193 protein-coding genes and 1 tRNA gene (1 of these 194 only partly in view) are annotated in these 230686 nt (G+C 57.3%); 86 read left to right on the top strand and 108 right to left on the bottom strand.

Annotated features, from left to right (window positions below):
• Positions 1-275: 275 nt before the first annotated feature.
• Positions 276-2645, top strand: a complete 2370-nt coding sequence (locus LPW13_RS07150) for a penicillin acylase family protein (RefSeq protein ID WP_230438755.1) — start codon at positions 276-278, stop codon at positions 2643-2645.
• Positions 2646-2746: 101 nt separating this feature from the next.
• Here the strand turns inward: LPW13_RS07150 and LPW13_RS07145 are convergent, their stop codons facing one another.
• From LPW13_RS07145 to LPW13_RS07115, 7 genes are all read right to left on the bottom strand, one after another.
• Positions 2747-3010: a hypothetical protein gene (locus LPW13_RS07145; protein WP_230438754.1), complete on the bottom strand. Its 264-nt coding sequence runs from the start codon at positions 3008-3010 to the stop codon at positions 2747-2749.
• Between the two features lie 101 nt (positions 3011-3111).
• The gene (gene cysG, locus LPW13_RS07140; protein WP_230438753.1) at positions 3112-4491 is read right to left on the bottom strand and encodes a siroheme synthase CysG; all 1380 of its coding nucleotides are present in this window, start codon (positions 4489-4491) and stop codon (positions 3112-3114) included.
• Between the two features lie 15 nt (positions 4492-4506).
• Positions 4507-5790: a serine--tRNA ligase gene (serS, locus tag LPW13_RS07135; RefSeq protein ID WP_230438752.1), complete on the bottom strand. Its 1284-nt coding sequence runs from the start codon at positions 5788-5790 to the stop codon at positions 4507-4509.
• A gap of 18 nt (positions 5791-5808) precedes the next feature.
• Positions 5809-6183 carry a fluoride efflux transporter CrcB gene (gene crcB / locus LPW13_RS07130; protein WP_230438751.1) on the bottom strand — a complete coding sequence of 125 codons (375 nt, stop codon included), beginning with the start codon at positions 6181-6183 and terminating at the stop codon, positions 5809-5811.
• Between the two features lie 62 nt (positions 6184-6245).
• The gene (locus LPW13_RS07125) at positions 6246-7604 is read right to left on the bottom strand and encodes a replication-associated recombination protein A (protein ID WP_230438750.1); all 1359 of its coding nucleotides are present in this window, start codon (positions 7602-7604) and stop codon (positions 6246-6248) included.
• Positions 7597-8214: an outer membrane lipoprotein chaperone LolA gene (lolA, locus tag LPW13_RS07120; RefSeq protein ID WP_230438749.1), complete on the bottom strand. Its 618-nt coding sequence runs from the start codon at positions 8212-8214 to the stop codon at positions 7597-7599. Before lolA ends, LPW13_RS07125 begins: the two co-directional genes overlap by 8 nt.
• A 93-nt stretch (positions 8215-8307) precedes the next feature.
• On the bottom strand, positions 8308-10632 hold the full coding sequence (locus tag LPW13_RS07115) for a DNA translocase FtsK (protein ID WP_230438748.1): 2325 nt from the start codon (positions 10630-10632) through the stop codon (positions 8308-8310).
• A 547-nt stretch (positions 10633-11179) separates the two neighbouring features.
• On the opposite strand from LPW13_RS07115, the gene trxB reads away from it, so the two are divergent.
• The 4 genes from trxB to infA all read left to right on the top strand — a co-directional run bounded on the left by trxB (position 11180) and on the right by infA (position 14338).
• A complete protein-coding gene (trxB, locus tag LPW13_RS07110) occupies positions 11180-12121 on the top strand; it encodes a thioredoxin-disulfide reductase (protein WP_230438747.1) in 942 nt (313 codons plus the stop codon).
• Positions 12122-12283: 162 nt separating this feature from the next.
• Positions 12284-13006, top strand: coding sequence for a leucyl/phenylalanyl-tRNA--protein transferase (gene aat / locus LPW13_RS07105; protein ID WP_230438746.1), 723 nt, complete (start codon positions 12284-12286; stop codon positions 13004-13006).
• Positions 13007-13191: 185 nt separating this feature from the next.
• The gene (locus LPW13_RS07100; protein ID WP_230438745.1) at positions 13192-13911 is read left to right on the top strand and encodes an arginyltransferase; all 720 of its coding nucleotides are present in this window, start codon (positions 13192-13194) and stop codon (positions 13909-13911) included.
• 208 nt (positions 13912-14119) lie between these two features.
• On the top strand, positions 14120-14338 hold the full coding sequence (infA, locus tag LPW13_RS07095; RefSeq protein WP_067081888.1) for a translation initiation factor IF-1: 219 nt from the start codon (positions 14120-14122) through the stop codon (positions 14336-14338).
• Positions 14339-14502: 164 nt separating this feature from the next.
• Here infA and clpA read toward each other — a convergent pair whose 3' ends face one another.
• Together clpA and clpS are read right to left on the bottom strand one after the other, a co-directional pair.
• Positions 14503-16791 carry an ATP-dependent Clp protease ATP-binding subunit ClpA gene (clpA, locus tag LPW13_RS07090; RefSeq protein WP_230438744.1) on the bottom strand — a complete coding sequence of 763 codons (2289 nt, stop codon included), beginning with the start codon at positions 16789-16791 and terminating at the stop codon, positions 14503-14505.
• Positions 16792-16915: 124 nt separating this feature from the next.
• Positions 16916-17311: an ATP-dependent Clp protease adapter ClpS gene (clpS, locus tag LPW13_RS07085; RefSeq protein WP_230438743.1), complete on the bottom strand. Its 396-nt coding sequence runs from the start codon at positions 17309-17311 to the stop codon at positions 16916-16918.
• A 328-nt stretch (positions 17312-17639) separates the two neighbouring features.
• Between clpS and cspD the strand changes: the two genes are divergently transcribed.
• Positions 17640-17918 carry a cold shock domain-containing protein CspD gene (gene cspD / locus LPW13_RS07080; RefSeq protein ID WP_277611181.1) on the top strand — a complete coding sequence of 93 codons (279 nt, stop codon included), beginning with the start codon at positions 17640-17642 and terminating at the stop codon, positions 17916-17918.
• 274 nt (positions 17919-18192) lie between these two features.
• Here the strand turns inward: cspD and icd are convergent, their stop codons facing one another.
• The gene (icd, locus tag LPW13_RS07075) at positions 18193-19443 is read right to left on the bottom strand and encodes an NADP-dependent isocitrate dehydrogenase (RefSeq protein WP_230438742.1); all 1251 of its coding nucleotides are present in this window, start codon (positions 19441-19443) and stop codon (positions 18193-18195) included.
• A 211-nt stretch (positions 19444-19654) separates the two neighbouring features.
• Here icd and LPW13_RS07070 point away from each other — a divergent pair, with 211 nt between their 5' ends.
• From LPW13_RS07070 to LPW13_RS07045, 6 genes are all read left to right on the top strand, one after another.
• Entirely contained in the window at positions 19655-20317 is a 663-nt protein-coding gene (locus LPW13_RS07070) for a pseudouridine synthase (RefSeq protein ID WP_230438741.1), read from the top strand.
• Between the two features lie 309 nt (positions 20318-20626).
• Entirely contained in the window at positions 20627-21817 is a 1191-nt protein-coding gene (gene mnmA, locus LPW13_RS07065; RefSeq protein ID WP_268932687.1) for a tRNA 2-thiouridine(34) synthase MnmA, read from the top strand.
• Entirely contained in the window at positions 21814-22449 is a 636-nt protein-coding gene (hflD, locus tag LPW13_RS07060; RefSeq protein WP_230438740.1) for a high frequency lysogenization protein HflD, read from the top strand. Before mnmA ends, hflD begins: the two co-directional genes overlap by 4 nt.
• Positions 22450-22519: 70 nt before the next feature.
• Positions 22520-23893: an adenylosuccinate lyase gene (gene purB / locus LPW13_RS07055; RefSeq protein WP_230438739.1), complete on the top strand. Its 1374-nt coding sequence runs from the start codon at positions 22520-22522 to the stop codon at positions 23891-23893.
• Positions 23894-23952: 59 nt separating this feature from the next.
• Positions 23953-25122 (top strand): cupin domain-containing protein, encoded by a 1170-nt coding sequence (locus LPW13_RS07050; protein WP_230438738.1) that lies wholly within the window; start codon positions 23953-23955, stop codon positions 25120-25122.
• Positions 25123-25124: 2 nt separating this feature from the next.
• Positions 25125-25592: a GNAT family N-acetyltransferase gene (locus LPW13_RS07045; protein WP_230438737.1), complete on the top strand. Its 468-nt coding sequence runs from the start codon at positions 25125-25127 to the stop codon at positions 25590-25592.
• Positions 25593-25693: 101 nt separating this feature from the next.
• Here the strand turns inward: LPW13_RS07045 and LPW13_RS07040 are convergent, their stop codons facing one another.
• Positions 25694-27226, bottom strand: coding sequence for a SulP family inorganic anion transporter (locus LPW13_RS07040; protein ID WP_230438736.1), 1533 nt, complete (start codon positions 27224-27226; stop codon positions 25694-25696).
• Positions 27227-27453: 227 nt separating this feature from the next.
• Between LPW13_RS07040 and LPW13_RS07035 the strand changes: the two genes are divergently transcribed.
• From LPW13_RS07035 to LPW13_RS07015, 5 genes are all read left to right on the top strand, one after another.
• Positions 27454-28122 (top strand): response regulator, encoded by a 669-nt coding sequence (locus LPW13_RS07035; protein WP_230438735.1) that lies wholly within the window; start codon positions 27454-27456, stop codon positions 28120-28122.
• Complete coding sequence (locus LPW13_RS07030; protein ID WP_230438734.1) at positions 28119-29501, top strand: sensor histidine kinase; 1383 nt, start codon at positions 28119-28121, stop codon at positions 29499-29501. Before LPW13_RS07035 ends, LPW13_RS07030 begins: the two co-directional genes overlap by 4 nt.
• Positions 29502-29637: 136 nt before the next feature.
• Positions 29638-30102 (top strand): MarR family transcriptional regulator, encoded by a 465-nt coding sequence (locus LPW13_RS07025; RefSeq protein WP_230438733.1) that lies wholly within the window; start codon positions 29638-29640, stop codon positions 30100-30102.
• Positions 30103-30167: 65 nt separating this feature from the next.
• On the top strand, positions 30168-31229 hold the full coding sequence (locus LPW13_RS07020) for an HlyD family secretion protein (RefSeq protein ID WP_230438732.1): 1062 nt from the start codon (positions 30168-30170) through the stop codon (positions 31227-31229).
• 238 nt (positions 31230-31467) lie between these two features.
• The gene (locus LPW13_RS07015; RefSeq protein WP_230438731.1) at positions 31468-32475 is read left to right on the top strand and encodes a DUF2955 domain-containing protein; all 1008 of its coding nucleotides are present in this window, start codon (positions 31468-31470) and stop codon (positions 32473-32475) included.
• Positions 32476-32605: 130 nt separating this feature from the next.
• Here LPW13_RS07015 and LPW13_RS07010 read toward each other — a convergent pair whose 3' ends face one another.
• Both LPW13_RS07010 and LPW13_RS07005 read right to left on the bottom strand, forming a co-directional pair.
• A complete protein-coding gene (locus LPW13_RS07010) occupies positions 32606-34777 on the bottom strand; it encodes a malate synthase G (RefSeq protein WP_230438730.1) in 2172 nt (723 codons plus the stop codon).
• Between the two features lie 107 nt (positions 34778-34884).
• Entirely contained in the window at positions 34885-35820 is a 936-nt protein-coding gene (locus tag LPW13_RS07005; protein ID WP_230438729.1) for a LysR family transcriptional regulator, read from the bottom strand.
• Between the two features lie 164 nt (positions 35821-35984).
• Here LPW13_RS07005 and LPW13_RS07000 point away from each other — a divergent pair, with 164 nt between their 5' ends.
• The 4 genes from LPW13_RS07000 (at position 35985) to pta (ending at position 43806) form a co-directional block, all read left to right on the top strand.
• Positions 35985-37583, top strand: coding sequence for an isocitrate lyase (locus LPW13_RS07000; RefSeq protein ID WP_230438728.1), 1599 nt, complete (start codon positions 35985-35987; stop codon positions 37581-37583).
• Between the two features lie 373 nt (positions 37584-37956).
• Entirely contained in the window at positions 37957-40221 is a 2265-nt protein-coding gene (locus LPW13_RS06995) for a glycoside hydrolase family 9 protein (protein WP_230438727.1), read from the top strand.
• Positions 40222-40424: 203 nt separating this feature from the next.
• Positions 40425-41660 carry an acetate kinase gene (locus LPW13_RS06990; RefSeq protein ID WP_230438726.1) on the top strand — a complete coding sequence of 412 codons (1236 nt, stop codon included), beginning with the start codon at positions 40425-40427 and terminating at the stop codon, positions 41658-41660.
• 7 nt (positions 41661-41667) lie between these two features.
• On the top strand, positions 41668-43806 hold the full coding sequence (gene pta / locus LPW13_RS06985; protein ID WP_230438725.1) for a phosphate acetyltransferase: 2139 nt from the start codon (positions 41668-41670) through the stop codon (positions 43804-43806).
• 25 nt (positions 43807-43831) lie between these two features.
• Here pta and LPW13_RS06980 read toward each other — a convergent pair whose 3' ends face one another.
• From LPW13_RS06980 to ppsA, 6 genes are all read right to left on the bottom strand, one after another.
• Positions 43832-46048, bottom strand: coding sequence for an acetyl-CoA hydrolase/transferase C-terminal domain-containing protein (locus LPW13_RS06980; RefSeq protein ID WP_230438724.1), 2217 nt, complete (start codon positions 46046-46048; stop codon positions 43832-43834).
• A gap of 43 nt (positions 46049-46091) precedes the next feature.
• Positions 46092-48302, bottom strand: coding sequence for an acyl-CoA dehydrogenase (locus LPW13_RS06975; protein WP_230438723.1), 2211 nt, complete (start codon positions 48300-48302; stop codon positions 46092-46094).
• A gap of 108 nt (positions 48303-48410) precedes the next feature.
• Positions 48411-49253, bottom strand: a complete 843-nt coding sequence (locus LPW13_RS06970) for a DMT family transporter (protein WP_230438722.1) — start codon at positions 49251-49253, stop codon at positions 48411-48413.
• Positions 49240-49749 carry a ribonuclease E activity regulator RraA gene (rraA, locus tag LPW13_RS06965; RefSeq protein WP_230438721.1) on the bottom strand — a complete coding sequence of 170 codons (510 nt, stop codon included), beginning with the start codon at positions 49747-49749 and terminating at the stop codon, positions 49240-49242. Before rraA ends, LPW13_RS06970 begins: the two co-directional genes overlap by 14 nt.
• Positions 49750-49914: 165 nt before the next feature.
• Positions 49915-50577, bottom strand: coding sequence for a L,D-transpeptidase (locus tag LPW13_RS06960; RefSeq protein WP_230438720.1), 663 nt, complete (start codon positions 50575-50577; stop codon positions 49915-49917).
• A gap of 409 nt (positions 50578-50986) precedes the next feature.
• Positions 50987-53362 carry a phosphoenolpyruvate synthase gene (gene ppsA / locus LPW13_RS06955; protein ID WP_230438719.1) on the bottom strand — a complete coding sequence of 792 codons (2376 nt, stop codon included), beginning with the start codon at positions 53360-53362 and terminating at the stop codon, positions 50987-50989.
• Positions 53363-53580: 218 nt separating this feature from the next.
• Here ppsA and ppsR point away from each other — a divergent pair, with 218 nt between their 5' ends.
• From ppsR to LPW13_RS06940, 3 genes are all read left to right on the top strand, one after another.
• Entirely contained in the window at positions 53581-54426 is an 846-nt protein-coding gene (gene ppsR / locus LPW13_RS06950; RefSeq protein ID WP_230438718.1) for a posphoenolpyruvate synthetase regulatory kinase/phosphorylase PpsR, read from the top strand.
• A gap of 130 nt (positions 54427-54556) precedes the next feature.
• Complete coding sequence (pabB, locus tag LPW13_RS06945) at positions 54557-55918, top strand: aminodeoxychorismate synthase component I (RefSeq protein ID WP_230438717.1); 1362 nt, start codon at positions 54557-54559, stop codon at positions 55916-55918.
• Positions 55919-56120: 202 nt separating this feature from the next.
• Positions 56121-56399 (top strand): hypothetical protein, encoded by a 279-nt coding sequence (locus LPW13_RS06940; RefSeq protein ID WP_230438716.1) that lies wholly within the window; start codon positions 56121-56123, stop codon positions 56397-56399.
• Between the two features lie 107 nt (positions 56400-56506).
• Here the strand turns inward: LPW13_RS06940 and cysB are convergent, their stop codons facing one another.
• From cysB to LPW13_RS06915, 5 genes are all read right to left on the bottom strand, one after another.
• Complete coding sequence (cysB, locus tag LPW13_RS06935; RefSeq protein WP_230438715.1) at positions 56507-57481, bottom strand: HTH-type transcriptional regulator CysB; 975 nt, start codon at positions 57479-57481, stop codon at positions 56507-56509.
• A gap of 201 nt (positions 57482-57682) precedes the next feature.
• Complete coding sequence (locus LPW13_RS06930) at positions 57683-58591, bottom strand: 5'-nucleotidase (RefSeq protein WP_230438714.1); 909 nt, start codon at positions 58589-58591, stop codon at positions 57683-57685.
• Positions 58588-59268 carry a TetR/AcrR family transcriptional regulator gene (locus tag LPW13_RS06925; protein ID WP_230438713.1) on the bottom strand — a complete coding sequence of 227 codons (681 nt, stop codon included), beginning with the start codon at positions 59266-59268 and terminating at the stop codon, positions 58588-58590. The genes LPW13_RS06930 and LPW13_RS06925 overlap by 4 nt, the downstream gene beginning before the upstream one ends.
• Before the next feature lie 97 nt (positions 59269-59365).
• Positions 59366-61732 (bottom strand): TonB-dependent receptor, encoded by a 2367-nt coding sequence (locus tag LPW13_RS06920; protein WP_230438712.1) that lies wholly within the window; start codon positions 61730-61732, stop codon positions 59366-59368.
• A 123-nt stretch (positions 61733-61855) separates the two neighbouring features.
• Entirely contained in the window at positions 61856-63163 is a 1308-nt protein-coding gene (locus tag LPW13_RS06915; RefSeq protein ID WP_230438711.1) for an NAD(P)/FAD-dependent oxidoreductase, read from the bottom strand.
• A 325-nt stretch (positions 63164-63488) separates the two neighbouring features.
• Here LPW13_RS06915 and LPW13_RS06910 point away from each other — a divergent pair, with 325 nt between their 5' ends.
• The gene (locus LPW13_RS06910; RefSeq protein ID WP_230438710.1) at positions 63489-64823 is read left to right on the top strand and encodes a glutamine synthetase family protein; all 1335 of its coding nucleotides are present in this window, start codon (positions 63489-63491) and stop codon (positions 64821-64823) included.
• 69 nt (positions 64824-64892) lie between these two features.
• Here LPW13_RS06910 and LPW13_RS06905 read toward each other — a convergent pair whose 3' ends face one another.
• The 6 genes from LPW13_RS06905 to LPW13_RS06880 form a co-directional block, all read right to left on the bottom strand.
• A complete protein-coding gene (locus LPW13_RS06905; RefSeq protein WP_230438709.1) occupies positions 64893-66551 on the bottom strand; it encodes an alanine/glycine:cation symporter family protein in 1659 nt (552 codons plus the stop codon).
• Positions 66552-66769: 218 nt separating this feature from the next.
• Positions 66770-67813 (bottom strand): D-cysteine desulfhydrase family protein, encoded by a 1044-nt coding sequence (locus LPW13_RS06900; protein WP_230438708.1) that lies wholly within the window; start codon positions 67811-67813, stop codon positions 66770-66772.
• A gap of 105 nt (positions 67814-67918) precedes the next feature.
• Entirely contained in the window at positions 67919-68251 is a 333-nt protein-coding gene (yajC, locus tag LPW13_RS06895; protein WP_230438707.1) for a preprotein translocase subunit YajC, read from the bottom strand.
• Positions 68252-68478: 227 nt separating this feature from the next.
• Positions 68479-68925, bottom strand: a complete 447-nt coding sequence (locus tag LPW13_RS06890; RefSeq protein ID WP_043316188.1) for a helix-turn-helix domain-containing protein — start codon at positions 68923-68925, stop codon at positions 68479-68481.
• A 379-nt stretch (positions 68926-69304) separates the two neighbouring features.
• Positions 69305-69781 carry a thioredoxin-dependent thiol peroxidase gene (bcp, locus tag LPW13_RS06885; protein ID WP_230438706.1) on the bottom strand — a complete coding sequence of 159 codons (477 nt, stop codon included), beginning with the start codon at positions 69779-69781 and terminating at the stop codon, positions 69305-69307.
• A gap of 80 nt (positions 69782-69861) precedes the next feature.
• Positions 69862-70383, bottom strand: a complete 522-nt coding sequence (locus LPW13_RS06880) for a DUF2244 domain-containing protein (protein WP_230438705.1) — start codon at positions 70381-70383, stop codon at positions 69862-69864.
• A gap of 333 nt (positions 70384-70716) precedes the next feature.
• On the opposite strand from LPW13_RS06880, the gene asnS reads away from it, so the two are divergent.
• The gene (gene asnS / locus LPW13_RS06875) at positions 70717-72117 is read left to right on the top strand and encodes an asparagine--tRNA ligase (protein ID WP_230438704.1); all 1401 of its coding nucleotides are present in this window, start codon (positions 70717-70719) and stop codon (positions 72115-72117) included.
• 72 nt (positions 72118-72189) lie between these two features.
• Here the strand turns inward: asnS and LPW13_RS06870 are convergent, their stop codons facing one another.
• The 15 genes from LPW13_RS06870 to LPW13_RS06800 form a co-directional block, all read right to left on the bottom strand.
• On the bottom strand, positions 72190-73170 hold the full coding sequence (locus LPW13_RS06870) for a malate dehydrogenase (protein WP_230438703.1): 981 nt from the start codon (positions 73168-73170) through the stop codon (positions 72190-72192).
• Between the two features lie 88 nt (positions 73171-73258).
• Entirely contained in the window at positions 73259-73891 is a 633-nt protein-coding gene (locus tag LPW13_RS06865) for a dUTP diphosphatase (protein WP_230438702.1), read from the bottom strand.
• Between the two features lie 48 nt (positions 73892-73939).
• Positions 73940-74716: a TatD family hydrolase gene (locus LPW13_RS06860; protein WP_230438701.1), complete on the bottom strand. Its 777-nt coding sequence runs from the start codon at positions 74714-74716 to the stop codon at positions 73940-73942.
• Positions 74717-74846: 130 nt separating this feature from the next.
• Positions 74847-75200 carry a PilZ domain-containing protein gene (locus LPW13_RS06855; RefSeq protein WP_230438700.1) on the bottom strand — a complete coding sequence of 118 codons (354 nt, stop codon included), beginning with the start codon at positions 75198-75200 and terminating at the stop codon, positions 74847-74849.
• A 115-nt stretch (positions 75201-75315) separates the two neighbouring features.
• Complete coding sequence (locus LPW13_RS06850) at positions 75316-76353, bottom strand: DNA polymerase III subunit delta' (RefSeq protein ID WP_230438699.1); 1038 nt, start codon at positions 76351-76353, stop codon at positions 75316-75318.
• Positions 76350-76985, bottom strand: a complete 636-nt coding sequence (gene tmk / locus LPW13_RS06845; RefSeq protein WP_230438698.1) for a dTMP kinase — start codon at positions 76983-76985, stop codon at positions 76350-76352. The genes LPW13_RS06850 and tmk overlap by 4 nt, the downstream gene beginning before the upstream one ends.
• Positions 76986-76992: 7 nt before the next feature.
• The gene (gene mltG, locus LPW13_RS06840; protein WP_268932686.1) at positions 76993-78066 is read right to left on the bottom strand and encodes an endolytic transglycosylase MltG; all 1074 of its coding nucleotides are present in this window, start codon (positions 78064-78066) and stop codon (positions 76993-76995) included.
• 49 nt (positions 78067-78115) lie between these two features.
• Complete coding sequence (locus LPW13_RS06835) at positions 78116-78910, bottom strand: aminotransferase class IV (RefSeq protein WP_230438696.1); 795 nt, start codon at positions 78908-78910, stop codon at positions 78116-78118.
• A gap of 55 nt (positions 78911-78965) precedes the next feature.
• Complete coding sequence (gene fabF, locus LPW13_RS06830; RefSeq protein WP_230438695.1) at positions 78966-80207, bottom strand: beta-ketoacyl-ACP synthase II; 1242 nt, start codon at positions 80205-80207, stop codon at positions 78966-78968.
• Positions 80208-80378: 171 nt separating this feature from the next.
• Positions 80379-80615 (bottom strand): acyl carrier protein, encoded by a 237-nt coding sequence (gene acpP, locus LPW13_RS06825; RefSeq protein ID WP_010130751.1) that lies wholly within the window; start codon positions 80613-80615, stop codon positions 80379-80381.
• Positions 80616-80841: 226 nt separating this feature from the next.
• Positions 80842-81597 carry a 3-oxoacyl-ACP reductase FabG gene (gene fabG / locus LPW13_RS06820; RefSeq protein ID WP_230438694.1) on the bottom strand — a complete coding sequence of 252 codons (756 nt, stop codon included), beginning with the start codon at positions 81595-81597 and terminating at the stop codon, positions 80842-80844.
• Between the two features lie 58 nt (positions 81598-81655).
• Positions 81656-82600: an ACP S-malonyltransferase gene (gene fabD, locus LPW13_RS06815; RefSeq protein WP_230438693.1), complete on the bottom strand. Its 945-nt coding sequence runs from the start codon at positions 82598-82600 to the stop codon at positions 81656-81658.
• A gap of 50 nt (positions 82601-82650) precedes the next feature.
• A complete protein-coding gene (plsX, locus tag LPW13_RS06810; protein WP_268932697.1) occupies positions 82651-83661 on the bottom strand; it encodes a phosphate acyltransferase PlsX in 1011 nt (336 codons plus the stop codon).
• Positions 83662-83688: 27 nt separating this feature from the next.
• Positions 83689-83883 (bottom strand): 50S ribosomal protein L32, encoded by a 195-nt coding sequence (gene rpmF / locus LPW13_RS06805; RefSeq protein ID WP_230438692.1) that lies wholly within the window; start codon positions 83881-83883, stop codon positions 83689-83691.
• Positions 83884-83959: 76 nt separating this feature from the next.
• Positions 83960-84505, bottom strand: coding sequence for a YceD family protein (locus LPW13_RS06800; RefSeq protein WP_230438691.1), 546 nt, complete (start codon positions 84503-84505; stop codon positions 83960-83962).
• Positions 84506-84536: 31 nt separating this feature from the next.
• Here LPW13_RS06800 and LPW13_RS06795 point away from each other — a divergent pair, with 31 nt between their 5' ends.
• Complete coding sequence (locus LPW13_RS06795; RefSeq protein ID WP_329957936.1) at positions 84537-85226, top strand: Maf family protein; 690 nt, start codon at positions 84537-84539, stop codon at positions 85224-85226.
• Between the two features lie 33 nt (positions 85227-85259).
• Here LPW13_RS06795 and LPW13_RS06790 read toward each other — a convergent pair whose 3' ends face one another.
• Entirely contained in the window at positions 85260-85904 is a 645-nt protein-coding gene (locus LPW13_RS06790; RefSeq protein ID WP_230438690.1) for an HAD-IA family hydrolase, read from the bottom strand.
• 92 nt (positions 85905-85996) lie between these two features.
• Positions 85997-87037, bottom strand: a complete 1041-nt coding sequence (rluC, locus tag LPW13_RS06785) for a 23S rRNA pseudouridine(955/2504/2580) synthase RluC (RefSeq protein ID WP_377563755.1) — start codon at positions 87035-87037, stop codon at positions 85997-85999.
• A gap of 804 nt (positions 87038-87841) precedes the next feature.
• On the opposite strand from rluC, the gene rne reads away from it, so the two are divergent.
• The 11 genes from rne (at position 87842) to LPW13_RS06730 (ending at position 105835) form a co-directional block, all read left to right on the top strand.
• Positions 87842-91072: a ribonuclease E gene (rne, locus tag LPW13_RS06780; protein WP_230438689.1), complete on the top strand. Its 3231-nt coding sequence runs from the start codon at positions 87842-87844 to the stop codon at positions 91070-91072.
• Positions 91073-91188: 116 nt separating this feature from the next.
• Positions 91189-91276: transfer RNA gene (locus LPW13_RS06775), tRNA-Ser, on the top strand.
• Positions 91277-91677: 401 nt separating this feature from the next.
• A complete protein-coding gene (gene ycaC / locus LPW13_RS06770) occupies positions 91678-92301 on the top strand; it encodes an isochorismate family cysteine hydrolase YcaC (RefSeq protein WP_230438688.1) in 624 nt (207 codons plus the stop codon).
• A 155-nt stretch (positions 92302-92456) separates the two neighbouring features.
• On the top strand, positions 92457-94328 hold the full coding sequence (locus LPW13_RS06765) for an amidohydrolase (protein ID WP_230438687.1): 1872 nt from the start codon (positions 92457-92459) through the stop codon (positions 94326-94328).
• Positions 94329-94342: 14 nt separating this feature from the next.
• Entirely contained in the window at positions 94343-95989 is a 1647-nt protein-coding gene (locus LPW13_RS06760; RefSeq protein ID WP_230438686.1) for an MFS transporter, read from the top strand.
• Positions 95990-96165: 176 nt separating this feature from the next.
• Positions 96166-97386: an alginate export family protein gene (locus LPW13_RS06755; protein WP_230438685.1), complete on the top strand. Its 1221-nt coding sequence runs from the start codon at positions 96166-96168 to the stop codon at positions 97384-97386.
• Between the two features lie 122 nt (positions 97387-97508).
• On the top strand, positions 97509-98792 hold the full coding sequence (locus LPW13_RS06750; RefSeq protein WP_230438684.1) for an MgtC/SapB family protein: 1284 nt from the start codon (positions 97509-97511) through the stop codon (positions 98790-98792).
• A gap of 189 nt (positions 98793-98981) precedes the next feature.
• Entirely contained in the window at positions 98982-99686 is a 705-nt protein-coding gene (locus LPW13_RS06745) for a TVP38/TMEM64 family protein (RefSeq protein WP_230438683.1), read from the top strand.
• On the top strand, positions 99686-101929 hold the full coding sequence (locus LPW13_RS06740) for a hypothetical protein (RefSeq protein ID WP_230438682.1): 2244 nt from the start codon (positions 99686-99688) through the stop codon (positions 101927-101929). The genes LPW13_RS06745 and LPW13_RS06740 overlap by 1 nt, the downstream gene beginning before the upstream one ends.
• Positions 101926-103209, top strand: a complete 1284-nt coding sequence (locus LPW13_RS06735; RefSeq protein ID WP_230438681.1) for a glycosyltransferase — start codon at positions 101926-101928, stop codon at positions 103207-103209. The genes LPW13_RS06740 and LPW13_RS06735 overlap by 4 nt, the downstream gene beginning before the upstream one ends.
• A gap of 40 nt (positions 103210-103249) precedes the next feature.
• Positions 103250-105835 (top strand): endonuclease/exonuclease/phosphatase family protein, encoded by a 2586-nt coding sequence (locus tag LPW13_RS06730; RefSeq protein WP_230438680.1) that lies wholly within the window; start codon positions 103250-103252, stop codon positions 105833-105835.
• Positions 105836-105847: 12 nt separating this feature from the next.
• Here the strand turns inward: LPW13_RS06730 and LPW13_RS06725 are convergent, their stop codons facing one another.
• Positions 105848-106420 (bottom strand): fused DSP-PTPase phosphatase/NAD kinase-like protein, encoded by a 573-nt coding sequence (locus LPW13_RS06725; RefSeq protein ID WP_230438679.1) that lies wholly within the window; start codon positions 106418-106420, stop codon positions 105848-105850.
• Between the two features lie 136 nt (positions 106421-106556).
• Here LPW13_RS06725 and LPW13_RS06720 point away from each other — a divergent pair, with 136 nt between their 5' ends.
• The 5 genes from LPW13_RS06720 to LPW13_RS06700 all read left to right on the top strand — a co-directional run bounded on the left by LPW13_RS06720 (position 106557) and on the right by LPW13_RS06700 (position 108716).
• A complete protein-coding gene (locus LPW13_RS06720) occupies positions 106557-107237 on the top strand; it encodes a Bax inhibitor-1/YccA family protein (protein ID WP_230438678.1) in 681 nt (226 codons plus the stop codon).
• 84 nt (positions 107238-107321) lie between these two features.
• A complete protein-coding gene (gene tusD / locus LPW13_RS06715; RefSeq protein WP_230438677.1) occupies positions 107322-107714 on the top strand; it encodes a sulfurtransferase complex subunit TusD in 393 nt (130 codons plus the stop codon).
• A 3-nt stretch (positions 107715-107717) separates the two neighbouring features.
• Positions 107718-108077 carry a sulfurtransferase complex subunit TusC gene (tusC, locus tag LPW13_RS06710; protein ID WP_230438676.1) on the top strand — a complete coding sequence of 120 codons (360 nt, stop codon included), beginning with the start codon at positions 107718-107720 and terminating at the stop codon, positions 108075-108077.
• 1 nt (position 108078) lies between these two features.
• On the top strand, positions 108079-108360 hold the full coding sequence (tusB, locus tag LPW13_RS06705; protein ID WP_230438675.1) for a sulfurtransferase complex subunit TusB: 282 nt from the start codon (positions 108079-108081) through the stop codon (positions 108358-108360).
• Between the two features lie 8 nt (positions 108361-108368).
• A complete protein-coding gene (locus LPW13_RS06700; protein ID WP_230438674.1) occupies positions 108369-108716 on the top strand; it encodes a TusE/DsrC/DsvC family sulfur relay protein in 348 nt (115 codons plus the stop codon).
• A gap of 54 nt (positions 108717-108770) precedes the next feature.
• Here the strand turns inward: LPW13_RS06700 and LPW13_RS06695 are convergent, their stop codons facing one another.
• A complete protein-coding gene (locus tag LPW13_RS06695) occupies positions 108771-109184 on the bottom strand; it encodes a secondary thiamine-phosphate synthase enzyme YjbQ (protein ID WP_230438673.1) in 414 nt (137 codons plus the stop codon).
• 91 nt (positions 109185-109275) lie between these two features.
• On the opposite strand from LPW13_RS06695, the gene trmA reads away from it, so the two are divergent.
• Entirely contained in the window at positions 109276-110367 is a 1092-nt protein-coding gene (trmA, locus tag LPW13_RS06690) for a tRNA (uridine(54)-C5)-methyltransferase TrmA (RefSeq protein WP_230438672.1), read from the top strand.
• A gap of 223 nt (positions 110368-110590) precedes the next feature.
• Here the strand turns inward: trmA and LPW13_RS06685 are convergent, their stop codons facing one another.
• The 3 genes from LPW13_RS06685 to rmuC are packed head-to-tail and all read right to left on the bottom strand — an operon-like array spanning position 110591 to position 113400.
• Positions 110591-111055, bottom strand: coding sequence for a DUF2489 domain-containing protein (locus LPW13_RS06685; RefSeq protein ID WP_230438671.1), 465 nt, complete (start codon positions 111053-111055; stop codon positions 110591-110593).
• On the bottom strand, positions 111052-111996 hold the full coding sequence (locus tag LPW13_RS06680; RefSeq protein ID WP_230438670.1) for an AEC family transporter: 945 nt from the start codon (positions 111994-111996) through the stop codon (positions 111052-111054). The genes LPW13_RS06685 and LPW13_RS06680 overlap by 4 nt, the downstream gene beginning before the upstream one ends.
• Positions 111997-111999: 3 nt before the next feature.
• Entirely contained in the window at positions 112000-113400 is a 1401-nt protein-coding gene (gene rmuC, locus LPW13_RS06675; RefSeq protein WP_230438669.1) for a DNA recombination protein RmuC, read from the bottom strand.
• A gap of 84 nt (positions 113401-113484) precedes the next feature.
• Between rmuC and murI the strand changes: the two genes are divergently transcribed.
• The 11 genes from murI to LPW13_RS06620 all read left to right on the top strand — a co-directional run bounded on the left by murI (position 113485) and on the right by LPW13_RS06620 (position 127921).
• The gene (gene murI, locus LPW13_RS06670; protein WP_268932685.1) at positions 113485-114321 is read left to right on the top strand and encodes a glutamate racemase; all 837 of its coding nucleotides are present in this window, start codon (positions 113485-113487) and stop codon (positions 114319-114321) included.
• Between the two features lie 65 nt (positions 114322-114386).
• The gene (locus LPW13_RS06665) at positions 114387-117098 is read left to right on the top strand and encodes a PD-(D/E)XK nuclease family protein (RefSeq protein WP_230438667.1); all 2712 of its coding nucleotides are present in this window, start codon (positions 114387-114389) and stop codon (positions 117096-117098) included.
• 219 nt (positions 117099-117317) lie between these two features.
• Positions 117318-120773 carry a UvrD-helicase domain-containing protein gene (locus tag LPW13_RS06660; RefSeq protein WP_230438666.1) on the top strand — a complete coding sequence of 1152 codons (3456 nt, stop codon included), beginning with the start codon at positions 117318-117320 and terminating at the stop codon, positions 120771-120773.
• 280 nt (positions 120774-121053) lie between these two features.
• Complete coding sequence (locus LPW13_RS06655) at positions 121054-122127, top strand: 3-deoxy-7-phosphoheptulonate synthase (RefSeq protein WP_230438665.1); 1074 nt, start codon at positions 121054-121056, stop codon at positions 122125-122127.
• A 72-nt stretch (positions 122128-122199) separates the two neighbouring features.
• Entirely contained in the window at positions 122200-123120 is a 921-nt protein-coding gene (locus LPW13_RS06650) for a 6-phosphogluconolactonase (RefSeq protein ID WP_230438664.1), read from the top strand.
• Positions 123121-123284: 164 nt separating this feature from the next.
• Entirely contained in the window at positions 123285-123701 is a 417-nt protein-coding gene (locus tag LPW13_RS06645; protein WP_230438663.1) for a hypothetical protein, read from the top strand.
• A gap of 36 nt (positions 123702-123737) precedes the next feature.
• Positions 123738-124331 carry an HAD family hydrolase gene (locus tag LPW13_RS06640; protein ID WP_230438662.1) on the top strand — a complete coding sequence of 198 codons (594 nt, stop codon included), beginning with the start codon at positions 123738-123740 and terminating at the stop codon, positions 124329-124331.
• Between the two features lie 126 nt (positions 124332-124457).
• A complete protein-coding gene (locus tag LPW13_RS06635) occupies positions 124458-125009 on the top strand; it encodes a YdeI/OmpD-associated family protein (protein WP_230438661.1) in 552 nt (183 codons plus the stop codon).
• 60 nt (positions 125010-125069) lie between these two features.
• Complete coding sequence (locus LPW13_RS06630) at positions 125070-125555, top strand: VOC family protein (protein WP_230438660.1); 486 nt, start codon at positions 125070-125072, stop codon at positions 125553-125555.
• 99 nt (positions 125556-125654) lie between these two features.
• Entirely contained in the window at positions 125655-126545 is an 891-nt protein-coding gene (locus LPW13_RS06625; protein ID WP_230438659.1) for an AraC family transcriptional regulator, read from the top strand.
• A 149-nt stretch (positions 126546-126694) separates the two neighbouring features.
• Entirely contained in the window at positions 126695-127921 is a 1227-nt protein-coding gene (locus LPW13_RS06620) for an MFS transporter (RefSeq protein WP_230438658.1), read from the top strand.
• A gap of 7 nt (positions 127922-127928) precedes the next feature.
• On the opposite strand, the gene LPW13_RS06615 is transcribed toward LPW13_RS06620, so the two are convergent.
• The 4 genes from LPW13_RS06615 to LPW13_RS06600 all read right to left on the bottom strand — a co-directional run bounded on the left by LPW13_RS06615 (position 127929) and on the right by LPW13_RS06600 (position 132077).
• Entirely contained in the window at positions 127929-128438 is a 510-nt protein-coding gene (locus tag LPW13_RS06615) for a nuclear transport factor 2 family protein (protein WP_230438657.1), read from the bottom strand.
• Between the two features lie 9 nt (positions 128439-128447).
• Entirely contained in the window at positions 128448-130097 is a 1650-nt protein-coding gene (locus LPW13_RS06610) for a sodium:solute symporter (RefSeq protein ID WP_230438656.1), read from the bottom strand.
• A gap of 44 nt (positions 130098-130141) precedes the next feature.
• Positions 130142-131236: a pectate lyase gene (pelA, locus tag LPW13_RS06605; RefSeq protein WP_230438655.1), complete on the bottom strand. Its 1095-nt coding sequence runs from the start codon at positions 131234-131236 to the stop codon at positions 130142-130144.
• A gap of 142 nt (positions 131237-131378) precedes the next feature.
• A complete protein-coding gene (locus LPW13_RS06600) occupies positions 131379-132077 on the bottom strand; it encodes a hypothetical protein (protein WP_230438654.1) in 699 nt (232 codons plus the stop codon).
• Positions 132078-132697: 620 nt separating this feature from the next.
• On the opposite strand from LPW13_RS06600, the gene LPW13_RS06595 reads away from it, so the two are divergent.
• The gene (locus LPW13_RS06595) at positions 132698-133585 is read left to right on the top strand and encodes a phytanoyl-CoA dioxygenase family protein (protein ID WP_230438653.1); all 888 of its coding nucleotides are present in this window, start codon (positions 132698-132700) and stop codon (positions 133583-133585) included.
• Between the two features lie 54 nt (positions 133586-133639).
• On the opposite strand, the gene tmpT is transcribed toward LPW13_RS06595, so the two are convergent.
• The 3 genes from tmpT to LPW13_RS06580 are packed head-to-tail and all read right to left on the bottom strand — an operon-like array spanning position 133640 to position 135501.
• Entirely contained in the window at positions 133640-134278 is a 639-nt protein-coding gene (tmpT, locus tag LPW13_RS06590; protein ID WP_230438652.1) for a thiopurine S-methyltransferase, read from the bottom strand.
• A gap of 28 nt (positions 134279-134306) precedes the next feature.
• Positions 134307-135056, bottom strand: coding sequence for a siderophore-interacting protein (locus LPW13_RS06585; RefSeq protein ID WP_230438651.1), 750 nt, complete (start codon positions 135054-135056; stop codon positions 134307-134309).
• A 1-nt stretch (position 135057) separates the two neighbouring features.
• Positions 135058-135501 carry a MarR family winged helix-turn-helix transcriptional regulator gene (locus LPW13_RS06580; protein WP_230438650.1) on the bottom strand — a complete coding sequence of 148 codons (444 nt, stop codon included), beginning with the start codon at positions 135499-135501 and terminating at the stop codon, positions 135058-135060.
• 153 nt (positions 135502-135654) lie between these two features.
• Between LPW13_RS06580 and hrpB the strand changes: the two genes are divergently transcribed.
• The 3 genes from hrpB to LPW13_RS06565 all read left to right on the top strand — a co-directional run bounded on the left by hrpB (position 135655) and on the right by LPW13_RS06565 (position 141191).
• Complete coding sequence (gene hrpB, locus LPW13_RS06575) at positions 135655-138204, top strand: ATP-dependent helicase HrpB (protein WP_230438649.1); 2550 nt, start codon at positions 135655-135657, stop codon at positions 138202-138204.
• Positions 138205-138277: 73 nt separating this feature from the next.
• Complete coding sequence (locus LPW13_RS06570; RefSeq protein ID WP_230438648.1) at positions 138278-139297, top strand: hypothetical protein; 1020 nt, start codon at positions 138278-138280, stop codon at positions 139295-139297.
• A gap of 376 nt (positions 139298-139673) precedes the next feature.
• Positions 139674-141191 carry a family 16 glycosylhydrolase gene (locus LPW13_RS06565; protein WP_230438647.1) on the top strand — a complete coding sequence of 506 codons (1518 nt, stop codon included), beginning with the start codon at positions 139674-139676 and terminating at the stop codon, positions 141189-141191.
• A gap of 74 nt (positions 141192-141265) precedes the next feature.
• Here LPW13_RS06565 and nfuA read toward each other — a convergent pair whose 3' ends face one another.
• A complete protein-coding gene (gene nfuA, locus LPW13_RS06560) occupies positions 141266-141868 on the bottom strand; it encodes a Fe-S biogenesis protein NfuA (protein WP_230438646.1) in 603 nt (200 codons plus the stop codon).
• 110 nt (positions 141869-141978) lie between these two features.
• Positions 141979-142662 (bottom strand): type 1 glutamine amidotransferase domain-containing protein, encoded by a 684-nt coding sequence (locus tag LPW13_RS06555; protein ID WP_230438645.1) that lies wholly within the window; start codon positions 142660-142662, stop codon positions 141979-141981.
• Between the two features lie 249 nt (positions 142663-142911).
• On the opposite strand from LPW13_RS06555, the gene metH reads away from it, so the two are divergent.
• Entirely contained in the window at positions 142912-146607 is a 3696-nt protein-coding gene (metH, locus tag LPW13_RS06550; protein ID WP_230438644.1) for a methionine synthase, read from the top strand.
• A gap of 57 nt (positions 146608-146664) precedes the next feature.
• Positions 146665-146880, top strand: a complete 216-nt coding sequence (locus LPW13_RS06545) for a DUF2970 domain-containing protein (protein ID WP_230438643.1) — start codon at positions 146665-146667, stop codon at positions 146878-146880.
• Between the two features lie 101 nt (positions 146881-146981).
• Here LPW13_RS06545 and LPW13_RS18160 read toward each other — a convergent pair whose 3' ends face one another.
• Positions 146982-147116 (bottom strand): hypothetical protein, encoded by a 135-nt coding sequence (locus tag LPW13_RS18160; RefSeq protein ID WP_268932684.1) that lies wholly within the window; start codon positions 147114-147116, stop codon positions 146982-146984.
• A gap of 281 nt (positions 147117-147397) precedes the next feature.
• On the opposite strand from LPW13_RS18160, the gene LPW13_RS06540 reads away from it, so the two are divergent.
• A complete protein-coding gene (locus LPW13_RS06540; RefSeq protein WP_230438642.1) occupies positions 147398-149062 on the top strand; it encodes a nitrite/sulfite reductase in 1665 nt (554 codons plus the stop codon).
• Positions 149046-149627 carry a DUF934 domain-containing protein gene (locus tag LPW13_RS06535; protein WP_230438641.1) on the top strand — a complete coding sequence of 194 codons (582 nt, stop codon included), beginning with the start codon at positions 149046-149048 and terminating at the stop codon, positions 149625-149627. The genes LPW13_RS06540 and LPW13_RS06535 overlap by 17 nt, the downstream gene beginning before the upstream one ends.
• 203 nt (positions 149628-149830) lie before the next feature.
• On the opposite strand, the gene LPW13_RS06530 is transcribed toward LPW13_RS06535, so the two are convergent.
• From LPW13_RS06530 to LPW13_RS06510, 5 genes are all read right to left on the bottom strand, one after another.
• The gene (locus LPW13_RS06530) at positions 149831-150892 is read right to left on the bottom strand and encodes an ArsA family ATPase (protein WP_230438640.1); all 1062 of its coding nucleotides are present in this window, start codon (positions 150890-150892) and stop codon (positions 149831-149833) included.
• A 26-nt stretch (positions 150893-150918) separates the two neighbouring features.
• Positions 150919-151281 carry a cory-CC-star protein gene (locus LPW13_RS06525; protein ID WP_230438639.1) on the bottom strand — a complete coding sequence of 121 codons (363 nt, stop codon included), beginning with the start codon at positions 151279-151281 and terminating at the stop codon, positions 150919-150921.
• Between the two features lie 33 nt (positions 151282-151314).
• Positions 151315-152982, bottom strand: a complete 1668-nt coding sequence (locus LPW13_RS06520; protein ID WP_230438638.1) for a carbon starvation CstA family protein — start codon at positions 152980-152982, stop codon at positions 151315-151317.
• Between the two features lie 96 nt (positions 152983-153078).
• Positions 153079-153747, bottom strand: coding sequence for an MliC family protein (locus tag LPW13_RS06515; protein WP_230438637.1), 669 nt, complete (start codon positions 153745-153747; stop codon positions 153079-153081).
• Positions 153748-153819: 72 nt separating this feature from the next.
• On the bottom strand, positions 153820-155043 hold the full coding sequence (locus tag LPW13_RS06510) for a CaiB/BaiF CoA transferase family protein (RefSeq protein WP_230438636.1): 1224 nt from the start codon (positions 155041-155043) through the stop codon (positions 153820-153822).
• A 149-nt stretch (positions 155044-155192) separates the two neighbouring features.
• Between LPW13_RS06510 and LPW13_RS06505 the strand changes: the two genes are divergently transcribed.
• Positions 155193-155552, top strand: coding sequence for a DUF962 domain-containing protein (locus LPW13_RS06505; RefSeq protein WP_230438635.1), 360 nt, complete (start codon positions 155193-155195; stop codon positions 155550-155552).
• Here LPW13_RS06505 and LPW13_RS06500 read toward each other — a convergent pair.
• Positions 155549-156994, bottom strand: coding sequence for a TyrR/PhhR family helix-turn-helix DNA-binding protein (locus LPW13_RS06500; protein WP_230438634.1), 1446 nt, complete (start codon positions 156992-156994; stop codon positions 155549-155551). The genes LPW13_RS06505 and LPW13_RS06500 overlap by 4 nt on opposite strands.
• A 190-nt stretch (positions 156995-157184) precedes the next feature.
• On the opposite strand from LPW13_RS06500, the gene phhA reads away from it, so the two are divergent.
• From phhA to LPW13_RS06480, 4 genes are all read left to right on the top strand, one after another.
• Positions 157185-158054, top strand: coding sequence for a phenylalanine 4-monooxygenase (gene phhA / locus LPW13_RS06495; protein WP_230438633.1), 870 nt, complete (start codon positions 157185-157187; stop codon positions 158052-158054).
• A gap of 295 nt (positions 158055-158349) precedes the next feature.
• Positions 158350-158820 (top strand): Lrp/AsnC family transcriptional regulator, encoded by a 471-nt coding sequence (locus tag LPW13_RS06490; RefSeq protein WP_230438632.1) that lies wholly within the window; start codon positions 158350-158352, stop codon positions 158818-158820.
• 107 nt (positions 158821-158927) lie between these two features.
• The gene (locus LPW13_RS06485; protein ID WP_230438631.1) at positions 158928-160595 is read left to right on the top strand and encodes an aminotransferase class V-fold PLP-dependent enzyme; all 1668 of its coding nucleotides are present in this window, start codon (positions 158928-158930) and stop codon (positions 160593-160595) included.
• Between the two features lie 157 nt (positions 160596-160752).
• Positions 160753-161922 carry a cation:proton antiporter domain-containing protein gene (locus LPW13_RS06480; protein WP_230438630.1) on the top strand — a complete coding sequence of 390 codons (1170 nt, stop codon included), beginning with the start codon at positions 160753-160755 and terminating at the stop codon, positions 161920-161922.
• A 219-nt stretch (positions 161923-162141) separates the two neighbouring features.
• Here the strand turns inward: LPW13_RS06480 and LPW13_RS06475 are convergent, their stop codons facing one another.
• From LPW13_RS06475 to LPW13_RS06465, 3 genes are read right to left on the bottom strand one after another with little or no spacing between them, the layout of a single operon-like run.
• A complete protein-coding gene (locus tag LPW13_RS06475) occupies positions 162142-165297 on the bottom strand; it encodes an efflux RND transporter permease subunit (protein ID WP_230438629.1) in 3156 nt (1051 codons plus the stop codon).
• Complete coding sequence (locus tag LPW13_RS06470; protein WP_230438628.1) at positions 165294-166619, bottom strand: efflux RND transporter periplasmic adaptor subunit; 1326 nt, start codon at positions 166617-166619, stop codon at positions 165294-165296. The genes LPW13_RS06475 and LPW13_RS06470 overlap by 4 nt, the downstream gene beginning before the upstream one ends.
• Positions 166619-168067, bottom strand: coding sequence for an efflux transporter outer membrane subunit (locus tag LPW13_RS06465; protein WP_230438627.1), 1449 nt, complete (start codon positions 168065-168067; stop codon positions 166619-166621). Before LPW13_RS06465 ends, LPW13_RS06470 begins: the two co-directional genes overlap by 1 nt.
• A 280-nt stretch (positions 168068-168347) precedes the next feature.
• On the opposite strand from LPW13_RS06465, the gene LPW13_RS06460 reads away from it, so the two are divergent.
• The 4 genes from LPW13_RS06460 (at position 168348) to LPW13_RS06445 (ending at position 173257) form a co-directional block, all read left to right on the top strand.
• Complete coding sequence (locus LPW13_RS06460) at positions 168348-169535, top strand: acyl-CoA dehydrogenase (protein WP_230438626.1); 1188 nt, start codon at positions 168348-168350, stop codon at positions 169533-169535.
• 297 nt (positions 169536-169832) lie between these two features.
• Positions 169833-170450, top strand: coding sequence for a trimeric intracellular cation channel family protein (locus tag LPW13_RS06455; protein ID WP_230438625.1), 618 nt, complete (start codon positions 169833-169835; stop codon positions 170448-170450).
• Positions 170451-170506: 56 nt separating this feature from the next.
• Positions 170507-172297 carry an alpha/beta fold hydrolase gene (locus LPW13_RS06450; RefSeq protein WP_230438624.1) on the top strand — a complete coding sequence of 597 codons (1791 nt, stop codon included), beginning with the start codon at positions 170507-170509 and terminating at the stop codon, positions 172295-172297.
• Between the two features lie 99 nt (positions 172298-172396).
• The gene (locus LPW13_RS06445; protein ID WP_230438623.1) at positions 172397-173257 is read left to right on the top strand and encodes a sulfurtransferase; all 861 of its coding nucleotides are present in this window, start codon (positions 172397-172399) and stop codon (positions 173255-173257) included.
• A gap of 33 nt (positions 173258-173290) precedes the next feature.
• Here LPW13_RS06445 and msrA read toward each other — a convergent pair whose 3' ends face one another.
• Both msrA and LPW13_RS06435 read right to left on the bottom strand, forming a co-directional pair.
• A complete protein-coding gene (msrA, locus tag LPW13_RS06440) occupies positions 173291-173920 on the bottom strand; it encodes a peptide-methionine (S)-S-oxide reductase MsrA (protein ID WP_230438622.1) in 630 nt (209 codons plus the stop codon).
• A gap of 71 nt (positions 173921-173991) precedes the next feature.
• Entirely contained in the window at positions 173992-174609 is a 618-nt protein-coding gene (locus LPW13_RS06435; protein ID WP_277611255.1) for a class I SAM-dependent methyltransferase, read from the bottom strand.
• Positions 174610-174795: 186 nt separating this feature from the next.
• Here LPW13_RS06435 and LPW13_RS06430 point away from each other — a divergent pair, with 186 nt between their 5' ends.
• Together LPW13_RS06430 and LPW13_RS06425 are read left to right on the top strand one after the other, a co-directional pair.
• Positions 174796-176064 (top strand): porin, encoded by a 1269-nt coding sequence (locus LPW13_RS06430; RefSeq protein ID WP_230438620.1) that lies wholly within the window; start codon positions 174796-174798, stop codon positions 176062-176064.
• A gap of 47 nt (positions 176065-176111) precedes the next feature.
• Positions 176112-176654 carry a J domain-containing protein gene (locus LPW13_RS06425; protein ID WP_230439161.1) on the top strand — a complete coding sequence of 181 codons (543 nt, stop codon included), beginning with the start codon at positions 176112-176114 and terminating at the stop codon, positions 176652-176654.
• Between the two features lie 16 nt (positions 176655-176670).
• Here LPW13_RS06425 and LPW13_RS06420 read toward each other — a convergent pair whose 3' ends face one another.
• Together LPW13_RS06420 and LPW13_RS06415 are read right to left on the bottom strand one after the other, a co-directional pair.
• Entirely contained in the window at positions 176671-177450 is a 780-nt protein-coding gene (locus tag LPW13_RS06420; RefSeq protein WP_230438619.1) for a methyltransferase domain-containing protein, read from the bottom strand.
• Positions 177451-177453: 3 nt separating this feature from the next.
• Positions 177454-178158: a DUF599 domain-containing protein gene (locus LPW13_RS06415; protein ID WP_230439160.1), complete on the bottom strand. Its 705-nt coding sequence runs from the start codon at positions 178156-178158 to the stop codon at positions 177454-177456.
• A 196-nt stretch (positions 178159-178354) separates the two neighbouring features.
• Between LPW13_RS06415 and LPW13_RS06410 the strand changes: the two genes are divergently transcribed.
• From LPW13_RS06410 to LPW13_RS06395, 4 genes are all read left to right on the top strand, one after another.
• The gene (locus tag LPW13_RS06410; RefSeq protein WP_230438618.1) at positions 178355-181360 is read left to right on the top strand and encodes an insulinase family protein; all 3006 of its coding nucleotides are present in this window, start codon (positions 178355-178357) and stop codon (positions 181358-181360) included.
• A complete protein-coding gene (gene cmoA / locus LPW13_RS06405) occupies positions 181357-182085 on the top strand; it encodes a carboxy-S-adenosyl-L-methionine synthase CmoA (RefSeq protein WP_230438617.1) in 729 nt (242 codons plus the stop codon). Before LPW13_RS06410 ends, cmoA begins: the two co-directional genes overlap by 4 nt.
• A gap of 20 nt (positions 182086-182105) precedes the next feature.
• Positions 182106-183083 carry a tRNA 5-methoxyuridine(34)/uridine 5-oxyacetic acid(34) synthase CmoB gene (gene cmoB / locus LPW13_RS06400; RefSeq protein ID WP_230438616.1) on the top strand — a complete coding sequence of 326 codons (978 nt, stop codon included), beginning with the start codon at positions 182106-182108 and terminating at the stop codon, positions 183081-183083.
• Between the two features lie 294 nt (positions 183084-183377).
• On the top strand, positions 183378-184763 hold the full coding sequence (locus LPW13_RS06395) for an L-serine ammonia-lyase (protein ID WP_230438615.1): 1386 nt from the start codon (positions 183378-183380) through the stop codon (positions 184761-184763).
• 19 nt (positions 184764-184782) lie between these two features.
• Here LPW13_RS06395 and LPW13_RS06390 read toward each other — a convergent pair whose 3' ends face one another.
• The 8 genes from LPW13_RS06390 to LPW13_RS06355 all read right to left on the bottom strand — a co-directional run bounded on the left by LPW13_RS06390 (position 184783) and on the right by LPW13_RS06355 (position 191342).
• Positions 184783-185580: a class I SAM-dependent methyltransferase gene (locus tag LPW13_RS06390; protein ID WP_230438614.1), complete on the bottom strand. Its 798-nt coding sequence runs from the start codon at positions 185578-185580 to the stop codon at positions 184783-184785.
• 29 nt (positions 185581-185609) lie between these two features.
• Positions 185610-186068, bottom strand: coding sequence for a SpoIIAA family protein (locus LPW13_RS06385; RefSeq protein WP_230438613.1), 459 nt, complete (start codon positions 186066-186068; stop codon positions 185610-185612).
• An 11-nt stretch (positions 186069-186079) separates the two neighbouring features.
• The gene (locus LPW13_RS06380) at positions 186080-186553 is read right to left on the bottom strand and encodes a hypothetical protein (RefSeq protein ID WP_230438612.1); all 474 of its coding nucleotides are present in this window, start codon (positions 186551-186553) and stop codon (positions 186080-186082) included.
• A 330-nt stretch (positions 186554-186883) separates the two neighbouring features.
• Positions 186884-187291, bottom strand: coding sequence for a hypothetical protein (locus LPW13_RS06375; RefSeq protein WP_230438611.1), 408 nt, complete (start codon positions 187289-187291; stop codon positions 186884-186886).
• Between the two features lie 164 nt (positions 187292-187455).
• A complete protein-coding gene (locus tag LPW13_RS06370) occupies positions 187456-188106 on the bottom strand; it encodes an OmpA family protein (RefSeq protein ID WP_230438610.1) in 651 nt (216 codons plus the stop codon).
• Positions 188107-188907: 801 nt separating this feature from the next.
• A complete protein-coding gene (locus tag LPW13_RS06365; RefSeq protein WP_230438609.1) occupies positions 188908-189147 on the bottom strand; it encodes a SlyX family protein in 240 nt (79 codons plus the stop codon).
• Positions 189148-189203: 56 nt separating this feature from the next.
• Positions 189204-190349, bottom strand: coding sequence for a serine hydrolase domain-containing protein (locus LPW13_RS06360; protein WP_230438608.1), 1146 nt, complete (start codon positions 190347-190349; stop codon positions 189204-189206).
• 156 nt (positions 190350-190505) lie between these two features.
• On the bottom strand, positions 190506-191342 hold the full coding sequence (locus LPW13_RS06355; protein WP_230438607.1) for an ion transporter: 837 nt from the start codon (positions 191340-191342) through the stop codon (positions 190506-190508).
• Positions 191343-191519: 177 nt separating this feature from the next.
• Between LPW13_RS06355 and yciH the strand changes: the two genes are divergently transcribed.
• Positions 191520-191843: a stress response translation initiation inhibitor YciH gene (gene yciH / locus LPW13_RS06350; RefSeq protein WP_230438606.1), complete on the top strand. Its 324-nt coding sequence runs from the start codon at positions 191520-191522 to the stop codon at positions 191841-191843.
• A 46-nt stretch (positions 191844-191889) separates the two neighbouring features.
• On the opposite strand, the gene LPW13_RS06345 is transcribed toward yciH, so the two are convergent.
• Together LPW13_RS06345 and LPW13_RS06340 are read right to left on the bottom strand one after the other, a co-directional pair.
• A complete protein-coding gene (locus LPW13_RS06345) occupies positions 191890-194508 on the bottom strand; it encodes a hypothetical protein (RefSeq protein ID WP_230438605.1) in 2619 nt (872 codons plus the stop codon).
• 260 nt (positions 194509-194768) lie between these two features.
• Positions 194769-196274 carry an alanine/glycine:cation symporter family protein gene (locus LPW13_RS06340; protein WP_230438604.1) on the bottom strand — a complete coding sequence of 502 codons (1506 nt, stop codon included), beginning with the start codon at positions 196272-196274 and terminating at the stop codon, positions 194769-194771.
• Between the two features lie 295 nt (positions 196275-196569).
• On the opposite strand from LPW13_RS06340, the gene LPW13_RS06335 reads away from it, so the two are divergent.
• Both LPW13_RS06335 and greB read left to right on the top strand, forming a co-directional pair.
• Entirely contained in the window at positions 196570-198531 is a 1962-nt protein-coding gene (locus LPW13_RS06335) for a S9 family peptidase (protein ID WP_230438603.1), read from the top strand.
• The gene (gene greB, locus LPW13_RS06330; protein WP_230438602.1) at positions 198531-199046 is read left to right on the top strand and encodes a transcription elongation factor GreB; all 516 of its coding nucleotides are present in this window, start codon (positions 198531-198533) and stop codon (positions 199044-199046) included. Before LPW13_RS06335 ends, greB begins: the two co-directional genes overlap by 1 nt.
• Positions 199047-199092: 46 nt before the next feature.
• On the opposite strand, the gene LPW13_RS06325 is transcribed toward greB, so the two are convergent.
• The 7 genes from LPW13_RS06325 to LPW13_RS06295 all read right to left on the bottom strand — a co-directional run bounded on the left by LPW13_RS06325 (position 199093) and on the right by LPW13_RS06295 (position 204887).
• Positions 199093-199707, bottom strand: coding sequence for a nucleotidyltransferase family protein (locus tag LPW13_RS06325; RefSeq protein ID WP_230438601.1), 615 nt, complete (start codon positions 199705-199707; stop codon positions 199093-199095).
• Entirely contained in the window at positions 199697-200680 is a 984-nt protein-coding gene (locus tag LPW13_RS06320) for an XdhC family protein (protein WP_230438600.1), read from the bottom strand. Before LPW13_RS06320 ends, LPW13_RS06325 begins: the two co-directional genes overlap by 11 nt.
• 207 nt (positions 200681-200887) lie before the next feature.
• Positions 200888-201241: an AzlD domain-containing protein gene (locus LPW13_RS06315; RefSeq protein ID WP_230438599.1), complete on the bottom strand. Its 354-nt coding sequence runs from the start codon at positions 201239-201241 to the stop codon at positions 200888-200890.
• On the bottom strand, positions 201234-201980 hold the full coding sequence (locus LPW13_RS06310) for an AzlC family ABC transporter permease (protein ID WP_230438598.1): 747 nt from the start codon (positions 201978-201980) through the stop codon (positions 201234-201236). The genes LPW13_RS06315 and LPW13_RS06310 overlap by 8 nt, the downstream gene beginning before the upstream one ends.
• A gap of 137 nt (positions 201981-202117) precedes the next feature.
• The gene (locus LPW13_RS06305; RefSeq protein ID WP_230438597.1) at positions 202118-203275 is read right to left on the bottom strand and encodes an acyl-CoA dehydrogenase family protein; all 1158 of its coding nucleotides are present in this window, start codon (positions 203273-203275) and stop codon (positions 202118-202120) included.
• Positions 203276-203369: 94 nt separating this feature from the next.
• A complete protein-coding gene (locus tag LPW13_RS06300) occupies positions 203370-204314 on the bottom strand; it encodes a DMT family transporter (protein WP_230438596.1) in 945 nt (314 codons plus the stop codon).
• Positions 204315-204383: 69 nt separating this feature from the next.
• Positions 204384-204887 carry an Lrp/AsnC ligand binding domain-containing protein gene (locus tag LPW13_RS06295; protein WP_230438595.1) on the bottom strand — a complete coding sequence of 168 codons (504 nt, stop codon included), beginning with the start codon at positions 204885-204887 and terminating at the stop codon, positions 204384-204386.
• Between the two features lie 139 nt (positions 204888-205026).
• Here LPW13_RS06295 and putA point away from each other — a divergent pair, with 139 nt between their 5' ends.
• Positions 205027-208185 carry a bifunctional proline dehydrogenase/L-glutamate gamma-semialdehyde dehydrogenase PutA gene (gene putA / locus LPW13_RS06290; RefSeq protein ID WP_230438594.1) on the top strand — a complete coding sequence of 1053 codons (3159 nt, stop codon included), beginning with the start codon at positions 205027-205029 and terminating at the stop codon, positions 208183-208185.
• Between the two features lie 246 nt (positions 208186-208431).
• Here the strand turns inward: putA and LPW13_RS06285 are convergent, their stop codons facing one another.
• The 9 genes from LPW13_RS06285 to LPW13_RS06245 all read right to left on the bottom strand — a co-directional run bounded on the left by LPW13_RS06285 (position 208432) and on the right by LPW13_RS06245 (position 217079).
• Positions 208432-210279, bottom strand: coding sequence for a purple acid phosphatase family protein (locus LPW13_RS06285; protein WP_230438593.1), 1848 nt, complete (start codon positions 210277-210279; stop codon positions 208432-208434).
• Between the two features lie 195 nt (positions 210280-210474).
• Positions 210475-210870: a glycine zipper family protein gene (locus LPW13_RS06280; RefSeq protein WP_230438592.1), complete on the bottom strand. Its 396-nt coding sequence runs from the start codon at positions 210868-210870 to the stop codon at positions 210475-210477.
• Positions 210871-211017: 147 nt separating this feature from the next.
• The gene (locus LPW13_RS06275; protein ID WP_230438591.1) at positions 211018-211776 is read right to left on the bottom strand and encodes a hypothetical protein; all 759 of its coding nucleotides are present in this window, start codon (positions 211774-211776) and stop codon (positions 211018-211020) included.
• On the bottom strand, positions 211776-212387 hold the full coding sequence (locus tag LPW13_RS06270; RefSeq protein WP_268932683.1) for a DUF2878 domain-containing protein: 612 nt from the start codon (positions 212385-212387) through the stop codon (positions 211776-211778). Before LPW13_RS06270 ends, LPW13_RS06275 begins: the two co-directional genes overlap by 1 nt.
• Positions 212388-212409: 22 nt before the next feature.
• A complete protein-coding gene (locus LPW13_RS06265; RefSeq protein ID WP_230439158.1) occupies positions 212410-213690 on the bottom strand; it encodes an SAM-dependent methyltransferase in 1281 nt (426 codons plus the stop codon).
• Positions 213691-213743: 53 nt separating this feature from the next.
• The gene (locus LPW13_RS06260) at positions 213744-214547 is read right to left on the bottom strand and encodes a DUF1365 domain-containing protein (RefSeq protein WP_268932682.1); all 804 of its coding nucleotides are present in this window, start codon (positions 214545-214547) and stop codon (positions 213744-213746) included.
• Complete coding sequence (locus LPW13_RS06255) at positions 214547-215809, bottom strand: NAD(P)/FAD-dependent oxidoreductase (protein ID WP_230438590.1); 1263 nt, start codon at positions 215807-215809, stop codon at positions 214547-214549. The genes LPW13_RS06260 and LPW13_RS06255 overlap by 1 nt, the downstream gene beginning before the upstream one ends.
• A complete protein-coding gene (locus tag LPW13_RS06250) occupies positions 215809-216597 on the bottom strand; it encodes an SDR family NAD(P)-dependent oxidoreductase (RefSeq protein ID WP_268932681.1) in 789 nt (262 codons plus the stop codon). Before LPW13_RS06250 ends, LPW13_RS06255 begins: the two co-directional genes overlap by 1 nt.
• A complete protein-coding gene (locus tag LPW13_RS06245) occupies positions 216594-217079 on the bottom strand; it encodes a nuclear transport factor 2 family protein (protein WP_230438588.1) in 486 nt (161 codons plus the stop codon). The genes LPW13_RS06250 and LPW13_RS06245 overlap by 4 nt, the downstream gene beginning before the upstream one ends.
• Before the next feature lie 230 nt (positions 217080-217309).
• Between LPW13_RS06245 and LPW13_RS06240 the strand changes: the two genes are divergently transcribed.
• Positions 217310-217891, top strand: a complete 582-nt coding sequence (locus LPW13_RS06240) for a sigma-70 family RNA polymerase sigma factor (protein WP_329957934.1) — start codon at positions 217310-217312, stop codon at positions 217889-217891.
• A gap of 6 nt (positions 217892-217897) precedes the next feature.
• Positions 217898-218629, top strand: coding sequence for a ChrR family anti-sigma-E factor (locus tag LPW13_RS06235; protein ID WP_230438586.1), 732 nt, complete (start codon positions 217898-217900; stop codon positions 218627-218629).
• A 28-nt stretch (positions 218630-218657) separates the two neighbouring features.
• On the opposite strand, the gene LPW13_RS06230 is transcribed toward LPW13_RS06235, so the two are convergent.
• The gene (locus tag LPW13_RS06230) at positions 218658-222203 is read right to left on the bottom strand and encodes an indolepyruvate ferredoxin oxidoreductase family protein (protein WP_230438585.1); all 3546 of its coding nucleotides are present in this window, start codon (positions 222201-222203) and stop codon (positions 218658-218660) included.
• A 301-nt stretch (positions 222204-222504) separates the two neighbouring features.
• Here LPW13_RS06230 and LPW13_RS06225 point away from each other — a divergent pair, with 301 nt between their 5' ends.
• Complete coding sequence (locus LPW13_RS06225) at positions 222505-222987, top strand: Lrp/AsnC family transcriptional regulator (RefSeq protein ID WP_230438584.1); 483 nt, start codon at positions 222505-222507, stop codon at positions 222985-222987.
• A gap of 11 nt (positions 222988-222998) precedes the next feature.
• Here LPW13_RS06225 and LPW13_RS06220 read toward each other — a convergent pair whose 3' ends face one another.
• From LPW13_RS06220 to LPW13_RS06195, 6 genes are all read right to left on the bottom strand, one after another.
• Positions 222999-223205, bottom strand: coding sequence for a DUF2905 domain-containing protein (locus tag LPW13_RS06220; RefSeq protein ID WP_230438583.1), 207 nt, complete (start codon positions 223203-223205; stop codon positions 222999-223001).
• A 167-nt stretch (positions 223206-223372) separates the two neighbouring features.
• Positions 223373-225619 (bottom strand): M3 family metallopeptidase, encoded by a 2247-nt coding sequence (locus LPW13_RS06215; RefSeq protein WP_230438582.1) that lies wholly within the window; start codon positions 225617-225619, stop codon positions 223373-223375.
• A 276-nt stretch (positions 225620-225895) separates the two neighbouring features.
• Positions 225896-226576 (bottom strand): glutathione S-transferase family protein, encoded by a 681-nt coding sequence (locus LPW13_RS06210; protein ID WP_230438581.1) that lies wholly within the window; start codon positions 226574-226576, stop codon positions 225896-225898.
• Positions 226577-226628: 52 nt separating this feature from the next.
• Positions 226629-228020, bottom strand: a complete 1392-nt coding sequence (locus LPW13_RS06205) for a class II 3-deoxy-7-phosphoheptulonate synthase (RefSeq protein ID WP_230438579.1) — start codon at positions 228018-228020, stop codon at positions 226629-226631.
• Between the two features lie 68 nt (positions 228021-228088).
• On the bottom strand, positions 228089-229282 hold the full coding sequence (locus tag LPW13_RS06200; RefSeq protein ID WP_230438577.1) for an amino acid aminotransferase: 1194 nt from the start codon (positions 229280-229282) through the stop codon (positions 228089-228091).
• Between the two features lie 127 nt (positions 229283-229409).
• Entirely contained in the window at positions 229410-229937 is a 528-nt protein-coding gene (locus LPW13_RS06195; protein ID WP_230438575.1) for a MarR family winged helix-turn-helix transcriptional regulator, read from the bottom strand.
• A 348-nt stretch (positions 229938-230285) separates the two neighbouring features.
• Here LPW13_RS06195 and maiA point away from each other — a divergent pair, with 348 nt between their 5' ends.
• Positions 230286-230686 carry the 5' portion of a maleylacetoacetate isomerase gene (gene maiA / locus LPW13_RS06190; RefSeq protein ID WP_230438574.1) on the top strand. The gene runs 238 nt beyond the window's last position, so the window shows 401 of its 639 coding nt (coding positions 1-401); its start codon is at positions 230286-230288; its stop codon lies off the right edge, out of view.

The following is a 230686-nucleotide window of genomic DNA, read 5'->3' as shown; positions in this document are numbered from 1 at the left end:
GATATGTGTTGTTATTAATAGTTATGTTCGGACATATTACGGGGACATTTGTCCCAAAGAAAGCTAGTTGTGACTTTTTTATTGTGACCAGTCAGTTTTCTTGCCGAATAATGTGAACTGTGATGCCAAATTGGCGTTTAATACTACTGCCGTGTGCGCAATATGACCACACTCTGTCCCCTGGTAACCAAATATTGACGCTGGGGCCGTATAAACTAAAAACCCCTTTGCGTCCCAAAATAACAGCCACCAAGGTAACGTCGAGAAATACCGTAATGACCTCAAAAAGCTTTTCTACCCGTCGACTGCCGCGACTTCTTTTAGTCGTTTTTGTCCTTTTCGTCCTGGCCGCACTGGCCGTATGGGTCTGGTTGCGTCAAAGCCTGCCTGTTCTTGAGGGCTCTCTGGAAACCGGCCACCTGAATGTCCCGGTCAGTATCCAGCGGGATGCGCAGGGAGTGGCTTTCATCGAATCGGATGACCGTAACAGCAACGCTTTCGCCCTGGGCTTCCTGCATGCCCAGGAGCGCTTCTTTCAAATGGATCTGCTGAGACGTAACTCTGCGGGCGAGCTGTCCGGCCTGGTTGGCAAAGCCGCACTGGATCACGACAAGAAAATCCGTTCTCATCAGTTCCGCAAGCGCGCGCAGCGCAATATTGCGGCAATGCCGGCAGAACACCGGGTACTTCTACAGCGTTACGCGGATGGGGTGAACTACGGGCTCTCGCAATTGGGGGCAAACCCATGGGAATACGCCCTGCTCCGCCAGGAACCGGCTCCGTGGACACCGGCAGACAGCCTGCTGTCCATTTTCAGTATGTACCTGACGCTGCAGAGCCCCGAGGGCAAGTTTGAACTGAGCGATACCGCGCTGGCTGAATTGCTGCCACAGGATCTCTACGCCTTCTTCGCGCCCAAAGGCGGTATCTGGGATGCACCGATGATGGGAGAAGCCCGCGGTGCACTGGCCTTGCCTGAGACTCATATCGCGAAACTGGTGGAGGATGAAATAGAAAATAACCGTCCCCTGGCCTACAGCAATATGGAAAGCGAAGACATGATCTTCGGCAGTAACAACTGGGCCGTTGGCGGTGCGCTCACCGAACACGGTGGTGCCATTATTGCTGACGATATGCACCTGAGCATCACTGTGCCCAATATCTGGTTCCGCGCGGGATGGAATGTGCCCGGCACCGATCACGAAATGCGCGGTGCCACCCTGCCCGGCGGCCCGATCATTGTCGCGGGCAGTAACGGCAGCGTGGCCTGGGGCTTTACCAACACCACCGCAGACTGGGGTGACCTGATTCCGCTGGAACTGTCGGAAGACGGCCAGCAGTACCGTACCCCGGACGGCTGGAAAGCTTTTGATATCGAGCGCGAAGAGATCGCAATCAAAGGATCCGAGCCTTTCACTCTCGAAGTTAAAAAGACCATCTGGGGTCCGGTGGTGACCAAAAACCATACAGGTACGCCGCTGGCCTACCGCTGGGTAGCACACGACGAGCGCGGCGCGAACCTGAACCTGATCCGGCTTGAAACGGTCGATTCCGTTTCGGAGGCGATGGAACTGGCACCGTTGATGGGGATTCCCCACCAGAACTTTGTGTTGGGCGATGTGGATGGGAATATCGGCTGGACCGTAGCCGGTGCTATTCCGCGTCGAGTGGGGCTCGATGGCAGCCGCTCGGTGAGCTGGGCGGACGGATCCGCGTATTGGGATGGCTATTTGACCGCGGATGAGCAGCCCAGAATCTACAATCCGCCTTCCCACCGGATCTGGACCGCCAACTCGCGTGTAGTCGACGGTGAATACCTCCGGGTGATGGGCGACGGTGGCTATGCACTGGGCGCCCGTCAGCAGCAGATTCGCGACGACCTTTTTGCCCGCGATCATTTTGATGAGCAGGCTCTGCTGGATATCCAGCTGGATGATCGCGCGGTATTTCTCCAGCGCTGGCAGCAGCAGCTGTCTGATTTACTGGAAGGTAAGGACGGCTATGAAGCCGTGCGCGAGCAAGTGATCAACTGGGGTGGCCGCGCCAGTGCCGATTCTGTCGGTTATCGGATTGTGCGGAACTTCCGTCTCAAATTCATCGACCTGTCTACGGCACCGGTGCTGACCTATATGCAGCGTCACGACGAAGATTTCTCCTTCGGCCGCGTCAATCGCCAGGTGGAATACCCGGCCTGGGAAATGCTCTCCCGGGAGCCCGCACACCTGTTGAACCCGGAGTTCGAGTCCTGGGAAGCCCTCAAGCTGGCGGCGCTGGATCAGGTACTGGAGAAGATGGCGGAATCAGGCGAGGCACTGGAAGACCAGACCTGGGGTGCCCAGAACACCGCAAAAATCCAGCATCCGCTGGGGCGTGCAGCATCCGCGGTGAACTGGTTTACCGCGATGCCGGCAGATCCGCTGCCCGGTGATTCGCATATGCCGCGATTCCAGTCCGCCACCAAGGGCGCATCGGAGCGCATGGTTGTGTCTCCCGGTCGCGAGGACCACGGCATTTTCCACATGGCCACCGGCCAGAGCGCGCATCCGCTGTCTCCGTTTTTCGGCAATGGCCATGAAGACTGGGTGGAAGGCAATCCGTCACCGTTGAAGGAAAAAGACCCGCGCTACGTGCTGACACTGCAATGACGCCAGCGATCAGTAAACAGAACTTCTAATACTAAACAGCCCGCGGCAGAATTCTGCTGCGGGCTTTTTGGTTGGACCACCAGCCAGTCGAGCCCGCCGATTCAGGCGGTCTCGTCGAGAATTGCAAACGATAGGAATGAGGTAAACAAACCCAGTGCGAGCACGAATGGGGCAAGAGGAAAGCAGATCATCAGCAGCGAAGACGCGATCCACAGGTTCTTTACCCAGCCTTTTTTGACTCGATAGCGGCGGGAATACCGGCGCAGATGGTCGTCATCCTCTTTGGGCAGCGCGATCTCACTTTCTCTGGGGAGAAAGCCACGCACCAGAAGAGTGCAATAAAAACGCAAGATAACCCACCACATACAGACCACCACTCATCAAGATCTCCTTCAGTATAGATACGGGATCTGTGACTGCGCGGCAGCAGGTGCCGCTGTCTGTGATGTGGAATATCTGCCAGGAGCTACTTGTACCAGCCCAGTTTGTCGCGCAGGGTTACCACGCCGCCGATAATGGTCAGTGCGGGCGCCTCTACATTGTGGGTCTTCGCCAATTCCGGGAGTGTGCCGATGGTGCCGGCGACCACTCTCTGTTCCCGGGTGGTGCCCTTCTCTACCAGCGCCGCTGGGGTTTCCGGGTCCATCCCGTTGGCAATCAGCTCCTGGGCAATGGTCGGCAATCCGGTGAGCCCCATATAGAAAACAATGGTCTGATTGGGGGTTACCAGCTCCCGCCAGGGCAATACCAGATCTCCCTCTTTCAGGTGGCCGGTGATAAAACGCACCGACTGGGCGTGATCGCGATGGGTCAGTGGAATGCCGGAATATGCAGAGCAGCCGACCGCTGCGGTAATCCCCGGGACCACCTGAAATGGCACGCCCGCCTCCGCCAGTCTGTCGATCTCCTCGCCGCCGCGGCCAAAAATAAACGGGTCGCCGCCTTTCAGGCGCAGAACCTTTTTGCCCTCTTTGGCCAGATCCACCAGCAGCTGGTTGATGTCGTCCTGAGGCACGCTGTGGAACTGTCGTTTCTTGCCGACATAGATGCGCTCGGCATCCCGGCGAACCAGCTCGAGGACTTCCGTGGAAACCAGGCGGTCGTACAGCACCACATCGGCCTGCTGCATCAGGCGCAAGGCGCGGAATGTGAGCAGATCCGGGTCCCCGGGGCCGCCTCCGATCAGGTACACCTCGCCGCTCGGGGCCGGACGATCTTCCCAGCGGGAGAGCTCTTCGAGCAGCGTCTGCTCGGCATTGGCAGCATCGCCCCGCTCCACCTGGCCCACGATCGGGCCGTTGAATACCCAGTGCCAGAAATCTTTGCGCTGGGCCTCCGGTAATGCGGCTTTCACCTTGCCGCGCAAGCGTCCGGCGAGTTCCGCCACCAGGCCAAGGCCCGGAGACAGCAGGGTTTCCAGCTGAGCGCGCAGCATGCGAGTGAGCACCGGCGCGGAGCCGCCGCTGCTGATACCAATGGAGACCGGGCCGCGTTCGACGATAGAGGGAAAGGTAAAGGTGCAGTGCTTAGGGGAGTCCACCACGTTGACCGGCAGGCGCAGCGCCTGTGCATCGGCGGATACCGTGGCGTTGATGGATGCATCATTGGTGGCTGCCACCACCATGTCCGCCTGCTTGAGCAGGTCGGCGTGGTAACGGCCGACGATATACTCGCCGCCGCTTCCCAGCACCAGCTGGCGTAACTCGTCGGTGATCTCCGGAGCTACCACCAGCAGGCGGGCCTCCGCTTTGTTAAGCAAACGCGCTTTGCGCGTGGCAATGGATCCGCCCCCGACAATCAGGCAGGGACGGCGTTTCAGGTCAAAAGCGAGAGGCAGGTAACGCAATTTATTATTCCAATACTACGAGCCGATCTTGGATGCGCCCCCCATATACGAGCGCAGTACTTCCGGTACCTCGATACTACCATCGGCCTGTTGGTAATTTTCCAGTACCGCAATCAGCGTACGGCCCACTGCCAGACCAGACCCGTTCAGGGTGTGCAGCAGCTCTGGCTTACCGGTTTCCGGGTTGCGCCAGCGGGCCTTCATACGCCGCGCCTGGAAGTCGCCCATCAGGGAGCAGGAAGAAATTTCCCGGTATTTTTCCTGAGACGGAATCCACACTTCCAGGTCGTAGGTTTTGGTTGCACCAAAACCCATGTCCCCACCACACAGAATCACCGTGCGATACGGCAGCTCCAGCTTCTGCAGCACGTTTTCTGCATGGCTGGTGAGCTGTTCGAGCGCGTCTATCGATTGGTCGGGGCGGGCAAACCACACCAGCTCCACCTTTTCGAACTGGTGCTGACGGATCATGCCGCGGGTATCGCGCCCGTGCGAGCCGGCCTCTGAGCGAAAACAGTTGGTGTGGCTGGCAAACTTGTGCGGCAGAGACTCGGCGTTTTCGACGATCTCATCGCGGTACAGGTTTGTCAGCGGTACTTCTGCTGTGGGGATGAGGTAGAAATTACGCTCGTCCTCCAGTTTGAACAGATCCTCGGCAAACTTGGGCAGCTGAGAGGTTCCGTACAGGGAATCGCTATTGACTATGACCGGCACGTTGGCTTCTCGATAGCCGTGCTCTTGTGTGTGAAGGTCAAGCATGAACTGTGCCAATGCGCGGTGCAGGCGCGCCACCTGTCCGCTCATCACCGCGAAACGGGAGCCGGTCAACTTCGCCGCTACTTCAAAGTCCAGGCCGCCATCCAGGGCTGCGCCCAGGTCGACGTGGTCGCGCACTTCAAAATCGAATTTACGCGGTTCGCCCCAGGTGCGAACTTCCACGTTATCGTCTTCATCCTTACCTTCGGGGACGGATTCGTCCGGAAGGTTGGGGATCGACAGCAGAATATCGTCCAGTTCCTGCTGCAGCTCGCTCAGCGCCTGCTTGGCTTCCGATAGCTGGCCACCCAGTGATTCCACTTCTTTCAACAGCGGCGCGATATCTTCACCATTGGCCTTGGCGCGGCCAATGTTCTTGGATTTGGTGTTGCGCTCACTCTGCAGGGACTCGGTACGCACCTGCAATTCTTTGCGGCGCTCCTCGAGCTGCTCCAGCTTGGTGGTATCCAGCTGCATGCCGCGCTTGGTCAGCGCCGCTGCCACCTGGTCGAGTTGTGTTCGAATCAGTTTTGGGTCGAGCATGGTTTATTGATTACCGATTTACAGATATTTCATGCCCAGCGTGACGGCCACAGCGGTGGCGGCGAGACACGCCAGGAGGCTGACCAGAATGTTGGTCAGCGCCGTTAAAGGTTGGCCATTGTGCCACAACAGTACTGTGTCCAGCGAGAAGGTCGAGAATGTGGTCAGGGCGCCGAACAGGCCAGTCATGATCATCAATCGCCACTCCTCACCGAGCAGTCCACGCTGCACGATGGCGACGTAGGAGATACCGATCAGAAAAGAGCCGGTGACATTGACAATCAGGGTGCCCAGCGGAAAGCGGCCTTCAAACACCGGGTGACTCCAGATGGTGATGAGGTGCCGAAGCAGCGCACCAATGGCACCGCCAAAGGCGATAGCAAGCCATTGCATGGGAAATTCCTTGTTATTCTCTGTCCAGTTTATTCTTCCAGTAACTCTACGCGGTGATTTGTTTACGAGCTTTGACGCGATTTGTCGGGCGCATAGCGCTGTTGAGGACTGGCTTCATTCAGCGCCCGCAAATGCCGCAACTTGTCTTCAATTTTCGTTTCCAGCCCCCGGTTGACCGGATGGTAGTAGCGTCGCCCGGCAATGGCTTCGGGAAAATAGTTTTCCCCTGCAGCGAACCCTTCCGGTTCGTCGTGGGCATAGCGGTACTCGGCGCCGTGGGCCATTTCCTTGGCGAGTTTGGTGGGAGCATTGCGCAGATGGATCGGCACCTCGTGACTGGGCTCGCGGCGCACGTCTGCCAGTGCGCGCTTGTAGGCGCTGTACACGGCGTTGCTCTTGGCGGCGATGGCGAGATAGGTGATCGCCTGGGCGATCGCCAACTCCCCTTCCGGGCTGCCCAGGCGCTCCTGCACATCCCAGGCATTTAGGGCTATCTCCATCGCCCGCGGATCGGCATTGCCGATATCTTCACTGGCCATACGCACGGCGCGACGGGCGATATACAGCGGATCACAACCACCGTCAATCATGCGCGCAAACCAGTACAGCGCTGCGTCTGGATCAGAGCCGCGCACGGATTTATGCAGCGCGGAAATCTGATCGTAGAAATGATCACCGCCTTTATCGAAACGGCGCACATCGGCGGTGAGCACTTCTGCTAGTACCGCCTCGTCCACCACCTGGCGGCCGCCGGCTTCCCGGGAGAGATCGCAGGCGATTTCCAGCAGGTTGAGTGCGCTGCGGGCATCGCCGTCGGCGCTGAGGGTGATTTTTTCCAGAATCTCCGGGGCCATCTCGATATTGCGGGCCTTGAGTTCCGGGTCCTCCTGCATTGCCCGGGTCAGTAGGCCTGCCAGCTCCTGCTGACTTAGGCTGCGCAGCAGATAGACCCGACAGCGAGACAGTAGCGCGTTATTGAGCTCGAAGGAGGGATTCTCTGTGGTGGCGCCGACAAAGGTGACGGTGCCCTCTTCCACATACGGTAAGAAGGCATCCTGTTGCGATTTGTTGAAGCGGTGTACCTCATCCACAAACAGGATGGTACCGCGACCGAACTGGGCGCGGTGCTGCTCGGCCTCGGCTACTGCCTGGCGGATCTCTTTGACCCCGGCAAGTACCGCAGAGAGTGTGGAAAACCGCGCATCGCACTCCTCGGCGAGCAGGCGCGCGAACGTGGTCTTACCCACGCCCGGCGGCCCCCAGAGCACCATGGAGTGCAACTGGCCCCGTTCCACGGCTTCTCTCAATGGTTTTCCCGGGCCCAATAAATGCGTCTGGCCCACATAGTGGGCCAGAGTCTGTGGCCGCATACGCGCGGCCAGGGGTTGATGCCGTGGCGGCTGTTGAAACAGATCACTCATCGCGGATGATGTCGGTACCTTTTGGCGGCTTGAAATTGAACATGGCGGACGACAGTCGCGGGTTCGCGGTCATACTGCCGAACTGGATATCTGTGGTCTGTCCCATACCGTCACGTACGGTCATGGCAGACGGCAGCCCACGGTTATCGAAGCGGATGACCATGGATTTGAACGGCGCAGAGGCGCGTTTCGGCGTCAGGTAGTAGGCCCCTTTCTTGCTTTCTACATTGAATGAACCGCGGATATCCTCCACCTTGCCACCCAGCAGCAGCGCGGGGGTTTCCTTCATGCGGCTGTCCACCGGGCGCACGGTGACTTGTTCCAGGTCCGGGTCGTACAGCCACAACTTCTTGTTGTTGGTCACCAGCAGCTGGGAAAAAGGTTCGCCGGTTTTCCAGCGCAGCTTGCCGGGCCGCTGTACCGAGAAGTTGCCGCTGCTCTTCTGCAGTACCTTGCCCCTCTCATCTTTCAGTGTCTGGCGAAAACCGCCGGAAATGGAACTCAGGGGCTGCAGCAGGCGGCTCAGCTCATCACTGGCGTCCGCGCTGGCGCCGGCAGCGCCAAATCCAAAACCCAATGTGATCAAGAGCAGGCTGAGAGTGCGTTTCATATTGGCCTTCCAGTTTGCGGGATTGTCCATTAAGCCTAGTCGTCGTCAGGTGAACTCAGGCTGAACCCTTGAGGAAATTCAAACGCCCTGCGCCTATGCCGGCGGCGGTGCCAGGACTTCGCGATTGCCGTTGGCCTGTTGGGCCGATACCACGCCGGCGGCCTCCATGGCTTCGATCATGCGGGCGGCGCGATTGTAGCCGATCCGCAACTGGCGCTGCACGGAGGAAATGGAGGCTTTTCTGGATTTGGTCACAAATGCGACAGCCTCGTCGTACAACGCATCGGTTTCCGGATCGTCCTCGCCCCCTTCCGTGCTCATGCCGGGTACGGGAATGCTGTTGTTGGAATCGTCGATGATGCCATCGATAAAGTCCGGTTCTCCGCGGCGGGCCCAGTCTGCCACAACCTGGTGCACTTCATGGTCATCCACAAAGGCGCCGTGCACCCTTACGGGCACCGCTGTACCCGGCGGCAGATATAGCATGTCGCCGTGTCCGAGGAGCTGCTCGGCCCCCCCTTGGTCCAAAATGGTGCGTGAGTCGACTTTGGAGGAGACCTGGAACGCCATCCGGGTCGGCACGTTCGCCTTGATCAGGCCGGTGATCACATCCACCGACGGGCGCTGGGTGGCCAGCAGCAGGTGGATGCCCGCCGCCCGCGCCTTCTGCGCGATTCGGGCGATCAGCTGTTCTACCTTCTTGCCGACGATCATCATCATATCGGCAAATTCATCGATCACGACGACGATGGCGGGCAGCGGCTCGAGGTGTGGTGCAGTCTGTTCCGCCTCCGGTACGCTGGACATGGGGTCCGGCTGCCAGATCGGGTCCGTCAATGGTTCCCCTTTGGCCTTGGCCTCCTTCACCTTGCGGTTGAAGCCGGCGAGGTTGCGCACACCCATCGCCGCCATCAGCTTATAGCGACGCTCCATCTCACCCACGCACCAGCGCAGGCCGTTGGCGGCATCGTTCATATCGGTGATTACGGGGGTCAGCAGATGTGGAATGCCCTCGTAAACCGACAGCTCCAGCATTTTCGGGTCAACCAGGATCAGTCGCACCTCTTCCGGGGTGGACTTGTACAGCAGGCTCAACAGCATCACGTTGATACCCACGGACTTACCGGAGCCTGTGGTACCGGCGACGAGCAGGTGCGGCATCTTGGCGAGGTCGGCCACCACCGGCTGACCGGAAATATCGTGGCCCAGCGCCAGGGTCAGCGGAGAGCCGGCTTTGTCATAGACTTCCGCTCCGAGCACTTCGGACAGGCGGACCATCTGGCGGTTTTCATTGGGGATTTCGATACCGACCACGGACTTGCCGGGAATCACCTCAACTACCCGCACACTGATCACCGCCAGTGAGCGGGCCAGGTCCTTGGCAAGATTGGTAATCCTGCTGACCTTCACCCCGGGCGCCGGCTGAATTTCAAAGCGGGTGACCACGGGCCCGGGCAACACCGAGACCACCTCCGCAACCACGCCAAAATCTTTGAGCTTGAGTTCCAGCAGCTTCGACAGGGCCTCGAGGGATTCCCTGGAAAAACCCGCCTTTTTATCGGGGTCCGACGGGTCCAGCAACGACAGTGCTGGCAGGCTGCCGGTCACCGGCTCCTTAAACAGTTGCCCCTGCTTCTCTTTCGCCGCCCGCGTACTGGGTTTCGGCGGTTTGACGGTGGGCGCAATCTTGGGCGGCTCGCGCTTGGCGGTGCGTTGCTTCTCTTCTTCGATGGCAGCCTTGCGCACGACGACGGCTTCATGGGCTACCCGCTTCTCTTCTCTGGCCTTGCGGGCACGGGCAAGGCGCGCGCCGATCCAGCTGAACACGGCCAGCACGCTGCGGCCGATATCTTCGAACAGCTTCAGCCACGACATCCCGGTAAATACGGTGACACCGATGGCGAACAGTGCCAGTAACAGGATGGTGGCTCCGACATAGCCGAGCCCGATTTCTGCCTGAGAAGAGACGGCCGCGCCGATGATGCCACCATTGGAAAATGGCAATGGATTGTCAGCGTGGGCAAAACAGAGGGTCGCGATCGCAGCCCCTGCAACCATCAACAATGCAAGCCCCGCCAGTCGAAGCGCAAATAACGGCGCATGAAAACGCGCATTGCGATCCCGCAGGATCCGCACGGCACGCCACCCGATCAAAATCGGGAACAGGTACGCCATCCATCCCAGCAGCGATAGACAGACATCAGCCAACCAGGCGCCGGTGGGGCCGATGGCGTTTTCAATCTCGGCGCCACTGCCAGTATGCGACCACCCGGGATCATTGGGGCTGTAACTCAGCAGGCTGATACCCATAAGGAGCGCGCCTGCGAGCAACGCAATCAAGGCGCCCTCTCGAATGATCCGGGCTATCAGGGAGTCTGGAATCGCATTTGCCGCTTCGGCTTCGCTGTCAGCCTTCAATGGCTTACCTCAAGCTATTGTTGTCGGGGTGTTTGTCGGGGTGTTTGTCGGCGCGCCTCTGGAGGCCAGGCCGATCGCTCTCATCAGAGGCGGAACGAATTTTGACTGTGTACTACAGGCCGGGGGCAATTGCCACCGCGAGGCCAGAATAGAAATTACTTTAAATCCGTATTTTTCCTTCTTAAACAGTATCTTACAGTTATTATCTAATGTTGTATGTGAGATTTGTCGAGGTTTCTCTAAACCGGCTACTCACCCTGGTTGCCCGCACGGATGCCTTGCCGGTAAAGCCCTGATGGTGAGATGGTGGTGCGATAAGGGCGCAGGCTGCTTATTTTTGAATCCTATAAAGACGCCCAATGATATAAATTAAACCAAACTATTTGGTCACGTCTGTGGCATCCCCTATCATTGGCCGCAATTTTACGGTGGGTCAGTATTCTCAGCTGCTGCGCGCAAAGTGGCCACCAAGATTGGCTACTGACTGGAGTGGCTGCCACTGTAAACCTGAGATCAACAGAAACCAGAAGTTAATGTGAGTCCGCTAATGAGCAACCATCATCGCCTGATCATTCTCGGTTCCGGCCCCGCCGGTTACACCGCAGCCATTTACGCAGCCCGTGCCAACCTGAACCCGGTTGTGATTACCGGCATGCAGCAGGGTGGTCAGCTCACCACTACCACCGAGGTGGAAAACTGGCCGGGTGGCGTCTCGGATCTGCAGGGTCCGGATCTGATGGTGCAAATGCAGCAACATGCCGAGCGTTTCGAAACCCAGATCCTGTTCGATCATATCCATGAAGTGGATCTGAAGAACCGCCCTTTCACCCTCAAGGGTAATGAAACTTATACTTGCGATTCCCTGATCATTGCCACTGGTGCATCCGCCCAGTATCTGGGCCTGCCGTCAGAAGAAGCCTTCCAGGGGCGCGGCGTGAGCGCATGTGCCACCTGTGACGGTTTTTTCTATCGCGATCAGAAGGTAGTCGTGGTCGGCGGCGGCAATACCGCCGTTGAAGAAGCGCTGTACCTGTCCAACATCGCCAGTGAAGTGACTCTGGTCCACCGCCGCGATGAATTGCGCGCGGAGAAGATCCTGCAGCAGCGCCTGATGGATAAGGTGGAAAACGGCAACATCAATGTGCGCTGGCACAACACCCTGGAAGAAGTACTGGGTGATGACAACGGTGTAACCGGTGTTCGTCTGCGCAATGTACAGGATGACACCACGGAAGATCTCGATACTGCCGGTGTGTTCATTGCTATCGGCCACAAGCCCAACACCGATATCTTTGAAGGGCAGCTGGAAATGAACGGTGGTTACATTCTGGTGGAGAGCGGCCTCAACGGTAACGCCACCCAGACCTCTGTACCCGGTGTCTTCGCCGCGGGCGATGTGTCTGACCATATCTACCGCCAGGCGGTAACCTCTGCCGGTACCGGCTGTATGGCGGCACTGGACGCGGAGCGCTTCCTGGACGCCCAGTAATCTCTTCTACCGATCCAGATCCACCGATCCAGATCCGGAACAGAAAGGCGGCCAGATGGTCGCCTTTTTTGTCTCTGTTTCAGGACCAGACAAGCTCACTCTCCGTGTGGGCCGGTCAAAAATGGGCTGGTCTGCAACCGGATATGGCGTTTTAATCACGTTATGACAAGTACCACCGAACCCGTTCTGACGCTGCTGGACCCGCTTCAGGTCGAGTTTCCCGATACCAGTCGTGCCCTGGCCGATCCCGACGGTCTGCTGGCAGTGGGGGGCGACCTGACGCCGGAATGGCTGCTTGCGGCCTATCGCCGCGGAATATTTCCCTGGTTTTCTGATGATCAGCCCGTCTTGTGGTGGAGCCCGGATCCCCGCTGCGTTGTCATTCCTACAGAGTTGCCGGTCAGCCGAAGCCTGCGCAAGCGTATTCGACGTGGTACCTATTCCGTAACCTGTGATCGCGCGTTTGAAGCGGTGATCGATGCCTGCGCCGCCCCCAGAGCAGATGGGCCGGGTACCTGGATCACCGATGAGATGCGCGAGGCGTACATCACCATGCATGCACTCGGGTTCGCGCACTCCGTGGAAGTCTGGCAGGATGATGTTCTGGTAGGTGGGCTCTACGGCCTTGCCATCGGGCGAGTTTTTTTCGGAGAATCGATGTTTCACCGCGCTACCGACGCGTCCAAGGTGGCCTTTGTGCATCTGGTGCGACAGCTGGCGGACTGGGGCTGCGAGCTGGTGGACTGCCAGGTCAGCAACCCCCACCTGCTCAGCCTGGGCGCCATAGAAATATCGCGAAGTGAATTTGAGCGGCGATTGGCGGCGGGTGTAGAAATGCCAGCGCTAGACAACCCCTGGCCCGAAGTCCTGGAATACAGTGTTTGAAAATGCGATCTCCAGTAGTGCAGTGCCCAGTGTGGTGACGGCGCAGGCCGTGATGGAATGGGTTTTGACGGGAAATTTGGTGCCGCTGGAGATCGCAGATTACTCTTGATGGCATACTCGCCACCGCAGCTGGGCTGTCGCCCCGTGGCATAACCATCTCGTTGAGCAGGAGGCTGAAACGTCCCGTGAGCAAGTATTCCCAATTGGATGCTGTCCGGCTGTTGGCCACCCTGCCCCATCCCTGTGGCTATCTGGAAGACCGGGAAGCAACCACGGTTTTTGTCGATCCCCAGATACCCGTGGATCAGCGGCTCTACAGCCGGTTGTCCGAGCTCGGGTTTCGTCGCAGCGGTCAGTACCTCTATCGTCCCCAGTGTACTCATTGCCAGGCCTGCGTTCCGGCGCGCATCCCCGTGGAGCTTTTCGTTCCCAATCGCAACCAGCGCCGGAGCTGGAAACGTAACCGCGATATTGATGTGCTGCACGAGCGGCGCATCGATACCGATGAGCACTATGCACTGTACGCGCGGTATATTGAGCAGCGGCATGCCGATGGCGAGATGTACCCTCCCAGTAGGGAGCAGTTCCAGAGTTTCCTCAATAACCCCTGGGGAACCACCCGCTATCTCGAGTTCCGCCACCGTGGACGCTTGCTGGCCACAGCAGTCACTGACGTGCTGAGCGGTGGTATCTCGGCTATTTACACTTATTTCGAGCCGGAAGAGGAAAAGCGCAGCCTGGGCAGTTACGCCATTCTTTATCAGATTGAGTGGGCAAGACGACTGGGCCTTCCCAGTCTTTATCTCGGCTACTGGATAGAAAGCTGCCAGAAGATGGCCTACAAAACTCAGTTTCAGCCTGTCGAGCTTTTACAGGGGAATCGCTGGGGGTTGCGGTCTGACTGAGCGTTCTTTCCGACTTCGTCCATACTCTTCCTGGGCCCGGCCGCAGGCGTTTCTCGACCCCAATTGCGGTCGCCGTAGCTGAGAGGCCGTTTTACTTGGCGATCGGCAACTTTTCGTGCAAAATGCTCGCCCGTCGTACCGCCGACCCTGTTTCTGAAGGGTTTGGGCGGAGAAGCAAAGTACTCATTCAAGCAAAGGTTGCTGCCGCATGGCAAAAGACGATTACATTGAAATGGAAGGTGAGGTGATCGACACCCTGCCGAACACCACATTTCGCGTGAAGCTGGAAAACGGACATGTGGTAATCGCGCACATCTCCGGAAAGATGCGCAAGAACTACATCCGTATCCTGACGGGTGACAAGGTCAAGGTTGAGCTGACTCCCTACGACCTCACCAAGGGCCGCATCACCTACCGGGCCCGCTGATCAAACACCGATCAGCCAGGAGCGCTCGCATTTTTGCGCTGCCCTCTATCGCCCAGTGCCCACCGATAGTGCAGACAGCAGAAAAATCGGGACCGAATACAAGAAAGCCACCCATTGGGTGGCTTTCTTGTATCTGACGGGCTTCGGGGTTGAGCGCGTCATCTTCAGTGCAGTGCAGGTACCGCCGTATTGATTTGCAACTCGTCGTTCTCGATGGTGACCTCGACGCGGCCCCCCTCTTCTGACAAATCACCAAACAGTACCGCTTCTGCCAGAGGTTTGCGCAGCTTTTCGCGGATCAGGCGCGCCATCGGGCGAGCGCCCATTTTCTCATCATAACCGTGTACGGCCAGCCATTCACGGGCTTCATCGTCCACTTCCAGGGTTACCCCGGACTCATCCAGCTGTGACTGCAGCTCGACGATAAATTTGTCCACCACGGTTTTGACCACATCGATACCCAGCGAGCCGAACTGGATGATGCTGTCCAGGCGGTTGCGGAATTCCGGGGTAAACATTTTCTTGATCTCTTCCATGCCGTCCGTGCTGTGGTCCTGTGAAGCAAACCCGATGGAGCGGCGGCTCATGACTTCCGCACCGGCATTTGTCGTCATGATCAGGATGACATTGCGGAAGTCCGCTTTGCGACCATTGTTGTCGGTAAGCGTACCGTGATCCATCACCTGCAGCAGCAGGTTGAAAACCTCTGGGTGCGCCTTCTCGATTTCATCCAGCAGCACCACACTGTGGGGGTGCTTGGTCACCGCGTCCGTAAGCAGGCCGCCCTGATCAAACCCGACGTACCCCGGCGGTGCACCGATCAGGCGAGAGACTGTGTGGCGTTCCATATATTCCGACATATCGAAGCGAATCAGCTCAACTCCCATCACCTGGGAGAGTTGACGGCACAGCTCCGTTTTACCGACACCTGTGGGGCCGGCAAACAGGAAAGAACCGATGGGCTTTTCTTCGGCACCGAGACCGGCACGGGCGAGCTTGATGGAGGTGCTCAGTGCACTGATGGCCTTATCCTGACCGAACACGACCATCTTCAGGTTGTCGTCCAGCTTCGCCAGCTGGGCCTTGTCGGATGCGGAAACACTCTTGGTAGGAATCCGAGCCATTTTTGCGACAACATTTTCAATTTCAGTCACAGAAATGGTGTCCGTGCGCTGATCAATCGGCAGCAGTGCTTGGTAGGCGCCGGCCTCATCGATCACATCAATCGCCTTGTCTGGCAGGAAGCGCTCGGTGATATGACGGCTGGAGAGATTGGCTGCAGCCTCCAGTGCCGAATCCGTATAGCGCACCTTGTGGTGATCCTCAAAGCAGGACTTCAGCCCCTGCAGGATTTGCACGGTCTCCTCAACAGAGGGCTCGTTGACATCAATTTTCTGGAAACGACGGGATAGCGCGCGATCTTTCTCGAAAATGCCGCGATATTCGTTAAATGTGGTGGAGCCGATACAGCGCATCTGTCCGCTGGAAAGCAGCGGTTTCAGCAGATTGGAAGCATCCATGACGCCACCGGAAGCCGCGCCGGCGCCGATGATGGTGTGAATTTCGTCGATAAACAGCACGGCGTGTTCGCGCTTTTTAAGCTCTGCCAGCAACGCCTTGAAGCGCTTCTCGAAGTCGCCGCGGTATTTGGTGCCGGCGAGCAGCGAGCCCAGATCCAGGGAGTAAATGGTACTTTCTTTCAGCGGTTCGGGCACTTCTCCATCCACAATACGGCGTGCCAGCCCCTCTGCAATCGCGGTTTTACCGACGCCGGACTCGCCCACCAGCAGTGGGTTGTTCTTGCGGCGACGCGCCAGCACCTGAGTGACACGCTCCACTTCCGGGGCGCGCCCCACCAGCGGGTCAATACGACCGAGGATGGCTTCCTGGTTGAGATTGGTGGCGTAGCTTTCCAGCGGGTCGGACCCGCCGGGTTCGGAGGTGGTGCCGAGCTCTTCATCTACCTGATCTGGCGATGGATCTGGATTGCTGTTGGTATTGTGCCCGCCAGAAGAGCTGACCCGGGAGATGCCATGGGTGATGTAATTGACTACATCGATACGCGCCACGCTCTGCTGCTTCAGGTAGTAAACCGCCTGGCTTTCCTGCTCGCAGAAGATTGCAACGAGAACGTTGGCTCCGGTCACTTCTTTCTTGCCGGAAGACTGGACGTGGAAAACGGCCCGCTGCAGCACGCGCTGGAATCCGAGTGTAGGCTGGGTTTCCCGCTCTGAGTCATTCTCGGGGATCAATGGGGTGGTCGAGTCAACGAACTCGAGAAGCTCGCGTCGCAGGGCGCTCAGGTCAGCTCCACAGGCATGCAGTACGTCCGCAGCTGATTCATTGTCCAGCAGCGCCAGCAAAAGGTGTTCCACGGTCATAAACTCGTGGCGTTTCGCCCGTGCACCTTTGAACGCTAGATTGAGCGTTACCTCTAAATCCTTGCTGAGCATCTAAACCTCAAACATTCTGGTCAATGTCAACCGCGCGTGCCGCCGCGTGGTATTCGTGATTTATCACCGGCATCGCCGGGTGGGAACGTCGCGCCTGACAGGTTCAGGCAGCGGAACTGATGAATTAACCCTCCTCGCCTTTTTCGTCGTCTTCAGCAGCTTCAATTTCGCAGAGCAGCGGGTGCTCGTTATCCCGTGCAAACTGGTTAACCTGTGCGGCCTTTGTCTCCGCTATATCTCGAGTATAGACACCGCAGACCGCTTTTCCCTTTGTATGCACCTGTAACATCAACTGAGTGGCGCGTTCCCTGTTGACATAAAAGAATAACTCCAGGGCTTCCACAACAAATTCCATGGGCGTGTAGTCATCATTGAGCATGACCACCTTGTACATTGAAGGGCGTTTGAGTTGTGGCTTGGCTTCAGCGAGCGCCGTATCACCTTCCGGGCCACCAAAGTGGAAGTCATCCCCTCCCTCGTCTTGGTTCGAGTGTAGTTTAATGGTCTGTAATTTTCCCATAGCGCTCATCAATCATATTTATGCTCAGGCAACCGCATCCACAGGACGTTCAGTCTGAAGGCAGTGTGCCGGTTGGAATTCAATAGAAGGCGCATTGTAACCTCATTGCCCAGGAAGCGCAGTCCGCTGAATCGGATCCCCTTGACAATGGCAAGGGTCTTGGCTACAAGAGGTAGTAACCGCGCCATCGCGGTTGTGACACGCTCGTCACGTGCACAACAGACATAAGAAGTTGTGCAGATAAATTGAGCGCATGAAGCGCGATAACAATAAATAAGACAAATTTCAGGCGGCAAGCAGTCGCCCCGGCAATTAGAGGGATTTCGCCATGCCTACCGGTACCGTTAAATGGTTCAATAATGCCAAGGGGTACGGATTCATTCTGGCCGATGAGGGTGGAGAGGATCTGTTTGCGCACTATTCTGCCATCCAGATGGAAGGTTACCGCACCCTGAAAGCAGGTCAGCAGGTCAGTTTTGACATCATTCAAGGAGACAAGGGGTTCCACGCAGCGAACATTGTCTCTGAAGTCGCAGACTCCCCGCGAAAATCCGCCCCTCAACGCGAGGTCGCCCATTCGCGGGAGACGGAAGAAGCACTGGATTGATCACGCCTGTGCACCGGATGCCGGAAAGCAGCATCCGGTTCTAAGCCGCGGCCGCGCACCCTGCAGGCAGGTTCGCACCCGGTTATCCAGAACCTTTTCTGACGCTGCGGTCAGCCGCGGTTACCCACTCCTCTCGCCTACTGACTAGCACGATGGTACCGCTTGCCTTCAGGGGTGTCGCCCCGATAAACCAGCTTTCATTAAACCGCTCCCAAAAAAAAGCCCCACATCTTTCGATGCGGGGCTTTTGTCAGTACTGTTCGGTACTAAATAATCAGGCCATGTGCTTGATCATTTCGTCACCGAACTCAGAGCAGGATTTCAGCTCTGCACCGTCCATCAGGCGCTCGAAATCGTAGGTCACGGTTTTGGACGCGATCGCGCCTTCCATTGCCTTGATAACCAGGTCGGCGGCTTCGTTCCAGCCCAGGTGACGCAGCATCATTTCTGCGGACAGGATCAGGGAACCCGGGTTCACCTTATCCTGACCCGCGTACTTCGGCGCAGTACCATGGGTGGCTTCAAACAGTGCGACGTTGTCGGACAGGTTGGCTCCCGGAGCGATACCGATACCACCAACCTGCGCTGCCAGCGCGTCTGACAGGTAGTCACCATTCAGGTTCAGGGTGGCGATTACGTCGTACTCGGCCGGACGCAGCAGAACCTGCTGCAGCATGGCGTCGGCAATCACGTCTTTGATGATGATCTCTTTACCGGTGTTCGGGTTCTTGAAGCTGTGCCAAGGGCCACCGTCCAGCGGTTGCGCGCCGAACTCTTCGCGAGCCAGCTCGTAACCCCAGTCGGCAAAGGCGCCTTCGGTGAACTTCATGATGTTGCCCTTGTGGACCAGGGTTACGGAATCGCGATCCTGATCTACGGCGTACTGGATTGCCTTGCGCACCAGGCGCTTGGTGCCTTCGGCAGAAACCGGCTTGACACCGATACCGCAGTTTTCGGGGAAGCGGATGTTCTTGACGCCCATCTCTTCTGTCAGGAACTTGATGACTTTTTTCGCTTCATCGGTGTCTGCTTTCCACTCGATACCAGCGTAGATGTCTTCAGAGTTTTCACGGAAGATCACCATGTCTACTTCGTTCGGCTTCTTGACCGGAGTGGGCACACCGGTGAACCAGCGTACCGGGCGCTGGCAGACGTACAGATCCAGCTCCTGACGCAGGGCTACGTTCAGGGAGCGGAAGCCGCCGCCTACCGGGGTGGTCAGCGGGCCTTTAATGCTGACTACATAGTCCTTGATCGCTTCCAGGGTTTCTGCCGGGAACCAGTCGCCACTGTAGGTTTCTGCTGCTTTCTCGCCACAGTAGATTTCCATCCAGGAGATGGACTTTTCACCGTTGTAGGCCTTGTTGACCGCAGCGTCGATCACTTTGCGCATTACCGGGGTGATATCCACGCCGATACCGTCACCTTCGATGAAAGGAATAATCGGGGTGTTCGGTACGTTCAGAGAACCATCTGCGTTGACTGTGACTTTTTCGCCGTTTGCCGGCACTTGGATATGACCCATGTAAGTTGACTCCCGTAACTCTTTGACTAAATGTCCGGCTTTTTGAGCGAAAAATCGGCATAATATGCCGATTCATCTACTGCCGGTAGGGGTGCAGCCCATTGCGAGCGCCGTTGCTTGCGCTGGACCGGCTTAAAAATCGGCGGGATTATATCAGCATCCGTCTGTTTTTGTAGTTTCCTTACAACCTCATCTCTAGCCTGACGATTCAATGAGCGATCTGATCCTGTTCAACAAGCCCTATGGTGTGCTCAGCCAGTTTACCGATCCCGACGGCCGCCCCACCCTCGCCGACCATATCGACGACTCCGGGTTTTATGCCGCCGGCCGACTTGACCACGACTCGGAGGGGCTGCTTTTACTCACCAATGATGGTCAGCTACAGCATCAGATTGCCCACCCGCGCAACAAACTGCCCAAAACGTACTGGGCGCAGGTAGAGGGAGAAATTACCGATGAGGCGCTGGAACGCCTGCGGCGCGGTATATTGCTGAAAGACGGTAAAACCGCGCCGGCGCAGGCAAACCGGCTGGCGTCACCGTCTATCTGGCCGCGCAATCCGCCGATTCGGGAGCGTCGCAATATTCCCACCAGTTGGATTGCGCTGACGATTCGCGAGGGGCGCAATCGACAGGTGCGTAGAATGACCGCCGCCGTTGGCTTCCCCACTCTGAGGCTGGTGCGCTATGCCATAGGCAACTGGTCTCTGGATGGATTGGAGCCGGGGCAAAAGCGACGGACATCGGTTCATTTGCCCAAAGCACCGCCGCGACACAAAAAGATGCGCCGTTCAGCAGCCAGGAAAAGCGGGGACGCTGGTGCCAGAGGGAAAGCGCATACCGATCCCAGGCCGCCGCGCAAGCCGCGTCGGTAACTGGAAGGCGGGCTTTCTCCGACTTGTTGGGTTCCTGCTGTCCCGTGGGAAAGCCACATGAACGCTGAAAGCGTTGCATCGCTGGTAACGTCTAGGCTATAGGGAGAATTTGGCGTCATCGTGGAGATTTGAGGCTGCACGACTGACTGACGAGACAGGGAAAAATCGGCGCAAGTGCGTGAATTGGTCACAGGCCCCTTTCACGGGTAAAATGCGCCCCCATTTTTGTACCGGTAGATGATATTCGCCCGCCCTGACCGGGGCGCGGGGATATCGGAGCCTTTTCGGAACACTCAATCGGAACACCCAATGACCCAGACCTCGACCACCGGCCAGGGCCCCAGCGCCAAGGCCGTCGACAGTTCAGACTCTCAGCGCGTGATCGTTGGCATGTCCGGCGGCGTAGACTCTTCTGTCGCTGCTCTGCTGCTGATGCAGCAGGGCTATCAGGTGGAAGGCCTGTTCATGAAGAACTGGGACGAAGATGACGGCACTGAGTACTGCACCGCCAAGCAGGACCTGGCCGACGCCGAGGCCGTCTGTGAGCGCCTGGGGATCAAACTGCATACCGCCAATTTCGCTGCGGAATACTGGGACAACGTTTTCGAATACTTCCTGGCGGAGTACAAGGCCGGGCGGACGCCGAACCCGGACATCCTCTGCAACCGTGAAATCAAGTTTAAAGTCTTCCTTGAATACGCCAGTATGCTGGGGGCGGAACTGATTGCCACCGGCCACTATGCCCGGCGCCTCGACGAAGGCGGCCGCACCTACCTGCAGAAAGGCCTGGACAACAACAAAGACCAGAGTTATTTCCTGCACGCTGTGGGCGAAGCAGAGTTTGCCCGCTCCCTGTTCCCGCTGGGTGAACTGGAGAAGCCGGAAGTGCGCCGGATCGCAGAAGAGAACGGGTTCGTGACATCCACAAAAAAAGACAGCACCGGTATCTGTTTTATTGGCGAACGCCGTTTCAAGGATTTTCTCGAGCAATACCTGCCGGCCCAACCCGGTGAGATGCAGACCCCGGACGGTGAAGTGATGGGTGAGCACGCGGGTCTGATGTACCACACGATCGGCCAGCGTCAGGGGTTGGGGATTGGCGGCGTGAAAGGCGCGGGCGATCAACCATGGTACGTTGTAGGCAAAGACCTGGAGCGTAATGTCTTACTGGTCGCCCAGGGCAAGCACCATCCCCTGCTCTACTCCACGGGACTCAATGCCTCCCAGACGCACTGGATTAACGGCGAGGCGCCGGCAGAAAAATTCCGTGCTGCCGCAAAGACCCGTTATCGCCAGGCCGATCAGGACTGCGAGATAACCGTGAAGGCAGATGGTAGCCTGGAGATTGCATTCGACGAACCGCAGCGGGCGGTAACCCCGGGGCAGTCTGTGGTGATTTACCGCGGCGATGTCTGTCTTGGTGGCGCCGTTATTGACGAGGCTACAGGCATTGGCCTGACTGAGGCTCAACCCCGCAGCACTACAGGGAGCGATAATTGAGTAACTGGCGAGATCAGGGACTGGCGCTGGCTGGCGTATTCCAAGCGGCAATTCTGGTAGAGCGGCTGGCGAAAACCGGCACCGCACCAGCAGAGCAACTGGAGACGGGGGTTTACAGCCTGTTTCAACAGAACCCGGAAACTACCGAAGATGTCTATGGCGGGGTAGAGAAAGTACTGCCCGGTTTGCGTGGCGCACGCCAGCTGCTGGCAACCCGACAGCATCCCGAGTACACCGACTGCCTGCGCTACGTGCTTTCCATTCTCTATTTGCAGCGGCAACTGGCGAAGAAGCCGGATTTACTTTCCATTATTGGCAGCCGCCTGGAAAAGGCTCAGGTTCAAGCCCAGCACTTTGGGGTCGGTCACGAAAATGTATTTGCCAACCTGGCCAGCATTTACAGCGACACGCTGAGTACGTTCCGTTTTCGCATTCAGGTACTGGGTGACTTCAATTACCTTCAGCAGGAACGCATTGCCAGCCAGATCCGCACCATGCTGTTTGCCGGCGTACGCTCCGCGACCTTGTGGCGCCAACTCGGTGGCCGCCGGATGCACCTTCTGTTTCAGCGCAAGAAATTGATCCAGGCCATGGATGCGCTCGTTTCCAAATACGAAACTGTAGAGCACTGATTTCAATCTTATTGTTTTACCTGCCGCGGGCTAACAGGACGCGGCTGGCCCTCTAAATCGGAGAGAGAAAATGACTGTCGAGCTATCCGCACTGACCGCGGTTTCCCCCATTGATGGACGCTATGAAAGCAAAACCGCGGCACTGCGGGATATCTTCAGTGAATACGGCCTGATCCGCGCGCGGGTTGAGGTGGAAGTTCGCTGGCTGCAGCAGCTGGCGCGCCATGAAGAAATTGGCGAGGTTCAGCCCTTTACTGGTGACAGCAATCAGGTGCTCGACGATATCGTCAGCCAGTTTTCTGTTGCGGATGCGGAGCGCATCAAGGAAATCGAAAGCACTACTAACCACGACGTGAAAGCCGTGGAATATTTCCTGAAAGAAAAAGTGAAAGGCAATGAACAACTCGCAGCAGTGACTGAATTCATTCACTTTGCCTGTACCTCCGAAGACATCAACAACCTGTCTCACGCGCTGATGCTGCGCGCTGGCCGCGATCAGGTATTGCTGCCGGCCATGAACCAGATCGTGAGCGAAGTTGCCTCGCTCGCGCACAAGTTTGCCGATGTGCCGATGCTCTCGCGTACCCACGGCCAGACAGCGAGCCCCACTACCGTCGGTAAAGAGTTTGCCAATGTGGTCGCGCGCCTGCGCCGCCAGATCAGACAGATCCACGAAGTAGAGCTGTTGGGCAAGATCAATGGTGCGGTGGGCAACTACAATGCACACCTGTCCGCCTACCCGGAAGTGGATTGGCAGGCCAATGCGGAACAGTTCGTTTCCTCCCTCGGCCTCAGCTGGAACCCCTACACCACCCAGATCGAACCGCACGATTACATTGCCGAACTTTTTGACGCGATTGCGCGCTTCAATACCATCCTGATCGATTTTGATCGCGATATTTGGGGTTACATCTCCCTTGGTTACTTCAAGCAGAAGGTGGTTGCCGGCGAAGTGGGCTCCTCCACCATGCCGCACAAGGTCAACCCGATCGATTTCGAAAACTCCGAAGGCAACCTGGGTATCGCCAATGCGATCTTCCAGCATCTGGCGGCCAAACTGCCGGTTTCCCGCTGGCAGCGTGACCTGACTGACTCCACTGTGTTGCGCAATATGGGGGTTGGTGCCGGTTATGCGGTCATCGCGTATGCGGCCACCTTGAAGGGCCTGGGCAAGCTGGAAATCAATCCCGCGCGTCTGGCGGAAGATCTCGATAACGCCTGGGAAGTGCTCGCAGAGCCGATCCAGACGGTTATGCGCCGTTACAACATTGAAGAGCCCTACGAGAAACTCAAGGCGCTCACCCGTGGCCAGGGCATTACCAAAGAAACACTTGCTACCTTCATTGATGGCCTGGAGATACCGGAAGACGCCAAAAAGACACTGCGGGAAATGACCCCCGCGAGCTATATTGGCAACGCTGTTGAGCAGACCCGCAATATCTGAGTCCGGCCTGTTTACGGACTGTCTGCGCGAAAAACGAAGAAGTAGAGGTTGAATCCACTGTGACAGCGCCATTGACCCATCTGGGTGAGATTACCGTCGAGGAATTCCTGCGGGAGTACTGGCAAAAGAAGCCGCTACTGATCCGCAACGCGTTCCCCGACTTTGAGCCGCCGATTTCCGGTGAGGAGCTGGCGGGTATGGCGCTGGAGGAGCAGATTGAATCTCGCCTGATCCTGGAGCACGGTACGGAAGGCCCCTGGCAATTGCGCACCGGTCCGTTTACCGAGCAAGATTTCTTCGCACTCCCCAAAAGCCACTGGACACTGCTGGTTCAGGCAGTGGATCAGTGGATTCCTGAGGTGGCCGCGCTCAAGCAACGTTTCCGTTTTATCCCCGACTGGCGGCTCGACGACATCATGATCAGCTACGCAGCGGATCAGGGCAGCGTCGGGCCGCACTACGATTTTTACGATGTGTTTCTGCTGCAAGCAGAAGGCAAGCGCCGCTGGCAACTGGGCCCCAAGGCGGACGCCTGCAGCCCGCGGGTGCAAGGCACGCCGCTGAATATCCTGCGGGACTTTGAGGCGGAAAGCAGCTGGATACTGGAACCGGGAGACATGCTGTACCTGCCACCGCAGTTCAGTCACTGGGGCATTGCCGAGGGGGGTTGCACCACCATCTCTATCGGTTTCCGGGCGCCCTCCGCCCGCACCATGCTGGAAGACCTGGCCGCCGAGCTGGCTATGGGACTGCCGGATCATTACCGCTACAGCGACCCGGATCTGATGCCGGCAAAAAATCCCGCTGAAATTGACGCTGCCAGTGTGGAGCGTGTCCAGGCGCAAATGCGCGAATGGCTGAAGCAGCCACAGAATCTCGCACAGTGGTTTGGCGCCATCATGACCGAAGCCAAATACCCGGATACCGTGGCCCTGGACGCCGGCGGTGCCGAGGACTGGCGGGAAGAGCTCGCCAACGGCGGTAGCCTGATACTCAATCCGGGCTCTCGCTGTGCTTTCTGTCGGGATCCGGAGACCCTGTTCGTGGATGGCGAATCGTTCCCCGCGCCGTTACTTTTCGCGGAACCCTTCTGTCTCAGCCATTGCATTGAGCTGGGAGATCTGCAAAATCATCCAGAACTACAAGCAGCCGATGGGCTGATCGATCAACTGGTTTCCCAGGGCAGTCTGATCTACCCGGAACCAGACTGGGACGAAGAGGAAGTCTGATCATGGGATTGTTCGTACGATTGGCCGACTGGCAAACCGACTTCAAGGCAATTCGCAAAATCCGCCAGGAAGTGTTTATTGACGAACAGCAGGTTTCCCCGGAAGACGAGTGGGATGAGCACGAGGAAACCGCCCAGCATTTTCTCGTCTTTCACAGTGACAAAGCGGTTGGCACCGGGCGCATCACCGGCGAAGGCAAAATCGGCCGTATGGCAGTCCTGAAAAAGGCACGAGGCCTTGGCGCCGGGCTGGAATTATTGCAATTTATCTGCAAGTTTGCCCGCGCCGAGGGTCAGAAAAGCGTCTACCTGAATGCCCAGCGCCATGCGATTCCATTCTATGAGAAAGCCGGTTTTAGCGTAGATGGTGAACCATTTATGGAAGCCGGTATTCCCCATATCCGGATGGTGCGCAATCTGACAGAAAAAATCGAAGACATCGTCAGTCCCGAGCCCGACTCAACGCGATAGCAAGGAGAAGCCTCTCCCTCTTCGATTTCCTTTGTTTTTCAACATCTCGCCTCGCGTTCGGTTCGCACTTCCCTGTGCTAGAGAACTTTCCGGATGTCTGGTCAGGCAGCCCTGGAGTTTCGCTCCTCCCAGATTGGCACCACAGCCTGACGTTCGATCACTTCTACCTCAATATTCCTGGCACTTGCGGTAGCGATAAAGCCATCGATAGTTTCAGCAATATCGTGATTCATGTAAACACAGTTGCGTTTATCCAGGATCACATGCGCGTTATCCGGAATTTCACTCAGCTCTTTTCGGATCGCTCCTTTGTTGAGAAAAGTCACCTCTTCCGCGAGCCGCAGGTTGATGCGGGGTCGGTTGCCCTCTTCCGTCCCCTGCTTTTTATGCAGAAAGTGTGAGTTGAGATAATTACGGCGCAACAGCGCAAAAATTGCCGCCGCCATGCCGAGGCCAACACCGGTCAGAAGATCCGTGAATACAACGCCCGACACCGTGATCGCGAACGGCAGAAACTGTTCCAGACCCGCCGCCCACATCTTCTTGAACAGTGCGGGCTTCGCCAGCTTGTAACCGGTCAGGATTAGTACCGCAGCTAATACGCCGAGAGGAATCATATTCAGCCAGGTGGGTAGCGTCGCAACACACACCAGCAACAGGATACCGTGGCAGATCGTTGAGGCTTTGGAGCGCGCGCCAGTCTGCAGATTGACGCTACTGCGCACAATAACCTGAGTGACCGGAAGGCCACCAATGAGGCCGGAGAACGAGTTGCCGACCCCCTGTGCCACCAGCTCCCGATTGGTCGGTGTGGTACGTTTGAGCGGGTCCATTTTGTCGATCGCTTCCACACTGAGCAGAGTTTCCAGGCTGGCCACGACAGCAATGGTAACTGCTACCGACCACACCGCGGGATTGTTGATTTGGGTAAAGTCCGGCAACGTGAAGAGGCTGAGAAATTCGTTAAAACCGGATGCCACAGGTACGCTCACGAGCTGAGACGCGTGTAGCTCCAGTTCTCCAGTGCGTGCGAACAACAGTGCCAACACCACTGCAGTGGCCACCGCTACCACAGGACCGGGAATTGCACCGACCCATTTGAGCCGTTTCACCTGTGGGCTTTCCCAGGCGACCAGCAGAGCCAGTGACATCAGGGAAATAATCAGAACACCGGGATGCACAGCAGAGAGCATGCCTTCCTCAACCATTGAAATCGATTCATCCAACCCGAATGCGTAGGGAATCTGCTTGAGGACAATGATTAGTCCAATGCCGGTGAGCATGCCATTGATCACCGAAGATGGAAAAAAGTATCCCAGTATCCCCGCGCGCAGCGCGCCCAGTAAGATCTGGAGCAGTCCGCCGAGTAATACCGCCAGCAGGAAAACCTGAAATGACTCGAGTGTCTCAATTGCAGCAAGGACGATTACCGTAAGCCCCGCAGCAGGTCCCGAAACCCCCAGTCGGGAACCGCTGATTGCGCCGACCACGATACCGCCGACAATTCCGGCTATCAGCCCCGAGAACAGCGGCGCACCGGACGCAAGGGCAACCCCGAGACACAGTGGCAAAGCCACAAAAAACACCACCACACTGGCAGGGATATCCTGCTTCAGATCCTTCACGTCTATCACGAATTACTCCTGAATACTGCTCGGTCTTATCAGACCAACGGATAGGGTATTTATTGGCCGGAACGCGCAAGTGGCACCCTCCAGTCGGGCGAGAGTACAAGAACAAACTTTCAGGAACCTTTCATGGCGTAAAATAAAGAATGTATGGAGAGTCAGGAAAGATTTGGTGAACTCGTGTACGCTTGCACGCCTCCAAACACCAACTGAACCGCTCACGACCAAAGTCTATGAACATCTTGCTGGTTGAAGATGATCCGCTGCTTGCCCAGGGGCTTTTACAGGCCCTGACCCAGGCCCAGTATTCCGTCCTCCACGCAACCCATGGCGAATATGCAGATGGATTACTGCAGGCCAGCGAGATAGATCTGGTGATACTCGATCTAGGGCTCCCGGATATGGATGGAGCCGATCTCCTGCGGCGGATTCGTCACCGTCGACTCCCGATTCCGGTGCTGGTACTGACAGCGCGGGATGGTATCGAGCAACAGGTCGAGGCACTGGATCAGGGGGCTGACGATTACATGGAAAAGCCGTTTGACCTGCGGGAATTGGAGGCACGTATACGAGCGTTACTGCGGCGCAGTCACAAGCTCACCGCCGATGAAATTCGCCTTGGCACCCTGCAGCTGAGTCCCTTTCAGCGCACAATTTCACTAGGCGAAAAACGACTGGATCTGCCCGCTCGTGAGTACGAGATTCTCGAGTCTCTGATGATCAACGCACCGCGGGTGGTCACAAAAGCCCGCTTGGCGCAGCGTCTCAGCCGTCAGGGTGATGAGGTAGGTGACAACGCGGTGGAAGTGTATATACACCGGCTGCGCCGTCGCCTGACCAACTCGGGACTTGCCATTCGGACCTTGCGTGGTACCGGCTATGTCCTTGAGGAATCCGATTGAACACTTCCTACCGCCTGAAGACTGTTCTGTTGCTACTGGTGGGTGGGCCACTGTTTTTCCTGTTGCTGATCGAAATGTTGGTGGCTTACGGTATCGGGCTGCACGTGACCAATCAGGTGTTTGACCGATGGTTACTGGATTCTGCCTACTCTCTCGCGCAGGAAGTCCGTCGCGAAAGCGATGGTGAGCTGGTCTTCCATGCCGACGAGGCGGCCATTGAAGTCTTCGAGTGGGACGAGCTCGATGACGTGTACTTCCGGGTGGCGACATTGGATGGCCGGGTGCTCGGTGGGCGGACGGATCCCTGGGTGACAACAGACATCGCAGAACTACAGCAGGGACCTGTGTTCACCAACCTGGAGCTGGGCGGCCAATGGGTGAGAAACGTCACGGTGCTGGCGAACCGAGAGATTCCGGAAGACCGCGCCATCGTCAGCGTGGCGGAAACACTGCATAAAAGAATCCCGTCCGCTCAGACTTTGATCGTGGAGGTACTGCTCTCCAAGCTGGCGTTGTTTGTGGTTGCGCTGCTAGTGGTCAGCTTTGCACTGTCGCGTGGAATTCAGCCGTTGGTCAAACTGAGCCAGGAACTGGCCAGTCGATCTTCTCGCGATCTGACGCCCATCGAAACACCCGCTGCGCCAGAGGAATTCCGCACTTTAACCGACAACACAAACCGATTGCTGGAGCGGTTGGATACGGCATTCAGTACCCGCGAGCAATTCATCGGCAATATTGCGCATCAGTTAAAAACTCCGTTGGCTGGGATCAAACTGCAAGCGCAGCTCGCACTTAGGGATCAGGACATCCACTCTGTGCACAGGGCTCTGGAGCGTATCTGCCAGACCACCGATGCCATGACACACCTCAACGGCCAGCTGCTGAAACTCGCCCGTGCAGAAGCCGCCTCAGGACGCGGGTTGAAAATGGAGCCGGTAGCGCTGCACAGCGTGGTGGATGAAGTGGTAGAGAATTTGCAGGGGCTGGCCGCTAGCAGGAATGTGAAGGTACGCAGAGAGTTTGCCGGCTACACATTCGAGGTGCTCGGAGAGGCCTTATTGCTACGTGAGCTGGCGTGGAACCTGGTGGAGAATGCGATCCTCTACGTACAGCCGGGTGGTTATGTCCGGGTATCTCTGGCGCGGGATAATGGCGAAGTAGTATTCACTGTCAAAGATAATGGCGCGGGGATTTCTCGCGAGCACTGGCCCCAGATTTTCGATCGCTTTTTCCGCCCCACCGCTGAAGGAGAGGGTTGTGGTCTGGGTCTCGCGATCGTGCATGAAATCGCCCTCGCCCATCGTGCTACTGTCGAGCTACGCGAGGCGCCAGATTGCAGCGGGGCCTGTTTTGTCACCCGCTTCCCAGTGTCGGGATAGCGCCGGAATACTAAACAGCCGTATCATTTTTTCCAACAGTCACCTTCTTGTCGGTGGCGGATCATGGTTTATGTGGGACCTGCAAGTCAGGCCAAATACTTGCTTTGCTAACTAATTAGCCACTAAAATACTTAGCATGCAAAGTAACTCCTCTTCCCGTCCCCAAGCCCAGGAAAGTATTGGGCTGCGTTTGCGCCATATCCATAGGTTGTGGCGGTCTGCGGTTGATCTGACCGTGCAGCCCCTGGGGCTTACCCAGTCCCGCTGGACCGCCCTGGTAGTGCTGAAACAACTGGGAGAAGGAACCACCCAGAAGGCGCTCGCAGAGAATCTGGAAATAGAACTATCCTCCCTGTCCCGCACCCTCGATCAGTTGGCGCAGCAGGGATTGATACGCCGCCAGACGTGTGCCAGCGACCGCCGCGCACGAGAAATCTGCTTTACGCCCGCCGGTCGAGAAATCCTGGAAGCCCTGGAGCGCAAAGCCGGTGAAGCGCGCGAGCGTCTTCTGGCCGGTGTAAGCGCCGAGGATCTCACGGTATTTGATCGCGTGCTCAGCGCTATTGAGTCCAATGCCAACCGCGAACTGGGGCGGGATTGAACGGCCAGGTGCCGCGCCCTCCTCCACCCCGCCGCCACATTTCTACCTCGCATTACGAGAAAGCAATGAATCCGGAACAACATTTTTCCCGCTGGATAAAGATCGCATCAACGGCCTTCGCCGTGCTCTTTGTCTACTTCGTCGTAGCCGATATGGCCATGCCCTTGACGCCTCAGGCGCGCGCAATGCGTGAAATCAATCAGGTAGCGCCAGAGGTTAGCGGCAAGGTGATTGCTGTGGCAGTAAAAAGTCATAGTCAGGTGCAGCGCGGGGACGTGCTGTTTCAGCTGGACCCTGAACCCTATCGGATTGCGGTCGAGCGTGCTGAATTAGCCGTTGAACAGGCGAAGCGGGACAATGCCCGACTCGATGCTTCCATCGACGCGGCAAAAGCGGCGCTACGTGCGGCTTCTGCCGATGCGGATGAACTGGCACAAGAGCACAGGCGCCTGGGTACTTTGATTGCAGATCATACGGTGTCTCAGCAGCAACTGGATCGTACGGCTGCGGCACACGCCGCTGCGATATCCAAAGTGGACAGCGCGAAAGCGAAACTGAGCGCGCTGCGGCTGGAGCGGGGGGATGCTGGAGAAGAAAACCTGCAGCTGCGACAGGCTCATAATCAGCTGGCTGAGGCGCGTCTGAACCTGGCTCGAGCCACGGTGCGCGCAACTCAGGATGGCGTCGTTTCCAATCTACAACTGGAACCCGGCGACTATGCCGCCGCGGGTAGTCCGGCCCTGGTAGTAGTCGGGAACACACTGGATATTACCGCGGATTTTCGCGAGAAAAGCCTGCGCAATGTGCGAAGTGGCGATCAGGCCCTGATCAGTTTCGATGCCATTCCCGGCCGTATTTTCACTGCCACAGCCAATGGGATCGACGCAGGTGTACGCGACGGTCAGTTATTGGCAAATGGCCAGCTGGTAGATATTCCGAGCAGTAACCGCTGGGTGCGCGACGCGCAGCGCCTGCGCCTGCACTTGGCTTTGGTGAGTGAACTGGATGCCCTGCCTGCAAGTGGCGCACGGGCAACGGTACAGCTGATACCTGAAGGCCATCCCGTTGCCGCATTTTTTGCACACATGCAGATCCGCCTGGTCAGCCTTCTGCACTTCTTGTACTGATCGAGGCCGAGTTGTGGGTAATAACCTTATGCAGTCCTGCCCTGGTCCCGGCGAAGCGCCGCAAAGGGTGCCTTCGCAAGTAAGCTCTGCTATACGCCGTCCGATGAGGGGGTTCCGGCATCTCATCCGCTGTTGCCGGATGTGGAGGTTGCGGACCCGACGCGGACTGCAGGCGCGACGACGGGTTCAACGAGCACAGCAGGTTGGCGGGCTGGATCAAGACGGGTTGCGCCAGTGTTTGCGAATTGCGTGCGCGGGGACGGCCGGATTTATTGTCAGCCAGGTTCTGGATACCGGTTTTGGTGTTTTCTACATTGTATTCCCGGTATTTCTGCTGGGGATTTTGCCCACAATCAACGGCCATATTATCCGGCAGTTTATTGCGGCAGCAGTTTTGAGTTGTGTTGAAGTCGCCCTGTTACAGCGCTTTCTCGGTCACTCCCCCGTCATGATGACCCTGGCGGTCTTCGCCCTGTTTTACGGGCGTTTCCTGCTGATGGCGAAAGGACCGCTGTTTCTTTTGGGAGCCAATGGCACGCTGGTCCTGAGCATCATGCTGCACTTTTCCAGTTATCCCGACACCGACATAGGTGATATGTTTGTCAGCAGTGTTTCAGCCTCGGTTTTTGCTCTGGCTATCGCGTTACTGATGTGGGTGTTATTCCCCAACACTGAATCCAGGCCGCCTGCAGTGCGCCCCAAAAGGTCCAGCGCCGTCATCCGTCACCACAGCCTGCTGGGTGGCCTTATTGCAACGCTGTCGTTTGCGGTGTTCCAGACATTCAATTTGCGCGACTCCCTTTCCGCCCAGGTGTCTACCATCATCATTTTGCTGGCGCTCAACTACCCTGCTGCGTTGCTCTCCGCGCGCAAGCGTGCCCTCGGAACCCTGCTGGGATGCAGTCTTGCACTGTTTATGCAGTTGCTCCTGTACTCGCATGGCGACAACCTGTTGCTGGTGCTGCCCTGTTTGTGGATCGGGATGATGATATTTGCCCGTGCACATGTTCTTGAGGGCGGTGCGTCGGGTATCGGTTTTGGGGGGCTTATGACCCTGGCAATCCTGTTTGGCCAGTACGTGGCGCCGGATCAGGATCTGATTTTCAGTGCGCTCTACCGTTTTTCATCGGTCTGTGCAGCGCTGATCTTTGTCCTGGGCGCATTATTGGCCGTAGGCTGGTTCTTGAATCGTTTTGAGTTAACCCGCGAATATCCGACCGCGGATAACGCGGGCGCTGCGACGTAGCGAGTCAGCTTCACTCGTTCCCTCCATGCCCGTCACTCGGGTAGTGTAGGTATTTATCGGATCCGGAAAACAAAAACCCCGCACTGGGCGGGGTTCTGATTCTCTCAACGACACGCCGAAGGCGGGAGGCTCAGCGGCTGGCTTTGAATTCCCGACGGCGGCGGTGCAGTACCGGTTCGGTATAGCCGTTGGGCTGCGCGCACCCTTCAAACACCAGCTCACAGGCCGCCTGGAAGGCGATACTGTTGTCAAAATCCGGCGCCATATCGCGATAGTTCGGATCTCCCGCGTTCTGGCGGTCCACCACGGCAGCCATGCGTCGCATGGTTTCCTCTACCTGGGCGCGGGTGCAGATCCCCTGCTTCAGCCAATTGGCGATGTGCTGGGAGGAAATTCGCAGAGTAGCGCGGTCTTCCATCAGTCCGACGTCATTGATGTCGGGAACCTTGGAGCATCCCACGCCCTGATCAATCCAGCGCACAACGTAGCCGAGAATCCCCTGGGCATTGTTGTCCAGTTCCCGCTGGATTTCCTCGTTGCTCCAGTTGGGGTCTTCCGCCACCGGCACAGTAAGAATATCGTCCAGGCTGGCCGGAGTTCGCGATGCCAGCTCGCTCTGAACCTTCGACACATCCACGCGGTGATAGTGCAGTGCGTGCAAAGTTGCCGCGGTCGGTGACGGTACCCATGCGGTATTGGCGCCGGCCATGGGGTGTGCCACTTTGGCTTCCATCATCGCCGCCATCTGGTCCGGAATCGGCCACATGCCCTTGCCGATCTGCGCCTTGCCCTTGAGACCAGCGGCGAGGCCGGTATCCACGTTCCAGTCTTCGTAGGCGGCAATCCACTTGGACTGTTTCATTTCGCCTTTGCGGATCATCGGGCCGGCGAGCATGGAGGTGTGGATTTCGTCCCCGGTGCGATCCAGAAAGCCGGTATTGATGAATACCACACGCTCTTTGGCGGCAGCGATACAGGCTTTGAGATTGACCGTCGTACGACGTTCTTCGTCCATGATGCCCATTTTTACGGTATTGCGTGCCAGACCCAGCGCGTCTTCAATGCGGTCAAACAGGGTATTGGCGAAGGCCACTTCTTCCGGCCCGTGCATCTTCGGCTTCACGATATAAATGCTGCCGGTGCGGGAATTCTTATGTGGTCCCTGCCCCTTCAGGTCGTGGATGCCGATCAGGCTGGTGATCATGCCATCGAGAATCCCTTCGGGAATTTCGTTGCCGTCTTTATCCAGAATAGCGTCGTTGGTCATCAGGTGACCCACGTTGCGCACGAACATCAGGCTGCGCCCGTGCAGTGTGAGCCCGTTGCCTTCTGGTGCGGAGTACTCCCTATCACCATTTAAAGTGCGCTGAATTTCCTTGCCGCCTTTGCGAACCGTCTCCTGAAGATCGCCTTTCATCAGGCCCAGCCAGTTCCGATAAACCACGACTTTGTCTTCGGCGTCCACCGCAGCCACCGAATCTTCACAATCCATGATGGTGGTGAGGGCGGATTCCATCAGGATATCTTTGACACCCGCGGCATCGGTTTTGCCAATGGGGCTGTTCGGGTCGATCTGAATTTCAAAGTGCAGCCCATTGTTATTCAGCAAGATGGCGTCCGGAGCATCCTGCGCGCCCTGATAGCCGGCAAACTGACGGCTGTTTTTCAGTGCCGTCACCTTGCCGTTTTCCAGTTCCGCCTCAAACAGGGAGCCATTGATGCGATATTCAGTGACTTCGCTGTGGCTGCCCTCTGCCAGCGGTGCCGCCTGATCGAGAAATGTTCGACCGTAGGCGATCACTTTGTCACCCCGCACAGGATTGTATTCGCCACTCTTTTCCGCACCATCGGACTCGGGAATCACATCCGTTCCATAAAGTGCATCGTACAGACTGCCCCAGCGCGCGTTGGCGGCGTTCAGGGCATAGCGGGCATTCATTACGGGTACCACCAGCTGTGGCCCCGCCAGTGTGGCGATCTCCGCGTCCACATTGTCGGTGGTGGCGGTGACGTCGGCGGGTGCTTCTACCAGGTAACCGATCTCTTTCAGGAACGCTTTGTACTTATCCAGATCGCGGAAGCCATCCGGGTTGTCCTGATACCACTGGTCCATTTGCGCCTGAATGCGATCACGCTTTTCCAGCAATGTGCGGTTTACCGGTGCCAGGTCATTGACGATTTTCTCAAGCTCAGCCCAGAACACCTCGGCACTGACGCCGGTGCCGGGAATCACGTCCTCGGTAATCAACTGGTGGAGCTCTGCGGCAATCTGCAAATCGCCGATACGGATTCTTTCCGTCATGTCTGACCTCTTGAGACTGGTGGGTTTTGCGGCATTCTATACATTCGCGTTCACATGCCGCTAATTTATAGGTGCAATCTTCAGTATTTGCTATATGAATTATTATGCTACAGCTGGCGGCCTACATCGAGGATCAGGCGCCGCATCCAGCGGTGCGGGGCACTCTGCTGAAGGAGTGGGCTCCACGCCATTTTGAGCTCCAGGTGAGGGATGGCCAGCGGCGGATCTCGCAGGACCACGCGGGGGTTGCGCTCCGCCAGCTGCGCCATACGGGTGGGTACGGTCACGATCAGGTCGCTCTGTTCCGCCAACAGCATGGCCACCTGATAGTGACGGGTAAATACCGAGATATCCCGTTTCCGGCCCTGTTTGCTGATGGCCTCATCTACCCAGCCCAGGCGCTGTACGTCTTCCGGGTTGACCCCAACCCCTACTCCCATCCCGGTCTTGCTGACCCAGATATGCTGGGCAGCCAGGTAGCTCTCGAGATTGTAGTCCTGAAGGATCGGATTATCCGCCCGCAGCACACAGGAAAAGCTGTCACTCCAGATGGTCGCCTGGTGAAAGCTCTGGGGCATGCTGTCAAAGCGGTTGATCACCATGTCCACCTTGCCCTGTTCCACATCCACGAAGCTCACATCACTGGGCGTCATGATGTCTAAACTGATACCAGGCGCGAGTTCCCGCAGTTGCTTCAGCAGCGGTGGGATCAGCGTGGATTCCGCATAGTCACTGGCCATGATGCGGAATGTGCGCCTGGCATCTGCAGGCTCGAAGTCCCGATTGGGCTGGATTACCTGATCGATGGAGGCCAGGGCCTCGCGCACCATCGGTTGCAGTTCCATGGCCCGCTCGGTGGGCATCATACCCTCCCGCGTGCGCACCAGCAGTGGGTCTCCGAACAGCTCCCGCAGGCGCTTGAGTCCGTTGCTCATGGCGGGCTGGGACAGCCCAAGTTGGTTGGCAGCACGGGTCACATTACGCTCCCGGAGCAGGACATCGAGATAGACAAGCAGGTTGAGATCGGCTCTTTCGAGATTCATGGGTCGGGCTCACAGAGTGGTTTGGCGCACGGGTATTTTTCGTTATTCGCCATTTGGATAGCGAGAATAATAACAATAAATTAGCCAAATTATGCCATCACTCCTAGCATACGCAACAACTACTTTGAGTCACATTTCGCAGTCACCTTTCGAGGAAACAAGCCATGTCCACTTACGCTCAAGAAATCGAAAAAGCCGCAAAGCTCCGTGATGCCAATGGCAGCACATGGGATGCGATCAATCCGGAATCCGTCGCCCGTATGCGTTTGCAGAACAAATTCCAGAACGGCCTGGATATTGCGCGCTACACCGCCGGCATCATGCGCAAGGACATGGAGGCGTACGATAAAGACACCTCCAAATACACTCAATCTCTGGGTTGCTGGCACGGCTTTATCGGCCAGCAGAAGATGATTTCCATCAAAAAGCATTTCGAAGGTAAAACCGACCGCCGTTACCTGTACCTCTCCGGCTGGATGGTTGCCGCCCTGCGCAGTGAGTTCGGCCCCCTGCCCGACCAGTCCATGCACGAGAAAACTTCGGTAGCGAATCTGATCGAAGAGCTGTACACCTTCCTGCGCCAGGCAGATGCCCGCGAACTGGGCGGACTGTTCCGTGAGCTCGACGCCGCCCGTGACGCCGGTGATAAAGCCGCCGAGAAGGCCATTGTCGATAAGATCGACAACCACGTCACCCACGTAGTGCCGATCATCGCCGATATCGACGCCGGCTTCGGTAACGCAGAAGCCACCTACCTGCTGGCGAAGAAAATGATCGAAGCCGGTGCCTGCTGTATCCAGATCGAAAACCAGGTTTCCGACGAGAAACAGTGCGGTCACCAGGACGGTAAAGTGACCGTTCCCCACGAGGAGTTCCTGGCCAAGATCCGCGCGGTGCGTTATGCGTTCCTTGAGCTGGGCGTCGACAATGGCGTGATCGTGGCGCGTACCGATTCCCTGGGCGCGGGCCTCACCAAGCAGATCGCCGTCACCAAAGAGCCCGGTGATCTGGGCGATCAGTACAACTCCTTCCTGGACTGCGAAGAAGTTTCCGAAGCGGACCTGAAAAATGGCGATGTGATCATCAACCGCGATGGCAAGCTGCTGCGTCCCAAGCGTCTGGCTTCCAACCTGTTCCAGTTCCGTCCGGGTACCGGTGAAGCCCGTTGCGTACTCGACAGTGTGACCTCCCTGCAGAACGGTGCCGACCTGATCTGGATCGAAACCGAGAAACCGCATGTACGTCAGATTGGCGGCATGATGGACGAGATCCGCAAGCAGGTTCCGGACGCCAAGCTGGTATACAACAACAGCCCGTCCTTCAACTGGACCCTGAACTTCCGTCAGCAGGTATTCGACGCCTGGAAGGAAGAAGGCAAAGACCTTTCCGCGTACGATCGCGATAGTCTGATGAGCGCAGAATATGACGACTCCGAATTGGCGAAAGAGGCGGACAACAAGATCCGTACCTTCCAGGCGGACGCGGCGCGCGAAGCGGGTATTTTCCACCACCTGATCACCCTGCCCACCTACCACACTGCGGCCCTGTCTACGGACAACCTGGCCAAAGAGTACTTCGGTGACAAGGGTATGCTGGGTTACGTGGAAGGCGTACAGCGTAAGGAAATCCGCCAGGGTATTGCCTGTGTGAAACACCAGAACATGGCCGGCTCTGACATGGGTGACGACCACAAAGAGTATTTTGCTGGTGAAGCAGCGCTGAAAGCGGCGGGTAAAGACAACACCATGAACCAGTTCAGTTAATCTGAAACGATAGTTCCAATTGTGTCTAGCGAATATCCCTGAGAATCGCTTCACTCATTTTAGCGGGCCGCTTTGCGGCCCTTTTTTATTTTGTACCTGCGCTTCTTCTTGTGCTTCTGCGTGCCTCAACCGTGATCTCGGTTCCAGTTCCGGCCTTCTCCCGCATTCAGCAGCTTCCCCACCGAGCCTTCATACGTCATAAAGTCGGATATGTCATATAGATCCTGCTGGGATCCTGTGATTTTTAATCCGTCAACGACAACAAACAATCACAAAGAGAGAAAACGGAGGTTCTGCAATGCGGTTATCGCACTGGATGTTATTTGCCGGGGCATGTCTCGTAGCCCCTTCACTTTATGCCGCCGAGGCGAGCATGAGTGTGATTAACGACTGGGGCCAGGGTGCTCAAGTGGAAATCACAGTACTCAATGACGAGTCGGCGCCACTTTCAGATTGGACGGTGGAGTTCAACCTGGATGCGGAGATCAACCAGATCTGGAACGGTGTCATTCTGTCTCACTCAGGCAACCACTACGTGGTGGGGCCCGTTTCCTGGAACAATACGGTGGCCGCAGGCACAGAGGTCAATATTGGATTTACCGCCACACCGGGAGATCTCGCGGTCGTGCCGGTTGCGATCAACGGTGACGGCGGTGGCTCTTCCGGCAGTAGCTCCAGTTCGTCGAGCAGCTCTTCCTCCAGCAGCAGTTCCAGTTCTTCTGGTGGCAGCACCTCCTCATCATCTTCATCCGGTGGCTCCAGCTCTTCTTCAGGGGGCAGCTCCGGTGGTGGCGATTACCTGAGCTTTGAAACCAGTAAATTCATCACGGTGGATCAGTTCGGTTACCTGCCGCAAAGCGAAAAAGTGGCGGTTTTGCGGGATCCGCAACTAGGCTATGACAGCACCGAATCCTATGCCCCCGCAGCCACACTGCACTTGGTCGATACCAACAGCGGTGAAGTGGTTTACAGTTTCGCGCCGACATCCTGGAATGGCGGCACCACGGCAGACAATTCCGGTGATCGCGTATGGCACCTGGACTTCTCTGAGGTGACCGAGCCGGGCGAGTACACGCTCGCTGACGAAAGTAGTGAACTGCGGTCACCGGTGTTCCGCATTGCCGCCGATGTATATCGTCCGGTATTGGTGCAGGCAGTGCGCAGTTTTTACTACCAGCGCGCCGGCTTTGCCAAACAGGAACCCTATGCGGATGCGCGCTGGGCCGATGGTGCCAGCCACCTGGGGGCGGGCCAGGACGCTGAAGCAAGGCTCTTCAGCGACACCGGTAACGCGGCCACCGAGCGCGATCTGCGCGGCGGCTGGTACGATGCAGGTGACTACAACAAGTACACCAACTGGCATGCGGACTACCTGATCGCGCTGCTGCACAGCTACCGGGAAAACCCCGGAGTGTGGACCGACGATTTCAACATTCCCGAGTCTGGCAATGGTATTCCGGACCTGCTTGACGAAGTAAAATGGGGGATGGACTGGCTGGTACGCATGCAGGAAAACAATGGTGCGGTGTTGTCAGTGATGGATCTCTCCCACGCGAGCCCACCCTCTTCCGCCGGCGGACCCAGCACATACGGTCCGGCCACTACTGCAGCGACTTATAGCAGTGCCGCCGCGCTTGCGCTGGGCAGTCGGGTTTTTGCGCAGATTGAGGGGCAGGAATCCTATGCTGCAGATCTGAGGGCGCGCGCGGAAAGTGCCTGGCAATGGGCCCAGGCGAACCCGTCGGAGACTTTCTACAACGCCGATAACGGGGTTGCCGCCGGTGAGCAGGAGGTCGATGAATACGGCCGCTTTGCCAAAAGCCTGATCGCGGCAATCCACCTCTACGGTGCGACCGGTGAGTCGGAATATCTGAGCTTTGCCGAGAACAACTACCAGACTGCGCACCTGCTGGAGTGGAGCTGGGTCTCTATCTGGGAAACGGAGGTTCAACACGCGTTGTTGTACTTTGCCTCTCTGGATGGTGTGTCCAGTTCTGTAGCCAGCGCGATTCGCAGTGCCTACGCGTCCGGGATGAATGCCGACGACAACTGGCCGGCCGTCAATGGCGACAGCGATGCCTACCGGGCGTTTATTCCGCAATACACCTGGGGCAGTAACCGCAGTCAGGCCCAACAGGGCAACCTGTATCTGGATCAGTATCACTTTGGGGCAAATGCACCAGTGGATAACAGCGGGGCGCGGAACGCAGCACTCCGTCACCTGAACTACCTGCATGGAGTGAATCCGCAGGGCAAGGTGTACCTGTCCAATATGGGCGCGTTCGGTGCGGAGAACTCCGTAGACAGCTTCTATCACACCTGGTTTTCTGACGGCAGTCCGCAATGGGATTCCGTAGACGAATCCTCCTACGGACCCGCCCCAGGTTTCCTCGTGGGTGGCCCGAACCCTAGTTACGACTGGGACGCCTGCTGCCCCAGCAGCTGTGGTAGCCCGGAAAACAACGCCCTGTGCGGTATTGCACCACCGGAACCGCCCTATGCCCAGCCGGCCCAGAAATCCTATCTCGATTTCAATACCAGCTGGCCGCTGAACTCCTGGGCAGTAACAGAAAACCACAATATGTATCAGGTTGCCTATATCCGGCTGCTGTCGAAGTTTGTACCGTCAGCGGACTGATCCTGCTATCTGAAGCCTCAATCAAGGGGGCCGCGAGCGGCCCCCCTTTTGTTTCCCGACAATTTCCCGTACTGCGTTATCCTTTTCTTTTGTCCCATCCATCTCTTGGCCCCCTTCGCTGTCTGACGACAGGATCGAAGCAATGAATTGTCGCGATTTTGCACTAGTCTTATGACAAGTGTGCAACCAAACCAGCGCCGCCTATGCCAACTGCCAGCCAAGTGCTTGTGCTCAACTGCGGGAGCTCCTCCCTCAAGTTCGCTGTAATTGACCCAAAGTCCGGTGTCGAGGCGCTGACGGGGATCGGAGATGGCTTGGGTCAATCGGAACCGGTGATGAGCTGGCAGGTACAGGGAGACAAGCACACCGTTTCCCTACCGGACAAAGCCAGTCATACCACCGTGATTCAGTTTTTGGTGGATGAAATTCTTCACCCACGTCCGCAGTTGCTGCATTGCCTGGTGGCTGTCGGTCACCGGGTGGTCCACGGCGGTGAAAAATTTTCCCGCTCGGTACTGATTGACGGTGAGGTCACTGATGCTATCCGGGATTGCGCAACACTTGCTCCGCTGCACAACCCGCCGGCATTACTTGGAATAGAGGCGGCCCGCAAGGCATTTCCGGCACTGGCGCAGGTAGCCGTATTTGATACCGCTTTCCACCAGAGCATGCCCCGCCACGCCTTTATCTACGCTCTGCCCTATAACCTGTACCGCGATCACGGCATTCGGCGCTACGGTATGCACGGTACCAGCCACCGCTATGTGACCGAGCGTACTGCGGAGTTGCTTAATCTGCCCGTTGACGGCGTGAATGTCATATCTGCGCACCTGGGCAACGGCGCGTCGATTACTGCCATACACAATGGCCGCAGTGTGGACACCAGTATGGGACTTACACCGCTGGAAGGCCTGGTGATGGGCACCCGCAGTGGCGATGTCGACCCGGGGATCCTGATGCACCTGGGTTGCCGCTTTGATTATTCGTTAAAAGAGGTCAATGACCTGTTGAATCGCAAAAGCGGCCTGCTGGGTATTTCTGAGCTCAGTAACGACTGCCGCGCGCTGGAAAAGGCTGCAGGCGATGGGCACCAGGGGGCCTGGTTGGCTCTGGACATCTTCAGTTATCGCCTGGCGAAGTACATAGCCGCCTATCACGCGCCGTTAAAGCAAGTGGATGCACTGGTGTTTACCGGCGGTATCGGTGAGAACTCGAGCCTGATCAGAGGGAAAGTTCTGGATCACCTTGAAGGACTGGGGTTTCAGGTGGACCCGGAGAGAAACCTGCAGATGCGCTCCGGTGCTGAGGGCACAATTACCCGCGCTGATTCCGCACTGGCGCTGGTCATTCCCACTAACGAGGAATGGGTCATCGCGCGCGATGCGGCCAACCTGGTGCCCGGTGATCACCAGAACCATAACGGTGGTAACCGGGAGTAGCCCCAATATGTCTCGAACGGTCATGCTGGTTCCCATCAGCGCCGGCGTCGGTATTACTTCCGTCAGCCTGGGCACCCTGCGTGCGCTGGAGCGCAATGGGGTCAGTGTCAGCTTTTACAAACCGGTAGCCGAAACCGTGAAGCAGGCACGCAATCACGATCGCTCGAACGAAATTCTACGCAGCGCCACCAATCTCAAGGTGCCGGATTCATTTTCAATGCACTACGCAGAGTCCATGATTGGTCGCGATGAGCTGCCCCCCTTCCTGGAAGATATTCTGGCACGCTTTCGCGAAGGTACTGGCAATGCAGACGTAGCCATTGTAGAGGGACTGGTACCCAATTCAGAGAATCAGTTTGCCAACCAGTTGAACCTGGAAGTCGCCAAAACCCTGGATGCGGAAATCGTGTTGGTTGTGTGTCCGGACAGGGATTCCACCCAGCAACTGAAAGACCGCCTGGAAGTGGCCATGGCCACATTCGGGGGCGCAAAATCCGGCCGTGTTGTGGGCTGTATCGTTAACAAGGTCGGGGCACCATCACAGATGCCCGATGCCCCGGGCTCCGATATTACCGGCGTATTCGAAGGGCCGAAAACCCGCAGAACCAATCTGGAAATTCTGTCTCTGTTCGGCAAAAGCCCGCTTCCCATTATCGGTTGTATTCCCTGGAATTCGGACCTGGTGGCGCCGCGGGCGAAGGACCTGGCAGATCATTTTGGAGCCGAGATCATCAATTACGGAGAGCTGGATTCCCGCAGGTTGCGCAGTATCACCTTCTGCTCCCGCTCTCTCAGCAATATGATTTACCGGTTTGAACCGGGGGCCATGCTGGTGACATCCGGCGATCGGCCGGATGTCATTGTTGCCGCCTGCCTCGCGGCCATGAACGGGGTGAAAATCGGCTGCTTGTTACTGACCGGCGGATACCATATTGAGCCCATGGTACGAAAACTCTGTGCGCCGGCGATGGAAACCGGGCTGCCGGTGATTCTGGTGCACTGCAATACCTGGCAGACGGCCCTGCAGTTGCAGACATTCAATACCGAAACACCGACGGACGACCTGGAAAGGATCGAGCGCGTACAGGATTTTATTGCCGGGCACCTGGATACCCACTGGGTGGAATCCCTGGGCAGTGCCTCTAACCGTCCCAAGCGTCTGTCGCCACCGGCCTTCCGCTACTACCTCACCGAGCTCGCGCGCAAAGCCAACAAACGCATTGTACTGCCGGAGGGGGACGAGCCGCGCACCGTGAAAGCGGCTTTGATTTGCGCCGAACGCGGAATCGCGCGGCCAGTACTGCTGGGAGACCCAAAAGAAATTCACCGTGTAGCAGAGCAACAGGGGCTGACCCTCAGCGACAAGGTGGAAATCATCGACCCAAAATCCGCGCGTAACAAATACGTCGAGCCCATGGTAGCGTTGCGCAAAAGCAAAGGGCTCACAGAAATCGTTGCCAAAGAGCAACTACAGGACAACGTGGTGCTGGGCACCATGATGCTGGCGCAGGGAGAAGTCGACGGATTGGTATCCGGTGCGGTACATACCACTGCCAATACCATTCGCCCCGCCCTGCAACTGATCAAGACCGCACCGGGGGCGAGCCTGGTATCGTCGATATTCTTTATGCTGCTGCCGGATCAAGTGCTGGTGTACGGTGACTGCGCGATAAACCCGGATCCCGATGCGGAAGAACTTGCGGATATTGCAATCCAGTCTGCAGATTCCGCCACGGCATTTGGAATTGACCCGCGGGTGGCCATGATCAGTTACTCTACCGGCAGTTCCGGCACCGGGTCTGACGTAGACAAGGTCCGCGAGGCCACCAAACTGGCACAGGAAAAGCGGCCCGACCTGGTGATTGATGGGCCGCTGCAGTACGACGCGGCAATTATGGAAAATGTGGCGAAAAAGAAAGCGCCGGACAGTCCGGTTGCGGGACGTGCAACGGTGTTTATCTTCCCGGATCTGAATACCGGCAATACCACCTACAAAGCCGTACAGCGCAGTGCGGACCTGGTCAGTATCGGGCCCATGTTACAGGGGATGCGCAAACCCGTGAATGATTTATCCCGCGGTGCCCTGGTTGACGATATTGTCTATACCATCGCCCTGACTGCTATCCAGTCATCGCAGCAGCAGTAGTTCGTGCCGCTGCTTTCCGGCCGGACTATGGCTTCAGACCAATAAGCGGTCTGCGTCCATCCACACAGTGATCCAGCGCCCCGGCCACCAGGTAAGCCGAAAGCCGATGCTCAAAGCTATCCGTATTTTCATAATCCATACGTTTCAGGCAGCGATGGATCCTTTCTTCACTGCCGTCGCGGGTCTTCCAGATACCTACCCCCTTGCGCAGCAACGGCCACAGCTTCCACACTTTGCGGCTTCGCGCTTTCAATCCTTTCAAGGCCACCGCCAATTGCGCTTCCTCTTCCGTCAGGTCTGTGCCCAGCGGAAAGTACGGCAGTAGTGTCAGGCGATGCCCCTGCTCGAAAATCGCGTCTAGTCGTGCCGGGGTGTTGTTGCAGAACGGCTCGGGGATAACATAATCCGATTCGATCTTGCCGGCAGATTTGGCTTTCTCCAGCAGCTCTTGCTGAAAACGGGAATCCGTAATTGCGAGCATTGCGGCGATCACATCGCGATCACTTTTACCGCGTAGATCCACTGCGCCGTACTCGGTAACCACCATATCTCGCAAGTGACGGGGAATCGTGCAATGCGGGTATTCCCACACAATGTTGCTGCGGGTTTCCCCACCGCTGACCCGGGTGCTGGCCAGGGCAATAACGGAGCGGCCACCGGGCAGCTCATGGGCCTGGGCAACAAAGTTGTACTGGCCGCCGACGCCGCTGATCACCTGGGCATTCTCCAACCCATCGGAGATAACCGCACCGTTCAACGTGACCATCATAGCGGAATTGACAAAGCGCGCATGCTGGCGCTGGGCAATCTTCAGGTCGCGATCTTTTTGCAGTTCGTTGATAAAGTCGATGGCTGTCATATTGAGGCCGGCCATCTCTTCTTCCGGCATGTCCCTGAAGGCCTGATACATCGCGTTGGAGCCGAGATAGAAACCGCCGTGTAACCAGGTGGCGCCCTTGATCCGCTGGCCGGCACAGCGGCCGAGCAGCTTTTGCCGCCCCTTGCTGCTGTGTAGGTCGCACTCTTCCAGCTCGCCATGCTCATCGAGAAAACGGTGTCCGCGCCAGCTGTAACCGGGATCCACAATACCCATGGACTGCAGGAATTCGGTGTCCGACTCCGTCAGGGGGCAATCAATGCGACCGGCCTCGTGCAGGGCAATCAAGGTCTGTTCATTCACTTCGCCATTCAGCTTCCCCTGCGCTATCAGCTTCTGCAGGGCGACATCGGGATAAACCTCGCGTTTCAGGACGCCCGTCTTGCGCAGATGCAGGAACCCTTCCGGGACCATTTCACTGGCACCGTAAAGTCCGTGCTCAAAGGGTTCCAGGGCCAATGGCATTCGGCAATACACGTCATCCTTGTCCAGATGCAGAGACTGGAGAATATCCCGGTAGTCGGCATTGTGGGTGTGGCGCAGCGCCAGCACATGGCAGATTGCATCGCCCAGAGCACCGATGCCCACCTGTAGCGTGCCTCCGTCCGGTATCAGACCGGCAATGTGGAAGGCGAGTGCATACTCTGTGAGCCGGACCGGCGGATTCGGTGCCGCAAATATCGGTTGGGCGAAGGTATCGCCCTCGAGTAGAAAATCAAACCGTGTTGCTGGTAGGCGCGCGTCTCCGCCGATAAACGGCAGATGCGGGTTAACCTCGCCTACCAGCAGAATCGGGCCATAGTCCCGCTCTTTTGCCAACTCAAGTACTGGCAAGGTGAGATCCGGATTACTGCTGAGGCTGAAATCACCACTTTCGTCCGGGGCTGGGGAAACCATCTGGCCAACCACGTTGACACCACGATCCAGTAAGTCTCGCGGCACATGGGTGTAATTGGCGCTGACGTAACTCTGCTGGGCACTGGGGTTTTTCAGGAAGCTCCCCGGTTGCATGAAAAACTCGGACACTTCCACGTTGTCCGGCAACAGGCCCTTGCGACGCGCCTGATTGTAAGCGAGGTCCTGATAATCCGCGTAAAGCCGATCCAGCAACGGCTGTACGAATCGACGCTCGACATCGCTGCTACCACTGGGGCGCTCGAGTGTGAGTGCGGTGTAAATAGTCAGGGAGATTTCCGGGTTTTTCTCGGCACGGGCGTAGAGGGCATTGGCAAAGTGGTTCGCTTTGCCAATGCCCAGTGGCAACCCGAGCACCACACGGTTACCGGTCTTCTCCAACACTGCGTCTACGCAGGCCTCCACATCATCGAATACGGGGGGCTGTGATGGTTGCTGCAGTTCTGACATCCGCGGTTCCTGCCGGCGTTATAGTGGCATAGTGGTGGTTGAGTTACTTCAACGCATCAAAATGGTCGACCTGAATCGCCTTATCCACCGCGGCGGCGGTTTTACGGATCTTGTCCGCCTCTTCCTCACCGATCAGGTTCTTTTCCAGTGCCTCCTGGATAGCGGATTCACTGAGCGCACGCACGCCCCCCTTTTTCATTTTGTCGCGGATAGGCGCGGTCTCACAGCTCTGTAGAAAGGCCTGCTCCACCAGGTCGATACCGTCGCCCTCCTGACCGAGAAACACGCCGGCGGTAAGACGATCGCGTGTTTCCGAGGGCTGCATGATCAGCTCTGCGCAAGCGCGGGCCTGGCGATCCGAGGCCATGCGGATGCTGTGTCCCCAGGGCATGGTCAGGAAATGCATGATCTGCCCCACAAACCGGATCGGGAAATTGTGGAACACTTCGATCAGGCTGACCTCGATATTGTGCATTCCGGCGCGCATGGCAAACTCGAGCAGCGGCTTATCCCCGTCCGGCCTACCGTCGTCATTGAATCGCTTCAACGCTGCACTCAGTAGATATAACTGGCTCAATACGTCGCCGAGGCGCGCGGAAATCAACTCTTTGCGTTTGAGTTCTCCGCCCAGTGACATCAGGGAAATCTCAGTGACCAGGGTCAGCACCGCTGAATAGCGGTTCATCTGCCGATAGTATTTCGCGGCATCACCAACCCCTTTCGGACTGCTGGCAAACAGGCCGCCGGTCCAACCGTGGAACACCGCTCGGCAGAAGGTTTTGACCTGGAACAGGAAGTGTTTGGGGAGCAGTGCATCCAGTGCTGCGACCCCGGCCTTTTCATCGTCGTTGGTGGCGGCTTCCATCTCCTGCAGCAGGTATGGATGACAGCGGATGGCGCCCTGGCCGAAAATCATCAGGCTGCGGGTCAGGATATTCGCGCCCTCTACGGTGATTGCAACTGGTACGGCGCGGTAGACATTACCCAGATAGTTCAGCGGGCCGTCCATGATCGCTTTGCCCGCGTGAATATCCATGGCGTCATTCACTGCCTGGCGCAGGCCATTGGTGGCATGGGCTTTCATGATTGCTGAGACCACTGCGGGCTTGCGCCCCTGATCCAGCGCTCTGGTGGTGGTCTGGTGCGCTGAGTCCAGCACATAGGCAATAGAGGCGATTTCAGCCAGACGTCGCTGTACTCCTTCAAACTTGCCGATGGGAATACCGAACTGCTCGCGAATATGCGCGTAGGCACCGGTGGTGCGAGCAGCCATTTTAGCGCCGCCGGTGGACAGCGATGGCAGTGAAATACCGCGCCCCGCTGCCAGGGCACTCATCAACATACTCCAACCGTGCCCGATATTTTCCTGACCGCCGATGATCCACTCCATTGGAATGAATACGTCTTTCCCCCAGTTGGGGCCGTTCTGAAATGCCTGCATGGCGGGCAAATGACGCTGACCGATAGTTACTCCCGGCGTATCAGTGGGTACCAGCGCGACGGTGATGCCCAATTCTTCCTCATCGCCGAGGATCCTGTCCGGGTCATACAGTTTGAAAGCCAGCCCGAGGATACTGGCCACGGGCCCCAGGGTGATGTAGCGCTTGTGCCAGTTGACGCGCATGCCCAGGGTCTTTTTGCCCTCGTACTCTTCGTAGCAGACCACGCCTTTATCGACCATGGAGGCGGCGTCTGAGCCCGCTTCCGGGCTGGTGAGGCCAAAACAGGGAATCTCGCGCCCATCGGCCAGGCGCGGCAGGTAGTAATTCTTCTGATCTTCGGTACCGTGCGCCATCAGAAGCTCGCCGGGGCCGAGAGAATTCGGCACCATCACGGTGACGCCAACGGTGGTACTGCGGGTGGAGATCTTGGTAACGATCTGCGCGTGTGCTGTGGGAGAAAACCCGAGACCTCCGTACTCCTCTGGGATGATGATGCCGAAGAAGCGTTCTTTCTTGATGAAATCCCAGATTTCTTGCGGCAGGTCCTGATCCTGTGCGATCTGCCAGTCGTCGATCATTCTGCAGAGCTCTTCTACCGGGCCATCAAGGAATGCCTGCTCTGCTTTGCTCAGTTCTGGCGGTCCCATTTCCAACAGCTGATCCCAGTCTGGCTTGCCGGACAACAGCTGCCCGTCCCACCAGACCTCGCCCGCCTCCATTGCAGCCCGTTCGGTATCTGAAATCGGAGGCAGTACCTTCTTGATCCATTTCAGAAGCGGCGCAGTTATCCACTTTTGGCGCAGATTGCTCATGCTGATCCTTTATGACTGTTTGAATGGGTGACTGTGGTGAAGATGACGGTGATGTAGGTGATAGTGACTGTCTGCAACTATAGGCAAAAACGACTGGCTTTTTTAATATCAGGCAAGTGCCAGCGTGCCAATACCACAGAAGATGATCAACGCCCCGAGCACTCTCTGGGGTGAGAATCGCTCTTTCATAAGAAATACCGAGATGGCGGACGCGAACAGGATACTGCATTCCCGTGTCGCCGCCACGGCAGCAACCGGCATCATGGACGTTGCCCACAACGCGATTCCGAACCCCATCGTGGCCAGAACACCTGACAAGGAGCTTCGCAGCAAATTCTTACGTGCAAATGCGAGCCCCTTCAGGGGCCGGGTAACCAGCACAGAGAGGATAATTCCGCCGCCAGAAAGAATTTCCAGCCAGGCCACAAACGACAGTGGCTCCGTTGCCGAGCGTACACCGCCGGCGCCCAGAGTGGTGTAGCCGGTGATCGCAATACCGGTGCCTAGTGAGTAGAGAACTCCTCTGGTGCCGACATTCAATTCCTTCAGAATCAGGCTGAATATCCCGCAGGTAATCAGCAGCACCCCGATAATCTGTAGCGTCTGCAGGGACTCGTCCAGAAACACCAGCGCGGCGCTGGCTACCATCAATGGCGTAACACCACGGGCAATGGGGTATGCGGTACCGTAATCCAGCGCTTGGTAGGAGCGCGACAGGAGAAAAAAGTAGAGGTATTGGAAAACGGCACCACCCAGCAGGTAGGGCAACGCCTGCATTCCGGGTAGTGGTACCTGGGTCGCCAGTGCCGCGCCCGCAAGCAGGCCGACACTGCGAATCATCGCGAGTTGTAGAAAACTCTCATCGCTGTGTTTGACTACCGCATTCCAGATAGCATGTGCCAGAGCCGAGAGGAGGACGAGTATAAATAAAAGAGATTCAGTGATTTCCAACTTCGTTAAGTGCTTTGGGAGAGACAATCACACCGTTATTATCGGCGTAGAGATATTCTCCGGGTTTAAAGGTCACACCGCCAAAGGTCACTGCAATACCCCGCTCCCCGATACCTTTTTTCTCGGTCTTCATGGGGTGAGTGCCTAGTGCCTGTACTCCTAACTCTAGTTCAGAAATCGCATCCACATCGCGGATGCAGCCGTACATCAGTATGCCTTCCCAACCGTTGCTGAACGCCTTTTCCGCCAACAGGTCCCCCAGACAGGCCCTACGCATGGAGCCCCCAGCGTCGACAACAAGTACCTTCCCAGTGCCCTCTTCCGCCACCAGTTCCCGCACCAGCGAATTGTCCTCGAAGCACTTGATGGTGACTATTTGACCGCCAAAACTCTCTCGCCCACCGTAGTTCACAAAGATCGGCTCTACGACCTGCACCAGTTCCGGGTAGTCGTCACAAAGATCCGGTGTGCTGTACCGCTGACGTTGCTGAGGCATAATGCTGCTCCTGGTTGGTTCAATTAAGCCCGGATGGTATCGCGATCGGCATCCAGCCACAGCAAACGCATAAAAATGCCGGGTATTTTTCCGATGGATAATACCCGGCCTGAGGGGGTGCCATGACAAGTACTTTGCTTGTACTGCACCGTTTGTAACGCACCGTCAGTACGTGACTTTTACTGGCATACCCACACGCGAGTAGCGGAAAAACACGCGGGCCATATGCGGGGGCATCCGCACGCAACCGTGTGATGCAGGGTAGCGCGGCACATGGCCAGAGGCGTGCAGACCAATCCCGCCGTTAAAGCGAATGTAGTGGTTCATTTTTGCCCCGCGGTAATAAGTGCCCGGCGGACGACGGTGCTTGCGGGTATCAACATCTGCCTTTACTACTCGGCCGGTACTGCGGTCTACAAAGCTTCCGTAAATACTGGAGCGGTGATTTGGACGCTTGGCGAGTACGCGAAAATTACCCGGACTGGTCCGAAACCCCTTTTTCCCTGAGGAAATCAGCGATTCACCAACCAGCTGTCCGCCCTTGTAGAAGTAAGCTTTCTGCTCTGACAAATCAATCCGGATAGAGGGCGAGCCCGAAGAGCTGGCCGCGGCCTGCTCATCAAACCAGTTACTACCATGTGCCAATGCCGGACCAGCCACAAACAGGCACAGAATGAGCAAGAACATTTGTAGCAGGTAAAGAGGACTGAGCGTTCCCTGGGCAGCGCCCACGCACCCGTGAACCGCTTGTGTAACCCTTTTTGTGTACCTGCCGGGGGATCCGACCTGGCGTGTATTTGGGTGGAAATTCTGCGCAGGTTTCAGCATGTCGGTACCTCTCTGAAGTCACTCTCTCAAGAATCAAGCTCAATAACCGGGGTTTGCGCACGGGGCTCAGGTGAAACCCTTTTTGCTCTCGCACAAGTACCCACTTGTCTCGATTCTATTGCGAGGGGCGCCGATGCTTAGACAGAATTTATCTTTCGAGAAATACGTGATAGCAGAATTGGCAATCTGCATAGTGTGGGACTGTAGGTCCCGCAAGGTTGTACGGTGTGCCAGTGGAGAACGAATGGCCGTGAAAGGCCTGTGTGGTAGCAAATTCATTCCGTCAGGAATGCGGGTAATTTTCGCGTTAAAGCTTGTATTTTCAGAAATCAACAACAAAAAACCAGATGAAAGGGGCTGCCCCTTCCATCTGGTTCTTAGAGGATGACGGCGTTGATCGTACGCGTTATCAGTGAGGCTGCTCTTTCTGTTCATTGGCCAGATACAGCCAGGTATCTACCGCTGTATCCGGGTTGAGAGAGACGCTGTCGATCCCCTCGTCCATCAGCCACTGTGCAAAGTCCTTGTGGTCGGAAGGCCCCTGGCCACAGATACCCACATACTTGCCCGCTTTTTTACATGCGCGGATCGCATGGGTAAGCAGGATCTTGACTGCCGGATCCCGTTCATCAAACAGCTCTGCCACCAGGCCGGAATCCCGGTCCAGCCCCAGAGTAAGCTGAGTCAGGTCGTTGGAGCCGATTGAGAAGCCGTCGAAGTACTGTAGGAACTCGTCTGCCAACAGGGCATTCGAGGGCAATTCGCACATCATGATCAGTTTCAGGCCATTTTCACCGCGTTTGAGACCATTGGCCTCCAGCAGTTCCACCACCTGACGGGCTTCGTCCGGGGTGCGAACAAACGGCACCATGATTTCAACGTTGGTCAGCCCCATTTCATCGCGGACTTTCTTCAATGCACGGCACTCGAGCGCGAAGCACTGGCGGAAATCTTCGGAGCGATAGCGGGCGGCCCCGCGGAAACCCAGCATCGGGTTTTCTTCACTGGGCTCATACATCTGCCCACCCACCAGGTGTGCGTACTCGTTGGATTTAAAATCTGACAGACGCACGATGGTGCGGTTGGGTGCGAACGCCGCGGCCAGCGTGGAAATGCCTTCTACCAGTTTTTCAACGATAAAGTCTTCAGGGGATGCGTAGCCGCCGATACGGTTGCGGATGCTCTGCTGCAGGTCTTCCGGCAGGCGATCCAGCTCCAGTAGCGCTCTGGGGTGGATGCCGATCATGCGATTGAGAATAAACTCGAGACGCGCAAGGCCAACGCCCTGGTTGGGTACATTGCTGAAAGCGAAAGCACGATCCGGATTACCCACATTGAGCATAATCTTGAACGGCAGCTCGGGCATATCACTGATCTCGGTCAGGGAGCGCTCAAAATCCAGTTCACCGGACATGACAAACCCGGCATCCCCCTCGGCACAGGTCACGGTAACCGGTGTCCCGGTGGTCAGCTTCTCTGTAGCATCACCACAACCCACGACCGCAGGAATACCCAGCTCACGGGCAATAATGGCCGCATGACAGGTACGGCCACCGCGGTTGGTCACGATGGCGCTGGCTTTTTTCAGCACCGGCTCCCAATCCGGGTCGGTCATATCTGTGACCAGTACTTCCCCGTCCTGCATTTTGGCCATGTCTTCCACAGACTCCAGCACCCGCACGCGGCCAGAGCCAATACGCTGGCCAATGGCGCGGCCTTCACACAGCACGTCTCCGCGCTCGTGCAGCTTGTAGCGCTCGATACTGCTGCCACTATCGCGGGAGCGGACAGTCTCCGGACGCGCCTGTACGATAAACAGCTTGCCACTGTCGCCATCTTTGGCCCATTCAATATCCATCGGGCGCTGGTAGTGATCTTCGATCTTGCGCGCTTGCTGGGCCAGGTTGGTAAGCTCTTTGTCGGTCAGCGCGAAACGCTGTCGGTCAGCTTCCTCTACAGGCACAGTTTTGACCGAGCGGCCGCAGTCGCCACTGTCGTCATAGACCATCTTGATGGCTTTGCTGCCGCGATTGCGGCGCAGAATTGCCGGTCGCCCGGCTTCCAGAGCCGGCTTGTAGAGATAAAATTCGTCCGGGTTCACCGCACCTTGAACAACGGTCTCGCCAAGGCCATAGGCGGCAGTCACGAAGATCACGTCGCGGAATCCGCTTTCGGTGTCGAGGGTGAACATCACCCCGGAAGCACCGGTTTCGCTGCGCACCATGTGCTGGATGCCCGCGGACAACGCTACGCCTACATCTGCGTACCCGGTGTGTACCCGGTAGGCAATCGCGCGATCATTGTAGAGGGAGGCGAAGACCTCCTTCACCGCCGTCAGCACCGCGTCAATTCCGCGGATATTCAGGAAGGTTTCCTGCTGGCCGGCAAAGGAGGCGTCGGGCAGGTCTTCTGCCGTGGCAGAAGAACGGACAGCCACGGCGGTGTTACCGCCACCGAGGGCGTCATAGCCTGCGCGGATCTCCGCTTCCAGCTGTTGCGGGAACGGCGCATCCAGCAGCCACTGGCGGATCTCCTGCCCGGCAGCGGCCAAGGCGGTCACGTCCTCTACGTCGAGCCCTTTCAGGCGCTCGGCGATTCGGGTGTCCAGATCAGCGCTGGAGAGGAACTCCCGAAACGCGTCTGCGGTGGTCGCGAAACCGCCCGGTACGCTGACACCGGCATCCGCCAGGGAAGAAATCATCTCGCCGAGAGATGCGTTTTTGCCGCCGACCTTGTCGACATCCGCCATGCCGAGCTTGGCGAATTCGAGTGTGTAAGTGGTCAATGGAATACCCTCTGCAACTGCTGTTTAGTGGCGCAGATTATAAGGATGGGTTTTGTAAATAATACCCCGTAAATTCGGGTTAAAATGTTGTAATTTTTCTACAAGAATCGCTGTGAATCCCCTGTTTTGCCGCACTGCCGGTAGCCGGTACACTGCACGCCAAAGGCCTGCCAATCTTCTGGAACAATAAAGTCGCCCAATCAGAGATATCAAATACTATGACCCCGGACATCGATACCAACCGTCGCAAGCGCACCGCTTTTTTTGTTTCCGACGGTACCGGCCTGACGGTAGAGGCCATCGGACACAGCCTGCTCGCACAGTTTCGGGGGCAATCCGTCGAGCAGGTTACCCTGCCCTACATCGATTCGGACACCAAGGTCACCCAGGTGCTCCGCCGTATCGAGGCGGCAGCCGAGGAGTCCGGCCTGCAGCCCATCATTATCTCCAGTATCGTCTCCGACCAGATTCGCCGGCAGTTGCACCAGTGTTCCGCGCTGATGCTGGACGTCTTTGAGAGTTATCTTGCACCGCTGGCCAACCTGTTTGGTACAGATCCCGCGCATACAGTGGGGATCTCCCACGGTATCGCCAATGACCAACGATATAGTGAGCGGATTGATGCCGTGCACTTCGCCATGGATAACGACGATGGGCGCCGCACCCGGGAGTTCGAGCGCGCGGATGTGATCCTGGTGGGTGTATCGCGCTCCGGCAAAACCCCAACATGCCTCTATCTGGCGCTGCAGTTCGGGCTCAGAGCGGCCAATTACCCGATCACGGAAGAGGATATGGACTCAACAGCACTGCCGAAAATTCTGCGCCCCTTCCAGCACAAACTGTTCGGACTCACGATTGACCCCAAGCGTTTGATGAGTATTCGTCAGGAACGACGCGCCAACAGTCGCTATGCGTCTCCGGAGCAATGCGAGTTTGAGGTGCGTCAGGTAGAACAGATGCTGCGCCGCGCCCAGATTCCCAGCCTTGACGCCACAGAGCTCTCCATTGAAGAGCTCGCTACACGACTGATGTCACAAGCCGGAATCGAGCGAAAAATCAGCTAGATTGATAGTGATATCCCGGTAATTTCGAGTAAAGTAGCGCCTCTTTGAAGTCCCCTCTCGGCGGCGCCTCTCCGGCTCGGTTTTACGCAGGGGGCCTGAATTGCGGTTCAACAGGCATCTGGTCGATATTGTGCAAATAATCTCACTGCCCTACTCCCCCAACACCGCGCAGGCAATGTGTGCAGTCCTGGATCTGCCAATGCCTGTGTGGCTGGACTCTGGCGTGCCGGCATCGAATCGCGGGCGATTCGATATCATCAGTGCAGACCCGCTCAATCAGCTGACATTGGGTGCAGGCACAACGGCGCCTTTCGCCGCGGTAGATGACCTTTTGTGCGAATTGGCCCCCCAGGAAATTGACAGCCAACTCCCGTTTAGTGGCGGCGCGATCGGGTTCGCCGGTTACGAGCTGGGACACCGTGGCAACTTCCTACCATCAGACAAGCGCACAACACCGCTGCCGGCCGGATTCTTTGGCCTGTATAGCTGGGCATTTATCGCGGATCATCACTTGCGCAACAGTCATCTCGTCATACATCCGGCGACGCCTCAAGCGCAGGTTCGCGATCTGAGCGCGCGCTTCAAGGCCATTGACTGGACACAACCTGCAACCGCCGAGACATTCTCACTCAGCAGTCGGTTTCGCCACGAGTTCACCGCGGAACAGTATCAGGCGCAGGTCCAGCGGATTCTGAATTACATCCGCGCGGGTGATATTTACCAGGCTAACTTTACCCAGCGATTTACCGCAGAGTTTGAGGGCGATTCGTTAGGGGCGTATCTGGCGTTGCGCAAAGTGGCCGCAGGCCCTTTTTCTGCGTATCTCTCAGTGCCCGGCGGCCAGATACTCAGCCTCTCGCCGGAACGTTTTATCCATGCCGATGGTGACCAGCTGCAAACCGAGCCCATCAAAGGGACGGCACCCCGGGGTAAAACCCGGCAAGCGGATCGGGACTATGCCGAGGCGCTGTCGCAGAGCGTCAAGGATCGGGCAGAAAATCTGATGATTGTGGATCTGCTGCGCAATGATTTCGGCAAGGTGTGTCGGCGCGGTAGTGTCCGCGTGCCGGAGCTGTTCGCGCTACAGAGTTTTGCCAATGTGCACCATCTGGTAAGCACGGTGACCGGGCAACTGCCGGATGAGCAGGAGTTTACCGATGTGCTTGCAGCCTGCTTCCCCGGCGGCTCCATTACCGGCGCTCCCAAGCGTCGCGCGATGGAAATCATTCGCGAGCTCGAGCTGAGCCCTCGCGGCATCTATTGCGGCAGTATCGGCTACATCAGCACCTGTGGGCGAGCAGATACCAATATCGCCATCCGCACGCTGACCGCCAGTGACGGACGCTTACAGTGTGCAGCTGGCGGTGGGATAGTGGCGGATTCGAACCCTGCTGCCGAACATCGCGAGTGCCTGCAGAAAGTCGGCCTGTTACTGGAGACGCTGGAAAGCGAGTTTCTCGCTGCCATCGACAAAAAGCATCAGGCACGATAGCGACGCCGGCGGCCACCCAGCGTATCCATCCGATCGGAAAACCCACCGCAAAAGTTATAAATCTATTGCCCAACGGTATTTCCGCCGCCGCCACTGCTCTGCTAGATTTCGCGCCAGTCTGGGCCACTTCCGATGCCCACAGTCTATTCAGAGTTTGTACCTTTTGCAGCGGGAGCGCTGCATTTCAACAAGGCGGTTGCCAATGCAGATTACCCTGGTAAAGAAAATCCTTGCAGACGGATCCCTGTGTGCCAAATGTAAGGACGTGGAGCAAAAGCTCAAGGAGAATGATCAGGAACGATATCTTGATAACGTTCTGATTGCCGATGAAAGGGACCCGGAAAGTGCCGGCATGCAACTCGCGCAGAAACTGCAGGTAAATCGCGCTCCGTTTTTTGTGGTTGAAGAGGAAGGCAAAGAACCCGAGGTGTATACCGTTTACTTCAAGTTTGCCAAAGAGGTACTGAAGAGGCTGTCCTGAGATGCGGCCCCTGAAAAGCTTCTGATGAGTTGTCCACCTGCTTTCCTACCTGCTATCAAGATGCTCCGATCGTTGCAGACGGAGCATCTCCCACTCTTTCGCATCCCCTAATAGACTGGCAGCTCAATGTGTGAAAACAGCTCGTCGACTTCCGCACGGGAGGAAGCGTGCGATGCCTGCTCCACCAACTCCCGGGTTAGATGCGGTGCAAACTGCTGAATGAATTCGTACATGAATCCACGCAGGAAAATTCCCTTGCGGAAGCCGATTTTGGTAATGCTGGACTCGAAAAGCTCGCTGGCATCGAGCGCTACCAGATCGCTGTCTTCGTCTTCAATTGCGGCCATGTCTGCCACAATCCCGATACCAAGACCGAGGCGGACGTAGGTTTTTATCACGTCAGCATCCGCAGCAGTAAACACCACTTTCGGGGACAATCCCTTTTCCAGAAAGGCTTCATCCAGCTTGGAGCGCCCGGTAAACCCGAACACATAAGTGACAATGGGAAACTTGGCCACATCTTCCAGAGTCAACTTGGAAAGCTGGCAAAGCTCGTGGTCTTTGGGGACCAGAATGCAGCGATTCCAGCGGTAAACCGGCATCATCACCAGGTCGCTGAACAGCTCCAGAGCCTCAGTGGCAATGGCGAAATCGGCGGTGCCGTCGGCAGCCATCTCGGAGATCTGCATCGGTGTCCCCTGATGCATATGCAGGGAGACTTCGGGGTAACGGGCGATAAACCCTTTGATTACCGGTGGCAAGGCGTACCGAGCCTGAGTGTGGGTGGTGGCGATGGCGAGACTGCCGCGCTTGTCGTTACTGAACTCCTGCGCCACCTGCTTGATATTTTCCACCTTGCGCATGATTTCGCCGGCAGTTTTCAGGATGGCTTCACCCGCGGGGGTGACCCGTGTCAGGTGCTTGCCGCTGCGGGCAAAAATCTCAACCCCCAGCTCGTCCTCCAGTAACCGGATCTGTTTACTGATTCCAGGCTGAGAGGTGTACAGGCTCTGTGCCGTGGCAGAAACATTGAGGTCGTGATGGGCCACTTCCCAGATATAACGCAACTGCTGCAGCTTCATGATCTCTCCCTGTAGATCGGCGGCACAAGCGGGACTTCACAGAAAATCACCAATCCCCGCTCAAAAATACGCCAGTGAATGGTTATAAAAACTTGGCGACATTATGCGGGAAAAGCATAGCAGCGAATTTGCCCTACAGCCAACAGGGAATAAGGCAAAAAATTGCGCGTTTTCTCGATCTGAAACAAATGTGCTTTGGGATCAGCTTTCAGCGTTGGCGATACCGTGAGGGACATGGCCGGTGGCTACATGTTCTGCGGCAGAGGCGCAGTGGTTGGGTTGATCGTCAAAAAAGACATCGGCACCAAAGGAACGCAGAAACTCCCCCTTGGGCAGACCGCCGAGGAAAATGGATTCATCGATACGAATATTCCAGGCGCGCAGAGTCCGGATGACCCGCTCGTGCGCCGGCGCAGAGCGCGCGGTCACCAGCGCAGTGCGAATGGGACAGCTCTCTGCATGGAATTCTGCCTGCAGAGCCTGCAGCGCTTCCAGAAAGCCTTTGAACGGCCCGCCCCCCAGGGGCTGGCGCGCGGAGGCGCGCTCGGCGGTGGTAAACGCCGCCAGGCCGTCACGCTTGAATATCTGCTCTGCCTCATCGGAAAAGAGTACCGCATCACCATCAAACGCGAAGCGCAGCACGTCGTCTCCCCTTTCGCGGGCGCCACCGGCGATGAGCGTGGCCGCTGCCACGCCCTGCTCCAGCGCCCGGCGCACGTCGTTGCCATCGGTAGATAGAAACAGATGACAACCAAATGGGGCGATATAGCGGTAAGGGCTTTCCCCATTACAGAAAGCCGCACGGGTTATACCCAGGCCGTAGTGTTCGATGGAGTTGAACACCCGCAATCCCGTATCGGCGCTATTGCGAGACAGCAGGATGACCTCCACCCGCGGCGCGCCCTCCAATCGCTGATTGATCTGCAGGAACTTCTCCACCAGCGCAAAGGCGTCGCCTCTGGGCAGAATATCGTTCTCGCGCTCGATCTGATATGCCGCAAAAGCATCAACGCCCTGCTCTTCATACACCAGATGGCTTTCCCGGAGATCAAACAGGGCTCGGGAGGAAATCGCAATGATCAGTTTTTCGGCGGGATTCTGCGGACTCACGGCGCCTCCACATCATCGAGACCCGAGGGTTGAGAATCCTGTCGATGGGGTTCCAGCAATACCATCAACATATTAAGAAGGTCATTTTTTGTGCGCTCCGCGCGCACGCCTTCCTGATTGACGACCACCAGCAGCATGGCATGGCAGGTTTCCAGGGTGGCGCGGGCAAGTCGATTGCTCTCATTGGGCGGCGTGCTGAAGTTCAGACGACGGAACATGCCTACCAGGTGATTGATGACCATCTCATCGTGACGCTCATCCAGCTCGTGCAGCTCCGGGATCCCCCACATGGCCTGAACCAGGGGCAATAGACCGCGCTGCTCCTGGTAGACCGACAACCACCTGTTGAGTAATTCTTCGAGGAAAGACCGCAACTCGAGTGATTCCAGGTCAGTCGCCGCCAGCTCATCCAGGCGCTCTGTAAGGCTGGCGAGCCACTGTTCCCCCATTGCGTACAGAATGGCGTGCTTATTGGGAAAGTAATGATAAACCGAGCCCACTGAAACCCCGAGTTCCCTGGCGATCAGGATGGTGGTGAGATCGTTCAGGCCCACCTGTTCCAGCAACTTGCCGGTCATGTCCAATATCTGCCGGGCGCGCTCACGGGCCCTTTTCTGGACGGGCTCTCGGCGGGGTGTCAGCTGGTTCTTACGGCGATTCTGTTCTGCGGTCGACACATCGGCTCCCTCTGGTTTATCGGTACGTTTTAACAAAAAAACCGGCGCGATGCGCCGGTTTTTTTGTCCATCCTGTGAGAGATGACAGATCGGAGACTCAGAAGCGGTAATCCAGGTTGACTCCCACCACGCGGCCGCGAGAAGGATCCGTCTGCGTTGCCGGCAGATTGTACAGTGCGGTGGCGTAACCCCAGTTGTAGTACTCCTCACCGGTGAGGTTCTCGGCGTAGAGGCCGGCGGTCCAGGAATCGTCCGGGGAAGTCAGTGCGAGACGAAGGTTGAATACATTGCGCGCACCCAGCTTCACTGCCTCGGTATTCTCCAGATCAGACCACTGCTCGCCGGTGTAGGTGTACTCACCGGCGTAAGACAGTTCACCAAAGCCGGTGGCCTGGGTGTAAGTCAGCACTGTAGCCGAGGAGAACTTCGGCGAGAATGCCATCTCGTTGCCATTACAGGCATCACACAATTCTTCTGGAGCACCGTTGAACTCGGTATCCAGCAGCGCTGCGCCCCAGTACAGATCCAGATTGTCGGTGATCAGCCAGCGTGCATCGACTTCCAGGCCGCGACCTTCAGACTCGCCGACGTTGCGGGTAATTGCAGCGGCACCTACCCAGAAAGCTTGCTGCATATCTTCATAGGAGTACTGGAAGGCAGCTGCGTTCAAAGCCAGGCGGTTGTCCAGCAGGCGGGCCTTGATGCCCAGCTCGTAAGACAACACGGTTTCTTCATCGAAACGGCTGGGCTCAGCGTTATCTGCGTTGACCTCGTAGCCTTGTTCGTCAAGCCAGTCGTACTGGCTATCGTCAGAATCGCCGTAGGCCGGATCCGTGATGTGGTAGGAAAGGTAATCGAAGCCACCGGATTTGTAGCCGGTGGCAACGCTGGCGTAAGTTGTCAATGCCTCACTGATAACGTGCGTCAGGGTCACACGGCCAGAGACATTGTCCCAGGTATGATCGCCAGTGATGCCGTCTTCATCGGTATACATGGCCTGATAGTTCCAGCCGCCGGTCCAGGTGTCGGGCCAGGGAGAAACCACGTCGTACGTTTTCTGATCCTGGGTGTAGCGCACGCCGAGTCCCAGGGTGGTGGCTTCGGTCATGTCGTAGGTAGTATTGGCGAACACACCCCAACCGGAATAATCCCCCAGGGTATCGGCAGCTTCGATAGAGAGGTTGTCCGGGGCGTATTCCCACGGCTCGCCCTCAAACCCGAAGGCTTCGTCCAACACATCCTGCGGCAGCCTGTCACAGGTATCGAAGGTTTCCAGGCCCTCTTCCCATTCATCTGCATAAATGCCGTCACAGATAAAATCTTCGTTGTCAATGCCGGCAAAATAGGCGTTGACCTCTTCCTGATAGTAAGACGCACCCAGTACGTAATTGAAAGGACCGGCACTGTTGGAAGTGAGGCGGAATTCCTGGCTGAAGAAATCGCCGGACTGATCGCGCTCGTAGGTATCGATCGGCTCGGGAGTACCGTCGAAATCTTCTACATAAGTGTAATTGTGCGTTTTGTAGCCGGTAATGGACGTGAAAGTATGACCACTGGCAAGCTCATGATCGACGGTCAGCATAACGTCAGCGATTTCTGACTCATCCACGCCCTGCGTATCGTTATAGACTTGGTCGTAATCGCCTTCCGGGATCTCATAGGCATAGCCTGCACCGCTATCGAAAGCCCGATAGATGGTGCCATCCCCTTCTCGATCCTCGTACTGGGCCAGCAGGGTCACGGTGGTATTGTCAAAACCGTCGTAGACCGCAGTCATACGCATGGCGTTCAGTTCGCTGGCGCCCAGATCCGGGCCACCTGACAGGTTTTCAACATGGCCGTCCTGGGAGAAGTGCTTGCCCGCGATACGCACTGCCAGGTCTTCACTCACCGGCACGTCTACGCCGCCTTCCAGTTCTGTGCGACCATATTGGCCCGCCCCTACGGAGATATCGCCGGCAAAAACTTCACCGGGTTTCCGAGAAACCATGGAGATGGCACCAGAGGCTGTATTGCGGCCGAACAGCGTGCCCTGAGGCCCCTTGACTACCTCGACCCGCTCCAGGTCATACATACTGGGCGTGGCGCCAGTGCGACTCTGATACACACCGTCCAGGAAGATACCCAGTGCCGGATCGCTGCCGCTTCCAAAACTGTTGTTGTTGACTCCGCGCACAGAGACGGAGTCGAAGAAAGAGTCGTTGGTCTCACCGGAGACGCCGGGGGTCAGGGCAAACAGATCTTTGAAGTCACTCAAGTTACCGTTCTTGACCGTATCGCCAGTAAAGGCGCTGACCGCCATCGGCACATCTTTCAGCGATTCCGCACGCATCTGCGCCGTAACCGTTACTTCCTCGATTTCAGGTGCCGCCGTAGCACCGCCACTGACGGTAAATACCACTGCACCGACGGCGGACGCCAGCACACATTTTTTCGCTTCGAAAGCCTTGCAGGTAAACGACATCGTTACTCCCCGTGGGTTATTTTTATCGGGTTTCAGATCCTCAACTACCACTCAGGACAGGACCCGGCGATTGAAAAGCTCGATTCGTTATCCCACAAACCGAACTATCATTCAACTTTTACTTCACCGGCCCAGCTTATCCTTCAAGCTGTAGTAGAGCATTCCCGCTACCAGCCCGGGCCAACGTAACAGCGTTCCACCGGGAAAGCTGGGTGTCGGAATGCGCGACAATATATCAAACCTCTCCTCTGTTCCGGCAATCACTTCTGAGAGCAATTTGCCGGCAAAGGTGGCCGTGGGCACGCCGTGGCCCGAATACCCCTGGCTGTAATAGACATTCGGCTCAAGCCGGCCGATGCTAGGCATCCGGTTCAGGGTGATCGCCAGGGTCCCCCCCCAACCGTAATCAATCCGGGTATCCGACAGCTGCGGGTAGATACGCAGCATGTATTTGCGCACAAACGAACGGATATCCTGGGGAAAACGGGAGGAGTAGTTCTCGCCGCCCCCGAAAACCAGCCGGTTGTCACCAGACAGTTTCCAATAATTGATCACAAACAGGGTGTCTTGTAGCGCGTAGTCGTTCGCTATCAATTCCTGTGCCAAGTCATCTGAAAGGGGCTCGGTGGCCAGCACAAAGTTGTTGATGGGCATGATTTTGCCCGCGAGTCGCGGCTCGAGTTTGCCGAGATAGCCATTACACGCCAGCACCAGGTTCCGCGCACGCACCACGCCTTTCGCTGTCCTGATGACACAGGGGTTTCCCCCGGTGTAGTCCGTAACGCGACTGTGTTCGTAGAAACGGACCCCCGCCTTCACTGCGGCCTCCGCCAGCCCCAGTGCGTAATTCAACGGATGCAGGTGTAGCGACCCACTATCGATCTGCCCGCCATGGAAGCTATCTGAGCCAACCAGGCTCCGAACTTCATCCTTTTCCGCGTAGCGGATCTTGTCGTATCCGTAGCGGCTCTGAAGCATCTCGGCCTCTTGTTTCAGGTCCGGGGCATCCCCGGGTTTGGCCGCGAGATGCATGATACCGCGCTTGAGGTCGCACTGGATATTGTGGCGCGTCACCAGATCTTCCACGAGATCCACCGCCTCCAGGCCCAGGTCCCACAGAGTCTTGGCGGTATCGAACCCGAGCATCTTTTCCAGGTCCTCCTGCCCCTTGCGCTGCCCTACTCCCACATGACCGCCATTGCGGCCGGAGGCGCCCCAGGCAACGCGCTCGGCTTCCAGCACCACTACGTCATAACCTGCTTCAGCGAGGTGCAAGGCACTGGAGAGACCCGTGTAGCCCGCACCGATAATGCACACATCCGCCTGAACCTCTTGCTCCAGAGCACCAAAAGAAGGCGCGGCGTTGGCGCTCGCCGCATAGTATGAATCGGTATGGCCCAACAGCTTGCTGACAGTTCCAGTGGCAGACATAGTCTTCTCCGTGTACATCGTTGGTAGTGGATTCAGTTTCCCGGTGCTTGGCGGTATGGATTGCAAAAGCCTTGGGGAGTCAGAGAGCTTACAGCACCACAGGTAAAAACCGAATCATTGTTCAATAATTTATTGAATGATAATTCGGTTTATTGTCATAATCAAAGTTCGCCGCTTTGCCGGCTACCAATGTTGCTTCCAAATGGACGGCAAAAGATCCGTTGGCGGCCAGGTCTCGGCGGGCTCTATACTAGTGATCCCCTTAAGAGTCGGCTTCTGTGCAGAAGTCTTCAGAGGGGAAACCTCCTGATAATCAAGGTGCACCATGGACAAGATTACCCAGTGGCTCGCAGAACATTCCATTTCTGAAGTCGAGTGCCTGGTCCCGGACATGTCCGGAAACGCGCGAGGCAAATTTACCCCCACCGACAAATTTCTCACCGAAGACAGCCGTCTGCCTGAAAGCATTCTGGTGCAGACGGTAACCGGCGACTACGTCGATGAACACAACGAGCTGGTGGACCCCGCCGACACCGACATGCTGCTGGTACCCGACCCGGACTCCATTCGACTTAACCCCTGGGCCAACGAACCAACCGCGCAGATTATCCACGACTGCTATACCCGGGACGGTAAACCCCACCCCATCAGCACGCGAAATATCCTGAAACTTGTGCTGGAAAAGTACGCAGAGCAGGGCTGGAAACCGATTGTCGCACCGGAAGTCGAGTTCTACCTGGTCAAGCGTAATGTGGATCCGGATGAAAAGTTGTCCGCTCCGGTGGGGCGCTCCGGGCGCACGGAGAAAACCCGGCAATCCTACAGCATCGACGCTGCCAATGAGTATGAGTCGATCATTGAAGACATGTATGACTTCTGCGAAGCGCAGGGCCTGGATGTCGATACGCTGATTCACGAATCAGGCACCGCACAGATGGAGATCAACTTTCTCCATGGTGATCCGTTGAAACTGGCAGATCAGGTATTTACCTTCAAGCGCACCGTTCGCGAAACGGCTTTACGCCACGATATCTACGCGACGTTCATGGCCAAACCCATGGAAGACGAGCCCGGCAGTGCGCTTCATCTCCACCAGAGCATTGTCGATATCGAAACTGGCAAGAACATCTTTGTGGACGAAAACGGTGAAGAAAATGAGCACTTTCTGCACTTCATTGGCGGCATGCAGAAATACACTCCCGGGTTTATCACCTTCTTTGCTCCCAACGTCAATTCCTACCGCCGGTTTACTCCGGAAATGGCGGCGCCTACCAGCCTGCACTGGGGGTACGACAACCGCACGACTGGCTTGCGGGTGCCTGACAGCTCTCCCCAGGCAAAGCGCTTGGAAAACCGCTTCCCGGGCGCAGACTGTAACCCCTATCTCGCCATCGCTACCTCGCTGGCGTGCGGCTATCTGGGGATGATGAATAAAATCAAACCCAGCGAACCCTATAAAGGGGATTGCTCGAAAGAACCGATCTCCCTGCCCCGTACCCAGGAGCATGCTCTCAGCCTACTGGCAGAATGTCCCGAGGCCGTCGAGATGTTTGGTGACACCTTTGTACGTGCCTGGGCGGCGATCAAACGCGATGAGTACGAAGAGTTCACACGGGTAATCAGCTCCTGGGAGCGCGAGTACTTGCTGCTGAATGTGTAACCGCTTCACCCAAGATCCAAGCCCATAAAAAAACCGGCGATTGCCGGTTTTTTATCGGATATGAACCACTCATTTGTGCTCAGGATCTTTCCAGTAATCCTTGACTGTATCCTTCATCTCTCTTGCGAGAATGGAGATGCCGAAGAGGTTGGGTAGAGTCATCAACACAATGGCCACCGCCGATAGGTTCCAGATCACCGTAGTGTCCTCAATGGCAGCCCAGAAGAACGCCACTACGTACACTAATCGATAGGGCATCACGGCTTTCGGGCCGAACAGGTAAATCATCGACCGGTCGCCATAATAAGACCAGGCAATGGCCGTAGAGAATGCGAACAGCAGGATACCCAGGGTGACAATGTAGCTACCGTATTCACCAAAGAAGCCCTTCTGGAAAGCCAGGTTGGTGAGCGCCACAGAGTGCACCAGCGAGTTCCCCCAGATAGCGACATTCTCATTGACGAAGCGGCCCTGGTTCACATTCAGCACGCCACTGAACTCATCGTCTCCGACACGGAACTGAATATCCTCGGCAACGGATCGAGAATTGATGATGGTGAACTCTTCCTTATTGAGCGGAAGGCCATCGGCGACTATTACCGTTCCGGTATAAGGCCGCACCTCACTTTCTTTGCCGTTGAGGAAACTGAACAGCTGATTGACATCCTGCTCTTCCTGATCGGTGTAGCTACCCGCAACGACCGTCATATCCGCACGCTCAAACCGGTTTAAATGCTTTTCGCTCCACACCCCGGACGACAGGATGACCAAGCCCGTCAGCGTACAGATGATGAGAGTGTCGATGAACGGCTCCAGCAGGGAAACCATGCCCTCTGACACCGGCTCATCTGCCCGCGCCGCGGCGTGCGCAATCGGTGCCGAGCCCTGCCCCGCTTCATTGGAGAACAGCCCCCGGTTGACACCGCGGTTGAAGGCGTAGGCAAAGCTGGCACCGAGAAAGCCGCCCATGGCCGCACTGCCATTAAACGCGCCGGAGAACACCGCAGCGAAGGAAGGAATGATATTCTGATAGTTGTAGAGAATGACCGCCAGCGCGCCAATCACATACAGGACAGCCATCACCGGTACGATGGTGGACGTCACTTTGGCGATGCGGGTGATGCCGCCAATGATCACCAGGCCGAGCAGGATAGCCAGCACACCACCTGTCAGCATTTTGCTAAAGCCGAAGGTGTCATACATGGCCTGGGCGATATTGTTGACCTGCGGCAGGCTACCGGTGCCGAACGAGCTGATGACCGTAGCAATCGCGAAGATTACCGCCAGCCATTTCATGTTCAGACGACGCTCCATGTAAAACATGGGACCACCCGCGTAGTAACCGTCAGCAGCTTTGATACGGTACTTGTGCGAAAGCGTCACCTCGACGAACTTGGTCGTCATACCCAGAAACGCGGTTACCCACATCCAGAACAGCGCCGCCGGCCCCCCCAGGAAGATGGCCAGGCCGACACCACCAATATTACCAGTACCCACCGTGCCGGAGAGTGCAGTAGCAAGTGCCTGGAAGTGGGATGTATCCCCGGGATCACCGGGCTTATCGTATTTACCCCGTACAATTTTCAGGGCGTGGCCGAAATAACGGACCTGAGGAAAACCGAGGTAGAGCGTAAAGAAAAAGCCTACACCGAGCAGTACCCAGGGAAACCAGGGCGCAGAGCCCAGTAAACCATCCATGGATAAGAGCAGCTGATTAAAAGATTCCAAACGAACCCCCACTACTGATTTATTCTGTTTAATTTGTCTTCAGCAAAAGCACCGGATTCCGGCGCTCGATGCGAGGCAGATTAGCAGTTTCGATCCACAGAGAACAGGAGTGCGCCAATCAACAGCAGGATAGACCTGATTTCTGCCATAAATTACACAATTCACCAATTTTTCTGGCATTCAAGAAATTTTTGTCGCGCAAATTTTCCTGCGCCCCGCTAACCCGCATCCAGCACAAACTGCGTCCGGTGTGGAAATACCCCGAACTGGCCACCAGTGTGCACGAAAACGATATCTTTACAGCCGGAATAACCCCCATTTTTAATGTCCTGCAACATCCCGTTAAAGGCTTTTCCGGTATAAACGGGGTCCAATAAAATACCTTCCAATCTCGCTGCAGCACTGATCACTTCGTACACTTCCTGATCGGCAATTCCGTAACCAGGGCCGATATACTCATCACACACGTCGATGGATAATTTATGCGGATCAACGGCACTTTGCGAACCAGGGTGCGCCTGACGCCGATTCCAGTCCAGCACATCCCGTGCCACTTTTTCCTCGAAATAGCTACGATTGTCACAGACGGCGTATGCGCGCACCAGGTGAGCAGCGCCCATCAGATATCCGCCCAGGGTCAACCCGGCCTGGGTTCCCCCGCTTCCGCTGGCACAGATCACGTACTCCGGCGAAATCCCGTGATGCGCAAAATCCTCCTGGAGCTCTTCCGCCGCCCGGATGTATCCCCAGATTCCCAGGCCATCACTACCGCCGGTAGGAATGCTGAGTGCCCTATCCCCCTGCTCCGCATAGTACTGCTCCCAATGTTGGAACAATGCTGGCAGGTGCCCCACGTACTCTCTCAGAGGGACAAGAGAAACCGTGGCGCCGGCGAGATAGTCGACTAACAGATTGCCATCTGCGGGTACCGCGGACTCGCGGGGCTCCCGCCCTCCGCGCAAGATCAGGTGGGCCTGTAACCCGGCTTTCGCTGCGGCCAGGGCGGTAGCCCGGCAGTGATTGGACTGCTCTCCTCCACAGGTAATCAGGGTGTTACACCCCTGCGCGCGAGCTTCTGCAATGATGAACTCCAGTTTGCGCAGTTTATTGCCGGACATGGCGCTTTCGGTGAGGTCGTCCCTTTTTACCCAGATACGGGGCCCGCCATGGGGAGTGGAATACGCGGCCGTTATGCGGTCCAGAGGTTCCAACGGCGTGGGGAGGTTGGCCATTGGCACCCGTGCGGGATATCGGATTGACATACTTGCCCTCTTACCCTGAATCAGCTTGCCCAACTATTGGCTAAACGGAACCCGAATACAAAAAAACCCGGCATTGGCCGGGTTTTCAGATCGATCAAATCACGATCAGATGTTCTTGATGGTGCCCTTGGGCAGAACAGCGTGAACTGCAACTTTCTGGAACTTCAGTTTCATGTTGTCAGCCACTTCCAGAATCAGGTAGTCATCATCGACTTTCTCTACTTTACCCAGCATACCGCTGGTCATTACAACCTCATCACCTTTTTTCAATGCGGTGACCAGTTCCTGATGCTCTTTCTGGCGTTTGCGCTGCGGACGAATGATAAACAGCCACATAAACACAAACAGGCCCGCAAACATCAGCAGGGTAATCAAGGGGTTGCCCTGAGCTGCCGGAGCGGCCTCTTGCGCCATGGCGGCAGGAATAAAGAAATCCATGTTATGAACCTCGGTAGAGTTGGGAAAATTCTGGGCGCCAACTCTAACGATTTTACTGGGCAGTGGCAATCCGGAGCGCGCGATAGTGCAAACGCTCCAGATTAGCGCGACGCGAGGTATTTACACCGACAGGAATCGCCGACAACGTGACGATGGGCCTTGGGGCCCACGCACAGCCGTTTTCAATGATTCCTGGTACTACTTACCTGGTACTACTAGCAGAAGTACTAGAAGCGCTGGCGAACCTGACGGCGGTAACCGGTAGGAGACATACCTGTCCAACGCTTGAACGCGCTGGTGAAGCTTGTTCTGTCTGAGAAATCGAGGATACGGGAAATACCATCGACACTCAGTGCGGTATCTTTCAGGAAATGTACCGCGTGGCGGAAACGCACATGGTCACGTAGTGAGGCAAAACTGAGGTTGTGCTCCTGAAGGCGGCGCTGCAGGGTCCGGGTAGACATACTGAGATCGGAGGCCACCGGGCGAATAGCCAGTGATGCTTTACCGATCCGTTGTTCCAGTACGTCGATCACCCGGGCGGCAATACCAAAACTGGTTGCCTCCGGCGGCGCCAGCAGCTGGTCAAGAATGTTCGGATCGCCGGACAGTCTGGCCTGCTGCAAAGGCTTGTCTTCTGAGAGCGAAGCTTGATCTGGCTGAATATGGTTCATTGAGCTGCTCCTTGATGGATTCCTTGAGCCGCGGTTATTTTTTTACGCCCGCTTCCTGCGAGTCCCTAATTTACCACTACCAATACGACTGGCAACAACCTGGGTGTGGGCGCACCTGAAAACAGGCACAAAGCCTGCCCAGAACATCAAATGGGAGATACTACTTCCTCGCACCACACTCAATCGCTCTGGGCCATACGCTTGGGCGGCGCTCCTTTACACAAGCCAGTATAGACCATCTGGGGAGAATGCAAGGCGCGACAACGAATTTTTTTCGCCCGAATCACACCAAATTGTCGATAAGTCATTAGCCGCCCTTCAGTCAGGGCGACCTGTCTGAACAAAACTGTCTAAGATGACAGTGAGATGACGGATCCTGTCAAACCAGATTCTCGTCAATCCAGTTCAGAACATCATCGTGGTGCGACTTGGTTTTGACCTTCTCGATGATGTGTTGCAGACGGCCATTTTTGTCGATGATGAAGGTAGTACGAATCAGCCCCATGAACTCGCGGCCCATAAACTTCTTCAATCCCCAACAACCGTATTTGTCGGCGATCTTGTGATCTTCATCCGCGAGCAGATCAAAATTGAGCTCGTGCTTGTCGATGAATCGCTGCAGCTTGCTTTCTGGATCCGGACTGAGCCCCAGAACCACTGTGTCGCGTTCAGCAAAGGCATCGGCGCTATCGCGAATACCACAGGCCTGTGTAGTACAGCCTGGGGTCAGGGCTTTTGGATAAAAGTAGAGGACTACGTTTTTCTCGCCCCGGAAGTCCTTCAATGCCACTTTTTCGCCACTCTGGTTCTTCAGTGTGAACACCGGTGCGAGATTGCCGATTTTCGGAAATGCCATCTGCTCTCCCCTCTTTCTGTGCAGGCTGGAAAAAGCGGAGATTAAACGATTGACGCGGATTTATACAGATTACTGCCAGGTCAAAAGTCCTGATATTCAAAGCTGCGCTCTTTGCGGGCGCTGATACCACAATCACCCAGTTTTTCGATCAGCGCAGCCTTCTCCCCATCGGTCAGGAAATCACCTACTTCCAGACAGCCCTCGGGGCCAGTAAACGTTACCGCCGCCGGTTCTGTCGTGGTCGGCCCCATACGCACCAGTACCGCGAGACTGTCACGCCTGAATTCTGTGTGGTACTCCGGCTTCTCCAGGGTTCCACGGCCGGAATCCAGAACCACCCGATCATCGTTGATCCGGATCACCTGCCGCCGGGTGCCCTCCAGGTACACATACCCAAACAGCACCGCCAGCAGGAGGACTTCCAGCCCGGCAAACGGGATCACCATCCAGGCTCCGGCAAGGGCGAAGGCAATACTGATCCCGAGGGAAACCGCAACCAGGGAGATGAACACCCACAGGTTGCCGGCAAGAGAAAGGGATTGGTTTGGGGCAAGCAGAATACAGGCCCGACGACCACGGCGGCCGGTGACTTCTTTGACCATGATGCAACATCCATCACTGTGACCCCCTCAGTGTAGGACAGCGCCAAATTGAACAAAGAGTCACCAGTCAGGCATTAGGGGTGTCACGTCATGTGCGAATACAGATCCCGGCCACCGTCCCGTCACTTGCGCGTATTCGAGGCTTCTATACTGGCCCCGCGGGCTGGATTTTCCTTCCGGGAGGCGGCAAGATGCCTGCCGTTAACCCCTAAGGCTGTAGCCAGCAGTAACCCGGGAGCGCCCGGCCACAAGCCGTGCACCAGACAACGCCCAATTCCAAGTCAAAATTGGGCAAGGCTCTGGGCAAGATTCCCGGACAACAAGAGCAAAACCATGCAAGTTGAATCCATCGATACGCTATTGAAATCCAGCGGGCGCGAGGGGCAGACCGTTCGCGTTCAGGGCTGGATCCGCACACGCCGCGACTCCAAAGCCGGCCTATCCTTTCTCGCCGTGCATGACGGCAGCTGCTTCGACCCGATCCAGGTCGTTGTGGAAGCCTCCATCAGCAACTACCAGTCCGAAATTCTGCGCCTCACCACCGGCTGCGCCGTGGACATCGAAGGCACCATCAAGCCTTCTGAGGGTAAAGGACAGTCTATCGAGCTGCTGGCCACTAACGTCACTGTGGTGGGCTGGGTGGAAGACCCGGATACTTACCCCATGTCCCCCAAGCGCCACAGCATGGAACACCTGCGCGAACACGCGCACCTGCGGCCGCGCACCAACGTGAGCGGCGCGGTGGCGAGAGTACGCAACTGCATCGCCCAGGCGATTCACCGCTTCTTCCACGAGCGCGGATTCAACTACATCCACACCCCGATCATCACCGCTTCCGACTGTGAAGGCGCGGGTGAGATGTTCCGGGTGAGCACCCTGGATCAGACCAACCTGCCGCTGACGGATGGAGGTGCTGTGGATTACGCGGAAGATTTCTTCGGCGAAGAGACTTTCCTCACCGTATCCGGCCAGCTGAACGTGGAGAGCTACTGCCTGGCGCTGTCCAAGGTGTACACCTTCGGCCCCACCTTCCGCGCGGAAAACTCCAACACCACCCGTCATCTGGCGGAGTTCTGGATGGTGGAGCCGGAAATCGCCTTCGCGGATCTTGCGGACTGCGCCAACCTCGCGGAAGAAATGCTGAAGTATATCTTCCGCGCGGTGCTGGAAGAGCGCCCGGACGATATGGCGTTCTTCGCCCAGCGCATTGATAAGGAAGCCATCAGCCGCCTGGAAAACATCGTTGATAACGAATTTGCTCGAATCAACTATTCCGAGGCGATCGAGATCCTGGAAAACTGCAAAGAGAAGTTCGAGTTTCCGGTTTCCTGGGGTATCGACCTGGCCTCAGAGCACGAACGCTACCTGGCGGAGAAGCACTTCAAAAAGCCAGTGATCGTGCTCAACTACCCGAAGGACATCAAGGCGTTCTACATGCGCATGAACGACGACGGTAACACCGTTGCGGCAATGGATGTCCTGGCACCGGGTATCGGCGAGATTATCGGCGGCTCCCAGCGTGAAGAGCGTCTGGACAAGCTGGATGCGCGCATGGATGAAATGGATATCCCGAAAGCGCACCTGGACTGGTACCGGGACCTGCGCCGCTACGGCACCGTGCCCCACGGTGGTTTCGGTCTGGGGTTTGACCGTATCGTTTCCTATGTGACCGGTATGGGCAACATCCGCGATGTCATCCCCTTCCCGCGTACACCGCGCAATGTGAAGTTCTGAGCCTTAACCCGGCACAAAAAAACCCGCACACTGTGCGGGTTTTTTTTGGCTTTTACTGATTACAGTAAAAGCTTACGGCAGCAGGTGCGCAACAGCGTCGCGCTCTTCAGCCAGTTCGGTCTCGGTCGCAGTCATCTTCTCACGGGAGAAATCATTGATGTCTACGCCCTGAACGATTTCCCAATCACCGTTCTTGCACACAACCGGGAATGAGTAGATCAGGCCTTCCTGGATACCGTAGGAACCATCGCTGTACACACCCATGCTGGTCCAGTCGCCTTCGGCAGAGCCCAGCGCCCAGTCGTGCATATGGTCGATGGCGGCGTTGGCTGCAGACGCTGCAGAGGAAGCGCCACGCGCCTTGATGATCGCGGCACCGCGCTGCTGTACGGTCGGGATGAAGTCGTTCTCGTACCACTCCTGGTCCACTTTACCCATGGCGTCTTCGCCGTTCACCTTGGCCTGGTGCAGGTCAGGGTACTGGGTCGCGGAGTGGTTGCCCCAGATGGTCATGTGAGTGATGTCATTCACCGTGGATTCGGTCTTGTTCGCCAGCTGCGTCAGCGCGCGGTTGTGGTCCAGGCGAGTCATGGCGGTGAAGTTACGCGGATCCAGATCCGGTGCGTTACGCTGGGCAATCAGCGCATTGGTATTGGCCGGGTTACCCACAACCAGGACTTTCACGTTGCGCGCGGCAACATCATTCAGGGCTTTGCCCTGAGCGGAGAAGATTGCGGCGTTGGCTTCCAGCAGGTCTTTACGCTCCATACCCGGACCGCGCGGACGCGCGCCTACCAGCAGAGCGTACTCCGCGTCTTTGAAGGCAACGGTCGCGTCGTCAGATTGTACGATGCCAGCCAGCAGCGGGAAGGCACAATCTTCCAGCTCCATGGCGACGCCTTTCAGCGCTTCCAGTGCGGGAGTGATTTCCAGCAGCTGAAGAATAACTGGTTGATCTTTACCGAGCATTTCGCCGGCAGCGATGCGAAACAGCAGCGAATAGCTGATCTGACCGGCGGCGCCGGTAACTGCAACACGAACAGGTGCTTTCACGTTTAATCTCCGTTGTTTTCAGGCGCCCGCATTATAGGGCCTTGCGAATTAATTGCATTATCCTTTGGTCGGAATCGGGCCCAGATGGTCAGGCCAAATCCTTCTGAGAGCCCGTATAGCGGGTTTTCAGGGCCGAATACAGCTGATTACTGAAATTTTCTGCTGTACTGTCCAGAGATTCTGCAATTTCCGCCAGATGCTCGTTGTCTTCCTTTCCGAACCACAACTTCTGGTAGGTCCCCTCCTTGTAGCCGTGGTCCTGACGGAAACGATTGAGGACGTTCTTGCCCACATAGCGGCGGTACAGATCCTCAAATGGCAACTCACAGTCGGTCATTAATTGTGCGAAGCCGACCAAATCGAACTGTTTGCTGGACAGGGTGTTGAGCGTGAAGGCCTCCAGGTTTTCCCGGAAATTACCGGCAGCAGGCTGCTCACCAGCCAACTGCTGTTCCATTTTCGCGGCCACTGCGTCCGGACTACCCTGTTGCAGCTCCAGGCTCAACCCAAAGTGCCAGATGTCCACCAGCTCCAGCTTCACCTGCTCCATTTCCGGATCCTGCTTCTTCCACCACTTCCAGCCGTAGTGGTCGAGCAGCTCTGCGCTCTCTACCCAGATGGCCCGGTACCAGGGGAAATTCTGGCCACGCCAGTTTTCGTTGACGAGCGTATTGATGTCGTCCTGCAAGGCCAGCATGGTCTGCAATTGCTGTTGCAACATAAGCAATTCCTGATGATCGTCTAGATGACTTGTAATAACCCTGCGCGCTCAAGCGGCGCGGGGGAATAATCGATGGAAGTTATTGGTGGTGATTTCAGCCAGCTCTTCGTATTCGAGCCCGCGCAACTCGGCGATGAATTCCGCCACCTCGCGCACATAGGCGGGAATATTTGGTTTGCCGCGATACGGCACTGGCGCCAGATAGGGAGAATCGGTCTCGACCAGCAAGCGATCCAGAGGGACCTGTTTGGCGACTTCACGTAGTTCTGCCGCATTCTTGAAAGTCACAATGCCTGACAGGGATATGTAGTAATTGAGATCCAGGGCGGCCTTGGCCATTTCCCAGCTCTCGGTAAAGCAATGCAATACGCCGGCATGCTCGCGGCTGCCGTGCTCCCGAATCAACTCGATCGTATCCTCGCGCGCATCCCGGGTGTGCACAATCACCGGCAGCCCGGCTTTGGCCGCTGCCTGCAGGTGGGCGGTGAAACTCTGCTTTTGTACGTCTTTGGTTTCGGTGCTGTAGTAGTAATCCAGCCCGGTTTCCCCCAGTGCAACCACGTTGGGTTGTTTGGACAGCTCAATCAGCCTGTCTACATCAGCGAGCCCGGACTCCACGTCCAGCGGGTGCACGCCGACAGAACAAACCACATCATCGTGTTGTCCGGCGATTTCCACCACGCGATCTGCATTGTCCAGACTGATACCTACACAGAGAAACTTACCGATACCACGGCTGCGGGCGAGATCGAGCACTTCGTTCAATCCGCCGTCAAACTGTTCGAGCTTCAATCTATCGAGATGGCAATGGGAATCGACCAACATCGGAACTTTACCTCCGGTTCGTGTGGTGAGGAAATATGTGAACGGAATTATACAGACGGGGCAGCACCTTGCGATGCTGCCCCGTCAGTCAGGCTGCAGAAAGCCCTGTCAGAAACTTCGCCAGAAAGTTTCAGAGCGTATGGGTTGGGCGGCTGGATTCCAGGGAGCCCGCCAGCAGGGTCTCAATCTTGGCCTGAGCGGTGTTTTCCTTGTCACTGAACTGGATTCCGATACCCGGCGTGCGGTTGCCCTGGGCACCGTTAGGTGTAATCCAGACCACTTTGCCGGCCACCGGCAGCTTTTCCGGTTCGTCCATCAGGCTTAACAGGAGAAACACTTCGTCTCCCAGGCTGTACGACTTATCAGTACTGATAAACAGGCCGCCATTCTTCACAAACGGCATGTAGGCCGCGTAGAGCACCGACTTGTCCTGGATTTTCAGCGATAGAATGCCGTTGCGGGCGCCGCCACCCATGCCTTTCATACGCTACCCCGTATCCTTTTGTGTTGTTCCTACGCTGATCTGACGTAGTTTTTTGTTGTGTGTAGTTTCTTGTTTTGCGTTGTGGCGTTACGGTACCCCGACTTCCACGGGGTGTCTAACGAAATATCCTGGCCCAGCGAATCAGCAGCTCCTCTACCAGTAACCGCTTATTCGGGTTGCTGTTGCCGGACAGTAGCTGCTTCGCCTTGAGCAATTGATCGTAAAAACCAAACAGTGGGCGCAAGCTCTCCGGGCCACTCCCCGGCAGGCGTTGCAATAAACCCATCACCTGTGAATCCGCCGTCGTGTCCGTGCTGCGCGCTTTCAGCATCTGGGTAATCCAGTTCTGCCAGAACTGCAGCAATAACGTCAGGTCCGCCCCCTCCCCCGGGTTCTCCCAGCGCCCCGCCAGTTCAACCGGACTGGCGCCTGCTCGGCTCAGCACCGTAAGGTCAGCGAGAAATTTTTCGCGTACTTCCTGCGCCTCTGGCTCTGACAGGGCCACCGCCTGTATTGGTGCGCCGCCGGAAAGCGTCAACGCGCGTTCCGCCGCCTCACCGGTGACACCGACGTCAGACAGCCAGCGCAGGGCCACTTGTTGTGGCGGGACAGGGAAAGCAATGCTCTGGCAGCGACTGCGGATGGTCGGCAGCAGTCCAGAGGGGCTGTCTGTGATCAGCAGGAAAATGACCGATCCGGAGGGTTCTTCCAGATTCTTGAGCAGCGCATTGGCCGCATTGATATTCATCGCCTCAGCGGGCGCCAGCTGTACTACGCGTGCGCCTTCACGGCCACTGGTTCGCCCCACAAACTCGCCCAGCTGACGAATCTGCTCCACTTTGAGCGGCCCCTGTGGCTTCTCCGGCGCGATATAGAGGATGTCCGGATGGGAGCCTGCGATACGCAGCTGACAGCCGCGACATTCGCCACAGGCAAGCCCGTGACGGGGCTGGTCGCACAGCAGTAGTGCTGCAAAAGCATCGGCGAACTGGCGCTTGCCCAAGCCTGGCTGGCCACTGATCAGCAACGCATGGGGACACCGCCCGGTATTCCACTGAGCGCCCAATCGCTGCCACTGCGCGCCCTGCCACGGTAGCGGAGAAGGCACCGGGGCTTGACGCCCGACCGGGTCGCGGCTTACTTCCTGACTCATGGCTGAACCACCAATCTATCCAGCTCCGCGGCTAACTGGTCCTGGACCGCAGCAAGCCCCTGCGAGGCATCAATCACTGCATAGCGCGCGGGGTCCGCATCGGCACGGGCACGATAGGCCTCGCGCACCTTGTGAAAAAATGCGAGCTGTTCGCTTTCAAAGCGATCGGCTTCACCGGTGTTGGCCGCCCGTTGCAGGCCAACCTCCGGATCGAGATCCAGCAACAAAACACAATCCGGTCGCAGATCCCCCTGTACGGTCTGCTCCAGTTGCGCAATCAGGGATTTATCCAACCCCCGGCCTCCGCCCTGATAGGCATAGGTGGCATCTGTGAATCGATCGCAGATTACCCACTGCCCGGCAGCCAGCGCCGGTCTGATCACCCGATTGAGATGCTGGGCCCGCGCGGCAAAGACCATCAAGAGTTCAGCGGTCGGATCTACGGACTCATCGCGCTTTTGCAATAACAGTTCGCGCAATTGTTCTGCCAGCGGCGTACCTCCGGGCTCCCGGGTTTGAATAAAATCGATCCCCCGGGATTCAAACCATTGCGTGACGAAGTTCAGGTTGGTGGATTTACCCACGCCCTCGCCCCCTTCCAGGGTGATAAATCTACCGCGTTTTTCTTGCATGAAAGTCTTACTGTTCTGATTCTGTCGGCGACTCGGATTCCGCAGCGGCGGGACTGGAGCGGTAATTACTACGACGCTGCAACTGGTATTTACGCACCGCCCGATTGTGCTCCGCCAGCGAGGCAGAGAAATGATGAGTGCCATCGCCCTTGGCAACAAAGTACAGCGAATCGCCGTCTTTGGGGTGCAGTGCAGCGTGTATCGCCTCGCGCCCGACCAAGGCAATGGGCGTAGGCGGCATACCGCCAATCACGTAGGTGTTGTAGGGGGTTGCCTGCCGGAGGTGTGAGCGCAGCAGGTTGCCATCGTAGGACGCACCAAGACCGTAGATCACGGTGGGATCCGTCTGCAGGCGCATGCCCTTTTCGATACGTCGCACAAATACGCCGGCGATCTCGTCCCGCTCCCAGGGTGCACCGGTTTCCTTTTCGACAATCGAGGCCATGACCAGCGCCTCGTAGGCATCATCGTATGGCAGGCCATCCGCGCGCGCTTCCCACTCCTGGCTCAGCACCTTCTGCAGACGCGCGTGGGCCTGCCGCAACAGGTCAATATCGCGTATGCCGGAACGATAGACGTAAGTATCGGGGAATATCTGCCCCTCGGGATTACCATCGATTCCCAGGGCAGCCGCTGCCGCCTGGGGAGACTCGCCGGCCGGCGTCTTGACGATACGGTCCGAAGCACGGATCTGCATCAGGGCCTGCTGGAACGTCCAACCTTCCACCAACGTCACACGATAGCGGGTGACATCCCCACGGTGCAGGCGCGCCACCAGATCCATGGCATTGCTGCCGGCAGGAATCATATATTCCCCCTGATGAATACTGGTCTGATCCTTCAAACGCGCGTAAATGCGAATAATCCGCGGATGTTGCACCGCACCCTGCTGTTCAAGGCGATGCAGTACCCGGGAGAGGCTACTCCCGCTATCCACTTCTATCCGCAGGCCATCAGTGCCGACCGCTAATGGCTGAACAAGAGTGGCCTGTGCCGTCCACAGCAGTGCTGCGCCACCGGCAGCTCCCATCACCAGCACCAGGAAAAACCAAAGCCAGAATTTTCGGCGCCTGGGAGGCACCGGGGATTTTGTCTGTTTTTTCGATTTCGATATTTTGGCCACGATCACTTCACCACAATTCTTGCGCGACCAGGCGCTGCAATTGAGTCACTGGAGATTCTGACCCGAAATCTTTGCGGGGTATCCAGTCGCTGTCAAATACAGAGGTTACCGGAATCACGCCTCGAACGCTGTTACACAGTGCCAATTCTTCTGCGGTATGTAGATCGCACAGCCGGAGCTCCGTTTCTCCAAGTTGAATCCGGTCTTGCAACCAGGAGCGCATCACGCCTCGGACACCACACCGAGCCAGGTCCGGCGTCCACCACTGCCCGTCGCGGTACATCAGCAGGTTGCAACGGAGGGTCTCCACCAGCGCGCCCGAAGTATCCAGCAACAGCCCTTCCCAATCGGCAGCCCTGCCATGGAGCTCGGCAGACGCCTTCTCGTAGGCGGCCCGATCCAGGCGCTTACAGCCGGATTCGGAGGCAGAACCACTCACCAAATGGGTCGCGCAGGGGTACAGTGTTACCCCGCCACTCCACGGGGTTTCCCTCTCCAGAGGGAAAGCACTCAAATCCCAATGGGGTATTTCCTCAACACTGCCATAGCGCAGACGCACCCGGGCACCGTTGCGCCACGCGCTAACCGCCACGCCAATCTGCGCCAGACCGGCTTCGATACGTTTGATCGTTGCCTCGTTAATTCCGGAGCAACGCTGCAACCGATCCCGGTGGTAGGTCCAAAGGGAAAACGCTCCGCCCTGACAGCGCATGGTTTCCAGATATCCATTGCTGTAGTCAGCATCCGCAAGTGACGATGCGGTGATTCCGGTAGCAGAGTAATAAACTGGTGAGGGATGCATTGAGTGGATACTAAAGTGCGCCGCCCTCCCCTGAAAGGAGAAGGCGGCTATCGGATCAGACGCGCTTGAAGACGAGCGAGCCATTAGTACCGCCAAACCCGAAAGAGTTGGACAGTACCGCATCGATCTGCATTTCCTGGGCCGTGTGCGGCACCAGGTTCAGGCCAGAACAAGTCTCGTCGACATTGTCCAGGTTGATGGTGGGCGGCGCCACCTGGTCACGCAGGGCCATCGCAGAGAAAATGGCTTCAATCGCGCCAGCCGCTCCCAGCAGGTGCCCCGTCATAGACTTGGTGGAGCTCACGGCCAAAGTGTCTGCGGCGCCTTCAAATACGGAACGTACCGCGGCAATTTCCGCTTTGTCGCCCAGGGGGGTGGATGTACCGTGCGCATTGATATACTGCACAGCGGCAGGTTCCAGCTGTGCGTCCTGCAACGCATTGTGCATCGATTGCGCCGCGCCCGCGCCATCTTCCGGCGGAGAGGTCATATGGTGGGCATCGCCACTCATCCCGAACCCGGTGAGCTCGGCATAAATGTTCGCACCACGCGCCTTGGCGTGTTCGTATTCCTCAAGCACCAGCACACCAGCGCCCTCCCCCAATACAAACCCGTCGCGATCCGCATCCCACGGGCGACTGGCTGCCTGAGGGTCGTCATTGCGCGTAGACAATGCGCGCGCCGCGCAGAACCCACCCAGCCCAACGGGCGTGGTGACCATTTCGGCACCGCCACAAACCATGACATCGGCATCGCCGTACTGAATGGTACGCAGGCCGAGGCCAATGGCGTGGGTGCCTGTTGTACATGCGGTAGTAGTAGAAAGGTTCGGTCCTTTCATTCCATATTTGATCGACAGATTACCGGACACCATGTTGATGATGGCACCTGGGACAAAGAAAGGAGATACGCGGCGCGGACCTTTTTCCGCAATCAGCATTGCGTTCTGTTCAATGGCGGCAATGCCACCCATTCCGGAACCAATACAGGCACCGATACGAGGTGCATTGGTATCATTTACTTCAAGACCACTGTCCTCGAAGGCCTGAATACCCGCACTCATACCGTACTGCAGGAACATGTCCATCTTGCGGGCTTCTTTCGCCGGCAATTGGGGCTCCGGATCAAAATCTTTCACAGTGGCGGCAAAGCGAGTTGAAAATGCCGATACGTCAAATTTGTCGATATCGACAACGCCACTTTTACCTGCCAGCAGAGCGGACCAGGTGCTTTCAAGGGTATTGCCCAGTGGGCTTACAGTGCCCATACCGGTAATGACTACTCTTCTACGCGACACTTGCGCCTCCCCCGAATCAATCCAACATGCCGATGACAACATCACTGTCAGCGGTCATTTTTTTGTAAGGTACAAATAAACGGAGAGCCGCGCTATGCAACATAGAACGGCTCTCGCGATTCACGCGTAAAGGGAAAGCTTTCCCCTTACTTGTAAACTACCCAGCAGAAATCAACCAAGGTTCTGATTGATGTAGTCGATTGCCAGCTGAACAGTTGTAATTTTTTCCGCTTCTTCGTCCGGAATCTCGGTTTCGAATTCCTCTTCCAAAGCCATTACCAGCTCAACTGTGTCGAGGGAGTCAGCGCCCAGATCTTCAACAAAGGATGCTTCAGGTTTTACATCTTCTTCCTTCACGCCCAGTTGTTCAGCAACGATCTTTTTTACGCGCTCTTCAATGCTGCTCATGATTCAAATTAACTCCTAGTGGAAAAAAATCTATTGTGGTTACTGCTCAAAAAAAACATCCGCATTAAGATTCGGATCAGTAACCGGCTAACACAGCTTATGGTTAATGCGAGGCGGCATTGTACCCTGATTTTTTCGGGATGTAATGCCTCGCCTCCCAGCAACCATTGAATGATAAAAAAATTCTTACCAATCAATCATTTAGGCAGACTTTCTCGAAAGAAAATCACGCCATATACATACCACCATTCACTTGAATGGTCTCACCAGTTACATAGCCACCGGCATCACTGGCCAAAAAAGCAACAACACTGGCAATCTCTTCCGGCGCACCCAGGCGCCCCAGTGGAATCTTACCCAGCAGCGCTTCACGCTGGGCTTCCGGGAGCACTTTGGTCATATCCGTATCGATGAATCCCGGCGCAACCGTATTGACTGTAATGCCGCGGGAGCCGACTTCCGCCGCAAGAGAGCGCGCAAAACCTGCGACACCTGCCTTGGTTGCAGCGTAGTTGCTCTGGCCGGCATTGCCCATGCTCCCGACCACAGAGCTGATGTTGATAATCCGCCCCCAGCGCGCTTTGGTCATGTCCCGCAGACAACCTTTGGTTACACGGAAGACGGCAGTCAGGTTTGTATTCAGGACGGAGTCCCACTCATCGTCTTTCATGCGCATCAACAGGTTGTCCTGTGTGATGCCAGCATTGTTGACCAGAATGGTAGGCGCACCAAATTCTTCTTTGATCGCCCCCAGTACCGTAGACAGGCTATCTGCAGAAGTGACGTCCAAGGCCATCCCTGCCCCTTTTACGCCTTTCTCGGCAAAGCGGGCGGAGATTTTTTCGGCTCCAGAATCGGTTGTCGCCGTGCCCACCACAGTAGCGCCCTGGGCGCCCAGTAGATCGGCAATCGCAGCGCCAATACCGCGACTGGCGCCGGTAACCAGTGCCACCTTGCCTTCCAGTGATGTAGAAATAGACATAATTGCTCCCATTGACCGCAACCGGAATATCAGAGTTCCGGCAGAGTTGTTGTTGGTGTTATTCCGCGGTGGCTTCCACAGCTTCAGTCAGCTGTGCTGGTGTTTCGATATTGTGTGCTTTCAGGCCGCGATCAATGCGCTTGGCCAGGCCGGCAAGAACCTTGCCCGGGCCACACTCGACCAGCTGCTCGATACCACTGCCAGCCATCGCCCGGACACAGGCGGTCCAGCGAACAGGGCTGTAGATCTGCTCCACCATCAGCGCCTTGATCGCTTGCGGATCAGATTCGGGCTTGGCGTGCACATTGTGAATGACGGGGATTTCCGGTGCATGAAATACCGTGCTCTCGATTTGCGGAGCGAGCTGATCTGCGGCTGGACGCATCAGCGCAGTGTGGAATGGCGCGCTCACCGGTAACGGCATCGCGCGTTTGGCACCGGCGGCCTTGCAGGTTTCAATCGCGCGCTCGACGGCAGCGGCACTACCAGCGATGACCACCTGACCGGGGGAGTTGTAGTTTACCGCGGCGACTACGTCGCCCTCGGCCGCGGCTTCACATGCGGACTCCACGGCAGTGTCGTCGAGACCGATCACGGCGGCCATCGCCCCCTCACCCGCCGGCACTGCTTGCTGCATCAAGCGTCCCCGCTCGCGCACCAGCGCAACGGCATCTTCAAATGCCAGTACACCGGAACCTACCAGTGCGGACCACTCACCAAGACTGTGGCCGGCCATCATTGCCGGAGCCGCTCCACCTTTTGCCTGCCAGGCGCGGTAAAGGGCCACACTGGCGGTCAGCAGTAGAGGCTGGGTGCGCTCAGTGAGATTGATCTCTTCCTGAGTGCCTTGCTGGCACAGGTTCCACAGGTCATAACCGAGAACCGAGGAGGCTTCATCAAAGGTGGAGGAGATCTGCGGAAATTCCGCGGCGGCGTCCGCCAGCATACCAATCTGCTGGGAGCCCTGGCCGGGAAATACGAAGGCCAATGTTGAATTGGTCATGGAACATCCTTTAAACCCGAAAAATGGAGTTGGGTTCAGCGTGTGGGCGATCAGCCGTCGCCCATCTGTCGCTGTGCCACCGCCGACATCGCGCTATCCAGGCGCCCTGCCAGATCGGCTTCGGCACACTCCCGGGCAGTCAGCATGGCGCGGTAAAACGCCTCGCTGCTGGCACCACCGTGACTTTTGATCACGTTGCCCTGGAGCCCCAAAAAGCTGGCGCCATTATAGCGACCGGGCTCTAGCTGTGTACGCCATTTTCGCAACAGATTTATGGCTAATTGGCCAAAAAAGCGCTTAATTGGCGCCTTTTTGTCGATCGTGAAGGTCTTTTGACCGATAAGTCGTATTACGCCTTCTGCGGATTTCATCGCCACATTTCCCATCAGGCCATTGCAGACGACAACATCCACCACACCGGCAAAGATATCGTGCCCCTCAACGAACCCGACATAGTTAATGGTCGGATCCGCACCGAGAAGCTGACCCGCACGGCGAATCTCCTCCGTTCCCTTGTGCTCTTCAGCACCAATGTTGAGCAGTGCGACCTCGAGCGACTCGCGCCCACTGAAAACACGCTGGGCCTCTACGCCCAGACGCGCAAACTGCACCAGATCTTCGGCAGTACAGTCAATATTTGCCCCGAGGTCGAGCAGAAAACAGGAGCTGTCAGCAGTGGGAATGGACTTCCCGAGCGCAGGCCTGCGCACACCCGGCACAGTACCGAGAATGCTGCGCCCCAGCGCCAGCAGCGCCCCGGTATTGCCGGAAGTCACCACTGCACCACATTCACCATCCGCAACCGCCTGCAGTGCGCGAGCCATAGAGGACTCCCGCTTGCGCCGTAGCGCCTGCACCGGATTACATTCCTGGGTAATCACCTGCTCGCAACACACAATTTCCATGCGCTCACGCAGAGCTGGAGGCTGATCTAATAGAAGGGACTGAAGTTGGGAGCGGGGGCCGAAAAGCTTCAGTTCGGCTTTGGGAAAGCGGGCAATAAATCTTGCGCAGGCCGGAACGACAGAGCGGGGACCTAAGTCCCCGCCCATCGCATCCACGGCCAATCGTAATTGGCTGGACAAAGCTTACTCTTCTTCAGAAGAAGAGCCGCCAACTTCAACAACCTTGCGGCCACGGTAAAAACCGTCTTTGGTCACGTGGTGGCGATGATGCTTCTCACCAGTAGTCGCGTCTACGGACAGAGTCGGTCCACTCAGGGCATCGTGAGAACGACGCATGCCGCGACGGGAACGGGTTTTCTTGCTCTTCTGAACAGCCATTTGGTGCTCCTACACATAACTAACAGTTAACACCGGAACCGGGGCGCCTACCGGCGAGCCCTAACCCTTCAAGCAGTCACTTTGAACCGCTTGACGAACCCTTCAACTGTTCCAGTACTTTAAAGGGGTTTTCCTGCTGCTCATCGGCCGCCTTCCCGGGGGCCTCACTGTGGAAGTGCTCTTGCGGGACGCACTCTCCGTCATGAAACGCCACCATCGGCAGATTGAGCAAAATCTCATCTTCCAACACCTGATACAGGTCCAGCTCGTCACCTTCCTGTATCACCGGGTCCAAAGATTTGGGTAACGCCTTACCCTGCTCTTCCGACCAGACAAATCCCCAGGCGAGCTCTCCTTCGACATGCTGGGCCACCGGCTGCAGACAGCGCTGACACAGCATATTCACATCCAGCGTCAAATGCCCGGAGGCCATCTGGTTGCGCTGGAGATCCCGCGAAAATGTCAACTCAACGACCACGTCGCCGCTGACAGATTCCACCGACTCACCCAAACGGGGCAGCGCCTCGGAGGGCACAACACCATCGAGTTGCTGCTCACGCTGCACCAGTTTTCTGGCATCAATGCGGCGCGGAAGCGCGGTTTTCTGAGGGGGTATCGACATAAGCGCGCAATTCTATGGACTCATATGAGCCTTGTCAAAACAATTCATTGGTCGCATTATCAGCCACCTCAAAGCCGGGTTCTGGACCAGGCTCCAGCCGGCCGCACAAAAAGCAATATCCACTGGGGCCCACACCATGCGCCGCATCATTTTAGCGTCCAGCTCACCCTATCGCCGCCAACTGCTGGAAAGGCTGAGACTGCCTTTCGAATCGGCCTCTCCTCATATAAATGAAGAAAGACTTGCAGGTGAAGCGCCGGAGCAGCTTGCCGCGCGCCTGGCAGCAGAGAAGGCGCAGGCGCTGCAGCCATCCCATGACGACGCACTGATTATCGGTTCCGACCAAGTGGCCGAGTGCGACGGCAGGATACTGGGCAAGCCCGGCACCACGGAAAACGCCTATAAACAACTGCGCTTGTGCGCGGGAAAGCAGGTAAACTTCCACACCGGCGTCAGCTTGCTCGACACCAGAAGAGGCACCCACCAAACCACTTGCGAGATCTTCTCTGTACACTTCCGAAACCTGACTGACGCAGAGATCGAGCGCTATGTCGCGCTGGACAACCCTCTGGATTGCGCCGGTTCGTTTAAAGCGGAAGGTCTGGGGATTGCATTATTCGAAAAAATGGAAGGTTCAGACCCCAGCAGCCTGATTGGGCTTCCATTAATTCAATTAATCTCCATGCTTCGAAAGGCGGGAGTCAGCCCACTGACCCGGTAAGGCGATGCGCGTGACTCCAGGGTCCGAGAGTAATCAGGCAACCAGAGGCGGCCAACCCAGCAGCTCACCGAAATGATCAATAATCGCTTTGGGGTTGCAGGCGCTCAGGCGATCACGACTGTGCACACCATAGCTAACACCAATTGACGACATGCCGACGGCAGCTGCCATCTTCAGATCGTACTCGGTATCGCCAACCATTACCGCCCCATCCACAGGGCGGCCGGTCTCCGCAAGAATTTCCTGCAGCATCATCGGGTGAGGCTTGGAGGCGGTTTCATCTGCGCAGCGGCTGGTCACAAAAAGATGGCCTATGCCGTGCTCCTCAAACTCTCGACTCAGCCCGCGGCGGCTTTTACCCGTGGCCACAGCAAGCTGATGCCCATTCCCCAGCAGCTTGTCCAGCGTGGCCAGCACACCATCAAACAGAGGCAGCGGCTCTCCACGTACTGCAAGCCACTCCTCAGCGTAACATTCCCGCAACTGAGCACGCTGCTCACTACAGGCCTCCGGGAACAGCGAAGAAATGGCCTCCGGCAAGCCAAGGCCGATAATGTTACCGATTGCGGACGGGTCCAGCACCGGCAGCCCTACCCGCTCGGAAGCTCGCTGCATACAGAACACAATGCGCGCTTCAGAATTGCAGACGGTACCGTCCCAGTCGAGAATCACCAGCATGCGGATTTACCTCTAGTGTGGTGTAACGAACTAGTTACTCTTTCCCCTTCAGATCATCCCATTCAGACCTGATTGATTCGACGCCACACCCGCTAAACCTGGCTTCTCATCCGCTCAAGCACGGATTCCAGCTCCGGTGGCAACGGCGCAGCAACGTCCACCTTGCGTCCATCTGGCAGGGTGCAGCGGACATTCTGCGAGTGCAGAAACAGACGTTTCAGGCCCACCGCGCGAAACTCGCTATTCACCTCATCGGGGGCGTACTTCGAATCCCCGGCCAGCGGGCAGCCGACAAACTGCGCATGCACACGAATCTGATGGGTGCGCCCGGTAATCGGCTCTGCGCTCACCAATGTGGCACCCGGCAGGCGCTCTTCTACCTGAAAGCGGGTCTGGGAGGGCTTGCCGTCACCGTCGACCACAACGATCCGCTCACCGCTCTTCAGGGTATTCTTGCGCAACGGCGCCTCTACCAGCTTCCGGCCGCGAGGCCACTTGCCGATTGCCAGCGCCAGGTAGGACTTTCCTACCCCACCGCTGCTGCGCAGGGCCTTCTGTATATGCAGCAACACCGAACGCTTGCGAGCGACCATGATGGCGCCACTAGTGTCACGATCCAAGCGGTGCACCAATTCCAGGAACGGGCTTTCCGGATACATCTGCCGCAACGCCTCGATTAATCCCAGGCGCACGCCGCTACCACCGTGCACCGCCAGGCCCGAAGGCTTGTTCACCACCAGAAGCCCACCCTCATCAAACAGTATGGATTGCTCCAGCACTCTGCGCAGCTGCTCACCAGCCACGGCCTGTTGCGGCTGCTCGGAAGTGCGGATTGGCGGGACCCTGACGACATCTCCTGCCTTCAGGCGATACTCCGCCTTCACCCTTCCTTTATTCACCCGCACTTCGCCTTTGCGCAGGATGCGATAGACCCGGGAACGGGGCACCCCCTTAAGGCGCGCCTGGAGGTAATTGTCGATTCGCTGCCCTTCAAGCTCCTGCGGGACCGTAAGAAATTGCACGCCATTGGACACGCCGCTCTGGCCAGAGGCTGGAGCCGGGTCGGAATGGACGGTATCGGGACGTTTGTCGCGCTGGCGACCGGGAGGTGTACTTCGCATGGGGCGCATGATAGCGCCCTGTCCCTATCAATTGAAGCGCAATGATTGATGCAGTCCAGAACACCGTGATATATTCGGTCGGTCCAGATTGGGCTGGTTTTCGGCGGTGCACGTTTTTTCTGCTATACAAAAACTCAGGTGCCGTTCTTGAGAAAATACCGCCAATTGGGCCGGTGCGCGGAATGGCCGCGTCATCAACAAAACTTTGTCAGCGAGACTCCTGAGTCAATCCGCGGTGAACAAACGCACCCACATCCAGATGGTGCTATCCCGCGACAAAATCAGTCTCGCTGACCCCAGACCCCGCAGCAGCGGGACATTTGCGAAGGTAAGACGGGCCGATGCCCGCAGCGCTTGAAACAGACTCGATTCGTCACATCTCGCTCCGAGAGAAAGCTGCCAGCGACCGAACTGGCCCCCGGGTGACATCTGCGTTGGCAGGCCCGGCAAACAACTAGACAGAACCGTAAGGCCCAGCCACGAGCCCGGCCCCGGAGCAAAACAGCGATGTAACGGAAGCTGACCCGAACAGGCAGCAATCGACCGTACGCATCACGTGCATGCGCGAGCTTATCCGTGCAAACCGTGATCTACCAGCTAGGTAGCGTAACGAGCGATATGAATGGAAACCGCACCAAAATCCGGTTTCTGGAGTTAAAAGCAGTGTGACAACCAGAGCGATCTACCCATCCAAAATGGCTTAGATCCGGTTTTCCCCCTGCGCCACTGCAATTCCCGGAGTTGCGGTCGCAACTACAAGCCCTGCGAGCTTCGGCGGTGTTTGACCTTTGCGTAACGCAAGGAAAACAAAACCGCATGAAGAGAATGCTGATTAACGCAACCCAGCCCGAAGAGCTGCGCGTTGCCCTCGTCGATGGCCAATGGCTGTACGACCTCGATATCGAAAATCGCACCCGCGAACAGAAAAAAGCCAATATCTACAAAGGTAAAATCACCCGCGTAGAGCCCTCCCTGGAAGCTGCCTTTGTCGATTACGGTGCTGAGCGCCACGGCTTCCTGCCGCTGAAAGAAATTTCCCGCGAATACTTCCTCAAGCAACCCAAAGACATCGAAGGTCGCATCAAGATCAAGGATGTTGTCAAAGAAGGGATGGAAGTCATTGTTCAGGTAGATAAAGAAGAGCGCGGCAACAAAGGCGCCGCCCTCACCACCTTTATCAGCCTTGCCGGCCGCTATCTGGTACTGATGCCGAACAATCCTCGCGCTGGCGGCATCTCCCGCCGCATCGAAGGTGACGACCGCAGCCAGCTACGTGACGCACTGTCCAGTGTAGAAGTGCCTTCCGGCATGGGCATTATCGTGCGTACTGCCGGCGTTGGCCGCAGTGGCGAAGAGCTGCAGTGGGACCTCAACTACCTGCTGCAACTCTGGGCTGCGATCAAAAAAGAATCCGACGAAGCCAAAGCGCCCCACTTCCTGTTCCAGGAAAGCAACGTCATCATCCGCGCAATCCGCGACTACATGCGCGATGACATCGGTGAAGTCATTGTCGATGAGGAAGGCGCTTATCATCTGGCCGCGGAGTTTGCCCGCCAGGTAATGCCCGGCTACGCCAACAAGGTAAAGAGCTACAACGACCCCATTCCCCTGTTCAACCGCTATCAGATCGAAAGCCAGATCGAAACCGCGTTTGAGCGCGAAGTGAAGCTCCCCTCCGGTGGCTCTATCGTTATCGACGTGACCGAGGCCCTGATCTCCATTGATATCAACTCCTCCCGCGCCACCAAAGGCGGCGACATCGAGGAGACCGCCCGCAATATCAACCTGGAAGCCGCCGACGAGATCGCGCGCCAGTTGCGCTTGCGGGATATGGGTGGCCTTGTGGTCATCGATTTCATCGACATGCAGAACAAGTCCAACCAGCGCGAAGTTGAAAAGCGCATGGAAAAGGCTCTGAACATGGACCGCGCCCGGGTACAAGTGGGCCGGATTTCCCGTTTCGGTCTGCTGGAGATGTCCCGTCAGCGCCTGCGCCCATCACTGGGGGAAACCACTTTCCGTGTCTGCCCACGCTGTAGCGGCCAGGGCACCATTCGCGGCACCAAGTCCCTCGCCCTCTCCATTCTCCGCCTGGTGGAAGAGGAAGCGAAGAAAGAACGCAGCGCCGAGATCCGGGCGATCACCCCGGTGAATGTAGCGACCTACCTGCTGAACGAAAAACGCAAAGCAATTTCTGACATCGAGTCCCGCAACAAGACCCTTGTAGTCGTGGTTCCCAATGCCGAGCTCGAGACCCCGCACTTCGAAGTGCAGCGCCTGCGTGATGACGATTCCGCCACTCTGGAAACGTCTTACAAGATCGCCGGCACCATCGACGAAGCCGCAGATAAAGACGAAGAGCCACTGCGCGCACCGGCGCAACCGGCGGTGCAGCAGATCACGCACACTGCCCCGGCTCCCACTCCGGCTGCCAAACCCCAAGTGGTTGACAAGCCAAAGCGCAAACAGAGCGAGAAGAAAAAGCCAGCTGGCCTCTTTTCCCGCCTGATTGGCGCTATCGCAGCCCTGTTTGGCGGCAGCGAAGAGGAGTCCAAATCGGACAAGAAACACACGAAGTCCAGCGGACGCGGTAAAAACTACCAGCAACGCAACCGTGGCCAACGCGGCGGACGCAACCGCAGCCGTAACCGCAATCGTCGCGACGACGACCGTAAGGACGACAACAAGCGCGAGCGCAGTGACAAACGTCGCGGCGACAAGCAGCGTGGTGACACTCAAGCTCAGCGCGGAGACTCTCAGGAAGTATCGGAGCGCCAGGAGAATCCGCGTAGCCGCGACGGTCAGAGAGAAGGCCAGCGTCGCAGCCGTCGCCGTCGCAACAGCGATCGTCGCAACGAGCAGCAGCCGGTAGCGAACGAAACCACCAACGTCGCTACAGAAAGCGATGTGTCTACAGAAAGTAGCGACAACCAGCAGCGCCCTGCCCGTCGCCCGAGCAACGTACGCGGCCGCCCGCAGCCCCGTCGCCGCGGCCGCCGCAACGAAGCGGCCGCGCAGAATGCGCCGGATCAAGCCGATCAGGAGCAGGCGGAACTGAACCGTGAAGTAAACGAAGCGATCGACACGGCGGAACGCGAAACCGCTTCCAGCGAGCCAAAGGCCAAAGCCGAACGCCCGCAAGAGAAGCAACCGCGCAAAGAAAAGCGTGAAGATCGCCCGTCTCGCAAGCAGCGCGCAGAGGCAAAGTCTGAAGCTTCAGCCAGTGAATCCGGTCAGCAGCGTGAGCGTAAAGCGGAAGCGCCTGCAGCCGACAAACCACAGGTAAGCGAAGCGGAAAGCACCAAAGTGGCAGGCAGCGAGCCGCAGACGGCGAAAGCCCCCAAAGCAGAGCCTGCCAAGAAACAGCCCAAGGCAGAGGATAACCAGCCAGAAGCCGAAGCACCGACCGCCCCCACTGAGCGTGGCGAGCCGAAAGCCTCAAAAACTGAAGCGGCTGAACCTGCACCAGCAGAGGCTACAGCCTCTGAGTCAGTCACCTCTGAAGCCGCCTCTTCTGAGAAAGCTTCCCATGAGAGCAAACCTGAAGCTGAGCAAAATGCCAACGTAGCGGAGGCGGCGAAAGCGGAAACCCGCGGAGCGGAACCTGCCGATACCCAGAAATCCCAGGTAAATGACGATTTCATGGCAGAGAGCCCACAGGGTTCTGCAGCGGTTGCAGTGCACGAGGCCAAGGCTGAAGAGCAGACCGAAGAAGCCGCGGAGGTCACGACCAGTACTGAAGCGTCCAATGAGGAAGCCTCTGAAACCCAGGTGAAAGCTGCTGAGCACAAAGAACCTCGCTCCGAAAGTGCTCCGGAATCCAACGCACCTGTCCGCGCCAGTAACGACCCGCGAATCAACCCGAAACCATTGGTGGATTTCAAAGTCGTTACTGAACGCCCGGAAGTTGGTGAACTTCGCCCTCTGGACACTGCGCAACCGGCTGGGATCGAACACAAGCCACGCGCCCTCTCGCGCCCGGCCAACGATCCTCGCGTAGCGAGCAACTCCACCAGCGAAGCGGAAGCAGACTCCGAAGCAGGTTGAGCCCGGGCACAGTTCAGAGAGTTAGCAATTTACCGCTAACTCTTTGAACTGTTTAAAAAAATTCGGCGTTCCCCTTGTACCGAAACAACACCTCGGTATAATGCGCCGGACAAATTGGTGGGGTGGCTGAGTGGTCGAAAGCGGCGGTCTTGAAAACCGTTGACTGTAACAGGTCCCAGGGTTCGAATCCCTGCCCCACCGCCATACAAAGAAACCCGGCTTTATGCCGGGTTTTTTTATATGTGCTGGAGTAAATTTGGATGGACCCCGGTTTAAGCCCAAGCGGGCGCGGCCCGCGCCATATAAAAGACCCCGGCCTCGTGCCGGTTTTTTATATGTGCCGGGGTATATTTGGATGAGAACCTCGTCCGACTCGGAGGGCGAACCCCGGAGACCCGCGAAGCGCATCCCTGCCCGCCCCCCTAGCCCCAGCCCGACTTTTCATACGTCATCGTACAACCGCGCACCAGCACGCATCCTCCCGAAAATCCCTGCTACGCTAAAAACTCGGGCCAGCCAGTTGGCACCCTCAACCTTCCTGTCATTGAAAGTCTACCCGCCCTCCCCGGCGTTACCTCTACACAGACAACCGTGAGGATTTGACGATGAGTAAACCCTATACAAAGCTCGATAAGGACAACGCAGCCGTCTTGATGGTGGATCACCAGGCCGGACTTATGTCTCTGGTACGTGATATCGACCCGGACAAATTCAAGAACAACGTGTTGGCTATGGCGGACCTCGCGGAGTATTTCAAACTGCCCACCATTCTGACGACCAGTTTTGAAGACGGCCCCAATGGCCCGCTGGTCCCCGAGCTCAAGGAGAAGTTTCCGGACGCGCCGTTTATCGCGCGCCCCGGCCAAATAAATGCCTGGGACAACGAAGACTTTGTCAAAGCCGTCAAAGACACGGGCAAGAAGCAACTACTGATCGCCGGTATTGTGACGGAAGTCTGTGTCGCTTTCCCCGCGTTGTCTGCGCTTGAAGAAGGTTACGAAGTCTTTGTTGTGGCCGATGCTTCCGGCACCTTTAATCCGATCACCCGGGATGCGGCCTGGAACCGCATGGCGGACGCAGGCGCGCAAATGATGACGTGGTTTGGGGTTGCATGCGAACTCCACCGTGATTGGCGCAATGATGTCGAAGGGCTGGGCAACCTCTTCAGCAATCATATTCCCGACTATCGAAACCTCATGACCAGCTATGCACAAGCATCTGGAAAATAGTGACGGGACCAATGAATAAAGCAACCGCCAAAGTCACCTCGACACCTCCAGCGGCAATAAGCCGCCGGAAGGTTGTAAAAAGTACAGCGGCACTCGGTATGTTCGCACTGCTAGGGCCTATAGGCGCGGGCGGCGTCCGGGGAGGAGAAAGCCATATGGCAGACCTGATTTTACATAACGGCAAAATCACTACCCTGGATCCCAAAAATCCGGAGGTTTCTGCAATCGCCATACGCAATGGGGTGGTGCTGGATACTGGCGATGATCAGGAGATCATGCGCCTGGCGAACAACAAAACCGAGCTTATAGACCTTGACGGCAAGCGGGTTATCCCCGGCCTCAATGACAGCCACACGCACCTGATTCGCGGCGGCCTCAATTTCAACATGGAGTTGCGCTGGGAGAATGTCCCCTCCCTTTCCGATGCCCTGCAAATGCTGAAACAGCAGGCAGACCGCACGCCCGCTCCCCAGTGGGTACGGGTAGTGGGTGGGTGGTCTGAGTTTCAGTTTGCCGAGCGGCGGATGCCAACACTCGATGAAATCAACAAGGCTGCGCCGGACACGCCGGTATTCATTCTCCACCTTTACTCTCATGCGCTGCTGAACCGAGCCGCACTGAAAGCCGCGGGAATCGACCGCAACGCCCCCAACCCACCAGGCGGGGTGATTGAAAGGGATTCCAAAGGTGAACCCACCGGCATGCTGATCGCCAAGCCTTCGGCGATGATCCTGTATTCCACCCTGTCCAAAGGACCGAAACTTCCACTGCAGGACCAGATTAACTCCACACGACATTTCATGCGTGAAATGAACCGACTGGGTATCACATCCGTCATAGACGCCGGAGGTGGCGGCCAGAACTATCCCGACGACTACGAGGTTGTCCAGAAACTGCACGATGACGATCAATTGACCGTACGTATCGCCTATAACCTATTTGCGCAGAAAGCCGGTTCTGAACTCAACGACTACGAACGTTGGGTAGAAATGACTGAGCCCGGTGCTGGCGATGATATGTTGCGTATGAATGGCGGCGGGGAAAACCTGACCTGGTCTGCCGCAGACTTTGAAAACTTTCTCGAGCCCCGCCCCGATCTGGCGCCGACCATGGAAAAAGAGCTCGAGCCCATCGTCGAGTTGCTGGCAGAAAGGGAGTGGCCGTTCCGCATTCACGCCACCTATGATGAATCCATCGACCGCTTCCTCACCCTGTTCGAGCGTGTGAATGGCAAAACGCCGTTCAAGACCCGGTTTATTATCGATCACGCGGAAACCATCAGTGATCGCAATATCGAGCGAATCAAAGCGCTCGGCGGCGGTATCGCCACGCAGCATCGCATGGCGTTCCAGGGCGAATATTTTGTCGATCGCTACGGTGCCGACGCTGCCAAATCGACGCCACCAATCGCAAAAATGTTGGAGATGGACCTTCCGGTAGGTGCGGGTACGGACGCTACGCGCGTGGCATCGTACGATCCATGGACCGCCCTGTATTGGCTCGCCACCGGGAAAACCATTGGCGGTCTCTCACTGTACAGCCGGGAGAACATCCTCGACAGAGCGACCGCACTGCGCCTTTGGACCCAAGGCTCCGCGTGGTTCTCGGGCGAGGATGACGTCAAAGGCAGCCTGAAGCCCGGTCAATATGCCGATCTGGCAGTTCTGTCACAGGATTATTTCAGCGTATCCGACGAAGCAATCAGGCGTATTGTTTCCGAGTTGACGGTGGTTGGTGGCGAAATCGTCTACGCCGCCGGCCCCTTCGGGAAGTTCGACCCGCCCCTGCCGCCGGCCAGCCCGGACTGGAGCCCGGTAAACAGCGAGCCCACACCGGGGATGCGTCAGTCTGGTATGGGAGCAAAGGCACAGACCCGCCAACAAAGCATGCGTGCCTGCAACGATGGATGCGCCAGTGCCTGCGCCCTGCACGGACATCACCATCAGATAGCCTGGAACTCTCCGATTCCCACGCAGAACCCACGGGACTTCTGGGGCGCTCTGGGCTGCTCCTGCTTCGCGATCTGAATTGCGAGGGAAAGATGTCGGCTGAAGCAACGACGAAAAGCGGGTCCGCCTGGGCCCCCTTTCGCCACGGCGCGTTTGCGGTTTTGTGGACGGCCACGGTGATATCCAACATCGGCACCTGGATGCACGATGTCGCATCCGGCTGGCTGATGACATCCCTTTCGCCCTCACCACTGATGGTCGCATTAGTACAGGCCGCCACCAGCGCCCCCGTTTTCCTGTTTGCACTCGTCGCAGGTGCCCTCGCCGACCTTGCCAGCCGGCGTAAACTGCTGACAACCGTCATGGTTTTGTTGTTCCTGAATACCCTGGCACTGGCAGCCCTTGTACTTACGGAAAGAGTCACGCCCTGGATACTACTCCTGTTCACGTTTATATCCGGCACCGGAGCAGCCTTTGTAGCCCCAGCCTGGCAGGCGATCGTACCGCAATTGGTCCCCCGGTCAGATCTCCAGTCCGCCATCGCGCTGAATGGCGTGGGTATCAATATCAGCCGCGCTATCGGCCCTGCACTTGCGGGGGCCATCATTGCCGCTATCGGTATCGCCTGGCCATACCTGATCAATGCGGTGAGTTTCCTGGTAGTCGTCGCGGCACTAGCCTGGTGGCGTCCACCACAAGCCCCACCCAGTGATCTACCCGCGGAAAGGTTTTTCAGTGCGATGCGCGCAGGACTGCGCTATGTCAAGGCCAGCCGCTCCATGCAGTCGACCCTGGTGCGCGCCGTGGCGTTCTTCCTGTTTGTCAGTGCCTTCTGGGCGCTGCTGCCGCTCGTTGCGCGGCAAGAACTAAACGGTGGTCCGCAGCTATATGGAATCATCCTTGGTGCGGTTGGTGTCGGGGCGGTTGGCGGTGCTTTGTTCCTCCCCTGGCTGACCAGAAAGTTTGATGCCGATCAACTGGTCGCCATGGGTACCCTGGGCACCGCACTGGTATTAGTAGTGTTGGCACTGATCAAACGGACAGACACCGCCATTATCGCGAGTCTTCTCGCTGGAGCCTGCTGGATCACTGTACTCTCGCGGCTGAACGTATCCGCACAACTCGCATTGCCCGACTGGGTTCGCGCCAGAGGGCTTTCCATATTCATCACGATATTCTTCGGTGCGATGACGCTGGGCAGTATCTTGTGGGGCCAACTCGCAACAAAAATCGGAATTCCGAATACCCAGTTGATTGCGGCCGCCGGCGCCGTCATTGCAGGGCTGCTTAGTTGGCGGTTCAAATTATTGCAGGGGGAAGGGCTGAATCACTCCTCAAGTGCCTATTGGCCCCAGCCATTGGTTGCGGACGAAATAGCCATGGACCGGGGACCGGTTATGGTAACTATCGAGTACGAGATTGACCCGGCCAGCGCAGCAGACTTTCTTGCCGCCATCTGTGACCTGAAAGCATCCCGGCAGCGTCATGGTGCCTACGCCTGGGGAGTATTTGAAGACGTCGCAAAGCCAGGCAGAATGCTTGAATATTTCATCGAGGAATCCTGGGTCGCGCATATGCGTCACCACCAGCGGACTTCAGTGCTGGACAGAGAAATTCAACAGCGCGTCATTGCTTTCCAGCGCTCCGGGGTTGAACCTCGGGTTACCCACCTGCTCGCACCTGAACCCGACCGCCCCCACCCGGCCGAGCCCCCGGGTATCGATGATTCCCTCCTCTGATGAACCCGGTGATTCCGCCAGTCTTATCCAGCTGTTTCTTGATCTGCAGCATCGCGCCAGTGGGTGCCAGTGAACCGCTGCCGGCAATTAAAAAGCTGCGTTTTGACGAAGATTACTCCGCATTACGCAACGCCCCTCCCGCGACCTGCTGGCCAGGATGCTGGAAATTTATCCCATTGGATAACTCCGGGGAGCGCTACCTCACACTCGGAGGCGAAATCCGGCAGCGCTATGAATACACCAACAACCCCGTGTTTGGACAGGATCCTCAAGACCCTCACGGTGTCTGGTTTCAGCGTTATTCCATACTGGCCGACTTCCACTGGCGGGACTATTTTCGGCTCTTTACCCAATTGAACAGCGCGCTGCAAAGCGGACGTGAGGGCGGCCCCAGTCCAGTAGATGAAAACAAGCTCGCGTGGCAGAACCTGTTTGTCGACCTCAAGATCCCCTCGGACAACAAGACATCCACGACACTTCGCACCGGGCGCCAGGAAATCGTGCTTGGCTCCGGCCGCCTGGTCGATGTCCGTGAAGGCCCCAACGTACGGCGGACATTTGATGGTGTCCGCGGTTTTCACATTCGCGACAAGCTTCGCTGGGATCTGGTGGCTGTGCGGCCACGTACCGATGAGCCCGGCGCATTCGACGATGAAACCAGTGACCGTTTCGCATTGTGGGGGGCATATGGCACCAGCGGCACCCCTTTTGGCTATCCGGGGAACCTGGACTTTTTCTATCTGGGCTTTGAGGATCGGGATGCGATCTACGCTCAGGGCGCAGGCCGGGAAATACGTCACTCCCTTGGGCTCAGAGCCTGGGGGGACCAGGGCAACTGGCGCTGGAACTGGGAGACGCTCTATCAGTTTGGCCGATTTTCCCGCAGCGATATTCACGCCTGGACGCTGGCCACAGAAACTGGCTACCGCTGGCGTGATCGAGCCTGGAAACCGGAGATACTCTTCAGTATCAATATTGCCAGCGGCGATACTGATGCCGAGGACAGAGAGCTTGGCACATTCAACCCCCTATTCCCCCGCGGCAACTACTTTTCTGAAGCGGCGGTTTTCGGCCCCCGCAACTTCTACAACTTTCATACTTTCATCAACCTGGTGCCCAGTACGGACTGGTCACTCACCGCGGATCTGAACTTTTTCTGGCGCCTGCAGACTGAAGATGGACTCTACAGCCCCAGTGGACAGATTATCCGCTTTCCGGAGGGTAGCAACCGTCACTTTGCCGCAACCACCCTTTCACTAACCGCTGAATACACCTTTTCCCGCGGTCTCGTCTTTACCGCCATTCACACCTTTGGTGTCCCCGAATCATTCCTGAAGGAAACGGGGCCATCATCCGATCTCAATTTCACTGAGCTCACTCTGCAATACAGGTTCTGAAACCTGAAAGCGTGTCATTACCGGCGAAAAGGCCTGCCAGCCAAAAAACACGGAAATTCTTCCGCCAGCGAAACATTGCGTTCGTGTCACGGCACCAATCTTAGCCAATACTGATTGGCAACATGAATAGCAACCTTGAAGACCCTGCGTCTCTTCCACCACTGGTCGATCTCGACAGCATCCTCTCTTTTGCCATCGCATTGGGGCTTGGTCTGCTGATCGGTCTGCAGCGTGAGCGCACAACAGATCGCCTGGGCGGAATACGCACTTTTCCCCTGATCGCGTTATTCGGCGCCCTTACTGCGCATTTGAGCCGCAACCAGGGAATGGAGTGGCTGTTGCTTGCCGGTGTTATCGCAATGACGGTTTTGATTCTGCTGGGTAATCTGGAACGTCTCAGAGGCAACGAGGAGAACAAAGGGATCACCACTGAAATCAGTGCCCTGCTGGTGTTTTTTCTCGGAGCTTTCCTGGTTCTGGGGGATAAAACGGTGGCCGTCACCCTGGGTGGAACCATCGCAGTACTTTTGCATTTCAAACCCGGAATGCATGCGTTTGCGAAGAAAATGTCTGAGAAAGATCTGCGGTCGATCATGCAGTTCACCGTCCTGTCACTGATTATCCTGCCGGTTCTCCCCGACCGCACCTTCGGCCCCTATGACGTACTGAACCCCTTCTCCATTTGGCTGCTGGTCGTATTGATTGTCGGTATTGGCCTCGGTGGTTATGCGGCTTACAAGTTTGTTGGCGCACGTGCCGGGACGCTCCTTAGCGGGATTATTGGCGGGCTGATTTCGTCCACGGCCACCACCGTGACTTATGCCCGCCTGGCGCGAACACAGCAGAAAGCTACCGGGCTGGCAGCGCTGGTCATACTGATTGCATCCACCAGCATGTTCATTCGAATGTTTGTGGAAATTGCCGTGGTGGCACCGCGGCAGACCCTGGCTCTGTGGCCGCCACTTATCCTGCTGTTCATGATCAGCATTGCAGTCTGTGCATTCGGTTACCTGCGGATTCGACAGCGGGAAAACACGATGCCGGAACCGAGCAATCCGGCGGAGTTGAAGCCGGCGCTGCTTTTCGGCGCTCTTTATGCCCTGGTCTTACTGGCGATTGCCGCAGCCGAGGAGTACTTAGGCAACCGCGGCATCTATGTGGTGGCCCTGATTTCCGGCTTTACCGACGTAGACGCCATAACGCTCTCTACCGCCAACCTCGCAGCGGCGGGCAGTCTGGAGGTAGATACCGCCTGGCGCGCGATGGTGATCGCGAGCCTCGCCAACCTGACGTTCAAAGTGGGCGCTGCCGGCTTTCTCGGTGGACTTTCATTGTTGCGCGGCGTAACAGCCCTGTTCGCCATCCCCTTCATCGCTGGCCTCGCGGTTTTATGGCTGTGGCCATAACGTCCCCGCTTTCATCTGCACTTAGTGGAATTAGATCGTGATCACTTATACCCATGAGAAATTAATCGCATCACGATGTCGACGCAGATGTCATTAACTTGACTAGTCTTAAGGGGTACAGCGTAGTCATACGGAATCGTCTTTGAGAATTCGGCCGTAGCAGAAGCCGGCCCAGCGGAACAATATGGCGTGAAGTATTCACCAATTTGGTTGCTTGTCATCTGCACCGCTGCCGTGGGCGCGGCGCTGGGCATCCTCCACTATTTCAACCTTGATGATGAAATCCTGCGTCTCCTGCAGTGGCTGGATACACTCGGCTGGCAGGCCGGTGTCTGGTTTATGCTGATCATCGCTGCCGCCATCGTATTCCTGCTGCCCGGCGTGGTCTTTACCATGGGTGCCGGGTTTGTGTTCGGCGTCGCGAAAGGCACCCTCTATGTGGTCCTGGGTACAGTGTTGGGCGCAGCCATCGCATTTCTCATCGCCCGCTATCTGTTCGGTCAACGCGTCTCCAACTGGGTACTTTCCAAGGTCCGCCCCCCAAATCTCGGGGAGATTCTGCGCGATGAGGGGTGGCGAATGGTCATGCTGACACGGATGGTGCCCCTGTTTCCCTTCAAGCTATCGAACTATTTCTTCGGGCTGACCCCACTGCGATTTCGCGATTTTGTTATCGGGAACCTGTTTGGGGTTATTCCCATCACCGTCAATAACGTCTACATCGGTTCCATCGCCGCGGATATCACCAGTATCGGTACCGCGCGCAACGCCCGGACACCGGTTGAGTGGACGCTGTATGGACTGGGCTTCCTGCTGGCGATCATCGCCATTATTGGTCTCACCCGGATGGCGCGGCGTGCACTGAAACAGAAAATCGACGAAGGAGACCTCTGATGCCGTGGATGAAATGGCTCCCCTGGCGGTTCTTCATACGCAGATTTGCGACAGCCCACGGATTTCTCGACCCGCTGACGGTAATGGCGCGGCTGCAACGGTTTGCAGAGCCTTCCGAAGTCAGTGAACCCATAGAGCTTCTGCGCGCCGGAGTGATTTTCCACGCCCGCGCGCTGATGAACAGCAAAGTCATCCAGCACAATCTCGATTGGGTTTGGCCCTATTGGATTGAGCGCCAGTTCGACCCTTCAGATATCTCATTTATTCCTCGGGCATTTTCCATTACCCACTGTAACCTGAGCCATCGCAATTGGACCGCAGTAGGAGTGCCGGGTAGTGAGGAAATGCCCGTCGTAGACCCCCGTGGCCTGTTGACCCCGCACTACGACAGCTGGTCGATTGACTGCTGGATCATCGGCGATGACGGCAGTGCCCTTTACCCTTCACAGATAGACGACCTGGACCAGTCACTGGAATTCGAAGACGGGGTGGCCATCCGCACTACCAGCGAAAACGCGGGCGCCAAATTGACTACCCGGGTCTGGGCCGAGCTGACAGAACAGAACAACAACTGCCTGCTGCATCTGCGCGGAAGCCACGCGGCCGGTGGTTGGCTTGTTGTGTCGCTACGCCCCTGCAATCCGGAAGGGGTGGCGCTGGTACACAAAGTGACCCTGAACAATAACCGCAATCAATGGCTCGTGGATGGCGCTGACAAGATCCTGTTCGACCGACCGATTGACCGGCACCACGCTTCCGATTATCGACGCGGCGACATTTCCCTCTACCTGCGCGATGAGAGCAACGAAACCCACGCCGAATGCGAAGTCGGTATGGCCACTGCGGCGGCACTGTTCCGTATGGCGCCAGGGGAAACGGTGGATACGCTGGTGACAATCCCCCAGCACAGCAAGCTGAACAGCCGCAATGCGCGGTCCAGCTGGCAAGACAATCTGGACAGTCACTGCAAAATGACGGTACCGGACAGCGAAATGCAGTTTCTCTACGATGCTGCCGTGCGCACGCTGATACTGCACTCTCCACACGATGTGTATCCCGGCCCTTATACCTACAAGCGCTTCTGGTTTCGGGATGCCGCATTCATGATCCAGTCTCTGTTGCATGCGGGCCTGCTCGAGCGCGCCGAGCGTGCGCTGGAGCGCTTTCCTTCACGGCAGAAGCGCAACGGCTATTTCCATTCACAGGATGGAGAATGGGATTCCAATGGCGAAGCGCTCTGGATACTCGACCAGTTCTGTCGCACGACCGGCCAGAAGCTGAAAGCCGAGTTTCTGGACCCGGTGCTACGCGGTACCCAGTGGATCCACAACAAGCGCCGCCCCAAAGACGGCAGTCGCACCGGGGGGCTGCTACCAGCGGGCTTCAGTGCCGAACACCTCGGGCCCAACGATTGTTACTACTGGGATGACTTTTGGGGTATCGCGGGCCAGCATTCCGCCGTCGCCATCTGTCAACGGGAGTCACATCCACAAGATGCCGAGACGTTCCAGAGTCAGGCCGACGACTTTATGCTCACGGTTGACGAAAGTCTGCGCCAGTGCCAGGAGAGGCTTGGCCGCCCGGCCATGCCCGCCTCCCCCAACCGCCGCCTGGACGCCGGGGCAATTGGCTCCATTGCCGCGGGCTACCCGCTGAAACTTTTCCCCGAAAACGATCCAAGGCTGTTGGATCTGGTGGAATTCCTGATGGAAAAATGCTTTGTCTCCGGTGGTTTTTTCCAGGATATGATCCACTCCGGAATCAACGCCTATCTTACGATTCATGTTGCCCAGGTCCTACTGCGCGCGGGCGACCGCCGCTGCATTGACCTGATGCGCAACGTCGCCAAGCTCGCCTCCCCCACTGGCCAGTGGCCTGAAGCCATTCACCCGCATTCATTCGGTGGTTGTATGGGCGACGGCCAGCATGCCTGGGCTGCGGCAGAGTGGGTCACCATGCAGCGCAATTGCTTCGTGCGTGAGGAAGGCGATGTATTGATACTGGCCTCTGGCCTGCCGGAAGAATGGCTGCGAGATAGCAATGCGCAAGAACCCATCCAATTCGGCCCGGCGCCCACGCATTTTGGCCCCATTTCTATCGAGATCACGCCCGGGAAGAAACCCCGTATCAGCTGGTCCGCGCGCTGGCATGGCGCGGCGCCCACCATTGAAATCCGCGCTTTTGGCTTCAAGACTGTTGAAGCATCGCAAGATGCGGAAATGATGGAGCTACAGAGTCTGTGAACATCGTTATGCTGACGAATACCTACCTGCCCCACGTGGGCGGCGTAGCGCGCTCGGTGGAAGCATTCACCCGCGAGTACCGGAAACGTGGACACAAAGTGCTTATTGTCGCGCCTGAGTTTTCGCAGAAAATTCCAGATGAGCGCGACGTGGTGCGCATTCCCGCGATACAGAATTTCAACGGCAGCGACTTCTCCGTCGCCCTGCCATTATCTGGCGAGCTCACGGAGCAACTGGATTTCTTTGAACCCGATATTGTCCATGCGCATCATCCATTCTTGCTCGGCATGTCAGCATTGCGCATAGCACGCAGCCGCGAGCTGCCGCTGATCTTCACTCATCACACGCTGTACGAGCGCTACACTCACTATGTGCCGGCGGATTCCGAAGCGCTTAAACGGTTTGTCATCGAGCTGGCGACCCGCTACGGCAACCTGGCCAGCACGGTATTTGCGCCCAGCGAAAGTGTCGCCGAACTCCTGCGAGAGCGCGGGGTGAAATCTCCTATTGCCGTGGTGCCTACCGGTGTGCAGCTGGAGAACTTCCAGGACGGCGACGGCACCGCCGTGCGAATGCAATACGGCATTCCGGATTCCGCGTTTGTAATCGGGCATCTCGGTCGGCTCGCAGAGGAAAAGAATCTCGGCTTCCTTTCCCACAGCGTGCTGGAAATTCTGCAGCGCAACCCGCAATGCCATTTCCTGATTGTCGGCGATGGCCCTTCGCGACGCGCGATGGAATCCCTGTTTGTCGAGCACGAGCTGGAAAGACGCACGCATTTTACCGGCACCTTGCAAGGCGAGTCGCTGCGCAATGCCTACTCCGCCATGGATCTGTTCGCCTTTGCCTCTACCAGTGAGACGCAGGGCATGGTGCTTACAGAAGCCATGGCCGCAGGCGTACCCGTCGTAGCGCTGGATGCCAGTGGCTGTCGCGAGGTGGTGGAAGATCGCATCAATGGCCGCCTGGTGCTCCCGCACACAGAACGCGCCATGATCGAGGCCCTGCAGTGGGCAGTGGACCTCGATGACAATAGCCGATCCGCGCTAATGCGCGAAGCATTGAAAACAGCCAACGCCTACTCCATGGAAAGCTGCGCTGCAGCTGCGTTGGATCACTACCAGTCTCTGGTTCACCAGCACTGTCCGGTAGATGCCTCACTGTATGCGCAGTGGATGCGCCTGCGCAATATGATTGGCGCCCAGTGGGAAATTCTTGAGGGTGTCACCAGTGCTGCCAGTGCGGCATTTGATCACCCACACAAAAACCATCACCACTAAATTCTGTTTTGGAAACCCTCAGGAGTAAGAGCAACCCGATATGTTGACTCGCATTGAGAGCACCCTGCGTCGCTGGCGACGGCGCATCAGCCGCAGTGAATGGCTGGCGCGTATGCTCAAGTTGCAGATCAACGAGCGCGCCCCAGATGCACCAGCGCTGGTGCTGATCCAGGTTGACGGCCTCGCGCGGCCCCAATTGGACCGCGCCCTGGCCGACGGCAAAATGCCCTTCCTGAAAAAACTCATCGAGCGCGAACATTACCACCTGGACCATATGTATTCCGGCGTTCCGGCAACCACGCCAGCGGTACAGGCGGAGATTTTCTACGGTGTGAAAGCGGCGGTACCGGCCTTCGGCTTTATGTCCACCGACTCCCAGGAAATGCTGCGGATGTACGAAGCCAAAGCAGCTACTCAGGTGGAGCAGAAGCTCAAAGATACGGGCCACGAGCCCCTGCTGAAACACGGCAGCTGTTACGTCAGTCTGTTCAGCGGCGGCGCCGAATTTGATGATGCACACTACTGCGCTGCCACCTACGGCTGGGGAAACAGCCTTAAACAGGCCGGTCCGTTGGCGCTGCTGGTACTGCTGCTGGCGAATATCTGGAGCCTGATTCGCACCGGTGGCCTCGTAGTGCTGGAGTTGATTCTGTCACTGGTGGATTTCGTGCGCGGTATCCACCGCGGTCAGGACTTTATGCGGGAGCTGATGTTCATTCCCACGCGCATCGCCATCACCATTTTGTTGCGGGAGCTGTCTACCGTCGGCGTAAAAATCGATATTGCCCGCGGGCTACCGGTCATCTATGTCAACTTTCTGGGGTACGACGAGCAGTCCCACCGCCGCGGCCCCAGCTCCGCATTTGCCCACTGGACCCTGAAAGGTATCGACGATGCCATCGCCAGGATCTGGCGCGCCGCACACCGTTCTTCGCGGCGACATTACGACGTCTGGATCTATTCCGATCACGGCCAGGAAGACAGCATTCCCTACGAAACGCTGCATGGGAAACCGCTGGCAGACGCGATTTGCGATGCTCTCAATAGCCTGCCCAAAAGTCCCAGTGGTTATCGCGCCGCCGGCCGCGAGGGTCTGCAGTTACAGCGTGTACGTTTGTTCGGCGGCCAATGGGTACAGAAGTTGTTTCCTATCCGTACCCACGAGCAGCAGGAGGAAGGCGAAAGCCCGATGGCGCTGTCCGCCATGGGACCGTTGGCTCTGCTGTACAACATTCATCTCAATGGCACTGACCCGGCCAGGATCGCCCAACTGATCGTCGAGCAGACCAAAGTGCCGATGATTCTGTATCAGGAAAAGAACCCGGCGGAAGGCACCAAACCCCGGGTGCTCGGCTGGTGGCGTGACGGCCCCTTCGAGCTCCCGAAAGATGGCCACAAAGTACTTGGCTCCGATCACCCGTTTACCGACGAGGCAGCGGAAGACCTGGTCAACCTCGTGCGTCATCCAGACTCGGGAGATTTCGTGATCAGCGGATGGTGCGCCGGCAGTAAAAGTATCACCTTTGCTATCGAAAGCGGCAGCCACGGGGGCGCCGCGCCCAATGAAACCCACGCCTTCGCCCTGATGCCTGGGGATATTCACCTCCCTGATCATTTATCCGGCAACACCAACGGACACTGGCGGCCAAAGGATATCCGCGATGCGGCGCTCGCATTCCTGAAAGCGCAACCGGCGCAGAAACTCAAATCACCGCCGGCAATTTCGGTGCTGGACAAGCGCTCCCCACCGCCCTCTACCGCTCAGGCTGCATCAGAAGAACCGAGCGCGCGCGTCGAGACCGCCCCCACCTCCAGCGCGCACACACGGTCATCAAAAAAGGACGGCAACCATTGCCCCCGCCGCAAACTACGGGTGATGACGTACAACGTGCACATCTGCGAAGGCGTGGACGGCAAGCTGTCTCCGGAGCGCATTGCCCGTGTGATTGCCCGATACTCGCCGGATGTGGTGGCGTTGCAAGAAGTGGATGTTCGCCGTCAGCGCACCGGCGGCGTGGATCAGGCCCAGCAGATCGCGCGGTTGTTATCCATGGACTGCCACTTCCAGCCGGCGATGCATCTGGAGGACGAACGCTATGGAGATGCCATCCTATCACCCTGGCCACTGCGCCTGATCAGGAAAGACATTTTACCCGGCCCCTCTCCCCGCTCGCGCCAACACGGTCGCGCAGAGCCGCGCGGCGCCCTGTGGGTGGAAGTGGACTTTCACGGCACCAGGGTGCAGGTATTCAACACGCACCTGGGGCTCTCTAAAGGGGAGCGGATGCGACAGGTGGAAGCATTGCTGGGCGCAGACTGGATAGACAATCCCGAGTGTCACCGCCCGAGAATACTGGTAGGCGACTTCAATGCACTGCCCGGCTCTACAGAAATTCGGCGATTGACCAGCGTGCTCGACGACGCGCAGCTGAAACTTCCCGGCCACAAGCCACTTGGGACTTTTTTCAGCCGCCTGCCCAAGGCCCGGATTGACTATGTATTCATCGACCCGGAACTGGCGGTACATGGCGTTCACGTGCCCCGCAGCGAGCTGACCCGCCTCGCGTCGGACCATCTGCCGTTGATTGTCGACCTGAAAGTCCCGGCACCGGACGCCGATCGATAGTCACTGTCCAGCTCAGCAGCAGGATTCCGCAAATGTCCGCACCTGAGCCTCTCTGGAAGGCCGCATGCCCGCGGTACGACCTTCCTCGATGGCGATCTCCAGCGGAATCCCCTGCTGCAGCCTGTAGATGGCCCAGGCAGTACCGACGCGATTGCCGGAGGCACAGTGAATCAAAACCGGCCTGTTACCACTGTCAGCGAGAATTTCCGCCAACGTCTGAATCTGCTCATCTGACGGCCGCCCTTTCGCCACAGGAAGGTTCACATAGTGCATACCCGTGGCTTCTACCGCCGTCTTTTCTTCCGCGGTGCCCTCTTCCGGCGTGCGCAGGTCGATAATGGTCTTGAACCCTTTCGCCTTGAGCTGGGGGATTGCGGAGAGATCCAGGGTGCCGCCGGTGGCAATATGTGGGCGCAGGCGATTGTAATTGGTGACTTCCGCCCCCATATTGTCCCCGAAGGGCACCTCTTTGGCATCGCCGCTGGCACCCTCTTCGGCAACCACCGAAAGCCACGGTATGACCAGTACGAGAAAAAGGAGTGCGGCCCAGGGGCCGCCGGCGATCGGCTTGTGCTGCAAATTCATTTCGGTCCCTCCCAGAGAAAGCACCATTTTGCCCTAAATATTTTGGAATCGTCGAACCCGCCGCCTACTTGATGGTCAAACAAGGTGGTTATATGATTCCGTCAGGTTTGATTTTAATCGCTAGCAGGAGACGCTAATGCAACCCAATGTTTACACACAGTCCCGAGCGCTGGACCGCTCGGAATCCGCCAAAGTACTGCGCAATACCTACGCGCTGCTGGCAATGACTGTCCTGTTCAGTGCAGTCACTGCTGGTATTTCCATGGCCGTCGGCATGCCTCGTGGCCTGAGCCTGATCTGCTCCATCGCCGCCATCGTGCTGGTATGGTTCGTTCTGCCGCGCACCGCCAACTCTGCGGCGGGCGTAGGTGTGGTATTCGCGTTTACCGGCCTGCTGGGTGCCTCTCTGGGCCCGATGCTGAACCACTACGTAGGCCTCGCCGGCGGCGGCCAGATCGTAATGCAGGCGCTCGGCACCACCGCGCTGATCTTCTTTGCTCTGTCTGCCTACGTGCTGACCACCCGTAAAGACTTCAGCTTTATGGGCGGCTTCCTGTTTGTCGGCCTGATTGCGGTATTGGTCTGTGCCCTGGCACTGGTAGTTGCCAGCTTCTTCGGCGTTCACATGCCGCTGGCCAGCGTTGCCCTGAGTGGCGTGATTGCCCTGCTGTTCTCCGGTTTCATCCTGTATGACACCAGCCGTATCGTGAACGGCGGTGAGACCAACTACATCATGGCCACCACCTCGCTGTACCTGAACATCCTGAACCTGTTCACCAGCCTGCTGCACATCTTCGGTTTCGCTTCCGACGACTGATCAGCTCGCTGAGCAAGTTCACACAGTGCCCCGCCCTGCGGGGCATTTTTTTATCCGTGCAACCCCTCAGGTCATCGACACGCCATGCAGTTCACCCTCGTCGTCTACGGCGCCCCCCACGGGTCACAAGGTGCAGCCACCGCGCTGCGCTTTGCCCGCGCGGTGCTCACTTCCGGCCACGGTATCTACCGGGTGTTCTTCTATGCAGACGGCATCCACAACGGCAGCGCCCTCACCGCTCCCCCCCAGGATGAGCAGGATCTACTCGGCCAGTGGCAGGATCTGCAACAGCAGCACCAGCTGGATCTGACCGTGTGCATTGCCGCCGCGCAGCGCCGTGGTGTATTGAGCGAGAGTGAAGCGTCCCGGCTGGAAAAGCCCGCCGCCAACCTCGCCGAAGGGTTTGAACTCGCGGGCCTCGGCCAACTGGCGGAAGCCGCTGCGCTGAGTGACCGCATCGTGACGTTCGGAGGTTAAAGCGTGGCCAAATCCATTCTCGCACTCTGCCGCCACGCCCCCTACGGCAACGCGCTTGCCCGCGAGGGCCTGGAAGCGGTACTCGCCTGCGCCGCGATGGATCAGGTGCCGGAAGTGCTGTTTATCAACGACGGGGTATTCCAGTTGCTGGAGCAAAAACCGGACAGGATCAACGAAAAGAACCTGCGCCGAAACCTCCAGGCGCTGCCCATGTTCGGCGTAGAGACCCTGTATCTGTGCGAACGCAGCCTGGTGTCCCGCCGCATTGATCCAGCAGAGCTGGACATCCCCGGCGCCGAATTGAAATTGGTGCAAGACACCGGCCAGTTTATTGCCGGGTTCAATCAGGTATTGAGCTTTTAAGATGACACTGCATATCGTCAATCAATCGCCCCACGCCGGGAACGCACTCAACGACTGCCTGCAAGCCTTCCACCAAGGCGATGTACTGCTGTTGATCGAAGATGGCGTCTACGCGGCACGTGGCGCAACGCTGACCGGACTGCCACAAAATGCGGCCTACTGTCTGAGTGCCGATGCAGAGGCGCGCGGGATTACCATTGATCCATCCATCAGCGCCATTGACGACGCCCAGTGGGTAGACCTCTGTACCCAACACAACCCGATTGTCAGCTGGTTCCGGTGACACAGACGATGACCAACCCTGAGAAAGCCCTGGAAATAGACGGCCGTAAAATCCCCCTGGACAAAGAAGGCTTCCTGCGCAATCTGGACGACTGGAGTCCCGAAATCGCGGAAGCAATTGCCGCACAGGAAGGCATTGAACTGACCCCGGATCACTGGGATGTCATCCGTCTGTTACAGGCGTTTTACCGCGAGTTCGAACTCTCTCCTGCCATGCGCCCGCTGGTTAAATATGTCGGCCAGCATCTGGGCGCGGATAAAGGCCGCAGTATCTTTCTGATGCAGCTGTTCCCGCCCAGCCCCGCCAAGATTGGCAGCAAGATCGCCGGTTTGCCCAAGCCCACTAACTGTCTGTAACGCCTGCCATCGTCATTCCGGCGCAGGCCGGCATGACGGGTTTGTGCGCCGGGATTACTGTGTCAAATTCACAATCACCCGTCGCTTGCCGCGATGGTGTCTGTGCTCCCAGAGGTAGATCCCCTGCCAGGTACCCAGCGCCAGACGACCATTCATCACCGGAATACTCAGGCTGGATGCCGTCAGCGCCGCCTTGATGTGGGCCGGCATGTCGTCTGGCCCTTCCATGGTATGGGTATACAGCGGATCATTTTCCGGTACCAACCGGTTCAGCCAGTTTTCCAGATCCACCCGCGCGCTCGGGTCGGCGTTCTCCTGAATCAGCAGGCTGGCGGAGGTGTGCTGGATAAACAGCGTGCACAGGCCATCACCGCCATAACTCTGACCGGTCAGCCAGCGCTCTATTTCACCGGTAAACTCGTGCAGCCCCTGGCCGCGCACTAGTATTTCCAGCTGTCCTGTGGCCATAAGCACACTCCCTCCGCGTAAACATTTAACTACAGGCCGCTTCCGCTATAATCCGCGCCCCGATCTATTTCCCAATTGTACGGCTCAACACATGGCACTTCACCGCGTAAACACCGACGACTACCAGCAGCAACTGGACCAGAAGGTAGACCGCCTGCGCGAGGCGTACGCGCCCTTTACCAATCTGGAGCCGGAAGTCTTCCCCTCCCCGCCCAGCCACTACCGCCTGCGTGCGGAGTTCAAGATGTGGCAGGAGAAAGGCCGCGTGGACTATGCCATGTACAAACAGGGCGAATACAAAAAGCCGTTTGTGATCGACGAGTTTACCGTGGGCTCCGCGCGGATCAACGAACTGATGCCACCACTGCTGGAAGCCATCAACCAGAGCGAGATCCTGCGCAAACGCCTGTTCTCCTCCGAGTTCCTCACCACCCTGAGCGGCGATGCACTGATCACCCTGATCTACCACAAACCACTGGATGAAACCTGGGAAGCCGAAGCCCGTGCACTGCAGACACAACTGGGCGTGCCAATCCTGGGCCGCTCGCGCAAGCAGAAGCTGGTACTGGAGCGAGACTATGTGATCGAGAAGCTGGATATTGACGGCCGTACTTACGAGTACAAACAGGTCGAGGGCAGCTTTACCCAGCCCAACGGCGAGATCTGCCGTTCGATGATCCGGTGGGCGAGAAGCTGTTGTGAAGAGACGCAAGACCGGGATCTGCTGGAGCTCTACTGCGGCAACGGCAATTTCACCATTCCGCTGGCGAACAAATTCCGCAAAGCGCTGGCGACGGAAATCTCCAAGGTTTCCGTCAACTCCGCACAGGACAACATTGCCGCAAACAGCGTGGAGAACCTGGATATCGTGCGCCTGTCCAGTGAGGAATTCACCCAGGCCATCGACAAAGTCCGCCCCTTCCGTCGCCTGAAAGAGTTCGATCTGGATAGTTACGATTTCTCAACCGTATTGGTAGACCCACCCCGTGCCGGGCTGGATGCAGACACCTGCGCGATGATCGCGCGCTTTCCGCGGATTCTGTACATCTCCTGCAACCCGCAAACGCAGCTTGAGAATCTGGAAGAATTGACCAAGACCCACAAAGTGGAGCGGTTTGCGATTTTTGACCAGTTTCCCTATACAGATCACACCGAGTCTGGGGTGTTGTTGATCAGGAAATAGTAGTACTGGATCCCGGATCAAGTCCGGGATGACATGGGGCTAAGGTATTCAGAAGCTACAGATGCCGATGCGAAGGTGTCGCTGCCGGGTACAGTCTTGTGAGACCTTCTAAAACAGGGATGTTTTAGACGAGTCCCCAGAGATGGGTTAAGAGGGGGCGCCTAGCTCGTGTCTCACAAGGCTGTACCCGGCAGCGGCACCGCCACCGGACGAAAACCAAACCTCAGAAGTTACGTCCCAGAATCCGCTTCGCCGCATCCAGCGCAAAATCCCGGTACTCGGATTCCACCCGCGCCATATCTTTCTCAAACGCGAACTGCTCCTTGCGGGAAAGCTTTTTCCACTCTCCCAGAATCGGAATATGGTTGGTCTGTTCCGCAATCTGGTAAAAAGCCACAAACTCCTCTTTCACCGCAGGCTCCACCTGCAGCGAATCCAGTAAGACGCGAATCCGCAACGAAGCCTCAGTGAGCCCAACACCATCATCCAGCAACGTCTTGGCAATAATCTGGATACTGTTATTCACCCGCTCCCGCTGCTCCTCCGCAGCCGTTTCCAGCTCCGCCAACTGCCGTTTCTGTCGCTTTTGCGCCTTGTGCAGCGCCAGGCTGTAATAAGTGGCCACCGCAGAAAGTGCGACGATAATCAATGCTGCGATCAACACGATCCAGACGGGTACTTCAGTCATGGGAGATATACCTTCAACAGCGCCAGCCCGAGACTGGCGGTAACGATCGAAAATAGCGTACTAATGGCAATAATATTCGCTGCCAGCTGGCTGTTGCCACCGAGCGCGCGGGCCATGATAAACGAGGCGGACGCCGTAGGCGTAGCCGCGAGCAGAAACAGGATGGCCATGGCCTGCCCATCCAGCTGAAACAGGAACCCCACCCCGAGCAGTACCAGCGGCACCGCGAACAGTTTGAATCCACTGGCTACAAACGCGCCAAATGAACTGCGGCGGAGCATACTGAGATCCAGGCTGGCACCGATACACAACAGCGCCAGCGGCAGAGTTACCGAGGCCAGATAATCCCCGGTCTGCACGATCATCTGCGGCAGTTTGAGGCCCACGCCCTTTGCGATCAACGCCAGCACGATGGCCACAATCAGCGGATTGCGCAGAATATCCACGCCCAGTTTCTTCCAGCTGAACCTGGCTTTCTGGCTGTACACCGCAAACAGTGACACAGCGGCGACGTTATAGAAAATAGTGATCACCGCCATCAACAGCGCGGCCTGGGCAAGCCCGTGGGGGCCGTAGGCATTGGCCGCCCAGGCAAGGCCGATAATGCCCAGGTTGCCGCGAAAAGCCCCTTGGATAAACGCACTGCGATCGCCGTATTCGAGTGGCCTTGCAAACACCCAGGCCAGCGGCACCGTCAGTACGGTACCGATCAGCCCCGCCAGCAACAACGGCCACTCGTCACCCAAGCGGGCGTCAGAGCCAAAGATGTTGAAAAACAACAGCGCCGGCAGGGTCACCAGGAAAACGAGCTTGGATGCATCGTCCACAAAAGAGTCACTGAGCAGCTTTACCCGCGCCAGCCCGTAGCCCACCAGCAGGGTAAGAAAAATCGGCGCAGTAACCGAGAGCGCAAAAGAAAAGGTTTCAGCGACGGCGTCCAAGGATTATTCCGCTTCGCTTTCCGTGGATACTTCATCTTCCACAGAATCCTCGGCATCGGGCCCGGGCAATTTGTGGCTGTCTTCGGCTTTTTCCCGCAGGTCCGCGGCAATCTGTTTGCGGGTCTTGGCTCCGAGCTTGCGCAGGCTGTCGATCCGTTTCACCGCATTGCCGCGGCCGGTGGCCAGACGTTTGTAGGTTTCCTGGAAGGCCTCGTCCGCCTGGCGGATACGGCTGCCGAGATTGTCGAGAGACTCCAGCACCAGGGCAAACTGGTCGTGCAGTTTGCCCGCCTCCGCAGCGATCTTTTCCGCGTTCTTGTTCTGCTTTTCGTAGCGCCAGATATTTTCCACAGTGCGCAGTGTGGCCATCAGGCTGGTGGGGCTCACCAGCACAATCTGTTTCTCATAGGCAAAGCGGAACAGCTCCGGATCAGCCTGCATCGCCAGCATGTACGCTGCCTCGATGGGTACGAAGATGAATACAAAATCCAGCGTGCGCACCCCTTCCAGCTGCTCGTAGGCTTTCTTGTTGAGGCCGGTGATATGGGCGCGCAGAGAGTTCACGTGTTGCTTCAGGGCCTGTGTGCGCTCCTCGTCGGTCTCCGCGGAAGCATAGCGTTCGTAATCCACCAGCGAGACCTTGGAATCGATGATCAGGTCCTTGTTCTCCGGCAGGCGCACGATCACATCCGGCTGGCGGCGGCGGCCGTCGCTGGTAAACGAGACCTGGGTTTCGTACTCGCGCCCCTTCTGCAGGCCGGACTCTTCCAGCAGGCGCTCCAGTACCACCTCGCCCCAGTTGCCCTGAATCTTGCGGTCGCCCTTGAGAGCGGAAGTCAGATTCAGGGCCTCGTCACTGATGCGCTGGGTCTGCTCCCGCAGCGCCTTGATCTGCCCCATGAGGCTGCCGCGCTCGCGGTTTTCCTGATCGTAGACATGCTCTACCCGCTTGCGGAAATCCCCCAGCTGACGCTCCAGCGGGTCCAGGCTCTTGCGCAGACTGTCTTCGCTGCGGCGCACAAACATCTGCTGCTTCTCTTCGAAGATGCGGTTGGCAAGATTCTCGAACTGCTGGGTCATGGCCGTGCGGGTCTGCTCCAGCTGTTGCTTCTGCTCCGCCAGCGAGGCTTCGCTTTTCTCCACCAGCACCTGATAGCGCGCCAGTTGCTGGGACTTGCTGGACACCTCATCCCGCAGATGCTGGATCTCCAGCTCCTGCTGCGCTTCCCGCTCGCTGGCACTTTGCAGCCGCGCATCCAGCACCTGCTGCTCCGCCTGTAAAGACCGCAACTGACCGACCAGACGCGCCCTGCCCGCCCAGAACACCAGCAGCAACAGCGCCAGCAGCACTACGCCGGCGAGGATCGACTGTTCAAGGGAGATCTGCAGGGGGAACCAGGTCATAAAAAATCACTTAAACTTATTACAGAGCGCCGGCTGGGGTATCCTTTGCCGTTCGCAAATCCGCTTCGGGAGACAGCCTGTTACATGCCATCAGGAAGCCGCCATTCTAACAAGGCACCCTCTGTATTGATATTCGATTCAGGGGTGGGAGCCATCAGCATCGCGCGGGAGATCCGCCGTCAGATCCCCGGCCTGACGTTGCATTTCGGCATCGACAATGGCTTCTATCCCTACGGCACAAAATCCGAGGAGATGCTGCGCCCGCGTATTGTCGAGGTGGCCAGCACCATGATGGCCACGTGCGAGGCCGATATATTGGTGGTGGGCTGTAACACCGCCAGCACCCTGGCATTACCGCCACTGCGAGAAGTACTCAAGCAGCCCGTAGTCGGCGTGGTGCCCGCCATCAAACCCGCCGCCGCCGGCAGCCGCTCCGGCACCATCGCACTGATCGCCACCGAGGGCACCGTCAACCGTCACTACACCCGTGAGCTGATCGACCAGTTTGCCAATGGTCATCAGGTGATCAATGTGCCGGCACCGGAACTGGTGGCGCTGGCGGAAGCCAAGCTCCGCGGAGAGCACATCAGCGCCGCCGATCTGGCGCCGGTGATCGAACGGATTTTTGATGCCCCCGGCGGTGATATCGTCGACACCGCGGTACTCGCCTGCACCCACTTCCCGCTGTTGCGCGAGGAGCTCGCCGCGGCTTCCCCACGCGCCCTTACCTGGCTGGATTCCGGCGATGCCATTGCCCGTCGCGTACGCTGGTGGCTGGATGAACTGGATATCACATTGCCGAACACGCCTGACAGCAGCCAGTTACTCACCAGCAGCGACGACCATCGGGAAACCATCCTCCGCGCCTTTTCCGAGTTCACCCCGGATTACCGCAGTGCCGTTATCCCGGTTAGACTGTGACATCGACGGCGCGCTCACGCCCTACCACGATGCAACAAACACAACGCAAATAACCAGACGTCTCCATGCTGCAACCCGCATTCCCCCTGCTGCACATTCTCGACCAGCTGCCCGAGGGCGGTCTGCTGCTCACACCCACCAACCGCCTGCGCAACCGCTGCCAGCAGGTGTTCGGCACCAGCCAGCAGGCGAATAAAAACTGGGCGCCGCCGGCCGTGGAATCCCTGCAGGGCTGGCTGGATACACTCTGGTTTACACTGCAGCAGAAACAGTGGCAACCGGCCATGTGCAGGGTACTGAACCGCGAGCAGCGGCAACTGCTGTGGCAGCAGTGTGTGGAAGACACGCTGGACAAAGGGCTGATCAACACCCAGCTGCTCGCCGGCAATTGCGACACGGCGCTGTCGCAACTGATTCAGTGGCTGAAAGTTGAAGACCTCACAGCCGCCGACGAAGCGCTGGCACCACACTGGGAAAAGATCGGTCTGCAGGCAGGCGACTATCCGTTGTTCCAGGTATTACCGCTGTTCCAGCAACAGTTGCAACAGCGCAACGCCATCACCCCGGACCAGCGCGACCTGCTGATCGCGCGCGCGTTTGACGAAGGGCAACTTGCGAAATTGCCGCAGATATCACTCGCGGGCTTCGTGCAGAATTCCCCTCTCACGGATCGCATCTTTGCCAGCGCTACAGAATCGCTGCAGCGCTATCCTATTCCGGAAAAAGACCAAGCGAAGATCCAGGTTGCACGTTGCCACAATCTGGAAGAAGAACTGCAACAGGCCGCGCGCTGGGCCGCGCAAAAGCTCGCGCAGAATCCGGACAACAGTGTCGGTATTGTGGTGAACAACCTCGGCCAATGCCGCCCCCTGGTGGAACAGGTATTTGCCCGTGTTCTGGAACCCCAGTGGCTGGCCCCGGCGCAAGCGGCCTATACCCTGCCATTTAACTTCTCAGCCGGTACCCCGCTCGCCAAGACCCCGGTAGGTGCCGCCACCCTGCAGTTACTGGAAACCCTGCGCGACAAATTCGATTACAGCCAGTTACGCAATCTGCTGTTCTCGCCATTCTGGGGCGACGACAGCAACGAGGAACAACACCTGCGCAGCGCCCTCTTTCGCCGTCTGCAAAAACAGGAGTTACGGGAAGTCCCCGGCAATATCCTGTGCACCTGCACGGAAAAGCTCGCCAGCGAGATCGCCCCGGAAAGTCCCCTGCCCGCACAGCTGAACCAACTCGGGGAGTGGGCCCGGCGCTGGCAGCGCGCGCCGGCAGAAATCTGGGCGCAGCGCTTCTCCGAACTGCTCGCGCGCCTGCAATGGCCCGGCAAGCGCAACCCCAACAGTCAGGAATACCAGCAGCTTATGCTGTGGGAACAGGCACTGGAAAACTTCGCCGGCCTCAATGAATTCACCGGCAGCCTACCGCTTTCCAAAGCATTGCAATTGCTGCGACAGATCGCCAGCCGCACCCCGTTCCAGGCAGAGACCCGCGACGGCCCGCTGCAGATTCTCGGCGTACTGGAAGCCGGCGGCCTCGCCTTTGATCACATCCGCCTGGTAGGCTTCGGCCAGCAGCAGTGGCCACCGCCCCCATCCCCCAATCCCATGCTGCCGGTACAGTGGCAGAAAGACTGGGAAATGCCCCGCGCCAGTGCCGAGCGAGAACTCAAGCTCGCCCAGGAACTGACCCAGGACCTGATGAACGCCAGCAGCGAAATCGTCGTCAGCTACGCCTGCGAAGAAGACGGCGTCGGCCAATCCCTCAGCGCTCTGTTCGGCGCTCCACAACCCGCCGAACAGCTGGGCCAGGACGCCATCAGCGATTTTTACCAGGCACTGGAAAATGGCCCGACTCTGGAACAGACCGACGACCGAGAACTGCCCCCACTCAGCCCCGCAGACTGCGCCCAGGTCCGCGGCGGCGCCGGTGTACTCAAAGCCCAGGCCCTGTGCCCGCTCAACGCCCAACTGCGCTACCGCCTGGGGGCCGAAGAGTTCTCCGAGCCGGGCCTCGGCCTCAGTGCCGCGGAACGCGGTAACCTGATCCACGAAATGCTCGCCGCCTTCTGGCTCAATTGCGAAAACTCGCAAAACCTCGCCGCGATGGGCGACGAACAGCGCAACCTGCAAATCAGTAGCAGCATCGACACCGCCATCGGTCGCCTCAAGAAAAAACACCCGGAACTCCCCGAAGCCTTCTGGGCCCTGGAACAAACCCGGCTCAAAACCATCTTCGACCAATGGCTCCCCCTGGAACAGGCACGTCCGGCTTTCACCGTCAGTCAGGTGGAATCCGAACTCACCGTCACTCTACAAGGCCTCACCTTCACATTGCGCCTCGACCGACTGGATACCCTCGTCGATGGCGAACAACTGGTGATCGACTACAAAACCGGCCAGACCTCACTCAGCGACTGGCTACAGGCGCGCGTCCGCGAACCCCAGCTTCCCCTCTACGCCCTCTTCCACCCGCAGGCCAAAGCCATCGCCTTCGGTGGGGTAAAAAACGGGGACTGCAAATACCAGGGCTGCGGCGAACTCGCCCAGCCCATCAACGGCATCAAGCTCGTCGCTGACGCGCAGAAAGGCGCTTCAAAACAACAGGAACCGGAGATCGTGCACTGGGACCAGTTGAAACAACACTGGCAGCAGGCACTCGAAGGCCTCGCCGACGAGTACCGCACCGGCCAGGCCCCGCTGATTTTTGATCGCCCGGCAGACAACGAAAACCAGAAATCCCTCTGGCCGTTAAACCGCTGGCCGGAAAGACAGTAAGAACTGAAGGCTAACCGTAGCTACGCAGTAGCAATGTAAAAATCGAAGGCAAAGTGCCGGGTATAGGTTTTCAAGAGCGTCGGCGACAGGGACGTCGCCGACGCAGCGTACAGGGATGTATCCATAGCGGTCTTGAAAACCTATACCCGGTGCTTTGCCGCCACCGGACCAAGTTCCGACCACCGTGGTACCGGGGCCCGACACTGAAGACCTGACGAAATGACAAACGCGGCAAACACAAACACCCCAGTAGACGCCGAGCAACGAAAAGAAGCCCTGGACATTACCCAGAGCTTTGCCGTCTCCGCGCCCGCCGGCTCCGGCAAAACCGGCCTGCTTACCCAGCGCCTGTTAAAACTCCTCAGCGCCTGCCAGCAACCAGAAGAAGTTCTCGCCATCACTTTCACCCGCAAAGCCGCCGGCGAAATGCGCGAACGCCTTCTCGACGCACTACTGGATGCCCGCGACAACCCCGAACCGGAAACCCCCCACGCCAGAATCACCTGGCAACTGGCCCGCAACCTGTTGGCCCACGACCAGCAACACCAGTGGCACCTGCTGCAAAGCCCGCAACGCCTGCGTATCCAGACCATCGACGGCCTCTGCCGCAACATCGCCAGCCAACTGCCCATCGACAGCGGCCTCGGCGCCCCCGGTGAACCACTGGATCAGCCCGCCATCGCCTACGAAATGGCCATCGCCAACCTGCTGAAAAAACTTGAACAGGAACAACTGGACGAAGACCTCGGCCGCCTGCTGCTGCACCTGGACAACAACCTGCCAGAAGTCAGCGACTTGCTGAAAACCTTGCTGGAAAAACGCGAACAGTGGCTGGAGCCGCTGCTCTCGGTCCATAACTCCGAGGCAGAAGACTACTTCACCTTCGTCATCGAAGAACTGATCGAACAGCAGCTGACCGCATTCCAGAATAGCCTCGGCACCTTCGCCGGAGAACTGCTGCAACTGGCGGACTACGCCGGCAACAACCTGCAGAAAGAAAAGCCGGAACATATTGTCAGCAACCTCGCCGGCATCAGCGCCCTCCCCCCCTGTAGTGATCAAGGGCTACCACAGTGGCTGGCACTGGCGGAACTGCTGGCCACCGGCACAGGCACTTTTCGCAAGTCCGTCACCAAAACCATCGGCTTTCCAGCGGCAGACAAGAAGTCTCCTGATCCGGAGCGGGCAAAGGCGCAGAAAGAGCGCATGACCGCACTGCTGGAAGACATCAGGGACAACACAGAACTACTGCAGATCATTGCCGAAGTGCGCACCCTGCCCGCCGGCATGAGTGACAGCCAATGGCAGATTCTCAGATCCCTCGCGCGCGTTCTGCCGCTACTGGTCGCGGAACTGAAACTGGTATTCCAGCAACTGGGCAGCACCGATTTCACCGAAATTTCCCAGGCCGCACTGGTTGCCCTCGGAGACAGCGACGCCCCCACGGACGTCGCACTCAAGCTGGACGTACAGATTCAGCATATTCTGGTGGACGAATTTCAGGATACCTCCCAGCTGCAGCTGGAACTGTTGCATAAACTCACCGCCGGCTGGGAACCCGATGACGGGCGCAGCCTGTTTATCGTCGGCGACGGCATGCAGTCCTGTTACGGCTTCCGCAACGCCAACGTGGGGATCTTTCTCGACGCGCGCAACGAAGGCATCGGCGAACTAGCCCTGACGCCACTCAACCTGCAGGTCAACTTCCGCTCCAGCACCGCAGTAGTGGACTGGGTCAATCACACTTTCCTGCGCGCCTTCCCGCCGCGGGACAATATCAGCCGCGGCGCGGTGCGTTATCTGGATTCCGTCGCCTTCAAGCCCCGCAGCTGGGACGGCGAACCGGTCAGTTTTTACGGCTGTGTGGATGACAGCGAACGCCTGCAGGAAGCGGAACAGGCGGTGGAGATCATTCAGGGCCTGCAAGCCAAAGCGCCAGAAGACAGCATCGCGGTACTGGTGCGCAACAAAAAACACCTGCAACAAATCCTGCCCGCACTGACCCGTGCCGGTATCGCCTACCAGGCCCAGGACCTGGCGCCACTGGCCAGTAAAATGGTGGTATTGGACCTGTTGAGCCTGACCCGCGCCTTACAGGACCCGAGCGACCGCATCAGCTGGCTCGCCATCCTGCGCGCGCCCTGGTGTGGCCTGTCACTGCCCGACCTGTACGCCGTGGCCAATCACAACATTGAAGAGCAAAGCCCCCGCGATCCCAAGTTGGCACCGATCCTCAATACCCTGCGTGACCTCGATGCCGTAGAACCCCTCAGTGAAGCCGGCCGTCAGCGCCTGCAACGCTGTGCACCACAGTTGCTGCAATGCTGGCAGGAACGCGGACGCAAACCTTTACGGGTGTGGGTCGAAGGCCTGTGGCTCGCCCTCGGTGGCCCTGCCACCGTTGCGGACAAACGCGAATTGAGTAACGCCGCCGACTTTTTCCAGCTGCTGGAAAAATACGATCAGGGCGGCAGTATCAGTGACTGGCCTGCGTTCGAACAGGCACTGGAAAAACTCTTCGCCCGCCCCACCCAGGAAGCGCGGGTACAGGTAATGACCATTCACAAATCCAAAGGCCTGGAGTTCGATCACGTACTGATCCCGGGCCTCGACAAATCCGGCGGCGGCGGTGGCAGCGATCAGCTACTGCGCTGGTGTACCTGGCTCAACAGCGACGCGGATACCCGCTTTCTGCTCGCCCCCAAAAGCCCCCGCAGCGGTAAAGACCCGCTGTACGCCTACGTCAAACACGACAACAGTGAACGGGAACGCCTGGAAGGCACGCGCCTGCTCTACGTCGGCTGCACCCGCGCAATCCACTCCCTGCACCTGCTGGCGTGTGTGAAATCCTCGGACAAGAAAAACGAAGATTTCAAAGCTCCCGGCAGCGCTTCCCTGCTGGCCAGCATCTGGTCCACCGTGCTGGAAAATAGTGAAAGCCCCTGGTGCCACTGGCTGGAAGCAGAGGCCCCCGCACAACAGGCGGAGGTACAGGACCGCAGCTACCTGCTGCACCTGCCGCAACAATGGCAAACGCCGGCACACCCGCGCCAGGAATATCTCGCCCGCTACCGCATGGGAGACTTTCACCGGAAGGACGACGAGGAAGCCAACCTGCCGGAACTTGGCCAGGTACATCAACGCTGGTACCGCCACGCCGGCACCGTCGCCCACGAGACACTGGCAACCCTCACCGAATCTCCCGAACGACTGGCTACCGCGCCAGATCAATTGATGCAGGAGCTCACTCCCCTGTGGCAATTGCGACTGACTCAGGCCGGGCTGAACGGCGGCACGCTGGAGAAGGCATTGGAGAAGGTGGAACAGTCCGTATTGCGCACCCTCAACTGCGAGACCGGCCGCTGGCTACTGGACGCCAACCACCAGGACAGCGCCGCAGAGCTGGAACTCCACAGCGGCGGCCGCGAGCTGCGTCGCAATATTGTCGATCGCACCTTCATTGATGCTGAAGGCACCCGCTGGATCATCGACTACAAAACCGCAGAACCCGCCGCAGAGGAACCACTGGAGACCTTCATCGAGCACCAGCTGGAAAAGTACCGCGGCCAACTGGAAAACTACCGCCGCCTGTTCTACCAGCGCGGAGAAAGATCCATCCGCTGCGCCCTCTATTTCCCGCTACTGCAGCACTTGGCCGAGCTCCCCGCTCAGTAAAAACACAGAGGGTTAGGCATCCATAGGGTGGGCAGTAAGCGCAGCGCACCCACCATCCTATCCACCCCTAAACCACCGGCCACATGCGCAAAACTGTCCTCAACACACCGAGAGGGCGCGAACAAACTATGCGCGTAGCACCGAAACTGGTGACACCTAAAACTGTTTCAAATGAAACCCTAGCCCTGCCCCCGGCCACTAGGTAGCATAACTGCCCCGCAGCGCACGCCCTGCGGCATGGATGACGATCTCAAATTCAGAAAGTAGTGACAGAAATATCATGACCACGCAGCAGTTCGACGACTTAAATGTTCTCTCCCAGGACGTTCTCATCACCCCGGAAGCGCTGAAAACGGAACTGCCCGTCAGCGAGGCTGCCGAGAAATCCGTAGCCGCCGGCCGCGCCGCCGTGCGCGATATTCTGGACCGTAAAGACCACCGCCTGATGGTGGTCATCGGCCCCTGTTCCGTTCACGATGTCGAGGCCGCAATGGACTATGCCAACCGCCTGAAGGCGCTGGCAGACAAGGTCTCCGACACCCTGCTGATCGTCATGCGCGTGTATTTTGAAAAGCCCCGTACCACCGTGGGCTGGAAAGGCCTGATCAACGACCCGCACCTGGACGACTCGTTCAAAATCGAAGACGGACTGCACATCGGCCGCAAACTGCTGCTGGATATCTCCGAGTTGGGTCTGCCCACCTCCACCGAGGCACTGGACCCGATTTCTCCCCAGTACCTGCAGGATCTGATCTCCTGGTCCGCCATCGGCGCGCGCACCACCGAATCCCAGACCCACCGCGAAATGGCGAGCGGCCTCTCCTCCGCCGTGGGCTTCAAAAACGGTACCGATGGCAATCTGGAAGTGGCCATCAACGCGCTCCAGTCCACCGCCAATCCGCACCGCTTCCTGGGCATCAACAAAGAAGGCCAGGTAGCCATCATCCACACTGCCGGCAACAAATACGGCCACGTGGTACTGCGCGGCGGTAACGACAAGCCCAACTACGACTCCGTCAGCGTCGCTGTGTGCGAGAAAGAACTGGAAGACGCGGGCCTGGTGCCCAACATCATGGTCGACTGCAGCCACGCCAACTCCAACAAGAACCATGAGCTACAGCCTCTGGTCGTGGACAACGTCACCCACCAGATCCTGGATGGTAACAAGTCCATCATCGGCATCATGGTGGAAAGCAACCTGAAAGCCGGCAACCAGAAGATCAACAAAGACCGCAGCCAGATGGAATACGGCGTTTCCGTGACCGATAAATGTATCGACTGGGAAACCACCGAGAAGCTGCTACTGGGCATGGCGGAGCAGCTGCACGAGCCGCTGAAAGCCCGCAAAGGCTAGCATTCAGCTCTACCCACCCCAACCTGAAAGGATCGGCAATGCCGATCCTTTTTTATAAATGAGGTAATCGATTTGAATACAGACAGCTCTACATTCACCAAACAGGAAGACGGCGGCAACGTGTGGCTGTCTCAGAACAACGTACAGACCTCCGACCTCACAGATCACGGCATCCAGCCCACGGTCCTCGACAATGAGGCCGAGGTCGGCAAAGCGATGTTAAATGAGCTACTGGAAACCGCGGCATCCAAAGAAGGCGACATCAATATCGCCCTGCTCGGCGGCCGCGGCGCCCAGCAGATGCACCGCCTGCTGGGCGAGCTGGCGAAGACATCCGAGCAAGATGAACTGTTCGGCCGCCTGAACGTATTCACACAAGATGCTCTCGCCCCCATGAGCATGAACAACTGCTTCAGCTTTGTCCGGGACTTCGAGCGCATCCTGGGCCCGGACTTTTTCAAGAAAGTGAAAAGCTTCACCCCGATGCAGACGGACAAAGAAGATCTGGAAGCCGGACTGATCGAGTACCTGAACAAACTGGAAGCGCTGGGCGGCCTGGATATCTTCTTTATCGGCCACGGCCCGGAAGAAAACCAGGCATCCCACCTCGCCTACATCAAGCCCTTTTCCGGCGCCCAGAGCACTCATGTTGCCGGACTGATTCCGATTTCAAGCAGTATTCTGGAACACCACATCAGCAAGTTTAAAGCGGGTGGCAGCATCGTAAACGAACAGGATGAAGAAGAGTGCAGATCTGCCGGATACATCCTTACCCTCGGGCCGGCAGCGATATTGCAGGCCAAGAAAGTTGTGCAGTCAGTAGTCGATGCGGATTCCGCCCCAGCGAAAGTGCAAACTTATGCCAATGTCCTTAACACCAAGTTAAGTACAGCCCCCGAAGAATTACTGGGGCAGCTGAATGCCAATCCAGGGTTATGGATCAGGCTCCATCCGAACACCAAATCATTTGTATTGCCAAGTTTAGGCCTGTAACTCCGTATTCATCGCTACGAGACCGGCATTGCCGGTCTTTTTTTTAGCCGGACCGGCCCTCACTTACAGGTTTCCAGGCCCCGAGAATCCACTGAATGAAAAGGAAAGTGGGGTTACAATATTAGTCACCCGCCCCGATTACACTGTTATGCATAGGTGAAACCATGGCTATTTTATACACAATCGGAGCACTACTGTTGGTAGGAATGATTTACGCCATTTTTGACCACTTTAGAATGAAAAGGCTCGCACTAAAACGTGGCAAGCCAAATATATGTGAGTACGCAAGATCCTTTGACTATCGAAATGTAGATACAAGTATTATTCGGGAGGTCTGGAAGGAGGTTCAGGATTACCTAGGCAGCTACAACGGCACACCATTTCCTGTCCAGGCGGATGACCTTTTCGAAGATACGTACAACCTGCATACGGATGATCTGGATGAAATATACTGGACTGTTGCTGATCGCTTGGCCATTGACACAGAAAAGCCCGAAGAGAACCCCTACTTCAACCAGGTCACATCTGTAAGAAATCTAGTTATGTTTCTACATCATCAGCCAAGAACGGGAAATTCATAACCAGACGCTACTGAGGGGCAGCTTGCAGAATATCCTATGTTCCAAAAAACTGAACTTTACCTGTTTGACCTCGGTGGTGTTCTGATTGAGCTGGACGGAACGCCCTTACCCGGCTCCCACATGGAAGCTACCGAATGGCTCTCATCCAGTATCGCCAAGGATTTTGAGCGCGGTTTTATATCTAAACAGGAGTTTGCTGAAAACTTCCGCGAGACACTCCGTATCAAAGCGTCCACCGAAGATATAATTACCCATTTCAGAAACTGGCCCAAAGGATTTTATCCGGGAGCGACCGACCTACTCAGCCAGTTGTCCAATGTGTATCGAGTGGCGGCGCTATCCAATACCAATGAAATTCATTGGCCGAAAATCACGGACGAATTTGGTGCACATCGATACTTTGAAGCCATCATTGCATCGCACAAGGTAGGCATGGCAAAGCCAGATTCTTCTATTTATCGGTACGCCTTGCAGGAACTTGACGTATCACCGGAGAAAGTAGTGTTCATTGATGATAATGCGGCCAATGTGGCTACTGCCAAGGCGCTCGGAATAAATGCCTACCTGGCAAAGGGCTTTCCGGAGGTTCGGCGGCTCATAGAGACATTGGAACTTATCAACGAGCATTAATGAGTATGTAGAAATCAGTGCCTTTTCTACAATCTTGAGGATACCGACAAAATACCGGGGTTCCCTGATGACGTTGCGAGATATATGCTCATGACATTACATCTCCTCTAGTAAGTATGTAGAAAAATGGCGCAAGCAAATACAGACTCCCAGTTCAAAGCGCGGATCCTCAAGCCCAGAACGCCCGGTAGCGACAATCGCTGGGGGTTCGTCATTCTGCCCAAAGAGGTGAGCGCAAAGCTACCAAGGCGCGGCCGCACTACCGTCGAGGGGACTATCAATGGTAAGCCCTTCACGGTCCTGCTTGAACCAGATGGCAAGAAAAGCCACTGGCTAAAAATCGACCAACCCCTGTTTGAAAGCTCAGGAGCTGATTTCGGGGACACTGTGGAATTGGAAATCTGGTCCGCCGCAGAAGAGCTGGAACCTGAGGTTCCTTCCGACTTTTCACAAGCCCTATCTGCCTCTCCCGATGCCAAGTCCACTTGGGAGAATACGACCACCATCTCCCGTATTGACTGGATTCACTGGATCACCTCTGCCAAGCAGGAAAAAACACGCACTAAGCGGATCCATGACGCCTGTGACATGCTCGCCTCTGGAAAAAAGAAGGTGTGCTGCTTTGATACATCCGGTTTTTACAGTAAGGCGATCAAGGCCCCTGAAGCAGCAGACTAACTGGCCGGATAAAATACTGCTCCCAAACGGTGATCATCTCATAAACAAGGAAGACCAGATATGACGACACCCGCAAAAAATACCATTTGCCTCTGGTATGACGGCTGTGCCGAGGAAGCCGCAAACTTCTATGCCAGCGTTTTTCCTGACTCCTCCGTGGAAGCGGTTAACCACGCTCCGGGAGACTTCCCCGCTGGCAAGCAAGGCGACGTGCTTACTGTCGAATTCACGGTACTGGGTATTCCCTGCCTCGGGCTAAATGGCGGACCGGCATTCAAGCACGACGAAGCCTTCTCGTTTCAGGTAGCAACGGTCGATCAGGCGGAAACTGACCGCTATTGGGATGCCATTGTTTCCAATGGCGGACAGGAAAGCGCCTGCGGCTGGTGCAAGGACAAGTGGGGCCTGTCCTGGCAGATAACACCGATCGCGCTCACTCAAGCCGTGACCAGTTCCGATCCTGAGGTCGCCAAGCGTGCTTTTGACGCAATGATGCAGATGAAAAAAATCGACATTGCAGCCATTGAGTCGGCTATCCGCAAGTAAAGCTCTGCTGCCAGCCACTGTATAGATCCGCAATTTTGATCAAGCTAACGGGGTCATTCGGTTTTAATCTTCACTTGCTGAGGAGACGGAGTTAATGCAGTGAGCAGGTATGAAGCGCAGTTCTCTACGGTTGTAAACTATATTGAGAAGCACCTGGAAGAAGACCTCGATATCGACCAATTGTGCCAGGTCAGCCATTTTTCAAAGTATCACTTTCACCGGCAGTGCTCTGCTTTCTTTGGCATGTCTGTGATGGCATTGGTGAAGGCGCTTCGCCTGAAGCGGGCCGCGTATCAGCTGGCATACAGAGATAGTCGGGTGGTTGATATCGCGCTGGCAAATGGTTACGACAGCCACGAGGCATTTTCCCGCGCGTTCAAAAAGCTTTTTCACAAAAGTCCAACTGACTTCAGGCACTCTCCTGACTGGACTCCTTGGCACACGCACTATGAACCTATATTGACGCTGAGGACCAAGCTCGTGAGAGAGAATGCCAACTTTGATGTACAGATCGTCGACTTCCCTGAAACCCGACTCGCTGCCCTTGAGCACCGCGGTGCACCTCAGGAATTGGGCAATACGATCAGGCAGTTTATCGAGTGGCGCAAAGCCAATCGGCTTCCGCCAAGCAAAAGCAGAACCTTCAACCTGATCTATAACGATCCGAACACTGTGACAGCAGAGGACTATCGATTCGACGTCGCCTGCGCTATCGCGCAACCCCTGGAGGAGAATACCTGCGGGATCGCGTACAAGGTGATACCTGCCGGGAGATGTGCCGTTATCCGGCATATTGGCAGCGATGACGCTATCGGTGTTGCGGTGAACTATCTCTATTCAGAGTGGCTGCCCCAGTCCGACTTTGAGGTCAGGGACTTTCCTATCTTCTTTGAGCGGGTGAAGTTTTTCCCAGAGGTTCCGGAGAACGAGATGGTTACTGATATCTATTTGCCAGTTCGATGGGGTGACCACGTCGTCGATACCTTGTAGTCATCACGCAGCGGGCTTTGCCGCTGCTAACTCGGCAGTCGTACAGATTTCCGCGATGAACTCCCTCGCATAATTTCAACACCTTGGTTAATGTGCGCGGCCACGGCAACGCCGTGTGCCCCGTTGTTGTACTCCCTTAAGGATCATCCATGTCTGTACCCTCCTCCCTCGCTACGGATTCATCCGTTGGCGCGCCGTCTCGTTCTCGCCTCGCGGAGATTGCCCTGGCGCTTGGTGGCTTCGGCATTGGCACCGGGGAATTTGTCATCATGGGGTTGATGAACCGGGTGGCGACGGATCTTGGCGTAACTGCCCCACAGGTCGGATATGCGATCAGCAGTTATGCGCTCGGGGTTGTGGTGGGTGCGCCGATTATTGCAGTACTGGCAGCGCGCGCGCCCCGCAAGACACTGTTGATCGCTCTGATGCTGGTATTTGCGGTAGGTAATATCGCCAGCGCCTTTGCGCCGGGTTTCCTGTCCTTTGTCGGATTGCGCTTCCTCGCCGGTCTGCCTCACGGCGCCTATTTTGGTGTTGCGGCTCTTGTCGCGGCAGCATCTGTTCCACCCAATCAGCGTGCGCGTGCAGTAGCGAGGGTCATGCTAGGCCTCACCCTGGCAATCCTGATCGGAGCGCCACTTGCCACCTGGGCAGGCAATCTGTTCGGCTGGCAACTCGCCTTCGCAGGCGTAGGTGTGGTAGCACTGCTCACAGCCTTGATGGTATGGCGCTTTGTACCAGCTCAACCGACTGACCCGAACGCCAGCCCTGTACGCGAACTTTCCGCGCTATTGAAACACCGGGTACTGTTCACCCTGGGCATTGCCAGTATCGGGTTTGGCGGTATGTTTTCCGTGTTCAGCTACGTGATGCCGACATTGACAGAGCAAGCGGGCATGTCCGAAGTGCTCGGTCCGCTGGTACTGGTCGTATTCGGGTTGGGGGCCACTGCAGGTAGCTTGCTGGGCGCAAGGGCCGCGGACTGGAACCTGTTGCGGGCAATCCCGCTGATTCTGATCTGGTGTGCACTGGTACAGGGCGGTTTTTATTTCGCCGCCGATTATGTGTGGCCGGGGATTCTGTTTGTGGGTCTGGTAGGCACCAGCATGGCGCTCGGCCCTGCGTTACAAACACGCCTGATGGATGTGGCTGAAGACGGCCAGACGATGGCTGCCTCACTCAATCACGCTGCATTCAATCTCGCCAATGCCCTCGGTGCCTGGCTGGCGGGCGTCGCGATCAATGCGGGGTTCACCTGGTCGATCACCGGGCCGGTAGGTACGGTTCTGGCGATTGGAGGCTTGCTGGTCTTTTTCGCGGGACGCGCCATTGAGAGGCGCGGCAGCAACGCTGAAGTAACGATGGGCACGATATAATGGCCCGCTAGTGTACCGTTGAGGCGGCCTGCTTGATCATTTGAGTGATCTGCCTGGCGAGATTATTGGGCACCGGGAAATGTAAATTGTACTGGGCGATCTTCCACCGATTGCCCACTTTCACCAATACGCCACTACCCCGACATTCTCCGTAGGCTGCGTTATCCAGTAACTCGTCAAACCAGGCGACATCCCCACGAATCACGATGGTGCGGTCTCTCGGCACATAGGTCCAACCTATGCCCTGACTGAAGTACGGTCGCACATAATCTTTGAAGGTATCCACGGTCCAGCGCTCGCTGGCGTCAGTGCCGATAAAAACACCCTCTTTGCTGAAACTATCGAAGTAAGCGTCATAATCTGCATCCGCAGCAGCCTGGTGAAAGGCATCCAATTGTACGGCGACTGCGGATTTCTCGTCGTCAGAAACTTCGGGAGTTTTGGCCCACGCTGAATTGATAGAAAAGCTGAGGACAATTGGAACCAACCACGCCCAGGGTATCTGGTTGAAAATCATGAATACTCCCTAATCATTGATAAAAATGAGTAACCCCAGCAGCGCTGCAAACCAGGCTACGAGCCACAAACTGCGACGGTACCAGTTATAGTGGGCCTCTTCCTGCAAGTGGTGTCGGATTGCAGTCTCATACAGGTCTGAGCCTGAAGGCGCCCTGGCTTCATCGACAGTGCCATCGACCGCTATTGAGCGCCACACCAGGGCGAATGCCATTGCCACCGTGACTGCCACCGCAAAACCAATAACATTCCACCACAGCCACGAAATTTCCGGGCGGAGCAACCAGCAGGCACCGTTAACCGCCATACCCAGCAATAACCCTGCTATGACGTGGGGACCGCGCACATGGTGCGTAATGAACCCCATCACAAACACCGCAAGGATGGGCCCATTTGCCAGGGACCCGATCTTGTTGATGGCCTCCAGCACTGTAGGGGCAATATCACCGACGCAAAACGCCATTACCAGTGTGATACCGCCCCATACCCCAGTAATCCCGCGCGACAGGATCAGCTCGTGGTGTTCGCTCCAGTCGCCGCGGTGAAACCGTCGTACGAAGTCTTCCATGGTGGTGGCGCTCAGGGAGTTGAGCACGGAATCCAGCGATGACATAGCGGCGGCGAACAGGGCCACCAGGCTCAATCCAACGAGCCCCGTCGGCAATACATTGATCATGTACAAGGGCACTGCAAGGTTGTATTCCGGCCCATTGTCGGACTCCGGCAACGCAGCAACAAATTCCGGGTTACCGGCGGCGTAAACCGCAATGCCGACACCCACCAGGCAGTACAGCAATACCAGCGGAAAACGCAGCAGGCCGTTGATCAGCAGTGCATTGTTGGTGGCGTCGATATCGCGCGTACTCAGCTGGCGTTGAACCTGGCTCTGGTCGCAACCGTAATAAGACACATACAGAAACAGGCCACCAAGCAACATGGGCCAGAAGGCAAATGTCTGCCCGTCACCAAAACCGTGATGTTCGAAATCCAACGCGCTCTTGCGCTCTGCAGAGAATGCTTGCCACATCTGGCTGAACCCACCGCTGGCATCCAGTAGAAACAGCAGCACCAGCACCAGCATCGCCGCCAGAATCACCAGCTGTATGACATCGGAATAGATCACACCACGAATGCCGCCCATTACGTCATACAGGACGGTAAACGCCCCCAGTAACAATACCGAGGCGGTAAAGCCCAGGCCAGTGATCAGATCGATCACCAGTGCGATGCTATACACTGTAACTGCGGTAGCGAAGGCGCGCACAAAAAGAAAGAGCCCGCTCAGGGTAAGGCGGGTCTGGAGGTCAAAACGTTGTTCCAGATAGGCATAGACCGAAACCAGCCGCAGGTGACGGAACAGCGGCATTACAAACAGGATCAGTACTGCCATCGCCAGCGGAACCGCCAGTTCATACTGTAGCCACAGCAGGCCGCCTCCAGCAGCAAATGCGACGAATGCGGGCGCCCCGAGAATACTGTTGGTGGAGCACTGAGTCGCCATAATAGAGAGCCCCACCGGCCAGGGGCCAACATTGCGCCCGGCAACATAATAGTCTTCCCTGCTCTCCTGTCGCCGTGCGAGCCAGTAGGCCATGGCCAGCAAACCTACACAGTAGGCGGCAATAATCAGCCAATCAATTCCTGTGATACTCTGATTCATTCTGCTCCCTGAACGCCCCAACTTGCGGTTCTGAGATTCCCCGATCAGAGACCGTTATCTTGCTTCCACACAGGGTACCGCTCCTGCAGTAATCGTTCCGGCCAGTAACCGTACCAGCTGTAGCCGGTGCGGCGCTCTATATCCACCGCCGAAAGCTGGTACACCTTGCTTCCATCGCGGTTCGCCAAAAAAGGTTCGCTGGATTTCAGATCGTAGAATCTGGCCCAGATGGGTTTCGCCTGCTCGTCTTCAACCACCACCAGATCGTAATCCGCGGCGTGGTAGTCAAAGCGTTGCCCCGCGGTGTCCACTTTAGCGATGCGGAACCCGGAAAGTTTTGCCGATTCCAACCAGGCACTACCGCCCTGCACTGCGGCAATGACGTCAGCGGACGGATTGGGAATGGACATCAGGTATTCCAGCACCGGGACTGTCTCCCAGGCGAGAATGCCGGGCAGCTCATAGGCCCTGCCCTTGACGGGTTCTAGCGAGGTTTCGTGGTACTGGCCGGCCCAGCCAGTGGGTTTACCGTCGATGCGGACCTGCAGCCTCAGCAACAGTGCATCACCTCTGGCGACGGCGCTCGCCGCCCGCTGGCGCAACTTGGAGTCTATATATCCGAAAGGCGGCTTACCTTCGGCCACCTTGCGCAAAAAACCCAGAACGCCGGGCATAACCTCATCCGCAATGGTGATATGGCGATAGTAAGCCCGCTCGTGGCGATCCGGAGAGTGGGCCCAGCCGCCGTTCGGATACTGGCGGTCCAGGGTATAACGCAATCCCCTGAGTGCGGCGTCGCGATAGCGGACATTACCGGTCTGTTTGTAGACCTCGGACAGGTATTGAATCTGCGGGTAAATATTGCGATTGTCAAAGCTGGCATCAGCCAGGTTCTGGTTTTCAAGCGCAACTACCCGCTCCTCGTCCAATACCACACGCAGCGGATGCTTGTTGGTAGGCCAGCCACCACTGTCGCGCTGATAAAGCAGGATATTATCGGCAATCTTTTCTATCTGGTGGAGCTGGTAATGAGGCACGGCGTTTTCGCCGGTGCGATCATCCCAGTGCTTGATAGCGTCGTAGAATCCGTCGATGGAGATGGGTTGATAACGGGATTCTTCGGAAAGTGGACCAGCCAAACTGTTTGAGGGCAGGACTCCGCCAACTATTCCCACTACGGTTAGGGCAACCCACGGTAGGGCGCTACTGAAACGACGGTTACTCACGATATCCACCTTTTTATTGTGCTTTTCGGTAGTCTGACGGGAATACCAAGTCGAATCAATCCGTGTCTAGCCGCAGTCCCAGGCGCTCCCAGTCACCGTCCCGTAATGCCCGATCCAGCTCCTTGGCCCGTTTGCGCATATCGCTGATCTGGTACTCGTAGTAATGATCGGAAACCTGCTGCTCCATTGCCTTCAGATCACAGTGCACAGAGTGCTCACACATCAGGTAGTCCCAGGCAAGGCTATCGTCCGATCGCAGATAGTATCCGGCATCATGGGTCGCCCCGTCGTACTGGGTCGGTTCTACAAACGAACGGAAAAATGCGAAGGCCGCCTGCCGGGCAACGCGCTGCTGAATCCAGTCTTCACCAGTAGCGGAAATTCCGGCCTGTAACTGCTGGTAGAGCTCATCACTGTATTCTGCTTCAAGACTATTTAACGAAAGCGCAATCCTGGCCACCGCGAGCTTATCGGCGGCCTCTTCCATCCAGAAGGCCCACAACGTATCCAGGTCGTACTCCTCAAGCATGTCGTACAGTCCTGTACACTGTTCGAGATTCTCCCGATAGTACGCCAGCATGTCCGTGGGCATCTCTCCCCGGCGCTCCAGACGCGACAGCGCCTCTTCTGACTGAACGGAGGAATGGCGACACCGATCGAGAATTTCCGTCAGCATCAACTGGGCTCTGGCGTCACCGGTCTCGGCGCGCTCCAGGAACTTCTGGTATGCGATGTGAGGCGGCAGGCTGAGCACTGCCTGGATTTCAGGATTACCCTGCTCTTTTGGGTGGCGTTGCGTTTCAGGTTGCCGTGGAGGCGAGGCTTCTTGTCGGCGTGTCGAAGACTCGGCATCACGGGACGGTATTTCCGGCGTAGTTATCGCTCCCGATGAATTCAGATCGGAAGCGCTTCCACCCGCCCCTCTCAGCACAATATAAAGTTTGGCAATGACTGCCGCGATGAGAAGCGCAATCGACGCGAAACGCAGAATAGAAAGCCGATTCAGTTTCATATCGCCTACTCCCGGATATACTCACAGTACTTATTGCAAAGACTCCACTGACGGGAGGACTATGGACGGTGTCGAGGCCACTTGACTTCATATTTCTCAAGCGTTTGAATATCGCGCCGATTAGACAACCCATTGCCCTATCACCTGGGGCTAAGTCAATCGGATCGTTCAGGGAAGTCATCCTATTTCCGCGATCACTCGGTGATCCATCACCGGTCAACCAGTTCAGCGCGGCGCCCCCAATCCATTCGTTCGCACTGATTTCCGCGGCACTGCCGCCAGGTACTAAGTTTTGCATTTTTACAGGCCGGGCCTGTGAGGCCCCCTGCACTTAACCCATCAGTAAAGGAGGAAAATGCACTATGACCGATGATATGTACCCTTCCCGGGTTGGAGGAAGGGAGCAAATCATCCCGCGTAAAGATCCCGTGATTTACGCCGATCCCGCCGATAACCACGGCCCCTTAAACAGCACACAACTGTCCTTTTACCGGGACAACGGATACCTCATTTTTCCGGAGCTACTGCCACAACTGGTAGAGCCTCTACGTGAGGAGACTCAGCAGCTGCGGGAGAAACTGGCGGGCCGCGAAGAGCTGGTCTGCGAGCCCCATGACAATACGCTGCGCACAATCTTCAATCCCTGTGGGTTCAGCGATGCATTTGATCGCTTTTTCCGTCATCCGGAAGTCCTTCCCATTGTGCAGCAACTACTGGGCTCAGATGTTTACCGCATGCAATCCCGCATCAACAACAAACCGGCTTTCCATGGCCGCTCCTTTGCCTGGCATTCCGATTTTGAAACCTGGCACGTGGAGGACGGCATGCCGCGTATGCGCGCACTGACGGCGTGGATCATGCTCAACGAGAACCACCACCATAACGGGCCCCTCTACGTGATTCCTGGCTCCCACAAGCTGTACATTTCCTGTAGCGGAGAAACCGCAGAGGACAATTACAAGTCTTCCCTGCGCGAGCAGAAACTGGGGGTTCCCCAAGCGGATACCATGCGGGAAGTACTGCGCGACCGGGATATCCACGCCATCACCGGTAAACCGGGCACACTGGTGATCCATGAATGCAACCTGCTGCACGGCTCGCCCGACAACATCTCCGGCGACGCGCGCCAAGTGGCCATGTGCGTGTACAACAGTGTACACAATCGCCCCCAAGCCCCGTTTGGAGCCCCCAGACCGCGGCCCGCATTTCTCAGCAGTCGCGATCACTCGCCGGTGACGGTGGCGGCCTGACAGCGGCTATATCGCGCCGACCTATGGCAGCGTGCAAGCCACGCTGCCAGTCTATTATCTTGGCAGTAATCTCCAGACCTGCTCCTGTGCGGGACATTTACCCTTGAGCCCACCGGGGACATTCACTTCCTGCAACAGACTTAGCGTATAGTTTTCGGAATACAGCGCTTTTACTTCATCGCTATCGACACAAAACGGCGGGCCAGCAATCTGACTCTGATCGTAATCGAAAGTGATCAGCAGCTGTTGTGCCGTTGTTGTAAGGGCTATCAAGAGCTGGGCATAGCGGGCGCGCATGGATTCCGGTAGGGCCACCAGCGCTGCGCGGTCATAGATCGCGTCGACTTGCCCCAGGGTATCTGGGTCAAGCTGGAAAATATCGCCCACAAAGATATCGATCCCATCGGCGCTGTAGCGCTTAAGTTCACCCAGCTCGTCGATTGTTGGCGCAACCTGCAATTGCTCAAACAGCTGCACTACCGCGGTCTCACTCAGTTCCGCGCCAGCGACTTGATAGCCGTTGCCCAGTAACCAACCAATATCCAGGGTTTTGCCACAAAGCGGCAGGAACAGTCGACTGCCCTTTGGAAGGTTAAGCGCGTCAAAATGCTTCACCAGCAGTGGATGGGCCTCGGCATTATGAAAGCCGATTTCCATTTTCTGCCATTTTTCCAGCCAGAATGCTTTTTCCATAGTCTATAGCTCTAGTCTCTTGACCCCGTTAAAAAACCGAGGCAATTGCTTCGTCTTCGCGCTTGACCACTTTGTGCTGTTCTTCGCTAAGACCGTGTTTCCAGTAGCTGGAAATATATCGGCGTTTCGGCTCCACCACGCGCTCTTTGCGGAACAGTTCGCGCAGGTGCCGCATGGTGGTGAATTCACAGGCACACCAGACTGCGGGATTGCCTTCCATCCATGGCAGTTCACTGACCGCATCCAGCAGTGCCTGACCCGGTGCATTGGGATCCGGGCTGACAATCCAGTGAACTTTCATATCGGGCGGACAGATCAAATCCTGGCGATCGGATTCACTGGCCACTTCAAGAATCACATGGCCTTTGGCATCTGCCGGCAATGCAGCCAGATTGACGCTGATTGCGGGGAGCGCGGTCATATCACCTACCAACAGGAACCAGTCTCCCTCGGGGTTGATCAGCTTTCGCGCACCGGGGCCGCCAACCCGGATACGCTGGCCGGGTTCCGCCTGCATGGCCCAGGCACCCGCCGGGCCCGGATGATCGTGCACCACAAAATCGATATCGATTTCATTATCCCGTTGTTGCCGGATGGTGTAGGTGCGCATCAGCGGTCGTTCATTAGCCCCCTGTTCAAACAAGAGCTTCACATACGCACTTTCCTGATCTTCGGGGAATCCTTGCAGACCTTCTCCGCCCAGCGTGATCCGCAACATGTGCGGTGTGATAGTTTCGCGACGTATGACTTCAAGTTCTCTCGGTGCTGGTTTAGGCATTTCAGCGACCTCCTTCAGATTTGTTGGTGAGATTCTCCACCATGCGGGCGGTGAGCTCGGTAAACCGCTCGAGCTCTTTGCTCGACAGGCTGCGGGTCATCACATCCGCCGTGTGCTGTTCTGCTTTCAGTACTTCCGTCAGTACGGCGGATCCCTTTGCTGTGGGAAATAACAGCTGACTGCGCCCGTCTTTCGGGTTGGGCTGCTTTTCGATCAGGCCGTCGTTCAGCAACTCCTTCAGAACCCGGGTGATCTGCGCCTTATCCCGCTGCATGCGCTGAGCGATGGAATGAGCGGTGGATTCGGGGTTACTGCAGATGCCCTTGAGCGCCCGGATGTGGGTGATGGGAAGGCCCAAGTCCCGCACGGAGACCTCTGCGCGCAGGCGGCTGCGATAGACATGCATCAGCCGGTGCAAATTGTCACTGAGTGTCGAGTCGGACATGGTGTAGTGCAGCCTTAAATGGATTGAGCAGTTAATTGACAATATCAACCATAAGCCAAAGTTGATGATATTGTCAACCATTCTCACAAACACAGCTTACTCAAGCATCAACTTCCACAGGCATAACGGCGCCGCGCCGGTATAATCAGCGCCATGACTGACTTAGCCATAAAACAGCTACCCATCCACGACGTACTGCCCACACTGCTGGACAAGCTGGAAAGCCACAACAATGCGGTGTTGCAGGCGCCCCCGGGCGCCGGTAAGACATCGGCCGTGCCCCTCGCCCTGCTCCAAAGCGATTGGCTGCAAGGCCGCAAGATCATCATGCTGGAACCCCGCCGCCTGGCCGCGCGCTCGGCGGCAGCGCGCATGGCAGATCTACTGGGCGAGCCGGTGGGCAAAACCGTGGGTTACCAGATTCGCGCCGAGCGCAAAACCAGCCGGGACACCCGGATTCTCGTGGTCACCGAAGGCATCCTCACCCGCCTGCTGCAATCGGATCCCGAACTGGCAGATACCGCCCTGGTGATCTTCGACGAATTCCACGAGCGCAACCTGCAGGGTGACCTGGCTCTGGCGCTGTGCCTGCAATCCCAGGAGGTGCTGCGCGATGACCTGAAACTGCTGGTGATGTCCGCCACCCTTGATGCGGACGCGGTGGCCGAGCTGCTGGACAACGCCCCCACCATCACCAGCGAGGGCCGCGCCTACCCGGTGGATATCCACTACCTGCCCCATCAGCAGGTGCCGGAAGACGCTCGCCGGCTCCCCGCCCTCATGAGCCGTAAAATCTGGGAGCTGGTAGAGCAGGAAGACGGTAGCGTGCTGGCGTTTCTGCCCGGTGTGGGGGAAATCCTCTCCGTTGAACGTGAACTGCGCGAAGCGTTGGCAACCCGCGACGATATTGTGGTGGCGCCACTGTATGGCAACCTGAACAAACAACAGCAGGACGCTGCTATAGCCCCCAGCCCGGCGGGAAAACGCAAAATCGTGCTGGCAACCAATGTGGCGGAAACTTCTCTCACCATCGAGGGCATCCGCCTGGTGGTGGATTCCGGGCTGATGCGGGAATCCCGCTTTGATCCCAATACCGGGATGAACCGACTGGTAACCACTCAGATTTCCCAGGCTTCCGCTACCCAGCGCAGTGGCCGCGCCGGGCGCTTGAGCGCAGGGGCCTGCCTCCGATTGTGGAGTGAATCCCGCCAGCGGGAGCTGGCCCGGAAGAACACTCCGGAAATACTCCTCAGCGACCTCGCCCCACTGGTGTTGGAGCTGGCGCAGTGGGGCGCGACCGATGTCAGTGAACTGCGCTGGCTGGATCTGCCGCCGCCGGGCCCTGTGAGCCAGGCGCGGTCTCTACTGCAGCAGTTGGGCGCCCTGGATAGCAGGGCGCGCATTACCGCCCACGGTAGCGACATTCTAAAGCTCGGGGCTCACCCGCGCCTCGCACATATGATGCTGAAAAGCACTGACCTCGGCCTTCCGCGGGAAGCCTGCTTGTTGGCTGCTTTGCTTTCCGAGCGCGATATCTTTAAGGGAGAACAGCGTTGGGACCGCGACCTGCAAAAAAGACTGTCAGTGTTAGATGGAAGCGCCAGGGCCGGCAACGCCGACCGTGGCGCGATTCAACGGATACGTCAGCAGGCCGCCATCTGGCAGAAACAGTTACCGGCTAACAGTGCAGCACGTCCCGTAGACGAACTGGACTGGTGCGGCGTGCTGCTCGGGCTCGCTTACCCCGACCGCATTGCGCAGAACCGCCACGATAAAGGCCGGCGCTTTCTGCTGGCCAATGGTCGCGGCGCACACTTCTCCCACGACGACGAACTGGCCCACGCGGATTATCTGGTCATCGCCGACCTCGATGGCCAAGGACGCGATGCCCGCATTCAACTAGCGGCGTCGGTCTCCGAGTCGACCCTGCGCGAGCACTTCGCCGACCTGATCGACACTGCAGAATCCGTACGCTGGGACGACACCAGCGGGCGCGCCATCGCCAGTGAGCGGATCACCCTCGGGCGTATCGTGCTGGAAGATAAACCGTCGCAGCGGATATCCCCTGAATTGCTGAGTCATGCATTGTTGGACGCTATCCGCCAAAAAGGCCTCGAGGTTCTTCCGTGGGATAAAGAGTCGACCAGCCTGCGCGGGCGGGTCCAGTTTCTATACCAGCAGCGGGAGACTTTTGGCGACCTGCTTGAGGCGCTGTCGCTGCCTGACTGGAGCGACGAGACGCTACTGGCTTCGCTCAACGATTGGCTGCTCCCCCACCTCCAGGGTATGAGCCGTCTGGAGCAGCTCAAACAGCTGAATATGAACGCGGTTTTACAGGGGCAATTACCCTGGCCCCTGCCCCAGCAAATCGATGAGCTCGCCCCCGCACACATTGCGGTGCCCAGCGGCTCCCGGGTTGCCATCGATTACGCGGAATCTCCGCCGGTGCTGGCCGTACGACTACAGGAAATGTTCGGGCTGGCGCAGACACCCTCCATCCTGAAAGGCCGCTACCCGCTGATGATCCATCTATTGTCACCCGCCCGCCGGCCGGTACAGGTGACCCGGGACCTGAACAGTTTTTGGGCCAACACTTATCACGAGGTGCGCAAAGAACTCCGGATCAAATACCAGAAACATTTCTGGCCCGAGGATCCCGTCAATGCACAGGCCACCAATAAAACCAAAAAACGCATGGATTGATTCATGTGGAATTCAGGCATCGCTGTTAGACTGGCGCCTGATGGAAAGATAAAAGATCTCAAGGAGAAGGCTCTTGAAAAGGCTGTTCACCGCCCTACTGATACCTCTGGTATTTGGTGGCTGTAATTTCGACGAATTCCCGGATTTCTCTACAGAAGGCGAGTTCAACTACAAGCGGGAAATGCGAGGCTTGGTCGAAAGCATTAGCAGTTACGCCAGCAGTCTGGATAGCGGCTTTGTTGTGATTGCCGAAGATGCGCCGGAACTGATCACCACCACCGGCCGCCAGAGTGCCCAGATAGACAGTGATTATGTCAGCGCCCTGGACGGTGTTGCGCAGACCGGTCTGTTTTACGGACAGATCACCGTCGATCAGGCCACCTCGGCGTCGGAGCGCAACCGGCTTCAGGCCTATCTGGACCTGGCACAGGGGAACGGCGCCAATATTCTGGTGACTGATTTTGCTTTCACAGAAGCAAATATCGACAACGCCTATGACCTCAGCGACAACGCCGGCTACGTGGGCTTTGTTGCGGAACAGAAAATCCTGGACACCATCCCGGATTTCCCGGTACCGATCTACAATGGCAACCGCTTCGATGTAGACCGACTGAGCCAGGCGCAGAACTTTCTCAATCTCACGAACACCGGCGGCTACTCCACCCGTCAGGATCTGGTGAATGACGTCCGCAATACCGATTACGACCTGATCGTGATGGACTTTTTCTTTGACGGTGTTGCATACACAGCCGATCAGATCAACGACCTGAAGTTCAAAGATAACGGACGCCGCCGCTTGTTGATTGCCACCATGAATGTGGGATATGCGGAGGATAACCGCTACTACTGGGAGTCCTTCTGGCCCACCAATCCCCCGGAATGGCTCAGAGACCGGGTTGCCGGCACGGATAACGCCTATTACGTGGACTACTGGAGAAAAGGCTGGAAAGACATCCTCTATGGCAACGACGATTCCTACCTGTTCCGGATTATCGATGCGGGCTTTGATGGCGTATACCTGAAAGGTGTCGGGGTTTACGACTATTTTGAAAACCTGGAGCCCGTCAACGAAGAATCTGACTCCGAGGGCTAGAGCTATGCGACCCCATTGAAGCTCGGGGCTCCGTCAATTTCACGTCTCAACGAGTGGTGCATCCACATCCCACTGATCATCAGAAGATCAAAGTGATTTGTTTGTACCACTTACGACAAGCGCTTTCTCACCTCCGTCGGCGAAAACGCGCTTTCTGTTTTCCCCCCAACCCTTTTGGCCCCCTCCCGGCCAGATCGATAGCGCTGTCCGCCGCTAAAACAATAGCGCGCCAAACTGCCCCATTCTGCCGTGCCACTTTCAGATTTGGTCGTTTCTGGGACGCCACTCCAGAAAAATCTCTAGATATTTTGGGGCCCGCTTGTGGGTTAGCGATGTTTCAGCGGGTTCACCTTCCATCAAAACAGAGATAGCGATAATGAGAAACCTGACACACATCCGGAAAAGCGTGCTCGCGCGCACTTTTCTGGCAGGGCTATGTGGAGCTCTGTTCTTCGCAGAAGCGCATGCAACGGTGTTCCAAGCGGAAGACTACAATGCCTTCTACGACACAACCCCGGGAAACACCGGTGGTGTGTATCGAGCAGATGATGTCGACATCGAAGAGACCACGGACACTGGCGGTGGATACAATGTCGGCTGGGTAGCCGCCGGCGAATGGCTCGCCTATAACAATCTCACCATTCCCAGTAGCGGCGAATACACCATCCGTTTTCGTGTGGCTAGCGCAACCGGGGGTACGCTTTCCAATGACCTCAATGGCGGGGCAACGGTGCTCGGCACTTTAGAGATTCCCAACACCGGCGGATGGCAGAACTGGCAGACCATTTCCCACCAGGTCCATATCAATGCCGGGACCTACAATCTTGGTGTCTACGCGGTAACTGGAGACTGGAATCTGAACTGGATAGAGGTCGTCCCCAGCAACCCTGAAGGAGTGGCAACTGTTTATCAACATTGTGATTTCAACGGTTGGTCCACACCGCTCGGTGTTGGCAGCTACAACCTTGCCAGTCTGCAGGCGCTCGGCTTTGTCGACAACGATGCTTCATCCATTCAAGTGGCTTCCGGGTACCAGGCAACGCTTTATGACGGCGACAATTTTACCGGTGCATCGGTAACCATCACCGGTAATGATGGCTGCCTGAACAACGAAGGCTTCAACGATAATGTGAGCTCCATCGTGGTCAGCCCCGCCGCTGGCAATGGGGTGGTCTGGGCCGACGAATTCGATAGCATCAACACCGATAACTGGACATTTGAAACCGGCGGCGGTGGCTGGGGCAACAGTGAGTTGCAGTACTACACCGCCGGACAAAATGCATCTATTCAGTATGACGATCAGGCCGGCAGCAATGTGCTGGTGATCGAAGCCCGTAATGAAGGTGGCCAAAGCTGCTGGTACGGCGCCTGCCAGTACACGTCCAGCCGCATGATCACCGCCGGTAAAAAAGAGTTCCAATATGGCCGTATCGAAGCGCGGATCAAATTGCCGCAGACACAGGGCATCTGGCCCGCTTTCTGGATGCTGGGCAGCAGTTTCTTCACCGGCACTCCTTGGCCGAACTCCGGTGAAATCGATATTATGGAGCACGTGGGCTATGAACCGACCCTCACCCACGGGGCCCTGCACGGCCCAGGATACTCGGGCAATACGCCACTGACGGGCACCCACGACCTGGGGCAAAGTGTAGATGCCGGTTATCATGTGTATGCGGTGGAGTGGAACAGTAACGGGATCAGCTGGTATGTAGACGGGAACAATTTCTACAACGCCTCCCGTGCACAGGTGGAGCAGTATGGCCCCTGGGTTTACGACCAACCTTTCTTCATTTTGCTCAACGTTGCCGTCGGTGGCAGTTGGCCCGGCAGCCCGGATGGGAGCAGCACCTTCCCGCAACGCATGTATGTAGATTACGTACGTGTATACCAGTAAGTCCGCGATCGGAGCCTGAAACAGGCAAAAAAAATCGCGGCAATTGCCGCGATTTTTTTGGTGCTGCTAGCAGATCAATAATAAGCCTGCGACTTATCCGTGTGGTCGGTAATATCCTTCACACCGGCAAGCTCTGGAATTTTCTCCTTGAGCGTTTTTTCTACACCCTCTTTCAGGGTCATATCCACCATGCCGCAACCCTGGCAACCACCACCGAATTTCAACACCGCGTAGTGATCTTCTGTGACTTCCATCAGACTGACCTGCCCACCGTGGGCAGCGAGACCGGGGTTTACGTCGCTGTAGAGCACGTAATTGATACGGTCTTCGATGGGGCTGTCATCGGTAACTTTGGGCATACGCGAGTTGGGCGCGCGAATCGTCAGCTGACCGCCCATTTTGTCTGACGCATAGTCTACCCGCGCCTCATCCAGGTACGGCACACTACGGCCTTCAAAGTAGGCTTTGAAACCGTTCAGCTGCATTTCCAGGTCGCCTTCTTTCTCTTCGCCCGGGCGGCTGTAGGCGATACAGGTTTCCGCATTGGGTGTGCCCGGATTGGACACGAACATGCGAATGGCTATGCCCTCGCAATCCTGCTTGGCGAGCAGGTCTCGCAGGTACTCCTGAGCGGAGTCCGTGATGGTGACATTCAGTTCTGACGGTTGTTCTGACATAGACCTTCTCAAATAACCGAGTTTTGCGGTCGGGTATTTTACGGCTTGTGAGCCACAAATTAAACCGGCGACCGCTTTCCTCTTGTTGATGGGTTCACAGCGAGGGCCTGTCAGCCCTGCGCGAGAGCCCCCAGAAGCGCGCGTGCGGTGGCCTCCGACGAGGCCGGATTCTGCCCGGTGATCAGCAGCCCATCGGTACTGACGTTGCTCTCCCAGTCACCCCCTTTGCTGTACTCGGCACCGCGCTCCTTGAGCATGTCCTCCACCAGAAACGGCACCACTTCGGTGAGCTGTACGCCAGCTTCCTCGCTGTTACTGAACCCGGTGACCTTTTTCCCTTTGACCAGGGGTTCCCCCGCCTTGTCCACGGTGTGCCGGAACACCGCCGGCGCGTGGCAAACCGCCCCGACGGGCTTGTTCCCACGGTAAAATCCGTGGATCAGCGCGATGGATAGCTGATCCTCCGCCAGATCCCACAGCGGGCCGTGGCCACCGGGGTAGAACAGCGCATCAAAGTCTTCTGCGTCCAGATTATCCAGCGGCACGGTGTTCGCCAGCGCCTGCTGGGCCACGGGATCGTCGCGAAAACGCTTCGTCGCTGGTGTCTGCGCGTCGTCGGCGTCACTTTTCGGATCCAGGGGCGGCTGCCCGCCTTTCGGCGATGCCAGTGTAACTTCTGCCCCGGCATCCACGAATACGTAGTAAGGCGCGGCGAACTCCTCCAGCCAGAAGCCGGTTTTCTCGCCGGTATCGCCCAGCTGGTCGTGCGAGGTCAGCACCATAAGAATCTTCATTTCACCCTCCGGGGTCGGTGTTCTGAATCATTAATCTGAATACTGGTATACAGATAGTAGTGTCAAAGGGACTTTTCGGGGCCCGGGAACAGGCTTGGGGCCAACTGGCCGGATGCAACCGCCAGGGGCTAGATTAATTGGTTACAAGGTTATGAACACATGGTCTTGTTCGGTCGCGGAAGCGCCGTTTCGGACTATCAATTGTGCTAACATTGCCGCCCTTTTGATCCTCGGTTTAAGGAAAAATCCATGTCTGAGCAGTCCCGCGATCAACGCCTGAAACAGCTGTATGCCGCCCTCGAGGAGCGCATTGTTATCCTGGATGGCGGTATGGGGACCATGATCCAGCAGGAGAAGCTGTCCGAGGCGGAGTACCGGGGGGAACGCTTTGCCGACTACCCCTCGGATCTCAAGGGCAACAATGACCTGCTGGTACTGACTCAACCGGATCTGATCGAGCGCCTGCACCGGGAGTACCTGGAAGCCGGTGCCGATATCATCGAGACCAACACCTTTAACGCCACCCGCCTCTCCCAGTCGGACTACGATATGGAAGACTTGGTGCCGGAACTGAACCGGGTGGCTGCCGAGGTGGCGCGACGGGCCGCAGACGCAGTCTCCACACCGGAGAAGCCCCGCTACGTGGCCGGGGTGCTGGGTCCGACATCGCGCACCGCGAGTATCTCTCCCGACGTGAATGATCCCGGCGCGCGCAATGTCACCTTTGAGGCGCTGGTAGACAACTACATCGAGTCCGCCAACGCGCTGATCGATGGCGGCTCGGACTTGATCCTGATCGAAACCATCTTCGATACCCTGAACGCCAAGGCCGCGATCTACGCGTTGATGGAAGTGTTTGATCAGCGCGGCTTCGAGCTGCCGATCATGATCTCCGGCACCATCACCGATGCCTCCGGTCGCACCCTCTCCGGCCAGACTACCGAAGCTTTCTATTACTCCATCGCCCACGCCAAGCCGCTGTCTGTCGGCCTGAACTGCGCCCTCGGCGCTACAGAGCTGCGCCCCTATGTGGAGGCACTCTCCGGCGTGTGCGCGGAACATGTCTCCGCCCACCCCAACGCGGGCTTGCCGAACGAATTTGGCGAGTACGACGAGACACCGGAACAGACCGCAGCCATTGTGGCGGAGTTCGCCCGCAGCGGATTTATCAATATTCTGGGCGGCTGTTGCGGTACCACCCCGGAGCATATCCGCGCGATTGCCGACGCGGTTGCGGACATAGCACCGCGCAAACTGCCGGAACAGAAGCCGGCACTGCGCCTGTCCGGGTTGGAACCTTATGTCGTCGACGAAAACGCCCTGTTCGTGAACGTGGGCGAGCGCTGTAACGTCACCGGGTCCGCGCGCTTCAAACGCCTGATCATGGAAGAGGATTACGACACCGCGCTGCAAGTGGCCGCCGCCCAGGTGGAAGACGGTGCACAGATCATCGACTTCAATATGGACGAAGCGATGCTGGATTCCGTCTTCGCCATGCGCCGCTTCCTGAACCTCTGCGCTACCGAGCCGGACATTTCCAAAGTGCCGTTCATGGTGGATTCCTCCAAGTGGGAAGTCATCGAGGCCGGCCTGCAGTGCATCCAGGGCAAGGCCATCGTCAACTCCATCAGCCTCAAGGAAGGCGAAGAGGACTTCCTGGCCAAGGCCCGCGCCTGTCTGCGCTACGGCGCCGCCGTGGTAGTGATGGCATTTGATGAGAAAGGCCAGGCAGACACCTTCGAGCGCAAGACTGAAATCTGTAAGCGCAGCTACGATATTCTGGTCGAGCAGGTTGGCTTTAACCCCTGCGATATCATTTTCGACCCCAATATTTTCGCCGTCGCCACCGGTATCGAGGAACACAACAACTACGCGGTGGACTTTATCCAGGCCACCCAGTGGATCCGTGAAAACCTGCCGGGAGCCAACGTATCCGGTGGTGTTTCCAACGTGTCCTTCTCCTTCCGCGGCAATAACCCGGTACGGGAAGCGATCCACTCCGTATTCCTGTACCACGCGATCAAGGCCGGCCTGAATATGGGGATCGTCAACGCCGGCCAGCTGGCGGTGTACGACGAACTCCCTGACGAACTGCGGGACAAGGTTGAGGACGTAATCCTCAACCGCACACCGGAAGGAACCGAAGCGCTGCTGGATATTGCGGAGAAATACCGTGGTGACGGTTCCACCGCAGAACGCAAGGAAGACCTGGCCTGGCGTCAGCTGCCGGTCAATGAGCGCCTGGCGCACTCGCTGGTCAAGGGCATCAACAACTTTATCGAAGAAGACACCGAAGCCGCACGCCAACAGGCCACCCGCCCGCTGGATGTGATCGAAGGCCCACTGATGGACGGCATGAACGTGGTCGGCGACCTGTTCGGTGAGGGCAAAATGTTCCTGCCCCAGGTGGTGAAATCGGCCCGCGTAATGAAGCAGGCGGTGGCCTACCTCCAGCCCTATATCGAGGCCGAGAAGACCGTCGACAGCAAGCCCAACGGCCGCATTCTGATGGCGACGGTGAAGGGCGACGTACACGATATCGGCAAAAACATCGTTGGCGTGGTGCTGGCCTGTAATAACTTCGAGGTGATCGACCTCGGCGTGATGGTGCCGGCAGACAAGATTCTGCAGACCGCGAAAGAAAAGAACTGCGATATCATCGGCCTGTCCGGCCTGATCACCCCATCCCTGGACGAGATGGTGCACGTGGCGGCAGAAATGGAACGGCAGGGTTTTGATATCCCGCTGATGATCGGCGGCGCCACCACTTCCAAGGCGCACACGGCGGTGAAAATCGATCCGCAGTTCAACCGCAACCAGACAGTCTACGTGGCCGATGCCTCCCGCGCTGTGGGTGTGGCCAGCAACCTGCTGTCCGACGAGCTGCGACCGGCGTTTGTGAAAGACATTCAGGAAGAGTACGACAAGGTGCGCAAGCGCACCGCCAGCCGCAAACGCAATGACCCGCGGCTGAGCTATGAAGAAGCACTGAAAGCCGGGCCACAGTTTGACTGGGCTAACTTCAAGCCGAAGGCGCCCAACAATCCGGGGCTGACGGTGCTGGATGATTTCCCACTGGAAAAACTGGTGGATACCATCGACTGGACGCCCTTCTTCATCTCCTGGGATCTGGCCGGCAAGTATCCAGCGATCCTGAACGATAAAGTGGTGGGCGAAGCGGCAACGGATCTGTTCAGAAATGCCCAGACCATGCTGGCGGACCTGATCGACAACAAGCGCCTGAAAGCCCGCGCGGTATTCGGCCTGTGGCCGGCGAATGCGGACGGTGACGACATCATCGTTTACACCGACGAGAGCCGCTCCGAAGAGCTCGCGCGGCTGCACCAGATGCGCCAGCAGGTACAGAAACGCGGCGGCGATGGCCTTTGCCGTTCACTGGCAGACTTTATAGCGCCGGTGGATTCCGGCGTGGCGGATTACATTGGCGGCTTTGCGGTCACTACGGGTATCGGTGCCGATGAACTGGCGGCGGAGTACGAAGCCAGGCACGACGATTACAGCGCGATCATGGTGAAGGCGCTGGCGGATCGACTGGCGGAGTCCCTGGCGGAATACCTGCACCGGGAAGTACGCACAAAGTACTGGGGATACCAGCCGGATGAGAATCTGGACAACGAATCCCTGATCAAAGAGGCCTACACCGGCATCCGCCCTGCTCCGGGCTACCCTGCCTGCCCGGACCACACGGAAAAAGCCACATTGTTCAAACTGCTCAACGCGGAAGAAAATGCGGGTATGGAACTGACATCCAGCTTTGCGATGATGCCGGCGGCGGCAGTGAGTGGCTGGTACTTTGCACATCCGGAATCAAAATACTTTAATGTGGGCAAGATCAGCCGCGATCAGCTGCAGAGCCTGGCCGAGCGCAAAGGGATGAGCGAAGAAGCGCTGGAGCGTTGGTTGCGGCCCAACCTCGAGGATTGAGTAGGTACGAATCCAGTGACGTGGCTCCTTAACCCTCATTTCAGTAGGGACTTCACCATGAAAGATGAAAACGAAAAGCAAAAACCTTCATTCGGGCAGATAGTGCTGAGCACCCTGGCCGCCGCGATTGGCGTGCAGTCCAACAAGAATCGGGAACGGGATTTCAAGGCAGGCAGCATCAAGGCGTATATCGCAGCCGGTGTCATCTTTACCGCGCTGTTTGTGGTGACCCTGATTCTGGTGGTGAAAACGGTGTTGGGTAATATGGGCTGACCATTTTGAGGGGGGAATACCGTACAGCTCCCGGGGCTGGACTGCTAACCAGCGCCGGGATAACCGGTATTGAACTGTGGTCTGGGTTGACCGGGCCGGAATCAGCCCTGAGAGGCTACCCAGAACACGCAGGTAGCAACAAATATCGCCACCAGCGCGACTGCCGCAATGGCATCTACAACATTATCGCTATCGTCGGATACAACTACTACTTCCCGGGCTACTTGATCACTCATCGGAATACTCCGTCACTCAAGAACGCATTATTGTTTTTACTGTAGCAGCACCGCCCGCAGGCGGATTCTCAAGTAGAGCAAATCCCTCTGCGGGGCGCAACAGCGCTATTGTTGAGTCTCCTAACTCCTTATAACTACCGGTTACTAAGCTAGCGAAAAAAATTGTTATTTTTTGTATAAGGCGGCTGGTATGTTATGCGCCACTCAGGGTCTCAGGTAGGGTCCAGAATACCCTCCGGATGCCGGGTACAGGCGTAAAAAAGCAATGGAATCAAGCTCTTATGTATCGATATGACGAACAGGACCACAAGCTGATCCGGGAACGGGTGGCCCAGTTCCGCGGCCAGACCGAGCGCTATCTCGACGGCAAGTTGAGTGAGGAGGAATTCCTCCCGCTGCGGCTGCAAAATGGTCTTTATGTCCAGCGACTCGCCCCCATGCTGCGTATTGCCGTGCCCTACGGCATGCTCAACAGCGTTCAACTGCGTCGTCTGGCCCATATCACACGTAAATACGATAAGGGCTATGCGCACTTCACCACCCGCCAGAATGTGCAGCTGAACTGGCCGAATCTGGAAGACGTACCGGATATTCTCGCCGAGCTGGCGGAAGTGGAAATGCACGCAGTACAGACCAGTGGCAACTGTATCCGCAATACCACCACGGACCAGTTTGCCGGCGTTGCCGCAGACGAGTACGTCGACCCCCGCCCCTACTGTGAACTGATCCGCCAGTGGTCCACCTTCCACCCGGAGTTCGCCTTCCTGCCACGCAAGTTCAAGATTGCTGTCTGCGCCTCAGAGGCGGACCGTGCAGCGATTCGCGCACACGATATCGGCGTACAGATCGTGAAGAATGATCAGGGCGAGATCGGCTATCAGATCTTTGTCGGCGGCGGTCTTGGCCGCACCCCAATCATCGGCGTCGCCATCCGCGACTTCCTGCCGGAAACTCATCTGCTCTCCTACCTGGAGGCGATTGTCCGCGTATACAACCAGCTGGGTCGCCGCGACAACAAGTTCAAGGCGCGCATCAAGATCCTGGTGAAGGCACTGGGTCCGGAAGAGTTTGCCCGCCGTGTAGAAGCGGAATGGGAGCAGATCAAAGACAGCGCCGAAGAACTCACGCCGGAAGCGATTACCTGGGCGAAGCGCTTCTTCCCGGAACAGGATTACAAATCGTTCGATCAGAACCATACGGAAGCGGTACTACAGGATCAGGCCGGTGGCAATAAAGCATTTGCCCGCTGGCTGGAACGCAACACCTTCCCGCACCGGGTTTCCGGTTACCAGTCGGTGACACTGAGCACCAAGCCGACAGGCATCCCCCCCGGTGACGTCACCGACCGGCAGCTGGAAGCCATCGCCGAGCTCGCGGATCAGTTCAGCTTCGGTGAAGTACGCGTAACCCACGAGCAGAATGTGGTGCTGGCGGATGTGGAACAGGAAAAACTGTATGACCTGTGGCAGGCAGCCCGCGCGAACGGTTTTGCCACACCCAATATCGGCACCCTGACAGACATGATCTGCTGCCCCGGTGGCGATTACTGCTCTCTGGCCAATGCCAAGTCGATTCCGGTGGCAGAAGCTATTCAGCGCAAGTTCGACGACCTGGACTACCTGTACGACCTGGGCGACCTGGACCTGAATATTTCCGGCTGCATGAATGCCTGTGGCCACCACCATATCGGCCACATCGGTATTCTCGGTGTGGACAAGAAAGGCGAGGAGTTCTATCAGGTGCAGCTGGGCGGCAACAGCTCTGAAAATGCCAGCCTGGGTAAGGTACTCGGCCCCAGTTTCTCCCGCGAGGAGATGCCGGACACCATCGGCAAGATCCTCGATGTATTCGTGGAAAATCGCCAGCCGGATGAACTCTTTATCGACACCTACAGCCGTATAGGACTCAAGCCATTCAAGGAGCGTGTGTATGCCAAAGCCAGCTGAGAAACTGTCAGTGAAAAAGCCGGTAGGTGCACAGCCAGACAATCCCGCGCAACTGCTTGTCGACGGCGCGGTGGTGGAGAATCAGTGGAACCTGCTCCCGCTGGGTAGCGGAGAGGACGAGCCAGAGATCACCGCGGACAATCTCGCCCCGGGCAAGATCATTCTGCCATTGACCGTATGGTTGGAGCTGCGCGAACACCTTGCGGCCCGCAAGGACGAGATTGGCGTATGGCTGGATAGCGACGAAACCGCAGACCTGATCGGCGAATACGCGCAGGAGCTGCCGCTGATCGCCACCAACTTCCCGGCCTTTACCGATGGCCGCGCCTTTACCGCTGGCCGCCTGTTGCGCCAGCGCTATGGCTTTCAAGGGGAGCTGCGGGCTGTCGGCAACTTTATTCGCGACCAGCTCACCTATCTGAATCGCTGTGGTTTTAACGCCTTTGCCTATCAGGGCGATCAGCCGCTGGCGGATCTGCTGGATTCCATGCAGGACTTTACCGACGCCTATCAGACCGCCGTAGATCAGACCCTGCCGATCTTCAGGCGTCGCGCGCTGGGATAAAAAAAGGCACCCTACCCTGGCCGGCTTCACGCCGGTCAGTGGCTAGTGGTCCATGCGGGAAATTCGGTAACTAAAGCACACAGCCACAGGCTCCAGGGTGGCGTTGAAAAAGCGCAGGACTAGCAGCGTTAATTCAAGCTTTTTCAGCGTCGCCCTGGAGTCTGTGGCGAAGTGATCGGTTACAGAATTTTCCGCATGGACCACTAGCCTGCCGCATCGGCGGAGGATCTGCCGGCCTCGACAGACTGCTTCAACGCCCCGTCCAAAACCTGCTCAAGTTCTTTGGCGAACAACTCTACCCCTTCCCTGCCCGCAACTGCATTTTCCATCAGCGCCAACTGTCCTTGTGGAATCTTTTTGAATACACGTTCGGACTCCGCCAGTACCGTCCGCTGCTGATGCAGCACCGCTTTCAGAAAGCCCACCGTCTCCGCCTGCGGAGGAAGCACCCGATTACACAAGACACCGGCGATGGATACCCCTTTTTCTGACAGCGCTTTTACCGCGCGGCCGGTTTCCAATAGCGGCAAGCGCTCTGGTGTCATCACAAACAGGAAAGTTGATTCCGTCGTATCGGTCAGGCACTTTGCAGCGCGACGAAAACGCTGCTCTCGCGCCTCCATTGGTGCCAGCACAGGAGAATTCGAAGCGCCTGGCTGCCGCTTTTCCGGCTCCGCCAGTGGGTTATTGATGTCTCTTCCAGGGTCCAGGTGGGCAAGCAGGGAAGCCAGCCCCTTGCTGCGCTGCTTCTGGGCCAGCAGTCCCGCGCTCCACGCCGCCATTGTCTGGGGCAGTGAAAGCAGGCGCAGGGTGTGGCCGGTGGGTGCGGTATCGAAGATCAGCAGGTCGTACTCTTCCCTCTGATCCATCAGGTAGGTAATGCGCTCCAGCAGCGCGGCCTCTTCGGCACCGGGAGAGTGACGGGTCGACTGAAGTTGCCGCTCCAGCGCCGGACGCATGCCTACCGCGACATGGGGCAACATCTGTTTGCGGATGCTCTCGAGATACTCATCCAGCTCGCGCTCCGGTGATAGCTCTACGGCGTCCAGATTGTGCGCGATCGTTTTACTATCAGGCCCGAGTGGCACCTGAAAAATATCACTGAGATTGTGCGCCGGATCCGTGGATACCAGTAGCGTTCGGCGGCCGCGCTTTGCTGCAATGAGAGCCAGGGAGGCCGCGATCGAGGTTTTACCCACGCCACCTTTGCCACCGACCATCAAGAGCCGGTGCCGAAGGAGTGATTGCAGGTCAATGCTCGCCATGCTCTGTTCCCCTTTGAAGTTTGAAGTCAGCAGCAGCGAAATTCATCCAGCGGGGAGCGCTCCATTCCCATCCGCTTATGCCACTGATGAAAGCGCTCCAGCAAGAGCGGTTGTAACTCCAGCATATAGAACGCGGCGGGATTGGGAATTCCCAGAGATTCGCCATAGACGAGCAACAGAAACAGATCTTCTTCGTCGCGCTCGGCCCGCGCGATAGCCTGACGATAGGGCGCATTGTAAAACGCCTCTAACTGACGCCCGATTCTGGAAAATACCAGTTTCAAATTTCTTGGAAGATCTGACCTGGTCTGTCCCGAAACAGCGCCACTAGAGCCATCTTCATCTCCAGCTTTACAGGATTCGCGCAACTCTCTGATTTCGTTTCCCACAGTCCACAACCTCCTGTTGTGTTGTTTTCCGGGTCAGGTTTCCTCAACCTCTGTCGGTTTACGGAATACCGAAATACACTCCAGGGTGACCAGTATTGCCGCGATCAGAACCACCAGATCGACGGAAAGCAGGAACCAGTCTTTCTTCTGATAGAACTCATTGAGCTGTATCAACAGCGCGGCCAATGTCATCAACAACAGGAACACAAGCGGAATCAGGGTAACCCACACCGGCCGCTTCAGGCGCACCAGCATTACTGTGATCACCAGCAGTGTCAGCCCTGCCAGTAACTGGTTGGTGGTTCCGAACAATGGCCAGATCAGCAACCCACCAGAGCCGTCGGCACCGCCGGCACCAAACGCCAGCAATACACAGCACCCCACCGCCATCAGGGTCGCCGGTAACGGACGACCGAGCCAGCGGATACCGTAGATTTCACCAAACTCCTGGAAAATATAGCGCTGTAATCGCAGCCCCGTGTCCATGGTAGTACCGGCAAACAGTGCCGCCATGACCGTAAGCATGGTCCCCGCCACAGCAGCACTGATGCCCGTCCCCTGGCTCAAAATGGTCGCTCCGCCATCGACGAAGGCCTGAACACCGCCCTGGCCGAACCCGCTATAAACTTCTTGCCATTCCCCCAGGGTGGCAAACCCGGCCGTAGCCGCGAGGATCGCTGCCAACGCAAGCGCGCCCTCGCCCACCGCACCGAAGTAGCCGACAAAGCGCGCATCGGTTTCTTTATTCAATTGCTTGGATGTGGTGCCCGAGGCTACCAGCCCGTGAAACCCGGAGATCGCCCCGCAAGCGATGGTGACGAACAGCAACGGCACGATGGACGGCGTCCCTACCGGTACCTGGTGGTTGATCATCGGCGCCACAATCTCGGGGTTACCAATGGCCACAGCGGAATACAGCAGGATCAACCCCACAAACAACTGCAGGCCATTGATGTAATCCCTTGGCTGCAGCAGCACCCAGACCGGCAGCAGAGAGGCAATCGCGGCGTATGCAAACAGAATCAGAATCCAGGCCGCATTTGCAGAAAGCCCACCAACGGTTTCCGGCAGCGCCATGGGAATCTGAGGGCCGAGATAGATCAGCGCATAGAGCGCGGCCACCCCAAACAGGGATACCAGCGGCAGATTGAATTTAAACCGATAGATCAACTGCCCGATAACTAGCGCCACTGCAATCGCACCCCAGATGGGCAACACCGAACCCGGGTTTTCCATCAATAGCCGCGCAATCACCACGCCGAAGACCGCGTTGACCATCAGTAACACGAGAAAGATAACGATCATGAAAATGCTGCGGGCGCGCTTGCCCACCACGTGGCCGGTAAGCGCACCTACGGACAACGCCCGATTGCGTACGCTGGCCCAGATAGCGCCACTATCGTGCACACCAGCGAAGAAAACGGTACCAAACACTACCCACAGGAACGCCGGCAGCCAGCCCCAGATCACCGCAATAGCCGGCCCCACAATCGGCGCTGCACCGGCAACCGACGTAAAGTGATGCCCCCAGAGTACAAACTTGTTGGTGGGCACATAGTCGATGCCGTCGTCGTACTCATGAGCCGGGGTAATGAAATCGGGATCAAAGCGGTAGATGCGCTCGGCGATGTAGCGGGAGTAAAAGAAGTAGCCGGCCGCCATGCCCCCGAGGCCGAGCAACATCAGTAAAATCGCGCTCATGAAAACGTCCTTATTATGGTTCTATCTAACTAACGACCAGGGAACCCTGATCAAGCCCGCAATGCCTCAGCGTGACCTGATCAGAGGTTCCCTAGATTAATTGATTTTACAACGCATTTCCGCCGCGCCGTGCCCCCAGATAACGCTGGCCTCCCCCTGATGCTCCCACAGGCTCTCATTTCTGCCTTCGTAGCGCGCGCCACTGCCACTGGGCTGCAGAAACATCAAAGATTGCTTACCACCATATTCCACCACCGCACTGGGTGGGTCGGTCTGGTAATAGGTCGCAGTGACATCTCCCTCGCTGCAGCGATAAACGACCGGGCCATTGCCTGGCACCAGCGAATACAGGGCCTGTAGTTCCGCAATACGGCGCTGGTAGCTGTTCAGCACACACGGGCGTTTATCCGTCGCCGCCCGGCACTCAGCGCGCGCCTTTACCCAGCCGATCTGGCTGGCTTTCAGCCAGCTATCGCCCTTCCCTTTCGGAGACATGAGCGCAGTTTGATACACCAGTTCCAATTTGCGATCGAGCATTGCCAGCTCACTGTCAGCGCACACCATTTCTTCAATGGAATCGTCAGGTTTACTGCAATCCAATGCCGGAGTTGCGGCCTCCCCCAACGCCGTCTGCGTCCTGGGCGTTTCGCTGGTCAGATTGGGAGTATTTGCCTCTATATTGTTCTGTTCTGAATCCTCGCTGGCCCCACAGCCGGCCAGAACACCAACTGCGAAAATCACACTACTGACAACCTGCTTCATCATGACCGCTCCCGCGCTGACTCAGGGCTCAGCGGTGGACAATATCAATCGACTCTTCGCCAGTGATCAGTGGACTCAGATGACGCCGTTGCGCTTGAGCTCCGCTATATCGTCAACCGTTTTACCCAACATATCTTTCAGAATAGCGTCAGTATGCTGGCCCAGTAGTGGCGGTGGTGCCTCGTACTCCAGTGCACTTTCGGAATAGATCACCGGGTTGCGCACGGTTTTTACCGTGCCGGCTTCAGGGTGTGACTGCTCTACCACCATTTGTCGCGCCCGCACCTGATCATCGGCAAACACCTGCTCAAGGTCATTGATGGGACCGCAGGGTACATGGGCTTCGCTCAGTTTCTCCAGCCACCAGGCCGCCGGTTTTTCTCGAGTGGCGGCTTCGATCAGAGGGATCAATTGCGCACGGGCCTGCACACGGGCGGCATTGGTGGCGTAGGCCGGATCGCTACCAATTTCATTCAACCCGGCTATTCCACAGAATTTCTGAAACTGGAGATCATTCCCAACCGCGAGCATGAAATAGCCATCGCTGGCGGGAACCGCCTGATACGGCACGATATTCGGGTGCGCCGTGCCCTGGCGCTGGGGGGCGCGACCGGAAGTCAGGTAGTTCTGCGCCTGATTCGCCAGCCAGGCCACCTGGGTGTCCAGCAGAGCCAAGTCGATCTGCTGCCCGGTGCCCGTCTGGTCGCGATGTACTACCGCCGCCAGAACCGCGGAAACCGCATACATCCCGGTCATCAGGTCCGCGACCGCGACACCGACTTTTTGCGGACCGGCTCCAGGCTCGCCTTCCGGCACGCCGGTAACACTCATCAATCCCCCCATGCCCTGGATCATGGCATCGTAACCGGCGCGATTGGCGTAAGGGCCCGTCTGCCCGAATCCGGTAATGGAACAGTAAATGATTTTCGGGTTGATGCTTTTGAGCGAATCGTAGTCCAGCCCGTACTTTTTCAGGCCACCGACTTTATAGTTTTCCAGCAAAATATCGCACTGCTGGGCCAGTTCCCTTACCAACTGCTGACCTTCCGGGCGCGTAATATCCACGGTGATGGATTTTTTACCGCGATTGGCGCTCAGGTAATACGCGGCTTCCGCGGTATCCGCACCATCTTCCCGCTTGAGGTAGGGGGGGCCCCAGTGGCGGGTATCATCTCCGCGCTCCGGCCGTTCCACCTTGATGACTTCAGCACCAAAGTCCGCCAGTACCTGGCTTGCCCAGGGGCCCGCCAGAATACGACTGAGATCGAGTACTTTAAGATGTGTGAGGGGTCCGGCCATATTGCTGCCTGCCTGTAAAATTGCCTGACTATTTAACCGCTGACAGTACCATTATTTAGACTGATTGGTCTAAATGCGTAAGAGCCGTACACTTTTATCTGGCCGCAAAGAGCCGACACCAACAATAATCTCGAAACAGGATAGTAAAGATGGCACAGCATTCCGCTGATACAGTGCAGAGCGACGAGGTGCGAAGAGAAGGGAACCAGTCCGGTTTCACCTCCTTCCGCGAATTCTACCCATTCTACCTGCAGGAACACAGCAACCTTACCTGCCGCCGCCTGCATTTCATCGGCACATCACTGGTGATTGCACTGCTGATCACCGCGCTGGTAAGCGGGGACCTTTCTCTATTGATCGCGGTTCCCTTTGCCGGATACGGCTTTGCCTGGGTTGGACATTTCTTTTTTGAGCACAACCGCCCCGCCACGTTCAAGCACCCGCTCTATTCACTGTGGGGGGATTTCGTCATGTTCAAGGATATATTGCTGGGCAATATCCAGCGCTAACTCGGGTGCTTAACGTTAAGCCCGTATTTGCGCAACTTGTTGGCCACGGCGGTATGGGAAATGCCCAGCCGTCGGGCCAATTCCCGTGTAGAGGGCTGGGTACGGGTAAACTCTTCCAATAGCGCCCGCTCTATCTTTTCCATCATCTCCCGGTAACCGAGTCCCTCTCCCCAGGCGTGCCATGGCAGGCGCGTTTCAGTCATCAGACCAGGTAAATCTTCACGGACAAGCGTGCCAGAGCCCCGCTTGCGGGCATGTTCCGAGCCTGCAAGCAGGACTGCGGTCAGACCGCAAAAGTTATTCGGCCAGTCTGAAAGCATCAGTGCGCCTTGCGCACCCTCGTCCAGCATCACCGTTTCTCCCTGCATTGCAAGGATCCTGCTGGCAAACGCACCCAGTACGGGGCGCATCGTACGCAGCGGGGGCAGCCGAAGAGTCAGCGTGGATAGGAACTGCAATAAAGCCGGGGCCAGCTTGTCGACGGATGCCACAGTGGCAATCAGCCGTCTGCCCGCGGACTTCTGCCGCATTGCGCTAACCAGCTGAATCTGTCCCTCGGGCGACCACAAATCCAGGTCATCGATGATGACGACGTCATCCGCACACTTAGACAGCTCGGCGACCCTGTCGCAGGCAAGCCAGCGCGCACCACAGCGATCCGCCAGTGGCGAAAGGTGATGTGCCGCCGCGGCAAAAGTGGTTTTGCCTGCACCCCGCTCGCCGATGATCAGCAAGGGTTCTGACAGTGGTGCCAACTGCTGGAGCCGGAGGCAGGCCTCTCGGCGCCGACCGGAATCCCACAGAACCGGTGGAGAACTGTCGGATACGAAGTTGGCCGAGCCACCCTGTACTCCCGGTTCAAAATACGAGGCCTCTACGGGAGCCAGGGTCAGCACGGCACCCGCGAGGGACTCCGGGCCCGCCGGGTTTTCCCGCAGAGCGATGGGCGACCAATCCAGCCGATAAGTCTTCCCTCGCAGGGTGACCGGCAACCCGTAGCGCGGCACCGTGTAGCCTTCCAGTAACGCGTCGAGCTGCAACCTGGGCACAAAGCGCTGCAGCTGCATCCCCGCCAGCTGCCCCTGGCTGACGCCGCAGGCTTTTGCTGCCGCGAGGTTGGCAGCGATGATGCGTCCTTCGGGGTCTACCGACAGCACCGGCTCGTCCACGACATGCTGCAACAGAGTATCCAGCTCAAAGTGGCGCCGCTCCGAGGGCATCAGCTCAATCCGGCGGACCCGCCGCAACCCCGGAACCCGGCTCAGGGCGCGCTCGATGGTCTGGTATTGGGTCATCAGTAATCCGGGGGCGGCCAGGTACACCTTATCCCCGTCATCACCTCCAAGCTCACCGGACGTTATATTCACCCTATATTCACCGAAGATAGCCATGATTTCCTGCAAGATACCCACGCGGTTACTACAGGTAATTTCAACTCTCATTGGAAAACCCGCGCCTCCTGTAAACTTATCTTTACAAAAAGTGTAGCCCTTATTGGCTTTTGGGCACAAGCAGGTCCATTCCGCACTGCCGGTGGCCGCTGAAGATGTCTAAGAATAGAGGGCACATAACAACAAGATCCCCGGACACCGGAGACACCATCCCCGGCTGACCGGCTCAATGGAGGCCGTCATGATGAACCGTGACCAGACTGGCAAAACCAGCGCCAACCGTCAGAAGCGCAGCACTCAAGCAGACGCAGCTAAGAGCGGCAAAGAGCCGAGTAAATACGTAGCCCGCGAACCGGATGCCAGCGGCTTTATCCACTACACCGAGCGCGAGCACCAGACCTGGCAGGCGCTGATTGAGCGCCAGCTGAAAATCCTCCCGGGGCGCGCCTGTGACGAATACCTGCACGGTCTCGAGTTGCTCGACCTGCCCCGGGATCGGATCCCCCAGCTGGAGGAGATCAGTCAGGTACTGCGCCGTGAGACCGGCTGGGAAGTAGCCCGGGTACCCGCCCTGATCGGATTTGAGACGTTTTTCCGTCTGCTGTCTGAGCGCAAGTTTCCTGTCGCAACCTTTATCCGCACACCGGAAGAGTTTGACTACCTGCAGGAGCCGGATATCTTCCACGAGATTTTTGGCCACTGTGCCATGCTCACCAACCCCGCGTTCGCCAACTTTACCCAGAATTACGGCGAGCTCGGCCTCAAAGCAACGCCCAAAGAGCGCGCTTACCTCGCCCGCCTGTACTGGTTTACAGTCGAATTCGGTCTGATGAACACGCCCGACGGACTCAGGATATACGGTGGCGGCATCCTCTCCTCCCCAAAGGAAACCCTGTATGCCATGAGCGAAGAACCGTTAAGAGCGCCATTCGAGGTGGTGGATGCGCTGCGTACGCCCTATCGCATCGATATCGTACAGCCGCTGTACTACGTTCTCAGCAGTCTCGATCAGCTGCAGCAGCTCACCGAGATTGATCTGATGGCGCGTGTACGCGAGGCCATGGCCGCGGGGCTTTTCGAACCACTGTTCCCACCCAAAGAAGCCGCATAATCGTTTTTTCTTCTCCGCACCTTGTTCAACACCCTCTGTTGATCCGCCGGGCCCCCGCCCGGCTTTTTTGTGTTTGATCGGGCACAGAGAAAATTCCACTACTGACCCTTCAATTGGGAGGTTATCGTTACCCCCATGCATGCGCCGGTAACCAAAGGGTTCTGATTAAAGAGACCGCAAAAAGTCGGATACCGCCGCAACACCGAAAACTGCCGGGGTAATTTGTTGCCATTGGAGGCACTGAAAACACGCTCTACGGAATTTATCCTCGCGCTGAAGGGAGATTTGTAGAAATATGTCCTCACTCGACGCGATTGATCGACAACTTCTTGCCATCCTCCAATCTGATGTTAGCCTCTCCATCGAAGAGCTGGCCGAGCGCGTGGGATTGACCAAGACCCCCTGCTGGCGTCGGATTCAGAAACTGGAGAAAAGTGGGATCATCCGCCGCAAAGTCGCCTTGCTGGATGCGGAGATTCTGGGGTTGCCGGTGTCGGTATTTGCCCAGGTCAAAACCAACCAGCACAGTGCGGAGTGGGCGGACTCCTTTTCCCGCAGTATTGCGGATTTCCCGGAGGTGGTAGATTGCTACCGCATGGCCGGGGACTACGACTATATTCTCCGGGTAGTGGTCAGAGACGTGGCCGCTTATGACCACTTTTACAAAAAGCTGATCTCCCATTCCGGCATATCCGACGTCGCCTCCAATTTCGCCATGGAACAGATCAAAAGCAGCACCGAGCTGCCGATTCCTTCCGACGAATGACGGGAAAATGGAAAGACGGAAAATGACGCCCAGCCAGCTCAGCCGCTGTTCAGCCCTGCCGCCCGTGGGTGATCCCCGTAGGCGGCTCTTCAGTATTTGAGGTAGCCATGGCCGCTCCACGCAATAGAAAAAATAATAACCAAAGCCCAGCCCTGAACCCAGCGGTCGAGCCGCTACTGACCCGAATCCGCGAAAGCGTGATAGGCGAGCGCGCCCCCCTCGCGACGCCTTTCGGCGAGCGCCCGCTGGTCTACGCCGATTACACCGCCTCCGGCCGCAGTCTCGGCTTTATCGAAGACAACATCCGCCATCAGGTGCTTCCCTGGTATGCCAACACCCATAGCGAAACCTCCGCCACCGGCCGCCAGACCACCGCGTTTCGGGAGCAGGCGCGCACGGTGATACGCCACTCGGTAAACGCCGGCGATGAACACGCTGTGATTTTCTGCGGCGCCGGCGCAACCTCCGCCATCAATCGTTTGGTAGACAGTCTCGGATTACGCCGCGATTGTTACGATCGCTTCGGCGTAACCGCCAGCCACATCCCGCAGGAAAAACGACCGGTGGTGTTTATCGGTCCATTCGAGCACCACTCCAACGATCTGCCATGGCGGGAGTCCATCGCAGATGTGGTCACCATTGCGCAGAACGAAGACGGTGGGGTCAATCTGGAAGAACTGCAGCAGGCGCTGGACCGCCATGCCGAGCGGCCACTGAAAATCGGTAGTTTCTCCGCCGCCTCCAATGTCACCGGCATTCGCTCCGATGTGGAAGCCGTCACCCGACTGCTACAGGACAACGGCGCGCTGTCTTTCTGGGATTACGCTGCCGCTGCTCCCTATGTCAATATCGACATGCAGGGCAGCGGTGGCAGCAAAGATGCGATCTTTATTTCACCGCACAAATTTGTCGGCGGCCCCGGCACACCGGGTATCCTCGTAGTGCGAAGAACACTGTTGCCAGACAGCCAACCCGCGATGCCCGGCGGCGGCACCGTCTCGTGGGTGGGCCCCGGCCGGCACACTTACCTGCCCCCAGGGGAACGGCGGGAAGAAGCGGGCACCCCCGCCATTATCGAATCCGTGCGTGCAGGCATGGTATTTGCTCTGAAAGATGCGGTGGGCGCAGAGGAAATCGAGGCGCGCGAGGCGGCCTGGCTGACGCAGGCATTCTCCCGCTGGTCGGACAACCCCAATATCGAGATTCTCGGCGGCACCCGTGCAGAGCGCGTCAGTATTGTCTCCCTGCATATTCTTCGGAGAGGTAAACCCCTGCATCACGGGTTTGTCGTTGCGTTGCTAAACGATCTGTTCGGCATCCAGGTCCGTGGCGGCTGCTCCTGTGCCGGCCCTTACGGCCACAAACTGTTGCACCTGACCGAAGAGCAGAGTGCGGCACTGGAGCAACTGGTCAGTGCCGGAGAGAGTATCCTCAAACCGGGCTGGGTAAGACTGAATTTCAATTATTTCCTGGATCAGGAAACCGTTGATTACCTGATTGACGCCATTGAAGTCATCGCGGAGCACGGCCACCGGTTACTGCCTTACTACCAGTACGACAGTGAAAGCGGTGTATGGCGCTATCAGGGCAAGAGCGCCGCCCCCGCGCTGCAGTTTTCTGTCGAAGAGGAAACAACACCGCCGGGCCAGGTCACCCTGCCGCTGCACACGTTCATTGACCAGGCCCGGGCGCTGCTGGCACAGCCGCCCGGCGAGGTCTGCCAACAGCCAATTCTGTCACCAGAGGGGGAAAATCTGCGCTGGTTCAATCTCTGAGTGCACTGCTCTTGTTGGTAGCCAGGGTGGAATTCAGAGGGATCATCAGCCGATAATGGGCAACTGCAGGATTTCGGGTTACCAGTACCGCCCGAAGTCCTCACCCGGGAGCAGTATTCCCACGACTCAACTCTCAAGTTAACTACAAGGATGTGCAGTGCCTGAGACCTCTCTGTTTCAGTCGTTTTTCCTGATTTTCAGCGGTGCCGCGGTATTGGCATCCCTCGCCCTCTATGGCCGTCAGCCGTTATTGGTAGCCTATATCGCTCTCGGTGTCCTTTTCGGTTCCTCCGGCCTCGCGATTGTCGACAACGTGAAACTGATGGCAGAAATGTCGAGTATCGGCATCATCTTCCTGCTATTCCTGCTTGGGCTGGATATGCAGCCAAAAGCGCTGATTTCCGTCATGCGCAAGGCAACGTTTGTGGGGCTGATCAGTTGCGGCCTGTTTCTGGGGTTGGGTTATCTTATCGGCTGGATGTTCGGCTTTACGCCCATCGAGCGCTGGGTGATCGGCATGGCGATGATGTTCTCCAGCACCATTATCGGCATCAAGCTGCTTCCCACCACGGTACTGCACCACAAGCACCTGGGGGAAATGATGGTCGGTCTGCTGTTATTTCAGGACTTTGTCGCCATCGCGTGCTTGATGATCCTGTTGAGCGGCAGCACCGGCGCAGTGGACTTTGCACAACTGGGCATCTCCTTTGCCGCACTCCCCCTGCTGATCGCCATTGCCTGGGGCGGCGTGCGCTTTGTGCTGCAACCACTGTTGACACGCTTTGACCGCTTTCACGAGTACGTGTTTCTACTCGCGCTGGGCTGGTGCCTGGGACTGGCAGAGTTAGCGGAGATCATGGGACTCTCGAGGGAAATCGGCGCCTTCATTGCCGGAATCACCCTGGCGACCAGCCCGATCTCTCAATACATTGCACTGAACCTGAAGCCGTTGCGGGACTTTTTCCTGGTGCTGTTTTTCTTCAGCCTCGGGGCACAATTCAACCTGGACATGGTGCCGCAGATCGCGCTGCCTGCCATCGTGGCAGCCGCCGCCGTGCTGATGTTCAAACCGGTGGTTTTCCGCTATCTATTGGGCCAACAGAGTGAGCGCAAGATTCTTGCGTGGGATCTTGGCTTCCGTCTGGGGCAGATCAGTGAGTTCTCCCTACTGATCGCCTATCTCGCCATGAGCCAGAAACTGATCGGCAGCGAAGCCTCCCACCTGATCCAGGCCACCGCGATTCTTACCTTCCTGGTGTCTTCGTACATCGTGGTTCTGAACTTCCCCAATCCGATTGCGATCAAGGATCATTTGCGGCGGGATTAACGTCCCGGCAGCGTCGGAGCCCCGAACTCTCCCTGTGGCGGCAAAGCACTGGGTATGGGTTTTCGAAACCGCTGTTGATACATCCCTGTACGCTGCGGCGGCGACGTCCCTGTCGCCGACGCTTTCGAAACCCCATCCCCAGCACTTTGCCTTAACACAAACCCGGTGAACGTCGGGTCAAAGTGCAATAGGTAAAATCTTAGGCGGAGCGCTGAGCAGCTACGAAGCTACCTTCCCCTGAGTTTTACTTTTCAAAAGTCCGAAAAGCGCGGGAATATCCTTGGAAAACATCAGATACAGACAAGGCACCAGCAACAGTGAGATGGTGGTTGCCGCCAGAATGCCATAGCCCAGCGACACCGCCATCGGAATCATAAACTTCGCCTGTACCGACGTTTCAAAAATCATCGGCATCAGGCCACAGAACGTGGTCACCGTGGTGAGAATAATCGGACGGAAACGCCGCGCTGCGGCCGCCTTGATCGCCTCGGTAATCGGTGTCCCCTCCTCCCGCAAACGGTTGCCATACTCGATCATCACCAGCGTATCGTTGATCACAACCCCCGCCAGCGCCACCATCCCCAGCAGGCTCACCATGCTGAGACCATAGCCCATGATCAGATGCCCCAACAGCGCACCGATCACCCCAAACGGAATCGCCACCATTACCGTCAGCGGCTGGATATAGCTCTTCAGCGGAATTGCCAGCAGAAAATACAGCGCAGCCAATGTCAGCGTAAAAGTCAGCCCCAGTGAAGCCAGCCCTTCACGTTCATCCCGCTGCCGTCCCTCGTAAGAAATGCTCAATCCCGGATACTGCGCTTGCAGGCGTGGCATCACGCTCTGGTTCAGCTCGTTGATCACCAGTGCCGCCTGATCTGCCGGAACCACTTCCGCGGTAACGGTGGTCACCCGCCGTCCCGCACGGCGATTGATGGTGGCATAGGCGCGGCCCTGATCCACTTCTACCAGATCCGGTAACGGCAGCCAGATACCATCGGCCGCCTGGATCATGATGTTGTTCACATCATCCAGTGTGACCCGTTCCGATTCCGGCAACCGCACCATCACTTTTACCTGATCCCGCCCGCGCTGCTGGCGCATGGCTTCAGCACCATACAAGGATGCGCGTAACTGACGCCCGATATCTTCGGCATTGAGACCGAGGCTTTTTGCGGTATCGGTCAGGGTCAGGTCCAGCTGTCGCTTGCCGAGAGAAACACCGGAGTCGATATCTCCCACCGCCGGAAACTCCCGTAGCGCAGTCGCCAGTTGCGCGGCGGCCTCTTCCAACAAATCCGTGTCCGTATGTCGCAACTCGACCGTGAGTGCCGGACCTGCACCGGGGCCGCCGCGATCACTGGCAAAACTGGAACTGAGCGCACCGGGAACAGGGCCCACTTCCTGCCGCCAGCGACGGACAAAGTCGCCGGTGGAAACTTCCCGCTGATCACCGGGCGTGAGGTAAACATCCACCTGGACCTGGTCATCGCGCACCAGCCCGCGCATGCCGATGAAAAACCCATCGCGCCCGACCTCTTCCAGAATCCGATCTGCAGCGCCCATGATTTGCTGACGGGCGCGATTCAGGTCTGCTTCTGCGGTACCGGGAGGAAATACCACCTCCACCCGGCCGGAATCCCGCTCCACCTTCGGCATCAGCGTAAAGCCCATACGCCCACTGCCGGCGTAAGCGGACATGAAGATGAGGATGGCAACGGAAACCGCGATGGTGATATATCGATGTTTGACGCAGGTATCCAGCGCGGGCTTGAAGCGTTTCTCCACAAAACGGTCTAGGCTGCGTGCAAGCATTTTCTGGCGCGCGGCAAAGCGACGCGCGGTGCGGCTTTTGTAACCGCGTTTGGAGTGCGCCAGGTGTCCGGGCAGGATGTACAGCGCTTCAATCCAGGAGATCACAAATACTGAAGCCACCACGAAGGGAATGATGCCGAAGATTTTGCCCATAAATCCGGGCAGCTCCATCAGCGGCAGGAAGGCGACGATGTTGGTGAGAATCGCAAATGTCAGTGGCACCGATACCTGTCGGGCACCGGCGACTGCGGCCTCGAGATTGCTGTAGCCTTTCTGTCGCCACTCGTGGATGTTTTCACCAGCGATGATGGCATCGTCCACCACGATACCGAGGGCGATGATGAACGCGAACATGCTCACCATATTGATGGAAATATCCATCGCCGGCAGGAACAACAGTGCACCGAGGAAGCTGGTGGGGATACCCAGGGTTACCCAGAATGCGAGACGCAATTCCAGAAATGCCCCCAGCACCACAAAAACCAACAGCAAGCCGAGAAAGCCGTTTTTCAACAGCAGCGACAGGCGCTCTTTAAAAATTTCAGAATCGTCATCGCGCACGCTGACCTGAATGCCCGGCGGCAGGGTCTGCTTCAATTCGTCGAGCACTTCGTGCGTGGCATCACTGACACTCATGGGGGTCTGATCGCCAATGCGGTATACATCGATACCCGCGGCGGGCTCGCCGTTGAATACCATATTGCGCGGCTCATCCACCAACGCATCGCGGATGGTGGCGATATCCTTGAGACGTACAGTCCCGCCTCCCGGACTGCGGGCAACGGTGATATCGCCAAACTGGCGCGCCCAGTCCCGGCGCTCGGTCACCCGCACCAGAATTTCACCGGCCTCGGATTTCACCCCGCCCGCCGGCACATCCACCGCGGCGTTACTGACCAGCTGTGCGACTTCAGGTAGGGACAGGTTGTAACGGCGCAGATCATCGCGGTGGATCTCTATCGCTACTTCGTAATCGCGCACACCGTAGGCTTCGAGCTGGGTGATATCCGGATGCGCCTCCAGCTGGTCGTGCACATGCATGACGTACTGACGCAGGGTGCGATCATCCACGTTGCCGTGCACCACCAGATCCAACACATCCCGCTTTCGTTCGGTCAAGCTCACTCGGGGGCGCTCGATGTCGGACGGGAAGGTAGTAATCCGATCGATCGCCGCCTGCACATTCTGGTAGACCTGGTTGGGATCGGCATCTTCTTCCAACTCCAGCGTCAACGAAGCGCTGCCTTCGCCAGCGCTGCCGCGCAGCTCCTTGATACCCACCAGCCCCTGTACCGCCTGCTCCGCGGCCACGAGCACACCGCGCTCGACTTCCTCCGGGCTGGCACCGGGATAGGAAATACTGACCGAGACCATATCCAGGCTGAACTCGGGAAATACCTCTTTCTTGATGGTGAAGGAAAACACCAGGCCGCCGAGAATCAGCACCAGCATCAACAGATTGGCGGTGACATGATTGTTGGCCATCCAGGCGATGGGGCCGTGGTGGGTATCCACGGCATGACGCTTGTGGCTGCGGCCTTTATTGTCGAGGGTACTCATCCGCGCTCTCCACCCTGGCGCAGACGATCAGCCGGACCGTGGTTGGAGGACTCTTCCGGCGGTACTTTCGGACGAGCGGCTTTGCCAGGATCAGGGTCCGCTTGCGGTTTTCCGGAATCTGTAGGCAAGCCGGGAGATTCACCGTTACGGCGATCGTCGCCGTGCGAACCACTGGCCGCTCGCGCTTCTTCCACGGTGCGTACCGGCATGCCATTGCTCACCGCCGCCAGACGGGTGGTGATCAGTGTTTCGCCACCCTGCAGGCCGGATTCGAGGACCACATGTGTCTCCGTCAGATGCGCAATCTTTACCGGCTGGATACGCACCTTTCCATTTTCCACTACCCAGACAACATCGCCATCGTGTAGTGCGGTGATGGGAATACGTACCTGTTGCCCGTCCGCGCGCCCGGTAATTTCTACCCGCGCGAGATCGTTCAGTAACAGCGGCGGCAGGTCCGGGTCCTCAATCCCCAATGGATCCTTCAACTCCACCAGCACCGTTGCCAGACGGCCCTGCTCTTCCAGCACCGGAATCACGCGCACAAACTGCCCCTGACGGTACTCGTTTTCTGCCCACTGACTGCCGTGAATGCGTACCTCGGCCCCCGGCGCATTCAGCTGGCGCAACTGGCTTGGCGGTACTTCCACCTCGATCTGAAAACGATCGGCACCGGCCAGGGTATACAGAACTGTTCCCGGTCCCACCCGATCACCGATATCCACCGAGCGGCTTACCAGCAAGGCGTTAAACGGCGCGCTCAGGCGGGTCAGGCGCAGATCCCGCCGGGCCAGGCTGACGTCGGCCTCTGCAGCATCCACCCGCGCACGCGCGGCGGCAAGCTGGGGCTCGCGCAACACCAGCGCGCTATCTGCGGCGGGCAGATCCGAGCCCAGCAAGGCGAACTCCTCCTGCGCGACGCGGCGCTGCCCCTCTTCCTGTTGCAGCTCTGCACGGCGTTCTGCCAGCGTACTGCGGGCAGATTGCAGGGCCAGTTGATAGGGTTCCTGCTCGATCTGCAGGAGCTCTTCCCCTTCGCGCAGGGTGGAGCCGGGACCGAGATCGTAATCCAGCCATTCCACGCGCCCTTCTACCTGGGGTTCGAGCTCAACCATTTCCCGCGCAGAGACTCTGCCCAGTGCTGTGACAGTGAGCGGATAGCGACCGTATTCCGCCGTCGCTACCTCCACCGTCACCGGCGGGGCGCGGTGCTCGCCCCGGCTCATGGTCGGCTTTTCACGCAGTAGCCAACTGGACAGAAACAACGCCAGCACGATCAGGGCGATGGGCAGCGCAATGCTCCAGTTGATTTTCTTCCACATCAGGATTCCTCCACCCGGTAAACTTCCAGCTGCAACGCCGGTGGATGCGGCAGATTATCCGCCGGTACGCCCCCGGACAGAGCGCGATACAGCGTTACCCGGTTTTCCAGTAATTCGCGACGCGCAGTCAGCAGCTGCCGCTTGAGAGATTGTTGGTTATCAGTAGCGGACAACACATTGAGAAAATCCACCGCGCCACGGGTGTAGGCACGCCGTTGACGTAGGGTAATCTGATCCGCCAGGGCTGTTCTTTCCTGCAGGTGTTCGATCCGCGTCTGGATCGCGCGCTCATTGATCAGCGCCTGCTCCACTTCAGAAAGCGCCTGCATAACGGTGTTGCGGTACGCCACCCAGCGCTCCTGCTCTACGGCTTCCTGCTGGCGCTGATCAGCGGCGAGTGCCCCGCCATCAAAGATGACGCCGTCAACCGCGGCAGTCAGGTTGGCCAACCAGTTTTCGGCTATATCCGACAGCGCAGTGCCACCGCCACTGAAGAAAAGACTGAGATTCAGGCTTGGCAGACGCTCCGCCCACGCCTGGTTCGCGAGGTAGTGCCCCTGTAACAGAGCGCGCTGGGCCTGACGGACATCGGGGCGGCGCAGCAACAAGTCCGCGGGTACACCGGTCTCCGGCATGGCCGGCAGTGCGGGTAGCACGCCCGTGGCTGTGCTGTAGTCGGGAAGGTTGTGCGGAGCTACGCCCAACAGCGCAGCGAGCTGGACCTCAAGCACCGCGGCATCCGCGCGTGCCTGATCCAATTCCTGCCGGGACTGCTCTACCAGCTGGCGCTGCTGCAATACATCCGCCGCGGTACTGACACCGCTGCCGAATCGCAACCCCAGGGCCTGAAGCGTTTTGCGGTTCAGTTCAAGCTGTTCCTGCAGCAACTGTACCTGGCCGCGCTGCTCCTGTAGCTGCATCCAAACACCGGCAACCTCTGCTGCCAGGGTGAGCGCAGCGGTCTGAAGCGCATCCTCCTGGCCCAGTCGATTGGCCTCCGCAGCGCGAGCGCCACTGCGTACGCGTCCCCACAGATCCACTTCATAGCTTGCGGCCAGACTACCGCTCCAGCTATTGCCCTCGTTTTCCCCTTCGGAAAAGTCGAAGCTATTGTTGGAGGCACGGCGCTGCTCGGTGTTCTCCAGACTCCCCGTCAACCGCGGCCAGAACCCGGCACGGGCGCGATCTGCCGCCGCATCCGCCTGCTGCAGGCGCCAGTAGGTAGCCTGCAGATCGGGATTGGCTTGCAAAGCCTGCTCCACCAACCGGGTCATCTGCGGATCACCAAAACTCTGCCACCAGCGCATATCCACCGGCATCTCGCCGCTGACACGGAACGCGGGCGGCAACCCGAGCGCGGCTGCGGGAACCTCGGTAGGCAGAGGCTGGCTGGCACAGGCTGACAGCAGGAAAACCGGGAAAAGGACAATGGCGCGTCGTAAAGACAACTTGAGACTCTCAATAACTTTTTGGCATATAAATTATTGAGCCAATTATGGATCCCGTCTGAGCAGGCGCAAGAGGATTTACGGTAGTTTACGTTTGTAAGCGGATAGTCTGCGCTCCTATAACTACCCTACCGGAGATTTCTCTGACTTTCCGGGAAAACGCCCGATAGCGCTGTGGCCGATGGGTCTGTTGGTTATCATGCTATCTGGTTGACCGGCCAATAAAAATGAAGATCGCACGGCGAGTACTCGCCAGCCACATGATGCTAAGGAACCAAACATGAGTAAAAACCAGCCTCTTTTGCACTGGGACGACATACTGTTGCTGGATCAGCAATTGAGCGACGAAGAGCGCATGATCCGTGACACCGCACGGGAGTACTGCCAGTCGAAGTTGATGCCGCGGGTCCTCGAGGCCAACCGGCACGAGATATTCGACCGCGAGATCATGGAAGAGATGGGAGCGTTGGGCCTGCTGGGATCTACCATTGACGGTTACGGCTGTGCCGGCCTGAACTATGTCTCCTACGGCCTGGTCGCGCGGGAAGTGGAACGGGTGGACTCAGGCTACCGCTCCGCCATGAGCGTGCAGTCCAGCCTGGTAATGCACCCGATTTACGCCTATGGCAGCGAAGCGCAGAAGGAAAAGTACCTGCCCAGGCTGGCGACCGGCGAATGGGTAGGCTGCTTCGGCCTCACCGAGCCCGATGCTGGTTCCGATCCCGGCGGCATGAAAACCCGGGCGAAAAAAGTAGACGGCGGCTATCGCCTGAACGGCTCAAAAATGTGGATCACCAACAGCCCGATCGCCGATGTCTTCGTGGTGTGGGCGAAGGATGATGAGGGCGATATCCGCGGCTTTGTGCTGGAAAAAGGCATGGAGGGCCTGAGTGCACCGAAGATCGAAGGCAAGTTCTCCCTGCGCGCCTCCATTACCGGCGAAATTGTAATGGACAATGTATTCGTGCCGGAAGACAACCGCTTCCCGGATATCAAAGGCCTGCGCGGCCCCTTCGGCTGCCTGAATCGCGCCCGTTATGGCATCTCCTGGGGCGCAATGGGGGCGGCGGAGTACTGCTGGCACGCAGCGCGTCAGTATGGCCTCGACCGCAAGCAGTTTGACCGCCCGCTGGCGCAGACTCAGCTGTTCCAGAAGAAACTGGCAGATATGCAGACGGAAATCGCGTTGGGCCTGCAGGGTTCCCTGCGCGTAGGCCGCATTATGGACGAACAGAAAAAGCACTTTGATCCGACCATGATTTCGCTGATCAAGCGCAATAACTGTGGCAAGGCGCTGGATATTGCCCGCACGGCCCGCGATATGCACGGCGGCAACGGTATTGCCGACGAATTCCATGTGATTCGCCATGTGATGAACCTGGAAGCGGTCAATACCTACGAAGGTACGCACGATGTACACGCACTGATCCTCGGCCGTGCTCAGACCGGTCTGCAGGCATTCTTCTAACCCCCTTTCCCTCCGGTACTCGCGGCGTTTTACCAATTGCCGCGAGTGTCATTTCCCCTCTCACGCTGTGCTTTCTTCAGATTCCGTGGCGGTACGTCTACCGGGGACAGCTTTGCAAGACACGCCGTACACCCATCCCTGGGGGCTCTACTGCGAGATCCCTCTCGCAGAAGGTCTCGCAAAGCTGTCCCCGGTAGACGCACCTTCCCATTGACTATCGCTTAATCAAATACAAAAACGCATAATCCGGGCTGAACTAAACTGGCATCGCTTCTTTTAGACCGGGATCTCTCATTTATGGAAACACTGCTGCAATGGTTTGACCTGATCGGCATTGTCGTCTTCGCCTTCACCGGCGTCTTGGCGGCCGGTCACAAGCAGATGGATCTATTTGGTGCAGTAGTGCTGGCCTGTGTTACCGCCACCGGCGGTGGCACCACGCGGGATATGATTCTCAACGTGCCGGTATTCTGGCTCGCCGAGAGCTACTACCTGTGGATCGCCGCAGCCACCGGGGTCATCAGTTTCTATCTGATTCGCTACCTGCAGGTCCCCATGCGCCTGCTGATGATCGCCGATGCCGCCGGGCTGGCGGTGTTTGTGGTGATCGGCACCCAGAAAGTCCTCGCCCTCGGCCACACCCCGGCGATCGCCATGGTCATGGGGGTGATGACGGGGACTTTCGGGGGGCTGATCCGGGACATTCTCTGCGGCGACATCCCCCTGCTGCTGCGCCGGGAAATTTATGCCACTGCGGCCTTGAGCGGCGCCGCCACTCTGGTAATACTGAACGATCTTGATGTGCTGCCCGGTGAGGCCGTGGTCGCCATCGCGGTACTGGTTACCCTGGGAATCCGCCTTGCCGCACTGCGCTGGAACCTGTCTGCGCCCATTGCCCGCATGCGCTCCCACTGACCGGCCACCAAAGCCTATCCACCGGCCGTTTGGCCAACTTGAAGTAAGGACGAGACGTGCGCGCCACAAGCTCACCAGCCACCAGACTGCTCTTTCACGCCCTGACCACACTGCACGGTAACTGCGCCAGATACTGCCGCGGGGTATTTTATGCCGCTGGTATCACCGTCTTGCTGTCCGTTACCACCGGCTGTGAACAGAAAGCGTCAGAAAGTGACGGGAAAACGGTGGTCGCCGAGCCCAGTCGCCTGATCCCCAAGCCCTGCTGGTTTGATACCGAGCGCGACTGGCCGACCACCCAGTGTTACATGATGGAGGTACCGGAAAATCATCAGAAACCGGCCGGACGACGCATTCAGTTTCCAGTGGTACGTTTTTTTGCCAACATCACCGACCCGGATAAAGAGCCGCTGCTCCACTTGGGCGCCGGCGGTCCCGGCGCCAGCATGGGGCTGGAAGCTGAAAATGTCAGTGACTGGTTATGGGCAAACTATGCCGACATGAGCGTGGATGACGGCCGCGACCTGATCGTGATCGACCCGCGCGGTACAGGTATGGCGACCCCCAAACTGTCCTGCACGGAATTTATCGAAGATGCGAACCTGGCCTTTACCCGCAACCTCAGCACCGATGAAGAGTCCCGGGTATTCACCTACAGTATGGAGCGGTGTTACAGCCGCCTGAGCAAAACTGCCGACCTGGCACACTACAATAGCAGCGCTATTGCCGCAGATATCGAAGCGTTGCGCCGGGCCATCGGCGTCCCCAAGCTCAACCTGTACGGCGTCTCCTATGCCAGCCGATACGCACTTACCGTGGCCCGTGACTTCCCCGATACGGTCCGTGCCATGGTGCTTAACAGCGCAGTTTTCCCTGAAATCATTTACACCCAGCAATTACCGCAAGATGTAATCGCTGCGTATCAACGGGGCCTCGACTACTGCAGCAAAGACAAGACGTGCGCGAAAGAATACCCCGACCTGAAACAACGCCTGGAAGCACTGGTACAGATATTGGATGAAGAACCGCTGACAGTAGAGACCAGCAATATCCAACCCGACGGCCCCTACCCCTTCGTGCTTACCGGACAACGCCTGCTGCGCGTACTGTTTCAGGCACTCTACAATGAGAGTTTTTACCGGCAACTGCCGGCCATCATTCAGGAACTGGAGTCCGGCCAGGCCACGCTACTGAAATCCTCCATCGCCAGCTTTATGGGGCTCGTGCTCGACCCCAACTTCGGTGATGCCGCCGGCATCAGCCACTTCTGCTATGAAGAGGCGCCGTTCGTGGATTTTGATCAGGCCCGGAGTACTGCCGCCAACAGCGGCATACTGGGTGGATCGGTGCGCTCGGACATTGATTTGATGCAGGTACAGTGTCGTATCTGGGCGATACCCTCAGCCTCGATGCGGGAGTCGCAACCGATCACCACACCGGTGCCGACGCTGATTATGCATGGGGGCCTGGATCCGGTACTTTCGGCCCGGGATGCGGAGAAGTCCGGCCGCAAATTGCCCCACCACCAGTGGCTGCTGTTCCCGGAACTCGCCCACGATGTGATCTCGGCCAGCGATTGTGCGGAAAAGGCTGCGGCCCAATTTCTGGATGACCCGCAACAGGCGGTGGTGGACGACGCAATCACATGCCGCAACGAAGAGCTTGCCCGACAAAAGGAGCTGGAGCAGAAACTCGCCGAAATGCGCAAGCAAGCGGACCAGGCCCTGCCAGTCGAAGAAGAAACCGTGCCCCCACAATCGGATCAGTCGCCGGCCGCTGCTCGTAAACCCACCCCGGCGCAGCCTCAGGGCGGCGCTGTTCCACCCAGGCAGCAGGAGTCCTTGTAGTCGGGTAACAGCCACTTTTTGTCCGCAATCAACGCTGGACAAACGCTCCCCAGGCGCTTAATTTGACCGTTATAACGACGATAAATAAATGCAGTAGCTATGAGCTTTCAGGGTGTGATCGAAACTGCCGAGCTGGCGGACCTGTTGGGAAATGACAAACTTGTCGTTCTCGACTGTCGCTACAATCTCGCCGACACAGAAGCCGGCGAGCGAGACTATTCTACAGCGCACATCCCCGGTGCGCGTTATGCCAGCCTGCACCGCGATCTTTCCGGCCCGGTACAGCGCTATGGCGGGCGCCACCCCCTGCCGGATGTAACCGCATTTACCGATTTCGCACGCCGTGCAGGGGTTCAAAAGGACACTCAAGTGGTTGTTTATGACGACCAACGCTGTGCCTTTGCGGCCAGAGCCTGGTGGTTACTGCGGCACTTCGGGCATCAGCAGGTCGCGATTTTGAATGGCGGCTTTAAGGCCTGGAAAGATGCAGGGTTACCGGTTCAGGAGGGGCCTGGCACCAAAGACGAGGCGCAGGTAAGCGACTTTATCGCATCCGCGCACCCTTCCGAGCTGCTGCATCACGATGATATTTATCCCTATCTGAACAATCCGCCGTGGCAACTGGTGGATGCACGCGAACCGCGGCGCTTTTCCGGTAACGAGGAACCTATCGACCCCATTGCCGGGCACATCCCCACTGCGGTCAACAAGCCCTGGGCACTGCTGACCAATGAAAATGGCTTCATCCGCCCGCTGTCGGAGCTGCGGGAGCACTGGCAGAGCATTCCGGCCGATGACGACATTCTGTGTTATTGCGGCTCCGGGGTCACTGCCTGTGTAAACCTGTTTTCCCTGTACCTGATCGGCCGCGAGGCGCGCCTGTATCCCGGTAGCTGGAGCGACTGGTGTGCGCAGATTCTTCACCCGCGCCATCAGCAAACGTCGGCCTCACAACCCTGAAACCGGCGTTCGCATCCCGTCTCGCCTCCTGAATCAACGAATCAGGCAGGCCCCGGTACCGGCCAGGCCGCAATAGCCATCGGGGTTCTTCGCCAGGTATTGCTGGTGGTCTTCCTCTGCATAATAAAACACCGGCGCCTGGCGGATTTCCGTGGTAATGCCCCCATAGCCCTTATCCTGCAAGGCCTGCTGAAATTCCCGCTGTGATGCCTGTGCCTGCTCCAGCTGGGTGTCACTGAAACAGTAAATACAGGAGCGGTACTGGGTACCAAGGTCATTCCCCTGGCGCATACCCTGGGTGGGGTCGTGCTCTTCCCAGAATCGTCTCAATAGCGCTTCATAACTTACCTTGGCAGGATCGAATACGACCAGCACTACCTCGGCATGGCCGGTGCCACCGGAACAGACTTCGCGATAATCGGGGTTCGGCGTATGGCCGCCGCTGTATCCGGCTGCTGTGCTGTATACGCCTTCAATCTCCCAGAACAGCCGCTCGGCGCCCCAGAAACACCCCATTCCGAAAACCGCCTGCTCCATGCCATCCGGAAACGGCGGCACCGTGGAATGACCTGAGACAAAGTGCTTGCCACTGACAGGCATAGGGGTATCACGGCCCGGCAAGGCCTCCTCTGCAGTGGGGATCTGGGTCTTGTCGTAATGCATGGGTTACCTCAGTAGTTGCTACTACAACTCAGTTTGGAGGGTAAAGAATAGCGGGACAGGGAAATGCCAGCCTACTCTCCGGCCAACATGATACAGCCGGACGCCTTCATGGGGCGCGAAGTCTGCCACTCAAAATATTGTGCATCCAGCTTTTCTTCTGCCCGTTGTGCCAGGCTGCGAAACGGGGAACGCCCCGGGTCGACCAGCATGACACGCCCGACGCCGGCGCGCAGCGCCCTGCGGGTAAGATTGTAGAGTGGAGCTTCAAGTTTGTCCCAGAAGCAGATATCGGTGCCGATCACTGCATCAAAATTGGCCAACTCCTTCTGGGTCACTTTCTCGTAACGGCATTGCCAGGTGGTAATCTCCACCTTGTTAAGTTCGGCATGGTATTCCGCAAACGGGAAAACGCTCTTGTCTGCATCCAGTGCCGTCACTTCCGCATCGAAAGCTTTGGCGCAGTAAATACCACCCAGTCCCCAGCCGCACCCCAGATCCAGTACACGGGCGCCCTTTTTAAGAGGGTGCTTTTTGAGGTAGTCCATGGTCAGACAGGAACTTCTCCAGAACTTATTACCATGCAGACTGGCCTCCCCCGCTTCACGCCGGAGCTTGCGCATATCGGGGTGGGCATTTTTACGGATGGTTAAACCATGCATTCGACGGCTGAGTGATCGGATATCCGCCAAGTTTCGCACTCCTGTCTTATTCCATAAATCGTTCAATCTTCGACAGATATTCTAAATAATTCGCATCGAAATAAACAAACCCCTGCCAATCCGCCACAGTGTACGCCTTCTGGTGCGTCGATTCAGTCGATTGGGCTACCTTTGCAGATATCCCGCAATCAGATTTCAAAAAGGATTTTTGGGGAAATGCGCAAAATAATTGTCGGCCCACTGCCACTGGCAGCAACCACGCTACTCGCAGTTTCTGCGGCCAAAGCGGTGCCAATCTATCAGTCCAATGAGGTCACCCTGTACATGGAGGGCTATTTTACCGCCCACATGGTGAATACTTTTGGCGATACAAAAATGCAGGATGGCGCCTCCCGTATCCGCTTTGGGCTGAACATCCCCGCCTACGACAATTGGGACACTGGGTTCAACCTCGAATGGGGTGTCCGGGCAATCAGCTCCGCCCAGGATCTGGTTATACAGGGTGACCAGCAGGCGCAACCGGGTGACAGAGATCAATCGCTCTATCTGCGCCAGGGGCACGCATTCGCCAAACACGAAAAATGGGGGGATTTCTCAGCAGGCAAACAATGGGGCGTCTATTACGAGGTGACCTACATTACCGACTGGTACAATGTGTCAGGTGGACTCGCCAGCGGTACCTATGGACTGAATTCGGACGGAGGGCCCGCGGGCACCGGCCGCGCCGACAGTGCGCTGGCCTGGCGTAAAAGCTGGAAATTTGACGCCGGGGAACTCAAGCTGGGTCTCCAGTACGCTGCCCATGTGGCGGACCTGGATATCATGGTCGATGACATACAGGGGCCGGATACGCAGCTCGTCTGTCCATCAGGGGATTGCGAGTACGGTTTGAGCCACGGTATTTCCCTCACCTATCGCACCGATATCGGCGACGGCCTTTTCTTCGGCGCGGCTTATAACCGGGTCAAACTGGATATTGCCAGCCAACGTGGGCTCATCTTTGACACCTCCGGTGATGAGCCGGTACTGATTTCCGACCGGTTTGCATTCAATTCAAGTAGCAACGACTGGGCCTCCGCTGTTGGCGCCTTCTATGGCAAGGGGGCATTCCAGCCCGGACTCTACGCTGCATTGGTGTACCAGCGCTCCCAGAACAACCAATTGGCACCCGTGGGCTCGGTAGAGGGCATCACAAACTTCTTCGATGCCAGGGGCTCGGAGTCCTTTATCAGCTACAGCTGGGGCCCCCAGAACTGCTACTCGGTCTACGGTGGCCACAACCTGCTGGAGTCCGACGACCCGGGGTTTGAGGCCGCACTGGTGCGGGCAAACAGATACAAGTTGCAACAGATATATCTCGGGTTTGAGTATCGCTGGACAGAACGCGTCAAGCTCTATATGGAGAACGCCTTCGACAACAGCAATGTTGTCGCGCGGCCGGAATTCGACAACTTTACCGCCGTCGGCATTCGCGTAGACATCTGATACCCTTGTGGCCAGACCTGTTTTGAGAGGGAGCGCCCGTGGGCCGCATGATTCTGCTGATCGCCGTAGCCATTCTGGCCTGGCTGGCGCTACAAAAATTCAAATCCAGTACACCGCAGGAACGGCGCAAGCTGATCGTGCAGTGGACCCTGGTCGCGGTGGCATTGGCCGCCGTTCTCCTTGCGATCTCCGGACGCCTGCATTGGGTAGGCGCCGCCATCGCCGCAATACTCCCCATCGCCAATCGCCTGTGGCGCACTTTCGGGCGGCATATCCCCTGGCTCGCGCCACTGATCGCAAAGCACGCCCAGGCGCGACAACAAAAAAAGGACAATCGGCAGGGTCAGCAATCGGATTCTGATCAATCCGGGCAAGATCAATTCCAACAACAGCAGAAGCCACACCAGCCCAACCTCACCATTGCAGAAGCCCGACAGGTGCTGAGTGTCTCCGCCGATGCCACGCGCGAAGAAATCATTGGCGCACACCGCAGGCTGATTCAGAAATTCCACCCGGATCGCGGCGGTAACGACTACCTCGCTTCCCGTATTAACGCGGCAAAGGCGCTGCTGCTGAAACAGTTCGACTGACAGAGTCTGCCACGCGTCAGGATTTTCGGCACAGTAAATGGATATAGCGCGCCATCTGCCGATATGGGTCGATGCGGGAATAGCGCAATTCTTCTTCCACAATGGCTGACGCCGGCAATCGCGCCCGAATTTCCGGTTCCATGAAATCGTGAAAGCAGCGAATGCCACTGTGTGCCACGACCGTCAGCCCCGCCTGTGCAATCCAATCGAACACCGATTCCGACAGCAGCGGATTCTGCGGGGTAAGACTACCGGGGTGACCGCCCCAGTATTCAGTGTTGCGGTTGCGCGCCAGCTGACGCAGGCTGCCCCGCTGTAACAGGCGGAATTCCAGCGCCCGGCGGTTGTAGAAAGTCAGGGAAAGGTAGCCACCGGCAACGACGGATTCCGTAAGCGATTGGATCGCCTGCGCAGGCTCCGCCAGCCACTCCAGTACCGCGTGGCATAACAGGAGGTCAGCGGCGGGAATATCGGGTGAGTTGGCAAGTGCCTGTAATGGCATCTGGTGCAGGCTCACCCGGGATGCCAGCCCGCGCTCGATGGCAGCCTGCTCCGCGAGCGCCAACATGGCCTCGGAGATATCGGTGATCCATACCCGGTGCCCTGCGCCCGCCAGGTCCAGCGCAAACTGCCCCTGGCCACCGCCCGCATCCACTACCGTGAGCGGCCTGCCGCCCGCTGCCAGTAACGGCGCAAGATCCCGGTTCAATACGGCGAGGCGGATATCGCCTTTCAGGCCCCCGTAAATACGATCTTTGAAGCGATGCGCCAGATCGTCAAAGTTGCGGTCGCGCACCCGTTACTTGTCCCGCGCCTGATCCAGGGACCGTCCCTCGGCCGCCAGAATGACCTGCAGCGTGCGCGAGCGGAACTCTCGCAAATACAACACCAGCACGACCAGCAGGTACCCGACCACAAACAGTAGCGGGTGGATAAACCAGCCCATGACCGCCATCGAGAAATAGAACGACCGCAATCCGTAATTGTAGCTGTGGCCCGCCTGGTCGATCACCTTGGCAGCACTGATCGCGTAGCGGCGTCGCTCATCTCTGGATACATCATCCTCATCCACCGCCGGCGCAGCACCCAACAGGACATTGGCAAAGGAATACTGGCGCAGGGACCAGGTGAAGTTAAAAAACGCAAAGATGTAAATCAGGATCAGCACAAACACCTTGAGCTCAAACTGCTCAACAGTGGTACCTTCGGCAAAAGGCAGCGTACTCAAAACTTCGACAGCGGCGCTATTGGCCGACAGCGCTGTTACCAGACCCGCGAGAATCAGGATGCTGGTAGACGCAAAAAAGCCGATCACCCGCTCCAGGTTACTGAGAATGGCGGCATCGGGCATCCGCATATCCCGCTCCAGCATGCGCAGCATCCATTCCACGCGGTACCACTGCATGGAAGAGGCCAGGCACCAGGCGGTTTTGGCCTTTTTACGGGCAAATACCGTATAGCCGGCCCATGTCAGGCAGAAACCCGCCAAACTCGCGAAATCCATCCAGGTCAATGCCTGTCCCCCTGTTCGTCTACATTTATTGCGTTGATAAAACCCATGAAGTTTCGCACCGGTGGCGTAGGTGTCAACACTCTCCTGTCAACACTGTCATTTCGCCACCTCTCAGCGCTAGAATAGCGGCCAATATTGTCCGCGGCGCAGGCCACGGCCTGCAAAACTTTCCGACTGGAGCTGTCTTTTGAGCAACGTACACCCTGCTTTCGAACCGATTACCAGTGCCGAGATCGAATCCCTCGGTGTCCGGGTGGAAGAGTACCGCCACCGCCGCACCGGTGCCCAACATCTGCACATTGCCGCAGACAACCCGGAAAATGTTTTTATGGTGGCCCTGCGCACCGTGCCCCATGACTCCTCCGGTGTCGCCCACATCCTGGAGCACACCGCCCTGTGCGGCAGTGACAAGTACCCGGTGCGCGACCCCTTCTTCATGATGATACGGCGTTCCCTGAACACCTTTATGAACGCGCTCACCAGTTCTGACTGGACTGCCTACCCCTTCGCGAGCCAGAACCGCAAGGATTTTGACAACCTGTTGGATGTCTATCTGGACGCGGTGTTCTTCGCCCGCCTGGACCCGCTGGACTTCGCACAGGAAGGCCACCGCCTCGAGTTCAAAGAGCCGGAAAATGCCGATAGCGATCTGGTGTTCAAGGGCGTCGTATTCAATGAAATGAAAGGCGCCATGAGTTCAGTCACTTCGCAACTGTGGCAGACCCTGAGCAAATACCTGTTCCCGACCACCACCTACCACTTCAATTCCGGCGGTGAACCTGCCGACATTCCCGACCTCACCTACGAGCAGTTGGTGGAATTTTACCGCAGCCACTACCACCCCAGTAATGCAATCTTCATGACATTCGGGGACATAGAGGCCGCGGAACATCAAGCAGTGTTCGAAGAAAAGGCACTGCATAAATTCGATCCGCTGCAAAAGACCATTGCCGTGGGCCGTGAGAAAAACTATCTGGCGCCGGTAAAAGTCGAAGAATATTATCCTCTACCCGGAGACGAGTCCCAGAGTGAAAAAACCCATATTGTGCTGGGCTGGTTACTGGGCGACGTGACCGATCTGGAGCAGGCACTGACCGCCCACCTGCTTGCCGGTGTACTCCTGGACAACAGCGCGTCTCCACTGATGCGCCTGCTGGAAACCACGGAGCTGGGCCAGTCCCCTTCTCCCCTGATTGGCCTCGACGACTCCCAGCGCGAGCTGGTGTTCGTCTGTGGTATCGAGGGCAGTGAAGCGGACCGCGCCGATACTCTGGAGCAGGAAGTGCTCAAGGTCCTCGAAGAAGTGGCAGAAAAGGGGGTTCCCTACGAGCAGGTAGCCGCCGCCCTGCACCAGCTGGAACTGCAGCAGCGGGAAATTGGCGGTGACGGTTTCCCCTACGGCCTGCAATTGATCCTCACCGCCCTCACCGGCGCCACCCACCGCGGCGATGCCATCGGTCTGCTGAATATCGACAGCACCCTGGAAAAGCTGCGTGAGCAGATCAAGGATCCGAAGTTTATCGCCGATGCCGCGCGCAAACTGCTGCTGGAAAACCAACACCGTGTCCGGCTGGTGCTCGCGCCGGACAGCGAAATGGCAAACCGCGCAGACGAGGCGGAAAAGGCCCGCCTGGCAGAGATCAAATCCCGACTGACCGATGGCGAGAAGCAGCAGATTATACAGACCGCCAAGGCACTGGCCGAGCGTCAGCAGCGCAAGGACGATGAATCCATCCTGCCCAAGGTCGGCGTGGAAGACATCCCACCGGAGCTGCCCAAGGTTGAAGGCGAGGAAGTCCTGGTCAGCCCGGTTGCCGAAGGCGCAAAACACCAACAGAAAGTAACCCGCTACAGTGCCGGCACCAACGGTCTGGTGTACCAACAATTGATCGCCACCCTGCCGGAATTTACCGACGAGGAGCGCCTGCTGCTGCCCTACTACACCCAGGTACTCAGTGAGTTGGGCGTCGGTGACAAGAGTTACCTGCAGGTACAACAGTGGCAAGCCGCGGTTGCCGGCTCCCTGCACGGCTTTACCAGCCACCGCACGGATCTGGACAACCTGCACAACCAATCCGGCCACTTCATTCTGTCCGGCAAGGCGCTGGCGGCGAATCAGGCTGCGCTCAGCGAACTGATGCAGGCCACCATGGAGCAAGTCCGCTTTGATGAGCTGTCCCGCATAAAAGAGCTCTTGCTGCAGACCCTGGCGCGTCGGGAACAGTCTGTGGTGGGCAGTGGCCACGCGCTGGCCATGGCTGCGGCCAGTGCGGGCTTCAATCGCGCGGCGTTTGAGGGGCACGAACAGGGCGGCCTGCTGGGGCTGCGCCAATTGAAATCCCTGATGCGCACCCTGGACAATGAAGCAGGCCTCGAATCCATGGCGGAGAAATTCCGCACGATTCACCACAAGATTAGCGGCAGTCAGCGGCAGTTCCTGGTCATCGGTGAAGAAGAGCGCCTGGAAAGCTTTACCCAGGCATTGCAGCCACTGGTGAATGAGGCAACCGTCGCGCGCGAGCCCGCCAGCGCGCCGTTTACGCCGCGCAAGGTTGAAGAAGTCTGGCTTGCCAACAGCCAGGTCAACTTCTGCGCCAAAGCCTACCCCACCGTGCCCATGTCCCATGAAGATGCTCCGGCACTGGCGGTACTAGGGGGCTTCCTGCGCAACGGCTATCTGCACCGCACCATTCGTGAGCAAGGCGGCGCCTACGGTGGCGGCGCGAGCCACGACGTCAATATCGGCGCATTCCGGTTCTTCTCCTATCGCGATCCGCGCATGGCAGAAACCTTGCAGGACTTCGACGACTCTATCGGCTGGCTGCTGAATGAGTCTCACGAAGACAGCCAGGTGGAAGAAGCCATCCTCGGGGTTATCGGCAGCATGGATAAACCCGGGTCCCCCGCCGGAGAAGCGAAAAAAGCGTTCCACTCCAACCTGTACGGACGCACTCACGCCGTGCGCCAGGCATTCCGCAAAAAAGTCAGCGAGGTCACGCTCGACGACCTGCAACGGGTGGGCAAAACCTACCTGCAGCCGGAAAACGCCAGCACGGCGGTGGTGACCGGCAGCCAGGGCCGCGAAGCCGGGATTGAACTTGGATTGAAGGTGGAAGCACTTTCTCAGGAAAGCAGTGCGGAAGCTGTGGAAGCGGGACGGGCAGAGCCTTCAGCGGAAAAGGCACAGCCGTGAGCGAAAAAGACAACATTTTTGCCAAGCCACTGGGAGAAGTGGCCGGGTTCAGCTTCGACCAGAAAGTGGTCGAAGTTTTCCCCGATATGATCCAGCGCTCGGTGCCGGGTTACACCACCATTGTGGCCATGATTGGCACATTGGCCGAGCGCTTCGCGCAATCCGGCAGTCGCTGTTACGACCTGGGCTGCTCCCTGGGTGCCGCCACCCTCGCTATGCGCCATCGTATTCCCGCTGCGGAGTGTGAAATCTTCGCCGTGGACAATTCCGAGGCTATGATCCAGCAGGCCCGCACCATACTGGCCGCAGACAGCGGCCAGGTACCGGTGCAGTTGATCTGTGACGACCTGCAGAACGTGCCCATCACGAATGCCTCCGTGGCGGTGCTGAACTTCACTTTGCAGTTCATCCCCACCAGCGAACGCCGGGAGATTCTACAGAAAATCTACGACGGACTGCGCCCGGGCGGCGTGCTGATCCTGTCGGAGAAAGTCGCGTTTTCCGATGGCGATCACCAGGAGCTGATGATTGACCTGCACCATGCGTTTAAAGCGGCCAACGGCTACAGTGCCCTAGAAATTGCCCAGAAGCGTAGCGCCCTGGAAAATGTGCTGATCCCGGAAACACTGCACGACCACCGCGAACGCCTGAAAAGCGTCGGCTTCAACAGCGTCGATGTCTGGTTCCAGTGTTTCAACTTTGCATCGCTGATCGCCATCAAATAACGCGACTGAATCCCTGACCGATGATCGACTACACCCCGCTCTACGCCGGCCTGCAGCACACCCCTGCTCTGCGCTCCTGGCTGCCCTCTTTACCCAACCAGGTTGCTGCCGGCCTCGCGCCGGAGCGCTGGGGCGACCTGCCGGACTGGCAGGCGGCTTTCGACAGTCTGCCGGATATTGTGCCCAGCAGCGTCAGCTACGACCCGGTGGTCCGCGCCGGGTGCGCAGGCGATGCCACCAGCGAACAGCTGCGACAGCTGGAGCAGCAGCTGCGCGCCCTGCATCCATGGCGCAAGGGTCCATGGAGCCTGTTCGATTTACATATCGATACCGAGTGGCGCTCGGACTGGAAATGGGACCGTGTAGCCCCCCACCTGGACGACCTGGATAACCGCCTGGTACTGGACGTAGGGTGTGGCAGCGGATATCACTGTTGGCGCCTGTTTGGGGCCGGTGCGCGACGGGTTCTGGGGATCGATCCCTCCGCCAAGTTCGTTGCCCAGTTCTACGCACTGAAAAAATACCTGGGCATGGACAAACCGGTAGACGTACTACCCCTCGGTATTGAGGCGATCCCGCCCCAACTACAGGCATTTGATACCACGCTATCCATGGGCGTACTCTACCATCGGCGCTCTCCCCTGGACCATTTGCGGGAACTGCGGGAAACCCTGCGCCCCGGTGGCCAGTTGCTGCTGGAGACGCTCGTAATCGACGGCGGTCCGGGTGCCTGCCTGGTTCCCGAAGGGCGCTACGCGAAGATGCGCAATGTGTGGTTCCTTCCCAGCACGGCCACTCTGGAAAGCTGGCTGCGCAAGTGCGGATTTGTAAACCCACGCACCGTCGATCTGGACAAAACCCGCCTGGAAGAGCAACGCAGTACCGACTGGATGCGCTTCGAGTCGCTGGTGGACTTTCTCGACCCCGACGACCACAGCAAAACCGTTGAGGGCCATCCGGCCCCGTTGCGGGCGACCCTGGTTGCCGAGGCTCCCTAAGTGGCTGAGGCTCCCTAAGTGGCTGAGGCCCTTTGACGCGGTTGAGCCAGCTAAGGCCCCTGACCAGGGGCCGCCACTTTGTCCGCAATAATCCCACTCTCAAAGCCCGCCAAACTAGTGGTTTGTTGCCCTATACCCCTACCCCACCAAATATAATTTTGATCTCGCCCCAACGTGTTGCAACGTCTGTCCGCTTGCGCGAATTTGTCGTCGACTTTCGCCGGCCACCGGCCGGCTCGGACGATATCAGCCGGAAACTACAATTAGACAAGACTTTAAGGCGAGACAAACTGCATGAGCATCAGCGTATTCGAGCTGTTCAAGATCGGCGTTGGCCCCTCCAGCTCCCATACCGTGGGCCCGATGGTTGCCGCGCGGCAATTTATTGCCGACCTCAAAGATCAGGGCACACTGGCAAAAACCGATCGCGTCGAAGTAAGCCTGTACGGATCTCTGGCGCTCACCGGAATCGGCCACGGCACGGATATGGCAGTGCTGATGGGGCTGGAGGGAGAGTCCCCAGAGACCATCGACGTAGACGCGATCGATGATCGCCTTGCCGAAATGGAACGCGAGCAATCCATTCGACTCGGCGGCGAGCGCGCCATCCCGTTTGTGCGCGACCGGGATTTACTGTTCCACAAGGAGACCTTCCTGCCGCAACATTCCAATGGAATGACCTGCCGCGCTTTCAACGGCGAAACCTGCCTGTTCGAGCGCAGCTACTTCTCCATTGGCGGTGGCTTCGTGTTGTCGGAAGAGGATTTCGAGAACAAAGAGCAGATCGCCACCGTACTGCCCTACGACTTCAGCTCCGCAGAGGAGCTGATGACACTGTGTGAACGGCACGGGTGGACCATTGCCGAACTGGCCATGGCGAATGAAAAAGCGTATCTCGGCGAAGCCGAAATCAAAGATCGCCTGTGGCAGATCTGGGAAGTGATGGATGCCTCCATCGAGCGGGGCTGTCACCAGAGTGGCGTCCTGCCCGGTGGGCTGAATGTGCGTCGACGGGCGGAGGAACACTACCGGGAACTGAGCAAGCAGACCCACGAGGAGCGTCGTCAGGGGCTCGCGATCCTGGACTGGGTCAGCCTGTTTGCCCTGGCTGTCAACGAAGAGAATGCCGCTCGCGGCCGCATTGTCACCGCCCCCACCAACGGCGCCGCAGGGGTGATCCCGGCCACCATTGCCTACTACGTGCAGTTCGTACACGACCCCGAGATCCACGGCGACCTGAAAGACCAGGTCGTGAAATTCATGCTGACGGCGGGCGCCATCGGCATGCTGTTCAAGAAAAACGCCTCTATTTCGGCAGCGGAAGTGGGCTGCCAGGGAGAAATCGGCGTGGCCTGCTCCATGGCATCTGCCGGCTTGGCAGCGGTCCAGGGAGGTAGCAACCAGCAGGTTGAAAATGCCGCGGAAATCGGTATGGAACACAATTTGGGGCTAACCTGCGACCCGGTTGGCGGGCTGGTTCAGGTGCCCTGCATTGAGCGCAACACCATGGGAGCAGTGAAGGCCATCAATGCCGCCCGCCTCGCTTTGCGCGGCAGCGGTGCGCACATTGTCCCGCTGGACAGCGTGATCGAAACCATGCGTCAGACGGGCATTGATATGCAGAGCAAATACAAGGAAACCTCACTGGGGGGGCTGGCGGTCAACGCAGTGAACTGCTGACAATTGCGCGGTAACACATTCAACCCGGCACCCCGTGTCGGGTGTAGATATCAAACCGGCCGGATTTTCCTTCCAGTGCCAGGTTCGGCTTCAGCTCCGCAAGCCAGGGCGCCAACCGCGGCCGTTTTACGACCGTGCGGTAGTAACACGCAGCTATCGCCGGCGCCATCAGCTGGTCTGCGTCTTCATCGCTCCCCACCAGTTGGTGAAATGCAACCATCTCCTTCTTTACTTTCGCGCTTTTCTCCCGGCTGGGGAACATGGGATCCAGGTAAATGACCGGCAGAGATTCCCCAGGCTGCTGTGACAGCCAGGCAGCCGCGCTATCGACTCGAGGCAACAACTTCAGACGTGCCGCAATCGATGCCAGATCAGGATCGCTGGTTGCAGCAGCTTGCAAGCGTTTTACCCCATCATTCAACAACGCGTGCACCACGGGATTCCGCTCCAGCATCTGCACCTCACAACCCAGGGAGGCCAGTACAAAAGCGTCCCGTCCAAGGCCCGCGGTGGCGTCCAGAACCCGGGGATAAAAGCTGCCTTTCATCCCCACGGCTTTGGCAATCTGCTGCCCCTTGCCTCCACCAAATTTCCGCCGGTGCGCGGCGACGCCAGACACAAAATCCACCAATATTGGGCCCGGTGCTTTGCGGCCAGTGGCCTGCAACTGCAATTTCCCTCCGCACTCCAACACATAAGCGACGCTACTGATGTTGCGCGAGTCGGCAACGCCGAGATACTCCAGCCGGAGCTCTTCCGCGAGTGCCTGGGCATAGGGAGCCGCAGCCGTTTCTGTCGCAGTTACAGCCAGTTGCATAGTGAGGGGTCCGATGAAAAGGGGCGAATTTACCCCGATTCAAGCAGCCATGCCAGTGCGCGGGAGCTTTCGTTGCGCGGAAAAGGGCGGGCTTCCGCGGCAACAAAGTGGTTGAGAAGCTGCGGCATAAAGCCAATCAGCATGTGGTCAGACAGTACGGCGATACGGTGCACCTGTCGGTGCTGGTCGCGGAAGAAGACACAACTTGAAATCTGGTAAGTAAAGTTCTTCCAACCATTGAAGTGCCCGGCATCAATCAACAACCCGTGCAGAGTGCCGTGCTCACAAATTATCGGATCCACCTGAGCCGCCAACGCCCTGAACTCAGCCGGGCTCAATTCCGCTATGGGGCGGATCTCCAGAATGTCGTGGTTGTGGTGCCAGAAATGCTCAATCATTACCGCTTTACAGATGACAACTGTATTAAGCGTAGAAAACATTTCACGAAACAAAAAGGCCGCGACGGTGTCGCGGCCTTTTTTGAGCAATACGTTACAGACTACTGCTGTGGCTCATCCTTTTTCGGCTCATCACCGTCGATCTTGTCCAATGCCTTCTGCGCAGCGTCTTTGGTGGATTCTCCGGCATCTTTGAGGGCATCGCCAGCATCATCCGCAGCCTCTTTCAACGTATCTCCGGCATCTTTGGCCGCGTCCTTGAGGGCGTCTCCAGTGTCCGTCGCGGCGTCTTTCGCATCGTCAATCAGGCGATCCGATGTTTGCGGATCATCTGTAGCCGGAGCCACATCATCGCTCTCTTGTGGCATGGTGGGATCGGAATCGGTATCCGGCATCGTGCTATCCGGCGTAGTACCGCTGTCTGGCGTCGTTCCGGGAGCCGTATCGTCCATACTTTCTGACTTCGGCTGCTCCAGATTATCGTAGGCATCGCCGGTGGTATCGTCTGATCTCTGCGTCATGAAATATCCGATAATCAGCAGCAGAATAATCAGTGGCAACAGTAGCTTTTTCATAAACCCAAAGACCCCTGGTGGTTGGCGTTGAATGTGTCGAAGTGGCGGCAGCCCGATCATTTCGACTGTGACCCGAGTGCACCAGCCTGGCAATGGGACACCGCCAAGAGGCCACCCCGACCTTTTCCGTTGACGCCGACTTCCGGACCTGTCCGATGTTTCTTCAGTGGGACACCCCAACCGAAGAAGACCGCGCCAATACTGATAAGAATAATCCTCATCAGCCACACTTCAAGGAATTATGTTCCACCCACCAAGGCTTTATGGCTATATGGATCTCCGCCTATATTAGGACGCGATATACTGACGCGGCCCATCCCGCATGGACCACTAGCCCTGACTGTCCCGGTTCAGCTGGGCCAGGAGTGAAGCTGCCTGCCCCTCCTCAACCGCATCGCTACAGTCCATCAACTCCAGACGCCCGTCAGCATCTGTACGTGCGAATATCAGGTACGTTTCTCCGGAGTGCAGCTTTTGCTGGCAAGCATCCAGTGACAGGCGAAACGCCACCAGGTTTCCCGCCGGCCCTCGCCAGACCTTTTGCGTAACGCCAGCATATACATACCCCTTGATTGCTGTCATACCCGGCTCCGACAGCGCCTGATCCACCATGCGGTGAACGCTGGCGATCCGCACCTTGGCGATCAATTCTGCGTTGTAAAAACGCTCCTTGAACGCACTCTCTGGCGCAGCATGCGCCAGCGGCAGAAGTTCAATGCCAAGCAATACCGCCAGCAACCGAAAAGTACACCTCAGCCCATAACCATGTCGGCGTCCCGCGCGATTCCATTCACCCGCTCCACCCTTCACTGAAATTCCCCCTATATTCAAATGATTGCCTCACCCGGGACGCACAAAACATCCAGACACAAAAAAGGGCGCCGAAGCGCCCTTTCGTCTGGCTACTGCAGAGGAAGCAACTCAAGCTCCACTCGGCGGTTGGCCTGCCGACCTGCATCGCTGTCATTACCAGCGATGGGATAACGCTCACCGTAGCCCACTGCCTGAACCCGGCCGCCGGCAACGCCGCGGGAGGTAAAGAAGTCAGCAACGGACTGGGCGCGACGCTCACTCAGGGTCTGATTGGTTACATCAGAACCGGTGCTGTCAGTGTGGCCGCTGACACGAATTGCCGTTTTGTCGAATTCATTCAGTACCAGTACAACGGAATCCAGGGTACCGGTGAAGTCATTGCGGATATTGTAACGGTTGGTGTCGAAAGTAATGTTACCCGGCATGATCAGGCGGATATTGTCGCCTTCACGCTGTACGCGCACACCAGTGCCTTCCAGGCGCTGGCGCAAAGCCATTTCCTGACGATCCATGTAGTAACCAACACCGCCACCGATCGCCGCGCCACCCAGCGCGCCGGTAATGGCACCTTTCTTGCGGTCGTTCTTGCTGGCGGTAGCCGCGCCGATGATGGCGCCTGCAACAGCACCTGCGCCAGCCCCTTTGGCGGCATTACTGGTTTTGCTCTCCTGGGTATAAGGATCCAGGGTGGTACAACCGACCAGTGAACCAAGAGCAAGAATTGCAACCCACTTCTTCATTGAAGCTTCTCCTAACGCTTTACTATTAACGGGTAAGAATCGGCCAGTCATTGCGCAGTATCCTCCGCGGGCTTTTTATGCGGCACAGTGTGCCGGATATCTGCCGCCCTTTGACTGTTATCTGTAGTATCGCTGCCAGTTGCTGACTGGCAGCTGAACCGCATTTGCCATGGGCTGCAAGACTATGCGGAAAGCGCTGCAACGTCTAGCACCCACTGCGCAAAACTCAACAAAGCTCAGATTCTATGAACACAACTGATAGAGAAAATCTTCGGTAGTGCTTCTGCCTATGCATTTTTCTACGTGCCTTTCTAGACACCTTTGGCGGTTAAGCTTTTGAATGAATTCCACAGGAGACCGCGATGTTATTGGGTGTAATCAAGTATTCCACAGTAACTGTGGATAACTCTGTGCAAGAACATGTGGAAGTTCAGTGAAAGCGGCGCAGTCTCTTGCCTCCAGCAGTTTGTTCATTTTTTGCTCACCACATATTACACCTTTAAAATCAATAACTTAGGTAAATTTTAGACACATTCGTACCAATTGCTACGCCACAACAAGCGGTGTAAAAAAAACGGTAATCCATGTGGAAAAAAGTTTGTCAAGAGTTGACTTGAAGCCAAAATGCGGCGTCTGAGGGAAAATTTTACAACGAGCGTTGAAAACTGCGCACAATCTTATCCACTGCTCCGGACGATCAAAGTGACAACAGGAAAAGAAGTGACACCTTTTCCACACTACAGGCCGTGAGCACGACGTTGCGCAGCCTCAGGGCGCACACCAGGCATGCTCACAGGATGCTCAATAGTGCGGCGGTTTTTCATTGCCGGGGACAGTCCCTTTGTGCATATCGAAAGACAGGTCCTGGTACTTCTGGCTAATATCCCGAAGGCGCTCCACCAGGTTCCGTATCTGCACGTCCTGCTGCGCAATCACGTCATTCAGCTGTGCTAATGTGTCTTCCTGAAAAGCGAGCCGGGATTCCAGCTCATCTACGCGCGCGACCAGCGCTTGAGAGTCGTCGTTCATCGCAATACTCAAGGAGGGTTTGCCGGGCCTCACCGAAACTGGGCCCGGAGAAGAGTGAAGTAAGCAGATCAGATGAGCCCGTAGAGAGATTCCACCAGGCTGACAGCACGCTGATCCATAAACAGGCTTTGCCCCATACGGGAGGTGACATAGCCAAACCCGAGCCCCTCGGACGGATCGGCAAACCCGATGCTACCGCCGGCACCCGGGTGGCCAAACCCCCGCTCGCTGCCAAAGTACAGATCCTGCGCAGCGCCAGAAAGGATAAAGCCGCTGCCGAACGCGACTTCGGTCTGCAGTATCGCGTCCTGCCCCCTGCTCTGCTCAACGGTCGCAGCGGAGATCGCATCCACCGACAGCAATTGCGGAGACTCAGAGGCCAGATCACCGTACACCCGCGCCAGATCCCGGGCACTGAAGTGACCATTGGCGGCCGGGATCAGTGCACTGCGCCACGCGTCTCCATTGGTGCCCATCATCAGAGACACCGGATTGGTAAATGCAGTGGCCACCGGGCCCTGGCGATCCTCTTTGATCGAGCGGCCAATGGCATTCTCGCGCAGTTCCGGTAATGGCTTTTTCAGCGGGCCCACATCGGCAATGGCAGATGACTTGTGCCCGACGGCACCAAAGCCGCCATCCAGGCTCAGAGGCTCACCGACTCCCTTGCGGTAGAGGTCTCGCAGCGATTCACCACTGGCCTTCTCGATCAGACCGCCAAGGGTCCATCCGTACAGGAACGGGGAATAGCCCTGCTGGCTGCCCGGCTCCCACCACGGCTCAGTTGCGGCCACTTGTTTCAGCGCGGCGGGCCAGTCGTAGATCAGTTCATCCGCCACGCGCTCGCAGAAGGCAATGACACCGGATCGATGGCAGAGCAGCTGACGCCCGGTTATAGAAGCCTTTCCTGCGTCGGCAAATTCCGGCCAGTACTCCGCTACCGGCCGATCCAGATCCAGCTTGCCGGCGGCGACCTGCTGCAGGGCGATCAGGGCCAGAATTCCCTTCGAAGAGGAAAACACATTGACCAACGTGTCTTCCTCAAAGTCCTGTGCGCCCTCACGGTCGGCACTGCCAGCCCACAGGGAGGCAATCACCTCTCCGTGCTGGACCGCACAGAATGCGGCACCGGCATCCCCGCGGGAACGGAAGTTTTCGGCAAAGACGTCGTACAGGGGCTCAAACCCCGGGGCGCAGTATCCCTGAATATCCATCGGCTGGTGCCACCTCAAATCTGGGCGTATTGACTGGACAGAAAACGATGCCCCCGATTAGGAAGCAAGACCACTGCCCGAAAGGCGGCAAGAGTAATGAGTTCCGCGCAAGCAAGCAAACCTTCAGGTGCGGCGACCCCGAGGGGATGAGTGTTTCTAGGACGCCTCAGTGGGGGGATCAAGATCCTCCAGCTTGTAACCGCAATGCTTACAATACTCGGAGTCGGTATCGTGACCCGCGCGCCCACAATTAGCGCAACGCGCCAGGGATTTGTCGCGCCCCAGTTCATGGGCAAGCTCTGCGGTGACAATCCCGGTAGGGACGGCAATAATCGAGTAGCCAATCAGCATCGTCAGCGAAGCGATGGTCTGTCCCAGTGGCGTGTGGGGGGTAATATCACCGAAGCCCACGGTAGTAATGGTGACGATGGTCCAGTAAATACTGATCGGGATACTGGTAAACCCATGTTTGGGCCCTTCTACGATAAACATCACCGAGCCAAAAATGATACAGATCACCAGCACACTGGCATAAAAGACCAGAATCCGCCGCCGCACCTGCCACAGTGAGCGCACCAGCAGATTGGCATCTCTCAGATAGCGCACCAGTTTCAGGATCCGGAAGATACGCAGCACCCGCAGCAGGCGGATCACCATCAGGTAGGTGGCACCGGTAAAAATCAAAGCCAGGTAGCTGGGTAATATCGCCAGCAGGTCCACGACGCCGTAAAAGCTGAAGATATAAGCCCGTCGGTCCGTCGCGCAGTAGATGCGGGTCAGGTATTCCACCGTAAACAGCGCGGTGAAAAACCACTCCAGCGTCACGAAAGTACTGCCGTGCCTTACCGCCCAACTCTGTACAGATGCCAGCATTACCAGTCCGACACTGAACAGGATGGTCCAGATCAGGAACACATCAAAGTACTTCCCCGCCGGGGTATCGGTACCAAAAATTACCTCATTCAGTAACTTTCGGGTGCCAGTCAATGCCATGAATGATTCCTTTTACTGCGTCTCGCCCGGTTATTCCCCACAGTTTACGACAAATAGTCCGGTTCTATCACACGGTCAACACTCAATTGGGGCACTCGGCCGGCATCCGGTTGGTCACCCCGGGCAATTCCGCTATCCTTCGCCAATTCCGAACCGCAATAAATCTCGGGAAGTTTTATGAGAGACAAGAATCGCCTGGTGTATTCCACTGATCGTGGACGCATCAAAGAAGAAGCGCCAAAAGAGACCCGTCACAGCGGCGATGGTATCGTGCGCATTCAGCGGGAAACCAAAGGTCGTAAGGGCAAGGGCGTGACCTGTGTGCGCGGCCTGGAAGGGTCCGATAGCGAGCTTAAGCTGATACTCGCAGAGCTGAAAAAGCGCTGTGGCTGTGGCGGCACGTTAAAAGACGGGGTAATTGAGATACAGGGCGACAAGCGCACCGAAATCAAGGCGGCACTGGAGGCTAAAAACCTGAAAGTGAAACTGGCAGGTGGCTGATCAGGCCCACAGACCCCTACCCTCTGCGAGAACTGCCGGTCAGGTATCACGCGAACGCAGCGAGTCGTAACGGTCTGATATTCAGGCGACGTTCCTCTTCCAGACACAGGCGCAGTAGTGAAGCCAATGTGTGGTGATAGCGCTCCAGTACGACCGCACCGGCGCTTTTACAACACAGCCCCACAGCCTGTAGTCGATCCGCCGTCTCCCGCCCGCCCTCAGGTATCTCGCTCTCACTCAACGCAGTGGACTCGACAAACGCAACCAACGCTTCCGACAGGTCATCACCCAACACTTCTGCGTGGCCGGCAACGGCTTCCCGCAACTTCGTCACCTGCGCCACTGCCAGATTGATGTACTTTTGCACCAGCGGTGGGGCGACACGCTCCGCGGGTACCTCCGCCACCATCTCACTGAGCAGGTCACCGCACCCTTCTACAGCAGACAGGGGTTCGGCAAGGGCTTTATAGGCTTTAAGCTCACGATAGAGCTTGCGCGCCTTCTCCTGTCCACCAGCGCCCAACCCTGCCAGAGATTTTTCAATCCGCTGATAAAACATGCTGAAGACTCGCTCTCGCTGTTGCATGCACTCTTTCATCCTGGCGCGATTGTCACGGCGGGACTCATCGGCAGCCGCGGGGGTAAATCCATTCAGGTGATACTTTCCGGCATCCACCGTCGCGGGTTCTCTGTTTGAACTGGCACGAATCAGTGCAGTGCCCAGCTGAATCCTGGCAGCCTGTACAAGCAGGCTGTTGCGGCGTTGCTCCAGCTCCTGCAGTTCCACCAACCGCTCGCGCAACCAGTCGATGGTTTCCTGCAGGTCAAGCCGCTGCAGCGCCTCATTCTTTGGTCCTTCGAGCGGCAGCATGTCGCGCGGTATGGCGCGGTTGAAGTATTCCGCCAATACCTTTTGCGCCTGTTCGGACTTTTCACTGGCCGTCATCAGCAGGCGGTTTTCCACCACCCGGCAACCTTCTTCACCTCCGAGCTTGCTGATCCGGGCACTGAGCTCAGCAAAGTCCGCAAACAGCTTTACCAGAGAAAAATCCTGATGGGCGAGCACCGCGCTCACTTCGCGCTCCTCAACCTGAAAGACCCGCTCGTTGTTCGCTGGCTCCAGCGGGTTCCAGATATCGGCCTCCTCGCCCATGGCGACTTCGATCCCCAAACGCGTGGACTGATCCAGATTCTCAAACAGCCACTGCACCGCAGCGGGATAGTCCTGGAGCCGCTTGCCCATCAATTGCGCTTCCCGGTTGATCTCTCCCGTAACCAGGTCCGCGTGCACCAACTGGTGCCAGCGCTCAGCAAATGCGGTAAAGGCATCACTGCCTATGATATGCGCAGCCCAAGCGTCTCCCTGCCCCTGCACTCGAGTTGCCAGTCTTCCACTTACCAGGCGGTGCAGAGCTTGCAGGCGCTCGACGATGGGGATCAAAGCCAACCCCGAACTGGCCAGCAGTGTCTGCAAAACCTTCGCTGGCCCATTGCGTGCCAAATCGGAAACCGGGGTCTGCTCGCTCTCCAATACCACCTGCATTGATTCCAGGCGCCGCGCGGGCTCTGTCACCAGCCAGCTCGCAAGAGACAGAGGTAGCCCACGATGAAAACACAGGGCGCGCGCGATCAGGGCGAGGCTTTCTCCACCGGACAGACCGCGCGCACTTGCCAACCCCAGTGTGAGCGTGACTTCCCCACGTAAGTGGGCGCGTATACCTGCACTACGGGCAGCAATATCTGCCCCCGGAGTGACCGCCACTTGCCGGGGGAGCGGCAATCCGGTTTTTTCTTGCAGCACTTCGAGTAACAGGAACAGTCCTGGGGCATCGGACTGTTTGAGAGGGATCGTCGCTGGCGAATGTTCGCTGGCCAAGGCCCTACCAGAGCGGTAGTATGGCCACAGGAAAAGGCTGGCAAACAGTGCGAGCAGTAACAGCGCCACACCGCTGCCGGCCACCGTCCCCGCGCCAAATTCTCCGGCCATTATCGCAGCGGGGATTCGCCACAGCGCCAATCCCCCCTGATACAGGCAAACCGCAGCCAATAATGCAAAAAGCATCGGCACCGTCGCGGCGAACACAATGCCAAACCAGAGGTACAGTGTCTCTGTGGCAACATTGCGCGGAGCGGGTTTACCAGCGTCATCAAACAACGATACCAACTGCTGGCGAGCCTTTCCGTTGTTGGGCTTCACGGGGACAGATTGGGGTTGGGTGCCTGGTGGAACTTCGGCTTCCGACGTGGACACCTCTCGCGCTGGCGCAACCGCTTTGGGGGCTGAGGACTGACTCACGGTGCGGGGCGCCGTCGCTTCTGTCACTTCGCCCGCGTTCGCCGCCTGCGCAGGGCGGACACCACCGGCCAGCTTTCGCTCGCGGCGTCTTTGCGCGTACTCCAGCCGCGACAGCAACACGCGATTGTCGAACTTTCCCGCGGGATATACCTCAACCCTGAGGCCGATCTGTTGCAACTGGGTACGGTATTGAACCACCTGACCGGATGTCAGCTCGTCTTTGATCACCCAACCTTTGAGCAACAGCTTCCGCGCTTGCCCCGCGCTTACGGAAAAGGCGCGTGCTGCCTGCCGTAGTACATCCTGAGGCGGTGCTGCACGTAGGGTTTTTCCGGTGGAAACGATCTGAAATTTTTGCTGGCCCGGCATGGTGGTTTCCTGATGTTTCTCTCCAGCCGGGACTGTAAAAGATTCCCGCAACACTCATTGCGCACTGGTTCTCAGGAGAACTGGCAAAATAGGACAGGTTTCCGGTTTACCAACCGGGATCACAAGCAATGGCGGAACAGGGTCTCACTCCCCTTCTCCAAAATACAAAGCCCATCACATTCGGGCGATCACCCTGCGGGCCATCCCATCCATTCAGGTCGATGTCGCGCCACAGGACGCTGTGCCCCAGGTCGCCCGCCTCAATGCGTTTCGGTATGTTCACCGGGGATATGCGGACCACCCTGCCAGACATCGGCTTCGATACCTGGAATGTCGTGCCGCCGGGCATCGAATACCGGCTCGGCAATCCCTCGATCCCGCTGGGCCTCATAGTCCGCAAACACCTTGATCGCCACGCCGGACAACAACAGGATGGCCAGCAGATTGGCTGACGCCATAAAGCCCATGGACATATCCGCCATATTCCACAATAACTGGAAGTTATCCGAACTGCCGCTCCAGGCCACCCAAGCACCAAACAGAATAAATACGATATATAAAAACCGATAACAAAATATCGATGCACGTGTATGCCAGAGGTAGAAAATATTGGTCTCGGCGTAGTAGTAGTTGGCAATTACGGAAGTAAACGCAAAAAATATCAGTGCCACGGCAATAAAACTGTTCCCCCAGCTCCCCACCTCGCTGGCCAGGGCCGCCTGTGTCAGCGTTACCCCTTCCATAGCCCCGCTCAACTCTACATTGCTCAGCAGGATAAGCGCTGCGGTCGCAGTACAGATCAACATGGTATCCAGAAACACCGACGCCATCTGTACGTAGCCCTGCACCACCGGATGCTTGACATCCGCTACCGCACCCACGTTCGGCGACGACCCCATACCGGCTTCATTGGAAAACAAGCCTCGCTTGATGCCGTTGGCCACCACCGCACCGAATGCCCCGGCACCCGCTTCCTGTATGCCAAACGCATTTGAAAAAATCAGCCCGAATACTTCGGGGAGTCGCGACACATTGGTAACAATCACATAAATAGCGATGGCGATATAGCACAGCGCCATGATCGGGACCACAATACCGGCAAACTTACCGATGGACCTGATTCCTCCAAACACAATCAACCCGGCCAGAATCGCAATGAACACGCCAACCAATAACGGATTGATGCCCCAGGCTGCATGTATCGCCTCGGACATGGCATTCGCCTGCACCGCATTGAAGAAAAAACCGAAGCAGAAAACGAGAAAAACAGAAAAGACGATAGACAACCATTTCCAGCGCTTGCCCAGTCCCTTGTCGATGTAGTAAGCAGGACCACCACGGAAAGTGCCCGCCACTTCCCCCTGCTCTTTGAAAACCTGCGCCAGCGTATTTTCCACCAGGCTAGTGGCCATCCCCACCATCGCCACCAGCCACATCCAGAAAATGGCACCGGGTCCACCGGCAGTAATGGCAACGGCAACGCCGGCAATATTACCAGTCCCCACTCGGGCCGCGGCACTGGTGGCAAAAGCCTGAAAGGACGACACGGAGTCATCGTGTTCCTTGCGGAAGCTGTGCGACATCACCCGGCACATATGACCAAAGGCGCGAAACTGTACAAAACGCGTCCGAATACTGAAATACAGCCCGGCAGGTAACAGTGCGGCAATCAGGATACCCAGCCACCAGTATCCGCCCAGACCGCCCCAGGTCAGGTTGCTTCCCCAACCCACCAGGGATGCCAATCCGTCCAAAAAACCTTGCATACCGCTCTCCGCCATAAAGTCCCGGTCCGATGAATAGCAGCAGTAGATATCAGGCCGGCTGGCGCCAAATGACGCGACTACAATAAGACTAGCAGCCGCGCAGAAAGGTATTGCAATCAACCAGTGACTTTCAGAGACCTCTCCCGCGCTCTGCTGCGTAAACCACTTTGCGACCTGCCCCCCGTGCCACCTGCATCAGCGCCCCTTGCCGCCCCCACAAGCCCGCGTACAATGCCCGCGTACAGTGCCCACATTCACGCCGCCCGATGTCCGGCAAGCGACAGGAGAAAAGACTTTGGCCACTACGGATTCCGCATCAGAAAACACCCCGGAACAGGCCCCCTATGGCAGTTGGCTTTCACAGATCAGCAGCGACCTGCTGACTGCCGGTAATGTCCGTCTGAGTGAAGCGCGACTGTTTGATGGCCGGGCCTACTGGCTCGAATCCCGTCCGGCGGAAAAGGGACGCTCCGTGCTGGTAGCGTTTGACCCTGATTCCGGGCGTCGCGATCTTTTACCCGCGCCCCTCAGTGTGCGCTCGAAAGCCCACGAATATGGCGGCGGCAGTTATCTGGTGGCGGACGGCTGGATCTATTTCGTGCTGGCGGCAGATCAACGGATCTACCGTATGCCGCTGGACGGGGAAGTACCGGAGCCGCTGACCCCGGAAGGCCCCTTCCGCTATGCAGACCTGACCCTGGATAAAGCGCGACAACGGCTGATCTGTGTGCAGGAAGACGAATCGCAAAGTGACCGCGAAGCGATCGCCCGTATTGTCGCCATCGATCCCGCTGGCAATGCGCCCAGCGAAGTCATCGCGGAAGGCGCCGATTTCTATTCCAACCCCGCCGTCAGTCCCGACGGCAACCAGTTGAGCTTTTTGCAATGGCACCACCCGGATATGCCATGGGATACCACCGAGCTTATGCTCGCCGACATTGATGCAGACGGAAAAAATACCAACGTCCGCAAAGTCGCCGGCGGCAGCAACGAATCCATTTTTCAGCCGCAGTGGTCGCCCAAAGGAGCGCTGTTTTACGTCTCCGATCGCAACAACTGGTGGAACCTGTACCGCCTGGGAAGCGATACGCCGATCTGGGAAAAGCCCGCAGAATTTGCCACGCCCCAGTGGGTATTTGGCATGTCCACTTACGGATTCATTTCTGAACACGACATTTTCTGCACCTTTACACAAAACGGTCTCTGGCAATTGGCTACCATCAACCTGAACAGCGGAGCGTCCAAATTGCTGCCGCACCCCGGCTGTGACTTCGAGAGCATCAGCTGCACCGAAGGCAAGGCACTGATGATTGCCGGTAGCGCAGACTCGCTGCCGGAAATCGCCCTGTTCTCAGCGGTCGACGAGCAGTTTCAAACCATCGCGCAAGGCGGAGAACTGACGCTGCCCAAAGCCACCTATTCCCGCGCAGAGCCGATCAGTTTTCAGGTCGCAGAACGCGAAGTGCACGGGTTTTACTATCCACCCACCAACCCGGCATTCACCGCCCCGGACGGGGAGTTACCGCCACTGATCGTGTTCAGTCACGGGGGCCCCACTGGCGCCACTTCCGCGGCCCTCAACCTGAAAATCCAGTACTGGACCAGCTGCGGTATCGCCATCCTGGACGTGAACTACTCTGGTAGCACCGGTTACGGCCGTGAATATCGCGACCGCCTGAAGGACAGCTGGGGAGTTGTCGATGTAGAGGATGTCTGTGCCGGTGCGGAATACCTGGTTCGGAAAGGCCTCGCAGATCCACAGCGCCTGCTGATCAAAGGCGGTAGCGCCGGCGGCTACACCGTGCTCGCCGCCCTCGCGTTTCACGACACTTTTTCTGCAGGTGCCAGCCACTACGGCATCGGCGACCTCACCACTCTCGCCCAGGACACCCACAAATTTGAATCCCGCTATCTGGACAAGCTGGTCGGTCCCTGGCCGGAGGCGGAATCCCTATACCGTGAACGCTCGCCTATCGAGCACATCGAAAAACTCAACTGCCCGGTGATTTTCTTCCAGGGTATGGAAGACAAGGTGGTGCCGCCCAACCAGGCCGAAGCCATGGTCAATGCCCTGAAAGCCCGCGGGTTACCGGTAGCCTATATTACCTTCGCGGAGGAAGGTCACGGCTTCCGCAGTGCCGACAGTATAAAGATGGCATTGGAAGGAGAGCTCGAGTTTTACAGCCGTATCTTCGATTTCCCCCTGCCAGTTCCCGGGCCCGGTATCAACATCCATAACCTGAAGGAAAATGGCTGATGGGCCGCTGGCGACCGCCGCGCCCCCGCGGCTCCCGTTACATCACCCCGGAAGGCGCGCAGCGTATGCGCGCAGAAGTGAAATTCCTTTGGGAAGAAGAGCGCCCAAGGGTAACCCAGGCAGTAAGCGATGCCGCCAAACTCGGGGATCGCTCAGAAAACGCCGATTATATCTACGGCAAGAAAAGGTTGCGGGAAATCGACAGCCGGGTACGTTTCCTGACCAAGCGTCTGGAAGAAATCACCGTAGTGGATCGTATTCCCGAAGACCGTGAAAAAGTTTTTTTCGGCGCCTGGGTAACATTGGAAGATGACGACGGCAAGGAAGTGAAATACCGCATCGTCGGTCCGGACGAGTTTAATGTGAAAGAAGGCTTGATCTCGATGGACTCCCCAGTGGCCCGCGCACTGATCGGCAAGCGATTGGACGATGAAATTGAAATCCAGCAGATGGAGCAGTGGGTCACCTACTATATTGTCGAGATCCAATATCCGGAGCCTGGCACCGAAACCTGACAGGGCTATGGTCTTGAAATGTAGCGGGATCTCAGATCGCGTTACATTATTGCGTTTCCGGGGCAACCGTAAAATCAGATAAATGATCAATATCCCGGCAAACACCAGCGTCCGCGCTGGGTATCTCCCGATAACACGTAGGGTGTTGACAGATCACGTCCAGGCCGCCCCGATCCCCGGTCACTTTGGTAAGTTCCGTCCAGAATCTGCGGCCAAAAATGACCGGATGCCCCGGCCGCCCGGCATAAGTAGCTCGCAGTAGGCTTTGCTCGTCGGCGTACACGCACAGTCCGCTGATGGTGTCCGGCTGTATATAGGGCATATCCCCCAGGAGTACTGCCGCCGCGTTACAGTTTCGCAACCCGTCTAACTCGCCAATAGCAGCGAAAGCATCAGCCATACTCGCACCCTGCCCGAGTGACGCTCGACAAGTACGGATCACGGGCGTATGAAGCGGCAAATGTAAGGCACCGAGATCATCTTCTTCGCGCACGACCACATACCAATGCGCAAAGCATTCTGTCACACGACTCAGAGTTTCGGACAACAGTGTCCCGGTATCGCCAAAGGAAGCAGTGCGTTTATCTTGCATGCCAAACCGACGGGAATATCCCGCGGCAAGAATCAGGCCAACGACAGATTCAGAAGACTCAGAGCGCATCGCGAGTCTTCCCACGCTGCACTCGCAGTATGTCGGCCATCACCGCCAGGGCAATTTCCGCCGGGGTTTTGCTACCCAGCGCCAAGCCAATAGGCATATTGATACGGGCAATTTCAGACTCACTCAGGCCACCCGTGCGACGCAATCTCTCGGCGCGGGCCAGGGAAGACTGCCGGGACCCCATGACCCCAATATAAAAAGCTGGCGTATTGACCGCTTCCATCATCGCCAGATCATCAATCCGCGGATCATGGGTCAGCGCGACGATCGCTGTAGCCGGATGACAGGCCCCCGGCGAAGCAATGTAAATGGAAGGCAGTACCGGCTCGACACTCAAGCCTTCAAGGTGAACACTGTTCAGCGCCTCTTCCCGCGGATCACAGACAATCACTTCGTAGCCCAACTGCCTGGCAAACTCGGCGCAGGCAATAGATACAGTGGAAAGGCCGGCAATAATCAGGCGCACCGCGGGGCCGACGCGGATCGAGGCAACCCTACACGCCTCAGACAGGACTACCCTGGGCCCCACCCCGCCATCCTCGACAAAGGTTTTCTCGCCCGAGTCCAGATCCACCCGCCGTGTCAGCGCCTGCTCGCCACGCAAAGTGGCCAGCAGGGTTTCCAGATGCAGCAGGCTATCGCTTCCCGGCGCCATGCGCTCGATCAACACATCCAGGGTACCTCCGCAGGGCAGTGTCACCCGCGAGCCCCCAAGGCCCTCCTGGCCACCATAGCGAACACACTGTACCGGCTGGCTGAACGCCCCTGCGCTCAAGCGCTCCAGAAAGTCTTCTTCAACACAGCCCCCGGAGAGCGAACCCACATGCTGTCCGTCGGCACGTGCGACAAGCATTGCTCCCGGCTCCCGCGGAGACGAGCCGAAGGTGGAGAGCACGGTGCAAAGCCAAACGGTTTCGTCCCGGTTCAACCATGCCCAAGCCTGCTCTACGACAGTCAAATCCAGATATTGCAACTCAGTGGCCTGTATGACGATTTATTCTGTTTCAAGATAACGTCTGCGCCCTTTATTCAAGGTACACAGAATATGAATCGTAAGTATGAAACAACGGCGCCATACCGCCACTCAATGATTGACATCATCCGCGCGTCCAAAGATCGCGGCGCCATTTTTTTGACACCGCGGATGCATTTACGCTATCGCCAAAACACCCTCAATCCATCAAAGCCACGCGACGGCATTCACCAACAGCATGATGCCGCCATACACGGCCACACCGGCAAACACCGGCCAGCCCAAGGAATTGGTGCGCTTCCACACCAGATAGGTACTGAGCACACCAATGGCAGTAGCCGCCCAGGTGGCAGTACTGACGGTAGACGGCACCAGCGATACGCCAAACATGGCGGCGATCATCAGTGGCCCCAGCACGGTGAGCCAGGTCGGCGTGGCATCCAACGTATTGCTTGCCTGCTTGCGGACCAGATGACGCTGCATCCACAACAGCGGCAGCGCGCGCATCAACAGGGTTCCGATGGCCGTTGCCAATAGGGCAATCCAGAGCTTGCTATCCATTCCGCGACTCCCCTCCCCGCCTCGTTTTTTCGCGGGCCAAAGCGCTTATCCCGTAGTACACCAGTGCGCCGCAGACCGCAGCAATGGGAATGGCGGCATTCTTCATCCCATTCACTGCAAACAGCAGAGCGATTATGACCGTAGCACCGAGGGTGATTGCCCACAGGCGGTTCGCAAACCGCGGAGCCAGCAACACCAGAAACAGTGCCGGCAGCGCAAACGGCATGACTTCCCCAAGCAGTGGCCAGCGTTGGGTCAACTCCTTGCCGGCAACCGCGCCAATAGCGGTACCGCCAATCCAGCTGAACCAAGCCACAACGGAAACCCCGATATACCAGCCCATGCGATCACGGGGCTGAAGCTGCGGCAGGCGTACATGAGACAGTGCAAAGATCTGATCGGTGAGTCCGTGCATCAGCCAGGGCCACCAGCGGCTCGTTGTCAGCCAGGGGGCAATATTCGGCCCGTACACCACATGGCGCGCATTGATCAGCAGGGTCATCACTACCACAAACCACAATGGCGCCCCGGCTGCGACCATGGCCACAAACAGGAATTGGGACGCACCCGCGTACACCAGCGTAGAAATCAGCACCGCCTCCCAGCCACTGAAGCCGGATTGCACCGCAATAAGACCAAAGGAAATCGCCACGGGGATATATCCACCCAGTAACGGAATGGCCTCGCGTACGCCCACCAACCACGGACGATTTGTAGTTGCAGCAGTCTTTGAACTCAAAATTCGCCCCTTCTATTATTCCTTTCTGCGCCTCTACGTCAGAGCGACGAATCGAGCCACCCTCTAAAATATAAAGCCCCAGTAGCCGTTACCAGCTGCTGAGGCCTGTAATCAATCGAGAACCTAGTGGTCAGGGCTTAACGTACACCGTCCAACAGATGCCGCGCAATAATCAGGCGCTGGATCTCACTGGTGCCTTCGTAGATGGTAGTGATACGCACATCGCGCGCCATCCGCTCCAGCGGGAATTCCCTCGTATACCCGACTCCACCGTGCATCTGCAGCGCCACGTAGCAGGCTTCGTTGGCCTTTTCCGCGGCGTACAGTTTTGCCATCGAGGCCGCCGGGCCAAATGCCTGACCGGTGTCTTTCTGCCACGCGGCCTGCATCAACAACAGGCGCGCTGCTTCCATCTCGGTGTATTTATCTGCGAGTTGCCACTGCAGCCCCTGGAACTGGGCCAGCGCTTTTCCGAACTGCTCGCGCTCCTGCAGGTAGACGCGGGCGCAATCCAGCGCTTCCAGGCCGATACCCAGTGCCAGTGAGCCGATACCGATGCGTCCCCCAGCCAGTTCACCGGCGGCAATACGGAAACCCCGGTTCTCTTCACCCAGCATATTGGCTGCGGGTATCCGGCAATCCTCGAAAGAAACTTCATTGGTCACGGAGGCTTTCTGCCCCATTTTCTCTTCCGCTTTGCCGATCACCAACCCGGGGGTACCCGCTTCAATCAGAAAGCAGGAAATACCCTTCCCTTTCGGCGCTTCATTGTCAGTTACCGCCCATACCACAAAAATGCCGGCAAATTCGGCACTACTGATAAACAGCTTACTGCCGTTCAACACGTAGTGATCGCCGTCTTTTTTCGCGCGGGTGCGCATGGCGGCAGCGTCGGAGCCGGAGCTGGGTTCTGTCAGACAGAAAGAACCCGCGGCGTATTCGCCACTGCAGATCTTCGGCAGGTAGCGGGCTTTCTGCGCCTCGGTGCCTTTTGCCTGAATCACTTCCGCAACCATGTTGGTGACCGACGTCGTGGTGGCGGTAGAAGCGCAGCCCCGTGCGAGTTCGGTAATCGCGAGACTGAAGGCAATGGTGCCTGCTCCGGTGCCACCGAACTCGGGATCGATATTGATGCCCATAAAGCCCAGCTCGGCGAGCTGCTTCAGTTTGCTCAGAAACAGCGCACGATCACCGGTTTTATCGAGCTCTGCTGCCACGGGCTTCAGTTCGCTGTCGGCAAACTGACGCGCGGCGTCCTGAATCATCTGCTGCTCTTCGCTCAGTTCAAAATTCATGATTCGCTCACTCTCTCGTTCATATTAATTATTGAATTTATTGTTCAGATTTAAAAAGGTTTGAGCCACCGGGATGGCGTCGCCTCTGACGGTTTCAGGTTGCCCGCCCCGGTAACCATCGCCGCAATACACCCTGCTGGATAGCCACACCCAACAGAATCAGGCCCAGCCCCGCTATGGTGGCGATGTGAATCTGTTCTCCCACCAGCAGTGCAATCAGCAGCAGCGACAGCGGTGGAGACAGGTAAATGAAGTTACTGATACGAGCGGTATTTTCACAGGTGAGCATTGCTGCCTGCCACAGCAGGAAAGCGATCCCCATTTCAAACAAGCCGACGTAGATGGCACCAATCCACCCCTGGATCGGCGGCCACTGCCAGCCGTCTCCGCTCAGGCTTTGCCAATACAGTGCCGCGGCCAGCCACGGCAGGCCACAGCAAAAGGTCAGGAACAGATTGACCGCGGCGTTGCCGCCGATACGCGTATTCAATAACCAGTAGCAAGACCAGATCAACGTGCTCAGCAGGGCCAGTGCAACGCCCATGGGTTGGTCGAACTGTAGCGCCAGCAGATTGCCTTTGGTCGCAATCACCAGTACCCCGGTGTAACACACCAGGCCGGCCAGCAGGTCCCGACTGCGCAGTTTTTGCTTCAGCAACGGGACTGATAACAGCGCCAGTACCACACCCCAGGTGTAATTCAGAGGCTGTGCCTGCTGTGCGGGCAGCAGTTCATAGGCGTGGAACAGGACCAGGTAATAGAGAAAAGGATTACAGAAACCGAGTGCGATAAACCACCAGCGGCTGCTCTGCCAACTTTTAGTGAGTTCACCCAGACGCCGTTGCCAGGCGATGACACCCAGCATAAACAGGGCCGATACCGCCGAAGCAATACTGACCAGCTGCAACGGCGTCAGATACTGCAGAGACAGCTTGAACGCACTGGCCACAGTAGACCAGCAGAGTACAGCCGCCAACGCAAGAATGGTGGCGCGGCGATTGACCGGATTAGCGGCGCGCGCGGATTCCACCTGCGCCATTACCTTCTACCTCGCAACACAGACAATACACCGGCGCTATGGCGGGACAGGGTAAACAGCACGTCGTATTCAACGCTTGGTGGTTTTGGGCTCCGGATCCGGAACCGCCACGGAAGTGTCGGTTTTCACTTCCTGTATGACCACATAGGTATGGGTTTCCCGCACGCCGGGTACCGACGCGAGCTTCTCGCCGAGGAATTGACGATAACCGAGCATATCCTTGATACGAATTTTCACCAGGTAATCGAAACCGCCTGCAACCATATGGCATTCCTGAACTTCTTCCAGGCTGGAAACATGCTGATTGAACGCTTCCAGTGCCTCTGTCGCGGTATCCGACAGGGATACCTGGATATAGACCACCAGACCCGCGTGTACCTTGAGCGGATCCAGAAGCGCTACGTAATCACGGATAAAGCCTTCGCGTTCAAGGCGCTTGACCCGTTCAAGACAGGGAGTTGGACTGAGGTTGACCCGACGGGCCAGCTCTACATTGGGCAGGCGGCCAGCGCGCTGCAGAATCCGCAGAATCTGGCGGTCAATACGGTCCAGATCTTCCAATTTCCGAGACATAACAAAATACCCTACTGGTGATTAACCCGATAAGCCCTATATTTAACCACACTGGCATCCAAAATGGCGATTAATTCTGGGACATTTGCCACATAATCCGGTTTTTTATCCTGCACCTTATTTCAGTCTGGGAGTACACATGCCTAAACAGTTCGCCGGCCAATTGACCGAAGAGTTGCACAACGCCCGCCAGAAGGCCCGAGAATATCTGCACGCCGACGAAAACCAATGCGTCAGCGAACTGCTGGCCGCCCCCCGCCCCGGGGAGGCGCTGCGGGAGAAGATCCTGAATACAGCCAGTGAACTGGTGGTCAAATCCCGCGAGCAGCGCAGCAAGCGCGGCACGTTAGATGCCTTCCTCCAGCAATTCGGTCTTTCCAATAAAGAAGGCGTGGCGCTGATGTGTCTGGCGGAGTCCCTGTTGCGGGTGCCCGACGCGGACACGGCGGACAAACTGATCGCCGAGAAAGTGCATTCCGGCAACTGGGCCAGCCACCGAGGCCAGTCAGACTCCCTGTTTGTCAATGCCTCCACCTGGGGGTTGATGTTGACCGGCAATATTGTCGAGCTGGATCCGGATATCACCGAGAAGCCCTCGACCCTGATCAAGCGTATGGTCAGCCGCATGGGCGAACCCATGGTGCGGACCTCCATGATGCAGGCGATGAAGATCATGGGCGGCCAGTACGTACTCGGGCGCACTATTAAAGAGGCTCTGAAGCGCGGCCCGGCGGAAAATGTCCCGGGCACCCGCTTCTCCTTCGATATGCTCGGCGAAGGCGCCCGCACCATGGCGGATGCCCAGCGCTATTTCGACGCCTACATGATGGCCATTGAAGCCATCGGCGCCGACAACGACAAGCGGGATGTGGTGGAAGCCAACGGCATCTCCATCAAACTCTCCGCGCTGCACCCCCGCTACAGCGAACTGCAGCGCGACCGGGTCATGAATGAACTGCTGCCCCGAGTCAAAACCCTGTGCGCGGCCGCCGCCAAGTACGATATGGGCCTCAATATCGATGCGGAAGAAGCAGACCGCCTGGATATCTCCCTGGATATTTTTGAAGCGCTGGCCCGGGATCCGGAGCTGAAAAACTGGCAAGGGCTCGGATTTGTACTGCAGGCCTACCAGAAGCGCTCCCCGCACGTGGCAGACTGGCTGATTGCACTGGGTCGCGACACCGGCCGCAAGTTGATGGTACGGCTGGTAAAAGGTGCATACTGGGATACCGAAATCAAACACGCCCAGCAGATGGGGCTTACCGATTACCCGGTGTACACCCGCAAATGCCACACGGACCTGTCTTATCAGGTGTGTGCGAAAAAGCTGCTGGACGCCCGCGATGCGATCTACCCGCAATTCGCCACCCACAACGCCTACACCGTGGGCCTGATTCTGGAGCTGGCCGCGGATTCTGACGGCTTTGAATTCCAGCGCCTGCACGGCATGGGCCACCTGCTGTATGACCAGATTGAAGCGGTACACGGCAAGCGCGTGCCGGTGCGGGTTTATGCTCCGGTCGGTGCGCACAAAGACCTACTGCCCTACCTGGTGCGTCGCCTGTTAGAAAACGGCGCCAACAGCTCTTTCGTCAACCGCTTTATGGACGAGAAGACCCCGGTCAGAGAACTGGTGCAGGATACGCTCAAACAGAGCGAATCCTGCAATCCCTATCGCCATCCGGAAATTCCGGTACCAGCGGACATCTACATCGGCCGCGAAGCATTGCCACGCAAAAATTCTCATGGCATTGAGCTCACCGATCCCATTGGCGTTGCCCCGCTGAAGGATGCAGTAGCCAATTCCGCCGGTAAAACCTGGAGCGGCAGCCCTATCATCGATGGCGTTGCCGGACAGGCCGACCAGCCGGTAGTCAATCCGGCCACCGGAGAAACCATCGGCCATACTGCCGACACCGATGCCGCTCAGATTGACAAGGCGTTTACCTCCGCGGCAGAAAACCAGCGCGCCTGGAACCGCCTTGGCGGCGACGCCCGCGCAAAGATCCTGGATAAAGTAGCCGATCTGTACGAGGCTCACCTGGACGAGCTGGTAGCCATCATCTGCCGCGAAGCGGGACGCACCCTCAACGACGGCATCTCCGAGGTACGTGAAGCGGTAGACTTCTGCCGCTACTACGCCAATGGCGCGCGCAAGCATTTCAGTGAGCCCACCGAACTCCCTGGCCCCACCGGCGAAAGCAATGAACTGAGCCTCAGTGGCCGCGGTGTCTTCGTATGTATCAGCCCGTGGAACTTCCCCCTGGCTATTTTCACCGGCCAGGTGGTGGCCGCGCTGGCGGCGGGTAATGGCGTGCTGGCGAAACCGGCAGAACAGACCGCGTGTATCGCCCACCGCGCAGTACAGCTGATGCACGAGGCCGGCGTACCCCAGAAAATCCTGCACCTGATCACCGGCACCGGTGCCGCCATCGGCAAGCCGCTGCTGGACGATCCGCGTGTGGCCGGCGTCGCCTTTACCGGCTCCACCGAAACCGCCAAGCACATCAATATGCAGCTGGCGGCCAAAGACGGCCCCATCGTGCCGTTTATCGCCGAGACCGGCGGCCAGAATGTGATGATCGTGGACTCCACGGCGCTGCCGGAACAGGTAGTGGACGATGTCATCCAGTCCGCATTCCTGAGCGCCGGTCAACGCTGCTCCGCGCTGCGTATTCTGTGTGTGCAGGATGTGATTGCAGACAACCTGCTGAACATGCTGAAAGGCGCCTGCGACGAATTGAGCCTGGGCGATCCGTCAAAACTGGATACCGATATCGGTCCGGTGATCGACGAGAAAGCGCTGGGCCTGCTGCAGAAACACCGCGAGCGCATGCAGCAGGAAGCCAAACCGCTGTTTGCTTTTGCGGAAGACAAGATGCCGTCCACGGGTACATTCTTCGGGCCGCAGGTGGTTGAGATCGAAGATTTCAATGTACTCAAGCGCGAAGTATTCGGCCCGTTCCTGCATGTAGTGCGCTTTAAAGCGGAAGAGCTGGAAGATGTGATCCGCCGTATCAATGCGACGGGTTACGGCCTGACCTTCGGCCTGCACTCCCGCATCGAAGGCCGTGCGGGTGCGATCTTCAAGCGCGTAGATGCCGGTAACTGTTATGTGAACCGGGACATGGTGGGCGCGGTTGTGGGTGTGAACCCGTTCGGCGGCATGGGCCTGTCCGGCACCGGCCCTAAAGCCGGTGGTCCACACTACCTGTTCCGCTTTGCCAACGAGAAAACCAAGACCATCAATACCGTGGCGACCGGGGGCAATACCGAGCTGTTCTCTCTTGGTCAATAATCGCCACTTTCCACAGACAAAAAACCCCGGGACTTTCCCGGGCTTTTATTACTTGAACTTACAGGTGGCAGTGACGCTAGCGGTTTTTATTTGACCGAAGCCGCGGGCTAAGGCGGCGATACCGGGTACGCGCTTGCGCGACCGTCTGCGGCCAGGACGGCCGCAGCCGAGCCCCCATGGATGGGTTTACGGCGTGTCGCGCAAGCGCGTACCCGGTAGCGCCGCCGCCACTAAGTTACTAATTGCTCAGCGACGGACCTGCTCTCCCAACCCTTTTGACAGGGAAAATTCGTCAATCACATCCCCTTTGCCATCAATTGCGCGGTATTTCAGTGAAGCCGTTTTCGGATCTACATCGATGACCTGATAAGTGCGGGTGTTGACGGCACCAAAGGCGGCAAAGTCCGGCAGTTCCTGCTCGTACATCTTGGTACCGGATACCGCCACCAGATAGACCGTCCCCTGCTCTCCCTCTGCAGCCGGCTCGTTACCGCGCATGGGCACCGTGCGCATATAGGCGTGGTCGTGGCCCTGGAAAGCGATATCGACATTGTGCTTGTCAAAAATCGGACCCCAGGTATCGCGGATGGACTTGTTGTCACGACCTTCACGCGAGGCGTAAAACGGATGGTGGTAGATCACCACTTTCCAGCGGGCGTCACTCTCCCCCAGCACGCGGTCCAGCCAATCCGCCTGCAGCTCCGGCTCCACCAGGTGGTAGTTGGAATCCATCACCACCACCAGCAGATCCTGATAGGTCACATGATAAGTCCGGCCCGGGTCCAGATTTTCCGAGCCGTTGTCCGGCAGCGCAAACTGCTTCAGGTACAGGGTCGGATGGCCGCCGTGGCTGTCGTGGTTACCCAGCGCCGGTACCAACATGGTGCGGTCAAACACCGAACTGCCCTCGTGGAAGAATTGGTCCCAGTTATCCTGTTCCTGACCGTGGTCAATCAGGTCGCCGGCAATCATGTAGAAACGGGCATGCGGAAATTCAAAATCTGCCTGGCGGATCAACTGCCCCCAGCGGTCGAGGCCATTCTGAGGGTCGCCCAGATAAACGAAAGAATACGGTTCGCTGGCAGTAGCGTCCGCGGTATGAAACTCACGCGGCGCCGTCCAGCTTTTACCATTATCGGTGCTGACCGCGTACAGGTAGTCCGTTGCCGGCTGCAGCCCGTCCAATGCGACCCGATGCAAGCGTACAACCGGATCATTCACCACCTGACGGCTGTGCAACTCGGTAAAAGTAGCCTTTTTGCGGGTAACGGCATCGCTGCCCAGCGCCACGAAACTGTCTTTGGGCGCTACCCACAGCAGGCTCTGATCCACGCTATCGTCTGTGCGCCACTGAACTGTTGTGGAGGTCGCAGGATCTTTCTGCCAGGTGAGCTGGAAATGATCTGCACGCGATGATGAGGGGTAGTCGGTTTCGCGGAAGTAGCCGACAAAGCGGGATACCAGTTCCCAGCTTTCGTAGGAACGCAGCACCGGCAGGCCGGATAGTGCGTCTGGCAAGGTATTGAAGTAGTCGTTGTCATCGATAAACGGCTCGCCGCCGATCTCGGCGATCTGTACGTCAGTTCCCGCTACCAGCGGAGAAATCTCAACCGGCTTCTTCCCCTCTGCGGGTGCCGCAAACACGAGATAGGGCTTCATCTCCCCGGAAAGGCTGGGCACGCCCAGTTTAACCTCTCCGGCCGCCACCGCTTTTGACCACACGTGGTACGGGTCAGCTTCGTCCACGATAAAATCCAGTGTCTTGCGGCGCTCGAAACCCAGGTCCCGCAGCCAGAATGGTGTCTCGCCATAGGTCGCATCAAAGGCCACATAGAGTTTGGCCGGCCGATCCACACGAAAGTGGCTGAACGCCGTGGCGAGATACTCGCGCTCGGCAGTGGTAAAGAAATCTGCGGTAGATTCCGGGGTCAGTGCGATTCGTTGTTCGGGGGTGAGCTCCCGGGACATGCGATCGATGATCGAAGATACCTGCCCTTCCAATTCTGAATGGACCGACTCCGCCGCGTTGGCGGCCGACAGTCCCGTGGTGCAGCACAGTGTGAATGCAAGAAAAAGCGTGGAAATAATTCGCATGGAACCCCCTTTAAATTTCCCGGAGATTCTAACGACATATTCGATGGGATGGCGTCAGCCAGGTGAATTTTTGATGACGATTTAGTGACAGCCCGACAAAGATTAAAGGTAAGAAAAGTGCCGTGACAGCGGCCAGACAGCAAAAAAGCCGGGCACAAGGCCCGGCGAAGTTCCTGTGGTTTGCCGAATAAACCGTCAGTTCAGTACACGATAACCCCGCCCTCTCAGGCAGTTGCGTACGATATAATTCTGCTCCGAATGAGCGCTGCCCGCACCACTCACGCCACCTATCAAAGCTCCCGCACCCGCTGCTGCGGCTGCGGCGCTACTGGTATCTCCGATAATCGCACCGAGGGCACCGCCGACTAAGGCCCCTCCAGCACCGCGGGCAAAGGCCCGGCTTCCAGCGGAGTTGCGTGCGGCCATGGACATGCCCTTGCAATCCGCAAGATCCAGCTGGTATTGCCGCATATTGACCCCGTAGGTATCAATCACCACGTTTCCCGCACCCGGCACCTGTTCCTGCTGGGCGGCACACCCGAAGAGTGTGGCTGCGCTAAGGCCTACAGCGGCCAATGTTTTCAAGCTCATTTGGCGCTCCCAATATCATTTTGTCGCCTGTATCATCATTAGGTTTAGACGATAGTTGAAGATTGCGCCAATCAGATGTGAGTTTGCTGGGAGCGAGTTAACGGGATAAAGGATGACTAGAGGGCCATGGCGTGAAGCCCGCATCATTCATGATGTGGGCTTGGACGGATAAAAGTACTCGATCTGCAGGGGCTGGGAGTCACCACCGGCATCCAGAATATTGACCACCCCATCAAAGTAGCGCAAACGGCGATCGTCGCTGGAGTAGACAAGATAAATGTCCCCTGCCAGCCAGCGCAGCCACGGCTGAGCGAGATCTACCTTAACGCAGAGGTGATTGCGGGCATGATCAGCACGCTGGCAGCTCACCGATCGCGCACGCAATCGGATTACCCGCCCGTGTACCGGAGAAGCAAACCCGAAAGCGACCTCCTGTCCCCGGGAGAGTTGAGACCAATGCTCGCGGACATAGGGATCGAAACCGGCATCGATGACATCCAGATCCTGAATACCCACCGTGGTTTCCCGCCATTGACTGTCGTGATTCTTGCGATAACGGAACGTCCAGCCGTTCTCCGACCGCCCTACCTCACGAACTTCTCCCAGGCGAAAATCCTTCTGATTTACCTCGGGCAAGGAATCATCCGCTACAGACGATGCATCGCTGCCGGTAGCTTTGGCCAAGCGTTTTTCTGCGATCTTTTCGCCCTGAGAATCAAAGTACAAAACCCGTACTGCATCTGCGCCCTGCGGCACAAAGTACTCACAATATTGGATAGCCTTATTGCCTGGCGGCACCTTTTTTGCCGGCACGGCTCGACCTATTGCCACAGCCTCATCCGCAACCCAATCGGGAGCCTGACAGCCGGTTACAGTAATCGCAGCGGCCGCGAGTATCTCAAGCATTAGTGCGCTCCAATTTGAGAGCCTGTTGCAAATAGTTTCAATCTGGCAAGCTTCATTGCGCCGGCAAGAAAAATTGCCCAGAGCACACCAAGCACACTCAGGCTCAACCAGATCGGGGATTGCAGAACCACTTCACCGGCAATTTTTGATCCCGCCAGGTAACTCACCGGGCCACCGATCGCGCCGAACACCGCCGCCAGTAAAAGATGTTTGCGCAAAAATACAAAGGCAAACCGTAACGCGAGTGCAAAGTTGACCCACAGGCAGGCTAACCAGAGTGGTATACCAAACCCCAGAGTCTCTGGATTTGCGGGTATTAACAAGCCAGCCTGGAAAAGCGCAGTGTCCATCCCAATGCCGATTGCACTGATCATCACCACCCAGCTCAGGGTACTTCGCAATCCTCTTGGTGAAGTTATCAGTGGGCTGGAAATACAAAATAGCCTGTAGTGCACGGCCAGGTTTCCCGCGGTAACCACCAACACCAGCAGAGTTCCCGGGGCGAATACACACACAAACCACATCACTTCAAACAGTAATCCAGCTATGATCAGACTCGGTAGTGGCGCCCTTCCGACTTCAGTCAGCCTGTGGCAAGCGGCCCATAACATAGGTAGCCCCTTCCCTACTCGCTTAGTAAAACTCTGGCAGGGCACGGCAACGGGGCTTGGCAAACACAAACTGGGCGGTACTGATCGCACGCTCCAGAAAGCCCCCTTCGCAATAACAGAGATAATACTCCCACATATTGATAAATCGCTGATCAAACCCCTGTGCCTTTACGTCATCGATCCGGGCAAAGAAATGCTCTCGCCACGACGCCAGGGTTCTCGCATAATCGAAGGTAATATCATCCATCCCCACAATTTGCATATCGGTATCTCGCGCAATATGCTGGGCGATAATCTGGTTGGACGGCAGGCAGCCACCCGGGAAAATATAGCGTTGAATAAAGTCCACACTGTTCTTGTAGCTGTGATAGCGCTGATCCTGGATGGTAATCGCCTGCATCACCATCAATCCCTGCGGCTTCAGTAACTGGCTACATCGGGAAAAGAAGGTCTCGTAATATTCATGCCCTACAGCTTCGATCATTTCGATCGAGACCAGCTTGTCAAACTGACCTTCCAGCTCACGATAGTCTTTCAACAGCAGCGTCACTTGATCCTGCAGCCCTTCCCGCTCTACCCAAGAATTGGCATACTCATACTGCTCTCTGGAGATCGTGGTTGTGGTAACGCGACAACCGTAATGTTTGGCCGCGTATACCGCCATCCCACCCCAGCCGGTACCTATTTCCAGCAAGTGATCTGAGGATTGCAATTTTAACTTGCGACAAATTTTTTCCAGCTTGAACTCTGAGGCTTCTGCCAGACTGGCATCGGAGCGAGGATAAACGGCAGAGGAATACAACATGGTGGGATCGAGAAACAGACTGAAGAATCCGTTCCCCAGATCGTAGTGTGCGGCAATATTCTTACGCGAACCGGACACGGAATTGGCATTCATGCGGTGCATCAGCTTTAACGCCCACCTGGAAACAGAGCTCCAACGGGAATCAAGCTGATCCAGCAATGCCATATTGGCCACCATGACACGAATAACCTTGACCAAATCTGGAGAGCGCCAGGCTCCGTCCATATACGCTTCACCGGCACCGATAGAGCCACTGATCAGGACCTGGCTATATACCGATGGATGCAGAATGTACAGGTGGGCGTCCAGATCTTCACACTCGACCCCACAACCAAATTGATGCACATGCACCACATTTTGAGCCGACAGGTGTTCACCCTCCATGTATTTCTCATGGACAGTGAGGCGGCCAAACTCAAGCGTTTCCAGTTGGGCCAGCACGATCTTTCTGGCGAGTCGATCAAACCAGGTAGCCTGTGTACCAGGCTCCAATGCCATTCCCGCGTCGAGATATTTTTCCAGATACGGGTTTACGTTGCGTTGCGCCGATTTCATACTTTCTTGACTCCATATCCTGAGGACTTCTCCCTACCCGGCTGACGCTCAGATTTCGCGTTCCCCGGATGGGCAAACAGGGGGATACGTTTCAGCAGTAATCTCAATGCCTGCCAGTAAATCGCTGTAATGACTTTTACGGTAAAGAATGGATACTGGATCAATTTTCGGCGCAGGGAGACTGCGCTAATCTCTTGCCTCTCGAGACTCATGCAGGCGTCAAACACAGAGTCTTCCCCCTCCAGAGAACGAATACTGACGCTCAATCGCTTGCCCGGGGTCGTACTTCGCCACCGGTAAGACTGTTCCAGTGGCATAAATGGCGATACGTGGAGCGCTTTTTCAAATACCGCCCTCTGCACCCTACCCGGTTGGCCGTATTGAGAAAGCACATACCCGTGCCGTTCGTTCCAAGGCGTATTGTGTACATCCACCAACAATGCTTCCACCTGTCCACCCGCACTATCGAAGCAGTAGTAGACGCTGATGGGGTTCATGTTGTAGCCAAAGTAGCGCCAGTTGGCGAGCAGCGCGATTTGGCCGCGGGGCCTCTGGCCACTCACCTCCTCCACTCTATCTCGCACCGCCTGATCCAGCGGAGTAGCCGGATCACCGAAGAAGTCCGCCCGCTGAAACCGAGCCGGTGCCCAGGGTCGATCTGACCAGAGACGGGTCTGGTCGAGCAGTTCCGGGATCTCATCCAGAAATGCATAGACCATAAACGTCCGGTACCGGAAGCTGTGCTCCCGAGGTTTGAAACGTCTGTGCTGCACCCAGCCAGTGTAAAGTCCGCTACGCACTAGAAGTCCACACCCAGGCGTTTGGCCACGCGAATCGCGCTGGTAACCCCGTCTTCATGAAAACCATTGGCCCAGTAGGCACCACAAAACCAGGTATTACGTATGCCATTGATTTCTCCCCAACGACTCTGTGCACGATTGCCCTCTGCGGAAAATTGTGGGTGGGCATACTCAAAGCGTTGGATCACTTTATCCGGGTCAATGGCATCATCTGCGTTCAGGGTGACACAGTAGGTATGGCGGCTTTTCAGCCGCTGCAGGATATTCATGTTGTAGGTAAGGACCGGAAGCCGATCGTGCCCGCTTTGCAGGCGGTAGTTCCAGCTTGCCCAGGCTGACTGTCGCTTCGGCAACAGACGGATATCGGTATGCAAAACCACCGAATTCTTCTCATACGGGATCTGCTGCAGGATTTCGGATTCTTCGGCAGCCGTGTCCGCGAGTAACGCTAATGCCTGGCCGGAATGGCAGGCCAACACCACTTGATCGAAGGTTTCTTCCAGCACTTGCCCACCGGCATCTCGATAAGACACCACAACCCCGCGATCTCTACGAGCAATAGACGTTACCGGGCTGGAAAGGCGAATACGGTTTTGAAACCCCGCCGTCAGTGGCGCGATATAACTACGCGACCCGCCCTGGATCACCCGCCACTGCGGCCGTTTGAAGATGTTCAGCAAACCATGGTTATAGAAGAACTGAATGAAGAAGTGTACGGAGAAATCCAGCATACGCGCCATACTGGCCGACCAGATTGCCGACCCCATGGGCACCAGATAACGATGAGCGAATTCTGAAGAGTAGCCATTGGCGCTCAGGTAGCCGCCCAGGGTATCCGACTCTTCCAGACGACCACTTTTCCAATCTGCAACGGCATCCCGATTGAAACGTACGATATCCCGCAGCATCCTCCAGTGCCCCCCATCCAGCAGATTGCGGCGCTGGGCAAACAGGGAGTTGAGATTGTTGCCGGCGTACTCAAACCCATCATCCGGCGAGGCAACACTGAACCCCATATCCGTGGGCTGAGAGGCAACATTCAAGCGATCCATCAACTTGATAAAGTTCGGGTAAGTCCAGTCATTGAATACGATAAATCCCGTATCCACCGCAAGACTTTGCCCATCTTCTTCCACATCCACCGTGGCCGTATGCCCCCCCAGGCGATCATCCGATTCAAACAGGGTAATATCATGTTTTCGGTGCAGGAGATGGGCTACCGTCAATCCGGAAATACCGCTACCGATAATGGCGATACGCATCAGGTTTTCCTCAATTTTTTTATACGGGTCATGCGCGGTGCACAGAGTCGAAACCAGACAGGGCGAAAAACACTGAGCAGCTTGAGCGGCCAGCTCAAACGGCGGGGAAAATCGATCACCGAACGTTTATCCGCAAGCCCCTGCAGAATGCGATTTGCAGCCTGTGCAGGCGTCATCAGAAACGGCATATTGAAATCATTGGTTTTTGTCAGTGGCGTATCGACAAACCCTGGACGAACCAGCACGGTGCGCAGATTTGTCTGTGCAGTATCCGCGCGCACGGCGTCGATAAAATAACCGAGCGCAGCTTTGGATGCGCCGTACGCCTCGGCCCGAGGAAAGCCCACCAGGGAGGACAGGCTGCCGACCGCGACAAAAACGGGCTCACGGCTGCGCATCAACAGTGGTAGCGCCTGATGCAATGTATTCACCACTCCAAAGAAATTGGTATTGAATACCCGGCGATACATGTCGACCTTCAACGACAGGTCATCTTCATACTCGCAGGTGCCTGCACAGGCGATCACCAGGTCCAACTGATCGATAATTTCGGTAATCTCCCGACCGGCTTGGGCCATGGATGCGTCATCCCCGACATCGCATGTGAGAACTTTTGTCAGCTTGGGCGCCGCCTTCTGTAGTTCGAGCAACGGTTCCGGGCTGCGACCACTGATAATGACAAAGTGCCCATCGTTGACCAGTTGCTGCACCAGCGCCCCGCCTATTCCGGAGCTTGCCCCCGTGATCCAGATGTTTTTTCTGTCGGCAGCAGCAGGTATCCCCCTCATTGTTTGACTCCCACCTCGTTGCGATTTTTGTACCCACTTGTGTTGTGCCCGCCTCTCATCAACCCAGACTTCACAAACCGTACCGTGCTTCCCAGCAGCGGGATTCGCTCATAAACCATGGCGCCCAGGTCGTAGTAGTCCTCGTGAAAAATCACCCGATCAGAAAGGAGATCCAGATGTAAACGGGAATTGCCACGCAGCGACAGGGAGCGCCCACCGTTCAGCCGAGGGTGTCGGTAGTGCATTTCCCACCAAAGAGCAACTCGACCGCCCTTCTCGATAATTTCCTCAAAATTGAATTCACAGCTGATCAAATTGGTCGAAATTCCCTCAAAGTAGGCCTGCAGAGCAGGTAGACCACGCATTTCATGCACGGGATCGCGGAACAGCACATCTTCGGCATAGATCGCCGCCATACTCTGTGGCTCGATGGTCATGAAATCCGAATACAGCTGTTGCAAGCGCTGCAGCAAAGCCTCCATCAGTGAATCCTCTCATTGTTCGGGTTCTCAGTGACTTTTACGTCAAATGCCGCCATTCGGATGACTGTAATCTTGTCATTCCGGTGTTCTCGAAATCTATGTGCGCGGCGGTGATCCAGCGGTGAGCGCGCCCCGTATATAAGCCAGACATCGGACACTTTTCCATACAAGATCAACTGAAAACCATTACTATGGCGGCAGCGGAACAGAATCAGGGGAAGAGGAACGCCGTGAAGGTTTCCCAGCAAACCAGAAGTGACGAATGGAGTACGCTGCTCGTGCGCGTGGGTAAAGAGCGCGATCGGGCTGCCTTTGAGCAGTTGTTCGCACACTTTGCCCCGTTAATTAAGGGCTTCCAGCTGAGCCGCGGCGGCCAGAGTACCGCCGTGGAGGCGGCCGACGAGCTGGTACAGGAGGTCATGTTCCGGGTGTGGCGTAAATCCGCCAACTTCGATCCGGCCAAGGCCTCTGCCAGCACCTGGATCTACACCATTATGCGTAACTGTCGCATTGATGCCCTGCGCAAGGACCAGCGACAGCCGGAAACTGACCACGGCCTCAATGTGGACGACATCTGGGACGACAGTCAGGACGAACAGCCACTGCTGTTTCTACAACAAGCCCGCAACCAGCAATCCGTGAGAACCGGGCTCGCAAGCCTGCCGCCAGAACAGAGTCATATCATCGAAAAGGCGTATGTAGAGGGAAAATCGCACAGTGAGATTTCCGAGGAACTGGGTCTGCCACTCGGGACCGTCAAATCCCGGGTCAGACTCGCTTTGAAGAAACTGCAAAGCACGCTTGTCAGGTAGGTAACCATGAATTATCACCCTAATGGGATTAACCACCACCCCGACAACAATATGCTCCTGGAATATGCCAGCGGCAGCCTCAATAGAGCCCACAGCCTGGTGGTCTCCGCGCATCTGCAGCTGTGCAACGAGTGCACGGCGCAACTGAAGCTGCTGAACGGGATTGGTGGTGCCCTGCTGGACACAGTCTCTAGCGATTCGAGCACCATGGAGCCCAGCATGTCTGAGCAGCAGACACAGGCTTTCTCCCGGCTGATGGAGCGCATTAATGCAGCGGAAAAAGCACCACAGGAATCTAACGAGGCTTCAACGGCTGTGCTTCCACGACCGCCCTCCGATCCCATTTTTAAACACGTACCACCGGTGGTCGACAAGTTGATCCGAACCAATGGCAAGCTCAAATGGCAGCGGTTATCCAGGGGGCTCAAAGAAGCTCTGCTTGAAACCGGACAGCAGCGGCATCAGGTATCTTTTCACCGCATTGCCCCTGGGAGTAAGGTCGCGGAGCATGATCATCGCGGCAAGGAAATTACCATGGTGCTGTACGGGAGCTTTTCCGATGCCGATGGGGTTTATACACCGGGAGATTTCCTGGTGCGGGAGCCAGGGGAAACCCATCGCCCCACTGCCACACAAGATGAAGAGTGTTTGTGCCTGTCGGTAGTGGAAGCGCCTGTCACGCTGACGGGGCTGCTGGGTAAACTGATCAATCCATTTTTAACCATCAAGCCGCAGTAAGTCTGTGGCTTGATGGATACCGCTCCAGTCAGTTGCGCACTTCCGTCAATCCCTTCCCATCATCAAAGTCAGAATTGCGGTGGACGAACTTCGCTTTCAGGTTGTGCCAGCGCTCAGTGATTGCAGCCATCTTCTGTGCACGTACATAACCGTAACCGCGTACCTGCTGCGGCAGCGAGAGTAATTCGGTCGCGGGCTCGATATTCGCTACAGATAGATTCGCCGTTACTGCTTTCACTGTGTCCAACACCTCCCGTGCCCAGCGACGCTCCTCACGCCGCTCTGCCGTGTATCCGAATGGATCCAGAGGCGTACCCCGTAAGACCTTCCCTTTGGCCAGTATCGGCAGACACTTCTGCAACCAGGGGCCAAGACTGATTTTACGAATTTTGCCACTGGCATCCGGTCGCGCAATCAGCGGGGGCGCCATCAAAAAGCGCAGCTTATAGTCCCCGGTGAAGGTTTCTGATAGCTGCCGCTTGAATGCCTCACCGCTATACAGACGCGCCACTTCGTACTCATCTTTGTAAGCCATCGCCTTGAACAGACTGGCGGCTGCCGCCCGGGTCAATACGCCATTGCTACCCGGGATTTGATCCTCCACTTGTTTGAGCTCGGTTACCGCTCGAGTAAAACGTCGGGCGTAAAACGCGCTCTGATATTCTTTCAGCTCTTCTGCCAGCCGGACAATAGTCTGAGCCACACTTTCTCCGGGCTCCATTATCTTCACCGGCTGTGCCGGAGAACACAGCTGCTCAACAGCCTGCGGATCTTCCGCTAGCAGGCGGCCGGCGCGGAATGCACGTAGGTTGTTTTCCACTGCGACGCCATTCAACTCTACCGCCCGCTCCAACGCGTCCTGAGACACGGGCAGCAAGCCTTTCTGGCACGTATAACCCAACATCATCAGGTTGGCAGCGACGGTATCTCCGAACAGTGCCTGGGCGTAGCGGTTGGCATCAAACGCAAAATACTCGCCGGCTGCCGATTGAATACTGTTGGTAGTCGCATCTGCCGGAAAAGCGAGATCGTTGTCACGCACAAACGCCGCTACTGGCACTTCCGCGGTGTTTACGACCGCCTGCATTTCGCCCAGAGCAAACTTGTTGCGCTGTCCGGCGGCAGTCACCATGTCGCAGCCCAACAGCAGGCCCGCGGCACCGTCGCGAATACGCGCGGTGGTGATATCGCCCGGGGTGTTCGCCACTTTCACGTGGGCCACAACCGCACCGTTTTTCTGGGAGAGGCCGGTAAAGTACAACGTAGTACTGCCCTTCTCTTCCAGATGCGCGGCCATCCCCAATAGCGCCGCGACAGTGAGAACACCACTGCCTCCGATACCCGCCACCAGAATATTGAGTGGCGCACGCAAATCCGGCGCCGGCGATGCCGGAAGATTTTCACTGGCGCGATCGATGGCGGCAGCCAGCGCATTGAGTTCCGGCTTTTTCAGCTCGCCGCCTTCCACGCGCACAAAGCTGGGACAGAAGCCGTCGGCGCAGCGCATGTCTTTGTTGCAGCTGGACTGGTTTACCTGGCGTTTGCGGCCAAATTCGGTTTCCAGCGGCTCTACCGCAATACAGTTCGACTGCACGCTACAATCGCCGCAGCCTTCGCACACCCGGTGATTGATCAGCAGGCGGTTGGCGGGGTCGGGCATCAGGCCTTTCTTGCGGCGACGGCGTTTTTCCGCCGCACAGACCTGCTCGTAGATGATTGCAGTGACCCCTGCGGTATCACGCAGCTTCTTCTGCACCGTTTCCAGATCATCGCGGTGATAGACCTGTACTTCCGCGGGAACCTGATCCCGATGTTGACGCCAGTGATCCGGATTCTCACTCACCAGGCAAACCGTGCCGACACCCTCCGCCAGCAACTGACGGGACAGTGTCGGCACCGTCACTTCGCCGTCGGTGGGCTGGCCGCCGGTCATGGCCACCGCATCGTTCAACAGGATTTTGTAGGTAATATTGATCTGGCTGGCGACCGCCTGGCGGATGGCCAGTAGCCCGGAATGGTTGTAGGTGCCATCCCCCATATTCTGAAAAATATGCGCGTCACTGGAGAAGCGGTGCAGCCCCACCCAGTGGGCCCCTTCTCCACCCATGTGGGAATAGGTATCGGTACGCAGCCCTTTCCCCAATGCCATGATATGGCAACCGATACCGGCACTGCCGGTACTGCCCTCAGGCAACTTGGTAGAGGTATTGTGGGGGCAACCAGCGCAGAAGATGGGCTCGCGCGCCAGCAGACCGGTAGCCTTCTGCGGCGTATTGGTGCCAAGCTTTTCCGCTAGGGGAATCAGTTTTTCTGCCAGTGGTGTATCCGCCAACCAGCGGGTGATGGCTTTGGCCACCTGATCGGGGCCGAAGCCCCAGATCGCCGGCAACAGATCCGCACCATTCAAGTCTTTTTTGCCCACCACTTTCGGGCGCACGCTGTCGTCCCAGCCGTAGAGCAGATCCTTGATCTGCCCTTCCACCAGCGGTCGCTTTTCTTCGACCACCAGCAGTCGCTCCATCCCCTCGGCAAATTTACTGATGCCGCGCGGTTCCAACGGCCAGCTCATGGCAACCTTGTAGATGGAGATGCCCGCCGCTTTCAGATCCTGCTCGTTCAGTTCCAGCAGCTTGAGCGCTTCCAGCAGATCACCGTGGGCTTTACCCACGGTCACAATACCGCAGCGCTTTTGCGGCGCCTCGACGATGGTTTTATCCAGGCCATTGGCATAGGCAAAGGCCTTGGCCGCCGGCAAGCGCTCTTCGAGCATGCGGCGCTCGTATTCCATCCGCTCTGCCGGCCAGTTGAGATTCGGGTCGTAATTCAGCCCGTGGGGAGGGATCGGGAAAGATTCCGGACAGACAAACTGCGGCAACGAGGGAACAACAATGGATGCACCGGATTCCACGGTTTCGGTAATGGTCTTGAAGCCCACCCACAAACCGCTGAACCGCGACAGCGCAATACCCGCGAGCCCCAGGGTCAGATACTCATCGATGGTAGTGGGAAACAGTAACGGCATCATCACCGACTCGAAAATCTGATCGGTGTTGTGGGAGAACATGGAGGATTCGGCGGTGTGGTCATCCCCACAAAGGGCGAGTACCCCGCCGAGCTTCGATGTACCCTGCACATTGGCCTGACGGAACACGTCGGCACTGCGATCCACACCGTGGCCTTTGCCGTACCAGATGGAGAATACACCGTCGCGGGTGGCCTGCTGGCGGTAGTGGTCGAGAAGCTGGGTACCCCAGATATTGGTGGCGCCCAGGTCTTCGTTGATACCCGGCTCGAAGTGGATATCGCGCTCCGCGAGCAGCTGTTTATGGCGCCAGAGAGTCTGGTCGTATCCGCCCAGAGGAGAGCCCCGATAACCGGAAATAAACCCGGCGGTATGGAGCCCGGCCTGTTCATCCAGCTGCTTCTGCATCAGGGGCAGGCGTACCAGGGCATCTATCCCGGTGAGAAAAACACGACCGCAGTCGCGGGTAAAGGCGTCCTTCAGGGAATACTCACTATCAATACCGGGACTCGGATTGAACCCCAGTTCCTGATCACTTTCGACCATCGCCATGGCTGTTACCTTCTCATCTTATTATGCTGCTAACCGGCTACCGCGGATTACACGGCATCGCTGCTGTTTTTCCGTAAATTATCACTGGCAGTACGGGCAGGTCATACCAAATTGACCACAGAGCCCCCAGAACACCAACAATAATCGCCACAAAAACCCTTATTTCTGCAATAATTAGCAACTAGAAGCCGGAAGATGAGAAAGGATGTCATTTTCGGGCAATAGGAACGGTACATCGGCTCATTGACGCCGGTGCACCGGGGCAGAACGGATCAGAACGAATCGTTGAGAGCGAACATTTATGGCTTACATACTCGATGCCATCGACAAGAACATCCTGGAGATCCTGCAGCAGGACGCCACCATCCCCAATATCGAGCTGGCGGAAAAGGTGCACCTGTCTCCCTCCCCCTGCTCCCGCCGGGTGAAGAACCTGCACGAACAGGGCTTCATCAAGCGCGCGGTCACGCTGCTGGAGCCGGACATGGTGGGGCTGCCGGTCAGCGTCTTTATCCAGGTCACTCTCAACCACCAGGTGAAGAAAGAACTACAGCACTTTGAATCCACCATCGGCCAATGGCCGGAGGTAATGGAGTGTTATCTGATGACCGGGGATTTTGATTACCTGCTGCGTGTGGTTGTGCCCAACCTGCACGCCTATCAGGAGTTTCTCGACAAGAAATTGACTGAGTTACCGGGGATCGACCATATCAAGAGCAGCTTCTCCCTCAAGCAGGTGCGCTACCGTACGGAGTTGCCCCTGGATCAATTACTCGAAGGCTGACGCTGAACACTTCAGCGTCGAAAAAAGCTCAGAACCACACTCAGGATCACGCTGATAATGATCATGGAGGTGATCGGGAAATAGAACCTGCTGCGCTCGGATTCAACCCGGATATCGCCGGGAAGCCGGCCGAACCAGGAAAACAGGTTCGGAAAGAAGTGCAGCAGTAACCCGATTACCACCAGTGCACACCCGGCCACGATCAGCCATTTCGGCATCACCACACTCCCCTACCTTGACCTAACGCCTAAACCTGAATTCAGCATAGCGGATCCCCCCCAGCCGTAGCGGCAGAGACCCAAGCACATACAACACGAACACATTAAAAAAGCCGCGGGCGTGCGCACCGCGGCTTTTCAGATGAGACTTATCGTCAGGTAGAGAATTACCCGCCGGCGGATGCAGTCTCTTCCGCTTTTTCGCCCGACTCTTCACCAGGCAAGGGGAAGCCACGGTCACGCATCAACGGCTCGATCCCCGCATCGCGACCGCGGAACTTGCGGTAGGCTTCCGCTGGATCCATCGCGTTGCGCGGTGCGAACAAATACTTCACCAGCTTGCCAGCCACTTCCTTGTCGTAGAAGCCACCTTCCGCTTCTGCAAAGGCTTCGGACGCGTCTGAGGTCAGAACGTCTGCCCACATATAGCCGTAGTAGCCCGCGGAATAACCTTCACCAGAGAAGATATGGCCGAAGTGCGGGGTACGGTGACGCATTACCAGCTCGGATGGCATCCCCAGACTTTCGAGAGTTTCCCGCTCGAACTTGTCAGGGTCGATTCCCTCAGGATCACTGGTGTGCAACTTCATATCCACCAGCGCGGACGCCAGGTATTCGGTAGTGGCAAAGCCCTGGTTGAAGTTGGCCGCTTTCTTGATCTTGGCCACCAGCGCCGCGGGAATCGGTTCACCGGTTTTGTAGTGCACCAGGTAATTGTCGATGATCGGATCGGTGCTCAGCCAACGCTCCAGCAGTTGCGACTGGAACTCGGTGTAATCGCGTACACCGCTGTTCAGGGTCGGATAGGTCACGTTGGAAGCGAGGAAGTGCAGTGCGTGGCCAAACTCGTGGAAGAAGGTTTCCGCATCGTCCCAGCTCACCAGTACCGGTTCACCCGGCGCCCCCTTGATAAAGTTGGAGTTGTTGGAAGCCAGCACGGTTTCCTTGCCATCAAAGGTGGTGTGATCGCGGTACATGGTGGCCCACGCACCGGAGCGCTTGCCGGCGCGGGCGTACGGATCCAGGTACCACAGACCGATGTGCTCACCAGAGGTTTTGTCGGTCACTTCCCAGACTTTCACATCTTCGTGGAAGACGGGAACGGTACCCTCTTTCACCGGAGTGAACTCGAAGTTGAACAGCTCACCGGCAACAAAGAACATGCCTTCACGCAGCTTATCCAGCTGCAGATACTGCTTCACTTCATCGGAATTCAGGTCGTATTTGGCTTTACGCACCTTCTCCGCGTAATAACGATAGTCCCACGGCTTGATAGTAATGCCGGCTTTTTCCTTATCGGCAACCGCCTGCATATCCGCCACTTCTTCATGTACCCGGGCAACCGCTGCCGGCCAGACCGCCTCCATCAGCTCGATCGCGTTGGCCGGATTTTTCGCCATGCGATTCTGCAGGCGCCACTCGGCGTAATTATCGAAGCCCAGCAGGCCAACTCGCTCGTCACGCAGCTGCAGGATTTCAGCAATGATAGCATTGTTATCGTGCTCATCGCCGTTGTCACCACGGCTGTAGTAATTGGTCCAGACCTTCTCACGCAGTTCACGGTTGTCAGAATAAGTAAGGAACGGATCCATGGACGAGCGGGTATTGGTAATCGCGTAATTACCCTTCTGCCCTTTTTCTTCCGCCAGCGCCGCTGCAGCCTTGACAAACGATTCCGGCAGACCGCTCAGCTGATCACTGCGCAGGAAAATATCGTAGCCTTCTTCATCCGCCAACACGTTGTTGGAAAATGTGGTGTGCAGCTCCGCAAGACGCTTATTGATCGCCGCATAGCGGGCTTTGGCTTCGCCGGTTAGTGTCGCGCCGTTGGTGGCGAACTCGTCGTAAGTCAGCTCTACCACACGCTTCTGTTCGGCATTGAGACCGGAATTATTACGTGCGTCGTACACGGCTTTTACGCGCTGGAAAAGCTTGTCGTTCTGAATGATCTTCGAGCTGAAGTCCGCCAGTTTCGGGGCCATCTCACTCTGAACCGCGCGGAACTCAGGAGAAGACATATTGCTGCTCCAGATGCCCCAGTAGGTAAACACCCGGCTCAGCGCTGCGCCACTGCGTTCCATTTCTTCAATCGTATTGGCGAACGTGGGGGCTTCCGGATTATTGGCAATGGCGTCGATCTCGGCGAGATTCTGGGCCATGGCAGTTTCCAGTGCCGGCTTCAGGTCTGCGACCTTTGCCTTGTCAAACGCCGGCACGCCTCCGAATGGGCCGGTCCACTCTGCCAGCAGCGGATTGCTATTGGCCTTGCCCGCCGCGTCATTGGCAGCGACACCTTGCGTGGTCATCGATTGGTCTGCCCCTTTGGCAGCCTGTGATTCATCGGATTCTTTACTACAACCGGCCACGGTCGCCAGGGCGGCGGCAATGGACATAGCGATCAATGTCTGACGCATCGGCTCGATCCTCTCCTAAGCATGGATTGTTAAAATTGTGACCGGTCGAGTGTACCGCGGGATGACAGATATCGCTACGATCCACCAATCCGGCCAACAGTGACCGCGATAAAGCGACTGCCTGGCACGTTAATCCCCTCCTTCTGGTTAACCGATAGGACAGGTTTGTTGTGATAACCCATTAACCCATTATGATAACGGCTTATTAAGTGTATTCTTTTACCCCTTGTAACATTGTGGACGGTCTTTATGGCTCAGCTCCGTCCGCGACCGCTGTCAGCTTCGGCGATCTTCCACAATGGTGCCAACCTGCAGCAATTCATCATCGTGCCCCGCTTCGCGCCACGGTTCACGGGTGCCCTCATCTATCCATTGCTGCATTGCCGGCAGTGAAAGGATGCGCTCAGCGTAATCCATGGACGATTCACTGAGAGCGAGGCCGTAGCCACGTAGTCGGATCACCACTGGTGCAAAAAAGGCATCCACCGCGGTAAACGCCTCCCCCGCCAGATAAGGCCCGCCAAAGCGCTTGAGCCCCTGCTGCCAGAGCTCTTCCAGTCGATCCAGGTCCTTCTGCAATTTCGCATCAATCTCATGCAAGCGGACGGTAACGCCGCAGTTCATGCTGCACTGATTGCGCAAGGAAAGAAAGCCCGCGTGCATTTCCGCTGCCGCGCAGCGTGCCCAGGCCCGTGCTTCACGGTCCTCGGGCCAGACTCCGGGCGAGGATTCGTAGAGATACTCGGTAATGGCGAGGGACTCCCACACGGTCACATCGCCGTCTTCCAGACAAGGCACCAGACCGGTAGGAGAGAAGGTGCGAAACTTGGACCAGCTGCTCCCGTCATCGAAGGGAACTAGTTTTTCCTCGAACGGAATGTCCAACTGTTTCGCCAGCAGCCAGGGTCGCAGAGACCAGGACGAGTAGTTTTTATTGCCAATGTAAAGCTTCAACATCCCAGCCCCCTCTTTTTCTGGCTGCTAACTTCCCTTTCGGATTATTGCTTTCTCAGCTGCTACGGCCGTCCCGCAGCATTTCAGAAATACAGAACGCGAGCTCAAGCACCTGGTCAGCATTCAGGCGCGGATCACACTGGGTGCGGTAGCAGCTCGCCAGATCTGTTTCGGAAATACCCCAGGCACCCCCAGTACACTCGGTCACGTGCTGGCCGGTCATTTCCAGGTGGATGCCACCGGGATGAGAGCCTTCCGCGCGGTGCACGGCGAAGAAATCACGAATTTCCCGCAGGATACTGTCAAAGTTCCGGGTCTTGTAGCCGCTGGATGCCTTGACGGTGTTCCCGTGCATGGGGTCCGTACTCCACACCACCGAGCGCCCTTCCCTTTCTACCGCACGCACCAGCGCCGGCAGTTTATCGCCCAGTGTATCGGCCCCCATGCGGGTAATCAGCGTGAGCCTTCCCGGCTCATTATTGGGGTTGAGGCGGTCGATCAGGCGGATCAGCTCTTCGGTGTCCATTCCGGGGCCAACTTTTACCCCGATGGGGTTCCAGACTCCGGCCAGGAACTCCACGTGCGCCGCATCCAACTGACGGGTGCGCTCGCCGATCCACAACATATGGGCAGAGCAGTCATACCACTTGCCGGTAAGACTGTCGGAACGGGTCAACGCTTGCTCGTAATTCAGTAGCAGCGCCTCGTGAGAGGTGTACAGGGTAGTTTCCCGCAACGCCGGTGTATTGTCGGAATTCACCCCGCAGACGGCCATAAACTCCAGCGCATCCTGCAGGCGCTCGGCCAACTGCAGGTAGCGATCCCGCTGCGGGTTATTTTCGAGGTAACTCAGGTTCCACGCGTGCACCTGATGCAGATCCGCCAGGCCACCCTGGGCAAAGGCGCGCAGCAGATTGAGGGTCGCAGCGGACTGGTTGTAAGCGGTGATCATGCGCTGGGGATCGGGCACCCGCGCTTTGGCGGTGAAATCGATTCCATTGATGATATCGCCGCGATAACTGGGCAGCTCGATGCCGTTGACAGTCTCCAGATCGGCAGAGCGCGGCTTGGCATACTGCCCTGCCATACGCGCCACTTTGACCACCGGCAGGTTACCGGAAAACGTCAGTACCACGGCCATCTGCAGCAGAACCTTGAAGGTGTCGCGAATGCGGTTGGCATTGAAGTCAGCAAACGACTCCGCGCAGTCGCCACCCTGTAACAGGAACGCTTTGCCTTCAGCAACTTGTGCCAGTTGCCGGCGCAGCTCGCGAGCCTCTTCCGCAAACACCAGCGGCGGATAACTGGCCAGCTGCTGTTCGACTTCGGCTACGGCTTCTGCGGATTGGTATTTAGGCTGCTGATGCGCTTCGCGATTGCGCCAGCTGGCGGGATCCCAGGGATGCACGACGGATTCAGACACGGGGGACGGTACCTCAACTTCCATATTCTGTTCTGCTATTGAAACAATTTTAACCGTTCAAGGGTGGGCCATGATACCCACCCCTGAACCAATCAGCCGAGTACTTCAGCCACGGACTGGCAGAAATACTCCATATTGGACTGGCTCAGACCAGCAATACTGATGCGACTGGAATCTACCATATAAATAGAATAATCCTGTTGCAGTTTCTGCACCTGCTCCGGGGTGATTCCCAGAAATGAGAACATCCCCTTCTGCCGCTGAATAAAGCTGAAATCACCGGGTGCGCCAGCGGCGGCCAGGCTTTCCACCACACCAGAACGCAGACTGTTGATGCGTTCGCGCATCTCTGTCAATTCCGCTTCCCAGTTCGCCTTCAGGCTGGCGTCAGTCAGAATGCTTTCGACGATCGCACCGCCGTGATTGGGCGGCATGGAATAATTTCCGCGCACCACATTCAGCATCTGGCTCTGGCCTTTGTCGGCGGCAGCGGCATCGTTGTAAACCACCATTGCCATGCCTACGCGCTCACGGTACAAGCCAAAGTTCTTGGAGCAGGATGCCGCCACCAGCAACTCGGGCACCGATTCCGCCATCAGGCGCACACCGTAGGCGTCGTCGCCGAGACTGTCACCAAAGCCCTGATAGGCCATATCGATAAACGGCGTGAAGCCCTGCTTCTGCGCCATTTCCACCAGCACGTGCCACTGCTCGCGGGTCAGATCGGCACCACAGGGGTTGTGACAGCAGGCGTGGAACAATACCAGATCGCCCTCACCGACATTCTTCAGCGTCTCCACCATGGCATCGAACTGCAAGCTGCTGGTAGCGCGGTCGTAATAGGGGTAGCTCTTGATCTCCAGGCCGGCGTTGCCCAACAGGGGCACATGGTTGGCCCACGTGGGATCGCTCACCCAGATGGTTGCCCCCTTTTTCGCACGGTCCGCAAACTCCGCCAGTACGCGCAGCGCGCCACAGCCGCCCGGAGTCTGCGCAGAGCGCACACGGTTCGCTACCAGCGCCGGATGGCCAGCGCCCAGCACCAGCTCCTGCATGGCTGTGTTAAACCCGGGTGTACCGGCAGGTCCTACGTAAGCCTTGGTTTCTTCGCTCTGCAACAGGCGGGTCTCGGCCTGCTTTACTGCCTGCAGCACCGGGGTATGACCGGCTTCATCCTTATAAACACCCACCCCCAGATCAATTTTGTTGGGGTTTTCGTCGGCGCGATAAGTGGCCAGTAGGCCGAGGATGGGGTCCGCCGGCAGGCTGTTCAGGTGATCAAACATGGGTACTCCTGTATTCAGGTTGTGTCGCACGCTGCTTGCCTCGCCCACACTTACGGTGCGGAGCAGACGCCTGGCAATGCGGCATGAATTTGGGGTGTCGGCGCGGAGGGCCCGCACCGGCGCAGATTCAATCGATCAGACCACGATTGGCCCAATCCTGGGCACGGCTCATCAGCTTCTCGATAATGCTGTCGAGCTGGCCGCGCTCATCATCCGAAAGTGAGGCCATCAGGTCGTTTTCGTACTGCTGAGCCAGGGGCACGATGCGGTCATAGACATCGCGGCCGATTTCCGAAAGATTCAGGACCTGGCGACGGCGGTCGGCAGGATCTTCGCTGCGGGTGATGTAATCATTCTTGATCAGTATGGATACCGCGCGACTGATGGCCACTTTGTCCATTGCGGTCTGTTCTACCAGGTCTGCGGCGGACAGATTGGGGAAGCGCCCGAGGATCGCCATCACCCGCCACGCCGGAATAGTGAGATCAAACCGGGCGCCATAGGCCTGGGCAATGGCATTGCTCACCCGGTTGGAGAGCACCGAGAGCCGGTACGGCAGAAATTTTTCCAGCCGCAGGTCATCGGGACGCATCGCGTCAATATGATCGGTTCCTTCCCGTTCCTTGATTTCCCTTATGTCTTTTTCTACTGTCATGCGGTTCGTTTACCTGCTGTTTTTTCCTGCGCGCAATCCACCTCAATCCCGCGGCTTCTCAACTGTTGAGGCACTGCTACAACATTCGACTTCCGGCAATCGAGATTGACTGGTACTGGAACTCACTTGTACCGGTGGCTAAATGTATCTAAAATTGGTTTCAATTGTAACCACTGCCGCAGGAATTTTTTGCGCACTGCAGACTCCGCGGCTACGCATTATAAGGGTTGCCACGCCATTTTTGTCAGAAATAGCGCATTGTCACGCAAAATATTCGCGCCACGCAGCCTTTTCCGCCCTACTTATTCAAGCCGACACACAGCCTTCTGAACACAGTGAATAGTGAATATGGAATTACACGGATACTTTCGCTCTTCTGCCAGCTATCGCGTACGCATCGCCCTCAATCTGAAGGGACTGGAGTACACCTACCACCCGGTGAACCTGCTGAAGGGGGAACAGCGCGGTACAGCGTACCGGGCCCTCAACCCGCAGGGACTGGTACCAGCGCTGGTGGATGATGGAGCGGTGCTGACCCAGTCCCTGGCGATCATGGAGTGGCTGGACGAACAGCACCCCCAGCCTCCGCTCTTGCCGACGTCACCTCTGGAGCGCGCCCGCGCCCGCGCCCTCGCCTACAACGTCGCCTGTGACATACAACCGATACAGAACCTGCGGGTATTGAAGTACTTGCAATCCGAGCTGGGTGCCAGCGACGAGCAGAAGCTGGCGTGGATCCGCCACTGGAT

This window comes from Microbulbifer celer (genome assembly GCF_020991125.1).
Lineage (GTDB): Bacteria > Pseudomonadota > Gammaproteobacteria > Pseudomonadales > Cellvibrionaceae > Microbulbifer > Microbulbifer celer.
This window is presented reverse-complemented; position numbering and strand designations above follow the sequence as displayed.

Bases quoted from the DNA above. Each gene is read 5' to 3' on its own strand.
- LPW13_RS07150 (WP_230438755.1), top strand. From the start codon at position 276: ATGACCTCAAAAAGCTTTTCTACCCGTCGACTGCCGCGACTTCTTTTA.
- LPW13_RS07145 (WP_230438754.1), bottom strand. From the start codon at position 3,010: ATGTGGTGGGTTATCTTGCGTTTTTATTGCACTCTTCTGGTGCGTGGC.
- serS (WP_230438752.1), bottom strand. From the start codon at position 5,790: ATGCTCGACCCAAAACTGATTCGAACACAACTCGACCAGGTGGCAGCG.
- crcB (WP_230438751.1), bottom strand. From the start codon at position 6,183: ATGCAATGGCTTGCTATCGCCTTTGGCGGTGCCATTGGTGCGCTGCTT.
- LPW13_RS07125 (WP_230438750.1), bottom strand. From the start codon at position 7,604: ATGAGTGATCTGTTTCAACAGCCGCCACGGCATCAACCCCTGGCCGCG.
- lolA (WP_230438749.1), bottom strand. From the start codon at position 8,214: ATGAAACGCACTCTCAGCCTGCTCTTGATCACATTGGGTTTTGGATTT.
- trxB (WP_230438747.1), top strand. From the start codon at position 11,180: ATGAGCAACCATCATCGCCTGATCATTCTCGGTTCCGGCCCCGCCGGT.
- aat (WP_230438746.1), top strand. From the start codon at position 12,284: ATGACAAGTACCACCGAACCCGTTCTGACGCTGCTGGACCCGCTTCAG.
- infA (WP_067081888.1), top strand. From the start codon at position 14,120: ATGGCAAAAGACGATTACATTGAAATGGAAGGTGAGGTGATCGACACC.
- clpA (WP_230438744.1), bottom strand. From the start codon at position 16,791: ATGCTCAGCAAGGATTTAGAGGTAACGCTCAATCTAGCGTTCAAAGGT.
- clpS (WP_230438743.1), bottom strand. From the start codon at position 17,311: ATGGGAAAATTACAGACCATTAAACTACACTCGAACCAAGACGAGGGA.
- cspD (WP_277611181.1), top strand. From the start codon at position 17,640: ATGCCTACCGGTACCGTTAAATGGTTCAATAATGCCAAGGGGTACGGA.
- icd (WP_230438742.1), bottom strand. From the start codon at position 19,443: ATGGGTCATATCCAAGTGCCGGCAAACGGCGAAAAAGTCACAGTCAAC.
- LPW13_RS07070 (WP_230438741.1), top strand. From the start codon at position 19,655: ATGAGCGATCTGATCCTGTTCAACAAGCCCTATGGTGTGCTCAGCCAG.
- mnmA (WP_268932687.1), top strand. From the start codon at position 20,627: ATGACCCAGACCTCGACCACCGGCCAGGGCCCCAGCGCCAAGGCCGTC.
- purB (WP_230438739.1), top strand. From the start codon at position 22,520: ATGACTGTCGAGCTATCCGCACTGACCGCGGTTTCCCCCATTGATGGA.
- LPW13_RS07045 (WP_230438737.1), top strand. From the start codon at position 25,125: ATGGGATTGTTCGTACGATTGGCCGACTGGCAAACCGACTTCAAGGCA.
- LPW13_RS07035 (WP_230438735.1), top strand. From the start codon at position 27,454: ATGAACATCTTGCTGGTTGAAGATGATCCGCTGCTTGCCCAGGGGCTT.
- LPW13_RS07025 (WP_230438733.1), top strand. From the start codon at position 29,638: ATGCAAAGTAACTCCTCTTCCCGTCCCCAAGCCCAGGAAAGTATTGGG.
- LPW13_RS07020 (WP_230438732.1), top strand. From the start codon at position 30,168: ATGAATCCGGAACAACATTTTTCCCGCTGGATAAAGATCGCATCAACG.
- LPW13_RS07010 (WP_230438730.1), bottom strand. From the start codon at position 34,777: ATGACGGAAAGAATCCGTATCGGCGATTTGCAGATTGCCGCAGAGCTC.
- LPW13_RS07005 (WP_230438729.1), bottom strand. From the start codon at position 35,820: ATGAATCTCGAAAGAGCCGATCTCAACCTGCTTGTCTATCTCGATGTC.
- LPW13_RS07000 (WP_230438728.1), top strand. From the start codon at position 35,985: ATGTCCACTTACGCTCAAGAAATCGAAAAAGCCGCAAAGCTCCGTGAT.
- LPW13_RS06995 (WP_230438727.1), top strand. From the start codon at position 37,957: ATGAGTGTGATTAACGACTGGGGCCAGGGTGCTCAAGTGGAAATCACA.
- LPW13_RS06990 (WP_230438726.1), top strand. From the start codon at position 40,425: ATGCCAACTGCCAGCCAAGTGCTTGTGCTCAACTGCGGGAGCTCCTCC.
- pta (WP_230438725.1), top strand. From the start codon at position 41,668: ATGTCTCGAACGGTCATGCTGGTTCCCATCAGCGCCGGCGTCGGTATT.
- LPW13_RS06980 (WP_230438724.1), bottom strand. From the start codon at position 46,048: ATGTCAGAACTGCAGCAACCATCACAGCCCCCCGTATTCGATGATGTG.
- LPW13_RS06975 (WP_230438723.1), bottom strand. From the start codon at position 48,302: ATGAGCAATCTGCGCCAAAAGTGGATAACTGCGCCGCTTCTGAAATGG.
- rraA (WP_230438721.1), bottom strand. From the start codon at position 49,749: ATGCCTCAGCAACGTCAGCGGTACAGCACACCGGATCTTTGTGACGAC.
- LPW13_RS06960 (WP_230438720.1), bottom strand. From the start codon at position 50,577: ATGCTGAAACCTGCGCAGAATTTCCACCCAAATACACGCCAGGTCGGA.
- ppsR (WP_230438718.1), top strand. From the start codon at position 53,581: ATGACCCCGGACATCGATACCAACCGTCGCAAGCGCACCGCTTTTTTT.
- LPW13_RS06940 (WP_230438716.1), top strand. From the start codon at position 56,121: ATGCAGATTACCCTGGTAAAGAAAATCCTTGCAGACGGATCCCTGTGT.
- cysB (WP_230438715.1), bottom strand. From the start codon at position 57,481: ATGAAGCTGCAGCAGTTGCGTTATATCTGGGAAGTGGCCCATCACGAC.
- LPW13_RS06920 (WP_230438712.1), bottom strand. From the start codon at position 61,732: ATGTCGTTTACCTGCAAGGCTTTCGAAGCGAAAAAATGTGTGCTGGCG.
- LPW13_RS06915 (WP_230438711.1), bottom strand. From the start codon at position 63,163: ATGTCTGCCACTGGAACTGTCAGCAAGCTGTTGGGCCATACCGATTCA.
- LPW13_RS06910 (WP_230438710.1), top strand. From the start codon at position 63,489: ATGGACAAGATTACCCAGTGGCTCGCAGAACATTCCATTTCTGAAGTC.
- LPW13_RS06900 (WP_230438708.1), bottom strand. From the start codon at position 67,813: ATGTCAATCCGATATCCCGCACGGGTGCCAATGGCCAACCTCCCCACG.
- yajC (WP_230438707.1), bottom strand. From the start codon at position 68,251: ATGGATTTCTTTATTCCTGCCGCCATGGCGCAAGAGGCCGCTCCGGCA.
- LPW13_RS06890 (WP_043316188.1), bottom strand. From the start codon at position 68,925: ATGAACCATATTCAGCCAGATCAAGCTTCGCTCTCAGAAGACAAGCCT.
- bcp (WP_230438706.1), bottom strand. From the start codon at position 69,781: ATGGCATTTCCGAAAATCGGCAATCTCGCACCGGTGTTCACACTGAAG.
- LPW13_RS06880 (WP_230438705.1), bottom strand. From the start codon at position 70,383: ATGGTCAAAGAAGTCACCGGCCGCCGTGGTCGTCGGGCCTGTATTCTG.
- asnS (WP_230438704.1), top strand. From the start codon at position 70,717: ATGCAAGTTGAATCCATCGATACGCTATTGAAATCCAGCGGGCGCGAG.
- LPW13_RS06865 (WP_230438702.1), bottom strand. From the start codon at position 73,891: ATGTTGCAACAGCAATTGCAGACCATGCTGGCCTTGCAGGACGACATC.
- LPW13_RS06860 (WP_230438701.1), bottom strand. From the start codon at position 74,716: ATGTTGGTCGATTCCCATTGCCATCTCGATAGATTGAAGCTCGAACAG.
- LPW13_RS06855 (WP_230438700.1), bottom strand. From the start codon at position 75,200: ATGAAAGGCATGGGTGGCGGCGCCCGCAACGGCATTCTATCGCTGAAA.
- LPW13_RS06850 (WP_230438699.1), bottom strand. From the start codon at position 76,353: ATGAGTCAGGAAGTAAGCCGCGACCCGGTCGGGCGTCAAGCCCCGGTG.
- tmk (WP_230438698.1), bottom strand. From the start codon at position 76,985: ATGCAAGAAAAACGCGGTAGATTTATCACCCTGGAAGGGGGCGAGGGC.
- LPW13_RS06835 (WP_230438696.1), bottom strand. From the start codon at position 78,910: ATGCATCCCTCACCAGTTTATTACTCTGCTACCGGAATCACCGCATCG.
- acpP (WP_010130751.1), bottom strand. From the start codon at position 80,615: ATGAGCAGCATTGAAGAGCGCGTAAAAAAGATCGTTGCTGAACAACTG.
- fabG (WP_230438694.1), bottom strand. From the start codon at position 81,597: ATGTCTATTTCTACATCACTGGAAGGCAAGGTGGCACTGGTTACCGGC.
- fabD (WP_230438693.1), bottom strand. From the start codon at position 82,600: ATGACCAATTCAACATTGGCCTTCGTATTTCCCGGCCAGGGCTCCCAG.
- rpmF (WP_230438692.1), bottom strand. From the start codon at position 83,883: ATGGCTGTTCAGAAGAGCAAGAAAACCCGTTCCCGTCGCGGCATGCGT.
- LPW13_RS06800 (WP_230438691.1), bottom strand. From the start codon at position 84,505: ATGTCGATACCCCCTCAGAAAACCGCGCTTCCGCGCCGCATTGATGCC.
- LPW13_RS06790 (WP_230438690.1), bottom strand. From the start codon at position 85,904: ATGCTGGTGATTCTCGACTGGGACGGTACCGTCTGCAATTCTGAAGCG.
- rne (WP_230438689.1), top strand. From the start codon at position 87,842: ATGAAGAGAATGCTGATTAACGCAACCCAGCCCGAAGAGCTGCGCGTT.
- ycaC (WP_230438688.1), top strand. From the start codon at position 91,678: ATGAGTAAACCCTATACAAAGCTCGATAAGGACAACGCAGCCGTCTTG.
- LPW13_RS06765 (WP_230438687.1), top strand. From the start codon at position 92,457: ATGGCAGACCTGATTTTACATAACGGCAAAATCACTACCCTGGATCCC.
- LPW13_RS06760 (WP_230438686.1), top strand. From the start codon at position 94,343: ATGTCGGCTGAAGCAACGACGAAAAGCGGGTCCGCCTGGGCCCCCTTT.
- LPW13_RS06750 (WP_230438684.1), top strand. From the start codon at position 97,509: ATGAATAGCAACCTTGAAGACCCTGCGTCTCTTCCACCACTGGTCGAT.
- LPW13_RS06740 (WP_230438682.1), top strand. From the start codon at position 99,686: ATGCCGTGGATGAAATGGCTCCCCTGGCGGTTCTTCATACGCAGATTT.
- LPW13_RS06730 (WP_230438680.1), top strand. From the start codon at position 103,250: ATGTTGACTCGCATTGAGAGCACCCTGCGTCGCTGGCGACGGCGCATC.
- LPW13_RS06725 (WP_230438679.1), bottom strand. From the start codon at position 106,420: ATGAATTTGCAGCACAAGCCGATCGCCGGCGGCCCCTGGGCCGCACTC.
- LPW13_RS06720 (WP_230438678.1), top strand. From the start codon at position 106,557: ATGCAACCCAATGTTTACACACAGTCCCGAGCGCTGGACCGCTCGGAA.
- tusD (WP_230438677.1), top strand. From the start codon at position 107,322: ATGCAGTTCACCCTCGTCGTCTACGGCGCCCCCCACGGGTCACAAGGT.
- tusB (WP_230438675.1), top strand. From the start codon at position 108,079: ATGACACTGCATATCGTCAATCAATCGCCCCACGCCGGGAACGCACTC.
- LPW13_RS06700 (WP_230438674.1), top strand. From the start codon at position 108,369: ATGACCAACCCTGAGAAAGCCCTGGAAATAGACGGCCGTAAAATCCCC.
- LPW13_RS06695 (WP_230438673.1), bottom strand. From the start codon at position 109,184: ATGGCCACAGGACAGCTGGAAATACTAGTGCGCGGCCAGGGGCTGCAC.
- trmA (WP_230438672.1), top strand. From the start codon at position 109,276: ATGGCACTTCACCGCGTAAACACCGACGACTACCAGCAGCAACTGGAC.
- LPW13_RS06685 (WP_230438671.1), bottom strand. From the start codon at position 111,055: ATGACTGAAGTACCCGTCTGGATCGTGTTGATCGCAGCATTGATTATC.
- rmuC (WP_230438669.1), bottom strand. From the start codon at position 113,400: ATGACCTGGTTCCCCCTGCAGATCTCCCTTGAACAGTCGATCCTCGCC.
- murI (WP_268932685.1), top strand. From the start codon at position 113,485: ATGCCATCAGGAAGCCGCCATTCTAACAAGGCACCCTCTGTATTGATA.
- LPW13_RS06665 (WP_230438667.1), top strand. From the start codon at position 114,387: ATGCTGCAACCCGCATTCCCCCTGCTGCACATTCTCGACCAGCTGCCC.
- LPW13_RS06660 (WP_230438666.1), top strand. From the start codon at position 117,318: ATGACAAACGCGGCAAACACAAACACCCCAGTAGACGCCGAGCAACGA.
- LPW13_RS06655 (WP_230438665.1), top strand. From the start codon at position 121,054: ATGACCACGCAGCAGTTCGACGACTTAAATGTTCTCTCCCAGGACGTT.
- LPW13_RS06645 (WP_230438663.1), top strand. From the start codon at position 123,285: ATGGCTATTTTATACACAATCGGAGCACTACTGTTGGTAGGAATGATT.
- LPW13_RS06640 (WP_230438662.1), top strand. From the start codon at position 123,738: ATGTTCCAAAAAACTGAACTTTACCTGTTTGACCTCGGTGGTGTTCTG.
- LPW13_RS06635 (WP_230438661.1), top strand. From the start codon at position 124,458: ATGGCGCAAGCAAATACAGACTCCCAGTTCAAAGCGCGGATCCTCAAG.
- LPW13_RS06630 (WP_230438660.1), top strand. From the start codon at position 125,070: ATGACGACACCCGCAAAAAATACCATTTGCCTCTGGTATGACGGCTGT.
- LPW13_RS06620 (WP_230438658.1), top strand. From the start codon at position 126,695: ATGTCTGTACCCTCCTCCCTCGCTACGGATTCATCCGTTGGCGCGCCG.
- LPW13_RS06615 (WP_230438657.1), bottom strand. From the start codon at position 128,438: ATGATTTTCAACCAGATACCCTGGGCGTGGTTGGTTCCAATTGTCCTC.
- LPW13_RS06610 (WP_230438656.1), bottom strand. From the start codon at position 130,097: ATGAATCAGAGTATCACAGGAATTGATTGGCTGATTATTGCCGCCTAC.
- LPW13_RS06595 (WP_230438653.1), top strand. From the start codon at position 132,698: ATGACCGATGATATGTACCCTTCCCGGGTTGGAGGAAGGGAGCAAATC.
- tmpT (WP_230438652.1), bottom strand. From the start codon at position 134,278: ATGGAAAAAGCATTCTGGCTGGAAAAATGGCAGAAAATGGAAATCGGC.
- LPW13_RS06585 (WP_230438651.1), bottom strand. From the start codon at position 135,056: ATGCCTAAACCAGCACCGAGAGAACTTGAAGTCATACGTCGCGAAACT.
- LPW13_RS06580 (WP_230438650.1), bottom strand. From the start codon at position 135,501: ATGTCCGACTCGACACTCAGTGACAATTTGCACCGGCTGATGCATGTC.
- hrpB (WP_230438649.1), top strand. From the start codon at position 135,655: ATGACTGACTTAGCCATAAAACAGCTACCCATCCACGACGTACTGCCC.
- LPW13_RS06565 (WP_230438647.1), top strand. From the start codon at position 139,674: ATGAGAAACCTGACACACATCCGGAAAAGCGTGCTCGCGCGCACTTTT.
- nfuA (WP_230438646.1), bottom strand. From the start codon at position 141,868: ATGTCAGAACAACCGTCAGAACTGAATGTCACCATCACGGACTCCGCT.
- LPW13_RS06555 (WP_230438645.1), bottom strand. From the start codon at position 142,662: ATGAAGATTCTTATGGTGCTGACCTCGCACGACCAGCTGGGCGATACC.
- metH (WP_230438644.1), top strand. From the start codon at position 142,912: ATGTCTGAGCAGTCCCGCGATCAACGCCTGAAACAGCTGTATGCCGCC.
- LPW13_RS06545 (WP_230438643.1), top strand. From the start codon at position 146,665: ATGAAAGATGAAAACGAAAAGCAAAAACCTTCATTCGGGCAGATAGTG.
- LPW13_RS18160 (WP_268932684.1), bottom strand. From the start codon at position 147,116: ATGAGTGATCAAGTAGCCCGGGAAGTAGTAGTTGTATCCGACGATAGC.
- LPW13_RS06540 (WP_230438642.1), top strand. From the start codon at position 147,398: ATGTATCGATATGACGAACAGGACCACAAGCTGATCCGGGAACGGGTG.
- LPW13_RS06535 (WP_230438641.1), top strand. From the start codon at position 149,046: ATGCCAAAGCCAGCTGAGAAACTGTCAGTGAAAAAGCCGGTAGGTGCA.
- LPW13_RS06530 (WP_230438640.1), bottom strand. From the start codon at position 150,892: ATGGCGAGCATTGACCTGCAATCACTCCTTCGGCACCGGCTCTTGATG.
- LPW13_RS06520 (WP_230438638.1), bottom strand. From the start codon at position 152,982: ATGAGCGCGATTTTACTGATGTTGCTCGGCCTCGGGGGCATGGCGGCC.
- LPW13_RS06515 (WP_230438637.1), bottom strand. From the start codon at position 153,747: ATGATGAAGCAGGTTGTCAGTAGTGTGATTTTCGCAGTTGGTGTTCTG.
- LPW13_RS06510 (WP_230438636.1), bottom strand. From the start codon at position 155,043: ATGGCCGGACCCCTCACACATCTTAAAGTACTCGATCTCAGTCGTATT.
- LPW13_RS06505 (WP_230438635.1), top strand. From the start codon at position 155,193: ATGGCACAGCATTCCGCTGATACAGTGCAGAGCGACGAGGTGCGAAGA.
- LPW13_RS06500 (WP_230438634.1), bottom strand. From the start codon at position 156,994: ATGAGAGTTGAAATTACCTGTAGTAACCGCGTGGGTATCTTGCAGGAA.
- phhA (WP_230438633.1), top strand. From the start codon at position 157,185: ATGATGAACCGTGACCAGACTGGCAAAACCAGCGCCAACCGTCAGAAG.
- LPW13_RS06490 (WP_230438632.1), top strand. From the start codon at position 158,350: ATGTCCTCACTCGACGCGATTGATCGACAACTTCTTGCCATCCTCCAA.
- LPW13_RS06485 (WP_230438631.1), top strand. From the start codon at position 158,928: ATGGCCGCTCCACGCAATAGAAAAAATAATAACCAAAGCCCAGCCCTG.
- LPW13_RS06475 (WP_230438629.1), bottom strand. From the start codon at position 165,297: ATGAGTACCCTCGACAATAAAGGCCGCAGCCACAAGCGTCATGCCGTG.
- LPW13_RS06470 (WP_230438628.1), bottom strand. From the start codon at position 166,619: ATGTGGAAGAAAATCAACTGGAGCATTGCGCTGCCCATCGCCCTGATC.
- LPW13_RS06460 (WP_230438626.1), top strand. From the start codon at position 168,348: ATGAGTAAAAACCAGCCTCTTTTGCACTGGGACGACATACTGTTGCTG.
- LPW13_RS06455 (WP_230438625.1), top strand. From the start codon at position 169,833: ATGGAAACACTGCTGCAATGGTTTGACCTGATCGGCATTGTCGTCTTC.
- LPW13_RS06445 (WP_230438623.1), top strand. From the start codon at position 172,397: ATGAGCTTTCAGGGTGTGATCGAAACTGCCGAGCTGGCGGACCTGTTG.
- msrA (WP_230438622.1), bottom strand. From the start codon at position 173,920: ATGCATTACGACAAGACCCAGATCCCCACTGCAGAGGAGGCCTTGCCG.
- LPW13_RS06430 (WP_230438620.1), top strand. From the start codon at position 174,796: ATGCGCAAAATAATTGTCGGCCCACTGCCACTGGCAGCAACCACGCTA.
- LPW13_RS06425 (WP_230439161.1), top strand. From the start codon at position 176,112: ATGATTCTGCTGATCGCCGTAGCCATTCTGGCCTGGCTGGCGCTACAA.
- LPW13_RS06415 (WP_230439160.1), bottom strand. From the start codon at position 178,158: ATGGATTTCGCGAGTTTGGCGGGTTTCTGCCTGACATGGGCCGGCTAT.
- cmoB (WP_230438616.1), top strand. From the start codon at position 182,106: ATGATCGACTACACCCCGCTCTACGCCGGCCTGCAGCACACCCCTGCT.
- LPW13_RS06395 (WP_230438615.1), top strand. From the start codon at position 183,378: ATGAGCATCAGCGTATTCGAGCTGTTCAAGATCGGCGTTGGCCCCTCC.
- LPW13_RS06390 (WP_230438614.1), bottom strand. From the start codon at position 185,580: ATGCAACTGGCTGTAACTGCGACAGAAACGGCTGCGGCTCCCTATGCC.
- LPW13_RS06380 (WP_230438612.1), bottom strand. From the start codon at position 186,553: ATGAAAAAGCTACTGTTGCCACTGATTATTCTGCTGCTGATTATCGGA.
- LPW13_RS06370 (WP_230438610.1), bottom strand. From the start codon at position 188,106: ATGAAGAAGTGGGTTGCAATTCTTGCTCTTGGTTCACTGGTCGGTTGT.
- LPW13_RS06360 (WP_230438608.1), bottom strand. From the start codon at position 190,349: ATGGATATTCAGGGATACTGCGCCCCGGGGTTTGAGCCCCTGTACGAC.
- LPW13_RS06355 (WP_230438607.1), bottom strand. From the start codon at position 191,342: ATGGCATTGACTGGCACCCGAAAGTTACTGAATGAGGTAATTTTTGGT.
- yciH (WP_230438606.1), top strand. From the start codon at position 191,520: ATGAGAGACAAGAATCGCCTGGTGTATTCCACTGATCGTGGACGCATC.
- LPW13_RS06345 (WP_230438605.1), bottom strand. From the start codon at position 194,508: ATGCCGGGCCAGCAAAAATTTCAGATCGTTTCCACCGGAAAAACCCTA.
- LPW13_RS06340 (WP_230438604.1), bottom strand. From the start codon at position 196,274: ATGCAAGGTTTTTTGGACGGATTGGCATCCCTGGTGGGTTGGGGAAGC.
- greB (WP_230438602.1), top strand. From the start codon at position 198,531: ATGGGCCGCTGGCGACCGCCGCGCCCCCGCGGCTCCCGTTACATCACC.
- LPW13_RS06325 (WP_230438601.1), bottom strand. From the start codon at position 199,707: ATGCGCTCTGAGTCTTCTGAATCTGTCGTTGGCCTGATTCTTGCCGCG.
- LPW13_RS06315 (WP_230438599.1), bottom strand. From the start codon at position 201,241: ATGGATAGCAAGCTCTGGATTGCCCTATTGGCAACGGCCATCGGAACC.
- LPW13_RS06305 (WP_230438597.1), bottom strand. From the start codon at position 203,275: ATGAATTTTGAACTGAGCGAAGAGCAGCAGATGATTCAGGACGCCGCG.
- LPW13_RS06300 (WP_230438596.1), bottom strand. From the start codon at position 204,314: ATGGCGCAGGTGGAATCCGCGCGCGCCGCTAATCCGGTCAATCGCCGC.
- LPW13_RS06295 (WP_230438595.1), bottom strand. From the start codon at position 204,887: ATGTCTCGGAAATTGGAAGATCTGGACCGTATTGACCGCCAGATTCTG.
- putA (WP_230438594.1), top strand. From the start codon at position 205,027: ATGCCTAAACAGTTCGCCGGCCAATTGACCGAAGAGTTGCACAACGCC.
- LPW13_RS06285 (WP_230438593.1), bottom strand. From the start codon at position 210,279: ATGCGAATTATTTCCACGCTTTTTCTTGCATTCACACTGTGCTGCACC.
- LPW13_RS06280 (WP_230438592.1), bottom strand. From the start codon at position 210,870: ATGAGCTTGAAAACATTGGCCGCTGTAGGCCTTAGCGCAGCCACACTC.
- LPW13_RS06275 (WP_230438591.1), bottom strand. From the start codon at position 211,776: ATGCTTGAGATACTCGCGGCCGCTGCGATTACTGTAACCGGCTGTCAG.
- LPW13_RS06270 (WP_268932683.1), bottom strand. From the start codon at position 212,387: ATGTTATGGGCCGCTTGCCACAGGCTGACTGAAGTCGGAAGGGCGCCA.
- LPW13_RS06265 (WP_230439158.1), bottom strand. From the start codon at position 213,690: ATGGCATTGGAGCCTGGTACACAGGCTACCTGGTTTGATCGACTCGCC.
- LPW13_RS06255 (WP_230438590.1), bottom strand. From the start codon at position 215,809: ATGCGTATCGCCATTATCGGTAGCGGTATTTCCGGATTGACGGTAGCC.
- LPW13_RS06250 (WP_268932681.1), bottom strand. From the start codon at position 216,597: ATGAGGGGGATACCTGCTGCTGCCGACAGAAAAAACATCTGGATCACG.
- LPW13_RS06245 (WP_230438588.1), bottom strand. From the start codon at position 217,079: ATGGAGGCTTTGCTGCAGCGCTTGCAACAGCTGTATTCGGATTTCATG.
- LPW13_RS06235 (WP_230438586.1), top strand. From the start codon at position 217,898: ATGAATTATCACCCTAATGGGATTAACCACCACCCCGACAACAATATG.
- LPW13_RS06230 (WP_230438585.1), bottom strand. From the start codon at position 222,203: ATGGCGATGGTCGAAAGTGATCAGGAACTGGGGTTCAATCCGAGTCCC.
- LPW13_RS06225 (WP_230438584.1), top strand. From the start codon at position 222,505: ATGGCTTACATACTCGATGCCATCGACAAGAACATCCTGGAGATCCTG.
- LPW13_RS06220 (WP_230438583.1), bottom strand. From the start codon at position 223,205: ATGCCGAAATGGCTGATCGTGGCCGGGTGTGCACTGGTGGTAATCGGG.
- LPW13_RS06215 (WP_230438582.1), bottom strand. From the start codon at position 225,619: ATGCGTCAGACATTGATCGCTATGTCCATTGCCGCCGCCCTGGCGACC.
- LPW13_RS06210 (WP_230438581.1), bottom strand. From the start codon at position 226,576: ATGTTGAAGCTTTACATTGGCAATAAAAACTACTCGTCCTGGTCTCTG.
- LPW13_RS06205 (WP_230438579.1), bottom strand. From the start codon at position 228,020: ATGGAAGTTGAGGTACCGTCCCCCGTGTCTGAATCCGTCGTGCATCCC.
- LPW13_RS06200 (WP_230438577.1), bottom strand. From the start codon at position 229,282: ATGTTTGATCACCTGAACAGCCTGCCGGCGGACCCCATCCTCGGCCTA.
- LPW13_RS06195 (WP_230438575.1), bottom strand. From the start codon at position 229,937: ATGACAGTAGAAAAAGACATAAGGGAAATCAAGGAACGGGAAGGAACC.